The sequence below is a fragment of the Actinomadura sp. NEAU-AAG7 genome (genome assembly GCF_018603865.1).
In the GTDB taxonomy this organism is placed as follows: domain Bacteria; phylum Actinomycetota; class Actinomycetes; order Streptosporangiales; family Streptosporangiaceae; genus Spirillospora; species Spirillospora litoris.
In genome coordinates this window covers 644,489-874,179 of record NZ_JAHFZY010000003.1, presented here as the reverse complement: position 1 = coordinate 874,179, position 229,691 = coordinate 644,489, and the positions used below count along the sequence as shown (strand labels likewise).

Below are 229,691 nucleotides of genomic sequence, written 5' to 3'. Positions count from 1 at the left end.
CGGCCCAGCAGCGTGCGGACGTGGTAGCTGACGAGGTCGGCGCGGAGCATGCCCCGCGCGCACAGCACCGACGCGCCCGCCGGGACCACGACCAGCGCGATCCCGAGGTCGCGGGCCAGCTCCACCGCGTGCACCGGCCCCGCGCCGCCGGCCGCGACCAGGGCGAGCCGCCCCGGGTCGAGGCCGTGCCTGGCGGTCGCGAGCCGCAGGCTGTCGGCCATCTCGGCGTTGACCGCCCGGTGCACGCCCGCCGCCGTCTCGACCGTCCCGAGCCCGAGGTCGCGCCCGAGGGCCTCGACCGCGCGGGCCGCCAGGTCCGCCGACGGCACGAGGCCCTCGCCGAATCCGCCCGCCAGGTAGCCGAGGAGGAGGTCGGCGTCGGTGACCGTGGCGAGCCGTCCGCCGCGTCCGTAGCTCGCCGGGCCGGGGTCGGCCCCCGCGCTCTCGGGGCCGACGCGCAGCAGCCCCCCGGCGGTCGCCCGGGCGATCGACCCGCCGCCCGCGCCGATCGTGCCGATGTCGAGCATCGGCACCGAGACCGGATGACCCGCCGGTTCGGCGCGCGTCGTGATGCCGGTGACGCCGCCGGACGACAGGCTCACCTCGAAGCTCGTCCCGCCCATGTCGACCGCCATCGCCTCGGGCACGCCGAGTTCGGCGACGACGTCCGCGACGGCGGCGGGCGCGCCCGCCGGTCCCGACAGGAGCGTGTTCACCGCGCGCTCGGCGGCCCGCTCCAGGGGGACGACCCCGCCGTTGGACTGGACGATCAGCACCGGGCCCGGGTAGCCGAGGGCGGCCAGCCGGCCGGCGAGGCGGTCGAGGTGGTCGCGCAGCACCGGCCCGACATAGGCGTTGAGCACGGTCGTCGAGGTGCGTTCGAACAGCCGGACCTCGGGCGCCACCCGCGACGACACCGACAGGAACACGCCGGGCAGCTCCGCCGCGAGGATCTCCGCCGCGCGCCGCTCGTGCGCGTCGTTGAGGTAGGAGAACGCGAAGCAGACGGCGACCGAGGCGACCCCGGCCTCCCTGAAGCGGCGCGCGGCGCGGAGCACGCCGTCCTCGTCCAGCGGCGTCGTCACCTCGCCGGTGCGGTCGAGCCGCTCCCGCGCGGTCTCGATCAGACGGCGGGGCACGAGCGGCGGCGGCGGGGCGGCGCGCGAGTCGAACTGGTCGGCGCGGGCGCCCTGCCGCGCGAGCAGGACGTCGCGCAGCCCGTGCGTGGTCAGCAGGCCGGTCCGCGCGCCGGTGCCGGTGACCAGCGCGTTGGTCGTGATCGTGGTGCCGTGCACGATGACGCCGGTGCGGCCGAGCAGTGCGCGCAGCGGCAGCCCCGCCTTCGCCGCGAGCCCGCCGAGCCCGGTGACCAGGCCGTCCGCGGGCTCGGACGGGGTGGAGCCGGTCTTGTGGTCCAGCTCCATCCCGTCCGGGCCGAGCAGCGCCAGGTCGGTGAACGTGCCTCCGACGTCGACGGCGACGCGGTAGGGGCGGTCGGTCACGACAGCCAGACGTCCAGCAGCGCGGGCAGCCGCGCGTCGGCGTCCAGCGCGAAGCCGTGCACCTTCTTGCCCACCGCGACCACGGCGGTGTCCTCCACCAGCGGGGTGAACAGGCCCTCGGCGAGGACGCGGCGCTGGGCGTCGGCGACCAGCCTGCCCCGGGCCGCCTGGTCGGTGGTGGTCGCCTGCTTCTCCAGCAGCGGCTGCAGCGCCGCGTCCTGGACGTTGAAGAAGTTCGGGGGCGCGCTGGTGAACGTGCTGGCCAGGCCGACCCCGGCGTCCGGTCCCCCGGCGACGCCCGACAGGAACAGGTCCCACTTGTTCCGCGCCTTGAGCGCCTCCACCGACTGCGCGGCGGTCACCAGCTCGGGCTTCAGCTCGACGCCGATCTTCTTGTACCGGGCGGTGACGAGCTCGACGAGCGGCTGGTCCCAGGGGTTGCCGCGGTTGAGCCAGCCGAGCTTGAGCGTGAGGCGCCTGCCGTCCTTGGCCCGGATGCCGTCGCCGCCGGGCGCCCAGCCCGCCTTGTCGAGCAGCGCCGCCGCTGCCGCCTCGTCGGGCTTCAGCAGCGCGCTCTGGTCGGAGTGCCCGATCACCGCGCCGGTGACGACGCTGGTCGGCACGCCCCACTCGGAGGTGAGCAGCGTGTCGCGGATCTGCTTGGCGTCCACCGCCTTCACCAGCGCCTGCCGGACGGCCGGGTCCTTCAGCGGCGCCCGGTCGGCGCCGGTCACCACCAGGCCCTCGGCGAGCCGGGGCAGCCGCTGCGCGACGATCCCGAACCCGGCGGCGCGCACCGGCGCGATGTCGGAGGGGTTGAGCGCGCCCGCGAGCTGGACCTGGCCGGTCTTCAGCGCGCCGGTCCGCACGCTCGGCTCGGCGATGATCCGGTAGACGACCTTGTCGAGGTAGGCGTCGCCGTCGTGCCTCCGGGTCTTCGGCCCCCACTTGTAGCCGGCCCGCCTGGTGAGCACCACCTGGCTGTTGCGGACGTAGGAGCGGAGCACGAACGGGCCCGTCCCGATCACCTTGTCGAAGCGGTCCGCGATCGGCAGCGCCAGCGTCTTCGGCGCGAGGATGCCGAACCCGGGGTTGGTCACCCACAGCGGCCACGTCGGGTACGGCTTGGCGAACCGCTGCACGACCGTCCGCTCGTCGGGGGTGCTCGTCCCCTTGTAGCCGCCCTGGTCGAGCAGCGACAGCGGCGTCGACCCCACGGACGCGGCCCGGTTGGTGATGACGTCGTCGAAGTTGTCCTTGACGACCTTCGCGGTCAGCGGCGTGCCGTCGGAGAACGTCACCCCCTGCCGCAGCGTGAAGGTGAACTCGGTCGCGTCGGCGTTGGCCCGGAACGACTCGGCCAGCCAGGGCACCGGCTGCTTGGTCGCCGGGTCGAGCGCGAGCAGCGAGTCGACGATCGGCCGCGCGACCTCGCGGACCAGCGGCGTGACCGCGCGCGGGTAGATGCTGACGGGGTCGCCGCCGAGCGCGACGGTGAGGGTGCCGCCCGACTTGGGCGGGCCCGCCGCCCCCGAGCCCCCGGCCGACGTCCCGCCGCCGCAGGCGGCCAGCAGCAGCGCGGCGGCCGCCGCCGTGACGGATATCTTTACTTTTCCGACCGATATTGTTCGGAACACGGTTCGGGCTCGCTCTCCTTGTGGTGGTGGCTGTGTCTCGTGGTGGCCGGCGCCGGTTTCAGCGGCGGCCGGGGATCGCGTCGAGCAGCTCCCGCGTGTAGGCGTGCCGGGCCCCCGCGAAGATCTGCTCGGTGGGGCCGGACTCGACCAGCCGGCCCCGGCTCAGCACGCCCACCTCGTCCGCGATGTGCCGGACCACCGCCAGGTCGTGCGAGATGAACAGGTAGCTCACGCCCAGTTCGGCCTGGAGCGCGGCGAGCAGGTCGAGGATCTGCGCCTGCACGGAGACGTCGAGGGCGGACACGGGCTCGTCGCACACGAGCAGCTCGGGGTTGAGCACGAGCGCCCGCGCGATCGCGACCCGCTGCCGCTGCCCGCCCGACAGCTCGGCCGGCCGGCGGCGCAGCACCGAGGAGGGCAGCGCGACCAGGTCGACCAGCTCCGCCGCGCGGCGGCGGCGCTGCGCCCGCGAGCCCAGCCCGAAGGACGCGAGCGGGTCGGTGACGATCCGCTCGATCGGCCGCCGGGGGTCCAGCGAGGCGAACGGGTTCTGGTGGACGATCTGCATCCGGCGCCGCAGCAGGCGTTGCGCGCCGCCGCGCGAGCCGGTGATGTCCTCCCCGCCGAGGAACACGCGCCCGGCGGTGGGGTCGGCCAGCCGCAGGATCAGCCGCGCGGTGGTCGACTTCCCCGACCCCGACTCCCCGACCAGCCCGTACGTCCTGCCCCGGGGGATCGCGAAGCTCACGTCGTCCACGGCCCGTACGGTGCCGGACGAGCGGGGCGCCCGGAACTCCTTGACGAGCCCCTCCACGCGCAGGACCGGCCCGTCCGGCGCGGCGTCGGGGACGGCGTCGGGCTTCACCGCGAACGGGTCGCCGGGCGCGCCGCCCGGGACGGCGGTGAGCCGCACGCGGCGCGGACGCGGCGTCCGCGCGAGCCCGGGCGCCGCCTCGATCAGCGACCGCGTGTAGGGGTCGCGGGGGTCCGACAGCACCTCCCCGGGCGTGCCGCGCTCCACGATCGCGCCCGACCGCATCACCAGGACGCGGTCGGCGCGCTCGGCCGCGACGCCCAGGTCGTGGGTGATCAGCAGCAGGCCGGTGCCCGACTCGCGGACCAGCCCGCCGATGTGGTCCAGGACGCGGCGCTGCACGGTGACGTCGAGCGCGCTCGTCGGCTCGTCGGCCACGATGAGCCGGGGCCGCGCCGCGATCGCGATCGCGATGAGGACCCGCTGGCGCATCCCGCCCGACAGCTCCGAGGGGTAGCGGCGCGCCTGGGCCTCCGGGTCGGGGAGGCCCGCGTCGGCGAGCAGGCCGAGGGCGCGCGTCCGGGCGGCGCCGCGGTCGGCGTCCCCCGCCAGCCGCACCGCCTCGGCGACCTGCGCGCCGACCCGCTGGACGGGGTTGAGCGACGTGCCGGGGTCCTGCGGGATGAGCGCGATCTCCCGTCCGCGCAGCTCGCGCCACCCGCGCTCGGGCAGCGCGGTCAGGTCCCGCCCGTCGAAGGCGATGCGCCCGCCGGTGACCCCGGCCGCGCGCGGGAGCAGGCCGAGCAGGGCGTAGGCGGTGGTGGACTTGCCCGAGCCGGACTCGCCGACGATCGCGACCGTCTCGCCCTCCCCCACCGTGAAGCTCGCCGACTCCACCGCGCGGACGACCGAGCGCCGCGTGCGGTAGCGGACCACCAGGTCCTCGACCTCCAGGAGACGCGGGTTCGTCACCGGCCCGTCCCTTCGTCCTCGAACGCGCGCGACACCCGGTTGGCGGCCAGCACGGTCAGCGCGACGACCGTGCCCGGCAGGATCGACAGCCACCACGCGCCGCCGAGGAAGTCGCGCCCGGAGGAGACGAGCGACCCCCATTCGGGTGTGGGCGGCTGGGCGCCGAAGCCGAGGAAGCTCAGCGTGGTCACGCCGAGGACCGCCTCGCCGAACAGCAGCAGGGTCAGCGCCCACACCGGGCCCATCGAGTTCGGCAGCACGTGGCGCAGCAGGACGCGGGTCCGCCGCGCGCCGCCGGTCCGCGCCGCCTCCACGAACCCGCTCGCCGACACGCGCAGCACCTCGGCGCGCGTCACCCGCGCCGTGCTGGCGATCGCGGCCACGCCGATGGCGAGGCCGACGTCGGCGGTGTCGCCCTTGCCGAGCACCGCGACCAGCATCAGCGCGAGCAGCAGCCCGGGGATCGACAGCAGCACGTCCACCAGCCGCATGATGACCAGGTCGGCGATGCCGCGCAGGAACCCGGCGAGCAGCCCGAGCAGCGCGCCCGCGCCCAGCCCGACCGCCGTCGCCAGCGCCGCCGCCGGCAGCGTCCGGCCCGTCCCGTGGACGGTCTCGTCGAACAGGTCGCGGCCGAGGCGGTCGGTGCCGAACGGGTGGCCGGGCGAGGGGGCCTGGAGGCGCGCGCCGGTGTCGACCTCCAGCGGGTCGCCCGGCGCGAACAGCGACGGCTCGACCGCCGCGACGACGACCAGGCCCACCCAGATGACGGACAGGACCAGCCAGGGATTGCGCAGGAGCCCGCGCAGCAGGTGCCGCGCGTGTCCCGGGCGGTCCGCCGGCTCCGGTTCCGGGACGTGCTCGCCGGTCGTGAGGGCGAGGTCGGTGGCGGGCATCCGGCTCACCCCCGTCCCGCGAACGTGAACAGCGCGAGGCGCCCGGACGGGCCGCGCCCCGGCGCGCGGCGCGCCGCCGCCAGCCGCGGATCGAGCACCTGGTAGAGCAGGTCGACGGCGAGGTTGACGGTGACGAACACCAGCGCGCCCAGCAGCACCACGCCCTGCACGACGGGCAGGTCCTCCGCCGACACCGCGCCCTGCGTGATCTGCCCGAGCCCGTTCCGCGAGAACACCACCTCGACCACGATCGCGCCGGTGAGCAGCCCGCCCACCAGCAGCCCGGCGATGGTCAGCGTGGGCAGCGCGGCGTTGCGCAGCACGTGCCGGACGTTCACCCGCAGCGGCCCGGCGCCCTTGGCGCGGGCGACGTCCACGTAGTCCTTGCCCAGCTCGTCGGCCATGCTCCGGGCGAGGACCTGCCCGATCAGCGCGGCGGGCTGGACGGCGATGGTGGCGGCGGGGAGCACGAGGCCGCGCCAGCCGCCCTCCCCGATGGCGGGGAACACGTTCCAGGTGAAGGAGAGCCACTGCAACAGCAGCAGGCCCACGACGAACGGCGGGATCGCGACGCCCAGCGGCGGCAGCCCGAGCAGCGTCCGCCGCAGCCGCCGCGAGCCGGTCGCGTTGGCGAGGACCGCGAGGCCGGTCCCGAGGAGGGCCCCGAGCGCGAGCCCCGCGCCGGCCACCGCGAGCGTCGGCGGCAGCGCGTCCCCGATCAGCGAGCGCACCGGCTCGCCGGACTGGACCGACCGTCCGAGGTCGCCGTGCAGCGCGTCACCGAGCCCGGTCAGGTACCGCTCCGTCAGCGGGCGGTCGAGACCCATCTCATGCCGGAGCTGGTCGACCTGCTCCTCCGTGACCCCGCTGGTGGTGCCCGCGGCGATCGCGGCCGGGTCGCTCGGCAGCGCGTACAGGACGGTGAACGAGAGCGTGTACGCGGCCCAGAGCACGAAGACGCCCTGGAGCACCCGTCCGGCCAGAAAACGCGCCATCGATATGAAAAACCTCCCCCCGCCGGACAATCCGGCGAATTCCCCCGAACCCGCGATTCGATCCATGCAAAGGCTGCCGTGAACGGCACGGCGGAAACCCCTTTCGCGCCCCCCTATGCCACCCCTGAATCGGCGGGCTCGGCCCGGGCGGCGAACGCGTGGACGCCGGGACCGACCTCGGCGCGCGTCCCGTCCGGGAGCACGACCTCGGCCGTCGTGCCGGGCGGAACCGTCACCTCCAGCGAGAACCGGCCGCCCTCGATCCGCCACGCGGACCCGATCCGCCCGTAGGGGCTGTCCTGCTTCACCTCGGCCCAGGTCAGGCCGCCGCCCGGACGCGGCGCGACCGTGAACCGCCGGTAGGCGGGCACGTCCTCGTCGAGCCGGACGCCGCCGACGTCGCCGTGCAGGAACTCGACCACGCTCGCGCGCGTGGGCATGTTCAGCGCCAGGTTCGTGCGGCCGTCGGGCGTGATGCCGTCCCAGACCTCCCAGAACGTGGTGCCGCCGTTGTCGATCACCGACATCCAGGACCGCGAGCCCCGCCGCAGCAGCAGTTCGTAGGCGAGGTCGAGGTGGCCGTTCGCGGCGAGGACCGGCAGCAGCAGGTGCGTGGTGGGCAGCCCGGTGCCGGGCCGGGTCCCGGCGGCGTGGATCAGCTCCACCAGCCGCGCGGTCGTCCGCGCCCGCAGGTCCGCCGGGACGAGCCCGTAGGCCAGCGCGCGCAGGTGCGTGGCCTGGGTGTCGCAGGTCAGCGCCCCGTCCGGGGTGATGAACTCGGCCTGCCAGGCGGCGCGGACGCTCTCCGCGAGCAGCCCGTAGCGCTCGGCGTCGTCCGGGCGGCCGAGGATTCCGGCGATCCGCGACAGCAGCCGGGCCGACCGATGGAAGTAGGCCGTCGCGAACGCCGCGTGGTCGCGGGCCCGCATCTCCTCCACCACGGCGGCGGTGAACGACTCCAGGTCGGTGATCCGGGCGATCCGCTGCCGGGTCAGCGTCACCGGCGGTTTCGGCGGCCCCGGTTCGAGGTGCTCGCCGAAGTGGTAGCCGGTGTCCCAGAGGAACTCCTCGTGCGGCGCGGGTTCGGGGCGCGCGGCGCGCCGCACGGGGTGCCGCTCGTCCCGCGCGACCCGGGCCACGCGGTCGACCCACGCGGTCATCGACGCGTACTGCCGCGCGAGCAGCCCGTCGTCGCCGTAGGCCCGCCAGGTCTCCCAGGGCACCGACACGGCCGCGTCGCCGAAGCCCGCCTGCCCGTGCGGGATCGCGAACCGCGCCGTCAGGCTGCCGGGGCCGAGGGGGTCGGGGGCGTAGTTGCGCACGGTGCCGTCCGGCCACTGGTCGGCGGCGAGGTCGGCCAGCCACTTCGCGCTCAGCCCGGACACGTCGTGCACGAGGCGGGCGCCCCGGATGTTCCATCCGAAGTCGGTCCACCCCGCCAGTTCCCTGGTGATCTCGGCCATCGGGATGTCGCACGCCTGGTTGCGGTAGGTCCAGCAGGCGATGTCGTGGAGCCGCTCGACCCGCGCGTCGCTGCACCGGAACCAGCCGGTGCGGGGCAGGTCGGAGCTGACCGCGACCGCGGCGACGCCGCCCGGCGCGATCCGTCCCGGGTGGCCGTCGACGCGCAGGTAGCGGAAGCCGTGCCGGGTGTGCCGGGGCTCGAACGCCGGGCCCCCGGGCCCGCCGGAGACCACCAGGTCGCTCTGGACGCCGCGCGGCGGCTCGTACCAGCGCAGGGTGGCCTGGCCGCTCGACGTGTCGACGTCCCCGCCGTCCGGGGTGAGGGCCTCGGCGTGGGTCAGCCCGAGCAGCGTGCCGCGCGGGCCGAGGTCGGACAGCCGCACCCAGCCGCCCACATTCTGGCCGAAGTCGACGATGTGCACGCCCCGCGCCGGACGGGTGACCGACACCGGGGCCAGCTCCTGGAGCCGCCGCACGGGCGGCGCGGGCGAGGAGATCAGCCGGGCCGCCGGGCGCTCGCGGAGCACGACCGGCGACCAGGGATCCCCCACGAGGCCGTTCTGGGGGGCGTGGGGGATCGTCCCGCCATGGGAGACCGGGCCGGGGGTGTGCCATCCGGCGGGTTCGTCGCGCAGGTCGGCGGCGACGCCGTCGAAGAAGTCGGCCGCCTTGACGGCCCCGACCGCCGACCGCCACCCCGGATTCGTCCCGGTCACCGTCGTCGTCCCGTCCTCGTGGTCGAGGTGGAGCTGGACGACGAGCGCGGTCCGGTCGCCGAACCCGTCGGGCAGGCGGTGGTAGGACGTCCGGCCCCGGAACCAGCCGTCGCTGAGGACCGCGCCGAGCACGTTGCCGCCCGTCCGGACCAGCCCGGTGACGTCGTAGGTCTGGACGTGGAGGTGGCTGCGGTAGGCGGTGAACCCCGGTGCCAGCTCGGCGTCCCCGACCCGCTCGCCGTTGAGGAACAGCTCGTACAGGCCGTGCGCCGTGGCGTACGCCCGCGCCCGGACGACCCCGCCGGGGGCGGTGAACCCGCCGCGCAGGTGGTAGGCGGGACGGAAGCCCGGCGGCGGCACCTCGCCCTCCGCGGGCCCGATCCAGTGCGCCGTCCAGTCGTTCGGGTCGAGCAGGCCCATCTCCCAGTGGACGGGCTCCGACCAGGCGCTGACACCGGCGCCGGTGCGGACCCGCACGGCGCAGCGCACGGCCGCCCGCGACACGAGCGGCGGCCCGCCGTAGGGGACGAACAGGCTCCTGTCGGACGCGACCCACCCGGTGTCCCACGGCTGGTCGCCCATACGGCCGGCGATCCGGTAGGCCCGCTGCCGCGCGGCTCCTTCCGGCAGCCGCCAGCTCAGCCGGGGGGACGGCTCGGTCAGCCCCAACAGCGCGGGCCGATGTTCGACCCGCAGATCGGTCGGCGCGGACACACCCCACCCCAGTTCGCCCATTCCGGATCCCATGCGCCCACAGCAAAACACGCGACAGGGTGGTAACAGCAATGTTCCTACTTCCCGCCCCACGCCGTTCCGCATACGTTTGGCGACGTTGGAAAGGCACGCACGAATGGAAATGCGGCGGTAGCAATCGTGAAGTTCTTCGGAGTGGCCCCGATCCGCTATCTGGATTCGGCGGGGGCCGACGAGCCGTCGGCGACGCGGGCGAGCTTCGAGCTCACGGTGGCGACCGCGCTGCGGATGGAGGAGCTCGGCTTCGACGGCTTCGGGGTCGGCGAGCGCCACCACTGGCCGTTCCTGTCCAGCGCGCCGCCGGTCGTCCTCGCGCACGTCGCGGCGCTCACCAGCAGGATCCGGCTGTTCACCGGCGTCACCGTGCTGTCGATGCTCGACCCCGTCCGCGTCGCCGAGGACTACGCGACGCTCGACCAGCTCTCCGGCGGCAGGGTGGAGCTGATCGTGGGCAAGGGCGCCGGGCCGGGCGGCGAGCTGTTCGGCCTGCGGCCCGAGGAGCAGCGCCCGGCGCTCGCGGACAACTTCCGGCTGCTGCACGAGCTGTGGACGAGCGACAGCGTCACCTGGCCGGCGGGGCGGCGGCCGCGCCTCGACGACGTCCACCTCCTGCCCCGGCCGCTGAACGGGCGCCCCCGGATCTGGCACGGCAGCTCCTCCTCGGCGGAGTCGCTGGCGCTGGCCGCCGAGTACGGCGACCCCGTGGTGTTCTCCAACGCGGGCCTGTCCAGCGAGAGCGCGCGGCCGCTGGTCGAGTACTACCGCGCCGAGTGGGCGCGGCGCGGCCGACCCGCCGACCGGCTCTTCACCGGCGCGGGGACGCCCGGGTTCCTCGTCGCCAAGACCTCCCAGGCGGCGCTCGCCGCCTACCGCCCCGCCTTCGAGCGCCTCGCCGCGATGCAGCGGAGCATCGGCGGGCGGCCGCCCTACGCGAGCGTGGAGGACTTCGTCGCGCGCTCGCCGGCGCTCGTCGGCAGCCCGGAGCAGGTCATCGACAAGGTGCACCGGCAGCACGAGATCTTCGGCCACTCGCTCGCCGTGTTCAGCGTCGACCCCGACGGGCTGCCGCTGGACGACCACTGGACGTCCCTCGAACTGTTCGCCACCGAGGTGGCGCCGACGCTGCGCGCCTCGCTCCCCGACCCGCCGCCCTGACCCGCGCGGGACAGGTTGCCGGTGCGGACGATCACGTGTAAGGCTGAGACGTCCGCACCGGGAGGGGAGTTCGATGGCAGCACGATCTCGGCTACCCGACGACGTCGAGCCCGACGCGTGCGCGGCCTTCCGCGACGCCCTCGACCGGGTCGGGAGCAAGTGGGGAATCGCGATCATCGCGGCGGCCGGCGACGGCCCGATCCGGTTCGCCGAACTGCACCGGTCGATCCCGGGCATCAGCCGCCGCATGCTGACGCTCACCCTGCGCACCCTCGAACGGGACGGGCTGATCACCCGCACCGTCCACCCGACCGTCCCGCCGCAGGTCGAGTACACCGCGACGGCGCTCGCCGAGGAGCTGTTCGCCTCCACCCGCGCGCTGTCGGCGTGGGCGGAGAACAACCACGCGAAGATCGCGGCGGCGCGCGCCGCCTACGACGACAACGAGGCCGCGCGGCACGACGACCGGCGCCCCGTCAGCGGCCCCAATCTCTACTGAACCGACCAGAAACAACGACAAAAGGGGCGGATCGTGACGGACGCGCGCGCACGGGGAACGGCGGCCTGGCACGGGCGCATCGAGCACGTGCGCGGCTCCGACCTCGGCTCCGACACCGTCCAGACCTCCGGGATGCGCCGGTACGAGGCGATCTCGGGCAAGAGCGTCGGCTCGGAGCGGCTCTGGATGGGCCGCACCCACGTCGGCCCGGCGACCAGCTCGGGCGACCACCACCACGGCGAGGCCGAGACCGCGATCTACATCGTCTCCGGCCACCCGGTGTTCGTCTTCGCCGACGGCGAGGACGAGGTCCGGGTGGAGACCGCGCCGGGCGACTACATCTTCGTCCCGCCCTACGTCCCGCACCGCGAGGAGAACCCCTCCCCCGACGAGGAGGCGGTCGTGGTCATCGCGCGCAGCACGCAGGAGGGCATCGTGGTCAACCTGCCGAGCCTGTGGGCGGACGTCGGGCGCCCCGCCGAGAGCTGAGTCACTAAGGGGGGCCTACAGGGGAGGAGATCCCGCGCCCCGCTGTTTTGATGGACCAGGTCCGCGCCGTGGCGCGTCCTGGAGGCGATGATGAGTGACTCCCAGGATTCGATCCTGGAACTGGTCCGCAAGTACCACCGCGAGAAGGAGGAGGCGCGGCGGTTCGTCCCCGGCGAGACGCTGGTGATGCCGTCCGGCGCCGACCTGAGCGAGGACGACCGCGTCGCGCTGGTCGAGGCCGCGCTCAACCTGCGCATCGCGTCCGGGCCGAGCGCGGTCGCGCTGGAGCGCGAGCTCGGGCGGACGCTGCGGCGCCGCAAGGTGCACCTGACGAACTCGGGGTCGTCGGCGAACCTGCTGGCGCTGACCGCGCTCACCCAGCCGGAGATCGGCGACGACCGGCTCAGGCCGGGCGATGAGATCGTGACGGTCGCGGCGGGCTTCCCGACGACGGTCAACCCGATCCTGCAGAACCAGATGACGCCGGTCTTCGTGGACGTGGAGCTCGGCACCTACAACACCACCGCCGACCGCGTCGCCGAGGCGATCGGCCCGCGCACCCGCGGCATCATGATCGCGCACGCGCTCGGCAACCCGTTCCCGGTGGCCGAGGTCGCCGAGCTGGCCGCCGAGCGCGGGCTGTTCTTCGTCGAGGACAACTGCGACGGTGTCGGCGCGGGCTACCAGGGGCGGCTGACCGGGACGTTCGGCCACTTCAGCACCGTGAGCTTCTACCCCGCCCACCACCTGACGATGGGCGAGGGCGGCTGCGTCACCACCGACCGGCCGCGGCTCGCGCGGATCGTCGAGTCGCTGCGCGACTGGGGACGCGACTGCTGGTGCGAGCCCGGCGACTGCGACACCTGCGGCAAGCGCTACACCCAGCGGTTCGGCGAGCTGCCCTACGGCTACGACCACAAGTACACGTTCTCGCACGTGGGCTACAACCTGAAGACCACCGACCTCCAGGCGGCGCTCGGGCTCTCCCAGCTCCAGCGGCTGCCGGAGTTCGGCGCGGCCCGCCGCCGCAACTGGGCGCGGCTGCGCGAGGGCCTGGACGGGCTGCCCGGCCTGCTCCTGCCCGTCCCGACGCCGGGCAGCGACCCGAGCTGGTTCGGGTTCGTGATCACGGTCACCGCCGACGCGCCGTTCGACCGGGACGAGATCGTGAACCACCTGGAGGACCGCCGGATCGGCACCCGGATGCTGTTCGCGGGCAACCTCACCCGCCAGCCCGCCTACCAGGGCAGGCCGTACCGGGTCTCGGGGAAGCTCGACAACAGCGACGCCATCACCGAGCGCACGTTCTGGATCGGCGTCTTCCCGGGCCTGACCGAGGAGATGGTCGACTACATGATCACCACGATCCGGGACTTCGTCACGAGCCGCCGGTAGCCCGGGTTCGGCGGCACTCCCGCGTCCGGAGGAACTCCTCCCTGGCACGGGCGACCTCGCCGGTGATGAGGCCGCAGCAGTCACCGTCGATGTCCTCCTCGTGGACGTTCCCGGTCAGGGGCTCGGGGTGCCGCTCCCCGGCGAAACCGCGCAGGTCCGCGCTCCTGATCTCGGTGCGGCCGTCGACGGCGACCGTCGCGTCCGCGGCGATGAGGTCGAGGTGGACGTCGCACCAGTAGTCGACCACGTCGAGGCGCTGCCCGTGCATGCCGAGCCCGAGGTGCACGCCCGGGTGGCGCTCGTTGATGTGGGAGTTCAGCGGGATGAACGCGGTGGTGCCGACGTTGGTGCCGAAGCCCAGCTCCCCGATCAGGTCGGCGTTCTCGACCCGCAGGCAGCGCTCCAGCAGCCGCGCCACGAGCGGGTCGGCGCACGCGGCGCCGGTGACCCGGCCGTGCTCGATCTCGACCGTGACCGGGTGGTCGGCCAGCCGGACGTCGTGGCCGGTGTAGGAGGTCACGTTGAACGCGCCGTCGGCGACGAGGACGCCGTTGACGTCCGCCGGGTAGGTGCTGACCTCCCCTGGCGGCAGGACGAGGAACGCCCCCGCCCGCCACACGCCCCGGTTGCTGATCCACCGGTACCGCTCGGAGTCGACGGCGATCTCCAGGTCGGTGCCCCCGCCGGAGGTGACCCGCAGGCGGGAGGCGGGCATCATCCGGTTCAGCAGCGCGCCGTTCAGCGCCGACAGCAGCTCCGGCGTCACGCCCATCGAGTGGCGGAAGAACTCCGCCGAGGCGTTGATGACCCGGTAGGTCGCCCAGCGGTCCTCGGGGTAGGGGGCGAGGGCCCGGCGCAGCTGGAGCACGTGCGACATCGAGTCGCGCTCCATCGTCAGCAGCACGATCCGCGGATGCGGGGACGCGGGGTCGGGGAGCGCCGCGCGCAGCCGGGGCTCCACGGTGTCGTCGCGGCCCGCGCTCATCCCGAGCAGCGCCGGCCTGACGCCCCGGACGGCCAGCTCGGCGGCGACCCACGCGGCGGGGTCCCGCGCGTCCGCCGTGTACAGGAGGACGACCCGGTCGTCGGGCCGGATCCGGATGTAGTGGTCGAGCAGGGTGGACACGCCGTCCCACACGGCGGCGTCGGGCGTCCCGGCCGTCATCGTCATCACCTCCGGCAGGCGGGGGCCCCGGGTGCCGCCCGGCGGGCGGCACCCGGGGTGGGCGGAACGCCCGCGGTCGGCCGACCCCCGTCGGCCGCTCCGGTCAGCCGATGCCCCAGTCGCGCTCGTGCGGGGCGTCGATGTCGTCGCGGACGACGTCCACGCGGATGCCCTCGGTCGTGGCCAGGTTCTCCGTGCTCATCTCCGCCAGCGCGGCGCGCAGCGCCTCCTCACGGGCGCTCTCGCGCCCCGCTTCCTCGGGTCTCTTCACGGTCATGCCGCACCTCATCTCTCCGGACACTTCCACTGATCACAGGACGCTCTTTCCGGCGGGCCACCGGCGCACCCGGCAGGGCAGCCACCAGGCCGCGCCGTCGAGGAAGTGGACGAGCCGCATCGTCCTCAGGTCGCGCAGGACCGGGGGCGGGAGCGCCGCGGACGGGCAGCCCTCCAGCAGGCTCTCGACCGCCGCGCGATGCGCCGGGCCGTCGATGGTGATCTTGCGCAGGACGCCCGAACGCCGGTCGCGCACCTGGAGGAATCCGGGCCCGCGGCGGTAGACGCACTTGAAGAAGTGGTAGCCGTCCCGCCAGTCGCGGCGGGCCTCCTCGTCGCCGACGACCTCGCCGGGCGGGTAGAGGTGGCTCAGGTCCCGCCACCGGCCGTCGCCCAGGCGCACCCGCCAGTCGACGGCGATCCCGTATGCGGTCAGCTCCCTTACCAGTACGAGGCTGGGGACGGCGTCGGTCGCGCCCGAAAGGTCCACGGTGTCCTTCAGCGCGACGCGGCGCACGCCGTCCTCGAAGAGGGCTCGGCTCGCCTCGGCGGCGGGGCCGGAGACGGCGGCGGTCCCGGCGCACACCCCCGGCCGGTCGAGTTCCTCGTAGTCGCGCCACAGCGTCATCGTGACCGGGGCCATCACGGCGCTCCGACCAGGTCGGCCGGGTCGGCGGCGCGCCGGCGCACCCGCCGCCGGCCCTGGCCCGCCGCGTCGGCGGCGGTCAGGACGACCTGGCCGCCGTCGGCGAAGGTCAGCCCGAGGCCGCGCCAGCGCGCGAGCAGGTCCGCGACTCCGTCCACGGTGACGGCCGGGTCCACCGCGGCGAGCTTCCCGGCCAGCGCCGCCGGGCGGTGCGGCCGGTCGAGCAGGCGCAGGGCGGCCATCTCCACGGGATCCTCGACCCGCAGCGCGGTCCAGCCGAAGGCCGGGCGCCGGTTCACCAGGTCGATGTGGTCGCCGAGGTCGCACATGGTCAGCCGGCTCTCGGGATAGGCCGCCTGCCATTCGGCGGCCGCGTCGGCGACGCGTCCGGCGACCGCCGCCCCGATTCCGCGCGGCGGCGCCTCGAAGAGGTAGGCGAGGTCGAACAGCTCCGCTTCGGGCAGGTCGTAGATCATCGAGTACTGGGGATGGGGCCGCAGTTCCGCGAAGCCCAACTCGGGCCGGTCGAAGTACGGGCTGAACCGCTCGATCGCGAGCCTGCCGACGATGCCCGGGGGCGGCAGGTGGTGCAGCGCGGGGAACTGCTCGACGACCGACGTGTAGTCGCCGGCGTCCTCGCCCGGGAAGCCGTAGAGGTAGTTCCACTCCACCCAGACGCCGGCCGATTCTGCGTCGCGCATCATCCGGACGTTCTGGCAGCCGGTCACGCCCTTGTCCATGATGCCGAGGACGCGGCCGCTGAGGCTCTCGATGCCCGCCTGGACCCGCACGACGCCCGCGTCCGCCAGCGCCCGCACCTGCTGCCGCCGCAGGTTGGACTTGACCTCGTAGAACATGCGGAAGTCGTAGCCCTCGGCGGCGAGCGCGGGCAGCATCGACGTCAGATAGCCCATGTCGAGGATGTTGTCGACCATGTACACGTCGAGGACCTGGTGCCGCCGGGCCAGGGCGAGCATCTCGTCCAGGAACCGGTCCGGGGGCTTGCTGCGGAATTCCATGAACGACCCGTTCAGACCGCAGAAGCCGCAATGGTGCTTCTCGCCCCACCAGCACCCGCGCGAGCTTTCCAGGACGAGCCGCGGATCGGCCCACAACCGCGCGACGGACGTAGCGTACCGCCGGAAGTAGTCGTCGTAGTCCGGGGCGACGATCTCACTCGGCGCCAGCGGCCGCGCGCTCATGGCGTTGGCGATCGAGGCTCCGCTCCCGTCCCGCCAGACGAGGCCGGGAATCGCCGCGAAGTCGCGGGCCCCCGCCACGGCGGTGAGGAATCGCGGAAAGGCGACCTCGCCCTCGCCGCGCAGGACGAAGTCCACGAACGGGAAGTTGCGGTGCAGCGCGGCGCCCTGCGGCCCGTCGCAGCTCGCCCCGCCGAGGATCGTCACGGTCTCCGGCCGGAGCCGCTTGACCTGCCTGGCCGCCGCGAGCGCGGCGACGTTCTGCTGGAAGGTGGAGGTGAAGCCGACCACGTCGGGCGCGGACGCGGCGACGCGTCCGGCGAGTTCGGCGACGAACGCGGGCGCCAGCTCGTGCAGCCGGTGGCACAGGGCCAGGTCGGCCTTCTCCCCGCTCGTCCGCTCGTCGAACTCGCGCCGCCGCCAGTCCGGATCGTCGTAGAGCGCCGAGGAGAAGACCCAGTCGCCGTTCCCCTCGGTGAAGGACCGCTGGGCGAAGAAGTCGTAGTCGTCCATCGCCATGTCGAGGCGGTCGTGGACCCAGTCGACGAAGTCGATGTTGGCGTACAGCACCTCGACCTCGGCTTCGGGGATCCGTTCCGCCACGGCGCGTTTGAGGATGCCCAGGGCCAGCGAGGGAACGTCGGTGGAGCCCCACGGCATGTTGACGAGAACTACCCGCATCGTGCTCCCCTCGGGGGTGCGGCCACGATCCCGGCGTCACGCCCATGGTCCGCCGGGCCGCCGGGACCGGCAAGGCCGCGTCCGTAGGTGGACACGCCCGATACGGAGAGTCGCGGGATCCCTCTGGCGTTACGGGCTGAGGGCCAGGTAGGCGTGGGCACGGAACGTGCCCGCCGACCGGTCGTCGGGCGAGACCCGGATGCGATCCCACCGGATGGCGCGCTCATCGGGATCGCGGGGAAGATGCCGGACGAGCAGCCGCCCGATCCCGGTGAACAGCCCGTCCATGGCCGCCTCGGCGAGGAGGTGGTTGACGTTGACGAGGTAGTTCTCGACCGGCAGGTCCGCCACCGGGACCTCCAGCCGCGCGACCCCGCCGCCTTCGCCGACCGGGATCTCCTCCTCGGCCGGGCCGGTGACGCCGAGGGGCCCGTGGAAGGGCCTGAGCAGTCGCCGCAGACCCTCCCGGTCCGCCATCGGGGCGGGGGCGTACCAGGCTATGGAACCGTCGTCGGAAAGGTGGTCGCAGGGGTGGCGTTCGGCGAGGTTGCGGGGGTCGCCCGCGAGGAAGATCGTCCTGCTGTAGCTGCCGTACCAGGCGGCGCGCCGGTCCGGAGGCAGCCCGGCGGCGAAGGCGACCGCCGAACCGAGGAACTCGCGCGCGGTGAACCCGCGCAGGACGGCGACGGCGGCGGTGCGCGGCAGGTGGCCGCGCACCGCGCGCGACGCGAGGCGGACGCGTTCCAGCCGGGCGTCCCATTCCGCGCCGAGCGCGGCCCGCGGCGGCCCGCTCATCGCGTCCCGGCGGCGGTGAGCCGCGCGATCTCGGCGGCGACGTCCCCCGGCGGACGGGCGCCGACCTGGATCCGGTGGATCGTCACCGACCCGAACGCGGGGAGCGCCCGCTCGTACCCGTCGCGGAGCCGGGTGAGCCGGTCGGGGCGCTCGTGCTGCTCGGCGCGGCGGTCGCGGGCGCCGATCCGGTCGGCGGCGGTCGCGACGTCGACGTCGAGCAGCACGGCGATGTCCGGCAGGCCGATCCCGAACCGGTCCCGGAACTCGGCGATCTGCTCGGCCGCCGGGCGGTCCGGCAGCGCGACCAGCTCACCGGCGAGCGTGTCCAGCCGCGGCGCGGGCCGCCCGGAGCGCCGTCCGAGCGCCTCGCACCAGGCGGTCGCGGCCTCGACCGACGCGGCGGGCAGCGCGGCCAGCCCCTCCCGGACGGCGTCCGCGCGGCCGGGCCCGGCGAGGCGGACGATCGCGCTCCGGTACAGCGGCAGGTAGGCGAGCGCGTCGATGACGGGGTGGCGCTCGCTGATGACGACGTCCGCCCCCAGCTCGCGGACGAAGAACCGCTCGCTGACCCCGTAGGTGCACATCTGGAGGTAGAGGACGGCCAGCTTCAGCTCCGGGCTGTGGAGCCGGTCGGCCTCCTTGGACAGGAGGTCGAGGTGCCGCGACAGCTCGTGCAGCGGCGCGTCGGGGTTCTCGTGGGGGCGCACGCACGACAGGACGGCGTGCCGCCCGCCGATGGGCGACCGCTCCGCGAGGCACCGGGCGACCGTGCTCTTGCCCGAGCCGTCGATCCCGAGGATCGCCAGCCGCAGCGGACCGGGACGGTCAGCCGGCACGGCCCGCCTCCTCCACGGCGTCCTCGATCTCGATCAGCCGCAGCGCCGTGGGGACGACGTGCCGCAGGAACGGCAGCTCGCGGTGGGTGTGCACCATCAGGTACATCTGGAGCCGCGTGAGGGCGAAGTCCCACAGGGCGAGGCGGTACCCGTCCCGCCAGGCGGCCGGGTCGATCCCGGCCCCGACCGCCTCCCGGTGGAGGTCGAGGTAGGCGGTCACGTCCGCCTCGGACGCCTCCGGCGAGAGCACGAACGCGAGCAGTTCGGCGAGGTCGCGCTGCGGGACGTGGAGCGTCGCCAGCTCCCAGTCGTAGGCGACCAGGCTCAGGTCGGCGGCGCGCAGCGCGATGTTGCGCGGGTTGAAGTCGTTGTGGACGAGCGTGCGCGGCATCGCCTCCATCCGGCGCCACCAGTCCGGCAGCCCGTCGAGGACGTCCTCCAGCCGCCGCGCGGCGCAGGCGTCCAGCAGGTCCGGGTGCTCGGCCGCGCTGTGCTCCAGGTGCGCCGACCACAGCTCGCGCATGGCCGTCATGCTCTCGGCCGTCCGGGCGGCGCCGAGCCAGCCGCGCACCTCCTCCTCGCGCCCGAGCCAGGCGGCGTGGACGGACGCGATGCCCCGGAGGGCGGCGGCGATGTGCCGCGGCCGCCACGCCTCCGGCTCGTCGACGGTGTCCTTGAGGATCACGCCCGTGCCGAGCCGCTCCATCACGATCACGTGGGCCTCGCGCGCCGGGTCCTCGAAGACGCCGTAGGTCTCGGGCAGGACGGCGCGCAGCGCGGGATCGGCCGACCGGTAGACGGCGGGCTCCCGGGTGTGCACGCCGCCGAACCCGGTCGCGTCGCGCCAGCGCGGGTAGACCTCGGCGAGGCGGCCGCCGCACAGCGAGGCCAGCTTCGCCGCCTCGATGGCCACCTCCTGGTCGAGCGGCTTCACCTTGACGACCAGGTCCGTCTGCTTGGGGTCGTCGCCGTCCCGCCGGACCCAGGTGACGCGGAGCGGGAACACCCCCGTCGTCTTGCGCCGCTCCCCGCGCGAGGTCAGCTCGGTGATGAGGCTCGACCGGGGGGCGTCCTCGATCGGGGCGACGGCGGTGACGTCCAGCCCGGGGGCGTCGAGCGACGCGGCGAGCATCGGCCGCAGCAGCGCCGGGCCGAGGTCCTCGGGACGCAGCCAGTTCACCCGCCGCCCGCGGCCGAGCCGCTCGTGCGCGTCGGCGAACTGGCCGCTGGTGATCGCCGCCATCGTCGAGAGGTTGAGCGCGAGCGCGAACCCGCAGGTGATCTCCGCGAAGCGCGCGGCGCCGCCCTCGCCGGTGCAGCCGAGCGCCTCCAGGCAGTCGCGCTGCGGCGCGAGGCCCGTGCCGCCGCCGACCGCGCCGGTGACCAGGCTCGGCAGGACGAGCGTCGCCCGCAGCTCACCGCCGGAGACGTCCACCGAGAACAGCCCGGCGCCGGACTCGTGGACGCAGGCGATGTCCTGGCCGGTCGCGACGAACAGCGCCGCGATCACGTTGGCGGCGTCGATGTCGTGCCCGGCCATGCCCGCCTGCTGCGCGGCGACCACGCTGATCCGGTAGAGCCGGTCGATGGCGCCCGGGGTGGTCTTGAGGACGCGGCGGACCGTCCCCTCGTCCAGCACGCACTCGGCCACGACACGGGTGCCGCGTCCGGCGATCATGTTCAGCCGGGTGAACTTCTTGTCGCCGCTCAGGTTCGCCTCGATCGCCGACCACACCGGCACGGGCACCGACCCGGCGGCCAGTTGGTCGTGGATCCACCGGCAGGCCCGCCAGGTCGCGACCGTCGTCATGTTCTGCCCGGCGGCCTCGGCCGTCTCGTACACGAACCGCAGGTGGACGGACCGGCCGAGCTGCACCGGGTCCAGCTCGACCAGCCGCGAGTGCGTGGACACCGCCGCGATCTGCCGGTCGAGCGCGTCCTTGCGGCCGACGACCCAGCGGGCGAACTCCGCCGCCTCGCCGAGGCCCGCGAACTCGAACACCGGCGCCCGGGTCATCCGCTGCGAGATGACCCGGCTCGCCACCCCGCCCGCCAGCGTGATCGCCTTCGCGCCGCGCGACACCGAGGCGACCATGGCGCCCTCGGTGGTGGCGAGCGGCGCCGTGACCAGGCCGCGCGCCCGCTGCCCGTCGAACAGCAGCGGCCCGGCGAGGCCGATCGGGATCTCGATGCCGCCGACGAAGTTCTCCACGTTCCCGGTCAGCGAGCGGGGGTCGATCGTCGAGGTCTCCAGCGAGCCGAGCGCGGCGCCCGTCGCCGCCCGCAGCCACTCCAGCCGGGCCCGCCGCGCCTCCTCGGTGTACTCGCCGCGCCCGGGGAGGGCGGGGTACTCGACGGCGCCGGGTTCGATGGTCTCAGTCACGGGTCGTGCTCCCCTCGTCCTGGGTGCCCGGGGCGGCGGTCACCCGCGCCCAGACCTCGGGGTCGTCCTGGAACACCCGGTCCTTCACGCGCGGCGGCCGCTCCCCCGCCTGGACGCGGCGCCGCCACTCCCGCCAGAACCCCTCGGGGTCCACCGCCCTGACCAGCGGCGGCGCGAGGGCCTCGGCGTCGCGGGCGGCGGCGTAGGCGGGCGACTCCGCGCGCAGGGCCCGGTCGAGGGCCGCGCCGAACGCCGCCGCGCCGGGCCCGGCCGGCGGCTCACGGAAGGCGACCGCGACCTCATGCCGGGGCTGCTCGGCGTCGGCCCTGCACAGGACGTTGCGGACGCCCAGTCCCGTCGCCTCGGCCGCCGCCGCCAGCGCGCGGAGCATCTGCGACTCGCGCAGCCGCTCCCCCGCGACCGAGAGCAGTCCCTTGCGGCACGCGTACTCCACGACCGGGGTCGCCTCGACGAACCCGGTCACCTTCACGATGTCGCGGACCGCGCATCGGTAGAGCCCGCCGAGATGGGAGAGGATCACGTGGTACTCGCGCCCCTCCTCCAACTCGTGCGCCGACAGCGTCGGGCCGCGCGGGTCGATCTCCTCCTCGGCCGGGACGAACTCGTAGAAGCAGCTCGTCACGACCAGGGGGCCGCCCGCCGGACGGTCGTCCACCGGGACGGCGAGCGGACCCTCCGACGACCCGATCGGCGCGGGGAGCACCCGGACCTTCGGGCCGTAGTCGTCGAGGAGGCCGGGGAGGTAGAGCCGGGAGAGATAGGTGTTCCAGGTCAGGAGGAGCTCCAGCCGGGGCCAGAGGTCCACCGGGCGGAGCCCGCCGCCGCGCCGGGCGGCGCGCTCCAGCTCGTCGGCCCGCGCCGGGTTCGGCTCCCGGAACGGGGAGCCGCCGAGCGTCCCGTCCCTGATCTCCGCGACCATCCGGGCCCCCCAGTGCCGCAGCTGCCGGGGCAGCGCGGCGGCGATGGCGGGGTTCACCGCGATGACGCCGAGGACGTCGTGCTCGGCGGCGATCCTGAGCCGGAGGTAGGTGCGCTCCCACGGGCCGGAGTCGTCGAACTCCGCGGGCAGCTCGCTCCACGGCGCGCGGTTCCCGAGACCGACGGCGAGTTCCTCGCCGACCTTTCCGTAGTCGAGCTGGCTGGGGCCGAGATGGGGGCGGCCCCCGCCCGCCCGTCCCGTCTTGGAATGGGGGTCCTGCCAGAGGTTGAGGATGGCGTCGTCGCGGTCGAGAAGGCCGGGATGCAGATCGACCAGCCGGGAGAACCCGGCGAAGTAGAACGGCAGGAAACTGCGCCGGAGGAAGCCGGTGGTGACCGGGATCATCTTCTCCGCCCCGGTCGTGCCGCTGCTGGAGAAGAACGCGATCGGCTCCTCGGCCGTCAGGACCTGCCCCTCCCCCGCGTTCACCCTTTCCAGCCACGGCTCGAATCCCTCGTGGCCGCGAATGGGCACCGCTTTCCGATACCCGTCGGCGCCGGTATCGGGGGTCAGGCCGTGCTCCCGTCCGAAGGCGGTGGCGGAGTTCGCCGTGAGGATCTCTTCGAGCACCCTTTCCTGCGCCGCTCGCGGATCGGCCAGGGATTCGCGCAGGGTGCGGTACTCCTGGCGGACCCGGCGCCGATAGGCGTCGGTGGTCGCGGCGCGGCCGCGGTCAGTGGACATCGACGTTCCCCATTCTCCTCGGGTGGGTCACAGGTAGACCGCCTCCAGCAGCGCCCGGGACGCCGCGGGGGGCCGACCTGCGAAGAGGCCGTCGGTGAGCCGGTAGGGGTCCGCCCATCCCGACGGCCGGATGGAGGCGAGAAGGCGCGACGCCGGGTCGGGGGCACCGCGTTCTTCCGCCTCGCGCACCATTCGCTCGGCGCGCAGCAGGGCCCGGCGCAGCAGGTCGGGCCGGAACGGCTCGCCCGACGTCCGCTTCAGCATCGCGATGAAGTACAGCCGCATTCCGAGGCGGTACGCGGCGGGGCCGAACTCCCCGAGGCACAGTTCCGAGAGCCGCCCGATGGTGACCTCGTCCCATCCTCCGTACCGGCTCGACCGGAGGGCGCCGCCGATGGGAACGCGTCCCAGCGGGAGTTTCGACGGGCGCGCTCCCAGCGTGCTCGCGATCCGCCCGAGAAGGGCGTAGTCGTGCGCGAGATCCTCGTCGTAGACGAAGAGGACCTGGCGGCCGCGGCTGATCCTGGGCAGCAGGTCCCGCAGGATGACCAGCAGGTAATTGGCGTGGCCGTCGGCGCCGACGACCTTGCGGAGCGGCATTCCCCAGCGGGTGCCGTCCAGGTATACCGGGCCGCCGTAGCGCCGGTGATCCAGGCACAGACGGTGGCGGACGAGCCGTTCGACGGTCTCCTCCGTGGACAGCGTCAGCGGCCGGTCCACCAGAAGTCCGGGATCGCGGACGCCGAGCAGATCGAGATGCCGTTTCCAGGCGAGCGACATCGCCCGCGTGGCCGGATGGACCCATCCCTCGTGCTCGACCCTGTCGATGTAGTGGCGCAGTTCGTCCAGCGGCCGGGCGTCGCCCGACGAATGGAAGCGGACGTAGAGCCGTCCCAGGTCGTCAGGCGGGACGGAGCCGAAGTCGACCGCGCCGTGGCGGCGGTCGAGATGGTCCCAGAACTGGATCGTCTGCCCGGTCAGGTTCGGCGTGCGCGGGCTCCAGTGGTATTCCGGCTCCGCGAACAGCCGGGTGGCCCGGAACAGCACGTCCACCCACAGGAATCCCTTGACATGCGTCGGCAGCAACGGCTTCGTGGCGGTTATCGTGACCGGTAGGAGCAGCGGAGGTTCCGTCGATTCCGCCGAAGCCTTCCCACGCCCCATTAGGGGGCTGTCGGCCGTCGGCACCCGAACACGGCGACGCCGCGCACAACGCGAAAACCAGTCCCCACGGATCCCCCTAGACCCCCGTGCCCGCGCGGTGCGCTCACGGCGCGGGCCACCGCGACGCGGGCGCCCGTCCAGCGGCGGCCCGCGATCTCGATGATCATAAACTACGTTTTGTCAGGTATCGACGTCCGAAGGGGGTAAGACGGCCGAACCTGGACGCGCCACTTCAGGACGAGCGACCTCATTCCAGGACAAGTCACCTTAAATCAGGTGACTCCGCTCAGGAAGGTCGCCCCTGATATAGAGGCCACTCCCGTCTCGCCATTTCCGAACACAGAACGTCACCGCATATCCACGTCAGGTGCCAGCGGATTCTGCTTTCCATGCCCGGGAGTCGGCGGCGCCTTTCAGGCGGGCCGGGCCTTCCGCGGCGCGTGGCAGCCGCACCCGACGGCGGCGGCCGGGAGCGCGCCCGCCGGTTCCTTCGCCGCGCGCTCGACGTCCGCCAGCATGCGGCGGCGCTCGTCGGCGGTGATCAGCCGCCCACCGGCGAGTACGGCGTGGATGCGCGTGGTGTTGGCGATGTCGGCGAGCGGATCGGCGTCCAGGACGACGAGGTCGGCGAGCTTGCCCGCGTGGACCGAGCCGAGCGAGTCCTGCACCCCCAGGAACCGGGCCGGGCCGAGCGTGGCCGCGCCGATCGCCTCCAGCGGCGTCAGCCCCGCCCGGACGAGCAGCGCCAGTTCCTCGTGGAGGCTGAACCCGGGGTAGGCGTAGATGAACCCGGCCTCGCTGCCCGCCAGGACCTCGACGCCCGCGTCCCGCATCGCGCCCACGAAGCGCAGCCTGCGGTCGAACAGCTCGTGCTGCTGCGCGATCTCCTCCGGGCCGCGCCCCGGCAGGTAGATGTTCTCGACCGCCCACCGCCACCACTCCCGGTCCTCGGCGGGGATGTACCGCAGCCGCTCGTCGGTCATCGACAGCTTCTCGGGGCGGTCCACGATCAGGTGCATCGCGAGGGTCGGCGTGGTCCAGGTGCGGTGGCGCCGCAGGCGGGCGAACACCTCGGCGGCCCGGTCGGGGCTGTAGGCGCCGGACGCGAGCCACTCCACCTCGTGGAACCGGCGGAACCACCCGGCGTACCCGCCCGGCTCGATCTCGATGCCGTCCAGCATCCGGCGCACCTCCCGGTCGCGGCCGGACGTGGCGCACCACAGCGTGTGGACGTGCTCGATGCTGCGCTGCCCGGCGCGGGCGGCCAGCGGAACCGGCACGCCGTCGGGGCAGTGCCCGGCGAAGCCGATCCGCTGCCGCCGCGCCTCGTCGGCGAGGGCGAGGTAGGCGTCCCGAGGCACCCGGGAGTACACCTTCACGAAGTCGGCGCCCTCGGCCCTCACCCGCCGCACCGCGCGCCGGGCCTCGGCCGCGTCGGAGACCAGGATGGCCCCGCCCGGGTCGTCCGGAGTCGACAGCAGCGACGGGGAGCCGTCGATGATCTCGCTAGCGATCGTCCAGCGCGGGCCGAGGAGCCGACCGCGCCCGATCGCGTCCCGCCAGCCGGAGACGACCGCGGAAGCGGCCATCTCCCGCACCGAGGTGACGCCGTTGGCGAGGTAGAGCGGCGGGGAGATCCGCTCGGTCCCGATGCTGTGCGCGTGCATCTCCGCCAGCCCCGGGATCAGGTACCTGCCGGCGAGCGGCACGACCGTCGTCCCCGGCGGAACGGGAACCTCGTCGCGCCGTCCCACCGCCGTGATCCGGTCCCCCGCGATCAGCACGGTCATGCCCGGACGCGGCCGGGACCGGGTCGCGTCGATCACGGTGACCCCGGTCAGCGCCAGCGACGGCCTCCGCGCGGCACCGGCGGACCCGGCACCGGCGAGCAGTGCCGCACCGGAGGCCGCGCCCCCGGCCAGGACGTGGCGCCGGGAGATGTGTTTCGTCATGGCAGAGCCCCCTCCGAAGACCGGCGGCCCTCCACGGAGCCGCCAGGCCCGCAACGTAACTTTGTCTAAGACAAATTTCAAGGTGTTTGTCTTAGACGCTGATATCATCGGGCCCATGGGAAACCGCGAGAAGCTGCTGAAGGCCGCCCGGACCTGCCTGTACGAGAAGGGCTACCGCCGCACGACCGCCCGCGACCTCACGACGGCGGCGGGGACGAGCCTCGCCGCGATCGGCTACCACTTCGGGTCGACCGAGGCGCTGCTCAACGCCGCTCTGCACGAGGCGGTCGAGGAGTGGGGCGACCGGCTCGGCACGGCCCTCGCGGCCGAGGTCGATCCCGCCGCGGAGCCCGCGGAGCGCTTCGCGGCGATCTGGTCGCGGATCATCGACTCCTTCGGCGCGGACCGCCCGCTCTGGGCGGCGCAGGCCGAACTGCTCGTCCAGGCCCAGCACGTCCCCGAACTGCGCGAACCGCTCACCGCGAGCATGGCGGAGGGCCGCCGCGGGCTGGCCGAGGTCTTCCAGCCGCCCGGAGGAGGCGAGCGGGAGGCGCGGCTGGTCGGCTCCCTCGTCCAGGCCCTGCTGACCGGCCTGATGACACGCTGGCTGATCGACCCCGAGGAAGCACTCACCGGGACCGAACTCACCGAGGCCCTCCACCTCCTGACCTCGAACCTCGCCTAGCCCCCACGCGAACACCCGCCCCAGCGCGGGCCTCACCCAAGTACGGCCCTCACCAGCCCACCCCAGCATGGCCAGCGCGCCTGCGTCAGAGCGGGCCCTGCCAGGCACACCCGGACCGGCCCACGCGAGTCCCAGCCGGCGCGAGCACTCGGTAGCGCGGACCTGGCCGACCCGAACGCGGCCAACGCGGCCCCGTCAGCGCCCGTCCGGCCAGGGCGCGCTGCCAGCGCGCCTGGTCCGGTCCGCGCGGGCGGCGGCCAGCGCGGACCTGCCAAGCGGCGGACCCGGCCAGCCCCAGCATGGCCAGCCCGAACGCGGCCAGCGCGGACACATCGGAGCCCGCGCGGCTAGCGCGCCCGGCCCGGTCCGCGCGGGTCCCGGCCAGCGCCGACCGGGCAAGCGGCCGGCCCGGCCAGCGCCAGCATGGCCAGCCCGAACATGGGCAGCGCGGACACGTCAGACCCCGCCCGGCTAGCGCGCCCGGCCCGGTCCGCGCGGGTCCCGGCTGGCGCCGGCCTGGCAAGCGCGGGCCCGGTGGGGCGAGTCTGGCCAGCCCGAACGTGGGCAGCGCGGGCCCAGAGCCCGGCTGGCCAGGGCCGCGCCGGTCTGCGTGCGGGGGCGGCCGTTGCGGGTTCGGGAAGCGCGCCCACGCGGTTGGGGCTCGTCCGGCGGGGGGGCGGGTAGCGGGCCCGCCGAGTGGGGGCTCGGACGCGTGGAACTGTTCTAGTGCGGGTTCGGGGTGGCGCTGCGGGTGAGGTCGTGGATCGCCTCGCTCATCGTGACCGGGTCGACCTCGCCGAGCTGCACCGCCTTCAGGGGCATGGTGGCCGGGGCGGGGCCCGCCCACAGGGCCTCGATCTCCTGTTCCTCTCCCTCCCCGTACATGTAGTAGCCGAGGCCGGGGGTCAGGTTCGCCACGACGTAGAGTCCGGCGGGGTCGCGGCGGGCGAGCCAGCGCCCCACGAACTCGCCGTCGGCGTTCACCGACTCCCAGCGTCCCTCGGAATGCCCCTTGGCCTTGCCGTAGGGCAGCACGAGCCCCTCCACCCGCGCGAGCCGGTGCGCGGCGGCCTCGCCGCCGGTGAGCCGGTGGACGGGCCGTCCGAGCTGCTCGAACGGCTGCAGGATCTCGTAGTCGGCGAACAGCTCCGCCCAGGTGTCCAGGTCATCGCCCAGCAGGAGCGGGTGGGCGACGGCGACGCGGGCGCCGGGCGCCGGCGTGCACGGGTCGTCGTCGACGTCGGCGTAGGTGTGGTCTTCGGCGACGCGGAAGGCGGTGCCCCCATCGGTGATCCACACCAGCCGGCGGACGATGTGCCCCAGCAGCGGATGGCCGACCAGCAGGGCGCGGAACTCCTCCTGCGTCCAGCTCCGCCGGGTGACCATGGCGCGTTCGAGGCGCCTGATCTCCTGGACGGCGATCGTGCGCACGTCCTTCTTGAGGCCGGTGAACAGGGCGTGCGCGGCGGGGGCGAGGGCCGGGTCGTCCTTCGGGCCGGGCTTGGGGGCGCTCTTGCGGATCTTGCCGTTCGACTCCACGACCAGCGGGGCGAGCTGCTGGTCGAAGGTCACGGTGAACCGGCGCGGGCCGTAGTCGAGGACGAGGGTGCCCTGGGGGTCGAGTCCGAAGTCGGGGACGGCGCGGTCGGCCAGGGCGTCCAGCGACATGCTCCGCGCGGCCGCGATCTCCTCGATCTTCTGGGCGGCCCGCTTCTTCACGCCCTTGTACTTGCCGTGCCGGGTCAGCTCGAACAGGTGGGTGACGGCGACGTCGGACCCGATCGCGGCGATGGCGTCCATCGCGGCGTTGGCCCGGGCGGTGGCGCTCTCCCCGGGCCAGACCCTGATGAGCGGGCTGAGCCGCCGCACGGTCGTGTCGTCGCCGATCAGGCCGAGCTGCGCCAGCGCCCAGTTGTGCCGGGACGGCGCGCCGAGCGCGTACCAGCGTTCGAACACCGCCCATGAGAACTCGGCCAGCGAGTGCCGGTCGCAGAACTCGCGGACGTCCGCGACCTCGGGGGACTTCGCCGCGAGCAGGCCCAGCAGGCGCATGGTCGCGTTCACGGGCAGCGCCCGGTCGCCGCCGCGCGTGAGGATGCGCGGGAGCAGCTCGGGATCGGCCCAGTCGACCTTCGCGCTGCGCCCCGGCCTACCCGCGAGCACGCTCGGAAGACCCGGCAGGTCGCGCCCGTCCGGGACGGCCGCGCGGGGCAGCAGCGCCCGGGCCAGCCCGGCGGGGAGCGCCTCGGCCACGTCCGGCCTGGTGTACAGCAGCTCGCGCACCACACCGGCCGCTCGGAGGCCCCGGGTCGTCCCCTCCTCGACCAGCGGCGCCAGCGCCCAGACCGCGAGCGCCGGGAACCGCTCGGCCGCCTCCCACAGGGCGGCGGGGACGCCCGGCTCCCCCATCTGGTCGAGCAGGACGGGGAAGACGCCCTGGTCGGGGATCCGCGGCAGCGCCTTCAGCAGGACCTCGCGCCGGTCGTCGTCGCGGTGGCCGCCGCGGAAGATCCTGGCGAGCAGCGGAAGGGCGTCCGCGCCCAGCCCGTCGAGCAGCGTCCCGACCACGGCGGGCGTCGCCCACACGTGCTCGACCCGCCGCGCCTGCGCGGCGCTGGACAGCGAGAGCGCCACGTGATCGTGGTCGAGGAACGGGCCGGAGGGATCGTCGAGCGACTCGTCCATCCAGGCCGTCTCGGTCGGGACGAGGTAGGAGGCGACGCGGCGCCGCATGGGATCGCCCCGGTGCGCCGCGAGCCGCGCGACGACCTCCCGGTACTCCTCTTCGGGCGCCGCCGCGACCAGGGTGCGGAGCCGCTTGGCGACGGCGTCCGCGTTGAGCCAGCGCCCCGAGAAGAAGTGGTCCTCGGCGGTCGGCCGCCGGATCTCGCCGCGCCACCCCCTGGGCCCCTCGCCGCTGTAGGCGTACACCCGGATGACGCCGTCGGCGTCGGGGACCGACGGGCGCGGTACCGGGCCGAGTTCGATGGCGGACGCCTCCGTCATCGCGCAGGCGGCGAAGGCAAGGCCGTGGTCGGTCACCCAGCGGGCCAGGATGTCGGGGGCGGCCTCGCTCTCGCCGGAGAACCCAGCGCCCTCGACGTATCTCACCACGATCGCCGCGACCGCCGCCGCGCCCACCGGGTCGGGGTCGCCGCCCAGGTAGGCCCGGACGGCCTTGCCCAGCTCGGGCGGGGTGCGTTCGTGCTCCGCCATGTCCTGCGCGATCGGCCGCGCCGCGCGCTCCCGCGCACGGGCCCTGCTCACGGCCTCCTCGTCCAGCACCACCTTCGGCCCGGCGACGCCGCCGCGCCTCGGATGGACGTGCTCACGCCACTCGACCGGGATCTCCACCGTCTCGACCATGGCCCCGGACGCTAACGGCCCCCACCGACATTCCCCGTCACCCCAGGTAGTCGGCGGTCACGGGTCAGAGGAGGCCGGCGGTCTCCAGGGTCGCGCGGAGGGCGGGGGCGCCGGTGAAGAGGTGGGTTCCGATGCCGAGGGCGTCGGCGGCCGCGGTGTTGGCCCTGTTGTCGTCGATGAACAGGGCCTCGTGCGGCGCGAGGCCGAAGCGGTCGAGGGCGTAGCGGAAGATCTCCGGGTCGGGCTTGGAGAGCCTGACCTCGCCGGAGACGACGGCGTCCCGGAACAGCTTCAGCTCGGGGTGCTCGCGCACGGCGATCGGGTAGGTCTCGGCGGACCAGTTGGTGATCGCGACCATCGGAACGCCCGCCTGGTGCAGCTCGGTCATGATGTCGGCCACTCCGGGGATGGGGTCGCCCAGCATCTCGTCCCACCGCTCCCAGTAGGCCATGATCAGCTCGCGCTGGCCGGGGTGGCGCGCGGCGAGCTCCTCGATGGCCTCGATGAACGAGCGGCCGCGGTCCTGCTGGGCGTTCCACGCGCCGGAGCAGACCTCGGTGAGGAAGCGCTCCATCTCCGCCTCGTCCGGGATGAGCCGCCGGTACAGGTAGCGGGGGTCCCAGTCGATGATCACGCCGCCGATGTCGAAGACGACCGTGGTGGGGGACGAGGGTGAGGGCATCAGGCGTGGTTCCTCTCGGGGTCGGCTCAGACCAGTATGACGGTGACGCCCGCGGCCTCGATCTTCTCCAGCTCGCTGGACGGCGCGCTGTCATCGGTGACGATCGCGTCGAGTTCGGTGACGGAGCAGACGTGGCCGAGGCCGGTGCGGCTGAACTTCGAGCCGTCGCACACGGCGATCTTGCGCTGGGCGGCGGCGAGGGCGGTCTGCTTGATGGGCACCTCGGCGAGGTCGGGCGCGGTCAGCCCGTGCCGGGCCGACAGCCCGCACACCGCGAGGATCGCGGTGTCGACGCGCAGGGCGCGCAGCGCGTTCTCGGTGAGGTAGCCCGCGAGCGACAGCGTGCCCGGCAGCATCTGGCCGCCGGGGACGAGCAGCCGGACGTCGGGAGCGCCGCTCAGGGCGTTCACCGAGTGCAGGTCGAGGGGGATCGCGGTGATCCGCCGGTGCGCGAGCGCGTGCGCGACGTGCAGGGCGGTCGTGCCGCTGTCGAGGATCACCGACTCGCCGTCGGCCACCAGCTCGTTGATCTTGGCGCCGATGCGCCGCTTGACGTCGGCGGCCTCGTGCTCGCGGACGGCGAACGGCGGCGCCTCGCCGCGCAGCAGGAGGCTCACGGCGCCGCCCCGGACCCGGCGCAGGACGCCCTGCTCGGCGAGCTGGTCGAGGTCGCGGCGGATGGTCATCTCCGAGCAGCCGGTGCGCGCGGCGAGTTCGGCGACCGTCACCCGCTCGGTCGTGCGCAACTGTTCGATGATGTCGAGGTGCCGGTTCGAGCCTTCCATATGTGCTATCTCACGTGATACGTGTTAGTAAGTCAAGCTCTCGATCGTGCGTCGCGACAGAGGAGCCCCATGGACTGGATCGTCTTCGACTACGCGGGCGTGATCAGCCGCCCCCCGCCCGCGGACGCCGGGACCCGGCTCGTCGAGGCCGTCGGCGTCGAGCCCGCGCTCTTCTGGCCCGCCTACTGGCAGAACCGCCGCGCCTACGACCTCGGCGCGGTGGACGCCGCCGCGTACTGGCGGGACGTCCACGACCAGCTCGGGCTGCCCTTCGAGGACGCCTTCCGCGAACGGTTGGTGGCCCTGGACCTCGGCATCTGGCTCGACCTCGACCCCGGCACGCTGGAGATCGTCGACGCGCTGGCCGCCGGGGGCGCGCGGCTGGCGCTGCTGTCCAACGCGGTGGTGGAGATGGCCCGGCTGATCGAGGGGCAGAGCTGGTCGGGCGTGTTCCGGCACCGGCTGTTCAGCGCCGACCTGCATCTGACCAAGCCCGGCGCGGAGATCTACCACCGGACGTGTGAGGTGCTCGGCGCGCAGCCCGGCGACGTGCTGTTCATCGACGACCGCCAGGAGAACGTGGACGCGGCGCGGGCCGTGGGCATGAAGGCGCTCCTGTTCACCGGCGCCGCCCGCCTCCGCGCGGACCTGGAGGCCCTCCTTCCCGGCGCGCTCGGACGATCGGCGACGGCCCGATGAGCGCGGCGGCGTCCGTCCCCGCCGGGACGGGCACGGCGACGGGCTTCACCCGGGCGGCCGCGGTGGGCATGTGCGTGTCGTTCGTGGCGATCGGCGCGCTCCAGGCCATGTACGGCCCGGCGGTCCCGGCCATCAGGGACCGGTTCGACATCTCCTCGGGCGCGGTCGGGCTCGCGCTGTCGGTGCACTTCGTCGGCGCGCTGGCGGGCGTGCTGTTCACGCCGAGGCTGCGCCAGGTCGGCAACCGGATGTTCCTGGTGATCGCGCTGGCGACGATGACCGCGGGCTGCCTCGGCTTCGCGGCGGCGCCGGTGTGGCCCGCCGCGCTGGCGGCGGCGTTCGTCGCCGGGGTCGGCTTCGGGTGGATCGACGTCGGCGTGAACGAGTTGTTCATCGAGTACTACCGGTCGAGCGGCACCGGGATGCTGAACCTGCTGCACGGCAACTTCGGCGTCGGCGCCGTCCTGGCTCCCCTGCTGGTCGGGGCGCTGCCCGGCCGGTTCTACATGTGGGCGTTCGTGGTGTGCGCGGTGCTGTCGCTCGCCGTCCTGGCCTCGGTGCGGGGGGTGCACGGCACGCCCCCGCGCGGCACGCGCGAGGACGTGCGCTGGTCGGCGGTGGGCCGCCTCACCGGCCTGTTCATGATCTTCTTCGTGCTGCACGTGGGGGTCGAGTCGGGCGTCGGCGGCTGGGAGACCACGCACCTGGAGAGCCTCGACTGGGGCGACCGGTCGGCCGCGATGGCGACGTCCACGTTCTGGCTCGCGATGACCGGCGTCCGGTTCGCGATCAGCCCGGTCGCGCGGCACTTCAGCGCGCAGCGGATCCTGCTGGCAAGCCTCGTGGTGATGGTGGCCGGGCTGCTGCTGGCCCACTGGGGCCCGGTCGCGGCGGCCGGGTACTTCGTCACCGGCCTCGGCGTCGGGCCGCTGTTCCCGACCGGCCTGGTCTGGCTGACCGAGAAGCTGCCGGGCATCCGCGGCGTCACGTCCTACGTCATCGCGGTGTCGATGCTGGGCGGGGTGCTGCCGAGCCTGGTGGGCGGCTCGGCCGGACGGTGGGGCGCCGACGTGATCCCCACCGCGCTCGCCGTGCTCGCCGTCGGCAGCCTGCTGGTGGCGCTCGCCATCAGGGCGCTGCCCGCGCTGCGCCCCGAGCGGCAGCAGCCCGCGCCGGGGCACGCGGCCGACGCCGCCCAGGGAACCGGCCCCGGATGAGGCTGGACCGGACACGACCATGCGCATCGCGACGATCGATCCGACGGGCCCGCTGCCCAAGTACATGCAGCTCCGCTCGATCCTCATCCAGGTGATCGAGGACGGCGGGCTCGCCGCGGGCGCCCCGCTGCCCTCCGAGCGGGAGCTGTGCCGCACCTACCGGCTGTCGCGGATGACCGTGCGGCAGACACTGGAGCTGCTGGTGGCCGAGGGGCGGCTGCGGCGCCGCCCCGGCAAGGGCACGTTCGTGGCGTCCTCCCCCGAGCGGACGCCGGAGCCGGCCCCCGCGCGCCCGCTCTGCCTCGCCGACGGGCTGCGGACCAGCGGGCTGCGGCTGGGCTTCGCCGACCTCGGCGAGCGGACGGTGGACGCGGGCGCCCGGCTCGCGCACGCGCTCGCGACCGAGCCGGGGACCGCCGTCCACCTGCTGACCCGGCTCGTGCTCGCCGACGGCGAGCCGGTCGCGGTCGAGCGGAGCTGCGTACTCGCCGCGCTGGTGCCCGGCCTGGCCACCCGCGGCCGCGCCGAGTCGCCGCTGCCGCGACTGCTGGCGGGGGCGTTCGGGCTGGTGTTCGACCCGGCCGAGCAGACGATCGGCGCGGTGCCCGCCGGGGCCGCCGACGCGCGGCGGCTGCGGATCCGGTCCGGGAGCCCGGCGCTACTGCTGCGCGAGCGCGGGACGCGCCAGGGCGTGCGGGGCGCCGTGACCACGATGCTGGTCCGCGCGGACCGCTTCTGTGTGCGGCCGGCCCGGCGGCCGGGCGAGCCGGTCGTCCTCGTCCCCGGGGTCGAGCCGCTCCCGCCCGAGATCGAGACGGAGGGGCCGGTGGACGGCGCGGCGGTCACCTGGGGTTGGTGACCGCCGCGGGTCCCGGGGTCACTCGCCCCGCAGCTCCCAGCCGGACGGGGTGCGCCGCCCGGCGCCGTGGTCGCCGATCTTCAGCTCGGGTTCGCCCGCGCCGGGCGTGAGGAGCGTCGGCTCCCCGTGCTCGGCGGTGCCCGCGTGCACGAGGAAGCTCCGCAGCTCCCCCGCCTCGGCCACCAGCACGGCGGCGCCGCGCGCGGCCAGCCGCACCGTGACGCCCGCGCCGAGGACGTCGCCGACCTCCCGCGCCGTGTCGCACCGGCTGAACAGGTAGACGACGTCGGTGCCCGAGTCCGCGTCACGCCTGCGCAGGACGAGCACGCCGCCGCCCTCGACCACGGGCTCCGCCGCGTCCAGGGAACGCAGGGCGGCCAGCACCGCACCGGCCGAGGTGTCCAGGTCGCCCGAGGCGGGAACGGCGCGCGTGCCGCCAGGCGCGGCGGACAGCGCCTCGCCCAGCAGGCCGCAGGGCGCGCCGCTCTCGTCCCGCTCCGGGACGGGACCGACGACGACGCAGCGCCGCCCGCCGCGCACCAGCTCGGCGAGGTTCCGCTGCACCGCCCGGCTCATCGCGCGGCCGCCGACGACCAGCAGGGGGCCGGTGCCGCCGGGGGCGGCGTCCGCCACGTCCGCCACGTCCGCCACGTCCACCTCGACGCCGCGCTCCAGCATCCAGCGCACCGACGCCGCGACCGCCGCGCTCGCCGGGGCGGCGTCCGGCCCGCCGGGCCAGGCCGTCTCGACGACGGCCTCCGCGTCCACGACCAGCCGCGCGCCCGGCCCCGGGCGGGACCGCCGCAGCGCCCCGCCGGCCCACGCCGAGAAGGTGTCGAGCAGGCGCAGCGCCGAGGCGTTGGGGTTCAGCGCGCCCGACTCGTCGAGCGGCGCCCCCGGGCAGTAGGGCGGGGCGTAGAGGGCGACGTTCTCGCCCTCGGCCCGCAGGGCCTCCTCGTCCGGGGCGATCTCGGGGCCCCAGTGGCGGGTGGTGCAGGCCGTGTAGACGCTGACGACGCTGGACCCGAACGCCAGCCCGAGCATCGCGTTGTACAGCGGCACGCCGGGCGTCGCGTAGGACGCGTCGGTCCAGGTGAAGCCCCAGTTGTCCTCCAGCGTGTCGGTCCGGTGCAGCCGCATGCCGAGCCACAGCGAGGCCAGCGCCCCGTCGCAGGACGAGGGGTTGCCCGTCCAGCTCGTGCTGGTGGCGCCGACCCCGTCCGGCAGGGCGTGGACGGAGCGGGCCACCCACGCCTCCGGCTCCCGGAGCGGCCCCACCGCGCCGGGCAGCGGCAGGTTCAGCACGATGGGGACCGACGTCCCGAGCGCGTCGCGGTAGCCCTCCAGGACGCCGCGCACGCCCACCCCGCTCCACCGCGCCCACCGCTCGCGCAGGGACGGGTCGGTCGCGATGCCCGAACCGGTGAGGACGTCCGGGGAGGCGGGCTCGGCGGCCCAGGCGGCGTGGCGCCGCAGCGCCGCCTCGGAGAAGTCCTCGCCGTCCATCGGCCTGTTGATCTCGCCGTAGACCCCCTCGTTCCCGATCTGGAGGGCGGCGACGGGGCCGTCCGGCGCGGCGTGCGGCTCGACGACCCGCTCCCTGACCACGCGCAGCCATCCGGCCGCCTCGCGGGCGAACGCGTCGCCGTAGCCGGACGGGATCGGCAGGCGTTCCTCGGTGAGCGCCCGTCCGTCCGCCGTCCTGCGCGCGGGCAGCGCGGTGACGCGGTCGGGCAGGCCGCCCAGCCGCACCTCGCCGTGGACGTAGGGGCCCGGCTTCAGCATCACCAGCAGCCCCTCCCGCGCGGCCAGCCGGATGAACCCGACCAGGTCGCGCTGCGGATGGCTCTCCCCATGGAAGTCGTACAGGAAGCCGCCGTCCGGGTCGTCCGGGTCGGGTCGAAGCTCGTGCAGCCGCCACGGCACGTACGCGGTGACGACGTCCGCGCCGAGGCTCCGCAGGGCGCGGAGGTTGCCGCCCCACGCCTCGGGCAGCGCGCGGTAGTAGGGGTACTCGGCCAGGATCGGGACGCGGCCGTCCGGGACCGGGAGCAGGTCGGCGAGGGGCGGGAGGGTGCTCACGCGGCCGCCTCCGCGCTCTGGATGACGACCTTGAGCGCGCTGTAGCCGGTGCCGCCCGCGGCCGCCAGCACCGCGAACGCGTCCTCGTGCCGCTCCAGCGGGAACCGGTGCGTGATCAGCCGCTCCAGCGGCAGGCCCGCCGCCATCTCGACGGCGCGCGGGAAGTGCGGGCCCCGGTAGTCGCCCGCGCCGACGATGCGGAGCTGCCGCTGGAGGATCTCCAGCGGACGGACGGTGGTCTCGGCCCTGCTGTCGTAGCCCATCGCCACCACGGTCCCGGTGTCGTCGGCCAGGTCGAGCGCGGTGCCGAGCTGGTTCCCTACGGTGTCGATGACGGTGGGGGCGCGGTCGGGGCGCTCGTCCGGGCCCGCGCCCACGACCGTGACGCCGGACGCGAAGAACCCGGTGAGCAGCTCGCTCGCCTGGCCGCGCCGGAAGTCGTCGCGCTCGATGAGCGTCACGCCGCTGCCGAGGTGCCGCGCGGCGACCGCGCAGACGAGGCCGACGGGCCCGGCGCCGACGACCGTGACCTGCCCGCCCGGGTCGAGGTCCGCCGCGTCCAGGTTGTTCAGCACGCACGCGAGCGGCTCGGTCAGCACGGCGCGGTCGTAGGAGACGCCGTCGGGGATCAGGTGCAGGAACCGGTCCTCCAGCACGATGTGGTCGGCGTAGGATCCGTCGCGGTCGATGCCGACCTCGTTGCCGGTCTTGTCGTGGCAGAAGTTCGTCTGCCCGCGCAGGCACCGCTCGCAGCGCCCGCAGTACAGCGTGGGGTTGACGATGACGCGGTCGCCGGGGGCGAGCGCGGTCACCTCGGGGCCGGTCTCGACGACCTCGCCCACCGCCTCGTGCCCCATGACGACACCGGGCTCGGCGGCGAACTTGCCGACCAGCACGCTGCGGTCGGTGCCGCAGACGCCGGTCTGGTGGACGCGGACGAGCACGTCCCGCGCCTCCTTCACCCGGGGGCGCTCGCGCTCGACCAGGGCGAGCCGCCGGTCGCCGGTCAGTGTCAGGGCCCGCATCACACGCCACCTTCCTTCGTGTCGCGGGGGGCGTCCAGGTCCCAGGCGACGGCTTCCAGGATCCGCTTGTGCAGGACGGGGTTCGAGGCCGCGACGCACGACCGCTGGTTGCGCGGCGACAGGTCGAACAGCAGCGTGTCGGCGAGGGAGCGGCCGTAGCCGTCGGTGATGACGACCCCGGCGCGCTCGGCCAGCAGGACCGCCGCGGCGATGTCGTAGGGGAACAGGTGCAGGATCCCGCCCCGGCCCGCCTTGCGGAACGCGGCCTCGGTGGCGGGGTGGTCGTGCAGCACCCGGTTGCCGATGTCGACGTAGGCGTCGAGCTGCCCGGTGATGATCCGGGAGATGGAGAACGTGGAGCTGTTGAAGACGAACACCCCGCCGGTGTTGGCCGAGGCGTCCACGATGTGGGAGTAGGCGCGGGTCATCAGGTCCATCGGGTGCCCGTTGAACTCGATCGACCAGAACATGGTGGCGAGTTCCTCGTTGCGGCTGAGGTTCGGCAGGCCGCGCGGGTACCCCTCGCCTGAGACGCCGTCCTCGCCGGGCCCGGTGTACATCCAGTGGCCGCTCTTCAGCTCCAGCAGCAGCGCGTGGTCGACGTCGCCGAGGACGGGGCGCTCCCCCATCGGCGCGGCGGCCACCGACACGGTCGCCAGCTCCAGATCGGCCGACGCCGGGCGCGTGCCGTCGATCGGGTCCACCACGAGGACGTAGCGGGGGTCGGGGCCGGTCGCCTGGAGCCCCCGGTCCTCGGTGTAGACGGCGACGGGCTCGGTGGCGTTGGCCTGGAGGTAGTCCCAGACGACGCGCTCGGCGACCTCGTCGATGTCGAACTGGGCGTCGCCGCCCGGGGAGTCGCCGAGCACCCGTCTGACCTGCCCGACCTTGCGTCCCGCGTCCAGTTCGGCGCGGATGGCGCGGGCCATCCCGAGCATCAGGTCCTTCACGTCAGCTCCTTCTGGAACATGTCCTCAAGCCGGTCGCAGATCAGGTCGGCCTCGTCCATCGTCAGGGTCAGCGGCGGGCGGATCTTGAGCACGTTGCCGAAGCCGTAGCGGGAGGTGCGCAGGATCAGGCCGTGGTTCATCGCCACGCCCGCGAGGTGGTTGGTCAGCGCGACGTCCGGCTCGCCCGCCGCCGTCTCCAGCTCGAAGCCGATCATCAGCCCGACCCCGCGGACGTCGCCCACCTGCGGGAACCGCGTGCGCAGGTCGTTCAGCCGCTGCATGATGCGGTCGCCGACCGCGCGGACGTTCGCGAGGAACGCGGGCTGGCCGACGATGTCGAGCGTGACGTTCGCGGCGGCGGCCGCGAGCAGGTTCGCGCCGTAGGTGAAGGAGTGGTGGTGGCCGGGGAGCCCGGCCAGCCGCTCGCTCGTGAGGATCGCGGCGACCTGCGCGCCCGACCCGCCGAGGCCCTTGGCCAGCGTGATCGCGTCCGGCTCGACGCCGAAGTGCTCGGCGGCGAACATCCGGCCGGTGCGGCCCACCCCGGTCTGGATCTCGTCGAAGATCAGCATGATGCCGTGCTCGTCGCAGAACGCGCGCAGGGCTTCGAAGTACCCGTCGGGCGGGACGATGTTGCCGCCGTTGCCCGAGATCGGCTCGATCACGACGGCGGCGACGCGTCCGGTGCTGGCGAACTCGACGAAGTCCTCGATCCGCTCGACGCACAGCAGGCCGCAGGTCTCCCGACGCTGCTTGTAGAAGCAGCGGTGGCAGTACGGGTCGGGGACGTGGACGCCGCCCGGGTAGATGATGGGGAACGGCTCCTTGCGGAACGCGTTGCCCGACAGCGACGCCATCATCATCGACTGGCCGAGGTGGCTGCGGAACATCGTGATGACGTCGCGCTTGCCGGTGGCGACCTGCGCCATCTTGATGGCGCCCTCGTTGGCCTCCGACCCGCCCGACACCTTCAGGTGCACCTTGGTGAGGTTCTTCGGCGACACCGCCACCAGCCGGCCCACCAGCTCGTTGATCGGCTCCGACTGAAAACTGGAGGTGAGGTGGATGAGCCGGTCGGCCTGGTCCTTGATGGCCTGGATCACCGCCGGGTGGCCGTAGCCCAGGCTGAGGTTGAAGGTGGCGGCGGCGCAGTCGATGTAGGAGCGTCCCTCGGAGTCGTAGAGGAAGACGCCCTCGCCGCGCAGCATCCGCGTGTCGGCGACGGAGTAGTAGATGTGGTCCTTGATGGCCTGACTGACGTCGGGCTCGGTCACGACCGAGGTCATTGTGTGTTCATCCCTCTATGGTTGGCGAAACGCGCCACAGTGCGGGGTGGACGGTGTTTCCAGGGCGCCGGCGTTGTCGCGGGGTCGGTCAGCCGAGCACTTCGGCCGCGGCGGCGTTGAACTCCGCGGCGACGCGCTCGACGTCCTCCGGTGTGCTGAAGGGGCCCACGCCGTTCCCCGCGCCGAGGTAGCTGTCGGAGACGCCGGTGGAGAGCGCCACCGACCGCGCGAGCACGTCGTCGGTGCGCGGCAGCGCCCCCTTGGCGTAGTCGCGGCCGTCGCCGAGCGTGCCGGACGCGCGGAACGGGAACGGGCCGGGTTCGCCGCGTCCGAACGCGGCGAGGGCGGGCAGGCCGCCGTAGTAGTGCTTGGGCGAGTCGATCAGCGGCTTGCAGCGGACCCGCTTGGCGACGGCGGCGGCGGACTCGGCGGAGTCGAACACGAACACGGCGAGCGTCCCGCACTCCCCCTCGGGGTCGTGCAGGAGGCGGCGGCGCATCCCGGGGCGCTCGGGGATCCGTGCCAGCAGGTCCCGCTTGACCGCGCGGGTCCGCTCCAGGACGGCGTCGAGCTTGCCGAGCTGGGCGAGCGCGACGGCCGCGTTCAGGTCGCTCAGCCGCAGGTTGAGCCCGAAGACCGGTTCGCCCTCGCCGGTCTCCTGGCGGTGCGGGAACCAGCCCTGGTCGTGGAAGGAGTGCGCCCGCTGGAACAGGCGCGGGTCGCGGGTCAGCAGGAACCCGCCGTCCAGGCCGGTGACGACCTTGAACGGGTTGAGCGAGAACGCGCCGGCGGCGCCGAGCGTGCCGAGCGGCTCGCCGCGGTAGGTGCCGCCGGTCGCCTGCGCGGTGTCCTCCAGCAGCGCGAGGCCGTGCTCGTCGGCGATCGCCCGCAGCGCGGTCATGTCGCTGGGCGCCCCGAGCATGTGCACCGGCATGATCGCGCGGGTGCGGGGGGTGATCCGCTCCCGCACGTCCGCCGGGTCGAGCGTGAGCGACTCGTCGATCTCGGCGAGCACCGGCGTGGCGCCGCCGCAGATGACCGCCCCGATGGAGGCGACGAACATGTAGCCGGGCACGATCACCTCGTCTCCGGGGCCGACGCCGAGCCCGGCGAGGGCGACCAGCAGGGCGGAGGTCCCGCTGTTGACGGGGACGCAGTGCGGGACGCCGAACCGGGCCGCCGCCGCGTCCTCGAACCGCCGCACCATCGAGGTGGAGCCGGGGTTGTCGAAGTCGAGCCGGTGCTCGTGCCAGTGGGCGAGCACCTCCAGCACGTTGTCACGTTCCGCGTCGTCCATGAATGCGAAGCCAGGGCCAGGCACAGTCTCTCCTGAGGGTCGGAAGGAGGGTCAGAAGATCGTGGGGCAGTACGGCGCGGGGTCGTGCCGGAACGCCGCCGCGGCGGCGCCGAGGGCACCCGCGCGGCGCTCGGTGACCGCGCCGGCCGAGGCGAGCTGCCGCAGCGAGACGCCGCCGAGGTAGGCCGAGCCCAGCGCGCGGACGGAGACCGCCAGGTCGGCGGGGCCGTCGGTGGCGTGGCACTCGGCGCCGTCCGGGCCGCCGCTCAGCCGCCAGCGGCCCCGGTTCCACGGGCACAGCGGGTCCTCGACCTCCAGCACCAGGTCGACGTCGCGGGCGTAGGCGCGGGAGGCCAGCGCCCGGTCCACGTCCACGAGCCGGACGTGGAGCTGGTCGCGGACGGTCGGGACGGCCCTGCGGAAGTCGGCGAGCATCGCCAGCACGGGGTCGTCCACGGGCCTCGGCTCGGCGGTGACGGTCGCGGTGAGGTCGAGGTCGAGCAGCACCGCCCACAGCTCCGCGTACGCGGCGTCGTCGACGGCGTAGATCTCCTTGACGACGACGATGTTGCGGGGCGAGGAGTCCTCCCAGTGGGACAGGACGGTGTAGAGCGCATACCCGCGCGTCCCGGCGCCGTCCTCCGCGCCGTCCTCCGCGACGAGCGCCTGCAGCGGCGCCGCGCCGCCGCGGGCCCCGGGCGGGTCCATCAGCGCGCGGCGCGTCCAGGTCTCGTCGCGGCGCAGCATCCCGGGACGGCCCGCCACGTTCGCGTCGTAGCAGGGCGCCACCAGGCCGGTGATCAGCGCGGGCTCGGTCGCGCGCACCCGCAGCGCCGGGTCGCGGGGGCGGTCCGGCAGCAGGGCCCGCGCGCCGCGGGGGATCGTGAGCCGCGCGACCTGGCTGGCCATGCCGTACCCGAACCTGCCGTAGATCCCCGCCTCGGTCGAGTTCAGCGCGGCGACCGGCTCGGCGCCGGTCTCGTGGAGGGTCTCCAGCTGGTGGCGGAGCATGCGGCGCATGAGGCCGCGGCGCCGGTGGTCGGGCATGACGCTGACGTAGCCGACGCCCGCGACCGGGCGGGGCCCGCCCGGGACGGTCATCTCCAGCGAGTAGACGGTCGCGGTCGCGCAGACCCGCCCGCCGTGCCGGACGACCACCGCCCGGTCGAACTCGAAGATCTCCCGGTTCATCGCCTCGACCTCCGGCGGGTCGGGGAACCCGCCGTAGGCGCGGTGGATCGCGGCGGCCAGCTCGTCGAAGTCCGCCGGGTCCGGAGTGGCCAGCTCGTACAGGCCGGCCTCGGAACGTTCGTTGACCATGGTCATCGCGGCTCCCCCTCGTAGGTTCTCGGCTCAGGCCGGCGGAAGGGCCGGCTCAGGAAGGCGTCCGGCTCGGCGCCGGACGCGGGCGCCCGGGTCAGCGGCCGTCCGCGCCGAGCACGAGGCCCGCCGCGTGCTCGGCGACGGCGTAGACCGTCGCCTGCGGGCCGCCGGTCGTGATCTCCGGCAGCACCGACGCGTCGGCGACCCGGACGTTCTCCAGCCCTCGCACCCGCAGGTCCGGCGCCACGACCGCCTCGTCGTCGGTGCCCATGCGGCAGGTCCCGACGAGGTGGAACTGGGTTCCGGCGGTGTCGCGCACGTGGTCGGCGGCGACCGCGCGCCCCGCCTTGAGCACCTCGGGCGGCGGGCCGTCCCAGAGGGCGCGCAGTGCCGGGCCGCCCGCGAGGTCGCCGATGACCGACAGCGCCTCGACCAGGTCGTCGCGGTCCGACCGGGCGGTCAGGTAGCCCGGATCGGGCAGCGGACGGCCATCCGCGCCGAAGCCGAGCCGTCCCCGGCTCGCGGGCCGGGTGAGGCCCACCGCCAGCGAGAACGTGCGCCCGGCCGGGTCGGTGCTGGGGCCGAGCCAGAAGTGGAACCGGGTGCCCGCGCCGTCGCCGGTGAACAGCCCCGCCTCCCCGAGCCCCGACCGGGACGCGGACGGGTCGGGCTCCGCCGCCGTGAACGTGACCGACACCGCGATGTGGTCGTGGAGGTTCTCCCCCACCCCGGGCAGGTCCACCCGCGGCGACACCCCGAGATCGCGCAACGTCGCGGCGGGGCCGACGCCCGAGGCGCACAGGAGGTGCGGGCTGCCGACGGCGCCGGCGGCGAGCAGCACCTCGCCGGTGACCAGCGCGGTCTCGGCCGCGCCGTCCCTGGTGTACTCCACGGCGGTCGCGCGCCCGCCGTCGATGACCAGCCTGCGGACCTCGGCGCCGGTCAGCACGGTCAGGCCGGGCCGTCCGCGCGCGGGGGCGAGGTAGCCGTCGCGCGCGCTGCGGCGGCGGCCCGCCCGGCGGCTGACGGTGTAGTAGCCGGTGCCGGACGTCCCGTCCCGGTTGAAGTCGCCGGTCAGCGGGTGGCCCGCCTCCAGCGCCGCCTGGAGGAACGCGCGGCTCCACGGGTGCTCGCCGGTCAGCTTCGTCACGTCCAGGCCCGTGCCGGTGCCGTCGCGGTGCTCGGCGCGGGTGAAGGCGGGGCGCAGCTCGTCCGCCGACCAGCCGGGGACGTCCCACCGGTCGAGGTCGCTCCGGTCCGCGCGCAACCAGACCATCGCGTTCATCGCGGTGCTGCCGCCGAGCGCGCGGCCCCGGGGCACCGGAATTTCGCGGCCCCCCAACCCGGGTTGCGGTGGGGACCGGAAAGCCCAGTCGAGTTCCGTCCCCTGGAGGCCGGCCCACCGGTCGGGGTCGGCGACGCGGGGGTCGGACGCGGCGTCCGGCCCGGCCTCCAGCAGCAGGACGCTCGCGCCCTCCCGCGCGCTGAGACGGCCCGCGAGCACGCAGCCCGCCGCGCCCCCTCCCACGATGACGAAGTCGAACGCTCGTGCAGTGCCCACGGCCCGTCCCCCCGGCGCATTCGTCTGTGATGTCCGCGATCGAGCCTCCACCACGGCGTCCGGACAGGCATCTGACAACCGGCCAGGCCCGGCTGTCAGTGAACGGTGGCGGCATCGTCCGCCCGTCCGTGCGGGGACCGAGCCGGATGTGGTCACATCCGCCGCCCGTCCGACACGGTCGCAGCGATGATCACTCGTCGTGTTCGGGACGCCACCACTCGTGGATTGTGTCGCCGCCGGACCGGGTGCATACTTGCCAGAGTTGACACCCCTTGCCAAAACGATCTCGACTCGCTTGTTTACTTGCGCAACAGATCTGGAAATATTTCCGCCGTCGCCGACAGGGGCGTTCCGTGCGGAGCATGAAGCCACTCCCACCTGGGCTCATGCAGAGCCGGCGGCCTATTCGGCCGGCCCTCGCCGGGGCGGCCGCCGAGCAGCTCCCTATATTTCAACGCGCGTTTGGCAAACAATTCCGGAGCGTGTGCGAGTGAAGAGCAAGTTCCCTTCGAACCAGTGGGACGACCGCCTGGACGGCGTGCACGCCGCCGTCGGAAGGGCGGACTCCCTCCTCGGCGCCCCCTCGTTACACGCTCCGCCGCTCGTGGGACGCGACGCCGAGCTGCGTTCCGTCGACCGGTTCCTCGACCGGACGGCCGCGCACGACCGCGGCGGCAGCGTCGTGATGGCGGGCGCGCCGGGCAGCGGCAAGACCCGGCTGCTGGAGGAGATCGGCAGGCGGGCGCAGCCCTTCTTCACCGTGCTGCGCTGCTCGGGGACCCCCGCCGAGCGGACGATCCCTTTCGCGGGCCTGCACCAGCTCCTCTTCCCGCTGCGCCACCACCTGGACCGCCTGCCTGGCACGCAGGTCGCCCTGCTCAACGGCGTCTTCGGCCTCTCCGAACCGCCCCGGGGGCGGCTGTCGGCGCCCTGCGCGGCGCTGGCCCTGCTCGTGCTCGCGGCCGAGCGGTCGCCGCTGCTGCTCCTGGTGGACGACGCCCACCGGCTGGACGAGGCGTCCCTGGACGCGCTCGCCTTCGTGTCGCGGCGGCTGCGGAACCTGCCGGTCGCGATGATGTTCGCCACGCGGGAGCACGAGCCCCGCTCCCCGCACCTGCACGGCCTCCCCGAGGTGCGGCTGGAACCGCTCTCCCCCACCGACACGCGCCTGCTCATCGCGAGGGTCACCGCCGCCGCGCCCCGGAACGCCCCTGTCCCCTGCGGCGGGGTGCCGCCCCGCCAACGCCCGCCCTTCCACGACCGCCCCTGGATCGACCGCATCGCGCAGGAGTCGGCGGGCAACCCGCTCATCGCCATCGAGCTGGCCGCCGCGCTCGGCGCGGACGGGCGGGACGACGCGTCCGAGATACCGCCGAGCCCCCGGCTGCGCGCGACCTTCGGGGACCTGCTGTCCGAGCTGCCCGAGCCCACCCGCTGGCTGCTGCTGATCGCGGCGGCCAACGACAAGGACGACCTCGGCACGACGCTGTCGGCGGCCTCGACGCTCGGCCTCGGCACCGGCGAGCTGGCCCCGGCCGAGCGGTCGATGCTGGCGACGGTGGACGGCGACGAGCTGTCCTTCCAGCCGCCGTTCCTGCGCACCGTCGTCTACCGCAACGCCACCGTCGCCGAGCGGAAGACCGCGCACGGGGCGCTGGCCGAGGCGACCGCCGCCAGCCCGCACCGCCGGGTCCACCACCTCGCCTCCGCCGCGCACGAGCCCGACGAGGCGGTGGCCCAGCAGATCAGCGAGGGCGCGGGCCACGCCCGGCAGGTCGACGGGATGGTCTCCGCGCTGCACGTGGTGGAACGTGCCGCCACGCTGAGTCGCGACCCGGCGACCCGGTCCCGCTTCCTCATCGACGCCGCGAGCTGCGCGTGGCAGGCCGGTCTGCCGCTGCGCGCCCGCGCGCTGGAGCGGCAGATCGCCCACCCGGCCGGGGACCCGCGCCTGCTCGCCACCGCGCGGCTGCTGCGCGGCACCATCGCGCACGCCGAGGCGGCCGCCGGCACCGGCGCCGGGCACCGCGTCCTGCTCGCGAGCGCGCTGGAGACCGCGCGCGCCGAACCCGTGCTGTCCGCCCGCCTGCTGCTCACGGCGGCCCGCACCGCGCTGGACAGCGGGCATCGGGGGCATCTCGCCGAGATCGGCGGACGGCTGCTGGACCTCGCGCTGGACGCGGGGCATCCCGCCAAGCGGTTCGGCGCCGCGCTGCGCCGCATCGCCGACCGGGACCTGCGGCACGCGGGCGACGTCGACGCGATGGCGGCCGGGCTGCTGCGGCTGACCGCGACCGGCGAGCCGGTGGCCTGGCCGGCCATGCCGCCGCACGTCCCGACGATGGGCGCGGGGGCCCGCGACGCCTTCGCCCAGACGGTGCGGGAACTGCGGGCGCAGGGCGCCACCGGCACGCTGCCGCTCGCCGCCGTCCCGCTCATCGCGCTGGACCACCTCGCCGGGCGGTGGGACGAGGCCGCCGCCCTCGGCGCGGAGGTGCTGGCGCTCGCCGAGCAGACCGGCCAGCGGGCGATGACCGCCAGGGTCCGGGTCATGCTCGCCCTGGCGGCGGCCGCGCGGGACCCCGGCGGGTGCCGCGACCTGGTGGAGGGCGCGCTGCGCTCCTCCGACTCGGGCCACGACCGCGCCGCCCACGCGATGGCGCACTGGGCGCTCGGACGGTCGGCCCTGAGCGCGCGCGACCCGTCCGCCGCCATCCCGCACTACGCGCGGATCACCTCGCCGGACGACGGCGCGCACCACTACCTGACCGCCTTCCTCGCCTGCCCCGACCTCGTCGAGTGCCACGTCATGGCCGGGCAGCTCACCGAGGCGCGGGCGCTGCTGGAGTCGGCCGAGGAGTGGCGCCTGGACGACTCCGCCCCCCACCTGCTCGGGCCGATGCTCCGCGCCCGCTCCCTGGTGGCGTCCCGGGCCGAGGAGGCCGAGCGGCTGCTGGACGAGGCGATCCTGCGCTCCCGCGAGTGCCCGTTCGAGCGGGGCCGCGCCGAACTCCAGCTCGGCAAGCTGCTGCGCAGGCAGCGGCGGATCAAGGACGCGCGGCGGCACCTGCACGCGGCGGTCGCCGCGTTCACCGCGCTGCGCGCCGAGCCCTGGCTCGACCAGGCGTCCGCGGAACTGCGCGCGGCGGGCTACGCGCGCCCCTCCACCGGCGAGGGCCTGCCGGGCGCCGCCACCCGCCTCACGCCGCAGGAGCTGCGGATCGCCCGGTTCGCCAGCGAGGGGCTGACCAACCCCGAGATCGCGCTGCGCCTGTCGATCAGCTCCAGCACCGTCCGGTACCACCTGTCCAAGATCTTCCAGAAGCTCGACATCACCTCGCGGCGGCAGCTGCTCCGTTCGAACCTGGTCCTTGTGGAGTGATCCCCGCGGCCCGTCCCGGCCGCGCGGGCACGCCGTAGACCATCGCGTGGACGGCCTCCTCCAGCGTCAGACCGTCGGCGTCGTCCACGCGCTCGACGCAGCCCCGGAGGAGGGCCAGCAGCGCGGTGCCCGCGAGGGAGCGTTCGCCCTTCCGGTCGATCACCTCGGCGCGCGGGTCGGCCAGGTCCCGCAGGGCCACGCCCTCCATGACGGCGGTGACGAGGTCGACGAAGTCCCCGATCGAGACGCCGCGGCGCAGCCGCAACCTCCGCGATTCGAGCAGGTCGCCGCAGATGTCCTTCCACGGGTCCAGGACCTCGCGGTAGTTCTCGGCCATCGCCTTCTGGATCACCGGGTCGTTCTCGGCCGCCGCCGTGGCGAAGATCTCCATCCGGAAGCGCGGCCGGTCGACCAGCGTCAGCAGGTTCCAGTACCCGAGCCGGTGGATCGCGTCCACGAAGTGCGCGCCGTCCTGGAGGTCGTCGAGGATGTCGACGGCGTCGGCGGCGTCGCAGTGGGTGGGGTGGTAGGCCCACAGGCCGAACCGCAGCAGGTCGGCGATGAAGTCCGAATGGCTGGCCCAGGTGGAGCGCAGCGTCGAGACGCTCCCCACCCGGGGGAACGGGACGGGGTTGCGGGCGACCTCGGCGGCCACGGTCCGCTGCGACAGGAAGGCGAGCAGCGGGCGCTGGAGGGACGAGTCGTCCTCGGGGTCGGCCAGCGTGCGCACCGCGCCGGGCCCGAGGTGGTTCTCGATCAGCCGCACGCCCGCCGCGAGGTAGGCGGCGGTGACCGGGTCGTTGGCCAGCCGGGCGCGGCTGGCCGGGGTCCGCCGGTCCAGCCGCCGTAAGACCTCCGACAGGTCCTGGTCGTAGGGATAGGGCAGCTGCTGCTTCAGGGCGGGTCGGCGATCCTCCATCGCCCCATCGTGTGCCGCACGCCGCCGCCTGTACAGGTGCGCGGGTGCGCGGTATCGCGCACCCGCGCGCTCCCGGCCGCGCCCTCGCGCCCGGGGCGCGGACACCGGGCCTCCGCGCGGGTTAGAAACGAAGGGCGGGGGCAGCGGCCGCGCCGATCGGTCGGACGGTCGGCACGGCCGCTGCGGCACGTCCGCGACATACCGGACGAACTTTCCACGCGACCATTCCGCGCCCTCCGCATTCGCCGCAGCACCGTCTTGCCGGCAATCCAGAGTGATCACGGACGCGGTGGAGAGATACGAATGCGCAATGAATAACAAGGTGCCGGGCCTCTTCCATTTTCCGCGGCCCGCGGGCGACCCTTGTGCGGTCGGAGACCGAGGGGCAAAGGAGAGAGCCGCACATGCGCGAGGCGCTTTCGCACGAGAACGGCTGGTACGTGGACGACCGCTGCACGAACTGCGATGTCGCGCGCCAGTTGGCGCCCGATCTGATCGGGGAGGTGAACGGCCGTTCGGAAGTGCTCCGCCAGCCGCGCGACGAGGCCGAGCGGCGCCTGCTGGAGATGACCGCGCACGCCTGCCACACGCGTTCGATCCGCCCGCCGTCCGGGGCGCTGGACGCGGCGCTGGACCCCTTCCCCCTCAAGCTGGACGACGGCGTCCACTTCTGCGGCCACAACTCCCAGCGGACCGCCGCCGCCAACGCCTACCTGCTGCGCCGCCCCGACGGCACCGTGCTGATGGTCGACACCCCGCGCTGGAGCCGGTCACTCGCCGCGCGCTGGCAGGAGCTCGGGACCGTCACCGACATCCTCCTCACCCACCGGGACCACGCCGCCCACGGCCGGACCTACGCCGACCACTACGGCGCACGGCTGTGGATCCACGAGGGCGACCTGGACGCGGCGCCGGACGCCGACCGCGTCCTGCGGGGCCTCGACCCGGTCGAGATCGTCCCGGGCGTCGTCGCCCATCCGCTGCCCGGCCACACCCGGGGAAGCGTCCTGTACCTCGCCGACGAGCGCCACTGCTTCAGCGGCGACAGCTTCTACTGGTCGCGCACCACCGGCGACATCGAGGTCGCCGAGCACGTCACGTGGTACTCCATCGAGGTGCTGGCCGCGTCGCTGTCCCGCACGGTCGACCGGCTCCGCTTCGAATGGCTGCTGCCCGGCCACGGCGACCGCAGGCGGCTGCCCGCCGAGGAGATGGCGCGGCGGATGAAGGACCTCGCCGAGCGCACCGGGAGACTCCGTCCCACCCCGGTCGACTTCTCGGCCCACCGCTGGTGACGTCCGGTCCGCGCCCCGCCCGGCGGGGCACTACGCCGCGCAGAACTCGTTCCCCTCGGGGTCGCGCATGAGCCACCAGTGCCCGGCGGGCCCCTGGTCGATCTCGCGGACCCGGACCGCCCCCAGCCCCTCCAGCCGGGCCACCAGGTCGTCGAGCCCGCCGGGCGGGCTGTGGACGTCGATGTGCAGCCTGTTCTTGCCGGACTTCCCCTCGGGCACGTCCTGGAAGAGCAGCCGCCTGCCCCGGCCGACGCCGCTCACCTCGTCGTAGGGGTCGTCGGGATGGCGGATCGCCGCGTAGCCGCGGAAGGTCCTGCGACCGCGGTGCTCGGCAACCGCGTCCTCGGTGATCTGCCCGGCGGCGAGCAACCGCTCGATGAGCGCGCCGGGATCCTCCACCTCGTACTCCAGGGCCGCGGCCCAGAAGTCGGCGAGGACGGGCGCGTCCGCGCTGTCGATGACCAGCTTCCACGTCAGTGCCATATGTTCCCCGCTTTCTGGAAGCGATCACCTTACCCGCTTCCGACCTGGGGATTCCCTTCGCCATCCGGCTGGTCGTCCGCTGGACGCAGGAGCCGGGCCGTTCGTCGCGGTGCGGGGGCGGGCGAGGAGTCGGCGCGCGCCGCAGGGGGCATCGCCAAGGCCGAGCCTCAGGCTCGCCGGCGATCCCGTCCATTCGGGTCGCCGACGGATTCGGTTCGTTCGAGGGAACTTCAATGAAACATCAGCACAGAGTCGCGGCGATCGTTCTGGCGGGGGTGGTCGGCGCCGGAGGCGCCGCGGTGTCGCCCGCGCTCGCGGACCCCGGCCACCGCCCGGACACGCAGGCACCGGCGGCGCCCGCCGTCGCCGCCTATCCCAGGGGGAAGGTCATCTCCCACGGCCGGCTGGCGGTCAGGGCCAAGCCCACCACCAAGTCCAAGCGCCTGCGCTGGCTGCAGCCGGGCCAGGTCATCAGCATCAAATGTTGGGTGAAGGGGCAGGCCGTCCACGGCGACAGCAAGTGGTACCGGCTGCCGACGACGAAGCGGGAATACGTCTCGGCGCACTACATCAAAATCATCAAGGGGAAAGTGAAGCACTGCTAGCGGCGCGCCCTCCACGGCGCTTGTAGGCGCCGGGAAACCGATCGCTCCGGCCACCGGTCGCCGACCACCCTGCACGATGTTCCACACCCGCGCTCTCCCGGATTCCCCGCTCGCGGCATAGCGATCGGGAACGCGCCGGGCGGGTGGTGGCGGCCGGTGGCGTTTTTCGACCTCATGCCGTATCCGGGAACGGCTCCTCATTCCCGCGCGCGGCCGATCCGAACCCTCCGGACATCCGGCCCCGACTCGACATGGTCCCAGGTGAACGCGCCGGGATGCGCGGTCTCGAACTCGCGCCGCAGCGCCACGGGGTCGTGGTCGCTCACCAGCGTGAACCCCTCGCCGGCCGCGCGTACCGGGCGAAGATCTGCGAATGGCGCAGCGCGCGCGGGATCTCGCGTACGTCGATCACGTCCGGACGCTCCAGCCCGCCGCCGTCCAGCAGCGTCTCCAGGTCGGCGACCAGCGTGCCGACGGCGGCGCCGGGCGGTTCGGCGAGCGCGGGCAGCAGCACCTCCTCCTCCACGGCGAAGAGGCCGCCGAGCAGCGCGCGGACGAGCAGCCGCGCCCCGGAGGAGGATGAGGGCCATGACCGCCCACGCCGCCGCGAGGTGCTGGACGTCCTGAGCGGGTCCGGCGCGCCCCTCGGCATCGCCGATCTCGCCGCGCGGCTCGGCGTCCACCCCAACACCGCGCGGTCCACCTCGACGCCCTGGTCGCGGGCGGCGAGGCCGAGCGGATGCTGGAACGGCCGTCCGGCCCGGGCCGGCCCCGCGCCGTCTACGCCGCGCGCCCCGGGATGGACCCGGGCGGCGCGGGCGGCTACCGGATGCTCGGGCGGATCCTGCTCAGCGGCCTGGCCGCGGCCGGGCCGGGCGGGCGGCGCGACGCCGGGGACGCAGGTCGTGAATGGGCCGCGTCCTGGTCGAGCGCCCGCGCCCGTACACGCGGATGAGGGCGCGGGACGCCACCGGGCGCCTCTCCGCGCTGCTCACGGACCTGGACTTCGCGCCCGAACCCGGCCGCGACGCGATCCGGCTGCGGCACTGCCCGTTCCTGGAGTGGGCCGAGGAGTACGGCCCGCTCGTCTGCGACGTCCGCCTCGGCCTGATGCGCGGCGCGCTGGAGGAGCTCGGCGCGCCGGTCAGGGCCGAGCGGCTCGAACCGTTCGCCGAGCCGGACGTCTGCGTCGCGCGGCTGGGCCGCGCCACCCCCGCGAGAGAGGCGAGGCACGACCATGAACCAGGCCGCGGGCGCCCCGGCGGGCGCGCTGACCCTCCTGTGGCTCGGGATGGTGCTGGGCATCTCGTTCCTGGAGGCACCGCTGAAGTTCCGCGCGCCGGGCGTGACGATCCCGGTCGGGCTGGGCATCGGTCGCGTCGTCTCCGCGCGCTGAATCTCGCCGAGATCGCGCTGGCTGCCGCCGCCGTGCTGCTCGCGGTGCGGCTCGGCGCCGTCCGCCCGCGGCTCACCAGGCGGTCGGACCGTGTCCTCGCGGGCGAGACCGATCTCCCCCGGTCGCGCGGCCACCTTTACTACATCGGGTTGGAGGCCGCGAAGGTCGTTCTGCTCGTCGTGCTGGGAATTACGGTCCTGGCCGCATGACGTTTCCGGGACAGCCAGGAATCAGGCGCCCCGGAAACGCCTCCGTCATCGCCGGACGAAGGAGCTCAGAAGGCGCCCAGCCGGAACTTCTCCCATGCGCCGATCTCGCTCGCCCGCGCGCGGAGCATCGCGTACTCGCGGCCGCGGTAGCCGAGCTCGGCCGACACGAACTTGCCGTTGGCCTGTGACTTCAGCGCGTACAGGTTCTGTGCCTCGTTGTAGTACAGGTCGAACTTCTCCCAAGCGTCGGCGACGTCCGCCCGCGCGCGCAGCATCCCGTAGGCATTGCCGCTATAGCCGAGCTCGGCCGACACGAATTTGCCGTTGCCCTCCGACTTGACCGTCCAGGTCGTGTCGGTCCTGCTGAGGGCGAACCTCTCCCACGCGTCGGCGACGCCCGCCCGCGCGCGCAGCATCCCGTAGTCGCGGCCACCGTAGCCGAGCTCGGCCGACGCGTATTTGCCGTTGGCCTCGGACAGGAGGGTGCAACAGCCGTTGGTTCCCTTGCCGAAAGGCGAATTCGCCGCGGTCACCAATCTGAAGCGGTCCGTGGTGGCGGCGGACGCGCCGGCGGGCGTGACGGAGCCCAGCAGCGCAAGGGCGGCGACCATGAGCAAGGCCCTGATCATCAGGCGACGCATGAAGATCCTCCTCGTCGGTGATCCCCGGCGTTTCCGGGCGGCACCGCCCCGAATGTTCAGTGATCAAGGGAGGGGCGCGCAATAGGCGGTTTCAGCGATCAGCACGCCTAGTGTCCACTTGTGGACCGGCGCGCCTTGTATCACCCAGCACGGCGAGACGGAGCCGCCATTCCCGTGACCGGATGCGGTCCTTGGGGAACGGTCCTTTTCTATTTCGCGCTGAATTCGCACCACCCGGCATCACTCCGGGGGCCAGTTCCGCAGAGCGCCGTCGAGGGCGTCGAGCGTCCTGGCCCAGGACGCGTCCACGTCGCGCGGGCTGTGCCTGAACCCGCCGGCGGTCTCCAGGCTCACGTAACCGTGGAACGTGCTGTGCAGCATCCGTACCGCGTCGGTCTCGGCGGGCTCCGGCAGGCCGTAGCCGCGCAGGATCGCCCGGGTCATCTCCGAGTGCCGGCCCGCCGCGCTCCGCTCCGCCGTCTCGCGGTCCATCCACACCTGCATGGCGGCGTACCTGCCGGGATGCCGCTTGGCGTAGTCGCGGTAGGCGCTCGCGAAGGCCACGAGCGCGTCCCTGCCCGCGCGTCCGGCCACCGCGTCCGCGACCCGGTCGGCGAGTTCGGCGAGGCTCAGCACCGCGACGCGGGTCCGCAGGTCGCGCGCGTTCCTGAGGTGCGAGTACAGGCTCGCCTCCCGGACCCCGAACCGGCGCGCCAGCGCGGCGACGGTCACGGCCTCGACACCGCCCTCGTCGGCGAGCTCCGCCGCCGCCCTGGTCAGCCGCTCGGCCGTCAACCCCGCGCGTGCCATGGGCCCACCCTTCCTAAGAGGTTAAGGAATTTGCCTAACCCTATTAGGAAGACTAGCCTCGCCGCACATGAGACCGCTCACCGAGCACGACGTCCGCGCGTCGTTCGTGAACTGCTCCAAGGGCGAGGCCGGACGGCTGCACCTGCCCAGGGACTTCACCGACCTGCCCTGGGACGACCTGGACTTCCTCGGGTGGCGGGACCCCGCCGCGCCCGAGCGCGCCTACCTGGTCGCCGAGCGCGGCGGCCGCCTCGTCGGCGTCGCGCTGCGCGGCTCGTCCGGCGCCAAGCGCGGGTTCACCGCGCGCAGCATGTGCTCGCTGTGCCTGACCACGCGCACCGGCGGCGGCGTCGCGCTGATGACGGCGCGCCGCACCGGCGAGGCGGGCCGCCAGGGCGACTCGGTCGGCCACTACCTGTGCGGCGACCTCGACTGCTCGTTGTACGTGCGGGGCCGCAAGCATTCGGTCGCGGGGGGCGACCTCGACGAGACCCTCACCGTGGACGAGAAGGTCGCCCGCGTCCGCGCCAACCTGGAGGCGTTCCTGACCAAGGTCACCCGCTGACCCCGGGACGGACAGCGACCGTCCCGGGGCGTCCCCTCGCTCTAGTGCGAGATCGGGTCCAGCGAGGTGATCACCGCGTCCCAGGGGCAGAAGTACCCGGCGCCCCAGTTCGGCCCGTCCACATAGGACGGCCGACCGTCACAGACCTCCGTGGTCGCGTCGGCGAAACCAAAGTTGTTCGGGTCGATGGACCACTGGTAGGGCGAGTTGACGTCCACCACGCCCCAGTTGATCTTTCCGTTCGGAATGCTGGGCCCGGAGCCGCCGTTGAGCAGCGCCTCGGCCTGGTCGATGTCGTCCTGGTCGACCAGGCGGACCTTGTAGCTCTCGCCGCTCACATTGAAGGTCGCCACGTACTGGGTGTCCTCCGGCGCCGCCCCGGTGTCCGCGATGGCGGACGTGGCGGACCCCAGCAGCAGCCCCAGGGCGACCGCGCCGCCGGCGAAGAACGTTTTCGGAGTCATGGTCTTCCTCCTCCTTCGATGACCGTGCCTCGACGCTAGAAGTCAGGGGCCGCGCGAACGATCCAGCCAACGCGCCGATCCGCAGTACAGGAGGCTGTACCTGGAGGCGCCGCCCCGCGCGAACGTCCAGCGCGACACGTCCAGGAGGCCCCCGGTCAGTGCCCGTCGGCCCTCTCGGCCTCATCGCTGCGCTGGGCGAGTTCCAGTGCCCGCGTCGGCATTCCGGCGCTGCGCATCACGTACCAGAAGGGCGCCACGGTCGCCGGGCCGGAGCCGGAGACTTCAGCGATCACCCGTCCGGCGTACCTCTCCGCCTCCTCGTGCGCCGCGATCCCCTTCAACGCGTTGAGGACGACGGCCACGTCACCGGCATCGCGGGCCGGGGCGTAGGCGGCGGCACGCTCCGCGAGAACGCTCGCCTGCTCGGTCATCCCGGCATGCGACATCGCCTCCAGAAGACGAGCCACATCGGTGGCCTCGGTGACGGGCATGCCACGGGCGACGCGGTCGGCTAGTTCCTCGGCATGCTTCCGCATCCCTCGTTACACATCATCTCCAGAAGCCAGATCACGTCGGTGGCACGCTCAAGCGAGTTGGCCGCCACGACCCGCGCCGCCAGCGTCCCCGACGCCTCCGCCATTCCCGCCTGCCGCATCAGGATCAGGAGCCGCCCCACGCTCGTGGTGTCGTGGACCGGGCTGTGGCCGGCCGTGCGCGCAGCGAACTGCGAGGCCGGCGCCGCCATTCCCGCGTCCAGCATCGAGCCCAACAGGCGCGCCGCGATGGCGGCGTCCACGACGGCGGTGTAGGCCGCGATGCGTCTGAAGAGCACCCCCATGATTTCGTCCATCGCCCCGCTCCGCAGCACCTCCAGGAGATCCACCATGGCGCCGGGGTCGTGGACGGGCACGCTGGCGACCACGCGTGCGGCGAGCGCTGTCGCCTGTTTTCCGGCACTCACCCTGTACATCGCTTCTAGAAGCCGAGCCATGGGACTGGCCTCGCCGACGGGAAGGTGGACGGCCGCCTGCTCGGCGAGGGCCACCGCCTGCTCCACGGCGCCAGCCCTCCGCATCGCCTCCAGGAGAAGGGTCACGTTCGTGGCATCGTCGAACGAGGCGCGGGCGACGATGCGCCTGGACAACTCCGCCGCCGACCGATCCGCCCCCGCCTCCTCCATCACCTCCAGCAGCCGGATCACGTTCGTGGTCGAGTGGGAGGAGGCGAAGGCGATCGGAACCTCGGCGGCCGCGCGCGTGATGAGCCTCAACGCCTGCTCGTCGACCGCCGCCCTGCGCATCGCCTCCAGCAGCCGGATGACGTCGCGAATGTTCCGGAGGGAGGTTTCGGCGGCCGACCGCCCCGCGAGTGCCCGTACCTGCTCTTGACCGCCCACACCCAGCATGGCTTCCAGTAACCGGATCACGTCGGACGGGTAGTACACGGGGGTGTCGACCGCGGCGCGCCTCGCGAGCAGCCCCGCCTGGCTCCGTGTGCCAGCCTTCAGCATCGCCTCCAGCAGGCCGGCCACGTCGGCCGCCTCGCGGACCAGGGCGTTGGCCGCCACATGATCGGCGAGCACCTCCACCTGCTCGCGCATGGCCGCCTTCAGCATCGCTCCCATGAGGCCGGTGACGGCATTGGGATCGGTCAGGTCGATGCCCTTGAGGAAATCGTGCGAGGCGGCAAGCGCGGGGCCCTGGAGCTGTTCGAGGAGCTGTTCGAGGTGACAGCATCGCGACTCGGCATCGGTGGCCCGCTCTCGCGCCCGCGCCAGCCGGGCCGTGAGGGCGGAGATCTCCCGGTCGAGGTCTTCCTTCTCGGCCTGTGCAGCGGCCCGGTCGGCGTCCCGCGCCGCCCGCAGACGCTCGTGCTGGTCCTTCAGCTCACCGACTTGGCGGATGCGCTCGGCGAGTTCCTCCTCGACCGAGCGCGCGTAACGTTGGGCCTCGTCCCGCTGGATGATGGCGAATTCCAGTCGATCGCTCACCAGACGTCGTCGGTACTCGCCGGGCTGGACGGTCTCTAGCGCCCTCATTTGCAGGTCATGCAGGTGATCGCGAACCTCCTCCGACACCTCTTTGCCCCGCTCCGCGAGGATGGCCAGCAGAGCGTTGAGAAACCATTGGTCCGGGGGCACGCGCCTGCCGCTGAGGTAGCGCGACAGGGTGCTCTTGTCGATGGGGTTGCGGCCGGCGAACCGGCTCATGGTCATCCCCGTGGCGATCCAGATCGTCCGCAGTCCCTTCGCCCATTCCCGTACCTCGGGGCGTAATTCGGGATCTAGCGGCTTCAGCACGCCCGCGGCCCCAGGCGTTTCCGGGGAGTGGGGGGCGATGTCGGTCATGCCCCTCATCATCGGCTCTTGACCACACCGGTGCAGGAGATAGCGATACTCCGGGGTTGCCACCTGCCCGCAACTCCGCGCCATGGCCTGTTGCGGCCTGGCGCAACTGCTCGCGCTGTGGCCTCCTGGAAACCCGCTTCCCCGCGTCACTCAGTCGCGGACCCTGGCAAGGAAGGTCTCCATGTGCCTCTCTCGTCCCCCGGACAGGCTGGTCGGGCCGCGCGCGGCGGTCATCCTGGCGGCGTCCGCCGTCGTCGGCGTGGTCGCCGGTGGGCTCACCTGGTGGGGGACCAGGTCGGTCGTTCAGGCGCTGACGGCGGCCGGCGCCGCGGCCGGGGGCGCGGGCGGGCTGCTCGAACGCCTCATCGGAGGCCCCGGTCCTTGCGCGTGCCGCCCCGGACGTCCGCGGAGGTGCGACGGTCGTGCCCGCGGGCGGAGGTGAGGGCCCTCCAGAGGCGGTGTTCGTCGGAGGTCAGGGGGTGCCAGCCTTCCGGATGGGCTCCCGGCAGGTCCGGGCCGGTCCATATCTGGTGCTCGGCGCAGTGGCCATGGGCGAGGACCGCCATTCTGCTCGCGTAGCCGAGCAGGGCGGACGCCAGTTTGAGGGCTTTCGGCGGTACGGCCACGCAGTAAGCATCCTGGGCCGTTCTAAAGCCCCTCTAGTGGACCATTGGACCGGCCCGGTCCCGCCGGCTAGGGATGCGGTTGCGCGTCCAGGGTCCAGGGGAGGTCGAGGGGGGCCGGTTCGCCCCGGCGGGCGGGCGGGACGCCGTCGCGGGCGAGGATCCGCCGCCCGCGCACGGCGGGGCGCACGTGCGGGCAGTCCCGGACGCCGTGCCGGTACGGGCCCCGAGCGGACTCGTTGGCCTGGATGGCCAGGCTGACGAGCGACTGGAGCAGGAAGAGGTCGTTGTCGGTGTCCAGGTGCACTTGGACCCAGCCTGAGTCCGGGGGCATGATGACACGATCGGTCGCGGTGAGAGCATCGGTCATGCGGCGGGCGACCGACTCGGTGAGGAGCACCTCGGCCATGTTCCCCTGGTGCAGGTGGACGATCTGCCTACCGTGGACGGCGAGCGCGCGGCCGGGCGGACAGTCGGCGCGGCAGGCCGTCAACGGCCAGTCCCGGAACCGGCCGAGCGCGAGGTCGGCGTAGCAAACGGAGCGTGGGCTGCGTCCTCGTCTCATGGTTGCCAGCGTTGCCGGTTACCCGGGCGTAGCGGTGGACAGGGGACATCCTGGTTCGATTCGGCGGTTCCTGGTGTCTTCCAGGAATTCGTGGACCGTTCTGGAAGCGTCCAAGACGGGGCCGCGCGCCGACCAGTCGGCCACCAGTACGCGAACTTCTGGGGAACTCCGGGATCTTGCGCCCGTTCGGCCTGCATCGTAAGGGTTCGCCTCGTTGCGGTGCCGAGGCGGGCATAAGTGGATGGAGCAGGCGTTGGACTCCTATCTCGACCAGAAAGCGGATTTTCACCGTTATCTGGTCGGCCGGCTGGGAGAGAGCGGCGCGGCGGCGCTGGCGCGGCACACCGGCCTGCTGGAGGTGACGGCGCGGGCGCTGCTCGACGGCGAGTTCCTGTCGTGGGAGGTCGTCAGCGCATGCCTGGCGGCGGCGGGCGTCGACAGCGGCGAGGTGGGGCAGGCGCGGCGCCGGTGGGCGGCGGTCGAGCACGCGATGTGGGACGAGCGGGGCGACGCCCTGCGCGCGGCGTTCGAGCAGAACGGGCACGCCAAGCCGGCGCGGCTCGTCGAGGCGCACCAGCGGGAGGTGCCCTGGCGGCGGCTCATGGCGCGGCTGCCGGTGACGTTCAAACCGTGGGTCGAGCCGACGTTCGGGACCGGGCGCAGGCTGCCCGACCCGGCGGCGGCCAAGGACATCCGGGACTTCTACGCGCTGCTGCGGGAGCTGCGCGCCTGGGCGGGCTCGCCCCGGCAGTCGGAGATCGAGAAGCGCTCGTGGGGGACGCTGCCGGACGCCACGATCAGCGCGATGCTCCAGAAGGACCGCTGGCGGACGCCCAGCGACCGGGACCTCGCCCGGGTCGGGTACTTCGCGACGGCCTGCGGGCTCCCCCGGACGGAGGTGACGCGCTGGGTCGAGGCGTACGAGCGCGTCCGGCACGTCCCCCCGCCGGACGACCTGGCCATGGCCCGCGCTGAGGCGGCCGAGCTGAGGTCCGGGCTCGCCGCCGCCCAGGGCGAGGCCGACAAGCTCAGGAAACGGCTCATCGCGTATACGGAGCAGCCGTCCGAGGCCGCTCCCCCGGAGCCCGACGCGGAGACACCCGGCGCGCGGGAGCCGTGGGGCGTCCGCGGGCGGTGGACGGCGGTGGCCGCCGCGGCGGTGGTTTTCGCCGCCGGAGCCGGGACGGGCGCGGTCCTCGGGCGCGGGTCGTCCGCCGAGGCGCCGATGTGCTTCCGCGGGAAGCTGCGGCTGGTCGGCTCCACCGCGTTCGAGCGGACGGCGGCCGTCCTGCGGCGCGGCTACGAGGACCTGTGCCCCGACGCGCGCGTCAGCGTGGAGGCGGTCGGCTCCAACGAGGGGGTCCGCGTGCTCACCCGGGACAACGCCGGGACGACGGTCGCGATGCACGACGGGCATCTCCGGGCCGATTCCGACGAGGTCCGGCTGCGGGGGTTCCGGGGGTTCCCGGTGGCGCTGGTGGGGTTCGCGGTCATCGTCAACAAGGACACGAACGTGACGGGGCTGAGCGTCCAGGAGCTGAGGTCGATCTACGCGCGGGACTCGGGGCCCACCAACTGGAGGCAGGTCCCGGGCGGCGCGAACGTCCCGATCCGGCTGGTCAGCAGGACGGAGGGCTCGGGGACGCGGGGGATCTTCGAGGAGCGGCTGCTCGACGAACCCGAGCCGGACCTGTCGTCGGGCGACTGCCGGCGCAAGGACGAGATCCGCGCGAGCTACCGCACCATCCGGTGCGAGCGCAGCAGCCAGGGGCAGGTGCTGGAGACGGTCAACACGGTCCCCGGCACGATCGGCTACGCGGAGCTGCACGTGGCGGGGGACGCGCGCCGCTACCCGAACGTGCGGGTCCTCAGCCTGGACGGCCGCAGGGCCGGGGGCCCTCCGGCGATGGGGACCTATCCGTTCGTCGCCCCGGAGGTCTTCTACACCGCCGGTCTGCCGCCGAACGGCAGCCCGGCGGCGGCGTTCCTGACCTTCCTCGCCGGTGCCGAGGCCCGCGGGATCCTGCAGCGGGCGGGGTCGTCGGTGTGCGTCGGCGCGGACGCGCAGGTCGTCGCCCGCTGCCAGGTCACCTGAACGCCTCAGACGTTGCCGCCCGGCAGGACGGCGGTCACCGGCCCCGGCGGGAGGGCGTCCCGGTGGAGCGGGTGGGCGGCCGCGGCGACGGTGCCGCTGGGCTCGGCGCGTTCGGCCGGCGACGTGTGGAGCAGGTCCGCCGCCACGGTGATCGTCTCCTCGTCCACCGTGGGCATGTCGTCGACCGGGGGGCGCGCAGCCCGTCGGCGATGGCGCGGTAGGTCTCCTCCACGGGCCAGGCGACGTCGGCGTAGTGCAGCGCGGGCGGCGTCATGGCGCCTCCCCCGGGGTGGTCTTCGGATCGGTGGCGGCCAGCTCGGCCAGCAGGAGCTCCTCCAGCGCCGCCGCGAAGTCGGCGAGCACCGGCCGGTCGAACAGCAGCCGGACCGGGACCGCGAGGCCGAGGGTCTCCCGGATGCGGCCGGTCACGCGGGTGGCGGCGAAGGAGTGCCCGCCGAGCGCGAGGAAGTCGTCGTCGGCCCACACGGTGGGCAGCTCCAGCACCGCCGACCAGATGTCGGCCACCAGGTGCTCGGCGTCGGTCCCGGGCGCGGGCCGGTCGGCCGCCGACCGCGCCTCCGGCACGGGCAGCGCGGACCGGTCGGCCTTGCCGCTCGGCAGCCTCGGCAGCGCGTCCAGCGCCGACCAGCGGCGCGGCACCATGTGCTCGGGCAGCCGGGCGCGCAGGTGCTTCTGGACGACGTCGAGGTCGACGTCGGCGGGGGCGACGTGCCCGACGAGGTGCGCCTCCGGACCCGACCCGGCGGCGGTCACGACGCCGTCGGCCACCTCGTGCAGGACGGCCTCGATCTCGCCCAGCTCGATCCGGTGGCCGCGCACCTTCACCTGGTGGTCGCGGCGGCCGTGGAACTCCAGCGTCCCGTCCGGCCGCCAGCGCGCGAGGTCGCCGGTGCGGTAGCGGCGACCGCCGGGGTGGTGGGGGTCGGCGGAGAACGCCGCGCCGGTCAGGTCGGGGCGGCCGCGGTAGCCGCGCGCGACCCCGGCGCCGCCGAGCACCAGCTCGCCGAGCGCGCCGGGGGGCAGCAGCCGCAGCCAGGGGTCGGTCACGTAGGCGCGCTCGCCCGCCATCGGCGTGCCGATCGGCACCGTCGTGGCGGTGGGCGCGATCGCGCCGGGGGCGACCGGGTGCATCGTGGAGCCGACCGTCGCCTCGGACGGGCCGTAGCCGTTCCACAGCCGCCCGACGAGGGGCGCGAGCCGCGCGGCCAGCGCCGGGTCGAGCGCCTCCCCGCCGCTGATCACCTGGAGGCGGGGGTCGCCCTCCCAGCCGGCCTCCAGCAGCATCCGCAGCGTGGTCGGGACGAGGTCCACCAGCGTCGCGCCGCAGTCGCGGAGCCGCGCGGCGAGCGCGTAGCCGTCCACGGCGTCGGCGCGGTCGAGCAGGACGCAGGTCCCGCCGGCGCTCAGCGGCAGCCACAGCTCCTCGGCGAAGATGTCGAAGGTGACGGGCGCGGCGGCCGGCATGACCTCCTCGGGCCCGAGCCCCATCAGCGCGATCGAGCCCGCGACGAACGCGGCCAGGTTCCCGTGGGTGATCTCCACGCCCTTCGGCCGCCCGGTGGAGCCCGAGGTGAACAACACGTAGGCGAGGTCGTCCGCGTGCGGCGGCTCCGGCTCGGGCGGGTCGCCCTCGACGGGCGGGAGAGCGTCCAGGTCGAGCGTCTCCATGCCGGGGAAGGCCGCCGCCCCCCGGACGAGCATCAGCCGCGCCCCCGCGTCCTCGGCGAGCAGGTGGGAGCGCTCCGGCGGATGGTCGGGGTCGAGCAGCACGTACGCCGCGCCCGCCCGCCACACCCCGAGCAGCGCGGCCGGGAGCCGGTGGTCGCGGGGCAGCACGGCGCCGACCAGCGCGCCGCGTCCGGCGCCGCGCGCCCGCAGCGCGGCGGCGACGCGGGCGGCCTCGGCGTGCAGGTCCGCGTAGTCGTGGGACGCGCCGTCCGGGCCGACCACCGCCGTGCCCCCGGTGCGCGGCAGCGCCTCCGGGACGGTCGCGGGGAACTCCGGCAGCCCGGGACCGGCGGCCCAGGCGAGCAGGGCCTCCCGCTCCTCCGGGCTGACCAGCTCGTACTCCGCGAGCGGACGGCCCGGGTCGGCCAGCGCCGCGCGCAGCACCCGCAGGAACCGGTCCAGCTCCGCCTCGGCCCAGTCCCGGTCGTAGCGGGCGGTGGAGTATTCGAGCTGGATCTCGGGGCCGTCCACGGTCCGGTTGACGAGCCAGCTCAGCTCCTGCGCCGCCGCGCCCGCCCCCGGGTCGGACAGCAGCTCGATCCGGACCCCGCCGCCGGTCGCCTCCATCGGCACCTCGCCGTGCTGGACGGCCAGCATCACCGGGACGCGCGGCAGCTCGGCGGACGGCGTCTCCTGGTGCGCGAGGGCCCGCGCGGTCGCGGCAGCGGCCCGCCGCACCAGCGCGCGGAAGTCGGCCGCGCCGCCCGGCCGCGCCCGCACGGGCAGCGCGTCCACCAGCGGGCCGATCAGCCCCGCCAGCTGGGGGCTGGCCCGGCGCGCCGCCGCCGCTCCGATCACCGGGTCGGCCTCGCCCGACAGCAGGACCAGCGCGGCCAGGTACACCGCGAACGGCGTCGCGCCGCAGTCGCGGGCCAGCGCGGCGACGGCCGGCTCCACCTCCCACGGCAGCGGCCGGCCGACGCGCGCGGCCGACGGGTCGATGCCGAACGGCGCCGGTTCCGGCACGCCGTCCAGCTCCGCCCGCCAGAACGCGCGGTGCGCGCCGGGCGCCGTCTCGGCGGCCTGCGCGGCGGCCACGTCCCCGACCTGCACGGCCGGTTCGGGGACCGCGCGGCCGGCCAGCTCGGCGGCGAGCTCGTCCATCAGGATCCCGACCGAGGCGCCGTCGAAGGCGATGTGGTCCACGGCGACGGTCAGCTCGGCGGCGGTGTCGCCCCGCCAGGCCAGGTCGGCGCGGATCAGCGGCACCTCGGAGCCGAGGTCGAACACGTGCGCCGCGCGCGCCGCGTCCGCCTCGACCGGGCTCTCGGTGAGGGGGACGGGGACCGGCGGGTGGACGACGGCCACCGGGATCCCGTTCTCGCCGGTGACGACCGTGCTGCGCAGCACCTCGTGCCTGCGCACGACCGCGTCGAGCGCGTCGCGCAGCGGCGCGGCGTCGGGGAGGCCGCGTACCCAGAAGCGGAGCAGGAGCGTGGTGACCGGGCGGTCCGGGTGGAGCTGGCGCAGCGTCCAGAACTCGCGCTGCGCGTCGGTGAGCGGGACGGTCGTGCGGCCCGCGTGCCGGACCGGCGGCGCGGCGCCGGACGGGCCCACCGCCGCCAGGCCCGCCGCCGTGGGCGCGGCGAGGAACGCCGCCAGCGGGACGAGGTACCCGCGCCGCCGGGACATCTCGCTCACCACGCGGGCGGCCTGCAGGGAGTGCCCGCCGAGGTCGGCGAACACCGCGTGCGGCCCGACCTCCGGCAGGCCGAGCACGTCCGCGATGACCTCGGCCGCCTCCCGCTCGGCGTCCGCGCGGAACGCCTCGCCGGACGGGTCGGACGGGCGGGCCGCGCCCAGCTCGGGCAGCGCGTCGCGGTCGACCTTGCCGGTGGGGCCTGTCGGCAGCCGGTCGAGCACGCCGATCCCGGAGGGCACCATGTACTCCGGCAGCAGCCGCGCCAGGTGCGCCCTCAGCTCGTCCTCCATGTCGGCGCCGATGGCGGCGCCGATGGCGGCGTCGGCCTCGACGTACGCGACGAGGCGGTCGGCGCGGGCCAGCACGACGGCGTCGCGGACGGCCGGATGCCCGGTCAGCGCGTGCCGCACCTCCCCCGGCTCCACCCGGTACCCGCGTATCTTCACCTGGTCGTCGGCGCGGCCGAGGAAGTGCAGGACGCCGTCCACGGAGCGGACCCGGTCGCCGGTGCGGTACCCGCCCGCGGTGAACGACCGGGCGGTCAGGGCGGGGCGGTTCAGGTACCCGCGCGCCACGCACGGCCCCGACACCCACAGCTCGCCGGGCGTCCCGTCCGGGACCGGGTCGCCGCGCCCGTCCCGCACCGACGTCGCCGCGCCGGTCACCGGGAACCCGATCGGCGGCGCGCCGGTCTCATCCCGGCGCAGCTCGTAGGCGGTGCACAGCGTGGTGCACTCGGTGGGCCCGTAGGTGTTCACGACGCGGCGCACGCCGGGGTTGGCCCAGATCCGGGCGGCCAGCGACGCGGTGAGCGCCTCCCCGCCGGTGCCCACCACGCGCACCCCGGACGGCAGCGGCCGGGTGAGCACGGCGGCCAGCACCGACGGGACGCCGTGGACGGCCGTGACCTCCTCGCGCGCGGGCAGCTCGGGCAGCGCCAGCATGTTCTCGGCCAGGATCACCGTGCCCCCGGCGGCCAGCGGCACCGCGATCTCCAGGATCGAGGCGTCGAAGCAGATCGAGGCGGCGGCCAGGTGGCCGGCCGTCTCCTCCCGCGAGTAGAAGCCGTCGGCCCAGGCGAGCAGGTTCACCGTGTTGCGGTGCTCCACGACGACGCCCTTGGGCCGCCCGGTCGAGCCGGACGTGTAGATCACGTACGCCGGGTCGCCGCCGCCGCCGGGCACCCGCGGCGGTTCGGCGCCCTCCGGCACGTCCTGGACGATCATCGGCTCGGCGCCGGTCGCGGCGGCCGTCGCGGCGAGCGCGGCGCTGGTCAGCACGACCGGGAACCCGGCGTCCGCGCCGATCAACCGCAGCCGCTCGGCGGGGTAGGCCGCGTCGAGCGGCACGTAGGCCGCGCCCGCCTTCCAGACCGCCAGCAGCGCCGGGACGAGCCATTCGTCCCGCTCCAGGCAGATCCCGACCAGGTCGCCGCGGCCGATCCCCCGATTCGCCAGCGCGCGGGCGAGCGCGCCGGCCCGGCGCTCCAGCTCGGCGTAGCTCGACCGGTGCGCGCCGGCGACGACGGCGGTCCGCTCGGGCGCGCGGCGTGCCCGGTCCTCGATGATCTCGTGCGCGCGCTCCGGCGCGCCCGACCCCGAACCCTGTGTCACGTGCTCACATCTCCTTCGATGTCAGTACGAGTCCGTGATCGCGATGTCTGACCGCGGGCCCCCGGCCCGAATGATCGGGATTGTCGATCATGAAGACTTATCTGACAAATCAGACACCGCCCCCGGATTCGGCCCCGTCGCGAGAACGCGCCGGCTCCGATCCCCCGCGGCCGCGGACCCGCCTTCGTGGCCACCGGATCTGACGGCGGACTCCGCCAATTCGACCGCCCCGAAGATGACCACATGTGGCCCTCCGATCGGGCACTCCGATGCCGGCGCACAGCGTGACCATCCCGTCTCGCTGCAGGAACACCGCTCCATCGACGGCAACTTTGTGAGATGTGTAATTAACACTGGAATGGCATGTCAATGGGCAGGGAGAATGATCTCCCATGAGGTCCGACGCCACCATGGAACAGCGTTCCCACGCGGTCAGGGTGCTGATTGTCAGCAATAACCCGGTGGTGCGCATCGGGCTGCACGCCTTGCTGCGCTCGGCTCCGATGTTGGATGTCGTCGGCAATGGCGGGCTCGGCAACTCCACGGCCGAGGCCCGCCGGCTCGCCCCCGATGTGGTGCTGCTGGACGCGACCCCGCCACCGACCGCTGATATCGGCGCGCTCGGCCGGGCCGGCCACGGCGGCCGAATCATCGTGGTGACCGCCGAGCATGATCCGGCCGTACTCGTCGAGACGCTCATGGCGGGCGCGCACTGCTGCCTCGTCTACGGTCATTTCGAGCCGCAGGGCCTCGCCGAGGTGGTGCTGGCCGCCGACCGGGGCGAGTCGCACCTGTCGCCGCCCGCGGCGACGGCGCTCGTCCAGTGGGTGCACGACGGGCGCCCGGCGCGGGTGCGGCCCGCCCCCGCGCTCACCCCCCGCGAGGTCGAGATCATCGAACTGATCGCCGGCGGGCTGACCAACCGGCAGATTGCGCGGCACCTCGTCATCTCCGAGAAGACGGTCAAGAACCACGCCCATCAGATCTATAAGCGGCTGGACGCCGACGGCAGGGAACATGCCATCACCCGCTGGCGAGAATTGAATTCGGCAGCCACCGGGGATGGCGCGGGCCGGTCATAAAACCGGTTACCGGCGAGTTCTATAGGGATAACCCCTGCCCAGGACAGTCCTAGGACCGGGCCCACGTCAAGTTGGGCCCCGCTCCCGCTTTACTTGAACATCGGCGTGCCGCATGCTCTGGGAGCCGAGTTCCCGACCCCCTCAATTCTATTTGAATGTGGATGTGAAGAGCTGTGAAATTCCTCGAACGCGCCGGAGATGCGTCGTGAGCCAGGCCCGCCGTCCCGTCCGCGGCGCCCTTTTCGGCGTCCTGACGGCGGCCGCCCTGACCGTCTGCCCGCAGCTGAGCGCATCGGCCGTCGGCCCCCGGATCGACCTGCAGGTCCTCGTCGTCACCAACGGCAGCTCCTCGGTGGCGGCGGTCGCCGCCCAGCTGAAGAGCGAGGGCGTCCCGTACCGGACCGTCGACCTGCGCCAGGCCGGCCGACCGGTGATCGACGCGGCGTTCCTGTCCGACACCGTCGACGGGGTGCCCCGCGCCAAGTACCAGGCGATCGTCCTGCCCAACGCCGCGCCGTTCGACCGGGCGAACCAGGCCGAGATGGACGCGATCGCGGCGTACGAGGCCAAGTTCGGGATCCGCCAGCTCGACGCCTACGTGTACCCGGGCGCGAACGTCGGGCTGAAGCCGCCCGGCTACTCCGGCACGCTGGACGGCACGCAGGCCCAGGTCACCCCCGCCGGGAAGGCCGACGCGTTCCGCTACCTGCGGGGGCCGCTCAAGTTCGACGACCTCGCCGCCGACGTCTCCGAGAGCTACGGCTTCCTCGCGAACCCGCTGCCCGACGACCCGGCGCACGGCAAGTCCTTCCAGCCGCTCATCACCGCCACCGTCAAGAACGTCACGGGGACGCTCGCCGGCGTCTACAACCACGACGGGCGCAGCGAGCTGCTGCTCACCTACTCGGCCAACAACGAGCAGTGGCAGTTCCGGACCGTCGCGCACGGCCTGGTCACCTGGCTCACCAAGGGCGTCCACCTCGGCCAGAACCGCAACTACTTCGGCGTCCACGTCGACGACGTCTTCCTGCCCGACTCGCGCTGGAGCGTCGAGGACGACTGCACGCCCGGCGAGGACTGCGCCGACGGCGTCGACACCCCGGACATCCGCATGGAGTCCGAGGACGTGGCGTACGCCAACCAGTGGCAGCGGCAGCACGGCTACGCCATCGACCTGGCCTTCAACGCCGCCGGCAGCGACGAGGAGATCAGGAAGCACGGCGACGACCCGCTCACCGACGCCCTCGTCGAGAACCGGGACAGGTTCCGCTGGATCAACCACACCTACGGCCACAGCTACCTCGGCTGCGTGCAGGACAACTCCGTCAGGCCGTGGCGGTGCCAGACCGACCCGCAGACCGGCCAGCCGGTCTGGGTGAAGGCCGAGGACATCAACCAGGAGGTCACCAGGAACATCGAGTGGGCGAAGGCGCGCGGGGTCACCATCGATCCCGCCGAGCTGGTCACCGGCGAGCACTCCGGCCTGCGGATCCTGCCGCAGCAGCCCGAGGACAACCCGAACCTCGTCCCCGGCCTGGAGGGCACCGGCGTCAAGTGGCTGGCCGGTGACGCCTCGCGCGACCCGGCGCAGCGCTCGCTGAGCGGGGTCCGGACCGTCCCGCGCCACCCGTTCAACGTGTTCTTCAACGTCGCCACCGAGGCGGAGGAGGTGGACGAGTACAACTGGATCTACACCAAGCGCGCCGACGGCGGCAGCGGCCTGTGCGAGGACAACCCGTCCACGGTGACGTGCATCGAGCCGCTCAACGCCGACACGGGCTACACCTCCTACATCGTCCCGGTGGACACGCGGATCGCGCTGTCGCACATCGTCAGCAACGACCCGCGCCCGCACTACGCCCACCAGTCGAACATCACCGAGGACAGGATCCTCTACAGGCTGCTCGAAAGCGTCCTGACCTCCTACCGCGCCACGTTCGCCGACAGCTCGCCCGTCATCAACGACGACATGGCGGGGCTCGGCACCGAACTGCGCCGCCAGGCGGCCTGGCGCGACGCGCTGGGCGCGGGCGCCTTCGACAGCGGCGAGGTGACCGCCTACCTCCAGGACGGCACGCTGACCGTCAAGGCACCCGGCGGGCTCGACGTGCCGGTCACGGCGCCGGAGGGCACGCGGCAGGGATCCGACCCGTTCGGCCAGGCGTACGCCGGTGAGCGGTCCGCCTACAAGGCGGGTGACTTCACGATCACGCCGCCCGGGGCCTGATTTGGACATCACCCTTGTGACAGAGGGAACCTATCCGCACAGTTTCGGCGGTGTCAGTGTCTGGTGCGACCAGCTCGTCCGGGGCATGCCCGAGCACGCCTTCAACGTCCTCGCCATCACCGCCTCCGGCTCGGAGCCGGTGGTGTGGGACCTCCCCGGACATGTCACCGCCGAGTCGGTGCCGATGTGGGGGCCGCCCGGTGGGCGGCCCCCGTCCGGCGGGCTCGCCCGCCGGTTCGAGAAGCTGTGCCGGGCCTTCCTCCATGCGATCCTCGCCCCCTCCGGCCCCGAAGCGGAAGTCTTCCCCCACATCCTGAGGGGCCTCTTCGAGTTCGGGCGGGAGGCCGACCTCCAGGCGGCCATGCGCATGGAGGGCCCGGTGCGGTGGCTCATGGACGAGTGGGGCTCGCGCAAGGAGGAGTACGAGCGGATCGGGGTCCGGCCGAGCGTCCACGACGCCCTGACCACGATCGACCTCCTGGAGCACCAGCTGCGCCCGCTGATGCGCCCCGCGCCGGTCGGCGACGTCACGCACGCGGTCTCCAACGGCATCCCCGTGCTGCCCGGACTGGCCGCCAAATGGACCTACCAGACCCCGCTCTGCCTCACCGAGCACGGCATCTACCTGCGGGAGCGCTATATCGGGTTCGGCCGGTCGCCGTACGCGTGGCCGGTCAAGGCGGCGCTGCTGGGGTTCATGCGGCTGCTGTGCTCCGCCGGGTACCGCGCCGCCGACCTGGTGACGCCGTCCAACCTCTACAACCAGCGCTGGCAGATCCGGTGCGGCGCCGACCCCGAGAACATGGAGACCGTCTACAACGGCGTCGACCCCGACGCGTTCCCGGCGGCGGGCGCGGAACCCGCCGTCCCCACGATCAGCTGGGCCGGGCGCGTCGACCCGATCAAGGACCTGGAGACGCTCATCCGCGCGTTCGCCCTGGTCGCCGAGCACATGCCGCAGGCCAGGCTGCGGATGTTCGGGGGGACGCCGAAGGGCGGCGAGAAGTACCGCACCCGCTGCGAGGCGCTCGCCGCCGACCTCGGCGTCGCCGACCGCGCCGTCTTCGAGGGCCGGGTCGACGACATCCGCGACGCCTACGCCGCGGGGTCGGTGGTCGTGCTCTCCAGCATCTCCGAGGGCTTCCCCTACACGCTCATCGAGGCGATGACCTGCGGGCGCGCGACCGTCGCCACCAACGTCGGCGGGGTCACCGAGGCCGTCGGCGACACCGGGCTCGTCGTCCCGCCGCGCGACCCCGAGGCGATGGCGGCGGCCTGCCTGAAGCTGCTCGGGGACGAGGTGACGCGGCGGCGGCTCGGCCACGCCGCCCGCGACCGGGCGCTGGAGTACTTCACCGTCGACCGTGCCGTGGACGCGTTCCGGGCGATCTATGCCGGCCTGGCCGGGCCGGGACCGTCCGGAACCCGACCCGCCGAAGCGAGGCTCGCATGACCACCGCCGTCCAGGACGCGTTCGGGGAGCTCCAGGAGCGCATGGCGGACCTGTGCGGAAACGCCGTCGACCCGCTGGAGGTGACCGCCGGCCTGGAGGCCGACGGGATCAACGACGACGGGGCGCGCCGGTACGGACACACCGACGTGTTCGCGCTCGCCGAGGACCTCTACGACCGGTCGCCGCGCCACCCGCCGGTGCCCGAGGCGGTCGAGGCGCCGTGGCGGGCGGTGCCCTGGCGGCACCTGCTGCGCGGCGTGCTGTTCGGCCTCCCCGGGCTCTGCTTCTTCGCCGCCGAGCCGGTGCTCGCGCGGTCCGCCGCGGGTGTGCTGCTCGTGCTGTCGCTGCTGCTGTCGTGGACGCTGAGCCAGGGGACGGCCTACCTCGGCTACATCCGGCTCGGGCTCGGGAACCGGGCGGCGGCGGCGCGGGTGCTGCGCTACGGGCTCGCCGCCGGGCTCCTGGTGGTGATGCCCGTGACGGCGCTGGCCGGGGCCGTGCTCGCCGCGGGCCCGGCGGCGACGGGGCTCGCGCTCGGGCTGTGCGGCTACCTGCTGTCGGCGATGGTCGTGCAGGTGCACAACGGGGAGCGGCGGCTGTTCCTGGCGCTGATGCCGGGCGCCGCGTCCGTGATCGTCTACCTCGCCCTGCACGGGCTCGGGACGCCGACGGCGGTGCCGCCGTGGGTCTGGGGCTCCTGGCTCACGACGCTGCTGGCCACGGTCGCCCTCGCGATCGTGGCCACGGCGGGGGCCGGGAGGCCCGCCGGGCGCGTGGCGACGCTCCGCGACGTCGTCTCGGCGCTGCCGTTCGCGGTCTTCGGCCTGCTGACCGGCGGGCTGCTGACGTTCACGCTGCTGTGCGCGATCGCCGGGCGGCCCGTGCCGTCCGGCGCCACGACGGTGGCGGTCCTGTCGCTGTCGCTGTCGATGGGCGTCGCCGAGTGGATCCTGTACGTCTACCGCAGGCGCGTGCACGACCTGCTGCGCCTGCACACCGACATCGCGGGCTTCGCGCGGGCGGCCCGCGCCGCGCTGGCGGGGGCGCTCGCCCGCTACCTCGCCGCGCTCACCGCGCTCGTCGCGGCCATCGCGCCGCTCGCCGGGCTGCCGCTCACGGCCGCGACGCTCCGGATCCTGCTGGGGTTCGTCGGCCTGGGCGGCGCGTTCTTCATCGCGCTCGTCCTCCAGGCGTGCGGACGGGTCGGCGTCGTCCTCGCCGCCTCCGCGTCCGCGCTGCTCACCGAGGTGGCCTCCGCCGTCGGCGTCCCCGGGGCCGACCCGGGGACGGTCCAGATGGCGGTGGCCGCCGGGCTCCTGCTCGTCCTCACGGTCTACGCGGGCACGGTCCTCGCCCGCGCGACCTCGCACCGGTAAGTCTCCCGAACGCCCACGTCTCGTATCGACAAGCTCCCAGAAGTCTCCCCGCAAGTCTCCCGCAAGTCCCCCCGTCGAAAGGCAGTGTCCGATGAAGAGCATGGTGGCCGTGACGGGAGCCGACGGATTCATCGGCTCCCACCTCGTCGAGTTGCTCGTGGAACGCGGACACCGGGTCCGCGCCATGGTCCAGTACAACTCGTTCGGGTCGTGGGGCTGGCTCGACTCCCTCCCCCCTGGCGTCCTCGACACCGTCGAGGTCGTCCCGGGCGACGTCCGCGACCCGGAGTCGGTGTACGACCTGGTCAACAAGTCCGACGTCGTCTACCACCTGGCCGCGCTGATCGCGATCCCCTACTCCTACAAGGCCCCGCAGTCCTATGTGGAGACCAACGTCCTCGGGACCCTGAACGTCCTGGAGGCCGTGCGGAGCCTGTGCACGCCGCGGCTGGTGCACACCTCGACGAGCGAGACCTACGGCACCGCCCGCGAGGTCCCGATCGCCGAGACGCACCCGCTGCAGGCACAGTCCCCCTACGCCGCGACGAAGATATCGGCCGACAAGCTCGTCGAGAGCTACCACGCGTCGTTCGGGCTGCCGGTGGTGACGCTGCGCCCGTTCAACACCTTCGGGCCGCGCCAGTCGGCGCGCGCGTTCATCCCCACCGTCATCAGCCAGATCGCCGCCAAGAACGAGGTCGTGAAGGTCGGGGCACTGGAGCCCACCCGCGACTTCACGTTCGTCAAGGACACCGCCGAAGCCTTCTACACCCTCGGCACCGCGCCCGAGCACGCGGTCGCCGGGGAGCTGTTCAACTCCGGGACCGGTCAGGAGATCTCGATGGGCCGGCTCGCCCGGACGATCGCCGACCTGATGGGCGCGGAGACCGAGTTCCGCTCCGAGGCGGCGCGGGAGCGCCCCGCCCGCTCGGAGGTCATGCGGCTGGTCTGCGACAGCGGACGGCTGCGCCGCGACACCGGCTGGCGCCCCCGGTACACGCTGGAGGAGGGTTTGAAGGACACCATCGAGTGGTTCCTCGACCCGCTCAACCTCGCGCGCTACCGGCCGTCCATGTACAACATCTAGGCACGGAGGGGCAACATGCACGCCGTTATTCTCGCTGGCGGCAAAGGAGTGCGGCTCCGGCCGTACACGACCACGCTGCCGAAGCCGCTCGTCCCGATCGGCGACGAGTACGCCATCCTGGAGATCCTCCTTCACCAGCTCTCCCGCCAGGGCTTCCGGTCGGTGACGCTGGCCATCGGCCACCTCGGCCACCTCATCCGCTCCTACGTCGGCAACGGAAGCCGGTGGGGGCTGCGCATCGACTACGCCTCCGAGACGGCGCCGCTCGGCACGATCGGGCCGCTGCTGACGATGCGCGACCGGCTCCCGCAGGACTTCCTCGTGATGAACGGCGACGTCCTCACCGACCTCGACTTCGCCGACCTGCTGGAGGAGCACAACGCGACCCGCCCGCCGCTGACCGTCGCGACCTACGCGCGGCAGGTCTCCATCGACTTCGGCGTCCTCACGACCCGGAACGGCCAGGTCATCGAGTTCAGCGAGAAGCCGACGCTGGACTACCAGGTCAGCATGGGCGTCTACGGCGTCTCGCGCGACTGCATCGCCAAGTACGAGGCGGGCCTGTCGCTCGGCTTCGACGAGCTGGTCCTCGACCTGCTCGCCGAGGGGCGGCACCCGCGCGAGTACCGCTTCGACGGGTACTGGCTCGACATCGGGCGCCCCGACGACTACGACCGCGCCAACGCCGAGTTCCCGCACCTGCGCCCCCAACTGCTGGAGGGCCCGGTCCGGGTGGCGGCCGGAGGGTGCGGGGAGCCCTCCCCGCGCCGGGCGCCGGCGAGCCGGCGATGAGCCGGATCCTGCTGGTCGGCGCCACGGGTTTCGTGGGACGGCACGTCCGGGCACGGGCGGCCGCGACGGGGGTCGAGATCGTCGCGGCGTCGCGGTCGCCGGAGCCGGGCGTGCTCGGGCTGGACCTCGCGGCCGGGGCCGCGCGGGTCGGCGACGCGCTGCGCGACATCGCGCCGGACGTCGTCGTCAACTGCGCCGGGGTCACCGCGGGCTCCCCCGCCGACCTCGTCCGGGGCAACGTCGTGGCGGTGGCGAACCTGGTGACGGCGCTGGCCGCCGCCGAGCGTCCGGTACGGCTCGTCCACCTGGGGTCGGCCGCCGAGTACGGGGAGGTGGAGCACGGGACGCCGGTCACCGAGTCGACGCGGCCGCGCCCGCACAGCCTCTACGGCGTCACCAAGCTCGCCGGGACGGAGCTGGTCGGCGGCGCGCCCGGGGCCGTCGTGCTGCGGGTGTTCAACCCGGTGGGCCCCGGCTCGCCCGGGTCGACGCTCGCGGGACGGCTCGCCGGCGAGCTGCGCCGCACGGACGGCACCGACGAGGACGTCCACGTCGGCCCGCTGACCGCGAGCCGCGACCTCGTGGACGTCCGCGACGTCGCCGACGCCGTGCTCACCGCCGCGCTCGCCCCGGGCGCGCTGCCGCCCGTCCTGAACGTGGGCAGCGGGCGGGCGACGCCGCTGCGCGACCTCGCGGCGCTGCTGCTGCGCGTCACGGGGTCGCGGCGGCGGGTGCTGGAGGCCGCCGCGACCGGGTCGGAGCGCTCGTCGGGCGTCGCCTGGCAGCAGGCCGACATCCGCGCGATCGGCCACGTCCTCGGCTGGGCCCCCGCGACCGACCTGGCCACGTCCCTGCGGGACCTCTGGGCGGAGACCGCGTGCCCGGGCTGAACGGCCGGGTCGGGGCGGTCGCCGTGCCCGCCTACTTCCACCCGGCCGCGGTGGACTGGGCGGCGCTCGCCGACGCCCGCCTCGGCGTCGTCGTCCTCAACGTCGACAGCGGCGCGGGCACCGTCCGCGACCGCGCCTTCGCCGAGGTGGCGAGCCGCGCGTCCGACGCGGGCGTGCGGCTCGCCGGGTACGTCGACACCGCCTACGGCGGGCGCCCCGCCTGCGAGGTCGAGGACGAGCTGGTGCGGTACCGGACCTGGTACGGCATCCGCATGGCCTTCCTCGACCAGGTGTCGGCGGAGCCGGGGCACGTGCTGCGGTACCGGCGGATCACGGCGGGCGCGCGGGGACGGGGCATGACCTACATCGTCCTCAACCACGGCACCTACCCCGACGCCGCGTACTCGGCGCTCGCGGACCTCCTCGTCACCTTCGAGGGGCCCTGGTCGGCGTACCGGCACCTCCGCGTTCCGGCGTGGGCGCGGCGGCTCCCCGCCGAGCGGTTCTGCCACCTGGTGTACGCGGCGCCGCGTCCGGTGCTGGCCCGCGCGCTGGCCCGCGCGCAGCGGTGCAACGCGGGCGTCGTGTACGTCACCGACCGGACCGGCGCCAACCCGTGGGACGGGCTGCCCGAGTACTTCTCCAGCGAACTGGCCCTCGTCTACGCGGAGCGTTGACGAGGGCCGGCCCGCGAACCCGTCTCAGGTGGGACGGCGGTAGACGAAGCCGGACGGCGCGGTGGCGGCCGTCCGGCTTTCGCCGCCGTCCACGGCGGTCTCGTGGAGGCCCTCGACCAGGTCCCGGATCAGGTGGTGGTCGGGGGACAGGGAGCAGGCGGGGTCGGTGCGCGCGGCGTCGCCGGTCAGCGCGAACGCCTGGCAGCGGCAGCCGCCGAAGTCGGTCTCGCGGCGCGGGCAGGTGCCGCACGGCCCGGTCATCCAGCCGGTGCCGCGGTAGGCGGCGAACGCCGGTGACTCCGTCCAGATCCACGACAGCGACCGGTCGCGGACGTTCGGCGGCGCCAACCCCTCGATCGCGTAGGCGGCGGGGCAGGGCAGCGCGGTGCCGTCCGGACCGACGGTGATGGAGCGCATCCCCCATCCGCCCATGCAGGGCTTGGGCACGCCCTCGTAGTAGTCGGGCATGACCCACACCAGCTCGGGGCCGCCCTCCGGGTGGGCGTCGCGGTGCGCGGCGAGCGTCGCCTTCGCGCGGTCGAGCTGCTCGCGGGCGGGCAGCAGCGCGGCGCGGTTGCGCAGCGCCCAGCCGTAGAACTGGACGTTCGCCAGCTCGATCCGCTCGGCGCCCCACGCGGCGCCGAGCGCGATGATCTCCGGCAGATGGTCGAGGTTGTGCCGGTGCAGGACGACGTTCAGCCCGAACGGCACCCCGGCCGCGCGGACCACCCCGGCGGCGCGCCCCTTGTCGGCGTAGGACACGCGCCCGGCGATGAGGTCGGAGCCGGGCGCGCGGGCGTCCTGCACCGAGAGCTGGACGCTGTTCAGCCCGGCCTTCACCAGTTCCTCCAGCCGGGTCGCGGTGAGGCCGACGCCGCTGGTGACGAGCTGGGTGTAGACCCCGGCGCGGTGCGCGGCCGCGACGATCGCGGCCAGGTCGGGGCGCAGCAGCGGCTCGCCGCCGGACACGTGCGCCTGGACGACGCCGAGGTCGGCGGCCTCGCCGAACACGCGCTCCCAGTCGGCGGTGGCCAACTCCCTGCTCCGGCGCACCAGCTCCACGGGGTTCGAGCAGTACGGGCAGTGCAGCGGGCACGCGTGGGTGACCTCGGCGAGCAGCGCCCACGGCGCGGGCGGGACGGTCATCGCAGCCACCCCTCCGCCCGGATCCGCTCCAGGAACGCGGGCACCTCCTCGCCGAGCGGCGCGTCCGGGAACGTTCCGCGCAGCTCGGCGATGATGCCCTCGACGGTGCGGCTGCCGTCGCACAGCCGCAGGATGCGCCCGCCCTCGCCGCTGAGCCGCACCGCGCGCTCGGGCATCAGCAGCAGGTCGCCGCCCCGGACGCGGTCGTGCCGCAGGACGACCGACCCGTCCAGCACGGGGCGCCACACGTCCTCACCCGGCATCGTGCACCTCCGCGCCGGCCCGGCCGGCGAACTCGACCGCGTCGAGCAGCGACCAGAGCACCTCGCACTTGAACGTGAACGCCGCGAGCACCCGCTCCTCGTCGGCCCGCGAACCGCACCAGGCGCGGACGAGGTCCATCGCCTCGCCGGAGTCGCGGCGGCCCTGCCCGACCCGCACCTGGAAGTAGCGCAGCCCCTCGGGCTCCACCCACGGGTAGTGGCGCTCCCACGCGGCGATCCGGGTGGCCATCAGGTCGGGCGCGAACAGCTCGGTCAGCGAGGACGCGACGGCCTCCAGCACGGTCGCGTTCCGGCAGAAGTTCACGTAGCCGTCCACGGCCATCCGGACGCCGGGCAGGACGCCCTCGCCCGACAGCAGCAGGTCGCGGTCCAGGCCCGCGGCCTCGCCGAGGCGCAGCCAGCGCTCGATCCCGCCCTCGCTCCTGGGCGCCTCGCCCCTCGCGGTGTCGGCCGGGCCGTCGAGGGCGGGCGGCCCGTCGTGGTCGTGGATGCGCCGGATCCAGGAGCGCCGCAGCTCGCGCGTGCCGAGCCGGGCGAGGATCAGCGCGTCCTTCACCGGGATGTGGCGCTGGTAGTGGAAGCGGTTGAGGATCCAGCGGCGCAGCTCGTCGGGGGTCAGCGCCCCCTCGTGCATGCGGAGGTTGAACGGGTGCCGGTGGTGGTACCGCCGCTCCCCCAGCGCGCGGAGCCGCTCCTCCAGCGACCCGTCGGGGCGCCCGTTCGGGCCTCCCTCGGGCAGGGTCGCGCTCACAGTTCGATCACCATTCTCTCCCGGGCGACCTCGATCCCGGACGCGGCGAGCCGGCGGTGCCCGGCGTCGTCCGGATCGACGAGCGGGTTGGTGTTGTTGAGGTGGGTGTACAGGCGCCGCGCGGCGGGGACGTCCGCGAGCCGCTCGGCCGTGCCGCCCGGTCCCGTGATCGGCAGATGGCCCATCTCGGTGGAGGTGCGGCTGGAGCAGCCCGTGCGGCGGGGCTCCTCATCGTCCCAGAACGTGCCGTCGACGAGGACGCAGTCGGCGTCCTTGATGGCGCGGTCCAGCTCGTCCGGCCAGACGCCGAGGGCGGGCGCGTAGACGACCGCCCTGCCGTCCCGCCGGTCGCGGATGCGCAGGGCCACCACCCAGGCGTCGTCGCCGCCCGGGGCGCCCGGCAGCTCGACCGCGTAGCGGGGGCGTTTGCCGGAGACCCTGATCCCCTGCACCTCCAGCGGCCCGCCCTCCAGCGGCTCGGGCGCCGTCAGCGCGAGGTCCGTCCAGGTCAGCCGCGTGTAGGGGGCGAGGACGCGGTCGAGCCGGAGCCCGGCCGACAGCGCGGACCGGACGGCGCCGGTCGCGACGATCCGCACCCCGTCGGCCTCCCGCAGCCGCGGCAGGCCGAGCGTGTGGTCGAGTTCGGCGTCGGTGAGGATGACCCCGGCGACCGGGGTGGCGCGCCGCTCCGGTCCGGGGTGCAGCGGCCCGCACTCCTCGATCTGCTCGCCGATGTCGGGCGTCGCGTTGACGATGTACCACCGTCCCGCACCCGCCTCGACGGCGATCGAGGCGTGCCGGCGCCGCCGTCCCGGCTCGGCGCGGGCGGCGGCGCACCCGGGGCACGCGCAGTTCCACTGGGGAACGCCGCCGCCCGCCGCGGTGCCGAGAACCAGCAGCCGCATCGAGGCGGGTCAGATCTCGGCGCCGAAGTAGGCCGTGACCTCAAGTGCCGTGTCGATGACCTGGTAGTCGGGCGTCGCCCACACGGTCGTGGCGGTCCGCTCGTGCTCGGTCTCGGTCGTGTTCTCCATGGCGGGGCACCTTCCTCTGGGTTTGCCCGGAGCGTATGCCGGGCCCGTGCGCGGGCCTAGTCATGGCCTGCCAGGAACGTGCGTCCCAGTGACCACTTCGTTCCTTCAGGGGTTGACGGAGCGCCGCCGACGCGTCACCTTACTGACAGGAAAGTTTCCTTTGAGTTGGTTTTGCCGGGCCGGCTCGCTCCGCTCCAGGCACCGCGGTGCCTCCCCGCCAAGGAGAAGCAGATGCCCAGGAAGTCAAGCCTCGCCGTCGCCGCCGCCGTGACCGTAGGACTCCCGCTGGCGCTCGCCGTGCCCGCGTGGTCGCACGGGTACACCACCTCCCCGGCCAGCCGCAGCTACCTGTGCGGCCAGCACAAGGTGAACAACTGCGGCCAGGTCCAGTGGGACCCGGACGGCGTCGAGGGCCCGAAGGGGTTCCCGAAGTCCGGCCCGCGCGACGGCACGATCTGCGCCGGCGCCGACAGCCGCTGGTCGCCGCTGGACGACCAGCGCGGCGGCACCGGCTGGCCCGCGACGAAGGTGACCTCCGGTTCGGCGTTCAGCATCAGCTGGCGCTTCACCGCCGCGCACTCGACCTCGTCGTTCCGCTACTTCCTCACCAAGGACGGCTGGAACAGCACGCAGCCGCTGACCCGCGCCGCGCTGGACCCGACGCCGTTCATCCAGCAGAACATGGGCGGCCGGCAGCCCTCCAACCCCACCGTCCACAACGGCACGCTCCCGCAGCGGACCGGCCGGCACGTCCTGCTCGCGGTCTGGGACATCGCCGACACCGGGAACGCGTTCTACCAGTGCTCGGACCTCGACTTCGGCTGAGGTCCGCGGGCTGACGGCGGCCACCGGCCGGTGACGCCGTGAGCCGGCCCCGAACGGGGACGGGAGGTCGCGCCAGGGCTACGCGCGGCCTCCCGTCCCGCCATGCCTCCGGCACGGGCGTCAGGGCGGTAACGTGGCGTACGTGCGCCTTCACGTGGGATGTGCGATGTGGACTCACGCGCCCTGGCAGGGGCGCCTGCTGCCCCACCCGCTGCCCCCGAAGGAGCGCCTGCGCGCGTACGCGACGTGGTGCAACGCGGTGGAGGGCAACACGACCTTCTACGCGACGCCGCCGCGCGGCTCGGTGGAGTCGTGGGCGGCGCAGACCGCGCCCGACTTCCGCTTCGTGGCCAAGCTGCCGAAGCCGGTGACGCATCAGCACCGCCTCGCCGGCGGCGACGACGAGGTCCGGGCGTTCCTGCACGCGATCGAGCCGCTCGGGACGCGCGTCCACGCGCTGTGGGTCCAGCTCCCCGCGTCGTTCGGCCCGGCCGACGTCGGCACGCTGGCCCGGTTCATGCGCCGCCTCCCCCGCCACTACGGGCAGGCGGTCGAGGTCAGGCACCGCGCGTTCTTCGAGGACGCGCGCGCCGAGCGCGAGCTGGAGCGCGCCCTCGCCGCGACCGGCGCCGAGTGGGTGCCCTTCGACACCACCGCGCTGTTCCGGAACCGGCCGGCGACCGACGCCGAGCGCGACGCCTGGACGAGGAAGCCGCGCCTGCCCCGGCGCTCGCGCGCGCTGACGGGCCGGCCGATCGTCCGCTACCTGGGCCGCGACGACACCGACGCGACCGTCGAGGGCTGGCGCGACTGGGTGCCGACCGTCGCCGGGTGGCTGCGGGAGGGCCGCTCGCCGACCGTGTTCGTCCACACGCCCGACAACGCCGAGGCGCTGACGCTCGCGCGCCGGTTCCACGACGAGGTCAGGGCGCTGGTGCCGGAGGTCGAGCCGCTGCCCGAGCCGCTCCCGGCGGGGCCGCCCGCCCTGTTCTGACCCCTCACGAGCCGGGGTAGATCCGCTTCTCCTCGTCCGTCAGCCCCCGGACGGCGCGCCGCCGCGCCAGCTCCAGGACCTCAGCCCCGGGGCCGCAGATCTCGCACTTCCACGTCCGGACGAACCGTCCGGCGAGGCCGGTGGGCCGCCACGCGCCGCCCGCGAGCACCGACGCCGACCCGAGCGGGGCGACCAGCCGCCCGCCGGGGGCGAACGCGGGCCGGACGACGGTGCCGCCGAAGCCGTCCAGCACGACGGGGTCGGTGCCGCCGTCGGTGCGCCAGAGCCGCAGGGAGCCGTCGGCCTCGGTGGTGGCGAGCCAGGCCCCGTCCGGGCTGAACGCCAGGTCCCGGGTCACGATCGTGTCGTCGCCCGGCAGGACGGCCGTGGGCGCGCCGTGTCCGCCGGCGTCCATCAGGCGGACGGAGCCGTCGTCGGAGGCCACGGCGAGGCGCCGGCCGTCCGGGCTGAACGCGATCGTCTCCGCCTCATCGCGCAGACCCCGCACGATCGTCGGCTTCCGCTTGCCGGTCAGGTCCCAGATCCCCACGGTGTCGCCCTCGGCGGCGCCCGCCAGGAAGCGCCCGTCGGGGCTGAACGCGGGGGCCGCCGCCCGGCCGAGGGCGCCGCTCTCCCCAGGCCGGTCCCCCCAGCCCAGCAGCGGCGCCAGGTCGCCGCGCGCGCCGACCTCCCAGACCTGGGCGGGCGCGGCACCGTGGCCGGACGCCGCGAGGCGCCGCCCGCCGGGGCCGAACGCGAGCGCCCACACCGTCAGGTGGCCGGTGTCCGCGGTGACCGGCCGCGCCGCGCCGTCCCGCAGGTCCAGCAGGTGGACGGCGTGCCCGTCGCCGCCGTAGGCGAGCCACCGTCCGTCCGGGCTCAGCGCGACGGCCCGCGTGGACCCGGCGGGCCCCGCCACGACGCGCGGTGCGCCGCCGCGCGCGGTGTCCCAGACGCGGATCGTGTCGCCGCCGAGCGGCGTCGTCGCGACCGTCCGCCCGTCGGCGCTGGTCGCGCGGACCGCGCCGGTCGCGGGCTCGGAGCCGAACGGCGGCCCGGACGGGCCCGCGCCGCCGGAGGCGATGTCGAAGATCCGTGCCGTGCCGTCGGTGGAGACCGTCGCCAGCGACCGGCCGTCGGGGCTGAACGCGGCGCCGACCTGCGCGCCGACCGGGACGCGGAGGGGGAGCGGCCCGACGTCGGCGCCCATCGTCCACACCCGCACGACCCGGTCGATCCCGAACGTCGCCATCCGGCGGCCGTCGGCGCTGACGGCCAGGCCCTTGACGCCGCCCTCGCTCGTGCCGTCCAGCACGGCCTGCGGTTCCCACCGGCCGCGCTCGGGCCAGCCGGGCACGTTCCACACCTTCGCCCTGCCCCGGTCGACGGCGGCGAGCATCGTCCCGCCGGGGCTGAAGGCGACGGCGCCCGCGTCGCGCTGGTCCCCGCCGCCGCGCGCCGCGTCCCGGACGACCCTGGGCCGGTCCCCGGTCACGTCCCAGATCCGGACCGGCGAGCCGATCCCGCCCGCGGCGATCCGCGCGCCGTCCGGGCTGAACGCGACCGCGCTCACCGCGAACCGGTCGTGGACGCGGAACACCACCGGCTTGCGCCTCCCCACGAGATCGAAGATCCAGACCTCGTTGCCGCGCGTCCCGGCGAGCCTGCGCCCGTCGGGGCTGAAGTCCAGCCCGCGGACGCCGAGCCCGCCCTCGCCCCGCAGCACCCTGCCCGTGGTCCGGTGCCGCCCGTCCCACAGCTTCACCCGGCCGTTGACCTCGCCGGTCGCGAGCCACCGGCCGTCGGGGCTGAACGCGGCGCTGCTCCAGGCGCCCGCGAGACGCGCGGCCGGGAAGCCGCCGCCGGGGACGAGGTCCGCGCCGCGCCAGCTCATGACCTGGAGACCCTTCTGGTCCCAGATCGCGATCCGGCTCCGGTCGGGGCTGGACACCATGGCGCCGTCCACGCTCGGTCTCATGCCCGCCAGCGGGACGGCGCGCCGCAGCCGCGCGTCGCGCACGGCCTGCCGCAGCACCAGGTCGGCCTCCCGCGTCGGCTCCACCTCGTAGGCGCGGGTCGCGAGCAGCAGCGCCAGCTCGGGGTCGAGGTCGAGCTGCCGCCGCGCGTTGGCCGCGAGCTGCCGGGACAGGGCGCGGTCGCGCTCCTGCGCCGTCCGGTCCGCCTGGACGAACGCGACGACGGCCAGCACCCCGACCACCGCCGCGACCAGCCCGAGACCGCCGAACCCGGCCCGGACGCGGCGCCGCGCCGCGACCCTGCGGTGCTCCTCCCGCTCGCGGCCGGCGGCCAGGAACGACCGTTCGAGCTCGTTCAGCGCCGCGGCGGCGCCGTCCCACTCCGCGAGCCGTCCGCCCCGGTAGAGGAACTCCTCGTCGCGGCCTCCCCGCTCCCAGTCCGCGGCGGCCGCCGTGAGCCGGTGGTGCCGCAGCAGCGCCTCGCGGTCGTCGGTCAGCCATCCCCGCAGCCGCGGCCAGGCCCGGATCAGCGCCTCGTGCGCGACGTCGACGGTGTCGCCGTCCACGACGATGAGGCGGGCGGCGGCGAGCACGTCCAGGACGGCGTCCACCTCGCCCGGCTCGCCGACGCCGGTCAGCTCGTCCCGGTCCATCCGGCGGCGGGTGTCCTCGGTGCCCTCGCCGAGCGCGGTGAGGCGCAGGAACACGGCGCGGGCGAGCGCGCGGCGGGGCGGGTCCAGGTCCTCGTAGACGCGTTCGGCCGTCCTCGCGATCGCCTCCCGCACCCCGCCGGTCGCCGTGTAGTCGGCGAGCCGCAGCACGGGGCCCGGCGCGCGGGTCCACGTCTCGCGGAGCGCGTGCGCGGCGAGCGGGAGCGCGCCCGGCCGCCCCGCCGCCTCCGCGACCACGGTCGCGACGAGGTCCGGCTCCACCGCCAGGCCCACCCGCGCGGCGGGCTCGACGACGATGTCGCGCAGCTCCTCGGCGGTCAGGGGCCCGACCGGCACCTGCACGCCCGCGCGCAGCGCCGCGACGAGCCCGGGGTGCCGCGCGCAGTGCCCGTAGAAGTCGGTGCGGACGCCGATGACGAACGCCAGCCGGTCCCCCGCCAGCGCGGTGAGGACGTCGAGGAAGCGGTCGCGCTCCTCCTCCGCGCAGAGCGTGAACACCTCCTCGAACTGGTCGACGACCACGAACGCCCGCTCCACCGGCGCCTCCGGCGGGTCGGCGGCGAGCGCCGTCCGCGGGTCGGAGCCGGAGATCGGGGCGAGGGCCGCGGCCAGCTCGTCCAGGGGGTGCTCCCCCGGCGCCAGCAGGACGGCCGGCGTCCCCGTCTCGGCGAGGCCCGGGAGCAGCCCCGCGCGCAGGATCGAGGACTTGCCGCTGCCGGACGCGCCGAACACCGCCGTCAGCGGCGCGCGGGCCGCCGCCTTGAGCAGGTCCCCGACCAGCTCGGAGCGGCCGTAGAACAGGTCGGCGTCGCCCTCCTGCAAGGGCGCGAGGCCGGGGTAGGGGCAGCGGCGCCGGTCCCGCTCGACCTCCTGCGCCGCCTCCCGCCAGCGGCGCTCCCACTCGTCCCGGTCGCCGCCGCAGGCGCCCGCGTAGGCGAGCGCGGCCTCCAGCGTCGGCAGCCGGACGCCGGTCGCCGCCTCCGCCAGCGTGCTCCGGGAGAAGTGCGCGCGCCGCGCCAGCTCGCGGTAGCTCGGCCGCCCCGCCTCGTTCCGCAGCCGCCGCAGCTCCCAGGCCAGCCGCTCGACCGGCCCCGCCTCCGGATCCAGCGGACGTTCGGGCCGTCCCATGCCACCCCCCGGTAGTGATCCTGGACGGAAACCCTAGAGAGCGGCCGATCCACCGACAAGTTCGTCGTTTCCGGGTGGAACCGGTGTTGACCCAGAGCGCGCTCCAGCTCCTGACGTCTCGGATCAACCACCGAGGAGGAGCCTTGTCTGCGGTACCGCAGGCTCGGACGCACCGGCGTCGAGGTGAGCACCCAGTGCCTCGGCGCGATGAGGTTCGGCGAGCAGGGCGACGCCGACCACGACGACGGCGTCCGCGCGATCCGCCGCGCGCTCGACGCGGGGACGTGCGCGAGCCGTCCCCGCGGCCCGAGGGGCGGCGCTCCTCGCGGTGGCCCCGCTGGTGACCTGGGGTTCGTCGGAGGTGGCGGCTAGCATCGGCTGACGGCACCCCGGCGGCGAGAGAGGCACCGAAATGGACGTGTTGGAACGGCTCCGCGAGATCTCCCTGGCGCTTCCCGAGGCGGCGGAGAAGCCCTTCGGCGGCCACACCGCCCCCTCTTTCCGGGTCCGCGACAAGCTCTTCCTGATGACGAGCGAGGACGGCCTCTCGGCGATGTTCAAGGCCGGGCCGGGGGTCCAGGAGGCCCTGGTCGCGGAGTCGCCCGAGCGGTTCTTCGTCCCGAAGTACGTGGGGAGCAAGGGCTGGGTGGGCGCGCGGCTCGACGTCGACCACGACTGGGACGAGATCGCCGAGCTGGTCGAGGACAGCTACCGCCTGATCGCTCCCAAGCGGCTGTCCGCGCTCCTCGACCGGGGTTAGCCTCCGCGCGGCTCCAAGTGCGCCGCGCGCCGCTCCACGTGCCGCCGCTGGACGGCGTTATCGCGCGATTGCGGGCGGAAGCGTGATATACGGGAACCGACCATGATCAGCGGGGTGGCCGCGCCGTACGGCGGCCCCCCGCTTCCATTTCGGGGAATGGACATCGGATGCGACGCCCACCGGGCCCGCAGGCGCTCGTCGACGCCGTGCGGTCGGCGGCGCGCCGGTCGCCGGACCGCCCCGCGCTCCGTGGCGCGGGCGGCGAGATCGGCTACGGCGACCTGGCCGACCGGCTCGCCTCGGCCGAGCCGGGGAGCGACCGTCGGGTGCTGCCCGTGTCCGGCACGGTCGACGACGTCGTCGCGCTGCTGCGCCTGGCCTGCGGCGGGCACGACGTGCTGCTGCTCGACGCCGCCGCCACGGCCTGGGAGGCCGAACGCGCACGCGGGCTGTTCCAGGGGGCCGAGACCGGGGACGCGGCGCCCATGCTCGGCCTGTGCACCTCGGGGACCACCGGCCTGCCGAAGATCGTCGAGGTCGGCTGGCCGGAGCTGCTGGCGAACGCGCGGGCCTGCGCGCGGGCGCTGCGGTTCGGCGAGCGCGACGTCGTGTGGAGCACCGCCGCGATGCCGCACCGCATGAGCCTCGACCGGGCCCTGCTCGCCGGGCTGCTGTCCGGCGCGACCGTGGTGATGCGCTCGGGGCTGCTCGGACCGGCCGAGTTCCACCGCACGCTGCTGGAGGGGCGGGTGACCGTCCTGCTGACGATCCCGTTCCTGTATCGCGGCTACGCCGAGCGGCTGGCGCGCGAGCCCGACGTGGTCCGGAGCTGGGCGCTGCGCGCCTGCGTCGCGGGAGGCGAGGTGCTGCCCGACGACCTGCGCGCGAGGTGGCCGGAGGTGACCGGCCTGCCGCTGCTCCCCGCCTACGGCACGACCGAGGACGGCTCGCTGACCCTCGGACGCGGCGACCCCGGCGAGGGCGTCGGCACGCCGCTGGAGGGCGTCGAGCTGACGGCCGACGCGTCCGGCGAGGTCATGGCCCGCCACACCCGGGCGGACGGCGCGCCCACGCCGTGGCGGCGCACCGGCGACCTGGGCCGCCTCGACGACCGCGGCCGCCTCCACCTCACCGGACGGCGCGGCGGGCTGATGAACATCGGCGGGCGGCGGGTCGACCCGCACGAGGTCGAGCAGGCGCTGCGGATGAACGGCCGCGTCGTCGACTGCGTCGTCGCGGGAACGCCAGGGGCGAACGGGGAGGAGATGGTGGCCTTCGTGGTGACCGACGGAGACGTGCCGAACGCGGAGATGCGCCGGAGCCTGGCCGCCCTGCTGTCGCCGCACAAGCTCCCGAGCCGGTTCGTCCGGCTCCCGGAGATACCGCGCGGCCTCACCGGGAAGGCGCGCCGCGGCATGCTCGTCGCCGACCTGATGCGCCGCGCCGAGGCGGAGGGCCGATGAGCTGGTTCGCGACGGGCGCGCCCCGTTCCGGCGCGCGGACGCGGCTGCTGTGCCTGCCCTATGCGGGGGGCGGCGCGGGCGCCTTCCGCGGCTGGGCCGAGCTGCTCCCGGACGTGGAGGTCGTGCCCGTCCGGCTGCCCGGACGCGAGGCCCGCGCCGACGAGCCGCCGGCCGTGGACCTCGACGCCCTCGCCCGCGCGGCGCTGCCGGTGACCGACCGCCCCTACGCCGTGTTCGGCCACAGCATGGGCGGCCTGCTGGGGTTCGAGCTGTGCAGGCGGCTGCGCCGCCTCGGCGCTCCCCCGCCCGAGCGGCTGTTCGTGAGCGGCTCCCCCGTCCCGCACGTCCCGCTGTCGCGGCCGCGCGTCGCCGACATGCCCGACGGCGAGCTGACCGCCTGGCTGGCCGAGCTGGGCGGCGCCCCGCACGAGGTGCTGGACGACCCGGCGATGCGCGCCGTCTGGCTCCCGATCCTGCGCTCCGACTTCGCCTTCACCGACGACTACCGCTACACGGCGGAGGCGCCGTTCGGCTTTCCCGTCACCGCGTTCGCGGGCGGCGAGGACGCGATGGCCGGTCCCGGTGAGATGTCCGGATGGCGGGCGCACACCTCCGCGGGATTCACCCTCCGGGTTCTTCCGGGCGACCATTTCTTCCTGCATTCGGCGCGCCGGGAACTGCTCGCGTCCATCGCCCGCGACCTCCGTCCGGAACCGGCGGCGGCCCCGGCCGACGAGCCGATCGCCATCATCGGGATGAGCGGGCGCTTCCCGGGCGCGCACGACCTCGACGCCTACTGGCAGAACCTGATCGGCGGAGTGGAGTCGATCCGCCGCTCCACGCCCGAGGAGCAGATCGCGCTCGGGGTCCCCGAGCACGTCGCGCGGCATCCGGCGTTCGTGCCCGCCGCGTCCGTCCTGGACGGCGCCGACCGCTTCGACGCGGCGTTCTTCGGCCTCACCCCGCGCGAGGCGGAGATCCGCGACCCGCAGCACCGCCTCCTGCTGGAGACCGCGCACGCCGCGCTGGAGCACGCCGGATACGACCCCGGCCGCTACGCGGGCGACATCGGCCTCTACGCCGGGACGGGACGCGGCACCTACGGCTTCGAGCTGGTGCGGGCCAACCGCGCGGTGGTGGACAGCGTCGGCACGCTGGCCGTCTCGTCCGCGAACGACCCCGACTTCCTGGCGACGTTCGTGTCGCACCGGCTGAACCTGCGCGGGCCGTCCATGACCGTGCAGACGGCGTGCTCGACGTCGCTGGTCGCGGTGCACCTGGCCGCCGAGGCGCTGCGCCGCGGCGACTGCGGCATGGCGCTGGCCGGCGCGTCCTCGATCGTGATCCCGCACGGTCACGGCTACCTGTACCAGGACGGCGGCGTCGTCTCCCCGGACGGCAGCTGCCGCCCCTTCGACGCCGACGCCCGGGGGACGATCTGGGGCAGCGGCGCCGGTGTGGTGGTCCTCAAGCCGCTGTCCGCCGCGCTCGCCGACGGTGACACGGTGCACGCGGTGGTCCTCGGCTCGGCGGTCAACAACGACGGCTCCGCCAAGGAGGGCTTCTCCGCGCCGGGCGTCGACGGCCAGGCCGCCGTCGCCGCGCGGGCGCTGGCCAGGGCGGGCGTCGACCCTCGCAGCGTCGGCTACGTGGAGGCGCACGGCACGGCGACCGCGCTCGGCGACCCCGTCGAGGTCGAGGCGCTCAGCCGCGCGTACGGCGCGGGCGGCTCGGGCGGCGCGGGCGGTCGCGGATGGTGCGGGATCGGCTCGGTGAAGTCGAACATCGGGCACCTCATCAGCGCGGCGGGCATCGCGGGCCTCATCAAGACCGTGCTCGCGCTGAACGAGGAGCTGATCCCGCGCACGCTCCACTTCGAGCGGCCCAACCCCCGGATCGACTTCGCGAACGGCCCCTTCCGCGTCGTCGACACGCTGACCCCGTGGCCGCGCGGCCCCCGGCCCCGGCGCGCCGGGGTGAGCGCGTTCGGCATCGGCGGCACCAACGCGCACGTGATCGTCGAGGAGGGCCCGGCGCCGCGTCCGGCGGAGCCGCCGCGAGCGCCGTGGCACCTGCTGCCGCTGTCGGCGAGGACCGGGGCCGCGCTCGACGACATGCGCGCGAACCTGGGCGCCCATCTGGCGTCCGAGGACGGCGCGGACATCGCCGACGTGGCCCACACCCTCCAGGTCGGACGCGCCGAGCACCCGCACCGCGCCGTCGTCGTCGCCCGCGACGGGCAGGACGCCGCCCTCGCGCTGGCCTCCGACCGCGTCCGCTCCGGCTCCGTCGAGGGCCCGGCCGCCACGCCCGTGTTCCTCTTTCCCGGCCAGGGCGCGCAGTATCCGGGCATGGGCGGCGGCCTCCACCGCGCCTACCCCGTCTTCCGTGACGCCGTCGACAGGTGCGCCGACCTGCTCGAACCGCACCTGGGCCTGGACATCCGCGACCACCTCCTCGCCGACTCCCCGCGTTCGCCGGACCGGACCGAGCTGGCCCAGCCCGCGCTGTTCACCGTCCAGTACGCGCTCGCGGAACTCCTGCGCTCATGGGGGATCCGGCCCGCGGCGATGCTGGGGCACAGCGTCGGCGAACTCACCGCGGCGTGCCTCGCCGGGGTCTTCGCGCTGCCCGACGCCCTCGCGCTGGTCGCGGCGCGCGGCCGGCTCATGGGGCGGATGCCCGCCGGGGCGATGCTCGCGGTGCCGCTGCCCGAGGACGAGGTCGCCGCGATCCTGCCGGAGGCGGTGTCGGTCGCGGCGGTCAACGGGCCCGGCACGTGCGTCGTGGCCGGGCCGACCGAGGCGGTGGAGGCGTTCGCCGCGACGCTCGCCGGGCGCCGCACGCCCAGCCGGAGGCTGCGCACGTCCCACGCCTTCCACTCGGCGATGATGGACCCGGTGCTGGAGGAGTTCGCCGAACTGGTCGCGAAGGTGCCGAGGAACCGGCCGAACGTCCCGTTCCCGTCCTGTGTCACCGGCGACTGGATCACGGCGGAGCAGGCGACCGACCCGGCGTACTGGGCCCGCCACCTGCGCGCGCCCGTCCGCTTCGGCGCGTGCGCGGAACGCCTGCTCGGCGCCGGTGACCGGGCGGCGGTCGAGGTCGGCCCGGGGCGCACGCTGACCGAGCTGTGCCGTCCGCACGGCGTCCTGCCCACGCTCGACTCCGGCGACGACGCCGCCCTGCTCGGCGCGGTCGGCGGGCTGTGGCTGCGCGGCGTCCCCGTCGACTGGGACGCGCTGTCCGGGCCGGGCCGCCGCCGGGTGCCGCTGCCGACCTACCCCTTCGACCGCCGCCGGTTCTGGGTGGACGCCCCGCCGGACGCCCCGCCGGACGCCGGGACGGCGCCGGAGGTGCGGCGCCCGACGGTGGACGACTGGTACGAGGTTCCGGGCTGGCGGCAGGCGGCGCCCCTCCCGCGCCAGGCCGCTGGCCTGGGTCCCTGCCTGCTCCTCCACGACGAGGACGGGCCCGGCGAGGCGTTGGCGGCCCGCCTGCGAGCCGGTGGCGCCGCCGTGGTGAGCGTCCTCCCCGGCCACGGCTACACGCGCCGGGACGAGGACACGTTCACGGTGGACCCGTCCGACCGCGACGACCACCTCCGGGTCCTGGACGCACTCGCCGAGGCCGGGCGGGCACCCGGGCGGATCATCGCCGCCTGGGGGCTGCGTCTCCCGCCGGCCCCCTCGACACCGCCCGACGCGGCGTTCGCCGACCGCGCGTTCTTCGGCCTGCTCGCCCTGGCCCAGGCGCTGGCGGAGAGCCCCGCGTCCCCGCTCGCCCTGGACGTCGTCACCGCACACGCCCAGGACGTCCACGGAACCGACCTGCTCGCACCCGAACTCGCGACGGCCGCCGGGGTGGGCCGCGTCCTCCCGCGGGAGCTGCCGCACGTCACCTGCCGCCACATCGACACCGACCTCGGCGGCGCGCGGACGCTCGCGCGGCTCGCGGTGGAACTGGGCGCGGACGACGCGGAACCCGTCGTCGCCCTGCGCAACGGGCGGCGCTGGACGCCGGCGACGACGCGGGTCCGGCTGGAGGAGGGCCAGGACCCCGCCTGGCGCGACCGGGGCGTCTACCTGATCACGGGCGGGCTGGGCGGGCTCGGGATCTCGATCGCCGAGCACCTCGCCCGCGAGGCCCGCGCCCGCCTCGCGCTGCTCGGACGGTCCGGCTTCCCCGACCGCGCTTCCTGGGCCGGGTGGCTCGCCGAGCACGATCCCGGCGACCGGACCTCCCGCGCGATACGCGCGATACATCGGATGGAGGAGGCCGGAGCCGAGGTCGAGGTGTTCTCCGCCGATGTCACCGACCCCGTCGCGCTGCGCCAGGTCAGAGAGCAGATCGCGAAGCGCTTCGGGGAGGTCGCGGGCATCGTCCACGCGGCCGGCGTCCCCGGCGGGGGCCTGATCGAGGTCAAGACCGCGGCCGCGGCGCGCGCCGTGCTCGTCCCCAAGATCGCCGGCACGCTCGCGCTCGCCGAGGTCTTCGGCGACGACCCGCTGGACGTCTTCGCGCTGTGCTCCTCGGTCACCGCCCTCGCGGGCGGCCTCGGGCAGGCGGACTACTGCGCCGCCAACGCCTTCCTGGACGCCTACGCGCGCAGCCCCCGCCGCGTCTCCGCCCCGGTCGTCTCGGTGAACTGGGGCGAATGGCTCGACGTCGGCATGGCGGCGGAGGTCGGCGTCCCCTACGCCCACGCGTGGACGGCGTCCGACGCGCACCCGTGGCTCACCGCGCGCCGCGACGACCCGTCCGGCTCGTCCCACTTCCGGGGCCCGATGTCGCCCGCGACCCATTGGGTGCTGGACGAGCACAGGGTGCAGAACACGCCCGTCCTCCCCGGCACGGCCCATCTCGACCTGATGCGCGCGGCCTTCCTCGCCGTGGAAAAAGGCGGAACGGGCACGGTGGAACTGCGCGACGTCGCCTTCGCCTCCCCGCTCGCCGTCCCCGACGGCGAAACGGCGGACATCGAGGTCGTGGTCGGCGCGGGCACCGGAACGCGCCGGATGACCGTCCGCAGCCTGGACGCGACCGGCCGCGCCGTCGACCACGCACACGCGACCGGAACGTCCACCACCTCTCCCCCGGCCCCGACCGCCGACCTGGCGGCCATCCGCGCTCGCTGCACGCACGAGCGCGCACCCGAAGGCGAACGAGGCGCGGTCACCCTGGGCGGACGCTGGACGAGCATCGTCACGACCCATTCGGCTCCAGGGGAGACATTGGCGACCCTGTCCGCCCCGGAATCGGTCACGACCGACGCTCTGCCCTTCCATCCCGCGCTTCTGGACGAGGCGATAGCGGCGGGCGCGGACCGCGACGGCGACTACCTGCCGATCGGCTACGGCGGCGTCATCATGCGCGGCCCGCTCCCCGCCCGCTTCCACAGCCACATCCGCCGCCGGCCCGAAACGACAGAAGGCGTACGGGTCTTGGACGTCACCCTCCTCGACGATTCCGGCGACGAAATACTGGCGATCGACAACGTCATCCTCCGCGCGTTCGACGCCGACGCGCACCGGACCCTCGCGCCCGCCGCGCCGGGTGACCGGCCGGGCATCACACCGGCGGACGGCGCCGAAGCCCTACGCCGCCTCCTGTCCGCGGACCTCGGCCCGCAGGTCGTCGTCAGCGCGGTGCCGATCGACGACATCATCACCCGGGCCCGGCGGGCGGACCGCCGATCCATGAAAGAGGGGACACCGCCCCGCGACGGCGTCCTGGCGGCCCCGTCCGACCGCTCCGCCCTCGGCACCTATGTCGCTCCCCGCACCGAACTGGAAGCCGCGCTCGCCGATCTGTGGGCCGAGGTCCTCGGCGTCGACACGATCGGGGTCGAGGACGACTTCTTCGCCCTCGGCGGGTCGTCGCTGGTGGCCGTGCAGCTCATCTGGCGCGCGGGCGACCTGCTGGGCGACCCGCCGTCCATGCGCTCCCTGTTCGAGGCCCCGACCATCGCCGGAATGGCACAGGCGCTAGAACGAGCACGCCCCGCTCTTTGACCGGCGACGGCCCTCAGCCCGCGAGGGCGTGCGCCAGAAAACACGAGAGCGAAACCGAGAGAACCGCAGCGACCCGGTATCGAGCAGGAAGCCGCGCGAGCGTGGAGGATCCTTTCAACAGCGCGTAGGCCGGCGGTGGTGCCGCCAGCCTTCGCTGACCGCCACGTCATCAGCACCCCACAGGCCGATACCGCGCGCCTCACTCACTGGACGGGCCTCCGCCCATCCCTCTCGCGAGCGGCGAGCCCGTCGAAAACGATCCCGACCGTGCGAGCGCGGACGTGCGCGTCGAGCTGGAGGTGGGCACCGGCACGCGCGACGCCGACGAGAAGCGCGTAGACCTCCTCAAGCCGGACGTCCGCGCGCACCGCTCCCGCCTCCTGCGCGCGCACCAGCAGCACACCCACGGCCTCGCGCAGCTCCCGCGGCCTCCGCCCCGCCTGCCCCTCCGCATCGCCGCCCGCGTCGGTGAACGCCTCGATGATGGCGAGCTTGCCCGCCGCGTCGTCCACGAGGTGGCCGAAGAACTCGAAGAACGCGGGGCCGGGCTCATCCGAATCGGCGAGGCCCCGCGCCCGCTCGCACAGACGGTCGAAGTGCTTCACCAGCACCGCCTCCAGCAGCGCCCGCTTCGTGGGGAAGTGCCGGAAGACGGTGGCGATGCCGACCCCGGCGAGCCGGGCGACCTCCTCGGTGGAGGCCGCGGCCCCGCCCCTCGCGAAGACGTCCTCCGCCACCTCCAGAATCCGGGCCCGATTGTCGCGGGCATCAGCGCGTGTAGGTTCCATTGACATCCGAAGTCTCCACTCCATATATTCGGAGTCTCCACTTCGGAACGATACCGCACACACGGGAGGCATCATGACGCTCACTCCAAGCGAGGTGTTCCACAAGCTCGTATGGGGCGTCGCGGAAGGCCGCTGGGACGAGCTTCCCGAGTTGTACGCGGACGAGACCTTGGTCGAACACCCCTTCGCGCCGGCCGGAGACAAGCCGATGCGCACCCGCGAGGAACTCCGCGAGCACTTCTCTGCCGGAAAGAGCCTCCCGCCCCTCCGCCAGGAGCCGGCCAACATCACCGTGCACGAGACGACGGACCCGGAGGTGATCATCGCCGAGTTCGAATACCGAGGGACGACCGGGAGCGGCGAATCGTTCCGCGTTCCCTGCATCTTCGTCCTCCGCGTCCGGGACGGCGAAATCATCGCCTCCCACGACTACATCGACCACATCTCCTCAGCCCGCCGCCGGGGCGCCCTGAACGAACTCCTCGACGGCATCCGCACCTGACCGCGCTCGACCGAACAATCCGGAAAAGCAGGAAGCCCAAGAATCGCCGCAATCCTGATTCACGCCTCGACGGCATTTCCCGCCAGGTCATCGGCACCCCCGAAGTGCTCTGCCGTCACGGCGGACACGGTCGCCGGCCACCTCATCCCGCGAGCGACCGGCGACCGGTGCGGCCGACCGCGAGCAGAACGAGCAGGCACAGGACGGCCACGGTCCCGGCGAACCAGCTCACGGCGGTGGTGAGGCTGACGGCGGTGGCGAGGACGCCGACTCCCAGAACGGGCAGCCCGACGCCCAGGTAGACGATGACGTAGAAGCCGGACAGCACCTCGGCCCGGCTGCCGTCGGGAGCGGCGTTGTTGACGGTGGTGAGTCCGCCGAGGAAGACCGACCCGTGACCGGCGCCCGCCAGCACGGCCGCCCCCAGAAGCAGGACCAGCGAGGACCTGGCCCCGACGAGCATGAGGAGGCCGAGGGCCAACAGCGGCAGCCCGAGCAGTTGCAGGTGGCGCGGGGACCGCCCGTAGCCCAGGATCTGGACGATCGCCGAGCAGGCCAGCAGCAGCGCGGCGGCCCCACCGCCGAGCAGCAGGTTCCCGCTGTCCGCGAGGGTGGCGACGTAGGTCGGGATGAGGGTGAGGAACAGCCCGATCACGGCGAACGCCAAGAAGTTGGCCGTGCCGCTGGTCGCGAACACCGCCCGCGTCGCGGCGGGGATCCCGGGCCGGCGAGGCCGCCACCGGGTCGTCTCCCGCGTGGTCGGCAGCGCCATGACGGCGACGGCGGCCGGGATCAGCAGCACGATCTCAACGACGAAGGGCACCACGTCGGGCGCCACCGCGACATATTCGGCGAGCAGCCCCGCCAGGACGGGGCCGAGGCCCAGCCCGCCGACCGACGCCACGGTCGAGACCAGAGCGGCCTTGCGGCGGCTGCCGGAGGGTTCGAGCTCGCTCAGCGCGGCGGTCAACGCGCCCGACGCGGCGCCGACGGCGAGACCCTGCGATATCCGGGCAGCGAACAGCCACCACGTATCGGTCGCGAGCGCGAACCCCAGCGCCCCCAGACCGGCCAGCGCAAGCGCGGGTACCAGCACCCGGCGGCGGCCGACCGCGTCCGACAGCGGCCCGGCGACCAGCAAGGACGGGATGAGCACGGCCACATACACGGCGAAGATCAACGTGACGACGAAGGGCGAGAACCCGAACCGCTCCTCGTAGCCGCGGTACAGCGGAGTCGGCAGGTTCGTTCCGGCCAGCAGGATCAGCAACGTGTAGGCCGTGGCCCAGAATCGCCACCCGTTCACCCGACACGCCGACGCGCCTCGACCACGCGACCGGACCACCGTTCCAGCAGCACCAGCGCCGTTCGCCATGTCCTCCCCCTCCATCATGTTCGGTGGCGCCGAACATAACACATGTTCGACCATACCGAACATGCTTGGCTAGGATGGAGGCATGGCAAGCCGCACCGCGACCAGGCTCGTACACCCGCAGCGGGCCGAGCTGGAGTTCACGACCGTGATGAGCGCGCTGAGCGACCCCGTCCGGCTGGCCATCGTCGCCCGGCTCGCCGACGTCGAACCCGAGGGCGAACTGGCCTGCGCCACCTTCGCGCTCCCGGTCAGCAAGTCCACCCAGAGCGGCCACTTCAGGACCCTGCGCGAGGCAGGAGTGATCCATCAGCGCGACGAGGGAACGCGACGGTTGAACCGCCTCCGCCGCGACGACCTCGACGCCCGCTTCCCCGGCCTCCTCGACCTGGTCATCCCGCAAGGACACGACATCGTCGCCCGCTGGACGTAGCTCCGCCCCGAGCACCCGACCCCTGCCACACCTCACCGAGCCCGACGGACGGCCCGCGCCACCGCCCCGGCGAGGTCGCACAGCTAGGGCGCATTCGCCGGCACCGAGACGAAGGGCCGGCGGCGTCGAGGCCGTCAACGGAGAGAATCCGAGCGCCAGGAACGCGTAGGAGTCGGCCCCCACCCCGGCCGCGCCAGTGCCCCTGGCAGGCCCCCGCGCACAAAAGCCCGCCAGATCAGGTCACGCGCGGGCAGAACCGACCTTGAGGAGCAGTCGGCGCTTGGCCCGATCCGCAGTCCCCGCGAGACGGCTCTGCCTGGTTCTGGCAAACCCAGGCTGAACGGAGCACTGGGCCCCCGACGACCGGGCCCGCAGGATGGACATCGTCGCCAGCGAACGAACCCCATCGAGATCGACCACTGAAAACCAGGAGTCTCCGTAATGTCGAACACGCTCACCGTCGTCGCCGGTTTCGTCGCCAAGCCCGGACAGGAGCAGCGCCTGCGGGACGAACTGAACGCGATGGTCGCGCCGTCGCTGGCCGAGGAGGGCTGCCTGCGCTACCAGCCGTACGTCGACCCGAACCGCCCGGACCGCATGATCATGATCGAGGAGTGGACTGACGGCGCCGCGCTCGACCACCACTTCACGCTGCCCCACTTCAAGCGCGTCGCCCAAGTCCTGGACGAGATCCTCGCCGAGCCGTTCACCCTGCGCCACCTGACCGACGTCTCCCTCTGAGCACGGGGGTGCGCCCATGATCCTTATGGCAACGGCCCCTGCACCGAGCACTCCAGAGCCGTGGGTCGGCGACCTGGTCAAACCGCGCGTTCCCCAAGCCCTTCGGCAAGCCGGCCGAGCGACTGTTCGAGGCATTCGGAACGATGTATTCATGCATCCTGCTGATCAGGTGGGCAACGGTGCAGGGACCGCGCGGCGCCAGGCTTTCCGAGTCTCGGTCGGTGGCCCGAACCGCCCGGCGGCATGAGAACGGCAGCGTGCTGGAATCACGCCCACCACTCCCCCACCGACGGTGGGTCTATGCCAGCAGACCGCACTGCCAGGTCCCGACCAGGCGTCCACCCGACCAGGTCGCCGTCATCTCTGGTACAAGGACGACCTGGTCGGCTGGGCCGCTGTCGGACTGAAGTACTCGACGAAGAGAGTGAGTCGATGTGTGTCAGCGGTAGCCGCTCAGACCGTCGGCCAGTTCTTCTTCGTCGCCGTCGTGGAGGGCGGCGAGAGCCTGTTGCAGGGCGAATGTGCCACGGATCGCGGCGATGCGGGCAACCAGCCCATCGTTTGACCATTCGCCATGCACGAGCACCCGCTCCAGGTGCTCACGGCCGTAGCTGGCATCGAGGGCTGCGAGGTCCTCGGCCGGGTCACCGAGTGTGACCTCGTCCCAGTCGAGGACACCGGACAGGCGCGGCCGGCCGTCCGTCCACTCCCACAGGACGTTCTCCGCGCCCAGATCGCCGTGGACCACCGCAGGGTTGAGGTGGGGAAGGCCGTCGAGTACCGCCAGTTCCTCCTCGGCTCGCAAGCGCCCACCGTCGGACATGAGCTGGAACAGCTCAGCACGCACGTCGTCCGCGAACCTGCGCCACCGGTCGTGTGGTTCCTGAGGGAGAACCGCTCGGACCGCCTCGTCGCCGCCTACACGGGCGAGGTCGGTCAGCAGCGTGGCGTACTGCGCTGCGACAGCGTCGAGTACGTCGGCGTCGTCGAGTGCGTCGCTGCTCAGGGGTTCACCGGGAATGCGGCTCAAGACCAGGAACGGCGCCTCATCGGTGCCGCAGGCGCCGCCCTCCAATAGCGGCTCAGGGGTGCGAAAGCCGAGGTCGAGACCGGCGAGCAGGCGTAGAGCGGCCGCCCGCTCGGGCAGCCGAGCGGCCGCTGCCCCGGTGCGCGGAAAGCACACGACGCGGTCCGAGCCCATGACGACGAGGTGGAATTGCCCCTGACGTACGACGAGGCCGTCGGGGTCGTCGGGCAGCAAGCGGCTCAGCAGAGTGCGATGCGTCGTAAGAATGCTCACGAGGTGACCTTCGGCTCCTTCGACAGGTGGGAGGCAACGCGGACGAGGCAGCGTCAGGCCCCGGCGCGCGAGCCTATCGCCCCTGCCAATGCCCTTCTCACTGCGGATACGGCCACCCCTCGGCATTGAGCGGCGGGGCCCTCAAGATGGCGAAGGGTGGACGTTGACGATGCGCCAGCGCAGCTAAGTGTCCAGGCCCTCGGCCCACACACATCGATGCCCGCGCAGGGTGGTCGCGGACGCAGGATGGTCGCGGACGCAGGATGGTCGCGGACGCAGGATGGTCGCGGACGCAGGATGGTCGCGGACGCAGGATGGTCGCGGACGCAGGATGGTCGCGGACGCAGGATGGTCGCGGACGCAGGATGGTCGCGGACGCAGGATGGTCGCGGACGCAGGATGGTCGCGGACGCAGGATGGTCGCGGACGCAGGATGGTCGCGGACGCAGGATGGTCGCGGACGCAGGATGGTCGCGGACGCAGGATGGTCGCGGACGCAGAGTGGTCGCGGACGCAGAGTGGTCGCGAGCGCAGGATGGTCGCGAGCGCAGGGTGGCGAGGAGCGCAGCCATGAGTCCGACCGGGCCGGTGTCATTCCCAGCTGCGCACCCGAGATGGGCGCCAACAGGATGACGGCGATGCAAGTGGTTCGGGCCGGCCAGCATGAACTGCCGCAGCGGACGAAAGCGGGCCCCGAACAGGTCGCCTCGGCAGGCGAAGTCAGCGCGAAGCACAGCTCGGCCATGTTCTTCGGGTGGGGTTTCCTCCTCGGCGGCGCTCGATCCGGTCAAGCGAGTCCGCGACTGGCCCGAACGCCTTGATGGCTACCGGTAGGCGACATGCTCGGTGCGTTGCCCCCAAAAGGTCCAGAAGGGCATTGGCAGGCAGCCGCTGAGCCCTGTATTCGTGGTCGCCTTGTGCTGCGATCCGTCAGGCAGAGTGACCACCGCTCTGGCGCGGTGCGGGGCCTGGATGGAGTGCACCGTGCCGTCGATGAGTGCGTGGACGAGTCGTTCGACGAATTCCAGATCCTGTGGTGCCCTCCCCAGCTCCCAACGCACGCCGCCGAGGTCGAGTTGGAAGATGACCTCCCCGGCGTCGGCGTTTCCCCAGTAGATCCAGCCGAAGCCGAGCGCGCCGGGGCGCGTAGGCCGGACCCATGCCACCCACAAGTCCCCGTCGTCGTCTTGAACCTCGATCGCCGAGCCCAACTCGTCCTTCAACCGCTCCAGCAGATGGCGCAGCCGAGTACGCGTCTCCGAGTCACCCACGTCCAGATGGTCGCTCTTCACCACACCCGCAACCTAGATCAGCGCATTGCCTGGTTCCCACCGATATATGCGACCCCAGGATTTAGGGTGGTCGGCCATCGTCGACAGGGCGGCCTCCACCGTTCGGGGGTGGGGGCGACCACGAGCGTCGATGGCTTGGGGGGCGGCTGGGGGACGGTCAGTGGCGGCGGGTGGGGGTGGTCAGGTGGGCGGCTATTTTCGCCATGGTGGCGTCGGTGGGTTTCCAGCCGCGGGTCAGCAGGGCGGTCAGCAGGGCTTCGAGGTAGGGGGCGGGGCGGGATAAGAAGTCCTTGGTGACAGGGATGATCTCCCAGCCCTGTTCCTTCGCCAGCCAACGGCGGCGGCGGTCGTCGTGGGCGCGGGCGGCGGGGCCTGTGTGGTGGCGTTCGCCGTCGTACTCCATCCCGACGTGGAACTCCGGGTAGCCGAGGTCGACGTAGAGCCATCGCCCTTGCGGGCCTGGGACCGGCACCTGGGTGGAGGGGCGCGGGAAGCCCGTCCGCATGATCGCGGCCCGCGTCCAGCTCTCGCCGGGTGAGGCCGCGCCGGGGTCGCCGATGCTCAGGATCTCTCGCAGCCGCCTGTTGCCTCGATATCCAGGTAAGCCGCGCGCCATCGCAGGGAGTTCCGCCGCTTTCACGCCGAGGCGGAGGAACTGGTCGAGGGCGGCGACCGCCTCGGCCCGGGGAAGCCAGCGGGCGCAGTCCAGGGCCGTCCTGGGAGGGCTTGTGAGGCGCACGCCCGCCTTTTCGCGGACGTGTTCAGGGGGCAGGTCCACATGGTCGGCGGTGATGACAGGAGGATCCGCGGTGCTCTGGGAGGGGATGGGTGTGATCACCTCGATCTCCCAGTCGGTCTCGTTGACGCCCGGTGGGAGGACGTCCAGGCCCCAGATCCATGCGGCCGTGCGGCGGGCGACGACGGCCTCTTCAGATAACAGGGTGCTGAGCGCTCTTGCCCGCGTCATGAGGGAAGCTCCCTCTGGCAGGGCGGTGGGGATTCCGGGGCCGGTGGGGGCGATCGTTCCGCGGGCGTCCCGCGTCCAGGAGAGTGTGAGTGCGTCCATGGCCTTAATGCTGGCGGGGCGCGGACGTCCTTCGGAAGGGCGCCGGGAGAATGTGGATAACTCTGAGTTTTCGCAGGTCAGAGCCTGCCGATCATTGTGGCGGCTTGGATGGTCACTCGCGGTCCGGTGCGTCTTCCGTCGCCTCGCGGGCGGCCTTGCTCCGTGGGAGTGCGGTGGCCGCTGACGTCCAGGCACCGATTCGCTTGATCAAGTCCGGGGAGGCCGCGGTCTCGGCGTGTCCGAACTCCGGTTCGATCCACAGCTCGCGCGGGTCGGCGGCCTCGCCGTAGAGCTGGTGGGCGTGGTCGAGGGGGAAGAACGGGTCCGCGTCGCCGTGGACGATGAGGAACGGCGTCGGCGCGATCCGTCCGGCCACCTCGTGGGGCGCTTCCGGTACGGGGTCCCATCCCTTGGAGGCGATCCGGGTGCCCCGCGCGAGCCGCACCACCATCCGCCCCACCCGTTTTTCGATCACCCAGTGGACACGCCGCATCGGAACCGTCTCGCGGTAGTACCAGCGCGCGGGCGCGCTGACCGTGACCACGGCGTCGACGCCGCCGTGCAGGGCCGCGTACCGGATGGCCACCGCACCTCCCAGGGAGAACCCTGTGAGGGCTATGCGCCGGTAACCGCGACGGCGGGCCGCCGCGACCGCCGCCTCGACGTCCAGAACCTCCCTGTCGCCGACGGTCGAGTGCCCGCCGGATCGTCCGTGACCCCGGAAATCGAGCCCGATGACGCCGCCGTGGCGGTTGAGGACGGCCGCGATCCGCCGGAGTGCCGGTTGCCGCCATGAGCAGGTGAATCCGTGCGCGAGGACGAAGCACAGGTCGTCCGCGCCGTGCAGATGTCCCGCGTCGATCCGGACGTCGTCCGCGGTGTAGAGGGTGAGGGGCTCCGGTGGCTGCACCCGTCCATGATGGATCATCGCCGTCCGGGGGTTCCGTGCAGGTCGGACTGTCGGAGCGTGCCTCCACATGCCCGTCTGCGGCTTTCGTCCGCACGTGAGGCTGAACGGTGTTGTCACTGGGTAGATAGCCGAACGTGTCGGAACGGCCAGCGGTTCAACGTGCCCGGGAGACAGGCCCGTTGGTATGAGCGGCCCGGAACGCGCGCTCCGCGCGAAAGGTCCGCAAGAGCCGCCCGCCGCGACGCGCCGGGGCGGGCGGGAGGTCGAGGCCTGCACGGACGACGGACCTGGGGGGCCGGCCGCCCGTGAAGCCCCCGGGAGGCGCAAGGCCCGGAAGGTCGGCAAGACCACGGTCGGCAAGACCACAGGGGCCAAGGCGTCGCAGGACGGTGCCGGATCGGCCACCGATGGCGCTTCCGGGACCGCTTCGGCCGCTGACGGCACGGCGAGGCGCAAGGCCGCCTCCAGGGCTTCACCCAGTCCCGTGCGCGAGGCTCGCACCACACGTGACGGCGCAACCCGGCCCGGACGCGGCGCCAAGCCCTCACGCAAGGGACGTCCATCGGGTGAGGCCAACGCCGTCCGCAGGGGCAAGGCCCCTCCCAAAGGGCGGGTCGCGCCTGTGGAGGGAGCCCGGCACAAAGGCGGAGGCACGGGCAAGAGCGCCGCTTTGCGTGAGGGACAAGCCGTCCGGAAAGGCAGGGCCTCGCGGAAAGACGGGGTCGCGCAGGAGAACCGGCGTCCGCGTGAGCCCGGGGCAGCGCTTGGGAAGGGCGCCGCGCGCGGAAAGGGAGCCGCCGGTAAGGCCACTGTGCGCAAAAGACCCGTGGTGCCCAAGAGTGGGGCCCCGCAGGGAAACGGCTCCCCGCCGATCGCCCGTGAGAGTGAGGTCGCCCCCGAGCCCGGGAGCGGGCTTACAGGCCGTGACCGGCGCGGAATCGTTCACGAGGACGGCGGGTCGCGCGGGGGCCCGCGTCGGAGGGGTGCTGGGCCCGGGTCGGGTGGTGCGGTCGGCGGGCGGCGCAGGAGGCGGTCGCTCGGCGAGGGGTATGCGTGGCGGTCCATGATCGCTTCCGCGCAGGCTCATGATCGGGCCGCCGTGCTGCTGGAGGTGATGGCGGACGCGCATCCCGAGGAGGCCGAGGCGCATCTGCATTCGGCCGCGCGGCATCGGCGGTGGGCGGACAACGACCGGGGGCTCGCGGACGAGTACGCGCCCGACGGGCCGGTGTTCTGACGGCGTGAGACCGTGTGGGGCGCCGGGCGGACTATCGGGAGAGGTGGCGGCATCGTGGAGCTGGAGAGTCTGGAGGGAACCCGCCGTGCTCTGCACGGGGTGGCGGAGTTGGTGCTCGCCGGGCCGCAGTACCGGGAGAGCGGGACGATCCGCCTGCGGGTCGTCCGGGGCGGGTTCGAGACGGTGCGGGCGCCGGAGCTGCGGGTCAACGTGACGGAACTGGTCGCGGGTGATCGGGCGATTCCGCTGAACGGGACGACCTGCCGGGAGCTCGCCACGGCGGCGGGCATCGAGGCGGGGGCGCCGGAGGGCCTGTACGGCGACACCAGTGGGGTCGGGCTGGACGAGACGCTCGGAGTCGACGGGGAGGCCGCCGCGCACATCGTGGAGTCCTTCGCGCGGGGGCGGGAGGCGCTGGTGCGGTTCGCGCCCGAGGCCGGGCCGGTGTTGTGGCCCGAGCACTTCGACCTCGGCATCACCGTGGACGAGGTCAACTACGGCGTGTCGGCCGGGGACGGCTATCTGGCCGAGCCCTATGCCTATGTGGCGCCGTGGAAGCCGCGCCAGGGGGCCTTCTGGGACGCGCCGTTCGGCGCGACGCGTCCCGTGCGGCTGCTGGCGGACGCGGCGGAGCTGCACGACTTCCTGCTGGAGGGGAGGGAGCGGGCCTCGCGCGATCCTCTCCGGCGGGCGTGAACCTCAGGGGGAGATCAGCTCGTAGAGGTTGCCGCTGGAGTCGGAGAAGTAGACGCCCCGCCCGCCCAGGGGGTGGGCGGGGTCGATCCTGCCGTTGTCGGGGCGGGCGGGGGTGTCGCCGTAGGGGATCTCGCGGTCGTCGAGGCGCCCGACGACGGTGTCGAAGGTGGCGGCGTCAACGTCGAAGGCCAGGTGCTGGCCCTGCGGGAAGGCCACGGTCAGGTAGTCGAGGGTGAGCGTGTCGTTCACCTTGATGGGGACGAAGTGGCGCGCGTGGGGGTGCGGGCCGGTGTATTCGAGGCCCATCACACCGGCGAAGAAGCGCGCGGCCTCGTCGTTGTCGGCGGCGGAGACTATCGTGTGGTTCAGCGTGATCGTCATTCCGGGGCTCCTTCCTTGAGCGCGCCGTGCAGGAAGACGTCCAGGGTGTCCTCCAGGGTGGGGGCCGACGCGTCCGGTCCGGCGGGAGGGCGGGCGCGGGTGAAGGCCATCCCCATGAACATGCCCGCCACCTGGTCGGGGGGCAGGCGGAGCCGGTCGCGTTCGGGTTCGAAGAGTTCGGCCAGGGCCTCGCGGGTGCGGGTCATGGAGTTGTCGCGCTCGCCGGGCGGGTGGGCGCCGCGTCCGCCGCCGACGCGGCCGGTGGCGTGCAGGGCGCCGATGACCATGCCCATGCGGGCGAGGTAGGCCTCGATCGCGGCCGACGCCTCGGCGAGGCGGGCGGCCAGCGGCTGGTCGAGCGGGATCTCCGCGATCTCGGCCAGGACGTGGTCGCTGCGCACGGCCTCGGCCACGCAGGCGTCGAGGAGTTCGTCCTTGTCGGCGAACGCCCGGAAGATCGTCGCCTCGCCGATCCCCGCCGTGCGGGCGATCTGGGCGGTGGTGACGCCGGCGCCGTGCTCGGCGACGAGGGGCAGTGCGGTCCGGATGATCATTTCGCGCCGCTGTTCGGGACTCATGCCGGGGGCTCTGCGTCGGGTCATGCCGTCCACGGTACGGAGTGAGCACTCACTCCGTCAAGAGTGGAGTGAGTGCTCACTCCGCAGCACGCGACGGAACCGGAATCCCCGGCTGATAACGTTGCAGATCAAGCGCGCCCAGGAGCGAAGACCGGTGTGAATCCGGCGCTGTCCCGCAACTGTGGTGCCCCTCTCCCCGAGTGGCCGAGCCAGGTCGCCTCCTCCGCGCGCCGACGAACCTCGACCTCGTGGAAGGGCGATCCGTCATGGACGGGCGCGGCTTCCCGGCATCCAGGAGGCTCCAGTGAGACCCGTACGTGCCCTCGGCGCGGCCCTCGTCATCGGCATGGTGACGCTCGCGGCCGGATGCGGCGGCGACGACGATCCGCCGTCGGAGGGCAAGGGCGGCGGCGCGTCCGTCACCGTGCAGGCCGCGAACGGCGCGGTGACCGTTCCGGAGAAGCCGAAGCGGATCGTGTCGCTGTCGCCCACGCACACCGAGACGCTGTTCGCCATCGGGGCCGGGCCGCAGGTCGTGGCGGTCGACGACTACTCCAACCACCCCGGCGACGCGCCCCGGACGAAGCTGTCGAGCTTCAAGCCGAACGCGGAGGCGATCATCGGCTACAAGCCCGACCTCGTCGTCGTCTCCGACGACATGGACGGCATCGTCACGGCACTGACGAAGATCAAGGTCCCGGTCCTGTTCGAGCCGTCGGCCAAGAGCCTGGACGAGGCGTACGACGAGATCAACGACCTCGGCCGGGCGACCGGGCACACGGCCGAGGCGGCGAAGCTGACCGGCGACATGCGGGCGAGCATCCAGCAGACGGTGGCGGCCTCGCCCAAGGGCAAGGGGCGCAGCTACTACCACGAGCTGGACAACCAGCTCCACACGGCGACGTCCAAGACCTTCGTCGGCCAGGTCTACGGCCTGTTCGGCATGCGCAACATCGCCGATGGGGCCGAGAAGGCATCCGACGGATACCCGCAGCTCTCCCGCGAGTTCCTCCTCAAGCAGGACCCGGACCTGGTCTTCCTCTCCGACACCAAGTGCTGCGGCCAGAGCGCGGGCACGGTCGCCAAGCGGCCCGGCTTCCAGGCGCTGAAGGCCGTCAAGGGGCAGAACGTGGTCGCGCTGGACGACGACATCGCCTCGCGCTGGGGCCCGCGCCTGCCCCTGTTCGTCAAGGCGATCGGCGACGCGATCCAGAGGACGCGGTGACGGACGTCCGGCGGTGAGCGCCGCGTCTCCCCCCGGCCCCGCGAAGGGGAACCACGCGGCGCGGCTGCGGGCCGTGCCGCTCGCGGTCGCGGTGGCGCTGCTCGCGGCGACGCTGCTGGCCGGGCTGCTGGTGGGGGCGGCGGACCTGCCGGCGGGCGGGGTGCTGAAGGCCCTCGCCGACCGGCTGCCGTTCGTGCGCGTCGACTCGGGCCTCGGGGTCATCGAGGAGAACATCCTGTTCCAGCTCCGGGTGCCGAGGGCGCTGATGGCGGCGCTGGTCGGCGGGATGCTGGCGCTGGCGGGGGCGGGCTACCAGGGCGTGTTCCGCAACCCGCTGGCCGACCCGTACCTGCTCGGCGCGGCGGCGGGCGCCGGGGTCGGGGCGACGCTGGTGATCGTGCTGGTGCCGGGCGACCCGGGGTACGGGGTGCCGCTGGCGGCGTTCGTCGGGGCGATCTTCGGGGTCTTCCTCGCCTACGCGCTGGGCAGCACGGCGGGCCAGGGGAACGGCGTGGCGACGCTGGTGCTCGCGGGGGTCGCGGTGTCCTCGTTCCTGGCGGCGGTGCAGACGTTCCTCCAGCAGATGAAGGCGGAGGAGCTGCAGCGGATCTTCTCGTGGATCCTCGGCGGGGTCGGCTCGGCGGACTGGCACCAGCTGGCGCTGGTCGCGCCGTACTCGCTGGTGTCGACGGTGGTCCTGCTGGCGCACGGGCGGCTGCTGGACGTGCTGAGCGTCGGCGACGACGAGGCGACCTCGCTCGGCCTGTCGGCGTCGCGGGTGCGGCTGACCGTGCTGATCGCGGCGTCGCTGGCGACGGCGTGCGCGGTGGCGGTGAGCGGTCTGATCGGGTTCGTCGGGATCGTGGTGCCGCACGCGGTGCGGCGGCTGGCGGGCGGCTCGTACCGGATCGTGCTGCCGCTGTCGCTGCTGGGCGGCGCGGCGTTCCTGGAGCTGGCCGACCTGGTGGCGCGGACGGTGATCAAGCCGGGTGAGCTGCCGCTCGGCGTCGTGACCGCGTTCGTCGGCGGGCCGTTCTTCGTCCTGGTGCTGCGCGCGAGCCGCAGGCAGGTGGAGACGTGACGGTCGCGGTGCGGGGCCTGGACGTCGCGCTCGGCGGCCGCCCCGTGCTCAGGAAGGTGTCGCTGGACGTGCCCGCCGGGTCGTGGACGGCGATCATCGGCCCGAACGGCGCGGGCAAGTCGACGCTGCTGCGCGCCGTCCTCGGGCTGCTGCCCTCCGACGGCGAGATCAGCGTGGCGGGCGCGGACCTCGGACGGCTGAAGCCGCGGCAGCGTGCGAAAGTGGTCGCCTACGCGCCACAGAACCCCAACCTCCCGGTGGGCATGTCGGTGTTCGACTACACGCTCCTGGGCCGCTCCCCCTACATCCCCCACCTCGGACGGGAGAGCGCCCGCGACCGCGCCGTCGCGGCGGAGGTGCTCGACCGGCTCGACCTCGCGGGCCTGGCGGGCCGCCCCATGAACCAGCTGTCGGGCGGGGAGCGGCAGCGGGTGGTGCTGGCGCGCGCGCTGGCGCAGCAGACGTCGGTGCTGCTGCTGGACGAGCCGACCACCGCGCTCGACATCGGCCACCAGCAGCAGGTGATGGAGCTGGTCGACCAGCTCCGCCTGTCCGACGAGCTGACCGTGGTGACGACGATCCACGACCTGACGCTCGCCGGGCAGTACGCCGACGACCTGGTGCTCCTGTCCGGGGGACGGGTCGCCGCCGCCGGGCCGCCCGCCGAGGTGCTGACCCGCGAGGCGATCGAGGAGCACTTCGACGCGCGCGTGCGGGTCCTCCCCGGGCCCGACGGGCGCCCCCTCCTCTCCCTGGAGCGGCCGTGAGACTGGACCTGGTGTGGCGGGAGGAGGACGGCGCCCGGCTCGCCGCGACCCTCTGGCGGGCGGGTCCCGGCCGCCGCACGATCTCCTCGGCGATGCTCGGCGGCGGCATCGGTGGAACGTCATGGGTGCTGAACGCGCAGGTCGCGGGCACCTACTCGCGCACCGACCCGGTGGCGCACCTCGGTGAGCTGGCGGCGTCCCACGGGCTGGAGGGCCCGGGGGTCGGCATGCTGACCGCCGCGTCCGTCGACCGGACCATGCGCCGGGACGACCAGGGCGTCCACGTCTCGGCGACCGTGGGCCTGCGCGTCCCGACGTGGGCGGCCTCCCCCGAGGGCGCACCCGATCCCGAGCTGGCGCCGATCCACGGCAACGCCCTCCCGGCGCCGCGTCCCGGAACCATCAACATCGTCGTCGCGGTTCCCGTCGCGCTGAGCGACGCCGCTCTGGTCAACGCGGTCGTCACCGCGACCGAGGCGAAGACGCAGGCGCTGCTGGAGGCGGGCTTCCCCTGTACGGGCACGGCGTCCGACGCGATCTGCGTGTCCGCGCCGGTGAACGGCGAGGAGGAGCCGTTCGCCGGGCCGCGCTCGACCTGGGGTTCGCGGATCGCCCGCGCCGTGCACGCCGCCGTCCGCGCGGGCGCCCTCGACTACGCCGAGCAGTTGCGCGCCTCAGAAAGGCGCCTCTAGGGCGTTGCGCGCCATCGCGTGCAGCAGACCCGCCATGGCCTCGCGGTCGAGGCCGGTGGCGCTGCGGGGCGTGGAGTTCAAAAGCCCGAAGCAGGCGTGGACGGCCGCGCGCGTCGAGCCGTCCGGCAGTCCCGGCCGCAGGCGGTGCAGCACCGCCACCCATTCCTCGACATAGGCGCGCTGGAGGCGGCGGACGCGGTGCCGCTCGGGCTCGGGGACGTTGTCCAGCTCCCGCTCGTGGACGGTGATCAGAGCCGGGTTGTCCAGCGCGAACGCGATGTGCCAGCGCAGCAGCGCGTCCAGCGCCTGCCCCGGGTCGGCGATGGCCGCGCGCCGCAGGCCCTCCGCGAGGAGGCGCTCGCTGATGTCCAGCAGCATCTCGGCGAGGACGGCCTCCTTGCCGCTGAAGTGCCGGTACAGGGCGGGGCCGGTGAGCCCGACGGCGCGCCCGAGGTCGCCGATCGAGGCGCCGTGGTAGCCCCGCCGCGCGAACAGCTCGGCCGCGGCGGCGAGGATCTCCGCGCGGCGCGGGTTCGCGACGTCCGCACCGGCCGGCCGAGTGGTCATGGGCGCAGTCTAGACTAGGCTTGTTAATGGGCATTAACATCGGCGTTGTTAACGGACGTTAACCGGGAAGGGGACCATGACCGGACCGGAGATCGGCTCCCGCGCCGACGTCGCGGGCGAGGCGTTCAAGGCCAACGCCGCGCACAACGAGGCGCTGGCCGCCGAGCTGCGCGACCGGGTCGACCGGGCCGGGCGCGGCGGCCCCGAGCGGGCCCGCGAGCGGCACCTCGGGCGCGGCAAGCTGCTCCCCCGCGACCGGGTCGACACGCTGCTCGACCCCGGCTCGCCGTTCCTGGAGCTGTCACCGCTCGCGGCCGACGGCATGTACGACGGCGAGGCCCCCGGCGCCGGGATCATCACCGGGGTCGGACGGGTCGCCGGGCGCGAGTGCGTGGTCGTCGCCAACGACGCGACCGTCAAGGGCGGCACGTACTACCCGGTCACGGTGAAGAAGCACCTGCGGGCGCAGGAGGTGGCGCTGCACAACCGGCTGCCCTGCCTCTACCTGGTCGACTCCGGCGGCGCGTTCCTGCCGCGGCAGGACGAGGTCTTCCCCGACCGCGAGCACTTCGGCCGCATCTTCTACAACCAGGCGACGCTGTCGGGGCGCGGCATCCCGCAGATCGCGGCGGTGCTGGGCTCGTGCACGGCGGGCGGCGCCTACGTCCCGGCGATGAGCGACGAGGCCGTGATCGTGCGCGGCCAGGGGACGATCTTCCTGGGCGGCCCGCCGCTGGTGAAGGCCGCGACGGGCGAGGTCGTGACGGCCGAGGAGCTGGGCGGCGGCGAGCTGCACTCCCGCACGTCCGGGGTGACCGACCATCTCGCGGAGGACGACGCGCACGCGCTGCGCATCGTCCGCGACATCGTCGGCACGCTCGGCCCCCGCGAGCCGCGCCCCTGGGACGTCGTCCCCTCGCAGGACCCGGCCGCCGACCCCGCCGAGCTGTACGGGGTCGTCCCGCCCGACCCGCGCACCCCCTACGACGTCCGCGAGGTCATCGCGCGCGTCGTCGACGGCAGCCGCTTCCAGGAGTTCAAGAAGGAGTACGGCACGACGCTCGTCACCGGCTTCGCGCGCATCCACGGGCACCCGGTCGGCATCGTCGCCAACAACGGCATCCTGTTCGGCGAGTCCGCGCTGAAGGGCGCGCACTTCATCGAGCTGTGCGACCGGCGCAGCGTCCCGCTGGTGTTCCTGCAGAACATCACCGGCTTCATGGTCGGCCGCGAGTACGAGGCGGGCGGTATCGCCAAGCACGGCGCGAAGATGGTCACGGCCGTGTCGTGCGCGCGCGTCCCGAAGTTCACCGTCGTGATCGGCGGCTCGTTCGGCGCGGGCAACTACGCCATGTGCGGGCGCGCCTATGCGCCGCGCTTCCTGTGGATGTGGCCGAACGCCCGTATCTCGGTGATGGGCGGCGAGCAGGCGGCGAGCGTCCTCGCGACCGTCCGCCGCGACCAGATGGAGGCGCGCGGGCAGGAGTGGCCGCAGGACGCCGAGGAGGCGTTCAAGGCGCCGATCCGCGACCAGTACGAGGCGCAGGGCAACCCGTACTACTCGACGGCGCGGCTGTGGGACGACGGGGTCATCGACCCGCGCGACACGCGCCGCGTCCTCGGGCTCGGGCTGTCGGCCGCCGCGAACGCACCGCTGGAGCCGGTCGGCTACGGCGTCTTCCGGATGTGAGGGACTCATGACATCCCGACCCGAAAAGGCGATGTTCGACAGCGTCCTGGTCGCCAACCGGGGCGAGATCGCCGTCCGCGTGTTCCGGACGCTGCGCCGCCTCGGCGTCCGGTCGGTGGCCGTGTACACCGCCGCCGACGCGGGCGCCCGGCACGTGCGCGAGGCCGACGAGGCGCTGCGCGTGCCCTCCTACCTCGACATCGAGGCCGTCGTCGGCGCGGCGCTCGCGTCGGGCGCGCGGGCCGTCCACCCCGGCTACGGATTCCTCGCCGAGAACACCGGGTTCGCGCGCGCCTGCGCCGACGCGGGCCTCGTGTTCGTCGGCCCGCCCGCCGAGGCGATCGACGCGATGGGCGACAAGATCCGCGCGAAGGCCACGGTCGCGGCGGCGGGCGTGCCGGTCGTGCCCGGCAGCTCGCTGGGCGGCCTGTCGGACGCGGAGCTGGCGGAGGCCGCGTCGAAGGTCGGGCTGCCGGTGCTGATCAAGCCGTCGGCGGGCGGCGGCGGCAAGGGCATGCGCCTCGTCCGGGACGCGGCGGACCTCCCCGAGGCCATCGCGTCCGCCCGCCGCGAGGCGCGCGGCTCGTTCGGCGACGACACGCTGCTCGTCGAGCGGTTCGTGGAGAACCCCCGGCACATCGAGATCCAGGTGTTCGCGGACGCCCACGGCGACGCGGTCCACCTGGGCGAGCGCGAGTGCAGCCTGCAACGCCGGCACCAGAAGATCATCGAGGAGGCGCCGTCGCCGCTGCTGGACGCCGCCGCCCGCGACCGGATGGGCGCCGCCGCCGTCGCCGCCGCGCAGTCGGTCGGCTACGTGGGCGCGGGGACGGTCGAGTACATCGTCTCGGCCGACCGCCCCGACGAGTTCTTCTTCATGGAGATGAACACCCGGCTCCAGGTCGAGCACCCCGTCACCGAGCTGGTCACCGGCCTTGACCTGGTCGAACTCCAACTGCGGGTCGCGGCCGGGCACCCCCTCCCGCTCGCGCAGGCGGACGTCCGCCTGGACGGCCACGCCATCGAGGCCCGCGTCTACGCCGAGGACCCCTCGCGCGGCTTCCTGCCCACCGGCGGCCGCGTCCTCGCCCTGGCCGAGCCGGACGCCGCGCGCGTCGACTCCGGCCTGGACCCCGGGACCGAGATCGGCGGCTCCTACGACCCGATGCTCGCCAAGGTCGTCGTCCACGGCGCCGACCGGGCCGAGGCGCTGCGCCGCCTCGACCGCGCGCTCGCCTCCTACACGCTGCTCGGCGTGCAGGCGAACGTCGGGTTCCTGCGCGCGCTGCTCTCCCACCCGTCGGTCGTGTCGGGCGATCTCGACACGGGCCTGGTCGAACGCGCGCTGGACGACCTGCTCGCCGGCGCCGCCGTCCCGCCCGAGGCGTTCGCCGCCGCCGCGCTGGAACGGATGCTCGCCCTCGAACCCGGGGACTCCGGCGACCCGTGGGCGGTCCCGGACGGCTGGCGTCCCGGCGCCCACGCCTGGACCCCGTGGATCATCACCCCGTCCGGCGGCGACCCGGTCGAGGTCCGCGTCCAGGGGCGCGCCGCGTCCGCGAGGGTCCGGATCGGCGACGACCCGCCGGTCGACGCCGCCCTGACCGCCACATCCTCCGGCCTGGCCCTGTCCTACGGCGGCCGGACGATCCCGTTCGCCGCCGCCCGCGACGGGCACACCCTGTGGCTCGGCCGGGAAGGCCACGCCTGGGCGCTGACCGAGCACGTCCGCGCCGAGGGCGGCGCCGCGTCCGCCGCGGCCGGTGACGGGGTGTTGCGCAGCCCGATGCCGGGCACGGTCCTGGCCGTCAAGGCCGCCGAGGGCGACCAGGTCGACGCGGGGCAGCCGCTCGTGGTGGTCGAGGCGATGAAGATGGAGCACACCGTCACCGCGCCGCTCGCGGGCGTCGTGGCGAGCCTGCCGGTCCGCGCGGGCGCGCAGGTCGCGCTGGACGCGGTGCTGGCCGTGATCGAGGAGGCATGATGGCGACGGCGCTGCCGGGGCTTCCCGAGCGTGTCACGATCTACGAGGTCGGCCCGCGCGACGGGCTGCAGAACGAGGACACGGTCCTCCCCGCCGGGGTCAAGGCCGAGTTCGTGACCCGGCTCGCCGGGGCGGGCCTGCGCACGATCGAGACGACGAGCTTCGTCCACCCGAAGTGGGTCCCGCAGCTCGCCGACGCCGAGGAGCTGCTCGGCCTGCTGCCGCGCTCCCCCGGCGTGCGCTATCCGGTGCTCGTCCCGAACGAGCGGGGCCTGGACCGGGCGCTCGCGCTCGGCGCCACCGAGATCGCGATCTTCGGCAGCGCCACCGAGACGTTCGCGCGCCGCAACCTCAACCGCACCGTGGACGAGTCGCTCGCCATGTTCGCGCCCGTCGTGGACCGCGCACGCGCCCAGGGGCTCTGGGTGCGCGCCTACGTGTCCATGGTGTGCGGGGACCCGTGGGAGGGCGAGGTCCCGGTCGAGCAGGTCGTGTCCGTCGCGTCCCGCATGATGGACATGGGCTGTTCCCAGCTCAGCCTCGGCGACACCATCGGCGTCGGCACGCCCGGCCAGGTCACCGCGCTGATCCGGGCGATCACGGACGCGGGCATCGGAACCGACCGGCTCGCCGTCCACTTCCACGACACCTACGGGCAGGCCCTCGCCAACACCCTCGCCGCCCTCCAGGCCGGCGTCACGATCGTGGACGCGTCCGCGGGCGGCCTCGGCGGCTGCCCCTACGCCGAGAGCGCCACCGGCAACCTCGCCACCGAGGACCTCGTCTGGATGCTGGACGGCCTCGGCGTCGAGACCGGCGTGGACCTCCGCGAACTCGTCTCGACCAGCCGGTGGATGGCCGGGCGCCTCGGCCGCCCGAGCCCGTCCCGCGTCGTCCAGGCCCTCTCTCCCGGATCGGAGCAATCATGATCGACTTCACGCTGACCGACGAGCAGGAGGAGCTGCGCCGCACGGTCGAGCGGTTCGCCCGCGAGACCGTCGCGCCGGTGATCGGCGACCTGTACGAGCAGGGCGAGTTCCCGTACGAGATCGTCGCGGCGATGGGCAAGATGGGCCTGTTCGGGCTGCCGTTCCCCGAGGAGCACGGCGGCATGGGCGGCGACTACTTCGCGCTCTGCCTGGCCCTGGAGGAGCTGGCGCGCGTCGACTCGTCCGTGGCGGTCACGCTGGAGGCCGGCGTCTCGCTCGGCGCGATGCCGATCTACCGGTTCGGCTCGGACGAGCAGAAGGCCCGCTGGCTGCCCATGCTGACCTCCGGCGAGAAGCTCGCCGGGTTCGGGCTGACCGAGCCGGGCGGCGGCTCCGACGTCCCCGGTGGCATGCGCACCACCGCCCACCTGGACGGCGACACCTGGGTGATCAACGGCTCCAAGTCGTTCATCACCAACTCCGGCACCGACATCACCGCCTTCGTCACCGTCACCGCCTACACCGGCGACGGCGAGATCTCCACGATCATCGTCCCGAACGGCACGCCGGGCTTCACCGTCGGCCGCAAGTACTCCAAGGTCGGCTGGTCGGCCTCCGACACCCGCGAGCTGTCGTTCGACAACGTCCGCGTCCCGGCCGACAACCTCGTCGGCGAACGCGGCCGGGGCTACGCCCAGTTCCTCCGGACGCTGGACGAGGGACGCATCGCGATCGCCGCCCTCTCGGTCGGCCTCGCCCAGGGCTGCGTGGACGAGTGCCTGCGCTACGTCCACGAGCGCGAGGCGTTCGGCAAGGAGATCGGCCGCTACCAGGCGATCCAGTTCAAGGTCGCGGACATGGAGGTCCGCGCCCACACCGCCCGCCTCGCCTACTACGCGGCGGCGGCGAAGCTGCTCGCCGGGCAGCCGTTCAAGAAGGAGGCGTCGATCGCCAAGCTCGTCTCCTCCAACGCCGCGATGGACAACGCCCGCGACGCCACCCAGATCTTCGGCGGCTACGGCTTCATGAACGAGTACGCGGTCGGCCGCTTCTACCGCGACGCGAAGATCCTGGAGGTCGGTGAGGGAACCTCCGAGGTCCAGCGGATGCTCATCGCCCGAGCGCTCGGACTCCCTCCCTCCTGACCTTTTGCACCGTCATACTTGGAAATCCGAGGTATGGGGGTGCGATGTCGGTCGAGGTTGCCGCGTTACGGATCGGCGGCTCGGTGGCCCAGGTCGCGGCGGGACGCTGGATGGCGTCCCGCTCGACCCGGGACGCGGCGGGCAGGGACCTGGTCGAGCTGATCAAGACCGGTTTCCCGGACGAGATCAAGCGGCGCCGCGTCCACCGTCAGTTCGAGGGCATCGCGGACGCGGTCGCCGAACGGCTGCTGACGTTCGCGGGCCACGAGTTTCCCGGCCTCACTGACGGAGATCGCGACGCCGCACTCCACGAGGTCACCCGCACGATCGAGGCGGCCGACCTCTCCGACGACGCGTTCTTCGCCGCCGACGCCGACCCGGTCAAGCTCGCCCGCTCGTTGAGGTCGCGCCTCTCCACCCGCGAGGCCGAACTCGAACTGGGCGAGGCGGGGGCGCGGCTCTACGAGATCGTCCTGGACGAGTGCTGCGACTGCCTAGCACGCATTCTCATCCACCTGCCGCAGTTCGGGGCTCGCGCGTCGGTCGAGACCCTCGATCGCCTCACCGGGTTGTCCGACCAGATCAGTGCGGTGTTGTCGCGGCTGCCCGCCCGCTCCCTCACCGCCCCCGAGGGCGAGACGCACGACGAGGAGTTCACCCGCCGCTACCTCGCCTCCATCAGCGAGAACCTCGACACCCTGGAACTGTTCGGCGTCCGGTTCGAGCGGTTCACCCGCCCGCAGACCACGCTCAGCGTCGCCTACATCAGCCTGAACGTCTCCGACGACAACGCCCCGCGCCGTCCGCACCGTCCGCACGCGGTGCCCGTCAGCGACTGGCGCGAGGACGACGACGTGGGCGGCGTCCGGGTCGAGCAGGCGCTCGGCAAGAACCGGCTGATGCTCGTGCGCGGCGAGGCGGGCGGGGGCAAGAGCACGCTGCTGCGCTGGCTCGCGATCACGGCCGCGCGCGGCGCGTTCACCGGGCCCCTCACCGGCTGGAACGGCTCGGTCCCGTTCGTCATCAAGCTCCGCAGCCACGCGGGCGGCCCGCTTCCCCGCCCCGAGGAGTTCCTCGACGACGTCGCGGGCAACCTCGTCGGGATCATGCCGCGCGGTTGGGCGCACCGCCGCCTGCTGTCGGGCCGCGCCCTCCTCTTCGTGGACGGTGTGGACGAGGTCGCGGAAGCGCAGCGGCAGGCCGTCCGAGCGTGGCTCAGACAACTCATCGCGGAGTTCCCTCGCATCCAGGTCGTCGTAACGTCCCGTCCTGCGGCCGCTGGCTCCGACTGGCTACGCACGGAGGGCTTCGCGACCGCCTTCCTGGAGCAGCTCGGCCCGTCCGACGTGCGAGCCCTCGTCCACCACTGGCACGGCGCCGTCCGTGGCTGCTCGGAACTTCCCTGCGCCCCTGACCGGCTCCCCGGCTATGAAGCCCGGTTGCTGGGACGGCTGGAGGCGGCCCCTCATCTGCGGACACTCGCGTCCAACCCGCTCCTCGCCGCGATGCTGTGCGCGCTGAACCTCGACCGCGACAGCCTCCCCCGCAACCGCATGGCCCTGTATGCCGCGACGCTCAACATGTTGCTGGACATCCGCGATGCGAAACGCGGAATTCCGAGCCCGCTTGAACGCGAGGAGAAGATCCGAATACTTCAGGGCCTGGCCTGGCATCTGTCGACCAGCGGACGTGTGGAACTGCCCAAGACGACGGTCGAGGGTCTCGTCGCCGATCGGCTGGCGCAGATACCCCGGCTCCGCCTCCCGGCCCATGACGTCCTCGACTCACTGCTCCAGCGCAGCGGCGTGATCCGGGAACCGGTGCCGGGACGCGTCGACTTCGTCCACCGGACCGTTCAGGAATACCTCGCCGCCAAACAGGCCGCCGACCTCGGCGACATGGACCTGCTCATCCGCAACGCCCATCTCGACGCCTGGCGGGAAACGGTCGTCATGGCCGCCGGCCACGCCAACGAGCCCCTCCGCCGCGAGTTGATCAGCGGCATCCTGGACCGTGCCGCGTCAGAACCTCGCCGGGCCCGTACTCTCCGGCTGGTGGCAGCGTCCTGCCTGGAGACCCTCCCGTCCGTGCCGGACGATCTGCGTGCCGACCTCGATCGCTGCCTGGACTCCCTGACGCCTCCCCGCAGCATCGCGGCGGCCCGCTCCCTCGCCGCCATCGGCGAACCCGCTCTGACCCGTCTCCCCCAGACCCTGGCCGGGGTATCCGAACCCGCCGCGAGGGCCGCTATTCATCTGGCACGCCTGGTGAACGGCCCTGCCGCGCTCGACGTCCTCTCGCGCTACGGCAGCGATCCACGATCTATGGTGCAGTACGAACTGGATCAGGCGTGGAAGTACTTCGACCCCGAGGAGTATGCCGTCAGGGTTCTGGCCGCCGCTCCCCCGACTGCGGCCCGCTGGGTCGATCTTTCACCTGCCATGGCCAAGGCCCTTCAACTACTCCCACCCCTCACATATTTGACCGTTCAAACGCATGAGCAAGCCGATTTCTCCTATCTCGGCCATCACGCGCAATCGGTCGAACATCTGGCCCACTACGCCGGTGGCGCGGCGCCGACGCCGTTCCGCCTCGCCTGTCTTCCCCGACTACGCGCGCTTACCCTCGAACAGCCCGGTCTTCCCACCCTTCGCTTCTTGGACGACCTTCCAGAGCTCGAACAGATCTGGATCACGGAATGTGCCGACATCACCGATTTCAAGTCCCTGAAGCGTCAACAAAATCTGCATACCCTCATGCTCTTCGGAAGTCAGCACCTAACCGACATAACGATGTTGCCCACTCTGGAGCGGCTGACCGCCCTGGCCCTGAGCGGATCCCGTCTCAGGTGCGACCTCGCCGACGTCGTGCCCCAGGCACCGGACTTGGAACACCTAATTCTGGAAGACTGTGAATGGGTGCGCGATCTGAGCCCGCTGGCACCCCTTCCCCTCGCACACCTCCGCCTCGCACTGGTGGAGCCGGTGTCGAACATCGACACCCTTGCCACCCTCTCCGCTCTAAGAACACTGCACCTCTCCGGTAATGCCGTTCGCGACCTCAGCCTTCTCACCGGCCTCAGACATTTGCGGACGCTCTACCTGAGAGAGTGCCCGAATGTGACAGACATAGCCCGCCTCAGCGAACTGCCGAGGCTAGAGAGGCTGCACATCGAAAAAATCGGTCCTGGTGTCGACCTGGAACCGCTCGCGACGAATCGGAAACTAGTCGTGACGATCTCCCCTAGGCAGAGCATGCGCGGCGGAGCGGCACTCGGGCGGCGGTTGAAGGTCCTCTCAGAATGAGGCCGCTACGTCAGCGTCTTCGTGAGGCGCTTGGGGGCTGAGAGGCGCCAGGCTTCGGTGACGAGTTCTCGCAGTTCATCCGGGTCCACTGTCGCCAGGTTGACCTCTAGCCAGGCGAAGCGGCCGCTTGCCCAGGACGGCGTGAAGGTCTCGGGGTCTTCGGCGACGAGGGCGGCCTGTTCTTCGCGGGTCGCCTTGAGGAGGACGGTCCCGTCGGGCTCGTTGAGGTAGCAGAAGCCCTTGCCCCGCACTCGGAAGCCCGTCATCCCTCCGAACGCGTCACGCTCGGTCACTTCCGGTAGCGCGAGCACGGCCTTCAGGAACTCCTCAACGTTCATGTGGGGAGGTCTACCAGGCAGGTCGGACGGTTTCGGGGGCTAGCCTGCCGAGTGTGGACGACGAGTACGCGAGAACGTGGGTCGAGTCGTTGGGCGGCCCGCTGGTGGTGTTGCCCCAATCCGTTCTGCCGCTGTGGCACACGGACCCGGCCGGGCAGGACGTCAACGATCCGGCGGAGTGGGGCGACTACGGGCGGGCGTGCAAGATCGACGACTCCCTCGGCGTCCTGGAGGTCGGAGACGCGCAGGCGCTCGTCCTCGGCGACGTGCCGGATTCGACCACCTTCCTGCCGGAGCTGTCGGCGTTCGTCCGGTGGGAATGGGCACCGTCCGAGGAGGCCCTGCTGGACGGCGTGGAGGCCCTGCTCGACACGGCGGAGTGGGAGACCGAGGTCCGCTGGACGGTGCCCGGCCCGGTCGTCCTGTTCGACTCGGTCTGGCCCGGTCCCACCCTGCTGGACCAGCAGCCGGAGAACCACCTACTCATCGATCTCGCTCCGGGCACATTTCGGGTCAGCTTCGCATCAATTGCGACAGGACCGGAAACCCGGGTCGGCATCGTCCGGCTACTCTCCGACAAGCCATGAAACCTGACTTGGCTCAAATTAGTGCCCACCGCGGTCGTGGATGCGGATGAGGGCATCGCGGAGGTCGTCGGGTAGCGGGTCGACGGCGGTGAGGGTGTGCTCGCCGGCCTGGATGTCAATGGTGCGGTCGCGGCGGGTGGTGCGCACGAACTTCTTGATCGACCAGCCGGTGCGTCGGGTATCCGCGCGCCGAGGATGAACGACAACCCCGCGGCCTCGATGGCCTGCTGGTCGGCCGCAGAGATCATGCCAGCGTCGGCCACGACCGTGACATCGGCCAGCTGGTGGGCATCCATGAACGCACGGATGGTCGGCAGCATCGTAGTGGTCTCGCCCCGGTTGCCCTCGAACGCGTTAGCCATCAACGGAAACCCGCTTGCGTCGGTGAGCAGCCCGATCGTGATCTGCGGCTCTAGGCGGCGGGCTTTGGAGAACCCGGGCTCACGGAACCCGTCCCCGGCATCGGTCTCGAAGTACAAGGTGGACACATCATAGAGAACCAGTGACGCCGGCCCCAGATCAGCGGTGCGGGCGCACGCCGCGGCCAACTTCTGCCGCCAGGACTCTTTCGCGAACGCGGGCAGACGCCGCTTGAGGGTCGCGTACGCCGGCGGGTCCAAACCTGCCTCCTCGACCACCCGCAGACTGTCCAGCTTGCTGGTCGGCTCAACGATCCGTGCCAGCACCAGTAATCGGAACACCTCGTCACCACCAGCGGCCTCCTCGAACCCCAACAGCTGGTAGGCGTGGCCGAGCGCGTCCCACAGGTACCCCATCCGCGACGACGTGATCGCAAGCGGCCCACCACCAGCACCACTGCCGGCCTGCAACGCCGCGAAGTCCGGGCCAAAGTCGAGCTCGGGCTGCCCCACAGCCAGACGCCGCCTCGCCACCGCCTTGAGCGCCTCCAACGCCGCATCGTCATGCGCCGAGCCGATGTGCTCGATGTCCCGCGACCCGCGACGCGAGGAGTGCACGATCTGCACCGCCCTGGCCCCCGACGCCGTCTTCACCGTGCGCACATACGCCACGAGAGACAGCCTAGAACCGGCCGCTGAGTGCGCAGATTTTCGCCGTTCACACGACGAAACCGCAGCTCAACAGCCAGCACCCTACCCAAGATCAGCGATCTTGAGCCAAAAGTCAGGTAAGGTGACGCAATGGTCATGCGGGTGGCGGTTCCCGTGCTGCCGTGCCGAGATGTGCAGGCAGCGCGGTCGTACTTCACGGACGTGCTCGGATTCGACACCATATTCACCTGGGAGACCCCACCTAGCTACGCGGCCGTGATCCGCGACACCGCCGAGTTCCACCTGTACGCCGAAAGCAGCGCCGGCCCGGCCAGGGTGACGGTTGTCGTCGACGACGTCGATTCCTGCCACGACGAGCTGCGCGCCCGCGGCGCCGACATCGTCGAGCCACTGGCCGACCGGCCCTACGGGATGCGCGACTTCAACGTACGGACACCCGATGGGCACTTGTTGATCTTTAGCCAGCCGCTTACCGAGTACGGGTGACCATCAGCGGACCAGCCGGAAGAATGACCGGACCTCGTCGACGAACAACGCCGGCTGCTCGAACGCCGCGAAGTGGCCGCCCTTGCCGGGCTCGTTCCAGTACCGGATGTTCGGGAACCGGCGCTCCGCCCACCGCCGAGACGGGCGCTGCAGCTCCTTGGGGAAGACCGAACAGCCGGTGGGTACGGTCACCGGCGCGCCGGCCGACCCGGAGATCTGTTCGTTGACCTGCCGGAGGCTTTCCCAGTACAGCCGGGCGGATGAGGCACCGGTGCCGGGCAGCCAGTAGAGCATCAGGTTGTCGAGCAGCTCATCCCGGGTCATAACCCGATGCAGGTCGCCACCGGAGTCGGTCCACGACCAGAACTTCTCGACGATCCAGGCGCGGAGGGCGGCCGGCGAGTCGACCAGCCCGTAGCCGACCGTCTGCGGCCGAGTCGACTGCTGCGCCGAGTATCCGGAGCCCCATTCGTCCGCCTCCCGCAGTGTCGCGAGCGCCGCCCGCTCGGCACCGGTGAGGTCGTCCAACGTGGCCGGATCGGGCGGTGCGAGCGGCGGCATGAGATGGATGCCGGCGACCCGATCGGGTTGCCGTTGACCGATGCTCGTGGCGATGCTGGTGCCCCAGTCGCTGCCCTGGGCGCCGAACCGCCGGTAGCCGAGCCGGGCCATCAGCTCGCACCACGCGTCGGATATCCGCTCGATCCCCCACCCCGGCGCGGCCGGCTTGTCGCTGAAGCCGTAACCGGGAAGCGATGGGCAGACCCCTAGAACCGGCCGCTTAGTGCGCAGATTTTCGCCGTTCACACGACGAAACCGCAGCTCAACAGCCAGCACCCTACCCAAGATCAGCGATCTTGAGCCAAGTCAGGTCCGAGGAGGCCCTGCTGGACGGCGTGGAGGCCGTGCTCGACACGGCGGAGTGGGAGACCGAGGTCCACTGGACGGTGCCCGGCCCGGTCGTCCTGTTCGACCCGGTCTGGCCCGGTACCACACTGCTGGATCAGCAGCCGGAGAACCACCTACTCATCGATCTTGCTCCGGGCACATTTCGGGTCAGCTTCGCATCAATTGCGACAGGACCGGAAACCCGGGTCGGTATCGTCCGGCTACTCTCCGACAAGCCATGAAAGCCCGGATGCGGCCAGTTCGGCCTGCAGATCACCGCGCGCGGACGTTGACCGTAAGATGGCGAGTCTCACTACTGTGTGACGCGTACCACCGCGAAGACTTATGGGAGTTGCCGTGCCGGATAGTCCAGACGACGGCCCGTCCTCGGTCGACCTCAGGACCGATGTGGCGCACTCGGCCCGGGTCTATGACTATCTGCTAGGCGGCAAGGACAACTACAAAGCCGACCGCAAGGCCGCCGAGGACGTCGTCAAGGTCGCCCCCTACATGCGCACCTCCGTTCGGGCGAACCGCAATTTCATGGTGCGGGTGGCTCGCTATCTGGCGGCCGAGCGGGGTATCCGGCAGTTCCTCGACATCGGGACGGGGCTGCCGACCTCGCCGAACCTCCACGAGGTCGTGCAGAAGGTCGATCCGTCCTGCCGGGTGGTCTACGTCGACAACGACCCGATCGTGCTCGTGCACGCTCGCGCGCTGCTCACCAGCACGCCCGAGGGGCGGTCCCGCTACATCGACGCCGACGTGAGCGACCCGGAGAGCATCCTCGCCGCCCCGGAAGTGCGGGAGACGCTAGACCTGAGCCGGCCGGTGGGGCTGTGCCTCATCGCCGTCCTGCATTTCCTCCACGACGAGGCGAAGGCGCACGGCATCGTCGAGAGCCTGCTGGAGCCGCTGGCGTCCGGCAGTTTCCTCGCGCTCTCCACGATCGCCATCGACAGCGCCCCCAAGCAGGTCGGCACCGCCATCAAGGAGTACAACGCGCGCGGCATCCACTCCAAGGCGCGCACGAAGGCCGATATCGAAGGCTTCTTCAAGGGCCTGGAACTGATCGAGCCCGGCGTCACGCCCGTCCACCACTGGCGTCCAGACGACGAGGCCCGCAAGATCGACGACTCCCAGGTCTCCATGTACGGCGGCCTCGCCATCAAACGCTGACACGCGTCCGAGGCGAGAGGCCGCCGTCACTTCGTCCGCTCAACCGGCGGCGCCGAGGTCGTGCACACCGCCCTTGATGTCGGCCATGAGGCACGTCCACGCGCCCGGCGCGATGGACAGCATCGGCCCGTCCGGATCCTTGGAATCCCGCATCGCCACCAGCCGACCGACCAGCGGCGCCACCTCGACACACTGGCCCTCGCCGCCGCTGCTGTAACTACTCGTTCGCCATGCGGCGGCCACTTCAACGCACTCTTGCCCTTCGCCGCCGCTGCGACGACTCTTGCGCCATGGGGAGAAGATGAGCTGCTGAGGGGTCATGACTCTGAGATTAGCCGTTCGATGAATGAACGGGAATCGTCTGGCGAGAGCGCGGCGCTTCTCAGATGATCGAAGACGACATCGTGTCGGCGGATGTCGTCCGGGTTCTCCAAATACCAGCCGCTGGTCAGGTTCTCAACCAGGACGACCGACAGCTCGTCGGACCTCAGGGTGGTGAAGGAGCCGTTGTGACCAGGATGGGCCCCTGCGGAGTATGGAAGCACCTGGAGGGTGACGTTCGGCAGCTTCGAGAGCTCTACCAGGTTCCTGAGCTGCCCCTTCAACACTCCGGGTCCGCCGAACTCCTGGCGGAGGGCAGCTTCGCATACGATCGCCCAGAGGCCGGGACCGCCTTCTTTGAAAAGAATTTTTTGTCGCCGCATGCGGATCTCAGTGAGGCCGTCTATGTCTGGCTCCATGCCTTGGGAGATGCCGGAGGCGATGACCGCACGCGCGTAGTTGACTGTCTGGAGGAGGCCGGGGATCAAGTGGAGCTGGAAACTCCTGATCGACCTGGCCTCAGCTTCCAGGGAGATGTAATCCAGCATCGAGGGAGAGAGTTTCCCTTCATAGCGGTACCACCAGCCTTTGGCGGTGGTATGACGGGCGAGGTCGAATAGGGCCGCGCGCTGAACCGGGTCGGCGTACCCGTAGCGGTCGAGCATGTTCTCCAGGGCGGGGCGGCGGATGCCGCGTTTGCCGGTTTCGAGCTTGCTCAGGGAGGACGGGGTGCGGTTCAGCACCCGGGCGGCCTGCTGGAGGGTGAGGCCGCGCTCCTCGCGGATGGCGCGAAGGCGCTGGCCGAGCTTGCGGCTTCGCATGGTCGGGCGCTGCGCGTTCTCCATGGAGTAATCATGCACGGACAATGCGTGACCGGTGGCGATATCGGCCAGGTCGGCAAAAGTGCCTCAGTCAAAAGTGCCTCGGGCAAGCGGGCCGAAGGATCTGGGGCCGAGGGCGGCGAACCTCTCCCGTGGCATTGCGGGGTCGGCTCATTCTTTCGGCGACGGCGACTGGAAGGAGTGAGGCGATGACACTGCCGGCTCTGAGGTTCGACACGCTCATCCTGCCCGGCGCGGATCGGGCGGCGGGGCGCGCGCGACAGTGGCTGAGGGGGCTGCTGGGAGAGCATCCCGCACTCGGCGACGCGGCGCTGTGCATGAGCGAGTTGGTGACGAACGCCGTGCGCTATACCGAGTCCGGTCGGAAGGGACATGTCCGGGTGGAGGTGAGCCATTCCGAGCGGATCGTGTGCATGGAGGTCGTCGACGACGGCGGTTCGCAGACCGTCCCCCACCTGGCGGTCGTGGACGGGATGGGGACGTGCGGGCGCGGTCTGATCATCGTCGCCTACATGGCCGACCGGTGGGGGGTCGGGCGGCGGGGAGGGGGCCACGCGGTGTGGTTCGAGATGTCCCGGGATGGTTGACAGGAAATGACGTCCGGTCCCGGCCAGCAGGAACGTCCAAGCGTCAAACACCGCTGTCAATGCAGGGATAACCCCCTATTCGCGGCCGAATGTGGTAAATCCACTTCTGTCGGGATGAGCGCGGAAAAGCTAGGCTTCAACTGCTTCCCGCCATTACCTTCGGGACGGTCCATGCGCACTTCCTCGCGACTGCTGGCGGTTTCGGCCACGTCCGGCCAAGCGGCGCCCGTGCCGGACGAGGCGGTGACAGAACTGGATCCGTCTGGAGCCACTGTCCTCGTCCTGCGGCCACATGACCACGCGTTCGCCGTCCAGGACGCGTCGACGCTGCGCAAGCGCATCCTCAGCGGACAGGGATTGGCGGACCTGGCCGCGCCTTTCGCCGGTGCCGCCGCGGAGAACGGCACGGTGCGGGTGGCGTCCGACTGGCTCGGTATGCGGCAGCTCTACGGAGTCCGGGGCGACAGGTGGGCCGCCACGGGGACGTCCGCGCGGGAACTGGCCAGGCTCGCGGGGCGCGGCCCGGATCTTGAGGCCCTCGGCGTCTACCGCCTCGTCGGCCATTTCCTCGACGAGGACACCGCGTTCGACGGCGTGCACACGCTCCGCGCCGGGCACGGCTGGACGCTCGCGAAGGGGCGGCTCATCGAGAGCGAGATCGACCCGGGTGACTTCCGTACCGGACACGCGCCGCGTGTCGAGGAGGCGGTGCGGGAGTTGGCGGCGCTGTTGCGCACGACCATGCAGCAGTGCCTGGACGAGCACCCGGACGCGATCCTGCAACTGTCCGGCGGATTGGACACGCGTCTCGTCCTGGCGGCGATTCCGCCGTCCCGCCGCGCCGGGCTGGAGACGCTCACGCTGAGCGCCGACGACAGCGGCGACGCCGCCACGGCCGCGATGCTCGCGGAGCGGTACCGCATGCGGCACAAGGTGATCGACCTGGCGGGGCTCCAGCGGCTGGAGCCGGCCGAGGTGCACCGCCTGGTGCTGGACGCCTCGCGCCGCCGCGAGCAGGTCCTCAACCCGCTGCACCTGAGCCTGCTGGAGTGGGTCGAGGAGCAGACGGGGGAGGCGCCGCGCATCAGCGGCCTCGGCGGCGAGCTGGCGCGCGGCATGTACTACGCGATGCAGCGCGGGCACCCCACCGTCACGCCCAAGCTGGTCGACCGGCTGGCGAGGTGGCGCATCTTCAGCCTGGACCCGGTCGACTCCGCGTGCCTGGACCCGGACTTCGCGCGCGAATCCGAGGCCGCCGCCAAGGCCCGCCTGCGCGAGATCTTCACCGGCATAGGCGGGGACTGGCTCTCCGCCACGGACGCCTACTACTACCGGCAGCGGTACCACCGCTCGGTCGGCGCGGTCATCACCAGCTCGTGCACGGAGCACACCTGCCTCAACCCGCTGCTGCACCCGCGTTTCGTCGCGCTCGCCGAGGCGCTGCCGCCGGAGGTGAAGCGCGGCTCGCGGTTCAACGCGCGGCTGGTGGCGGCGCTCGACCCCGAGCTGGCCGCGCTCCCGATGGACACGGGGGTCCGCCCGGCCGCGCTCATGGCGCCGCGCCCGCTCACGCTGGTGCGGACGGCCCGGGACCAGGGGACGAAGGTCGTCCACAAGACACGTCAGAGGTTGTCGCGGCGCGGCGACTCCGCCACGGCCACCTCCGCGCTCGCGCGCGCGCTCGTGACGCACTGGCGGGCCGAGCCGAGCCTGCTGGAGCCGGTCGCCGCGACCGGCCTGGTCGACCGCCGGTGGCTCGACCGGCTCCTCTCGGGCACCGAGGTCCCGGCCCCGGCGACGACCGGCTTCCTCGCCCTCCTGGAAGCCGCGTTCACCCCCTGACCTGCGGCGGCGTTGTCAGGCGCGTCACATCCGGTTGACCTCGACCTTGGTTGAGGATTGATCCTGGTGGCCGGGGCGAGGACAAAATGTCAGACCCCGACGGAATACTCCGGCAGACGGCACGGTTTAATCGTTCGCGAAAGTGTCAGTCTCTGCAGTATTTTGCTGCGGCATCCCCCGACAACGACCCCCGGCCCCGGCATGCCCTGCCCGGGACCTCGACGATTGGAAGTGAGTTGACCGCTCCCGCGTCCCCCAAGGCGGCGGACGGCCAGGTGGAGGCCCCGGCCTCCGGCGGAGGTCTCGACCGCGGCGTGCTCGCGGCGGCCATGGTCGTCGTCCTCGGCGCGATCATGTCCATCCTCGACGTGACCGTCGTCAACGTCGCCATCAACGATCTCGCCCGGGAGTTCGAGACTCCCCTGTCCACGATCCAGTGGGTCGCGACCGGCTACACCCTCGCGCTGGCGACCGTGATCCCGATCACCGGCTGGGCGTCCGCCCGGTTCGGCACCAAGCGCCTCTACATGATCTCGATCGCGCTGTTCGTCGTCGGCTCGATGCTGGCGGGCTCGGCGTGGTCGGCGGAGTCACTGATCGCCTTCCGCGTCCTGCAGGGCCTCGGCGGCGGCATGATCATGCCCGCGGGCATGACGATCCTCGCCCAGGCGGCCGGGCCGCAGCGCATCGGCCAGGTGATGAGCGTGGTCGGCATCCCGATGCTGCTCGGCCCGATCCTCGGCCCGATCCTCGGCGGCTATCTCGTCGACGACGTGTCCTGGCGCTGGATCTTCTTCATCAACCTGCCGATCGGCATCGTGGCGCTGCTGATGGCCGCCAAGATCCTCAAGCGTGACAAGCCGCAGCGGACCGAGCGGCTGGACGTCATCGGACTCGTCCTGCTCTCCCCCGGCCTCGCCTCGCTGATCTACGGCCTGGCCAAGGGCGCCGAGCTGAAGGACTTCCTGAAGCCCGAGTCGGCGATCTACACCGCGGTCGGCGCGGCGCTGGTCCTCGGCTTCGTCGCCCGCGCGCTGACCGCCCGCAGCCCGCTGATCGACCTGCGGCTGCTCAAGCGCCCCTCGGTCGCCGCCGCGTCCGGCACGATGGTGCTGTTCATGGCCGCGTTCATGGGCGCGATGCTGCTGCTGCCGCTGTACTACCAGACCGTCCGCCAGCAGGGCGCGCTGCACTCGGGCCTGCTGATGGCCCCGCAGGGCCTCGGCGCGATGATCACGATGCCGATCGGCGGCAAGCTGACCGACCGCATCGGCCCCGGACGCGTCGTGCTCGTCGGCATGGTCGTCGTGGTGGCGTCGATGGCGGGCTTCGCCTCCGTCCTGGAGGCCGACACGTCCTACTGGGTGCTCGGCTCGGTCCTGTTCGTCACCGGCCTCGGCATGGGCATGACGATGATGCCCACCATGGCCGCCGCGATCCAGACCCTCGCCCACGACGAGGTCCCGCGGGCCAGCACGATGCTGAACATCATCCAGCAGGTGTCGGCCTCGCTCGGCACCGCGATGATCTCGGTGCTGCTGGCCAACCGCCTCGCCTCCAACCTCGGCGGCTCCGGCGGGGGCGAGATCGGCTCCGCGGAGAAGATCCCGAACGCGGTCATGGACAAGATCGCCAAGCCGATGGCGGACGCGTTCCAGCACACCTACTGGTACGCGGCGGGCCTGCTGATCTTCGCCTTCCTGCCGGCCCTGCTGCTGCCGCGCAAGAAGCCGGAGACCCCGGCCGCCGACGCGCCCATGCCCATGCACTGACCGAAACCCAGCCGCGCAAGAACCGGATCACGACGGCCCTGTGACTCCCCGGAGTCGCAGGGCCGTGGCGTTCCCCCAGCCCACCGAATCGCCACGAGGGCGCCGTCCCCTGCGACCGCCCGGCGCGAACCGCGGCACCGCGCCGGCCAAGCCCACGACGCACATCGAAGCGGCAGGACGCGGAACGCTCCGCGATGCCGGCTCGCCCGCGCTACGCGGCCCGGCGCGAGACGTCCCCCACCCCGCCTCGGCAACGCCAGGTCCACGCGGCATGGGACGGCACCGTCCGGGCCCGCCGCCAGATCACCGCCGACCCCGTCAGTGGCGACCGGTGTCGATGACGCAGAAGCGATTGCCTTCCGGATCGGCGAGTACGACGAAGTCGGCGTCGTCCGGATAGTCGTCCCAGTCGACGCGCCGGGCGCCCAGGGACACCAGCCGCTCGACCTCGGCGGCCTGATCGGCCGCGTCCCCCGCGTACAGGTCCAGGTGGACCCGCGGGTGCTCCTGGACCGGCGTCTCACTGAGACCGAGCGACACCTGCACCCCGGCCCCCTCCGCCGGGACCAGAACCACCCAGTCGTCTTCCATCTCCTCACGTGGAACGTACCCGAGGGCCTGGGTCCAGAAGGCGGCCGCACGCGGCACATCCGAGACGCCCAGCACGACGGAACCGATACTCAGCATCCGCCGATTCTCGCGGACGGCGGCGGGCCCGCCCCCACGGGGCGGACCCCGGCGGTCGAGGCACCGGATGATCGTGCGCATTGCGGTGAGTCGATCCGATACGTTCCTGGCCGTGGACGGGATCGTGGGCACCATCGCGACGGCGGCGGGCATGTTCGCCGGGACGAACGTGGACGACATCATCGTGCTGACCGTGCTGTTCCTGTCCTCGCGCGCCACCGGCCGCCCCCGCCCATGGCAGATCTGGGGCGGTCAGTACGCGGGGATCGCGGCCCTCGTGCTCGTCTCCGTCGTCGCCGCGCTCGGTCTGACGATCGTGCCCGACGACCGGGTGGGCCTGCTCGGCCTCGTCCCGCTCGCGCTCGGCGTCAAGGGGCTGGTCGCCGCCGTCCGCACGCGCGACGGCGAAGACGGCACGTCGCCCGCCGTCGCGACCGGCCTGCTGCCGGTCGCCGGTGTGACCATCGCCAACGGGGCCGACAACATCTCGGTCTACACACCCGTCTTCCGGACCACCGGCACGGCCCCGACGCTCGTCACCATCGGCGTCTTCGCCGTCGGAGTCGCCCTGTGGTGCCTCGCCGCCTCCTGGCTCGGCTCGCACAAGAAGGTCATCGAGATCGTCGAGCGCTACGGCCGGTGGCTCGTCCCCGCCGTCTTCGTCGCCATCGGCGGCCTCATCGTCATCGAGTCCGGCGTACTCGCCGAAACAGCCTGAGCCGCGAACTTCTTCTCAACCGGCCGCAGAGGCGCACGAGGTGACTCAGCGCCACTTTCCCACTACTCCAGCGGCATAGATTTGTCACGGTGTGGTGCCGTCCAGGCATGGCGTGGAGGCTGCGGTGTCGTGTCGCCGCGCACCGGTGTTGTGGCGCGGAGGTCGGTGGCGGCGTGGCCGGATCCGGCAGCTTCAGCGAGGCGCTGGCGCGTTCCAAAACCCGGCTCGGGACCCGTGTGGGTCCCGAGCCGGGTTGCGCCGTCCTGGGCTCGGTGAGGCCCGCCGAGGCTCATACCACGCCCCGAGGGCACCCGCGACGCAGCCGTCGCGTCCCCGGCGCCAGGTGTCGGAGCCCGTCCGGTTCATGCGCCCGGGATGAACGTCCCAGGTGTTCCCCAGAGCGACCCGGCCCTCCGCGCAAGCGCACTACCAGGCACCATGCGGCGCCGCCGGAAGCGACCCCACCAGCGAAGCGGTACCCCGCACTGCCCGCTGGAGCACGCCCAGACGCGGCAAGGCGCGCCTGGAAGCACACCGCGGTGCTCGCGAAGCCGCGACCACGGCCCGAATCACCAGGCGAGGGCGCGGGTCGAGACTTCGAGTCCACCACCTGACCCACGAGGGCACAGCCCGAACCGGAGAGCGGAACCCGCAGGCCATCACCATCGCGCTCGCCGAGACCTCACGATCCGCGCCGAAGGCGAAGGCCGCGGGCCAGGGCCTCGGGAGCACCAGCGCACCCGCCGAGGCTCGGACCAGGACCCGAACCGCCAGGCGAAGGCCGTGGCGCGGGGCTTCGAGAACGCCGACACGCTCACGAGGGCGCCGCCACGGGCCGTACCGTCGAGTGAGAGCCGCGGGCCAGGACTTCGGGAGCACCGCGGCGCCACCAGGCGACCGCCACGGCCGGATGGCCAGGTCAGGGCTGTCGGGTGATGCTCTGAAGGCCCGTCCTAGACGAGCATGTGGTCGAAGTCGCCGTCCTTGGCTCCGCCCACGAAGGCCTCCACCTCCTCGCGCGTGTAGACGAGGATCGCACCCTCGGGGTCACGGGAGTTGCGCACGGCGATCTCCCCTGTGGGGAGTTCGGCCATCTCGACGCAGTTACCGCTCGGGTTGCTCCGCCGGCTCTTCTGCCAGACGAGCGCGCTGCGTCGGACGTCCGGCAACTGGTGGCCGTCCATCTTTGCCCCCTCAAAGGCGTCTCGGCCTCCCGCCGGGAGGCCGCGCTCTCGCCCCACCCCACACAATGGTACGAGATGCACGTGCATTCGTTCTTGCATACGTTCATGCAGACGGTCTTGCATCTGCACGACTTGGGGAGCAAGATAGCGAACCATCGCCGGTGACCCATCCGCTCGCCTCTGAGGTTTGACAATGACCGTTGACCAGGCAGACGACGTCGCAGCTCCCGCCGCCATGGGAGGCAGGCGGGCGCGGCACGCCGCGGCCGTCCACACGCCCTGGCCGGACGTTCCCGCGCACGCGCCCACGCGCCAGCACACGGTCCCGGCCGCGACGGCCAGACCCGTGCCCGCGCCGGGGCTCGCGGGGCTCTGGCCCACACCCCACTCGGGCGCGCCGCGCACGGCGCGCCGCGTCCTGCCCGCGGAGATCAGCGCGCCCAAGGCGGCGCGCGACTTCGCCCAGGCCACGCTGCGCGAATGGGACGTCGCCGGAAACCGCGAGGACGTCGTCGTCGCGGTCTCCGAACTCGTCACCAACGCGCTGCGGCACGGCATGGAGGGGCTCCCCCAGCCGCTGCCGCTGTGTCCGATCCAGGTCGTCCTGCTCGGCCACGCGCGGCGCCTGGTCGTCGTGGTGACCGACCCGGGGCGCCGCATCCCCGAGGCCGTCGCGTACGACCCGGACTGGTTCGGTGACGGCGGCCGCGGGCTGCTCGTCGTCGGCGCGGTCAGCGACTCGTGGGGCTGGGCGCGGCTCGCCACCGGCGGGAAGGCCGTCTGGGCGGCCTTCGACCTGTAGGTCAGGCGTCCGGCGCCTGCGGCACCGCTTCCGGGCGCGCCGGGTTCTCCAGTTCGCTGAGGAACTCCCGGGCCCAGCGGTCGACGTCGTGCTCGATGACGCGCCTGCGCATCGAGCGCATCCGGCGTGCCTGCTCGGCGGGCTCGGCGTCCAGCGCGGCCAGCAGCGTCCCCTTGAGCCCGTCGATGTCGTAGGGGTTGACCTGGAAGGCGCCCCGCTTCAGCTCGGCGGCGGCACCGGCGAACTCGCTCAGCACGAGCGCCCCGCGCATGTCGCGGCGGCAGGCGACGTACTCCTTGGCGACCAGGTTCATGCCGTCCCGCAGCGGTGTGACGACCATCACGTCCGCGGCGAGGTAGAGGGCGGTCAGCTCGGCGCGGTCGTAGGAGCTGTGCAGGTAGTGGACGACCGGGAAGCCGATCTCGCCGTACTCCCCGTTGATCCGTCCGACCTGCTGCTCGATCTCCTCCCGGAGCAGTTGGTACTGCTCGACGCGCTCGCGGCTCGGCGTGGCGATCTGCACCATCACGGCCTGGCCCGGCTTGAGGTCGCCGTCCTCGAACAGCTCCCCGAACGCCTGGAGCCGCTGGGTGATCCCCTTGGTGTAGTCGAGGCGGTCGACGCCGAGCAGGACGGTCGCGTCGCCGAGGTCGGCGCGGATCTCCTGCGCGCGCTCCACCACGTCCTCGCGTGAGACGAGGTCGTTCAGCTCGCCCACGTCCACCGAGATGGGGAAGGCGCGGGCGCGGACGACGCGGTCGTCCCAGTACACGTCCTGCTTGACGTAGCGCGCGTCCAGCAGCCGCCTGCACAGGCGGACGAAGTTGGCCGCCGCGCCCGGAAGCTGGAAGCCGACCAGGTCGGCCCCGAGCAGCCCTTCGAGGATCTGGCGGCGCCACGGCATCTGCCAGAACAGCTCCAGCGGCGGGAACGGGATGTGCAGGAAGAACCCGATGCGCAGGTCGGGGCGCAGTTTGCGCAGCATGGACGGGACGAGCTGGAGCTGGTAGTCCTGCACCCAGACGATCGCGCCCTCACTCGCGACGCGCGCGGCGGCCTCGGCGAACCGCTCGTTGACCCGGACGTAGGCGTCCCACATCGCCCGGTCGTAGACGGGCGGTGCGACGACGTCGTGGTACAGCGGCCAGAGCGTCGCGTTGGAGAACCCCTCGTAGTAGAGCTCGACCTCGCGCGCCGACTGCTCGATGGGGACGAGCGACATGCCGTCCTCCTCGAACGGGTCCAGCCGCTCGTCGGGGGCGCCGGTCCAGCCGATCCACGTGCCGTGCCTGCGCCGCATCACCGGCGCGATGGCGCTGACCAGCCCTCCGGGGCTGCGCCGCCACGCGGGCTCCCCGTTCGGTCCGACGATCCGATCCACCGGCAGCCTGTTGGCCACCACCACGAACTCACTACCGCGCGACACCGCGACCCGCCTCTCCAGGAACACTTGCCGATCACCATGCCCAGAAACGGTCATCGAGAACATCTTGTCACTTCGACGTAAAGACCAGATGGCGGAAAGGCCGGATGTCAGGAAGTCGGGGTGTCCGTGGATGGGGATTGGAGCGGGCCATATCCCTTTCGCGGCAGGTGACCGTTGTTCACCTACTCGTCACCTTTGATGCGATCTGACGGAAAAGTTACTTTCGTCACACTTGTCATCGCGGGCGTGGCGCGCTTCCCGGGGGGTGTTCCAGCGGGCCGATGCTACGCCCGTGAACAGGAAAAACGGCCCCCGGCGCGCGGGGTGGACCGCGCCGGAGGCCGAGCGGGGCTGAGGGGGGTCAGGCGTTCGCCGGCTCCCTGGCGGGGGCGTCCTCGTCGCGGCGGCGGCCCCAGAGCAGCGCGTCGACCGAGAAGCGGCCCGCGCCGGTCAGGGCGAGGAGGAGCGCGAGGGCGCCGAGGATCAGGACGAGCTCGTAGCCGCCCTTGTCGGCGAACAGGCCGTTGTCCTTGTGGACGTACCAGAAGGCGCCCGCCATGTCGGCCGCGAGCAGCAGGCCCACCAGCGGGAGCAGGGCCCCGACGATCAAGGCGACGCCTCCGGCGAGCTCGACCCAGGTGGCGAACGCGGCGGCCGCGCCGGGCATCGGGATGCCGAGGCCGTCGAACATCTTCGTCACCCCGGAGTGCCCGAGGTCGTTCAGCTTCTGCCAGCCGTGCGCGACGAACACGATGCCGAGCGCCAGCCTGCCGATGAGCAGGCCCGTGTCGGCCAGCTGCGGGTACCGGCGGGCGGGGAGCATAGGTCTCTCCTCTGGTTGAAGGTTCAGTTCAAATATGAACTAACTCTACGTTAGCAGAGTGACGCGGATCCAGACCATCGTGAAAGTTCAACCTGTGTACCGGCCAACTAGAATTCACGTCATGACCGATGCCGGAGGGCCACTCGACCCCCGCGAGCTGCGCGCCTGGATGGCCTTCCTGGCCGCCGGCCACCTGATCGACCACGAGATCGAGCGGCAGCTCAAGCGGGAGGCCGACCTCTCCCACCCCGAGTTCGAGGTGCTCGTGCGGCTGCGGATGGCCGAGGGCAACCGGTTGCGCATGTCCCACCTGGCGCGCGAGGCGATGGTCTCCAAGAGCCGCCTGACCTACCAGGTCACGCAGCTGGAGCGTGCCGGTCTGGTCAAGCGCACGGGCTGCGAGTCCGACCGCCGCTCGGTGTGGGCGGAGCTGACCCCCGAGGGCATCGAGCGGCTGGACCGGGTGCGCCCGGGGCACCGGCAACTCGTCCGCGAGACGCTGATCGAGGTGCTGTCGCCGGAGGAGATCGACCTCCTCGGGGACGCGCTCACCCGCGTCGCCGACCGGCTGCGGGCCCGCTAGGCGTGCGCGACTTCGGCGGCGTCGTCGAACGGACGCCGGCGCGGGTCGTCCGCCCGGGGTCGGCGGAGGAGGTCGCCGCCGCCGTGCGCGAGGCCGCCGCGACGGGCCTGGAGATCGTGCCGCGCGGGGCGGGGCACTCGACCTACGGCCAGTCACTCACCGGCGGCGTCTGCCTCGACATGCGCGGGCTCGCGGGCGTCCGCGAGGTCGGCCCGGACCGTGCCGTCGTCGGCGCGGGGACCACCTGGCGCGAGGTGCTCGACGCCACGCTCCCGCATGGGCTCACCCCGCCCGTCCTGACCGACTTCCTTGACGTGACCGTCGGCGGAACGCTCTCCTCGGGCGGCGTCGGCGGCGCCTCGCACCTGCACGGCACGCAGGCGGCGAACGTCCTCGCGCTGGACGTGGTGGTGGACGGGCGGCCGGTGAGCTGCTCCCCCACCGTCCGTCCCGAGGTGTTCGACGCCGTCCGGGCGGGGCTCGGCGCGCACGGCGTCATCACCGGGGCCACGCTGCGCCTCGTGCCCGCGCCGGACCGCGTGCTGTCCTGCACGATCCCGTGCCGCGACGCGGCCGACCTGCTGCGCGTCCAGCGCGAGGTACGGGCCGACCACCTCTCCGGCCAGGCCAAACCGTCCGCCGAGGGCTGGAGGTACGAAGCGAAGGCCGTCCTACACCTAGGCACGACCCCACCGCACACGACCACCGTCCGGCCTCCCAGGACTGCCGCTCAGACCACCCCCACACACACGGACACCTCACACCTGGGCGCCGCCCAGGCTCCAGGCACCGCCCCGCCGCCTACGGGCGCCGTCCGGGGTCTGGGGGCTGCTGCTCAGACGGTCGGCGTGCAGGCGGGCGCCGGCTCGTGTGTGGGTGGTGTTTCGCATGCGGGTGAGGTGCCGCCGGGGACCAGCGAGGTCGAGGAGCTGTCCTTCCTGGACTTCGCGGATCGGCTCCGTCCCGATGTTGCGGAGTTGACCGTGCTCGGCGAGTGGGCGCGGCCGCATCCGTGGGGGATGGTGTTCCTGCCGGGCGCCCGCGCCGCCGAGGTGATCGAGGAGACGCTCGCGTCGACGACCGCCGCCGACCTCGGCCTCAGCGGGGTCGTCCTGGTCAAGGCGCTGCGGATCGGGGACGTCCCGATGCTCGCCGCGCCCGCCGATCCCGTCCTGTTCAGCCTGCTGCGCACCGCGTCGCCGGGCTGCGCGGCGGTGGCGGGGATGCTGGCCGGGAACCGCGCGCTGCTCGCCCGCGCCGAGGCGGTCGGGGGCACCCGCTACGCGGTCGACTCGGTCCCCGGCCGGCGGCTGGACGGCGCCGCGTCACTGGGCCAGGGCTAGGACCTGCGCGGCGGGCAGGGACACGAGCGCCTTGCCGGGCACCAGCAGCTTGGACCGGCGCAGGCCGCTGCCGATGACGACCTGCGGCGCGGCGGCGACCGCCTCGTCCACCAGGACCGGCCAGCCGCCCGGGAGGCCGACGGGCGTGATGCCGCCGTACTCCATGCCGGTGAGCGCCGTCGCGTCCGCCATCGGCGCGAACGACACCTTGCGCGCGCCCAGATGCTTGCGGACGACGCCGTTCACGTCCGCGCGGTCGGTGGCGAGGACCATGCAGGCCGCGTAGGTGACCTCGCCGCCGCGTTTGGCCGCGACGACCACGCAGTTCGCGCTGACCTCCAACGGGACCTCGTAGCGCTCGCAGAACGCCGCCGTGTCGGCCAGCTCGGGGTCGATCTCGGCGACCTCGCCCTCCGGGACGGCGCCGACCGCGGCGGCCACCGCGTCCGCGAGCAGGTCCGGACGCGCGGCGGCGGGCGTCCATTCGAGTGTGCCGACCATGGTGCTCCCCTCGTTGTCCCGCCCCACCCTGCCACGCCGAGCCGTGGTCACGAGCCCAGGTAGCGCAGGACGGCGAGGACGCGGCGGCTGCGGCCGACGGCCTGGGACAGGTCCAGCTTGTCGAAGATCGCGTTGACGTGCTTCTCCACGGCGCTCTGGGAGATGTGCAGGTGCGTCGCGATGGAGGCGTTGATGTGGCCCTGGGCCATGAGGTCGAGGACGTCCCGCTCGCGCGGCGACAGGCGGCTCAGGGGGTCGACGTGCGCGCTGCGGACGAGGAGCTGGCGCACCACCTCCGGGTCGAACGCCGCACCTCCGCCGCCGACCCGCTCCAGCGCGTCCAGGAACTCGTCGACCTGCGCGACGCGGTCCTTCAGGAGGTAGCCGACGCCGGTGGTGTCGGCGGTGATCAGCTCGGTGGCGTAGCGCTTCTCCACGTACTGCGACAGGACGAGGACGCCGACGCCCGGCCAGCGGCGGCGGATCTCCAGGGCGGCGCGCAGGCCCTCGTCGGTGTGCGTCGGCGGCATCCGGACGTCCACGACGACGACGTCGGGCGGCGCCGCGGCGACCGCCGCGACGAGGGCGTCGCCGTCGCCGACGGCGGCGGCCACCTCATGGCCCTCCTCGGCGAGCAGGCGCGAGAGGCCCTCGCGCAGCAGGGTGGAGTCCTCAGCGAGCATCACCCGCATGGCAGGTCCGCGCTGATCACGGTGGGCCCGCCGGCGGGGCTGTCCACGCCGAAGGTGCCGTCCAGCGCGGCGACCCGGCGGGCGAGCCCGGCCAGCCCGCCGCCCGCGGGGTCGGCCCCGCCGGTGCCGTCGTCCTCGATGCGCACGGCGATCATTGTGCCGCGCGCCGCGACCCGCACCCGCACGTGCCGCGCCCCGGAGTGCTTGGCGGCGTTGGTGACGGCCTCGCAGATCACGAAGTAGGCGGCGGTCTCCACCGCGTGGGGCGGCCGGTCCGGGACGTCGTAGCCGATCGTCACCGGCACCGCGGACCGCTCGGCGACCGTCTCCAGCGCCGTCCGCAGGCCCTCGCCGTCCAGCGCGGCGGGGTAGACGCGCCAGGTGACCTCCCGCAGGTCCTCCAGCGCGCGGCGGGACTCCTCGTGCGCCTGCCGCAGCAGTTCGGACGAGCGGCCGGAGTCCCCCGCGCGGCGGGCCCGGCCGATCAGCATCCCGAGGGCGACGAGCCGCTGCTGGACGCCGTCGTGCAGGTCGCGCTCGATGCGGCGGCGCTCGTCGTCGACCGCGTCCACCACCTGCGCGCGGGTGACCGACAGCTGGGCGATGCGGCGCTGGTACTCCTCCAGCGGGCTCGGACCGAGGCAGCGCCGCGCCACCGCGCGCTCCAGCGCCACGACCCCGACCAGGCCCTGCACGGCGACGAACAGCAGCACCGCGCCGAACACGGCCGTGTAGACGACGATCAGCGGGCTCGGCGGGATGCCGTCCATGTAGTCGCCGGTCACCCACCAGCTCCACAGCAGCCCGATCGCGCTGGCGCCGCCGTAGAGGATCAGCAGCAGGATGATGCCGCCGAGCAGCCCGACCGGCACCCGCAGCAGGAGGTAGGACAGCGCCCGCAGCGGGCCGAACTCGACCGCCCGGTCCTCGGCGAAGAACGTCGCGAGGCGGCGCCGCTCCAGCTCGGTGAGCCGGTTCGCGCCCCGGGCGACGACCCCCGGCACCGTTCGCGGGCCGCGCGAGAGGGCCAGCGCGGGCGCCATGACCAGCACGGCGACGGCGAGCAGGATCATCTCGATGCCCGCGCTGAACAGGCCCAGGGTGAGGCCCGCCAGGGCGCGGGCGGCGCGCGGGCCGCGCCCTGGCCTCGGGGGAGGCGCGGCCACGCCCTCAGAAAATGCGATCACGTTCGAAGTCTCTTGTCTCGGCGCGGTGCGTCCCGGGCTCGCGGCCCGTCCGCCTGGACTTCACGATACGGAGGCCGAGGAACACGAGCACACCGAGCACCGCCAGCACCAGGACGATCTTGGAGTAGACCCCGACGTACTCCTCCACCGTCCGCCAGTTGTCGCCGAGCTCGTATCCGGCCATCACGAACGCCGTGTTCCACAGCAGGCTGCCGAGGGTCGTGTAGACCAGGAACGTCGTCATCCGCATGCGCTCCACCCCGGCGGGGACCGAGATCAGGCTGCGGAAGATGGGGATCATGCGGCCGAAGAACACGGCCTTGCCGCCGTGCCGCGCGAACCACGCCTCCGTCCGGTCGAGGTCGGAGAGCTTCACCAGGGGCAGCCGGTCGACCAGGCGGCGGATCCGGTCCCGGCCGATCAGCGCGCCGATCCCGTACAGGGCGAGCGCGCCGACGACCGACCCGACCGTCGTCCACACCAGCGCCGCGACCAGGCTCATCCGCCCCTGCGCGGCGGTGAACCCCGCCAGTGGGAGGATCACCTCGCTCGGCAGCGGCGGGAACAGGTTCTCCAGCGCGATCGCCAACCCGGCGCCGGGCGCGCCCAGCCGGTCCATCAGGTCGGTGGCCCAGCCCGTGATGCCCCCGGTGGGCTCGTTCTCGGCCGCCCGGGAGGCCAGCGCGTACGTCATCTCGATCATGTGTACGACGCTAGGAAGCCGCGGTTCCCGCCGCCATGGAGTGCACCGCCGACCTGACCGGCCGCGCGCCGCACCCCGGCCCTGCGGAAAACCACACCCCCATCCCTGACGTCCACCGCAAACCCCAGCCTGTGACGGGTGCCGCGGGCGGGGCCTGGGTCGCGGGAGCGCAGGGCGCGGGAGCGCAGGGCGCGGGAGCGCAGGGCGCGGGAGCGCAGGGCGCGGGAGCGCAGGGCGCGGGAGCGCAGGCACCGGGGGTGCTGCGCGGGAGCGGCGGCGGGGCGGTCAGTGGGCGGGGGTGGGGTGTGCGCGTGGGAGCGGGGGGCGCGGGTCCGGGACGGGGCGTCCGCGGCCGGCCAGGTAGGAGGCGCGTTCCAGCTCGTCCTCGAAGGCGAGCACGAGCATGTCGGGCGCCTCGGGGCCGGGGCGCACCAGCAGGTACGGGACCCCGGCGCGTTCGGCGAGGTAGGCGAGCCCGTCCTCGCCGCGCTCGTAGAGCCGGGCGCCGGTGAACCGGGCGAGCACCTCGTCGTGCGGGGCGATCTCCTCGCGCATGCGGACATTCCCCCACCCCCGCGTGTCGGCGTCGTGGCGGCGGGGTGAAGGGGCGCCCAACTCCGGTCGAGCATCCGCCGTGCCCGTCCGCGACACGCAGGCGATTCAGCGGTGAGTGAAATCGGAGGCAGTCGCCGTTTCGGGGCCGCGGGGCGGTGGGATGCGAAACCGCCCTGGCAGTAGGGGGTATGGGACCATGGTGCGGTAGGGTTTCGGACACCGGCCCACCCATGATCAAGGCAAAGAATCTTTTCTGATCGACTTTTCCGTTAAGAGCCTTTCTTGTAGCGTTCGCAGCGTTTTGTGAAGTGAATTCATGATCGGACATTCCCGCCACAAGATCATGTAAGGACGCCGCGATGCCCCTGGCGACTGGCCTGGTCGCGGCCGCGCTCCTCGGCCTGCTGACGCTGCTGGCCTCGGCGCGGCGCGGTCGCCGCCGACACCGCTCCTCCGACGAGCATCCCGAGTCGCTGACGGCCGTCCTGGATCCCGGCGACGAGGAGTACCTCGCCTGGCTCGCCGACCACCACTGGCCCACCGACGAGTACCTCGACATGGAGCACGAGTGGCTCGGTGAGCTGGAGTCGGCCGAGCCGGCCGAGCGCTACGAGTCGCCGATGTGCCCCCAGTGCAACCTCCGCCGCGAGGACGTGTGGCCGTGTCCGCGATGCGGAAGGCTCCTGCACTCCTCCTGCGGGCACGGGATGCGGCGCAGGCGCGTCGAGCGCCCGTACCGCACCCACGCGGCCAACCCGGAGGCGGTCATCGCGGAGTGGATCTGCACGGGCTGCACATCGGTCGTCGGGCTGGACGTCGACCACGGCGACGAACCGGACGGCGGCCTTCTGCACTGAACGTCCCTCGATGCCCGATCTTGAACCTATTTACACGGGACCGAAGGTAAAGAATTTGCCATCTACTTGCATATTTCGGACGAGCGGCGGCAGGCTTCAACTATGTCCTTAATCACTGAGGACACGTGGAGGAAGCCGTGACCGTCCGAACCAGTCCCGACTGCACGCACCAGCCGCCCTGCCCGACGCCGGACGCGCTGGACCGCGAGGCCGCCCGCATCGTCGCCAACCACCCCGAGCAGGGGTGGAGCCTGCTGTGCAACGGCATCGTGGTCTTCGAGGACACGGGCGAGCTCCTCCCGGACGGCCGCGTGATCGCGCCGCACCGTCCGACCACCGCCGCCTAGGCGCCGCCGGCGGCCGTCCGCCCCTCTCCTCCCGGGGCCGGGTCGATCCGTATCGGCACTCCGTTCAGCCACGCCATCCCCGCCAGCCGTTCCAGGTCCGCGGGATCCGGCGAGGCGAGCAGGTTCACGTTCGCGCCACCGGCCGCGTTGGCCGTGCGCCACCCGCCCCGATGCCCCCATCCGTGCGGGACGGCGACCACTCCCGCCGCCATCTCCTCGGTGACCCGCGCGGGGATCTCGATCGACCCGTGCGGCGAGGAGATCCGGCAGAGCATCCCGTCCTGGACGCCGTACCGCGCGGCGTCCTGAGGGCTGATGCGGGCCGTATGCGCGCGTCCTCCTCGCATGAGCGTGGGCGCGTTGTGCATCCAGGAGTTGTGCGAGCGGATCTCGCGCAGGCCGATCAGCCGGAGGGGGTAGCCGTCGGGCGGCCCGGGGGCGGCCTTCAGCCGCGCCACCTCCTCGACGATCTCCGGCGGAGCGAGGTGCACCCGCTTGTCCTTGTGCAGGACGCGGCGCCGCAACGTCCCCGTCCGGTGGTGCTCCCGGAGCACGACCCCATGCGGGGCGCTCCTCAGCCCGCGCAGGCTCAGCCCGCCGCGCCGCAGCCCGTACCAGTCGCCGAGCGGCCCGGTGCGGAGCAGCATGTCCGCCAGGAAGCGGGGCGAGGGGCGGAGCCCGAAACGGTGCGCGAGCCGCTGCGCGCGGAACGAGCCGACGCCGAGGCGCATCCGCCGGGCGAGCCCCTCGATGATCTCCCATTCCTGGCGGGCCTCGCCGCGCGGCGCGACGACCCGCTCCGTCCATGTCACATACGGGGTGAGGTGGTTCTGCAGGAACGGCAGGGGGAAGTCCTCGCGCTCCAGGAACGTGGTGGCGGGCAGGATGTAGTCGGCCTTGCGGCCGGTGTCGCTGACGTAGAGGTCGACGCAGACCAGCAGGTCCAGATCGTCCAGGGCGGCGTCGAGCGCGGCCGCGCCCGGGACGCTCAGCAGCGGGTTGCCCGCCGAGACGAGCAGGGCCCGCAGCCGTCCGGGGCCCGGCGTGGTGATCTCCTCGGCCATCACCCCGGCGGGGAACGTGCCGAGCACGTCTGGATAGCCGCCCACCCGCGACCGGCTCCTCCCATAGGAGGCGAGGCCCGACAGCCGCAGGATCTCCTCCGTCCGCAGCGGGGACGCGCCGAACACCGCGCCGCCCGGCCGGTCGAGGTTGCCCGTGACCAGCGTGACCGCGTCGATCAGGAACGCGGTGAGGGTGCCGTGGCGGCCGAGGCAGGTGCCCGTCCGCCCGTAGACGACGGCGCTTCCGGCGGTGGCGAGGTCCCGCGCGAGGCCCCGGACGACGGTGGCCGGGACGCCGCTGCGTTCCGCCGTGTCCTCGGGCGGGAAGCCCTCCGCCAGCCTCCGCAGTTCGCCGACGCCCTGGGCCTGCCGGGAGCAGGACGCGGCGTCCTCCAACCTCTCGGCGAAGATGACATGCAGGAGCGACATCAGCAGCCACGCGTCGCCGTCCGGCAGGAGCGGGAGGTGCTCGTAGGCACGCGCGGTCTCGGTACGGCGCGGATCGGCGACCACCACGCGCCCGCCCCTCCGGACGATCGCCGACAGGTCGTCGCGTATGCGCGGCGCGGTGATGATGCTGCCGTGCGACACCAGCGGGTTCGCGCCCAGCATCAGCAGCAGCTCCGTGCGCTTGAGGTCGGGGATGGGCACCAGCACCGGCGCCCCGTACAGCAGCGCGCTCGCGGCGAACCGGTTGTTCACGTCCTGCGACCCGGCCGAGTACAGGTGCGGTGACCCCAGCGCGGACATGAACCCGTGCATCCACACCGGATGGCTGTAGGAGAACGTCGCCGGATTGCCGAAGTACCAGCCGATGGACTTCCCGCCGTGCCTCGCGCGGAGGGCGTTCAACCTCCGCGCTATGTCGGTGAGCGCCTCGTCCCAGCCGACGCGCTCGAACCCGCCGTCTGCGCGCCGCCGCAGCGGATACAGGACGCGGTCGGGGTCGTTCTGCACCTCCGCCATGGCGATGCCCTTGGGACAGGCGAACCCTCGGGACAGCGGATGCGCCCCGTCCGGGCGGATCCGGGCGACCGCGCCGTCCTCGACGGTGACCTCCAGCCCGCACAGCGGCTCGCAGATCCGGCAGTAAGTGAACGCTTGCGCCATGGGGCCGATTATGCCGTACCCGCGTGTCGTGGCCCCCAGGCGAGAGGATCACGTTCAGCCTTGGAGAGGGCCACGGCGCCCGGGGGGCCGAGGGGCCGATCGACCCCGACCGGGTCTGCATGTCGGGCTCCCCAACGGCAGATCACCCGGGTAGCGTTCAACTGTTTTGCTACTTACGCAAGAATCATGTGGAACTCGACCGCGAAAGGACGGGGTGGTGTGATCACAGTCCTGGTCCTCGTATCACTGGTCGCCCTGTTCGGCCTGTGCCTGCCCAACCTGTTCCGCCCGATGGCGCCCTCCGCGTCCGACCCGTGCTCCGCGCCCGACCCGTACGGGATGCCCGACCCGTACCCGGCGTCCGAGCCGTACGTTTCGCCTGACCCCGGAAGCGTGTCCGATTCCGGCCCCGCGCCCGAACTCGTCCCCGGGCCCGTGTCCACCGACCTTCCCGCCGTCCATCCCGAGTCGATGACCGCCGAACTCGACCCCGGCGACGAGGAGTACCTCGCCTGCCTCGCCGACGAGCTGTGGCCCGACGACGAGTACCTCGCACCGGAGCCCTCCAACGACGGCGAGGAGGAGTCGGGCGGGAGCGACGCGCGCCTGTGACCCGCCCGCGACTCGCCGTCCACCCCGCGTAAACCTCCGGTTCACGCGAGCCGTCCTAGGCACGTCGGGTGCTCCCCTCGACACGCACGGTTCGACACGCACAGTCGGCCGCGGAACGGAGCCCCCGGCACGCCGGACGCAGGATCCGCTCCGCCTGGGACGCAGCGAGGAACGATGACCCTGCAGAACACGCCGCACCCGGAGTACGTCGGGGCCGAGGTGGATCCGGGAGACTCCGCGCGGATCCTGCGCCTGACGAGACTCTTCCTCAAGGGCGGGGAGACGGTCCTGGCGTTGGCGACGACGGTCAAGGCCCTTCCGACCCTCACCCACGTCGCCGTCACCGACCGGAGGATCCTCGGCTTCGCGGCCGCGGAACTAGCAAAAGAAGGCCCCCGGCAGGAGATCCTCCTGGCGGACGTCGCATCCGTGGACACCCGCAAGTCCTACAAAGAGCGCTGGTTCCTCGTCGTCCAGGACGGGACGGGGGCGGAGACCGACTTCGGCGACCTGCACGACCGGGACGCGCCGGTCATCCGGCGCCTCATCGAGCGCCAGGCCCGTCCCGCACCGCCCGCCCCGAACCAGCCCGCACCCGCACCCGCGCCCGCGCCCAGCCGGCCCCTCCGGGACCAGCCCGCGCCCAGCCGACCTGAGCCGCCCCGGCAGGCGCCCGGCCTCCCCGCGCCCGCACCGGCGCCCCCGCAGCCCTTCACGTGGGCTCCGGAGCCGTCCGGCTGGCGCTACAACCCGCCGCCCACGTGGCCGCCGCCCCCGGCGGGCTGGACGCCCCAGCCGGGGTGGCAGCCGGACGCGAGCTGGCCGCCCGCGCCGCCCGGCTGGCGGTTCTGGGTGCCGGAGGTCCCCCCGGCCCGCCCGCCCGCCGCCGGGGGCCGCACCGTCCCCGCGTTCGGCCGGAAGCAGCGCATCGAGGAGCTGGAGGCCGAGAACGCGAGCCTGCGCGACTGGCTCGAACGCCTCGGCGCCCTGGAGGCGCCCCGGTTGGCCGAGGAGATCGAACGGCTCCGCTCCGAGACGGAGGAGGCGCGCCGCGAGCGGGACGAGACGCGCGCCGAACTCGAACGGCTGCGGCAGGGCATCGTCGAGACGCGGGATCTGGAGCTCCTCCAGGAGGCCGGCGTCTACGAGTACCAGCACCCGCTCGCGGACGTCGTCGCGTACAAGGCCGAACTGGCGCGGGTGAAGGACGGCATCAAGGCCATGGCCCGCAACGGGACGGCGGTCATCGGTGCCACGAACTGGACCGTGAACGGCTCGGCCGCTCAGGGCGGGAAGATGGTCCGCGACTTCTCCCGCCTGATGCTGCGCGCCTACAACGCCGAGGCCGACAACCTCGTCCGGACGATGCGCCCGTACAAACTCGCGTCGGCGATCGAGAGGCTGGACAAGAGCGCGCAGACGATCGAGCGGCTGGGCAAGACGATGGACATCCGCGTGAGCCCGAAGTACCGGGAGATCCGCTTCAAGGAACTGCGCCTCACCGCCGACCATCTGGCCAAGGCCGAGGAGGAGAAGGAGCGGATCCGGGCCGAACGCGAACGCCAGCGGGAGGAGGAGAAGGTCCGCAAGGAGATCGAGCGGGAGAAGTCACGGCTGCTCAAGGAGCGCTCGCACGTGGAGTCGGCCCTGGCCCGCCTGGAGGCGAAGGGGGACGCGGCCGGTGCGGCGGACCTGCGCTCCAAGCTGGCCGACGTGGAGTCGGCCATCAGCGACGTCGACGGCCGCGCCGCCAACGTCCGCGCGGGGTACGTCTACGTCATCTCCAACATCGGCGCGTTCGGCGAGCGCATGGTGAAGATCGGCATGACGCGGCGGCTGGAGCCGATGGACCGGGTCCGCGAACTCGGCGACGCCTCCGTCCCGTTCCGGTTCGACGTGCACGCGCTCATCTTCAGCGACGACGCGGTCGGCCTGGAGAACAGCCTCCACCAGGCGTTCGCCGAGCAGCGCGTCAACCAGGTGAACCCGCGGCGGGAGTTCTTCTACGCCACGCCCGCCGAGGTGCGGCGGGCGCTGGAGCGCATCTCGGGCAACCACCTCCTGGAGTACACCGAGGTCCCGGAGGCGATCGAGTTCAGGACGAGCCGCGGCGCTCGGACGTGAGGCCCGCCGCGCCGAGGAACTCCGTGACCGCCGAGGCCACCCCCGCGACGTCGTCGTCGTGGATCCAGTGGCCGCAGCCCGGGAACTCCACGTAGGACGTGCCGGGACGGCGCTCGGCCATCTCGCGGGCGAGCGCCGTCGGCAGCACGAAGCTCCCGGTGCCGTGCATGAGGAGCGCCGGGCAGCGGACGGCGAGCCACTCCGTCCAGTACTCGCCCAGGAGCAGTTCCTCCGACCGGAACAAACCCTCGTGGTCGAACGGCAGCCCCCAGCCGTCGGGATACCGGATCGCGCCTTCGAGGAAGTAGGCCGGGTCGGGGATGCCCTCGCCGATGACGGCGGCGCCGAGGTCCATGAGGGTGGCGGTCCGCCGCGTCCAGGGCCGGGTGTCCAGGACGGGGGGCTCCACCACGACGGGCGCGTCCTCCAGCACCAGGGCCCGCACCAACTCGGGGTGCCTGGCGGCGAGGTGGAAGGCGACCACACCGCCCATGGAGTGGCCGTAGAGGACGGCGGGCGCCATGTCCCGGTCGCGGACGAACGCGGCGAGGTCGGCGACGTAGGCGTCGACGCCGTAGTCGTCGCGGTGCGCCGCGTGGCCGTGGCCGCGCTGGTCGACGGCGGTGACCCGCACGCGCCCGGCGAGGGCGTGGGCGAGGGACGCGAACGTGCGGGCGCCGCCGAAGTGGCCGTGCACCGCGAGCATCTCGACGCCGTCCCCGCCGAAATCGGTGAACGGGGTGGGATTGCGGGACACGCGGCCTCCTCGATCCGGGGTGACGGCCGTTCACCCTAGCCGGGCGCCCCCATTAGGGTCAGCCCGTTTTCGGCCGCGTGCGGCGGCACGCGGAACTGGCGCCGAAGCACCGGCGCCGTGGGGCGCGGAGTCGTAGCATCCAGGGTGGAGCGGCGGCGCCCGGACGAAGCCGAACGGGACGGATCACGGCGGAAAACTGTTCCCGGCTAGCGTCCGCGGAGACCGTCCTCCGGCGACACCGCGCGCAGAGAGCAGACATGGGCACAGCCGCAGCCGAGCACGCCGACCGTGGCCACCCCGAGCCCCCGGAGGCCGGGCCGACGGTGCCCCGCATGGTGCTCGGCGCGCAGCTGCGGCGGCTGCGCGAGGCCGACGGCTACAGCCTGGAGGAGGCGAGCGCGGCCGTCAGCCGGCCCGAGGAGTGGATCAGCGGCCTGGAGCTCGGGCGGATCCGGCTCAAGCTCCGCGAGGTCGCCGACCTGTGCGCCGCCTACGGCGTCACCGACCGCGCCGCGTGCGCGACGCTGCTCGGGCTCGCCCGCCAGGCGAACGTGCCGGGCTGGTGGGCGGCCTACCAGGACGTGATCCCGCCGTGGCAGGAGCCCTACATCGGCCTGGAGCAGTCCGCCAGCGTGATCCGGATGTATGAGACGCAGACCGTCCCGGAGCTCCTCCAGACCCCCGCCTACGCGCGGGCCCTGCTGGCCGGGCGGCGGCCCCCGGCGGCGACCGAGCGGCTCGTCCGGCTGCGGACGCGGCGCCAGGCGATCCTGCACCGCTCCCGGCCCGCGCGGCTCTGGGTCGTGATCGACGAGGCGGCGCTCCGCCGCACGTTCGGTGGCGGTCCTGTGGCCTTCGCGCAACTGGAACATCTCCTCGACGTCTGCGACCTGCCGCACGTGACGATCCAGGTGGTGCCGCTCGAACTCGCGTCCCCGCCCGTGCCGGGCGGGTCGTTCACGCTGCTGCGGCCGCCCGAGCCGGAACTGCCCGACGTCGTGTACCTGGAGCGGCTCAACGGCGCGGTCTACCCGGCGGAGGAGGACGCGGTGATCTCCTACTGGCACGTCATGAACTGGCTCGTGGTGAAGGCGGCGCCCGCGCGGGCCACACCGTCGATCCTGCTGGGCCTGCTCCGCGACCTGTGATGCTCACTCCGCGACCTGTAATGCTTACAATGCCCAACAAAGCACTGATGTGGACCGCGGTTCGGGATCACGGCCTACGGTGTCCGCCCTTCAGAACGAGACAGGACGGCTCTGCGGACCGCCCCTCCCCGTTCGCCCGGTCCGGCTGGCAGCATGACTGACGGAGACCAGAGGTCCGGACCCACGGACGACGAGGGCGACCCAGACATGAGCGACACCGGTTCACGGCCCGCGGGGCCGGACGACTTCATCGCCGAGCTCAACGCGTTCTACGAATCCTGCAACCGGCCTCCCTACCGCAAGCTCGCGGAGATCTCCGAGCACCTGGGCGAGCTGTACGGGCGGCGCGGACTGCCCGTCCTGTCGGCGACCGCCGTGTTCGAGGTCCTCGCGGGCCGCCGCAAGCGCGCGCCGACCTCCGCCTGGGTGGCCAGCTTCATCCTGTGCTGCCAGCGGCGGGCCTGGGAGACGGGCGTCCGCTCGTCCGACCCCGGCATCGACACGCTCCCGCACTGGCAGTCGCGGCTCCGAGCCGCGCAGGGTGCCCCGCCCGAACGCGCGGCCCCGGCGGCCGAGGGCTCCGCGCCCGCGCCGCGGACGGCCCCCGAGGCGCGCTCCCCCGTCCCGCTCCGGCTGACGGCGCCGCAGCGGGTGACGATCGCCGACTACAAGGAGCACGGCCGCGAGCTGCTCGACCGGGCGCAGGAGGGCGACGCCGACGCCGTCTACCGGATCGCGGTGCTGCTCGGCACCGACCCCACCCGCGGCGCCGAGGCGGTCGCGCTGCTGATCGACGCGGCGGCGGGCGGCCACCCGCAGGCGCTCGACCTACTGGACGCCAGCCCGAACGGGCTCGACCCGCGCCAGGCGGCCGAGCACGCCCACCGGCTGGGCGAGTCGGCGCCGACGCGGGACGCGGCGCTCGCCTACTACCAGGCGGCGGTCGGCGGCGGCCGGTTCGAGACCGCCTTCAAGATCACCGAAATCCTCCAGGAGGCGGGCGACGGCCCCCGGCGCTGAGGGCCGCCCGGCAGCGGGCGAGCGCAGGGTCAGGGCTTGCGGCCCATGCCGCAGAACGCGTCGACCTCCTCGGGCGGCTCGCCGACGGTCACCTCCGGCCGCCAGCGCGTCACCGAGACCACCCCGGGCTCCAGCAGTTCGAGGCCGTCGAAGAAGCGGCGGATCCGCTCGGGCGAGCGCAGCACGAGCCCCGCGTTGCCCTCCGCGTTCCACAGCTCCACGATCCGGTCGGACGCGGCGCCGTGGATGACGTTCGTCCCGTCGTACATGGCGAAGTGGCTGCCGGACGGGAGCGCCGCCAGCAGCCGCCGGACGATCGACTGCGCCTCGTCGTCGTCGGTGATGAACTCCAGGATGCCCATCAGCGTGAGCCCGATCGGCCGCGTGAAGTCCAGCGTCGCGGCGGCGCCCGACAGGATCAGCTCGGGCTCGCGCAGGTCGGCGTCGATGTAGGCGGTCGCGCCCTCGGGCGTGCTGGTCAGCAGCGCCTGCGCGTGCGCGAGGACGAGCGGGTCGTTGTCGACGTAGACGATCCGCGACTCGGGCGCCGCCCGCTGCGCGACCTCGTGGGTGTTGTCGACCGTGGGCAGTCCCGTGCCGATGTCGATGAACTGGCGGATCCCGACCTCGCGGGCCATGTGCCAGACCGCCCGGTTGAGGAACAGCCGGGACGCGCGGGCCAGGCGCGCCACGTCCGGGAGCAGTTCGAGGATCTGGTCGCCGACCTCGCGGTCCACGGGGTAGTTGTCCTTGCCGCCCAGCCAGTAGTTCCAGATCCGCGCCACATGCGAGACGCTGGTGTCGATCTCTGGCCCGTGGTCGCTCATGCGCGCTCCCTTGTCCGCCGAGGCTCCCCCATCCTGACCCGGAAGCGGCCATGGCGACAGGAGTTTCGGGTCCTGTCGCCGCAGTCGGTCAACCTCCATGAACTGCCGGAGCATCAGCGCCGCCACCACCGCCGCGATCGGGACGTTGATCCAGAACACCCGGCGCCGGCCCGCGGCATCGACCACCGCGCCGCCGAGCAGCGGACCCGGCCGCCCCCACCATGCCGCTCATGCCCGACCAGGCGCCGACCGATCGGCCCGATCTGGGTGGCCGCGCGCGAGAACCCCCGCGTTCGCGCCCTCGCCGACACCGCCGCGAACCCCGCGGCAGAATCCGGCCGCCCGGATTCGTGAAGCGGACGGCTCGGGGCGGAGGCCGCCGAATTCGTCTCCCGGTCGGGGAGCGCCGCAGCCGAGATCCCCTGTCGGCAATCGCCTGCCCGCCCCGAACCTGTCACCGGCCGATCGCTGATCCTCGCAGGGCGCGCGGTTACTTGAGGAGCTGGCGCGCGATGACCATTCGCTGGATCTGGTTGGTCCCCTCGTAGATCTGCGTGATCTTCGCGTCGCGCATCATCCGCTCGACCGGGAACTCCCGCGTGTATCCGTAGCCGCCGAGCAACTGCACCGCGTCGGTCGTCACGTCCATCGCGACGTCCGAGGCCAGCGCCTTGCACGCCGACGACACCAGCGTGAGGTCGGGAATGCGCTCTCCCCGCATGGCGCGCTCGGATTTCACCGCCGCGTGATAGGTCAGCTGGCGCGCGCCCTCCAGCCGCATGGCCATGTCCGCCAGCATGAACTGCACGCCCTGGAAGTCGGATACCGGCTTGCCGAACTGGCGGCGTTCCTTGACATATCCGATCGCGAAGTCCAGCGCGCCCTGAGCGATTCCGAGCGCCTGCGCCGCGATCGTCACGCGCGTGTGGTCGAGGGTGGCCAGCGCCGTTTTGAAACCCGTGCCCTCGGCGCCGATCCGCCGCCATTCGGGAACGCGCACGCGCTCAAGGATCACCTGCCGCGTCGGCGACCCCTTGATGCCGAGCTTGCGCTCCTTCGGGCCGAACGAGACGCCCTCGTCGTCGCGGTCGACGACGAATGCGGAAATGCCCCGGGCGCCCGCGCCGGGGTCCGTCACCGCCATCACGGTGTAGAAGCGCGACTCCCCCGCGTTCGTGATCCAGGTCTTCACGCCGTCGAGCACATAGGCGTCGCCGTCGCGCACCGCGCGCGTGCGCATTCCCGCCGCGTCCGACCCGGCGTCCGCCTCCGACAGCGCGTAGGAGAACATCGCCTCGCCCGCCGCGAGCGAGGGCAGGCACCACCGCTTCAGCTCCTCCGAGCCCGCCAGCAGCACCGGGACCGACCCCAGCTTGTTCACCGCCGGGATCAGCGACGAGGACGCGCAGACGCGCGCCACCTCCTCGATCACCAGCACCGCCGACAGCGCGTCCGCGCCCGCGCCGCCGTAGGGCTCGGGCACGTGGACGGCGTGCATCCCGTTGTCGACCAGCGCGTCGAGCGCCTCCCTCGGGAACCGCGACTCCTCGTCCACGTCGGCCGCGAACGGCGCGATCTTGGCCTCGGCCAGCTCCCGGACCGTCGCCCGCAGCAGCTCCTGCTCCTCCGACAGCGCGTACGTGGGAAGGTCGCTCATCGTTCCTCCGCGTGGCCGTACGATCACCGGCCGCGTTACTTTGACGGCAAATATTTGGACGCCAAAATATGCGGAGCGGCGGCACCCCGTCAAGACCGCCGCCGCCCCGCCGCCGGGACCCGGCACGCCACCGGGCCCCGCCGCTGCCGGGGCAGGATTCGAACCCGCATGACGTGATCCAGAATCACGCATCCTGCCCTTGGATGACCCGGCATGGCGTGCCGCCCAGAGGAGTCGAACCTCTATACCCGGGGTAAGAGCCCGGTGTCCTCCCGGTTGAACGAGAGCGGCGTCGTGCCCCGGCGGACGGTGGCGTCCGTTCCGCCTGGGCACAGGCGGACCAGCCGGGGGTCGTTACTCCCGCCGGTCCAGTCCAGAGCCGCACCCGGGAATCGAACCCGGTACTCCTGGTTGGAAGCCAGGTGCCTCACCATTTCGGCTTGTGCGACAGTTTCCGGGCGCCATCGCCCCGCGTCGAAGACGGCATGAGAAAGGCCGCCGGGATATCTCCCTGGCGGCCTCCGGTGGAGCCTGGTGGCCCTATCCAGAGACGCCTCGGAGGGCGAAACGACCGCCCTGGGAACGAGACCCGAAGGTCTGCGCCTGCCTGCTCTTCACTTCGGCTCCCTTCCGCTCGGTTCGACACTCTTATGGTGCGCCCTGTCGCCCGATGGGGCAACGGGTTTTTCCTCTTCCTAGGACGCGGCGGCGCCGCGACCGGTTCCACGCGAAGGGGGAGGGGCCGAAGCCCCTCCCCCGTCGCGAACCGTCAAACGGTACGCCGGCGGCCGATACGCGACTTCCGAGCCGGGCGGCCGCGCGAGGGGGTCAGCAGCCGACCGAGGACTCGGAAAGGCAGCGTGACGACACTGATGATCGTGCCGATGATCGCATTGAGCGCTGCGGTGATGCGGCGCATGAGACATTCACTCCTTCGCTCGTCCGTCACCCGGCTTTTTACCCTCCCATCACGTTCTAACCGGGGTGCGTGCCGATGATGGCGGTGGCGTACGCCTCGTCCGGGCGCGCGACCTCGGCGACCAGCCCGCCCGCGGACACGACCGCGACCGCCTCGGGAACCTGCCGCTCGCCGGTCTCGAACAGCAGGATCCCGCCGGGCGCGAGCCATGCGCGCGCCTCGGCGGCGACCCGGCGCAGGACGTGGAGGCCGTCCGCGCCGCCGTCCAGCGCCACGTTGGGCTCGTGGACCCGGGCCTCGGCGGGCAGCAGGCCGACCTCGTCCGTCGGGACGTAGGGCACGTTGGCGAGCAGGACGTCGACGCGGCCCTTCAGCCCGCCCGGGAGCGGCTCGTACAGGTCGCCCTCGTAGACGTGGCCGGACGCGCCGACGTTGCGGCGGGCGCACCGCACGGCCGCCGCGTCGATGTCGGCGGCGTGCAGGTCGCACGCGCCCAGGGATGCCGCGAGCGCCAGCCCGAGCGCGCCGGAGCCGCAGCACAGGTCGACCACGACGGGGCGGCGCGTCCCGCCGCGAAGGACCCGCGGGGCACGCGACGCGGCCTGCTCCACGAGGAACTCGGTGCGGCGCCGGGGGACGAAGACGCCGGGGGCCACGGCCACGCGCAGGCCGCGGAACTCGGCCCAGCCGAGGACGTGTTCGAGGGGCAGGCCGCCGGCCCGCCGCTCGACCATGGCGGCCAGCTCGGCCGGGGTGCGGGCGGCGTCGAGGATCAGCCGCGCCTCGTCCTCGGCGAAGACGCAGCCCGCCGCGCGGAGCCTGGCGGCGACGGACACGGAGAGGGGTGATGACATGGGTGCCTTCCGGAACGCACGTGGGTGCTCCCCGGGCGGCTAGGCCCTGCGGTGCGGAGGCGGGAGCACCCGGCCTGGTCGGGCAGAGACGGGTCTCACCTCCTCGGCGGGTCCGGCAACGACATCGGGAACTTTATCGCGGCGGGCGCAACGCCGACGAGTCCGGCGGTGTTGGAGGGACATGAGCATCTACGCGGACAGGGTCGCGCGGGGCGACTGGGAGGCGCTCGGCCGGGAGGTGGACGCCTACGGCTGCGCGCTGACGCCACCGCTCCTCGACAAGGACGAGTGCGCCGGTATCGCGGCCCTGTACGACGAGGTGGGACGCTTCAGATCGACCATCGACATGGAGCGCTACCGGTTCGGCGCCGGGCAGTACCGGTACTTCTCCGAGCCGTTCCCCGAGGCGGTGGCGGAGCTGCGGGCGGCGCTGTATCCGCGGCTGCTGCCCATCGCGCGCGAGTGGGCCGGGCGGCTCGGACGTCCCGCGCCCTGGCCCGGCACGCTGGAGGAGTGGCTCGGGATGTGCCACGCGGCGGGCCAGGCCAAGCCCACCCCGATCCTGCTGCGGTACGGCCCGGACGACTGGAACGCGCTGCACCGCGACCTCTACGGCGACCTGGTGTTCCCGCTCCAGGCCGTGATCGGCCTGGACGAGGCGGGCGCCGACTACACCGGCGGAGAGTTCCTGCTGGTGGAGCAGCGGGCGCGGGCCCAGTCGCGCGGGACGGTGACATCGCTGCCCCAGGGGCGCGGGCTGATCTTCACGACGCGGGACCGGCCCGTCCGGACGAAGCGGGGCTGGTCGGCCTCGCCGGTCCGGCACGGGGTCAGCGTGGTGCGCTCCGGCCACCGGCGGACGCTGGGCCTGGTCTTCCACGACGCGGCCTGAACCGGCGGTCCGAACTGTCGGCGCGCCCGCCTAAGGTGTGTTCCGATCCGGCCTCACTCGCCAAGGCACGGCCTGCGTCCCGAGCCGCCAGGCGAGGGAGGTGGGCCGGGACGTCATGGACACGCCGGGCTTCATGGACACGACGGGGGCGGGACGGATGTCGGGGCTGAAGGCCGACTGCGCGCGTTGTTTCGGGTTGTGCTGCGTGGCGCTGCCGTTCGCGCGGTCCGCCGACTTCGCGGTCGCCAAGGACGCGGGAGAACCCTGCCACAACCTGCTGGCGGACTTCCGCTGCGGCGTGCACGGCAAGCTGCGGGAGCTGGGCTTTCCGGGGTGCACGGCCTTCGACTGCTTCGGAGCGGGCCAGAAGGTGTCGCAGGAGACGTTCGGCGGCCGCGACTGGCGTCGGGGCGGCGGCCGGGAGATGTTCGCGGTGTTCCCCGTCATGCGGGGGCTGCACGAGCTGCTGTGGTACCTGACGGAGGCGCTAGGGCTGCCTGCGGCGCGTCCCGTCCACGGGGAGCTGCGGCGGGCGGTGGAGCGCGTCGAGCTGATCACGCGGGGCACGCCCGGTGAGCTGGTCGCGGTGGACGTGGCGGAGCTGCGCGAGCGGCTCAACCCCCTGCTGCTGCGGGCGAGCGAGCTGGCGCGCGGGCCGGGCGGCGCGAACCTGCGCGGCGCCGACCTGGCCGGGGAGCCGCTGCGGGGCGCCGGTGAGCTGCGCGCGGCGTGCCTGCGCGGCGCCCGCCTGATCGGGGCCGACCTGCGCGGCGCCGACCTGCGGACGGCCGACCTCACCGGCGCCGACCTGCGGGGCGCCGACCTGCGCGGGGCCGACCTGCGGGGCGCCCTGTTCCTCACGCAGGCGCAGGTCGACGCGGCGGTGGGCGACGCCGCCACACGGCTGCCGGACGCCCTGCGCCGCCCCCGCCACTGGGGGTGATGTCGTTTAGGCCCTGGTCCTGGGGGCATGTCCCGAACCCATGTCATTCGGGGGGGTCACGTGGGGCGGGTCAGATGGTGGGGCACCGGTCTCGTGGCGCTCGTGTTACTCGTCCTCGGGGCGGGGCTTCCGCTGCTGGACGCCGCGCTGGGCGACGGGAAACGGCCGATCAGGCCGGGGACGGTGCTGTCGGTCGGGACGGCGCGCGACGGCGTGCGCCCGGTGTCGTTCGCGGTGCCCGCGGCGGGGTGGGCGCTGGACGAGGAGCGCTCGGCGCTCGGCAGCGGCGCCGAGCTGACCAGTGACGAGGTCGTCTTCAACGTCAGCGTGGTCGTGCCGCTGGCGCCGCTGGACGCCCGCGCGCTCTGGGACGGGCTGGGGCGGATCGTGTCGGTGCGCGGGACGACGCGGCTGGGCGCCGGGCCGTCCGCGATCACGACCCCGCACGGCCTGCGCGGGCTGACCGGCCGCCTCGCCGGGGCCGGTCGCGCCGGGACCGCCACGGTGTTCGCCCGCGCCACGCGCGGCGCGACCGTGACCGCGTGGGGGCCGCCCGAGGCGTACCTGCGGGCGGCGGCGCAGGTCGAGGCGATGGTGCGGACGATCCGGATAGCGCCGTGACCCATCGCGCCGCGGTTCAGCGCGGCGTGACGACCCGTCCGGCGTTCTGGCTGTGGGCCGCCGCGTGCCTCGTGGGCGCGTGGGTGGCCCTCGACCTCCTCGGGCCGCGGGTCAGGGCGTTCCCGGTGGGCGCGGTGGCGGGGCTGGTGCTGCTGGCGCCCGCGCTCGCGGCGGGGGTCTGGCTGCTGCGGCGGCTGCATCCGGTGCGGTCGCGGCCGCTCGGCTACGCGCTGATCGCGGTCGGCTGGGGCGGCCTCGCGGCGTTCGGCCCGGCGCTGCCCGCGAACGCCGCGTTCCAGGCGGTGCTCGGCGGGACGGCGGGCGCGGAGTTCACCGCGACCTGGGGCGCGGCGATCACGGCGCCGGTCAACGAGGAGATCCTGAAGCTGCTCGGCGTGGCGGTGCTGGCGCTGATCGTCCCGCACGCGGTGCGCGGCGCGCTGGACGGCTTCGGCTTCGGCGCTCTGGTGGGCCTCGGGTTCCAGATCTCGGAGAACTTCCTGTACGTGCTGAACACGATCGTGCTGACGGGGGCGACCCAGGACGCGAGGGCGGCGTTCTTCTCGTTCGGGAGCCGGATGATCGGCGGGGCGTGGTGGAGCCACTGGGCGATGACGGCGATCGCCGGGGCGGGCCTCGGCCGCCTGCTGGGCCGCCCGTCCCGGACGGGCGTGGCGGTCGCGTGCGGCGCGCTCGTGGTGGCGATGGCGCTGCACTCGTGGTGGGACGCGCCGGTGCTGGCGGGCGTGGCGCTGCTGCCGGTGAAGGGGGCGCCGATCCTGGTGGCGGCGATCGTGGCCTACCGGATCGCCCGGTACCGGTATCTGACCGGGTTCCGGCGGGCGGCGCGGGAGGAGACGGAGCGGGGGGTGCTCGTGCCGGGCGAGGGGCACGTCCTCACCTACCGCAAGTGGCGGCGGAAGGAGCGGTGGGACGTGCCCGCGGGCGAACCCCGGCGGCTGCTCGCCAGGCTCCGCGCCGCCCAGCTGGAGCTGCTGGACGACCGGCTCGGCGGCCTGGAGCCGGACCCGGGCGCCGCCGACCGGCTGCGCGGCGACATCCGGGACCTGCGGCGCCGCCTCAACGCGTCCCAGCGGCCCGCCCCGGCCTGAGCGCGGCCAGGGCGAGCGCGGCGGCGCAGGCGGCGGACGCGGCGAACAGCGCGGATCCGAGCCCGCCGGAGCCGTCGGGGACGAACGCCCCCATGATCGCGACGCCGAGGGTCGCGCCGGACTGCCGGACGGCGTTGAGCAGCCCCCCGGCGGCCCCGGCGGTGCCCTCGGGCGCGGCGGCGACGACGGCCGTCGCGAGGGCGGGCAGCGCGAACGACACCCCGAACCCCGTGCCGAGCAGGCCCGCGACGAGCACCGGGTAGGGCGCGGAGGCGAGCAGCGCGGCGCCGAGCGCCGCCCCGCCGGCGGTGAGCAGGGCCAGCCCCGCGAGGACGGGCGGGCGTGGCCCGGTCCTCGCGACGATCCGCCCGGTGACCAGGGGGTTGAACGCGAACGGCAGCGTCATCGGCAGGAACGCCAGCCCGGTCTCGAACGCGCTCAGCCCGAGGTCGCGCTGGAACGCGAGCGGCAGGACGAACAGGACACCGGTCATCGCGAAGTTGACCGCCGCGCCCGCCAGCAGCGCGGCGGGCATCCCGGGCGCCCGCAGCACGGCGGGCACGAGGACGGGCGCGGCGCTGCGGCGCTCGGCCGCCGCGAACGCGGCGGCGGCGAGGGCGGCGCCCGCCGCCGACCAGGACGCGTGGACGGCGGCGCCGGAGCCGAGCGCGATCAGCGCGTCGGTGAGCAGGCCGAGCGCCGCGCAGGCGAGCGCCTGGGCGACCGGGTCGATCGCCCGCGTCCCGCGCGGGCAGCGGACCTCCCGCCCGGCGACCAGCACGAGGACGGCGGCGGCGACCGGCACGTTGATCAGGAAGATGGCGCGCCAGCCCGCGAGGCCGACCAGCGCGCCGCCCGCGAGGGGCCCGGCGGCGAGCGCCGCGCCGCTGGTCGCCGCCCACGTCGCCACGGCCCTCGCCCGGTCGGCGGGCGCCGGGTAGAGCCGGGTGATCATGGCCATCGACGCGGGGACGCAGGCCGCGGCGGCGGCCCCGAGCAGGGCCCGGAGCGCGACGAGCGTCCCGAGGCCGGGGGCGAGCGCGGCGGCCAGCGAGCCGAGGCCGAAGGCGGCGGCGCCCACCCGGAACACGCGGTCGGCGCCGAGCCGGTCGGCCACGGCGCCCGCCGACAGCAGCAGCGCGCCGAAGACGACGGTGTAGCCGGTGACGGCCCATTGCAGCCCGGCGGTCGAGGCGTGCAGGGAGCGCGCCAGGTCGGGCTCGGCGACCGACAGGACGGTCGTGTCGAGCAGCACCATGAAGTAGCCGAGCGAGATGCCGAGGAGCGCCCGCCGGCGGCGCGCGGTGGCGGCGGGCGGGAGCGGAGACTGGAGGACGGAACCCATGGCCGCCAGTCTCGGAACCCGGCACGTCCCGCTCCACCGGCGTCCCCGCATGCGGCGTTCGGAATATCCGAACGCCGCGCGGAGGTTGCGCCCGGCATGGAGTTGCGCCAGCTACGCACGTTCGAGGCCGTCGTCGCGCACCGGACGGTCACCGAGGCCGCCAACGCGCTCGGTCTCGCGCCGTCGTCGGTGTCGGAGCAGGTCAGGGCGCTGGAGCGGTCGCTCGACGTGCCGCTGTTCGAGCGCGGTCCGAAGGGCATGCGGCTGACGCCCGCGGGCGAGCGCCTGCGGGAGTGGGCGGGACGGCTGCTGCGGCAGGCGGAGGAGGCCCGGCTAGACGTCGCCGGGACGCGTCCGCCGCTGCGGCTCGGGGCGCTGGAGACGATCGCCGCGACGCACGTGCCGGGCGTGCTGGCCCGGCTGGCCGAGCGGCGGCCCGGCCTGCGGGTGGAGGTGCGCGCGGACGCCGCCCGCGACCAGCTCCTGGACGCCGTCGCCGCGGGCGACCTGGAGGCGGCGCTGCTGCTGGACTCCGGCCCGGGTCTCGGCGGCCTCGGCTTCGCGACCCCGCCCGCGCCGCTGGACTTCCTCGACCTGGAACCGGTCCCGCTCGCGCTCGTCGCCGCGCCCGGCCACCGGCTCGCGGACGCGGCGCGCGTCGGCCGCGCCGACCTGCGCGGCGAGCGGCTGCTGGTCAACGTGCCCGCGTGCTCGTTCTGGCTGGCCGGTGAGCGGCTGTTCGGCGACGGCGTCGAGCGGGTGCGGGCGGGCAGCGTGACCGTGATGAGCTCCTGGGCCGAGCGGGGACTGGGCGTCGCGCTCGTCCCGGAGTTCGCCGTCCGGGACCGGATCGCCGCCGGGGCCCTGGCCCGGCTCGCGGTGGACGCGCCCGACCTCAGCCTCCGCCTGGTGTGGCGCGCCGACCGGGAGTCGCGGCCCGACCTGCGCGCGATGCTCTACGCGGCGGGCTCTCCCGATCCGGAGGTCGCGTCGCGAGCGTGACGGCGTTCGCGGTGACGATCGCGAGGATGCCGAGCCACTGCGTCCAGCCGAGGGTCTCGCCGAGGACGAGCAGGCCCGCCGCGGCGGCCAGCACGGGGTTGACGCTCATGAAGACGCCGAAGAGGCGGGCCGGGACGCGGCGCAGCGCGAGCAGGTCGGCCAGGAACGGGACCGCCGACGACAGCACGCCCGCCGCGCCCGCGCAGGCCAGCGCCCGCGCCGTCGGCGGGTCGTGGACGAGCGCCACGGCCCCGATCGGGACGAACAGCAGCCCCGACAGCCCGGCCGCCGCCGCCGAGCCCTCGACGCCCGGCAGCGAGCGCCCGATGGACCGGTTGAGCAGGATGTAGGAGGCCCAGCAGCACGCCGCGAGGAGCGCGAGCCCGAGGCCGAGGAAGTCGGAGGCGGGCTGCGGCCGGGTCAGCGTCACCACCCCGGCCGCCGCCCCGAGCGCGCAGCCGAGGTCGACGCGGCGCCGCGTCCCTGCGAGCGCGACGGCGAGCGGGCCGAGGAACTCCAGCGTGACGGCGAGGCCGAGGCCGACGCGGTCGACGGCGGTGTAGAGGGAGAGGTTCATCGTCGCGAACACCGCCGCGAGCGCCAGCACGGGCCGCCACCGGCCACCGGCGAACGTCCGGGGGCGCGGGCGTCCGACGGCCAGCAGCACGGCGGCGGCGACCCACTGGCGGACCGCGACCACCCCGGCCGGGCCGATCACCGGGAACGCCAGGGCGCCGACCGCCGCCCCGGTCTGGTTGGACGCGGCGCTCGCGAGCATCGTCGCCACCCCGGCCCGGCGGGCGCCCTCGGGAGGAGCGGTGCCGTTCGTCATGCCCCGAGCATGCGTCCGCCCCTCACATGCACAAAATGCATACATAACAGGATCTATACGCTGTACGTATGGAACTGGAACTGCGGCAGCTCCGCGTGCTCGTCGCGATCGTCGACACGGGCACGTTCACCGACGCCGCGATCGAGCTGGGCGTCTCCCAGGCGGCGGTGTCGCGGACCCTCGCAGCGCTGGAGCGGACCCTGGACGCGCGGCTGCTGCGGCGCACCAGCCGCAGCGTGACGCCGACCGCCACCGGCGCGCGGGTGCTCGCGCGGGCGCGGCGGCTCCTCGCCGACGCCGACGACCTCGTCCGGGACGCGGCGACCGGGCGCACCGGCCTGCGGATCGGCTACGCCTGGGCCGCGATGGGGCGGCACACCGTCGCCTTCCAGCGGCAGTGGCCGCGCCGGTGGCCGCACATCGACCTCCAGCTCGTCCGGACGAACTCGGCCACCGGCGGCCTCGCGGAGGGCGCCTGCGACATCGCGGTCGTCCGCACGGCCCCCGACCCGCGCCGGTTCGAGGACGCCGTCGTCGGGCTGGAGCGGCGGTACTGCGCGATGGCCTCCGACGACCCGTGGGCGCGCCGCAGGTCCGTCCGGCTGGCCGACATCGCCGGGCGGACGCTGCTCATCGACCCGAGGACCGGCACGACCACGCTCGACCTGTGGCCGCCCGGCGCCGGGCCCGCCACCGAGCGGACGACCGACATCGACGACTGGCTCACCTCCGTCGCGTCCGGCCGCCGCGTGGGCGTCACCGCGCGGAGCACCGTCGAGCAGTACCGGCGGCGCGGCGTGGTCTACCGGCCGGTACGGGACGCCGCGCCCATCGCCGTCCGCCTCGCGTGGTGGCGGGACGACCCGCATCCCGCCGTCCCGCACGCCGTCGAACTGCTCACCGGGCTGTACCGGGACACCTGACCCGGTCCGCTGTTTGCCCTCCCCCGCCACGGGTACCGCACGCTGCGGAAACTCGGCTCGGCCAGGGGGAACGAGATGGCGGGACGGAACGGCGGGTCGACCACCTGGAGGCTGACCGAGGACCTCGCGCGCTGGACGGACGACCGGCTCGGCGGCGCGGAGTTCCTGCGCAGGAACCTCCGGAAGGCGTTCCCCGGCCACTGGGCGTTCCTGCTGGGCGAGATCGCGCTGTACTCCTTCACCGTCCTGCTGATCACCGGCGTCTACCTGACGCTGTTCTTCGAGCCGGTCTCCTCGGAGATCATCTACAACGGCTCGTACGCGCCGCTGCGCGGGGTGCGGATGAGCGAGGCGTACGCGTCCACGCTGCGCATCTCGTTCGACATCCGGGGCGGGCTGCTGATCCGGCAGATCCACCACTGGGCCGCCAACGTCTTCCTCGCCGCGATCAGCGTGCACCTGCTGCGGATCTTCTTCACCGGCGCGTTCCGCAAGCCCCGCGAGATCAACTGGCTGATCGGGGTCACGCTGTTCACGCTCGCGCTGGCCGAGGGCTTCGCGGGCTACTCGCTGCCCGACGACCTGCTGTCGGGCACCGGCCTGCGGATCGCGCAGGGAATCATGCTCTCGATTCCCGTCATCGGCACCTATGTCAGCATGTGGGTGTTCGGCGGCGAGTTCCCCGGCCAGGACTTCATCCCGCGCCTGTTCACCGTCCACATCCTGCTGATCCCCGGGATCCTGCTCGGCCTGATCACCGCGCACCTGATGATCCTCTGGCACCAGACGCACACCCAGTTCCCGGCCCGGGGACGCCGCGAGCTGACCGTCGCGGGGCACAAGACGTGGCCGCACTTCGCCGCGCAGAGCACCGCCTACTTCCTGTACACCTTCGGCGTCCTCGCGCTCATGGCGACGGTCCTCCAGGTCAACCCGGTCTGGCTGTACGGCCCCTACGACCCGGCGCAGGTGTCGATCGGCTCGCAGCCCGACTGGTACGTCGGGTTCCTGGAGGGCGCCCTGCGGATCACGCCCCCGATCTCGACGACCGTCGCCGGGCACACCGTGCCCTGGAACGTGCTCCTCCCGACCGTCGTCCTGCCGGGGGTGTTCTTCACCTGCATCGCGCTGTATCCGTTCCTGGAACGCTGGGCCACCGGGGACGACCGGGTCCACCACCTGCTCGACCGCCCGCGCAACGCCGCCACCCGCACCGCGATCGGCGCGGCGGTCATCGCCTGGTACGGCGACCTGTGGGCGGCGGGCGGCAACGACGTCCTGGCCCACACCTTCGGGTTCAACCTGTACGGGACGACGTGGTTCTTCCGCGTCGGCTTCTTCGCGTTCCCGCTGCTCGCCTTCGCGATCACCCGCCGCGCCTGCCTGAGCCTGCAACGCCGCGACCTGCGCGTCCGGGAGGAGGGCGTGGAGAGCGGGCTGATCTCGCTGACCCCGGGCGGCGCGTTCACCGAGCGGCACGAGCAGCCCTCGGACGACCGGGAGGCCGTCCTGCTGGCCCGGCGCCCCGAGGAGCTGGTGGCGTCCTACCCGAGGCACATCATCCCGCTGCCGACCCCGTCGCGGGCGCGCGCGCAGATCCACACCCGGCTCAACCGGTTCTACTTCAACTACCAGAGCGAGTCCTACGGCGGCGGGCAGGGCGACCTCAGCGGCGACGGCTCCCCCGCCGAAGGGGACGGCGGGGCCAGGACGAAGAGGCGGGAGAAGCGGCGGTAGGGCGCGCGTGCTCGACCGGCGGCGGCGCGGGCTCGGCCTCCCGCGGCGGGAGCTTCGGCGGATAGTGCAGGTCGAACGCGGGCCGCATCGACCTGATCCGCGGCATCGCCGTGAAGTTGTGGCGGGGCGGCGGGCACGAGGTCGCCCACTCCAGCGACCCGCCGAACCCCCACGGGTCGTCGACGCCGACGTGCTCGCCGTGCCGGTGCGTCCGCCAGATGTTCCACAGGAACGCGAAGGTGGAGGCGCCGAGCACGAACGACCCGATCGAGGAGACCAGGTTCAGCGTGCCGAACCCGTCGGCGTAGTCGGCGACGCGCCGCGGCATGCCCTCCGCCCCCAGCCAGTGCTGGACGAGGAACGTCGTGTGGAACCCGGCGAACAGCGACCAGAAGTGGATCCTCCCCCAGGTCTCGTCCAGCCGCTTGCCGGTCATCTTCGGCCACCAGAAGTAGAAGCCGCCGAACATCGCGAACACGACGGTGCCGAACAGGACGTAGTGGAAGTGGGCGACGACGAAGTAGGAGTCGGTGAGGTGGAAGTCCATCGGCGGGGAGGCGAGGATCACCCCGGTCAGCCCGCCGAACAGGAACGTCACGAGGAACCCGAGCGCCCACAGCATCGGCGTCTCGAAGCTGAGCTGGCCCTTCCAGACCGTCCCGACCCAGTTGAAGAACTTGATGCCGGTCGGCACCGCGATCATGAAGGACATGAAGGAGAAGAACGGGAGCAGCACCTGCCCGGTCGCGAACATGTGGTGCGCCCACACGGTCATGGACAGGCCCGTGATCGCGATGGTCGCCGCGACCAGCGCGAGGTAGCCGAAGATCGGCTTGCGGGAGAACACCGGCAGGATCTCGGTGACGATCCCGAAGAACGGCAGCGCCACGATGTAGACCTCGGGATGGCCGAAGAACCAGAACAGGTGCTGCCACAGCAGCGCTCCCCCGTGCTGGGCGTCGTAGACGTGGGCGCCGAGCCTGCGGTCGGCCTCCAGGGCCAGCAGCGCGGCGGCGAGCACCGGGAACGCGACCAGCACCATCACGCTGGTCAGCAGCACGTTCCAGGTGAAGATCGGCATCCGGAACATCACCATGCCGGGGGCGCGCATCGCGATGATCGTGGCGACCATGTTCACCGCGGTGAAGATCGTCCCGAACCCGGACAGCACCAGCCCCATCACCCACAGGTCGCCGCCGCGGCCGGGCGAGTAGGTGCCGGAGGTCAGCGGCGAGTAGGCGAACCAGCCGAACGCCGCCGCGCCGCCCGGCACGAGGAACCCGAACAGCACCATCGCCGCGCCGAGCACGAACAGGTAGTAGCTGAGCGTGTTCAGCCGGGGGAACGCCACGTCCGGCGCGCCGATCTGGAGCGGGACGATCACGTTCGCGAAACCGGCGAACAGCGGCGTCGCGAACAGCAGCAGCATGATCGTGCCGTGGATCGTGAACAGCTCGTTGTAGCGCTGGTCGCCCACCACCTGGAGCCCCGGCCCGGCCAGCTCGGCGCGCATCACCATGGCCATCAGCCCGGCGACGAGGAACAGCGTGAAGGAGGTGGCGAGGTAGAGGTGGCCGACGACCTTGTGGTCGGTCGTGGCGAGCACGTCGGCGAAGCGGGTGCCCTTGCGGTGCCGCTCCAGCACCTCGGCGACGCCGGTGTCCCGCCCGCCCTGAACGACCGTCATCCGGCCTCCCCCGCTCGTCCGTCCCCTGACTGGGGGCTAACCGGGAGGCCCCGCTTCAAACGCTTCGTGACGACCGAGCGTGTCGGAGCGGTTACCCGTCGGAGGCGAGGGACGCGGTGCGGCGGGCGGACGGCAGGAACGCCGCCAGCAGGACGCCGAGCGCGACCGTGCCCGTCGCGATGAGGAACGAGATGCGGAAACCGGTCATGTTCGGGACGTCGGTCCCGCCGAAGGAGACCGTGTTGCGGGCGAGGACGGTGCCGAGCACGGCGCTGGACACCGAGGTGCCGATCGAGCGCATGAGCGTGTTGAGGCCGTTGGCGGCGCCGGTCTCCGACACCTCCACCGCCCCCATGATCAGCGTGGGCAGCGCCGAGTAGGCGAGCCCGATCCCCGCGCCGACCATCGTGGTGATCAGCGCGACCTGCCAGACGGCGTTCATCAGGCCCTGCGCCGCGACGTAGGCGCCGCCGATCACCGCCAGCCCGAGGATCAGCGAGGTCTTCGGGCCGCGCGCGGCCGAGATCCGCGCCGACAGCGGGGAGACGAGCATCATCGACACCCCCATCGGCGCCACCGCGAGCCCGGCGACCAGCAGCGACTGCCCGAGCCCGTAGCCGGTGGAGGTCGGCAGCTCCAGCAACTGCGGCAGGACGAGCGACATCGCGTAGAACGACACGCCGACCGTGATCGCGGTCAGGTGGGTGAGGAGCACCTGGCGGCGGACGGTCGTGCGCAGGTCCACCAGCGGGTCGCGGACCCGCAGCTCCAGCACGCCCCACAGCACCAGGATCGCCAGCCCCGCGACGACGAGGCCGAGCGTGAGCGGGCTCGTCCAGCCCCAGTCGCCGCCCTTGGTGATCGGCAGCAGCAGGGCCAGCAGGCCGGCGGACAGGCCGACCGTCCCCGCGTGGTCGAAGCGCCCCTCGGCGCGGACGTCCGACTCGGGCACCGCGACCAGCACGAGCACGAACGACACGACGCCGAGCGCGGCGGCGCCGTAGAAGAGCGTGTGCCAGGAGTAGTGCTGGGCGACGTAGGCGGCGAGCGGCAGGCCGAGCGCGCCGCCGACGCCGAGCGAGGAGCTCATCAGCGCGAGCGCGGAGCCGAGCCGCTCGCGGGGCAGCACGTCCCGCATCAGGCTGATGCCGAGCGGGATCGCGCCCATCGCGAAGCCCTGGATCGCGCGGCCGATGACGACGAGCGCGAGGTCGGAGCCGACCGCGGCGACCAGCGACCCCACGACGACCGCGCCGACGCTGACGAGGATCAGCCGCCGCTTGCCGTACAGGTCGCCGAGCCGTCCCATGATCGGGGTCGCGACCGCGCCCGACAGCAGGGTCGCGGTCATCGCCCAGGTGGCGTTCGAGAGCGAGGTGTGCAGCAGCTCGGGAAGCTGCCCGATCACGGGGATCAGCAGCGTCTGCATGAGCGCGACGACGATGCCGGTGAACGCCAGCACCGCGATCAGCCTGCCGCCCCCGCCGTCCCGCCCCGGGTCCGGAAGGCCGACACCGGACGGGGTCGCCGCCGGTGAGTCCGTCACCGGCGGCGCTGACGCCGGCCGGGAGCCGGCGGGCTGGGCTGACATGCGGAGGTCCCTCCGGGGGGTCGGGGAGCGCCCGGCGGTGATCACACGGGCCGTTGAACCTAAGGTCTTTCGGGCCCGTTCCATTCCCGGCGGGACGGCGGCGAGACCGAGATCACGACGGCGCACCTCCCGACCGGGCCCGCCCGCACCGGGCCGGATGGGAGGTGCGCCGCGCGACGTCCTCAGGCGGGGACGTGGTCCTTGTCGCGGGTCCAGTGCCGGTGCGCGGCGATCGCCTCGATCAGTCGCGAGGTGAAGCCGGAGGCGTCGCCCTCGGCGGTGACCACGCCCGCGTCCGACACCGTGTCGCCGTCGGCGAACCGGACGCCGGTGATCCCCGCGCGCTCCAGCAGGCCGATGCCCGCGCCGAGCGCGCCGATCGCCTTGCAGTGCACGAACGCCTCCGCGACGAAGTGCACGGCGTCGCCGTCCTGCGCGAGAGCGCGGACGCCCACCTCGCCGCCCGGGACGAGGACCGCGTCGTACAGGACGGACGCGACCGTCGGCATCGCGCGGGTCACCTCCACCTGCGCGCCGTTGGCGGCCTGCACGAACCCGTCCTCGGCGGCGAGGATCTCGCACACCGCCCCCGCCTCGGTCAGCGCCTCGCCGACGGCGGCGATCGCGGCCGAGTCGACCCCGTCGGCGGCGAGGACCGCGACCTTGCGCCCCCGCACGGAGTCCGCCGGCGCCCGGTCCTGGCTCAGCGCGGGCGAGGTGCGCCCGTGCCCCTCGGCGATGCCGGGCGTCGGCGGCTCGACCCCGACGCCCTTCGCGACCTGGACGGCGAGGTCGTGGTCGACGTGGTTGAGCTGGGCGACCACGCCCTCGCGAACCTGCTTGCGCTCGCACTTGCCGAGCTCGAACCGGAACGCGCCGACGATGTGCTCGCGCTCCCAGCCGGACATGCTGTTCCAGAACAGCCGCGCCTGGGAGTAGTGGTCGGCGAAGCTCGCGCTCCGCTTGCGGATCTTGTTGCCGTCCACCCGCTCCTGGAAGTGCGTGTAGGAGCCCTCGCCGCCGACGGCCGGGCAGCCGCCCGACAGCGTGTTCTTGTGGTAGCTCGCCTGCCCCTGCTGGAGGGTCATCTGGTGGTAGCCGTCGCGATGGTGGTTGCGCACCTTCGCGACAGGCTGGTTGACGGGGATCTGCGGGAAGTTCGGCCCCCCGAGCCGGATCAGCTGGGTGTCGAGGTAGGAGAACAGCCGCGCCTGGAGCAGCGGGTCGTTGGTGAAGTCGATGCCGGGCACGACGTTGGCGATGTGGAAGGCGACCTGCTCGGTCTCGGCGAAGAAGTTGTCGGGGTTGCGGTCCAGCACCAGCCGCCCGACCGTCCGCACCGGCACCTCCTCCTCCGGAATGATCTTCGTGGCGTCGAGCAGGTCGAAGTCGAACCGGTGCTCGTCCTCGGCCGGGACGAGCTGCACACCGAACTCGAACTCGGGGTGGTCGCCGGCCTCGATCCGGTCCCACAGGTCTCGGCGGTTGAAGTCGGGGTCCTTCCCGGCGATCTTCTGCGTCTCGTCCCAGGCCAGCGAGTGGGTGCCGAGCACCGGCCGCCAGTGGAACTTCACGAACGTCGCGCGCCCCTCCGCGTTGACGAGCCGGAAGGTGTGCACGCCGAAGCCCTGCATCATGGCGTAGCTGCGCGGCAGCGCCCGGTCGGACATGAGCCACATCATCATGTGCATGGTCTCGGGCTGGAGCTGCACGAAGTCCCAGAGCGTGTCGTGCGCCGAGGACGCCTGCGGGATCTCGTTCGGCGGCTCGGGCTTCACCGCGTGGACGAAGTCGGGGAACTTGATCCCGTCCTGGATGAAGAAGACCGGCATGTTGTTGCCGACGAGGTCGAAGTTGCCCTGCCGGGTGTAGAACTTCGTCGCGAAGCCGCGGACGTCGCGGACCGTGTCGGCCGAGCCGCGCGACCCGGCGACGGTGGAGAAGCGTACGAACACCGGCGTCGTCAGCGAGGTGTCGCACAGGAACTCGGCGGTCGTGTACTCCGCGAGCGACTCGTGCAGCCGGAAGTGCCCGTAGGCGCCGGAGCCGCGCGCGTGGACGACGCGCTCGGGGATCCGCTCGTGGTCGAAATGGGTGATCTTCTCCCGCAGATGGAAGTCGTCCATCAGCGTCGGGCCGCGCTCGCCCGCGGCGAGCGAGTTGTCGGTGTCGTCGACCTGGATGCCCTGGTCGGTGGTGAGCCGGGTGTCCTCCGGGGCCACCCGCCACCGCTCCAGTTGCTCCTGCTTCGGGTCGTCGTGGCCGGCGGGGTCCGCCATGTCCAGCTCCCTTGGTAACGGTTCGGCTTCGCGGCTCGGCTACCCAGCGATCTCCGCGGTATGCGCGGTTTGACCGGACCTTGGGAGCCCGCAGACGCGGTCCCGGGACGCGCGGCCGCCGCGTCCGCGGGGTTCGCGCCGGGTGGCGCGGGCGGTGCCTTTCCGGTGCCGTCTCCGTGTCGCCGGGGTCCATGCCGTCCTGCCCGCACCCGAAATCCGCTACGGTCAAGGTCGCCGCGTAGGCAAGGGGAAGGAAGACAGGGCACACATGGCCGAGAAGGTCATTCGCGTGGACGACATCGACGGATCCGAAGGGGACGATGTCGCAAAGCGAGACTTCGAACTCTTGGGTCGGACGTTCACGATCGACTTGAGCGATGACAACGACAAGCGCCTGCACGAGATGCTGGACGCCCTGGCGCCCTTCATCGACAACGCCGTGGAGGTGAAGCCCGCCGGTAAGGGCCGCAAGACCGCCCGCGCCGCGAAGATCAAGGGCTACACGAACGGCGATGTCCGCGCCTGGGCATTGCGGGAGGACATCGAAGTGTCCGAACGTGGCAAGATATCCGATGAGGTCTATGCTGCATTCATCGAGACCCATCCGGACGCGAAGCCGGACGCATAGCTAGTAGGGAGTCCCCGCATGGCACAGAAGGTCGAAGTCCTTCTCGTGGACGACATCGACGGCGGCGAGGCTGACGAGACCGTCAGCTTTTCGCTCGATGGCACCACTTACGAGATCGACCTGAGCAAGAAGAACGCCGCCAAGCTGCGCGACGGCCTCGGGCCGTTCGTCGCCAGCGCCCGCAAGGCCCGCAAGACGACGGGCCGGGCGGGCCGCGCCCGCACGACCAACAGCCGCGAGCGGTCCGCCGAGATTCGCGAGTGGGCCAAGAGCAGCGGCATCAAGGTCAATGAGCGGGGCCGTATCCCCGCCAATGTGATCGAGAAGTACGAGGCGGCGCACTAGCACCGGCTCACGCGGCCGGCGGCGTTCCGGCGACGGCGCCGGGGGCCGGGGTGGAATCTCACCCCGGCCCCCTTGCGTATGTCCGTCCGGATCTTCGCGCGGGCCAATCGAACCGGCGAATCGGACCACCGAATCAGGACGGCCGAATTTCGCATGGCGGAGATCAACCGTATGGCCCGCCCTTAGCGGGCGAAATTGGGCGAAGGGGGCAGGGACGGTTGGGACGCGCGACACGGCGGGACAGGCTCCGCTACTGGTTCGACACCACGATGTCGAAGGGGACCCCCGCCCTCATCGGCTGGCTCGCCCTCGCCTCCGGCGCGCTCGTCCTCGTGGTCGCCACCGCCGCCGTCGTCCTCGCGCCGGCCGACAGCGGCAGGAACGGGCACTGGCCCGGGATGGTGTGGCGGAGCCTGCTGCGCACGCTCGACCCCGGCACGATGGGCGGCGACTCCGGCGGCGTCGCGTTCCTCTCGCTGATGCTGCTGTCCACGATCGGCGGGATCTTCATCGTCAGCTCGCTGATCGGCGTGATCACCACCGGTCTGGAGGCGAAGATCGGTGAGCTGCGCAAGGGCCGCTCGCGGATCGTCGAGCACGACCACACCGTCCTGCTCGGCTGGTCGGAGCAGGTGTTCACGGTCGTCGCCGAGCTGGTGGAGGCCAACCAGAGCGAGCGCCGCTCCTGCGTCGCGATCCTCGCCGACCGCGACAAGGTCGAGATGGAGGACGCGCTGCGCGCCCGCGTCGGCGAGTTCGGCCGCACCCGGATCGTGTGCCGGACGGGCAACCCGCTGAAGGTCGCCGACCTGGAGCTGGTCAGCCCCGGCACGGCGCGCTCGATCATGGTGCTGTCGCCGGAGGTCCCCGACTCCGACACCCACGTCATCAAGGTGCTGCTCTCGCTCGGCACCCGCGCCTTCGAGGACCCCAGCCCGCACGTCGTGGCGGCCGTGCACGACTCGGCGAACCTGCCCGCCGCGCGGCTGGCGGGCGGCGAGCGGACCCGCGTGATCGACGCCGACGACATCGCGATCCGGCTGATCGTCCAGTCGCACCGGCAGTCGGGGCTCTCGCAGGTCTGCACCGAGCTGCTCGACTTCGCCGGCCACGAGTTCTACATGCGCCGCGAGCCGGCGCTCGCGGGCATGCCGTTCGGCGCCGCGCTGTCGGCCTACGACCTCGGCGTCCCGGCGGGGCTGCGGCGCGGCGACGGGACCGTGCTGCTCAACCCCCCGGGCGGCACGGTGATCCGCGCCGACGACGAGGTCATCGTGCTCGCCGAGGACGACCTGCTGATCCGGCTCGGCGGCGGCACCCCGCCGCCCGTCCGGGAGCAGGCGATCACCACCGCGACCCCGCGCGAGCCGGAGCCGGGCCGGACGCTGCTGCTCGGCTGGAACCACCGCGCCCCGAAGATCATCGAGCTGCTGGACGACTTCGTCGCCCCCGGCTCGGAGCTGATCGTGGCGGCGCCGCGCGACGACCCGACCGGCGTCCTGCCCCCGTTCGCCAACCTCAAGGTCGGCTTCAGCCGCGCCGAGCCCACCGACCGCCCCTCGCTGGAGGCGCTCGACGTCGGCACCTACCAGCACGTCGTCGTGCTGTCGGACGAGGGCTTCGACCGCGAGCACGCCGACGCCCGCACGCTGGTCACACTCCTGCACCTGCGCGACATGGAGGACGCGCTCGGCGACCCGTTCTCGATCGTCAGCGAGATCAACGACGACGCCAACCGGGAGGTCGCGCAGGTCACCAAGGCCGACGACTTCGTCGTCAGCGACAAGCTGATCAGCCTGATGCTGACCCAGCTGAGCGAGAACCGGCACCTGTACGACGTGTTCGCCGACCTGCTCGACTCCGCGGGCTCGGAGATCTACCTCAAGCCCGCCGGGGACTACCTGGTGCCGGGCGCCGCCGCCGACTTCGCGACGCTGATCGAGTCGGCGCGGCGGCGCGGCGAGGTCGCGCTCGGCTACCGGCTGCACGCCCGCTTCCACGAGCCGCCCGGGTACGGCGTCGTCCTCAACCCGGACAAGACCGCCCCGCTGACGCTCGCCGCCGAGGACCGCGTGATCGTCGTCGCCGAGAACTGACGGCGCGCTTCCGAAATCCGGTCGCCGATATTCCGGACCGGCCATAAACGGCCGCGCGGATAAACAATGTGCGCCGGCTCACGGTGGGCGCCCACAATGGACACGCGGGGTGATCATTGTGGACGAGCGGATGATGGTGCTGGGAGCACGCGTCGCGGAGATCGAGGCCCTCTACACCTGCGTTCTGGAGACCGGCGATCCGCGCGCGAGGCGGCGGCTGCTGGCCGAGCTGGCGAGGGCGGGCACCCGGCTCTCCGCCGACGCGGCGACGGGCCCCTCCGGGCGGGGCGCGGGCCCGAGCCCGCGGCTGCGCCGCCGCATCGTCCGCGCGCGGCGCACCGCCGACTGGATCATCTCCCGCACCGACGGCCGGAGCCGCCCCAGCTAAGGGCCGCCCCGCGCAACCTCCTCCGGAGCGGCACCGCAGGAGCCGCGCACCCTACGAAGCCGCACCCCGGGTGCGCCCCGCCGGCTGCCGCGACCCACGCGCCCGCGCCGCCCGGAGCCGTGCCCTCCGGTGCGGCCCACGTCGAGCGCCGCACCTACCCGGCTGCGCCGCCCGGAGCCGTGCCGTCCGGTGCGGCCCCCGTCGGGCGCCGCATCTACCCGGCTGCGCCGCCCGGAGTGGTGCCGTCCGGTGCGGTCTCTTCGCGCGTCGCGGCCCACCCGGCTGCATCGGCCGAGGCCGCGCCGTTCGGTGGTCCCCGTCGAGCGCCGCGCCTACGCGGCTGCGCCGCCCGGGATCGTGCCGTCTGGTGTGGTCCCGACGGGGGCTGCGGCCTACGCGGCAGCGCCGCCCGGGATCGTGGCGTTCGGTTGTGGTCCCGACGGGGGCTGCGGCCTACGCGGCTGCGCCGTCCGGGGCTGTGCCGTGGGGTGTCGCGTCGTCGTCCGGGACGGGTGGGAGGACGAGGTCCTGGCCGGCGCGCAGCGCGACGGCGACGCGGTCGCGGAGGGCGGTCTCGGCGCGGTGGGCGTCCTCGGCCATGCCCCGGATCTCGGCGCCCGCCATCGCGTCGCCCGCGGTCCCCGCGAGCAGGTCGCGGTAGCGGGCGTTCTGCTCGGGGAGCGCCTGGATCACCCGCGACTCGTGGTAGGCGTCGTCGGTCTCGCGGGCGCGGCGGGCGTAGCCCTCCAGCGCCTCGATCCGCAGCGTCACCGAGCGGACCGACAGCGCGAGCGCGCGGTCCTGCGGCTCAAGCAGGGCGCGGACGCTCTCCGAGAGCCGCTCGGGACGCATCGCGGCGCGTTCGCGGCGGAGCCGGGTGTGCTCGGCGAGGGCCTCCGCGATCGCCCATTCCTGCCGGGGCAGGACGACCCGGTTGTTGACGGCGTCCAGCAGCCCGGCGCCGTGGGCCTGCGAGCCGAGGACGGCGTCGACGGCGCGCTGGGCGCGCACCAGCAGCCGCGCGGCGGGCCGGTCGAAGTCGGCGGCCAGCAGGTAGCGGCCGTGGTGGTCGCGCGCGGTGCGGGCGGCGGCGGGCTCGCGGACGTGGCGCAGCGCGCCGAGCACCCAGCCGGCGAAGCTCACCCCGGCCAGCGCGGCGGCGACCTCGGGCCATCCGAGGAGGATCAGCGCGATCTGGAGGGCGGGCGTGAGCATCATCGCGAGGACGGGCAGCCGCCCCCATCGCGCCGCGTCGCCGAGCAGTTCGTCGTGGTCGAGGGAGGCGATGAAGAACAGCCGCAGCCAGCCGCCCGGCAGGACGCCGTAGAACAGCGCGAACGCCGGGATCCACACGAGCCGCGCGGCGGCGGTGGCGGGGCTCAGCCGCGGGCGCGGCGGCGCGGGCGCGCTCGCCGGGACGAGCCGCTCGGGCGACCCGGTGAGCATTGCGCGGTCGGCCTCCGCGATGTCGGGATCGACGACGGGACGGGGACGGCATTCGTCGTTCATCGGCACTCCCCACCGTGTTCCTGGGGCATTCGCCCGCGTGTTCTACCGTGCTACCACGGGTATCCGCGCACCCTCCAGATTGTCACGGGATCCGAACATTCACCGGGGCCCGTCCGGTGATACCCGCATTCCCCCGGTCCATTTAGCCGCCGCCTAAATGACTGCCTGGACGGACCGTTCCGGGGTGGGGTGTACGGCATGACCGTCGCCCTCGCCGTGATCCTCGCCGGAGTCCTGCACGCCACCTGGAACGCCATCGCCAAGGGCGCGGCCGACCGCTGGGCGACCTTCGCCCTGATCGGGCTCGGTCAGGCCATCGCCGTCGCGCCGCTGCTGGCTCTCGGCCTCATCCCCGACCGGGGCGCGTGGCCGTGGCTCGCGACGTCGGTCGCCGTGCACATCGTGTACATGGGACTGCTGCTGAAGTCGTACGAGCTGGGTGATTTCGGGCAGGTGTACCCGCTGGCGCGGGGCAGCGCGCCGCTCGTCGTCGCGCTGGTGGCGGCGTTCGGGCTCGGCGAGCGCCCCTCCCCCGCGCAGGCCGCGGGGATCGCCGCGGTCTGCGGCGGGCTCGCGGTGCTGGCCTTCGCCGGACGCGCCGCCGAGACGCCCCACGACCCGCGCGCGGTGGCGGCGGCGCTGCTCACCGGCGCGGCGATCGCGTCCTACACGCTGGTGGACGGCGTCGGGGTGCGCGCGGCGGGCGGGGTGCTGCCCTACACGGCGTGGCTGTTCGGGTTGCAGGGGCCGGTGACGGTCGCGGCCGTCATCGCGGTCCGGGGCACGAGGACGATCACCCGGCTGGACCGGCGGCAGTGGCTGACCGGCCTGGCCGGGGCGCTGATCGCGGTCACCGCGTACGGGATCGTGCTGTGGGCGCAGACGCGCGGGGCGCTGGCCTCGGTGGCGGCGCTGCGCGAGACCGGGGTGGTGTCGGGGGCGGTCATCGGCGCGGTGTTCTTCTCCGAGCGGCTCGGGCCCCGGCGGATCGCGGCGGCGTGCGTCGTCGCGACGGGCGCCGTCCTGATCACCGTGCACTAGGGGCGGGCGAGGGCCCGGCGGAGGGCGGCGGCGACGGCGTCCGGCGTGGGGGCCCGCAAGGTCGCGGCGAGGTGCGCGTCGGGCCGGACGACCCAGACCTCTCCGGGGCGCAGGCCGAGGGCGGCGGCGAGCCCGCCCGACGGATCGAGGTCGGCGACCCGCAGCGCCCGCAGCGGGACGTCGGTGATGCCGGCGGCGAGGTCGTCCTCGACGCCGGGGGTGAGCAGCAGGGTGAAGCCGTCCCGCAGCAGTTCGCGGAGGCGGCCGCCCGGCAGCGGGGCGTCCGGCACGATCACGCCGGGCGCGGGCGGGTGGACGGCGCCCTTGGGCGGGCGTCCGGTGGGCGGCCGCGCCGGGTCGGGCGTGGTCAGCGGCGACGCGGTGTACCAGAACGGCTCGGCGAACCGTCCGGAGTCGACCGCCCCGACGGCGGCGGGGTCGGCGGCGGCGCGCTCCAGCGCGCCGGCGCGGGCCGCGTGCTCCCGTTCGGTCTGCGGGGCGAGGAAGCGCATGGTCGCCGTCGTCACGTCGAGGTTCTCCAGGGCGGCGGCGCGGCGTTCGGCGTCGTAGCTGTCGAGCAGGGCGGGCGGGGCCCAGCCGCGCAGCACGAACGCGACCTTCCAGGCGGCGTTCTCCGCGTCGGGGACGCCGGAGTTCAGTCCCCGGGCGCCGAACGGCGCGTACTGGTGGGCGCAGTCCCCCGCGAGCAGGACGCGCCCGGCCCGCATCCGGTCGGCGACGCGGGAGTGGAAGGTGTAGACCGACGCCCAGACCACCTCGTACGGGCGGGAGCCGATGATCTGCCGGATGCGGCGGTCGAGCGCGGCGCCGGTCTCGGCGGCCAGTGAGAAGTCGGGCGGCACCTGCCAGTCGATGCGGTAGCAGGAGTCGGGGCACGGGTGGATGAGCACCTGGCGGCCGGGGTTCCAGGGCGGGTCGAAGTAGAAGCGGCGCTCGCGCTCGCGGCCGGGCAGGTCGGCGCGCAGGTCGACGATGAGGAACCGGTCCTCGAAGCTCTCGCCCGGCAGGCCGATGCCGAGGGACTCGCGCAGTTCGGGACGTCCGCCGGAACAGCAGATCACATAGGGGGCGCGGACGGACGAGCCGTCCGCGCACCGCACGGTCACGCCGTCGCCGTCCTCGTCGAGGGCCGTGACCTCGCTGCCCCACCGGACCTCCACGAGCGGCTCGGCGGCGGCGCGCTCGTCCAGAAGCCGCTCCGTGCGGGCCTGGGAGATGTTCACGCAGGGCGGCAGCGTCCCGGGGTCGTCGAACTTCCAGGAGAACAGCTCGCGGTCGCGGTGGTAGGTGCGCGCGGTCGTCCACGCGAGCCCCTCGCGGGCGATGGCGCCCGCCCCGGCCGCCGCCCAGATGTCGAGGACGTCGCCCTGCTGGCAGATCGACCGCGATCCGGCCTCCACGCGGCGCGGGCGGCGTTCGAGGACGACCGAGGGCACGCCCCACCGGGCGAGCAGCAGCGCGGCGGTCAGCCCGACCGGACCCGCGCCGACCACGGCGACGGGCGCGGCGGCGCCCATCAGTCCTGGAGCTCCGCCCAGACCCGCCGGTCGCGTTCGGCCGTCCAGACGCGGGGGCGCTCGACGCCGTCCAGCTCGTCCCAGAGGCGGGAGACGTCGAACGGCAGGCAGTGCTCGAAGATCGGCCAGCCGCCGTAGTCGGGCGCGAGCGCGGCGTGGACGGCGGCGAAGGCGTCCTTCAGCGTGCCGCCCCGCTCGCGGACGCGGCCGGTCTCGCGGAGCATCGTCTCCAGGAACCCGCGCGTCTGGTCGATCGCGGCGCGGGCCTCGGCGCGGCCGTGCGCGACGGCGCCGCGCCCGCCGACGAGGGTCTCGGCGCCGAACGAGGCGACGTGGTCGAGGGTGCCCGTCGCCCACTCGCGGTGGAAGGCGTCGCCGGTGTAGAGCGCGGCCTGCGTCTCGACCAGGTCGCCCGCGAACAGGATCCTGTGCTTGGGAAGCCACGCGACGATGTCGCCCTCGGTGTGGCCGCGTCCGCAGTAGGCGAGGTCGAGGTCGCCCCGGTCGCCGCCGAGGTCGATGGTCAGGGTGCCGGAGAAGGTGAGGGTCGGCCAGGTGAGCCCGGGGATGGTCTCCGGCTCGCGGAACAGCCGGGGCATTCGCCCGAACTCCGACGCCCAGTCCTGCTCGCCGCGCTCGGCGATCAGCGCGCGGGTCCGGTCGTGCGCGATGATCACCGGCGCGTGGAAGGCGCTCGCGCCGAGCGTCCGGACCGCGTGGTAGTGCGACAGCACGAGGTAGCGGATCGGCTTGTCGGTGTGGGTGCGCAGCACGGCCAGCCAGTCGCGGGCCGCGGCCGGGGTGGCGAGGGCCTCGAAGCAGACGAGGAAGTCCTCGCCCTCGACGGCGCCGATGTTCGGATCGCCCTCGGCCGTGAGCGCGTACACCCCGTCGGCCAGGACCTCCAGCGTCTGCGTCTTGTCGTCCAGGTCGGCGGACGACGCGAACGGTCTGGGCATGCTCGGCCCCCTCGCACTCGTGGCCGCCCCGGGTCGGCCCCGGGAGCGGGCCGTTCACGCGCGTGGTCGGCTTCCACGCGATCACATTTCACGCGCAGGTTTACATTCCACACCGGTGCGGTGCATAACCATCCCGATCACGATCAGCCTGGCGGCCGTTCCCGGCGGGGCGGACCGGGTAGAAAGATCGCTAACCGGATGCGGGCGAGCGGGGGGAGGCACGCGTGGGCGCCGTCCTCGGGCTGGTGGCCGTCCTCGTGCTGACGGTGGCGACCGGCTACTTCGTGGCGCAGGAGTTCGCGTTCGTCACCGCCGACCGGCCGCTGCTCGACCAGCGCGCCGCCGAGGGCGACCGCGCGGCGGCGCGGGCGGTGCGGGTGATGGAGCGGTTGTCGTTCATGCTGTCGGGCGCGCAGCTCGGGATCACGGTGACGGCCCTGGTGGTCGGGTTCATCGCCAAGCCTGCGCTCGCCGACCTGATCGGCCCGGCGCTGCGGGCGGCGGGCGTGCCGGCGGGCGCGTCGGGCGGCGTGGCGGTGGCGCTGGGGTTCGCGCTGGCCACGATCGTGCAGATGGTGCTGGGCGAGCTGTTCCCGAAGAACCTGGCGCTCGCGCGGGCGGAGCCGCTGGCGCGGGCGCTCGCCGCGTCCACGCTGGTCTACCTGGCGGTGGCGGCGCCGCTGATCCGGTTCTTCGACGCGTCGGCGAACCGGCTCGTCCGGGCCGCCGGGATCGAGCCGGTGGAGGAGCTGCACCACGGCGCGACGCTGGAGGAGCTCGGGCACATCATCGGCGAGTCGGGCGAGCAGCTCGGCGAGGGGCACGCCGACCTCCTCGAACGCGCGCTGGCCTTCTCCGACCGCGACGCCGAGGAGGTGATGGTGCCGCGCGTCGACGTGGTGACGGTGCCGGCGTCCGCGCGGGCGGCCGAGCTGACCGACGTCATCACGGCGGGCGGGCACTCGCGCTACCCGGTCCTCGGCGAGCGGGTGGACGACGTCGTCGGCGTCGTCGGCCTGGACGAGCTGGTCAGGCTGGACCCGGGCGAGGCGGAGAGCGTCCCGGTCGGCGCGATCGCGCGCCCGCCGCTGCTGGTGCCGTCCTCGCTGCCGCTGCCGGACGTGGTGTCGCGGCTGCGGGACGCGGCGGTGCCGCTGGCCTGCGTGGTCGACGAGTACGGCGGCTTCGCCGGGATCGTCACCTGGGAGGACGTCGCGGAGGAGCTGGTCGGGGAGATCGCCGACGAGCACGACGCCGAGGAGGACCTCGCGGTCCGGCGCGGCGAGTGGTGGACGACCGACGCGGGCCTGCGGGTCGACGAGGTCGCGCACGAGACCGGCGTCGCGCTGCCCGAGGGCGACTACGAGACCGTCGCGGGCCTGCTGCACCAGCGGCTCGGCCGGGTCGCCATGCCCGGCGACGTCGTCACCGTCGAGCTGGAGCCCGCCCGGCTGGACGAGCCGCCGCGCGCCGCCGTCGTGGAGGTGCTGACGATCCGCCGCCACGTCCCGGAACTGATCCGCATCCGCACCGTGGAGGAGGAGCGGGAGTGAACCTCGCGCTGGGCGCACCGGTCACGCTGGCACTGCTGGCCGGCAACGGGTTCTTCGTCGCCACCGAGTTCGCGCTGGTGGCGGCCAGACGCCCCCGGCTGGAGCGGGCCGCCGCGCGCGGCAGCCGGGCGGCGGGCGCGGCGGTCGCGGGCATCTCCGAGCTGTCGCTGACGCTCGCGGGCGCGCAGCTCGGCATCACGATGTGCTCGCTCGGCCTCGGCCTGGTGTCGGAGCCGGTGTTCGCGGGCACGCTGGCGCCGCTGTTCCACGCGGCCGGGCTGCCGTCCGGCGGCGCGCACGCGGTGGCGTTCGTGCTCGCGCTCGGCCTGGTGACGTTCCTGCACATGGTGGTCGGGGAGATGGCGCCGAAGTCGTGGGCGATCGCCGGCCCGGAGCGCTCGGCGACCATCCTCGGGCTGCCGTTCCGCGCGTTCACGGCGCTCGTGCGGCCGGTGCTGGCGGCGCTGAACGGGGCCACGAACCTGCTGCTGCGCGCGGTCGGCGTCGCCCCGGACGGGTCGCGGGAGGTCTCGCGCACCCCCGAGCAGCTCCGCCGCATCGCCGAGGAGTCGCGGCGGCTCGGGCTCATCGAGGAGGCCGACCTGTCGCTGCTCACCGCCGCGCTGGACGCCCCGCGCGCCCCGCTGGCCGAGCTGGTCATCCCGGTGGCGGAGATCGTGTCGGTGCCCGCCTCGGCGAGCCCGCAGGACGTGCTCGACACCGCCGTCCGCACCGGCTGCACGCGGATCATGGTGCGCGGCGACGCGTTCCCGGGCGAGGCGCCGGCGGGGCGGGGCGAGGCGCGGATGGTGCACGTCCGGGACGCCTACGTGGCGCGGGCCCGGGGCCGGGACACGACCGCCGGCGAACTGGCGCACCCGGTGCCCGCGCTGCCGGTCGGCACGCCGGTCGGCCGGGCGGTCGCGGTGCTGCGCGACCACCACAGCAGGCTCGGCGTGGCGACGGCGCCCGACGGCCGCGTCGTGGGCCTGATCAACCTGGACGACCTGCTCACCACCCTGCTCACCCCGGCCTGAACCCACGGCAGCCGTCAACATCGGTTGACATGGCCCCTGATGTCAACCTACATTGACAGCCATGAGCGATGGAGTGACGCTCGCCCGGGAGGCGGGCAGCAAGGACCCGGCGGTGGGGCTGCGGGCCGTCCGCGCGCTCCGCGAGCTGGCCGAACGCCTGGAGGCGCTCCAGGTCGCGAGCGCCCGCGAGCGCGGCTGGTCCTGGCAGGAGATCGCGGTGTGCCTCGGTGTCAGCAGGCAGGCCGTCCACAAGAAGCACGGCGGCGGTCGCCGCCTTCTCAAGAAGGAGCGGTAGGGGATGTTCGAGCGTTTCACCGAGGGTGCCCGGCGGGCGGTCGAGGGCGCGCAGGAGCAGGCGCGCGCGCTGGGCCACCACCATGTCGGCACCGAGCACCTGCTGCTGGCCCTGCGCGCCGGCGGCGACGCCACGGTGGCGCCGCTCGGGCGGCACGGCCCGGACGCCGCCGACCTGCGCGCCCGGATCGTCCGGGCGGCCGGGGAGCCGCTCGACCCCGAGGCGCTGCGGGCCATCGGCATCGACCTGGACGCCGTCCGGCAGGCCACCGAGGAGACCTTCGGCGCGGGGGCGCTGGACGTCCCGGCCGGGGCGGGCCGTCCGCGCGGCGTGCTCCGGGGGCACATCCCGTTCACCCCCGACGCGAAGAAGTCCCTCGAACTGAGCCTCCGGCAGGCGATCCGGCTCAAGCAGAAGCGCATCGCCGCCGGGCACCTCCTGCTCGGCCTCCTGCACGACGAGTCGTTCCGCTCGGCGCGGCTGCTGGTCGGCGCCGGGGTCGACCTCGGGGAACTCCGGGCCGACATCACAGGGCTGCTCACGTCCAAAGCCGCCTGATCTGTGGTTGTTTAAGGTCCATGGCCGATCTTGTGGTGTCGTTGAAGGACCGCATCCCCGCCGAACGGGTCGTGACCGACCCCGGCGTCACCGCCGCGTACGCGCGGGACGAGGCGCCCTGGGCGCCCTACGGAACGCCCGCCGCGCTCGTGCGCGCCCAGTCCGTGGAGGACGTGCGGGCCGTGGTCGAGCTCTGCGCCGAGCACGGCGTCCCCGTCGTCCCGCGCGGCGCGGGCACCGGCCTGTCGGGCGGCGCCAACGCCCTGGAGGGCTGCGTCCTGCTCTCGCTGGAGCGGATGAACGAGATCATCGAGATCGACCCGGTCGAGCGGCTGGCGGTCGTCCAGCCGGGCGTGGTGAACGACGACCTGCGCAAGGCGTGCGCGGAGCACGGCCTGTGGTACCCGCCGGACCCCTCCAGCTCGCCCTGGTCGACGATCGGCGGGAACGTCGCGACCAACGCGGGCGGGCTCTGCTGCGTCAAGTACGGTGTGACCCGCGACTACGTGCTGGCCGTGCAGGCGGTGGTCGGGCGCGGCGAGGTGGTCCGGCTCGGCCACCGCACCGCCAAGGGCGTCACCGGCTACGACCTGTGCGGCCTCATGGTCGGCTCGGAGGGCACGCTCGGCGTGGTCACCGAGGTGACCGTGCGGCTGCGGAGCGCCCGCGCGGCCGAGCGCACGATCGTCGGCTCGTTCCCCGACCTCCAGACCGCGGGCAAGGCGGTCGGCGCCGTCACCGCCGCCGGGATCGTCCCGAGCGCGCTGGAGCTGGTCGACCGGCACGTCCTGCGCGCGGTGGACGAGTGGCGCAACATGGGCCTGTCCGACGACGCGGAGGTGCTGCTGCTCGGCCGCACCGACCTGCCGGGCGAGGCGGGCGAGGCGGAGGCCGACGCGATGGTGCGGCTGTTCGAGGAGGCCGGGGCGAACTGGGCCGTCCGCTCCACCGACGAGGAGGAGGCCGACGCGCTGTTCGAGGCGCGGCGGCTCGCCTACCCGGCGATGGAGCGGCTCGGCCCCGTGCTGACCGACGACGTGTGCGTGCCCCGCGCGCTCCTCCCGGAGATGCTCACCCGCGTCGAGGCCGCCGCCGTGGAGAACGACGTCCACATCGCCAACGTCGCGCACGCCGGTGACGGCAACCTGCACCCGATGATCATCGTCCCGGCCGACGACGAGGCGGCCCGCGTCCGCGCCGTCCGCGCCTTCGACCAGATCATCGCGGGCGCGCTCGACCTCGGCGGCACCGTGACCGGGGAGCACGGCGTCGGGCTGCTCAAGCGGCGCGGCCTGCACGACGAGCTGGAACCGGCCGTCGTCGCCCTGCACCACGCGGTCAAGGCGGCGCTGGACCCGGCGGGGATCTTCAACCCGGGGAAGGTCTTCGGCGACCCGTCCTGACCGCCTCAGCGCCGCCCGCCGAGCCCGGTGAGCGCGGCGACGCAGGCCGCCCGGCGCGTCGCGTCCCGCGGGTACCGCCGCCGGCACTCCGCCGTGATCCACGCGGGTGTCGGCGGCGGCCCGTCGGGCGGGCGACGCGTGGAGCGCGGACGCGGCGCCGGGCGCGGCCGCGGCACCCGGGGAGCGGGGCGCGCGGACGCCCCGGCCGGGGCCTTCCGCTCGGCGCGCGGGACGCCGGACGTCCGGGGGCGGACCGGTGTGCCGTCCGGTTCCCGGGTCCGCGTCGTGGACGCGGCGGGCGGCGCGGGCGCGCCCTCCGGCGACGGGACCGAGGGCGGCGGCGCCGCCGGGGTCGTCGGGACGGCGTCCGGGGTGAGCCGGTGCGCCGGGGACGGGCGCAGCAGGCCGGAGGCGAGGATCAGCACGATCCCGGCCGCGAGCAGGACCCCGACCGCGACCGCCGGCAGGGACGAGCGGGACCGGAGCAGGCGACGGGACGGGGGTGCGGGCGCGGCGCGCGTGTACTCCGAGGGCGGACAGCGCGGCGGCGGGTTGTCGCGGGAATGGCGCACCCTCCGATGGTCACGCTGGGTGCGTGCTCAGGCACACAGAATCGCCATGACCGTTGCCACCTCGATACACACGGGCGCCCTTCACGCGTTCAGCGGCCGGCCAGCAGCTCCACGACGGGCGCGAACGCCTCCGCGAACGGCGCGGGCACCGTCACGTACGAGACGCCCAGCTCGTCCCGGCGGCGGCTGAGCGTGCCGGCCATCTCCCGCGGCGTGCCGGTCAGCATCGCGATGGACCCGGACGAGGCCAGGTCCGCCGCGTCCACGCCCATCCGGCCCCGCAGCCATCCGGGGATCTCGTCGCCGACGACGTGCACGCTCGTGCACAGCTCCAGCTCGTCGAACCGCTCCCCCGCCGCGTCGCGGACGACGCCGACCAGCTCGGCGAGGCCGTCCTCGCCGGTGAGCGGCGGGACGCCGAACGCGACCGTGCCCGCCCGGCGCGCGGCCAGCGCCAGCATCCGGGGCCGGGACGCGGCGACCAGCACGTGCGGGGTGCCGCCGGTCCCGCCGTACAGGCCCTCGGCCGGGTGCTCGACCGCGTCGAGCACCCGCTCGACCTGCGCGAGGCGCTCGGCGCCCGAGCCGTAGGGGACGCCCAGCACGGCCGCGTCGCCCTCGGCGCCGGGCCGCCCGGCGCCGATCCCGAGCTCGAAGCGGTCGCCGGTGACGAACGCCAGCGACGCCGCCTCCCACGCCACCGCGTTCGCCGGGCGGGTCGCGGTGTTGACCACGAAGGTGCCGACGCGCAGGGACGTCGTGACGGCCGCCGCCGCGGCCAGGGACGCGGCGGGCGCCGGGGTCGCGACGGTGTCGGCGGTCAGCAGCGTCGCGAAGCCGAGATCCTCGCCCCGCCGCGCCAGCGCCGCCCACTCCCGCCCGTCCCGGGCGCCCGCCCCCACCAATCCGAACCGGAAGAGTCGCTGTGTCATGACCCCATTCTGAGTGAGCACTCACTCATTCGTCAAGCCGCGCATCACGACCCGCGGCGTCCACCCGGGTCAGAGCGGGTTCACGGTGAAACGGCGCAGCTCCAGCGCCGGGTTCTTCTTCCGGACGGCCGCGACCCGCTCCGAGGAGACCTCCCCGGAGGTCACGCCGGGCCCCTCGCCCAGCGACGCCACGACCACGCCCATCGGATCGATGATCATGCTGTTGCCCGCGCCGGTCGGCGCGCACTGCCCGGCGGCGGCCACGTAGATCGTGTTCTCGATCGCGCGGGCCCGCGCCAGCGTGCGCCAGTGGTCCTCCTTGAGCGGGCCCGGCACCCACTGCGCGGGCAGCGCGAGGACGTCGGCGCCCGCGTCCACGATCCGGCGCGTCACCTCGGGGAAGCGGACGTCGTAGCAGGTCTGCATGCCGAACGTCACGCCGTCCACCGTGAAGGTCTCCGGGTCGCCGATCCCGCCGGGCCGGACCAGCGTCGACTCCTTGTACCCGAACGCGTCGTACAGGTGGATCTTGCGGTACACCGCCGCGACCTCCCCGTCCGGACCCGCGGCGACGAGCGCGTTGGCGATCCGGTCCGGGTCGTCGAGCCGCTCGTTCAGACCCGCGACGACGTAGGCGCCGTGATGGCGCGCCGCGTCCTTCAGCGCGCCGACGAACGGGCCGTCCAGCGGCTCGGCGGAGTCCAGGAACCGCTGGTCCATCCGCGACGCCGTGAACAGGGCGAACTCCGGCAGCACGACGACCCGCGCGCCGCCGCCGACCGCCTCGTCCACCAGCTTGCGGACGGTGGCCGTGTTCTCGGCCTTGTCCTCGCCGGGCGCGTACTGCCCCACCGCTACCTGCACCACCGCGTTCCCTCCCAACACCGTCACAGCCGGTTCACGGCCGTCACATGGATGACGGCCTCGCCTTCCTGGTCCGATCCCGCGAGGTCGACCTCGGCGGAGATCCCCCAGTCGTGGTCGCCCTCAGGATCGTCGAACACCTGCCGGACGCGCCACAGCGCGTCCTGCGGCACCTCCTCGATCTGGAGCAGCTTCGGCCCGCGCGCGTCGGGCCCGGTCAGCAGCTCCTCGTGCTCGGCGAAGTAGCCGTCCATCGCCTCCCGCCACCCGTCGGCGCCGAAGTCCGGGTCCAGCTCGGCCAGGTCGCCGTACCGCTCGATCGCGGCCAGCTCCACCCGCCGGAACAGCGCGTTGCGCACCAGCACCCGGAACGCCCGCGCGTTCGCGGTCACCTTCGTGACCCGCTCCTCGATCGGCTCGTCCACCTCCTCGGAGGGGTTGGCGAGCTGCTCCCACTCGTCCAGCAGGCTGGAGTCGACCTGCCGGACCAGCTCGCCCAGCCACTCGATCAGGTCGATCAGGTCATCGGTCTTGATCGACTCCGGGACCGTCTGCTGGAGCGCCTTGTAGGCCCCCGACAGGTACCGCAGGACGAGCCCCTCGCCCCGCGCCAGCTCGTAGAACCCGATGTACTCGGTGAACGTCATCGCCCGCTCGTACATGTCGCGGACCACCGACTTCGGACGCAGCGGATGGTCGCCCACCCACGGATGCCCCGCCCGGTAGATCTCGTACGCGGCGTCCAGCTCGTCCTCCAGCGGCTTCGGGTGGTCGACCTCCTGGAGCAGCTCCATCCGCTCCTCGTACTCGACGCCCTCGGCCTTCATCTCCGCGACGGCCTCGCCGCGCGCCTTGTTCACCTGCGCCGCGAGGATCTGGCGCGGGTCGTCCAGCGTCGCCTCGATCACCGACAGCACGTCCAGCGCGTACGAGGGCGACGCCGGGTCCAGGATCTCGAACGTCGCCAGCGCGAACGTCGACAGCGGCTGGTTGAGCGCGAAGTCCTCCTGGAGGTCCACGGTGATCCGCGCGTACCGTCCCGCGTCGTCGGGCTCGGGCAGCACCTCCACGACCCCGCCCGCCAGCAGCGACCGGTAGATCGCGATCGCCCGCGAGATGTGCCGCCGCCGCGCGGCGGGCTCCTCGTGGTTGTCGGTCAGCAGCCGCTTCATCGCCTGGAACGCGTTGCCCGGACGCGCGATCACCGACAGCAGCATCGCGTGGCTGACCTGGAACCGGGACCGGAGCATCTCCGGCTCGGCCTCCTGCAGCTTGCGGAAGGTGTCCTCGTCCCACCCGACGAACCCCTCCGGCGGCTTCTTGCGCTGGACCTTCCGCCGCTTCTTCGGGTCGTCCCCCGCCTTCGCGAGCGCCTTCTCGTTCTCCACCACGTGGTCGGGCGCCTGCGCCACCACGAACCCGACGGTGTCGAACCCGGCGCGCCCGGCCCGCCCCGCGATCTGGTGGAACTCCCGCGCCCGCAGCCGCCGCACCCGGTGCCCGTCGTACTTGCTCAGCGCGGTGAACACCACCGTCCTGATCGGGACGTTGACGCCGACGCCCAGCGTGTCCGTCCCGCAGATGACCTTCAGCAGCCCGGCCTGCGCCAGCCGCTCCACCAGCCGCCGGTACTTCGGCAGCATCCCCGCGTGGTGCACCCCGATCCCGTGCCGGACGAACCGCGACAGGTTCCGCCCGAACTTCGTCGTGAACCGGAAGTTCCCGATCAGCTCGGCGATCCGGGCCTTCTCCGCCTTCGTGCACACGTTGATGCTCATCAGCGCCTGCGCCCGCTCGATCGCCGCCGCCTGCGTGAAGTGCACCAGGTAGATCGGCGCCTTCTGCTCGGCCAGCAGCTCCTCGATCGTCTCGTGCAGCGGCGTCACCCGGTAGTCGTAGATCAGCGGCACCGGCCGCTCCGCCGAGGTCACCAGCGCCGTCGGGCGGCCCGTCCGGCGCGTCAGGTCCTTCTGGAAGAAGGCGACGTCCCCGAGCGTCGCCGACATCAGCAGGAACTGGGTCCTGGGCAGCTCCAGCAGGGGGATCTGCCAGGCCCAGCCCCTTTCGGGCTCGGCGTAGAAGTGGAACTCGTCCATCACCACCACGCCGATGTCGGCGTCGGCGCCGTCCCGCAGCGCCATGCTGGCGAGCACCTCCGCCGTGCAGCACACGATCGGCGCGTCCGCGTTCACGCTCGCGTCCCCGGTCATCATGCCGACGTTCTCGCGCCCGAACATCTCGCACAGGTCGAAGAACTTCTCCGACACCAGCGCCTTGATCGGCGCCGTGTAGAACCCCACCTGATCCTTGCCGAGCGCCGCGAACAGCGCCCCCGCCGCCACCAGGCTCTTCCCTGACCCGGTCGGCGTCGACAAGATCACGTTGGCGCCGGAGACGACCTCGATGAGCGCCTCCTCCTGCGCGGGATACAACGTGATCCCGCGCCCCGACACCCATCTCTCGAACGCCTCGAACAGCGAATCGGGATCGGCGTCGTTTCCGGTAGGCAGCTCATCGATAAGACTCACCCCTCCATCCTGCCCCTGTCGGGCTACTCCCCGCGTCACCCCCTCCCCCTCCACGCCAGCATCGCGGCCCAAAGCCCGACCCCGGCCGCCACCACATTGAGCACTCCCCCGGCCACCGGGGCCAACTCGACGATCGTCCCCACGTCCACCACTCCCGTCGCTCACTCGCAGACAGAAGCAGCCTGCGCCGCCGGGACCATCGCCGTCCGTGCGCCAGCGTGACACGGCGTCGACCATGGGGGGTCACGCCCTTGACCTGTGATTTTCTGGAGAAAGATGGCACGCGAGCGCACACCCGCCGCATGCGTTCAGCGCTTTCTGGGGAGCCTCCGCATCGCGTCGGCGATGCTCTCGTCGACGTCCGGGACGTCCATGCCCAACCACCGCAGCCGCTCCGCCGCGTCCCGCACGCTCATGCCGGTCTGCCACGAGACAGCGAGCAGGTGGAACAGAGTCACCTTCTCCCAAGAGCTGATCCACGTGATCATTCCGTGGCGGACGGTACGGAGGAGCGTGACATCCGATGGCTCCGGAAGATCGCCGGACGGCATGGTCATTCCCCAACCAGCCAGCCGGTCGGCAACATCGCGTATGGGAACGCCGAGTTCGGCGAAGACTCGAACGAGATGCATGCGGGCGACGGGCACCGTCGCATCGAGCCAGTCTGGACGACCTTCACAGTTTTCAGAGAGGAACCGCAAGGCGGCCTCGTCAACCACGTCAGGGAGATCTGCGGGAGCCACGTCCATGCCGTACGCCGAAAGCCGTTCCACCACCCTGTCGGGGGCGATTCCGGTCCTGCCGCTCACCACGACCACATGTGGGAGTAGAACACTCTCCGCCGCCCGCCACCAGGATGGAAGACTGTCGCCTTCGTATCCGAGCAGTTGAACGTCACCGGGTTCGATGCGGTCCGGCAAACGGTACGGAACCTCGATCCCATAGCGGGCCAGCCGCGAAGCGACGTCATGGATCGGCAGGTTCAACCTGAGGGCGGCGCGGAGGAGGTGGATCGCGCGAAGGGGGCCGCTAGCGTCGAACTCCCTCCTCTCCCTCCAGGGAAGGTCCCAGTCGAAGAGAAGTGCGTCCTCGGTGTCGGGGCGGTCAGGTAGAGAATATCGGTCCGCGACGAAACCAAACTCCGCCAGCCTGTGGCACACCTCGTCGACTGGAATTCGAAGTTCCCAAGCACACCGAACGAGATGCGACGCCGGAAGTGATCGGCCGGTGTGCTCAATCCAGCTCCCGGCGCCCTGCTTCCAAGAAAGAAGCCGCAGGTCGGTTTCCGAGACTCTGGCGGGAGTTGCCTGAGGTGCCGCCACCTGGAAGCCGTAGCCCTCCATTCGCTCCCGTATCTCAGGAAGGCCAACGCCGAATCGTCTGGCGATCGCTGCGACGTGCCCGATCGGTACCACGTCTGTCGTGCACCGCCATCCAGGCCCTCCAGTTTGGTTCAAGCTCAGCAGCGCGAGATCGAGGTGGCCGCCGCGCGGCTCCCGGGAGAAGCTTGCCGGATCCAGCTCATGAACACCCAGTTCTACGGCCCGTTCTGCCGCCTCATATGGCGACAATCCCAATATTTTTGCCGCCCAGAGGATATGCCCCGGACGCACGCTTAGATTATCCGCCTGCCAGTACCAAGATGATGCCGAAAGGTCGTCCTGACTTTTATAGCCAGTCGAGTTGATGGCGAACAGGAGTGTGTCTGAAGGGCGGCCTTCAAGGACGTCCTCAGTCCACTCCACGCCCAATCTGGCGACTTCGGAGTCGGACCCATTGACAATCAGGCGCCACAACAGCACATGATCCGCGACTTCTGGCCCGAAATTCCAGCACCAGAGATCGGATGAGTCGACCTTCCCCCCATGCAGGCTCCGGTCGGCGGCGCTGACGAGATGGGAGTCCTGGAGGAAGCAGCCGACGCGGTGAACGTCCATTGGTGCCCCATCCGCCGTGAGTTGACGGCGCAGCCGGGCGGCCGCCTCGGCGATGAGATCGGCGAGTCTCGGGCTGGCCTCCGTTACGGTGGCCACCCAGCGGACGTTCAGCAATGAGCCGCCCGCCGCCATCAGCTCGTCTAGCGCGGCGGCGAGAAGGCTTTCGGCCGGCTCCGAGACGTCCGAGAGAACCTGTCGACGATCGACGGATAGTTGCCCGGGTGCGTTCTCGCCGGTCAGGTTGACTATGGCACCGTGCAGATTTCCGCCCGCGCATCCTGCGAAGACCCCATGGCGGACGGCGGGCCGCACGTAGAGGCCGTCCACCAGAAGACCGCCGCCGTTCTCGCACCAGATCACTTGACCGTCCCGACCGTCGCTCCAAGGCACGAGGTCGCCATGGACGTTGAGTCCCTCGGTCTCCCACGAGGGACGGACACGCTGTTTCAGCACGCCAGGCTGCCAATGCTCAACCTGGTCTCCATGTGCGGCGTGGGTGTCGAACTCAGCGATGCCGAGCAACCGCCGCAGTTCCTCAACGCAGGACGGTGCCTCCTCCCCCGCACGGAGGAAGAGGCGCACCGAAGTGCCCGCGGGCCGGTCGTCCGGGAGGTGCTCGATGCGGAACAGATGGCCCGGTCCGAAGATCGAGACCTTCAGCGTCGGGTGCGGGCGGTGGCCTCGGTCCAGGGGCCGGGTGATGACCTCGATCTCGTCGGCGATCATGAAGTAGCTCAGGACGCCGATGCCGAAGCGGCTGTTGGCGTGGAACGGGATGGGCGGATCGGAGCTCTTCCAGTCGGCGGACTCGACCAGGAACTCGGTGGTGTCGGTGAAGCGGGTTCCCGCCTGGGCGAAGACGTCGGTGAGGACCGCCTCCGTCATGCCGATGCCGTTGTCGAGGCATTCGAGGTAGGCGCGGCCGTTCTCGTCCACGCCCTGGGTGAAGCGGATGCGGCCTTCCCAGTCGTCGGCCCAGTCGCCCTGCCTGCGGTAGGCGAGACGGGCGCGGCGGTAGCGGCAGGCGTCGAGGGCGTTCTGGTACAGCTCGCGGATGGCCAGGCCGCGGTCCTGGTAGAGCTGCTCCCCCATCAGCAGGTCCTGGACGCGGCGCTCGTCGAGCCGGAACCGGCTGACCCGCTGGAAGAGCAGCCGACCGTCGTCGTCGGTGTCGGGACGGACGTCATCCGCCGACGCGCGGGACGGCAGGCGCGTGAGCGCCTGCATGGTGTGGTGGTCCCCGCACCCCTGCCGGATCGCGTAGAGCAAGGCGTCCACCTGGCCCGCGTACTGGCGGAGGCCCTCAAGCTCGGCCGGGTGATGGCAGTCGGCGCGCAGGACGAGGCAGTCCGATTGCAGCACCCATTTCGCGCGGCTCCCCACGGTCTCGCGCAGCTCTGCCAGATCGACCGGGTGCGGGATGCCGAGGTGCCGTGCGACGATCTCAGGGAGCCGGACGAGGTCGATCGTCAGTGCGTAGGCGACCGAGAGCACCTGCCCGATCAGCAGTTCCCGGACGCGCTGCTCGTGCGGCTCGCCCGCGAACAGCACGGTCTCGAACTGCGGCGCGTTCTTGCGGTCGGTGTCGCCCAGCTCGGACAGGTCGAGCCGCAGCGCGGCCAGAAAGCGCTGGACGGTCTTCGCCGCCAGCACCTCGTCCCGCATGCGGGGGTCGCGCGCGTCCACGGCCGAGAGCAGGTCGCGGACGGTGCTCAGCCGGTAGGACTGCGGAAACCGCACCACCCAGCGGCGGAACAGCCACCAGCCGATCTCGGACGCGGCGGAGTCACGGTCGGGCAGGCGCCGGGCCGTCGCCCGGTCGACCAGTTCACGCCGGCCGCCCAGAAACGTCTCGTACTCGCGGCGCGGCCCGTCACCGCGACCGCTGCCGAGGTCGAGAGGGTCGATCTCGCGAAGCGCGGCGAGCGTGCGGGCCATGTGGGTGTGGTGCAGCAAGGGGACGAGCGTTAACAGCGCCGCCTCGGCCGGGGACAGGTCGCAGGTGGCCTCGGCGAGGGTCGTCCTCAGCAGCCAGTCGGTCCACCTGGTGAAGCGGGCGGCGAGTTCGGTGTCGAGCCAGGGATCGTCGCGCGAACCCGCCTCGGCCTCGGACGAGAGGGCCCCGAGCCGTTCGGCGATCGCGGTCGCCGCCTCCTGGAAGGCCGAGGCGTCGCGCCGCGCGTCGACCAGCGTCCACGCGATGTGTCCCTCCGCCAGGGCGGCCCACGGATGGGAAACGGCGGCGGCCGTGGCCTCCTCGTACAGCCGGACGGCAGCGCGGACATCGGCGTCATCGCCGTCCAGCACCCTGACCAGGGCTTCGACCTGCCGGGCGTCCACCGGGAGCCGCAGCCCGCGCAGCCAGTCGTTGACGTAGGACGCCGATTCGAGGTGCATCTCGGCGGCGATGGCGCGGCGGCTCTTCAGCCCGTTCGCCTGATGGATCCGGTCGAGGAGTTCCAGGAGATGTCGGTGCGGGCCGTCACCGGGCCAGTTCGCCTGGTCGATTCGCTGCCCCCGCCCCATGCCGCCTCCCGTCGCCCGCCCCGGGAACCTCTCTACACGTCCCGAAGACGGCGGACCACCCGAATCCGCCAACAGGCCGGAGCAGGCGGGCGGGCGCCCCCGGGACGTGCCAGGGGCGCCCGGACGTCAGGCGTCCACTTCGGTGCGGTCGCCGCCCCAGAGGGTGTGGAAGGTGCCTTCGCGGTCGGTGCGGCGGTAGGTGTGGGCGCCGAAGTAGTCGCGTTGGCCCTGGGTGAGGGCGGCGGGCAGGCGGTCGGCGCGGAGCGAGTCGTAGTAGGCCAGGGCCGTGGAGAGGCCGGGGGCCGGGACGCCGATGCGGGCGGCGGTGGCGACGACCTCGCGCCAGGCGTCCTGGGCGTCGCCGACGGCCTCGGCGAAGTGGGCGTCGGTGAGCAGGGTCGGGGTGTGCGGGTCGGCCGCGTAGGCGGCGCGGATGCGGTCGAGGAAGCCGGCGCGGATGATGCAGCCGCCGCGCCAGATCGCGGCCATGGACCCGGCGTCGATGTTCCAGCCGTACTCGGCGCTGCCCGCCTGGATCTCGTGGAAGCCCTGCGCGTACGCGACGATCTTGGAGGCGTACAGGGCCTTCTCGACGGCGTCGGCGAAGGAGGAGCCGGCGACCTTCGCGCGGGACGGGCCGGGCAGGTGGCGGGACGCCTCGCGCAGGTCGGCGTGGCCGGAGACCGAGCGGGCGAAGACGGCCTCGGCGATGCCGCCGACGGGGACGCCGAGGTCGAGGGCGGTCTGGACCGTCCAGCGGCCGGTGCCCTTCTGCTCGGCCTGGTCGAGGACGACGTCGACGAACGGCTTGCCGGTGGCGGCGTCGGTGTGCGCGAGGACCTCGGCGGTAATCTCGATGAGGTAGGACTCCAGGCGCCCGGTGTTCCAGGTGCGGAAGACCTCGGCGATCTCGGCCGGGGCGAGGCCGGCGGCGTGCCGCAGGAGGTCGTAGGACTCGGCGATCAGCTGCATGTCGGAGTACTCGATGCCGTTGTGCACCATCTTGACGAAGTGCCCGGCGCCGTCCGGGCCGACGTGGGCGCAGCAGGGGTCGCCGTCGACCTTGGCGGAGATGTCCTCCAGGAGCGGGCCGAGCGCCTCGTAGGACTCGGCGGAGCCGCCCGGCATGATGCTGGGGCCGTGCAGGGCGCCCTCCTCGCCGCCGGAGATCCCGGCGCCGACGAAGTGGAGGCCGCGTTCGCGCAGGGCGGCCTCGCGGCGGCGGGTGTCGGCGAAGTGCGCGTTGCCGCCGTCGACGATCATGTCGCCGGGCTCCAGCAGCGGCGCGAACTCCTCGATGACGGCGTCGGTGGGCGCGCCCGCCTTGACCATCACGACGAGGCGGCGGGGCCGCTCCAGGGAGGCCACGAACTCCTCGGGCGTGTCGGCGGGCAGGAACGTTCCCTCGTCGCCGAACTGCTCGACCAGCGCCTTCGTGCGGGCGGAGGTCCGGTTGTGGACGGCGACGGGATGGCCGTGCCGGGCGAGGTTGCGGGCCAGGTTGCGGCCCATCACCGCCAGTCCGGTGACGCCGATGCGGGCCTTCTCCATTGGTTCTCTCCTCCTGGTGTGCGAACCTGGCCGAGGGGTCTTGCGTAGATCATGAACGTCCCGCGAGGTCACAGGCTTCCCATGCGTGAGGGTGTGCCCGCGTGGGAAGGGGCGACCCGTCCGATACATACATTCTCCAGGGGGTGCGGATGCTGGGACTGCCCGACGGGGCTCAGGCGTGTCTGTTCGATCTCGACGGGGTGCTGACCCGGACGGCGGCGGTGCACGCCGCCGCGTGGAAGGAGATGTTCGACGGCTTCCTGCGCGAGCACGCGGAGCGGACGGGCGGGACGTTCGTCCCGTTCGATCCGGTCAAGGACTACGGCGCGTACGTGGACGGCAAGAAGCGCGAGGACGGGACCCGCTCGTTCCTGACCTCACGCGGCATCACGCTGCCGGAGGGCTCGCCGGACGACCCGCCGGAGCGGGAGAGCGTCCGGGGGCTGGGGAACCGCAAGAACGCCCTCGTCCTTCAGATCATCAAGGAGCGGGGCGTGGAGGTGTTCGACGGGTCGGTCGGCTATGTCCGCGCGGCGCGGGAGGCGGGGCTGCGGACGGCGGTGGTGTCCTCCAGCGCCAACACCGCGCAGGTGCTGGAGACCGTCGGGATCACCGACCTGTTCGACGCGCGGGTCGACGGCGTCACCGCGGCCGAGCGGAACCTGCCCGGCAAGCCCGCGCCGGACATGTTCCTGGAGGGCGCCCGGGAGGTGGGGGTCCCCGCGGAGCGGGCGGTGGTGTTCGAGGACGCGCTGGCCGGTGTCGAGGCGGGCCGCGCGGGCGGGTTCGCCTACGTGGTGGGCGTCAACCGGGTGGACCCGGGCCACGCGGCGGACCTCAGGGAGCACGGCGCGGACGTGGTCGTCGACGACCTGTCCGAACTGCTGGAAGGCGAGTGAACGGGGTGGGCGAGTGAACGAGAGCGAGGCCCAGGGCGCCGCGGATCGTCCGGTGTACCTGGTGGAGCCGTGGTGCGTGCGGGAGCCGGAGCTGCGCCTGGACCGGCTGGCGCAGAGCGAGTCGGTGTTCGCGCTGTCCAACGGGCACCTCGGCATCCGCGGCAACCTGGACGAGGGCGAGCCGCACGGCCTGCCGGGCACGTATCTGAACTCCTTCTACGAGCAGCGGCCGCTGCCGCAGGCCGAGGCCGCCTACGGCTACCCCGAGTCCGGCCAGACGGTGATCAACGTCACCAACGGCAAGGTGATCCGGCTGCTGGTGGACGACGAGCCGTTCGACGTGCGCTACGGCCGCGTCCACCACCACGAGCGGGTGCTGGACCTGCGGGCGGGCACGCTCACCCGGCACGTGGAGTGGACGTCCCCGGCCGACCGGCGCGTCAAGATCACCTCGACCCGGATGGTGTCGCTGACGCAGCGGGCGGTCGCGGCGATCTGCTACGACGTCGAGCCGGTGGACGCGGCGGTCCGCGTCGTCGCGCAGTCGGAGCTGGTCGCCAACGAGGCGCTGCCGGGCGGCGGGCGCGACCCGCGCGCCTCGGCGATCCTGGAGAGCCCGCTGGTCAGCGAGGAGCACGTCGCGAACGGCACGAAGGTGCTGCTGCTGCACCGCACCCGCAAGAGCGGGCTGCGGATGGCGGCGGGGATGTCCCACCACATCGAGGGCCCCGAGTCGATGGCGGTGGACACCGAGAGCTCCCCGGACGTGGGGCGGCTGACGGTCGCGACGCGGCTGGAGCCGGGGCAGCGGCTGCGGATCGTCAAGTACCTGGCCTACGGATGGTCGAGCCAGCGGTCGCGTCCGGCGCTGCACGACCAGGTGGTCGGGGCGCTGGCGGGCGCCCGGCAGACGGGGTGGGACGGGCTGCTGGCCGAGCAGCGCGAGTACCTCGACGAGTTCTGGTGCGGCGCGGACGTCGAGGTGGACGGGGACGCCGAGATCCAGCAGGCGGTCCGGTTCAGCCTGTTCCACGTGTTGCAGGCCGGGGCCCGCGCGGAGCGCCGCATGATCCCGGCCAAGGGGCTGACCGGCCCCGGCTACGACGGCCATACGTTCTGGGACACCGAGACGTTCGTGCTGCCCGTCCTGACCTACACCTCCCCGGGCGCGGCGGCCGACGCGCTGGGCTGGCGGCACATGACGCTGCCGCTGGCGGTCGAGCGCGCGGCCCAGCTCGGCCTGGACGGCGCGGCGTTCCCGTGGCGGACGATCCGCGGCCACGAGTGCTCGGGGTACTGGCCCGCCGGGACGGCCGCGTTCCACATCAACGCCGACATCTCCGACGCCGTCGTCCGGTATGTGGACGCGACGTGCGACGAGCGGTTCGAGCGGGAGGTCGGGGTGGAGGTGGTGGTGGCGACCGCCCGGCTGTGGCGGAGCCTCGGCCACCACGACGTGGGCGGGGTGTTCCGCATCGACGGCGTCACCGGGCCCGACGAGTACAGCGCGGTGGTGGACAACAACGTCTACACCAACCTGATGGCCCGCCGGAACCTGGAGGCGGCGGCCGACATGGCGATGCGCCATCCCGACCTCGCCGACCGGCTGGGCGTGACGAACGAGGAGGCGGCGTCCTGGCGGGACGCGGCGGCGGCGATGCTGATCCCCTACGACGACCGGCTGGGCGTCCACCCGCAGAACGAGAACTTCACCAACCACGCCCGCTGGGACTTCGGGGGGACCAAGCCCGAGCTGTATCCGCTGCTGCTGAACTTCCCCTACTTCGACCTGTACCGCAAGCAGGTCGTCAAGCAGGCCGACCTGGTCCTCGCGCTGCACCTGTGCGGGGAGGCGTTCACCGAGGAGCAGAAGGTCCGCGACTTCGAGTACTACGAGGGGCTGACCGTCCGCGACTCCTCGCTGTCGGCGCAGACCCAGGCGGTGGTCGCGGCCGAGGTCGGGCAGCTCGACCTCGCGCACGACTACCTCGGCGAGACGGCGCTGCTGGACCTGCACGACCTCAACCACAACACCCGCGACGGGCTGCACATCGCGTCGATGGCGGGCGCGTGGAACGGGCTCGTCGCCGGGTTCGGCGGGATGCGGGCGGGCGGCGGGCGGCTGCGGTTCGCGCCGCGGCTGCCCGGCGGCATCAGCCGGCTCGCGTTCCGGATGCGCTACCGCGACAACCGGCTGCGGGTCAACGTGACCGCCGAGGCCGCCACCTACCAGCTGCTGGAGGGGCCCGGCCTGAAGCTGTGGCACCACGGCGAGGAGTTCACGCTGGCCGACGAGCCGATCGAGCTGCCGATCAAGCCGGTCACCGCCCGCCCGACCCCCGGCCAGCCCTCCGGCCGCGAGCCCTCCTCCCGGCGCACGCTGTGACCCCGTCCCCGGCCCGGGGCGGGTGCCCCGGGCCGGGAAGGGGGCTCAGCCGCCCTCGGGGGCGCAGGTGAGGCAGTCCTCCGGCATGCCGTCGGGGGCCTCGGCCACCACCGGGCGGCACGTCCCGTGGCCGGTGTCCTGCGCCGGACGCGGCGACCGGCCGTCGTCGCCGTGGGTGCGGTCGCCGTCCTCGACGAGGAGCCGGCGCGGCCCGGGGCCCTCGTCGCCGAGCCGGTCGTAGGGGTTGGCGAGGGCGCACTTGTTGATCGACAGGCAGCCGCAGCCGATGCACTCGGTGAGGTCGTCGCGGAGGCGTTCGAGCTGGGAGATGCGGGCGTCCAGGTCGCTGCGCCAGGTCTCCGACAGGCGCGCCCAGTCCGCCACGGTGGGGGTGCGCTCCTCGGGGAGGGTCGCGAGGGCCGCCTTGATGTCGCTGAGCGGGATCCCGACCCGCTGCGAGACCTTGATGAACGACACCCGGCGCAGCGTGTCACGGGCGAAGCGGCGCTGGTTGCCGGCCGTGCGGCGGCTGCTGATCAGGCCCTTGGACTCGTAGAAGTGCAGCGCCGAGACGGCGACGCCGCTGCGCTCGGCGAGCTGCCCGACGGTCAGCTCGTGCACGCGGAACTCAAGCCGTGTCATGACCGCATCCTATGCGGCCTCAAGTCGACTTGAGGTTCCCCGAGATCACTCCCCCGCCGCGCCGTGCCCGACCTCGATGTCGAGGTCGCCGCCCTCGGGGTGGTGGACGCGGACCGTGTCGCCCTCGCCGATCCGGCCGTCCAGCAGCATCCGGGAGAGCCGGTTGTCCAGTTCGCGCTGGAGGGTGCGGCGCAGCGGCCTGGCGCCGTACTCGGGCTGGTGGCCGCGCTCGGCGAGCCAGTCCTTGGCCGCGTCGTCCACCTCCAGCGCGACGCCCTGGCCGCGGAGGCGGCGGCGGGTGCCCTCCAGGAGCAGGTCGACGATCTGGCGGAGCTGCGCGCGGTCGAGGCGGGTGAACACGATGGTCTCGTCGATCCGGTTGAGCAGTTCGGGCCGGAGCGTCCGCTGGAGCAGGTCGAGGACCTGGTCGCGCAGCCCGGTGGCGTCTCCCCCGGCCTCCAGGATCATCTGCGCGCCCACATTGCTGGTCATGATGATGATCGTGTTGGTGAAGTCGACCGTGCGGCCCTGCCCGTCGGTGAGGCGGCCGTCGTCGAGGATCTGGAGCAGGATGTTCATGACGTCGGGGTGCGCCTTCTCGATCTCGTCCAGCAGGACGACCGAGTGCGGGCGGTGCCGGACGGCCTCGGTGAGCCGCCCCGCCTCCTCGTAGCCGACGTATCCGGGGGGCGCCCCGATCAGGCGGCTCACGGTGTGCCGCTCCTGGAACTCGCTCATGTCGACCCGGACCATGTGGCCCGCGAACAGCACGTCGGCGAGCGCCCGCGCCAGCTCGGTCTTGCCGACGCCGGTCGGGCCGAGGAACAGGAAGCCGCCCTGCGGGCGGTCGGGGTCGGACAGGCCCGCGCGGCCCCGCCGGACGGCCTCGGCGACCGCGCCGACCGCCTCGTCCTGCCCGACCACCCGCTCGTGGAGCCGCTCCTCCAGGCGCAGGAGCTGGTCGCGCTCCTCCTCGGTGAGCTGCGAGGCGGGGATGCCGGTGCGGCGGGACACGACGTCGGCGACGTCGGCGACGCTCACCTCCGGGACGTCGTCGCGGCCGTGCCGGGCGGCCTCAAGGCCGGGCCGCAGCCGCTCGATCTCCTCGCGGAGCTGCTTGGCCCGGTCGAAGTCCTCGCCCGCGACCGCCGCGTCCTTGTCGCGGTGCAGCGACTCCAGGCGGCCCTCCAGCTCCCGGGCCTCCTCGTCCGGGGACAGGGCGCGCAGCCGGACGCGGGCGGCGGCGTGGTCCATCAGGTCGATGGCCTTGTCGGGCAGGAACCGGTCGGAGATGTAGCGGTCCGACAGCCGCGCCGCCGCGTCCAGGGCCTCGTCGGTGACGCGGACCTGGTGGTGCGCCTCGTACTTGTCGCGCAGCCCGGCGAGGATCCGCACGGTCTCCTCGACGGTCGGCTCGGCGACCAGCACCGGCTGGAAGCGGCGCTCCAGCGCGCCGTCCTTCTCGATGGTGCGGCGGTACTCCTCGATCGTGGTGGCGGCGACGACGTGCAGCTCGCCGCGCGCGAGGGCGGGCTTCAGCACGTTGGCGGCGTCCATGCCGCCCTCGGCCGAACCGGCCCCGACCAGCATGTGGACCTCGTCGATGAAGATCACCAGCTCGTCGGAGTGGGCGCGGATCTCCTCCAGCACCTTCTTGATCCGCTCCTCGAACTCGCCCCGGTACTTGGACCCGGCGACCATGCCGGTGAGGTCCAGCGCGACGACCCGCCGGTCCTTCAGCGTCTCGGGGACGGCGCCGTTGACGACCCGCTGCGCGATGCCCTCGACGATCGCGGTCTTGCCGACGCCCGGCTCGCCGGTCAGGCACGGGTTGTTCTTGGTCCGCCGCGACAGCACCTCGATGGCCTGCTCGATCACGTCCTCGCGGCCGACGACGGGGTCCAGGCGCCCCTCGCGGGCCTCCTCGGTCAGGTCGCGGCCGTAGTCGTCGAGCGTGGGCGTGGCGCTCTGGCCCCCTCGGACGGCGCGGCCGGTGCGGGCGCCCGCTCCGTCGGGGCGCTCCAGCGCCGCGTCCCGCAGCTCGTTCGCCGAGACGCCCTGGGCGGTGAGCAGCCGCGCGGCCGGGGAGTCGGGGTTGGCCGCCAGCGCCATCAGCAGGTGCTGGGGGCCGATGTAGCTGTCCTCCAGCGCCCGCGAGACGCGCTGGGAGTCCAGCAGCGCGCGCTTGGCGGCCGGGGTGAGGGTCTCGGGCGGCTCGCCGGGCGTGCCGTCGCCGGTCATGTCGGCGATGCGGGTGAGCAGCGCGTCGGGGTCGGCGCCGGCCGCGGTCAGCAGGCTCCGCGCCGGGATCGTCTCGGCGGCCGCCGCCAGCAGGTCGATCACGTCCAGGTCGGCGGCGCCGCGCCGCCCGGCGCGCTCCAGCGCGTGGGCGACCAGCTCGCGGCCGCTCTCGCTCAGCAGCCGCCCGATGTCGACGCGCTGCGCCCCGCCGCGCGGCGGCCAGGTCTCGGGGGCGCCGAACATCCTCCCGGTCAGGTACTCGAATCCGCGGAACGGATCGTCGAACATCGAGCCGAACGGCGTTCCGGCCACGGCGGGCCCCCTCGGGTGCGCGGTGCGCCCTGCCTTCCCCCCGGCGGGCGCGCTCACCCCACTGCTTGCCGCCCGCCCGCTCCGGGATGCCCAAGCCCACCCCCAGAGTGCGCAAATTCGGGTGGCCGTGAACGCGCCGCGCCCGCCCCCGGGAGTGGAACACCGGGGACGGGCGCGGGCGGAGCCCAGCCGAACCGCCAGGCGGCCGCTAGGACTCCAGGCGCCGGACGAGGTCGTGGTACTCGTCCCACAGCGCCTTGGGCAGGTGGTCGCCGAACGTCTCGAAGTGCTCGGGGACCAGCGCGGCCTCCTGCTTCCAGACCTGGGTGTCGACCGTCAGCAGCGTGTCGAGGTCGGCGTCGGCGAGGTCGAGTCCGCCCGTGTCGAGCGCCTCGCGGGTCGGCAGGTGCCCGATCGGCGACTTGACGGCGTCGGCCTGCCCGTTCAGCCGCTCGACGATCCACTTCAGCACGCGGCTGTTCTCGCCGAAGCCCGGCCAGATGAACTTGCCGTCGGCGTTCTTGCGGAACCAGTTCACGTAGTAGATCCGCGGCAGCTTCTCGGCGTCGGTGGCCTTGCCGATCTCCAGCCAGTGGCCGAAGTAGTCGCCCATGTTGTAGCCGCAGAACGGCAGCATCGCGAACGGGTCGTGGCGCAGCTCGCCGACCGTGCCCTCGGCGGCGGCGGTCTTCTCCGAGGCGACGTTCGCCCCGAGGAACACGCCCTGCTGCCAGTCGAAGGACTCGGTGACCAGCGGGACGGCGGAGGCGCGGCGGCCGCCGAACAGGATCGCCGAGATCGGCACGCCCTTCGGGTCCTCCCACTCGTCGGCGATGATCGGGCACTGCCCGGCCGGGGTGGTGAAGCGGGCGTTGGGGTGCGCGGCGGGCGTGCCGGACTCGGGCGTCCAGTCGTTGCCCTTCCAGTCGGTCAGGTGCGCGGGGGGCTCGTCGGTGAGGCCCTCCCACCAGACGTCGCCGTCGTCGGTCAGCGCGACGTTGGTGAACACGCTGTTGCCCCACAGCGTCTTCACGGCGTTGGCGTTGGTGCTCTCACCGGTGCCGGGCGCGACGCCGAAGAACCCGGCCTCGGGGTTGATCGCGTACAGGCGGCCGTCGTCACCGAACCGCATCCAGGCGATGTCGTCGCCGATGGTCTCGACCTTCCAGCCCGGGATGGTCGGCTCCAGCATGGCGAGGTTGGTCTTGCCGCACGCCGAGGGGAACGCCGCCGCGACGTAGCGGGTCTCCCCCTGCGGCGGGGTGAGCTTGAGGATGAGCATGTGCTCGGCCATCCAGCCCTCGTCCCGGGCCATGGTGGAGGCGATGCGCAGCGCGTAGCACTTCTTGCCCAGCAGCGCGTTGCCGCCGTAGCCGGACCCGTAGGACCAGATCTCGCGGGTCTCGGGGAAGTGCGTGATGTACTTGGTGGAGTTGCACGGCCACTTCACGTCGGCCTGGCCCGGCTCCAGCGGGGCGCCGACCGAGTGGACGCACCTGACGAACGAGCCGCGCTCCTCGATCAGCTTCAGCGCGCCGGCGCCCATCCGCGTCATGACCCGCATCGAGACCGCGACGTAGGCGGAGTCGGTGATCTCGACGCCGAGCTGGGAGATGTTCCCGCCGAGCGGGCCCATGCAGAACGGCACCACGTACATGGTGCGGCCCTTCATACAGCCGTCGAACAGGCCGCCGAGGGTCTCGCGCATCTCGGCGGGCGCGACCCAGTTGTTGGTCGGGCCCGCGTCGGACTCCTGCTCGGAGCAGATGAACGTGCGGTCCTCGACGCGGGCGACGTCGGTCGGGTCGGAGGCGGCGTGGAAGCTGTTCGGCCGTTTGGCCGGGTCGAGCCTGGTGAACGTGCCCTGCTCGACGAGCAGGCCGGTGAGGCGCTCCCACTCCTCGTCGGAGCCGTCGCACCACTCGACGCGGTCGGGCCTGGTCAGCTCGGCGATCCCGCGTACCCACTCAAGCAGTTCGGGGTGACCTGTCGGGGCCTGGTCGAGGCCGGGGATCTCGTGGGACACGGGCAACTCCTTCAAGCTGTTCGCAGGATGTTTGCATGATGAACAAGACTCGCTGTTTTTGCCATTTGGTCTGGACCAATCAGGTCCCCATTTGGGTCTTCCCGTACCTTTTTGTGATTGATATCACCTGGGTACGGGCGTGCGAAGATCGGCGCGTCCGCGCCACGGTACGAGGCGATCAAGCTGGGTAAACGTGGGTCTCGGTGGCCTTCACGGCCGCCCATATCAGGCTGCCCTCCGACAATTGCAGCTCCGCGACGGCGGCCGGTGTGACCTCGGCGACCGCCGGGAAAGGCGGGCCCGAGAGCTGCACCCGGACGCGGTCTCCCTGCCGTTCGACGGCGGTCACGCGGGCGCGCCACAGGTTGCGGGGGCTGCCGTCGGGACGCGTCCGGTACAGCGCCACCGAGGATGGCGCGAAGGCCAGGAAGACCTCACCATCAAGTGAGTCCACAGTGTCCAGCGTTTCGGGACCCTCGCCGACCAGGACCGTTCCCGCCTCCGCGCGGCCCCGGTACAGGTTCAGCCCGACCAGACGGGCGACGTAGTCGGTGCGGGGGCGGCGCGCGACCTCCGCCGGAGTGCCCTGCTGGACGAGCCGCCCGTCCTCCACGACGACGAGCCGGTCGGCGAGCACCATCGCGTCCAGCGGGTCGTGGGTGACCAGGACGGTCGCGCCGGTGAACCCGGCCAGATGGCGGCGCAGCGCGGCGCGGATCTCCAGGCGCGTGTGGGCGTCGAGCGCGGCGAGCGGCTCGTCCAGCAGGAGCAGCCGGGGCTCGACGGCCAGCGCGCGGGCGAGCGCGACCCGCTGCGCCTGCCCGCCCGACAGCGCGCCCGGACGGGACGCGGCGTGCTCGGCGAGCCCGACCCGCTCCAGCCATCCGGCGGCGCGGCGGCGGGCGGCGCGGCGCCCCTCACCCCGGCAGCGCGGCCCGAACGCGACGTTGTCGAGGGCGCTGAGGTGCGGGAACAGCAGGTAGTCCTGGAAGACCATGCCGATCCCGCGGCGCTCGGACGGCAGCGGGCGCAGGTCCGCCCCGTCCACCCGCAGGTGCCCGCCCGATGTCGCGACGAGCCCGGCGAGCGCCCGCAGCGCGGTGCTCTTGCCCGCGCCGTTCGGGCCGAGCAGCGCCACGACCTCGCCGGGCGCGGCGGTGAGCGCGAGGTCGAGGTCGAAGGCGCCGCGCCGCACGACGAGCCGCGCGTCCAGCCCCTCGGCGGCCCCGCCCGCCGCCCCGGCGGTCATGAGGTGCCCACCCACCGGTCCCGCAGCGCGGCGAGCACCAGCACCGAGACCGCGAGCAGCACGAGGCTCAGCACGATCGCGGCCTGCGGGTCGGTCTCCAGCGCCAGGTAGACCGCCAGCGGCATCGTCTGCGTCCGGCCGGGGAAGTTGCCCGCGAACGTGATCGTCGCGCCGAACTCGCCGAGCGCCCGCGCCCAGCACAGGATCGCGCCCGCCGCCACGCCGGGCGCGACGAGCGGCAGCGTGACCCGGCGGAAGATCGTCCAGCGGGTGGCGCCGAGCGTCGCGGCGGCCTCCTCGTAGCGCAGGTCGGCGGCGCGCAGCGCGCCCTCGACGCTGATCACCAGGAACGGCATCGCGACGAACGTCTCGGCGAGCACGACCCCGGCGGTGGTGAACGGGAACGTGAGGCCGAAGGCGTCGTCCAGCCAGCCGCCGACGAGGCCGCGCCGGCCGAGCACCAGCAGCAGCGCGACGCCGCCGACGACCGGGGGCAGCACCAGCGGCACCGTCACCAGCGCGCGGACGAGCCGCGCCCCGGGGAACGGGACGCGCGCCAGCACCCATGCCAGCGGCACCCCGAACAGCACGCACAGCGCGGTGGCGAGGGTGGCGCTGAGCAGGGAGAGCCGCAGCGCGTCCAGGACCTGCCCCTGCACGAGGCGGGTCCCGAGCGTGGACCACGGCGCGCGGACGAGCAGCCCCACCAGCGGCAGCACCAGGAACGCGAGCCCGACGAGCGCGGGCGCCACCAGGACCCACGGCGGACGGCCCGGCGGCCGGTCGCCTTCGCGAGCGCGACCGCGCGGGCTCACGGCGACTCGAACCCCGCGCCGGTCAGCGCGGCCTTCCCCTGCGGCCCGAGCACCAGCGCGACGAACTCCCCGGCCAGCGCGGCCTCGGGCGCCCCGGCGACCTCCGCGATCGGATAGTCGTTGACCGCCCGCGCCGACTCGGGGAACTCGACGCCCTTCACCTGCGGCGCCGCCGCCCTCGCGTCGGTGCGGTAGACGAGCCCGGCGTCGGCCTCGCCCAGCCGCACCTTGGTCAGCACGGCCTTGACGTCCCGCTCCCGCGACACCGGCCTGACCGTGACCTTCGCCGCGTCCAGCGCCTTCGTCGCGGCGGCGCCGCAGGGCACCTGCTCCGCGCACAGCACGACCTTGAGGCCGGGCCGGGCCAGGTCGCGCACCGCGCCCACCCTGCCGGGGTCGTCCTTCGGGACGGCGATGACCAGGCGGTTCCTGATGAACACGCGCGGCGTCCCGGCGGCGTCGCCCGCGTCGGCGACGGTCTTCATCGTGGCGGGGCTGGCGGCGGCGAACACGTCCGCGGGCGCGCCCTGCGTGATCTGCTGAGCCAGCGTCGAGCTGGCGCCGAAGTTGAACCTGACCTTCACACCGGGGTGGGACGCCTCGAACCGCTTCCCGAGCGCGGTGAACGTCTCGGTGAGCGAGGCGGCGGCGAACACCGTCAGCGTCCCGCCGCCGCCCGAGGCGTCGGAACCGCCGGTGTCACCGCATCCCGCCGCCGCGACCGGCAGCAGGCAGGCCGCGACGGCGGCCGGAACGCGCTTGCGCACGAGTGTCCCTCCCAAGACCTCGGACCTCCCTCAGACCTCGACGACCCTCAGACCTCGACGACGACGTTCGTGGACTTCACGACGGCCTCGACGACGACCCCGGCGCGCAGGCCCAGCTCGTCCGCCGCCTCCCGGCTCATCAGCGACACCACGCGGAACGGCCCCGCCTGGATCTCGACCTGGGCCATCACGCCGTCCCTGACGACCTCGGTGACGATGCCGCGCATCCGGTTGCGCGCCGAGGAGAACCGCTCGCCGGTGCCGGACGCCGCGTCCCGGCGCGCCTGGTCGCGCACGAACGCGGCCAGCTCCTCCCCCGGCACCCGCCGGTGCCCGTGCTCGTCGCGCTCGGCGGGCAGGCGCCCGCCGTCCACCCACCGGCGGACGGTGTCGGCGCTGACCCCGAGCAGCCCGGCCGCCTCGCTGATCCTGAACGTCGTCACGGGGCAAGCCTAGCCCTTCGCATATGCGCGGCATATCCGACTTCTTCCGTGTGTATGCCCGGTAAGACGATCGAAACGTCTGGCAGATGCGAGGGTGGCGGCGGCGCGATTGACCTGAAGCCCGCTTGAGGTCCTACCGTCGGTGCCGTTGGCGAAGCATCGAGGGAGGCCCACCCATGACGAACCCGTTCACCGAGCCGGAGACCGCCTACCTGTCCGGGCAGGCGCTCGGACGGCTGTCCACGATCGGCCCGGACGGCGAACCCCACGTCCGTCCCGTCGGGTTCCGGCTCAACGACGACGGCACGATCGACATCGGCGGGCCGGACAACGCCGCCAGCCGCAAGTACCGCAACATCCAGGCCGACCCCCGGGTGTCGTTCCTCGTCGACGACCTGACCGCCCCCGACGACCCGGACGCGGTCAAGCCCGGCTGGGGACGCGGCGTCGAGGTGCGCGGCCGCGCCGAGTTCGTGAAGGGCCGGATGCACATCGGCGAGGGGTACTTCAGCGACGACCTGATCAGGATCCGGCCCGTCCGGGTGATCAGCTGGCACCTCGACCCCGCCGGGCCCGACCAGCACGCGCGGACCGTCGCGCCGCCCGACACCGGCGCGCTTGGGTCGGTCAACGCCGGGTAAAGGGGGATTCAAGCGACATCACCTCGCCCGGTCAGGAGGAACGATCATGGCTGGGACCATGCGGGTCCCGCGCGGACGCGGCGCGCTCGGCGGCGTACTGCTGGTGCTGCTCGGCGCGTGGGGCGGCCTGCTGCCCTTCGTCGGGCCCTACCTCGACTTCGGGTTCGCGCCCGACGACGCGTGGGTCTACGACTCCGACCGGCTGCAGCTCAGCGTCGCGCCCGGCGCGGCGACGGCGCTCGGCGGGCTGGTCGTCCTGGTCACGGCGAGCCGGGTGCTCGCGGTGCTCGGCGCGTGGCTGGCGGTACTGGGCGGCGCGTGGTTCGCCGTCGGCGGCCCGGTCGCGGCGCTGTGGGACGTCCCGGGCGTCGGCGCGCCCCTCGGCACCGAGCAGGGCCGGCGGGTCGCCGAGCAGCTCGCCGGGTTCACCGGGCTCGGCGTCGCCGTCGTGCTCGTCGCGGCGCTGACGCTCGGCCGGTTCACGGTGCGCGGGGCCCCGCCGGCCGGCTCCGAGCGCGACGAGGAGGAACGCCCCTCGTCAGGGACGACGCAGCCGCTGGTGTACGGCCGGTACGCCCGGGAGACCCCGCCGCCCTCGCTCGGCACGCGCCCGGCGCCCCCGCCCGGTCCGCCGGGGTCGCAGGAGCCGCCTGGCCTGACCGGGTTCCCACCGCGCGACCAGCGGGTCGCGGGCGACCGGCGCGAGGACCGCTAGCCGCGCGCCGGCCCGCTACTTCTTGGGCTTGCCGCGCTTCTCGCGGATCTTCATCGTGATGTCGAGCGGCGTGCCCGCGAAGCCGAACTCCTCGCGCAGCCGCCGCTCGATGAACCGCCGGTAGCCCTCCTCCAGGAACCCGGAGGTGAACAGCACGAACCTCGGCGGCCGCACCCCCGCCTGCGTCGCGAACAGCACGCGCGGCTGCTTGCCGCCGCGCACCGGGTGCGGGTGGGAGTTGACCAGGTCGGCGAAGAACTGGTTGAGCTTGGACGTCGGGACGCGGGTGCCCCAGCCCTCCAGCGCCGTCTCGATGCCGGGGACCAGCTTCTCCATGTGCCGGCCGGTCTTGGCGGAGATGTTGACGCGGGGCGCCCAGCGGGCGTTGTGGAGCTGCCGGTCGATCTCGCGCTCCAGGTAGTGGCGGCGCTCCTCGTCCAGCAGGTCCCACTTGTTGTAGGCGACGACGAGCGCCCGGCCCGACTCGACCACCATCGAGATGATCCGCAGGTCCTGCTCGGCGAGCGGCTCGGCCGCGTCCACCAGCACGACCGCGACCTCGGCGCGCTCCAGCGCCGACTGCGTCCGCAGCGTCGCGTAGAAGTCGGCGCCCTGGTTCTCGCGGTGCCGCCGCCGGATCCCGGCCGTGTCGATGAACCGCCAGGTCTGCCCGCCCAGCTCGATCAGCTCGTCGACCGGGTCGCGGGTCGTGCCCGCGACCGCGTCGACCACCGCGCGCTGCTCCCCCGCCAGCTGGTTCAGCAGGCTGGACTTGCCGACGTTCGGACGGCCGAGCAGCGCGATCCGGCGCGGACCGCCGCTCTCGCCGAACGTCTCGGCCGGGGCCTGCTCGGGCAGCGCCTCCAGCACCGCGTCGAGCAGGTCGCCCGAGCCGCGCCCGTGCAGGGCGCTGACCGGGTGCGGCTCGCCGATGCCGAGCGACCACAGCAGCGCCGCGTCGGCCTCGGCGCCGATGTCGTCGACCTTGTTGGCGACCAGCACCACCGGCTTGCCCGACCGGCGCAGGATCTCGACCACGGCCTCGTCGACGTCGGTCGCGCCGACGGTCGCGTCGACCACGAACATCACCACGTCGGCCAGGTCGACCGCGAGCCGCGCCTGCTCGGCGATCGCGGCGGCGAGGCCGGAGGAGTCCGGCAGCCAGCCGCCGGTGTCGACCACCGTGAACCGGCGCCCCGACCAGGTCGCGTCGTAGGCGACCCGGTCGCGGGTGACGCCCGGCACGTCCTCCACGACCGCCTCGCGGCGGCCGAGGATCCGGTTGACCAGGGTGGACTTGCCGACGTTCGGCCGCCCGACCACCGCCACGACCGGCGCCGGGCCCTCGTCGGGCGCGACGTCCTCGACGACGCCGACGGTCTCGATCTCGTATTCGCTCACTGTCATCGTCCCCGCGGTGGCCTGCGGCCCCGCTACTCCCGCTCCTTCACGAGGCGGACGACCGCCTCGATGACCTCGTCGAGCCCCAGCTCGGTCGAGTCGATCTCCTGGGCGTCGGCCGCCTTGGTCAGCGGCGAGGCCGCGCGGGTGGAGTCGATCCGGTCCCGCCGGGCCTGCTCGGCCCGCGTCACGGTCACCGACGCGCCCGGGTCGGCGGCCAGATCACCGGCCCGGCGCCTGGCCCGCACCTCCTCGCTCGCGGTGAGGTACACCTTGACCTGGGCGTCCGGTGCGACGACCGTGCCGATGTCGCGTCCCTCCACCACGATCCCGCCGATACCGATGATCTCACGTTGCAGCTGCACGAGCCGCGTCCGCACCGCCGGGACGGAGCTGACCGCGCTCACCGCGTTCGTCACCTCGCGGGTGCGGATCGGGCCCGACACGTCCGCGCCGTCCACGGTGATCGTGGGCGCGGCGGGGTCGGTGCCCGAGTCCAGGACGGGGTCCATCGCGCGGGCGGCGACGGCGGCCGGGTCCTCGACCGGCACGCCCTCGCGCAGCATCCACCACGTCATGGCGCGGTACATGGCGCCGGTGTCGAGGTAGCGCAGGCCGAGCGCGCGGGCGACCCCCTTGGACGCGCTGGACTTCCCGGACCCGGACGGGCCGTCCATGGCGATGACGATCGGCACGATCGCTCCCTCTCTTGGCGTCGTTGGTCCCTGCGAGGCCCAGCGCATCAGGCTACCGGCCTGGGACGACCGGTGAGACCGGTTGGCCCCGGCCGGGCACGCGGACCGGTCAGCCGGGGACGGACCAGCCGCGGGCCCGCAGCTCCGCCGCCAGCCGCTCGGCCTCCTCGGGGACCACCGAGATCTCCAGCAGGCCCAGCGGGCGGCCCGGCGAGTGCTCGATCGTCACGTCCTCGATGTTGACCTGGGCGATCCCCACCGCCTGGAAGATCATCGCCAGCTCGCCGGGGCGGTCGGGGACGACCACCTGCACCGTCGCGTAGGCGGGCGCCTCGCCGCCGTGCTTGCCGGGAATCCGGGACCGGCCGGCGTTGCCGCGCAGCAGCAGGTCGGCGACGTGCCCGGCGGCCTCCTCGCTGCCGTCGCGCAGCAGCGAGGCCGCGACGGCGAGGTCGGTGGCGACGGCCTCCAGCACGTCGGCGACCGGCGCGGAGTTGGCCGACAGGATGCCGATCCACAGCCGGGGGTCGCTCGCGGCGATGCGCGTCACGTCCCGGACGCCCTGCCCGGACAGTCCGAGCGCGACGTCGTCGGCGCCGGTCAGCCGCGCCGCGACGGCGGCCGACACCACGTGCGGGGCGTGCGAGACGAGCGCGACCGCCCGGTCGTGCTCGGCGGCCTCCACCTCCACGGGCGTCGCGCCGCACGCCCGCGCCAGTGCGGCGACGGCCTCGACCGCCTCCGGCGCGGCGGCCGGCGGCGGGCACAGCGCCCACGGGCGGCCGAGGAACAGGTCGGCGCGCGCCGCCGACGGGCCCGACCGCTCGCTGCCCGCGAGCGGGTGGCCGCCGACGAACGAGGCCAGGTCGCAGCCGAGCGCGGCGGCCTGCTCCAGCGGCAGCGCCTTCACGCTGGCCACGTCGGTGTAGACGGCCGCGAGGCCGCGCTTCTGCGCGTCCAGCAGCGTGACGGCCACGGCGGCGGGCGGCACCGCGAGCACCGCGACGTCGGCCCGCCGGTCGGGCGCGCCGGCGGGCAGCGGGTCGCCCGCGCCCAGCTCCACGGCCAGCTCCAGCGCGCCGGGGTCCCGGTCGGCCAGCAGCACCTCCGCGCCGCGTCCGCGCGCCGCCAGCGCGATCGAGGTGCCGATCAGCCCGGTCCCGACCACGATGACCCGGCGGCCCGTCATGTCCTGGTTCACGCCCGCCAGCCTAGTGGCGCCCGGCCCCTGCCGAGCGCCGCCGAGCCCTTCCAACGTGCGCTCCCGCGCACCGGCGGCGTGTGCTACCCGTGTACCACCCGCGCGCTACTGCGCGATGTCCAGGCGGAGCGCCGTCGCGCCGCGCAGGTAGACGTGGTGGACGTCCGAGCGGGGGCGGCCGGTCTCGATGTGCGCCATCAGCCGGATCACCCGGGGCAGCGCGCGCGGCACGCCGATCTCCGTCGCGCACAGCAGCGGCACGTCGTGGAAGCCGAGCTTGCGCGCGGCGAGCGCCGGGAACTCCGCCGTCAGGTCGGGCGTGACCGTGAAGATCACGCTGATCACGTCGTCGGTGGTCAGCCCGTTGCGGGACATGACCTCGCCGACCAGCTCCGCCGTCGCCTCCAGGATCTGGTCCCGGTCGTCGGCCTCGATCTGCGTCGCCCCGCGGACCGCGCGTACCGCCACTGGCTCGTCCCCTCCCTGGTGCCTGCGGGGGCCGGGCGGCCCCCGCCGGGCCGTGGCTACAGGTCCACGGCCTTGTACAGCTCGCCGACCTCCCGCACGGTCAGCGCGCGCATCGTGCCCGGCTTCAGCGAGCCGAGCTTGACCGGCCCGAACTCTATGCGGGCGAGCTGCTGCACCGGGAACCCGGCCTCCTTCAGCAGCCGCCGGACGATGTGCTTGCGCCCCTCGTGCAGGGTGATCTCCACCAGCACGCGCCGTCCGACCTGGTCGAACACGCGGAACTTGTCGGCCTTGGCGGGCCCGTCCTCCAGCGTCATCCCGGCCCTGAGCCGCTTGCCGAGGTCGCGCGGGATCGGCCCGTGGATCTCGGCGAGGTAGGTCTTGTACACCCCGTAGGACGGGTGGGTGAGCCGGTGCGACAGCTCCCCGTCGTTGGTGAGCAGGATCAGGCCCTCGGTGTCGGTGTCGAGCCGGCCGACGTGGAACAGCCGCTCGGGCACCTCCACGTAGTCGGCGAGGGACTTGCGGCCCCGCTCGTCGGCCATCGTCGACACCACGCCGCGCGGCTTGTTGATCGCGTAGTAGCGCATCTCGGCGCGGGTCTCGACGCGCTTGCCGTCGACGTGGATGACGGCGCGCTGGGGATCCACGCGCTCACCGAACCGGAACACCTTCTTGCCGTCGACGGTGACCCGGCCCTCGCCGATCAGTTCCTCGCAGTGGCGGCGGCTGCCGATCCCGGCCTCGGCCAGGACCTTCTGCAGCCGTACGCCCTCGTTGTCTGTCACGTGTCCTCAACTATGTCTTCTGGCAGGTCGTCGGGAAGGTAGGGGGCCAGCTCGGGCAGCTCGTCGAGGCCGCGCAGCCCCAGCCGCTCCAGGAAGTACCCGGTGGTGCGGTACAGGTGCGCCTGCGTCTCCGGCTCCTGCCCGGCGTTCTCGATGAGGCCGCGCAGGGTCAGGGTCCGCATGACGCCGTCGCTGTTGACGCCCCGGATCGCCGACACCCGCGCGCGGCTCACCGGCTGCCGGTAGGCGACGACGGCGAGGGTCTCCAGCGCGGCCTGGGTGAGCCGCGCCTGCTGCCCGTCGGTGACGAACCGCTCCACCACCGGGGCGCACACGTCCCGGGTGTAGAACCGCCAGCCGCCGGCGACCTCCCTGAGGTCGAACCCCCGGCCCTGCTCGGTGTATTCCGCGGCCAGCCCGCGCAGCGTCGCGGCGACCTCGCCGCGGGGCCGCTCCAGCAGCTGGGCGAGGGTGATCTCGGCGACCGGCTCGTCCACCACCAGCAGGATCGCCTCGACCGAGGCGCGCAGCCCCGGCAGCTCCGGGCCGTCCGGCGCCTCAGTCATCCGCTCCCCCGTCCTCGCGGGCGCCGCCCGGCTCGGGGGCGCCCTCGTAGTCGTCGCCGACGGCCACCTCGCCGTCGTCGGTGCCGGTCCAGGTGACGCGCAGCTCCCCGAGCGGCTCGGGCTGCTCGAACGTGACCGCCTGCTCCCGGTACAGCTCCAGCAGCGCCAGGAACCGGGCCACGACCTCGTAGGTGCCCTCGGCGTCGGCCGCGAGGACGCGGAACGTCGTCGTGCGGAGCCTGCGCAGCCGCTCCACGACGATCGCGGCCTGCTCCTTCACGCTGGCCCTCGGCTGGTACATGTGCTCGACCGACACCGAAGGCGGCGCCTTCGGGGTGAGCGCCTTGGCGGCGAGCCGCGCGAACTCCTCGGGCCCGAGGCCGAGCAGCACCTCCGGCAGCAGGTTGGCGAACCTCGGCTCCATCGGCACCAGCCGGGGGAACCGGCGGTTCTGGTCGGCGATCCGCCCGGAGATCACCTGGGCGACCTCCTTGTAGGCACGGTACTGCAGGAGCCGCGCGAACAGCAGGTCGCGGGCCTCCAGCAGCGCGAGGTCCTCCTCGTCGTCGACCTCGCCGGAGGGCAGCAGCCGCGCCGCCTTGAGGTCGAGCAGCGTCGCCGCGACCAGCAGGAAGTGGCTGGCCTGGTCGAGGTCCCACTCGCTGCCGTGGGAGCGGATGTGCGCGATGAAGTCGTCGGTGACCTTGTGCAGCGACACCTCGGTGATGTCGAGCTTGTGCTTGGAGATCAGGCCGAGCAGCAGGTCGAAGGGGCCGTCGAAGTTGTCGAGGTGGACGCGGAACCCGTGCTCGCCCCCGTCGGGGCTCTCACTCGGGCCTCCCCCCGGATCCGGCGGCGTCTCGTCCACGTCGCTCACCGTAGCGGAGGACGGGCCCGCCGCGGCGTCAGGAGGTCCCACGCCCGGTCATCAGGCGGAGGAGGTCGCGCGCCTCGGTCTGGGTGAAGGTGCCGCTGATCGACACCTCGCCGCCGGTGATCGGGCCGCCCTGCACCGCCGGAGCGGACACGACCCGCCCGTCGACGATCATGGCGATCCGCTGGCCCGGGGACCCGGCGGCGCTCTGGGCGGCCTGCCCGCTCAGCCGGGCGAACCCGGCCGCGTCGGCGGAGGCCAGCGTCAGCTGGACGCTCCAGCTCGTCTGACCGGACGCGGCGTCCGGCGGGGCGGCCTTGATCGCCTCGACGTGCCGGACGGTCAGGCCGCCCGGCGCCGTCCGGAAGCACTCGGGCGCCTTCTTCGGGGTCGGCTCGGCGTCCGGGAGCGTCCCGGCGGCGCACGGGGGCGCGGTGACCGCGGCGACCTGCTGGAACGTCAGCGGCCTGCGCAGGTCGGTGGGGCCGAGGTCGTCGTCGCCGTCCGCGTCGCCGCCGCTCAGCACGAGGTAGCCGACGGCGCCCGCGACCACCAGGGCGAACACCGCGGCCGCCACGACCAGCACGATGACGAGGCGCGCCGACCCGCGCGGAGGCGGTGCCGGTTGGAACGGCGGGAAGCCCGGGGGCGGCGGACCGTACGGGGTCCCGGGGGGCTGGGCCATCGGGGTTCCTTACCGGCCGGTCGCCCTCAGCCGACCTGCGCCCACCGTTCGAGCACCTCCCGGGCCAGGCCGCGGTAGGCGTTCGCGCCCATCGAGTTGGGGTCGAAGTAGGTGATCGGCTCGCCCGCGACGGTCGCGTCGGGGAAGCGCACCGTGCGGTTGATGACGGTGTGGAAGACCTTGTCGCCGAACGCCTCGACGATGCGGCCGAGGACCTCGCGGGTGTGCAGGGTCCGCGAGTCGTACATGGTGCCGAGGACGCCGTCGATGACCAGGTCGGGGTTGATCCGGCCCTGCACCTTGTCGATCGTCTCCATCAGCAGCGCGACGCCGCGCATCGCGAAGTACTCGCACTCCAGCGGGATCAGCACGCCCTCGCTGGCGGCCAGCGCGTTGACGGTCAGCAGGCCGAGCGAGGGCTGGCAGTCGATGAGGATGTAGTCGTAGTGCGGGACGGCCGACTTCAGCGTCTGCTGCAGGATGTACTCGCGCCCGACCTCGTGGACGAGCTGCACCTCGGCGCCCGACAGGTCGATGTTGCTGGGGAGCAGGTCCATGCCGTCGACACCGGTCTCGATGACGACGTCCTCCCACTCGGTGTCCTTCTCCAGCAGCAGGTTGTGGATCGTGATGTCGAGCTGGCGGGGGTCGCCCTTGCCCAGGCCCACCGACAGCGCGCCCTGCGGATCGAAGTCGACGAGCAGCACACGGCGCCCGTACTCGGCGAGCGCGGCACCCAGGTTGATGGTCGTGGTCGTCTTCCCGACCCCGCCCTTCTGGTTGCACACGGCCACGATGCGGGCGGGACCGTGCTCCTCCAGCGGCTCCGGCTCGGGGAACACCGGGACGGGGCGCTGCGTCGGACCGAGGGCCCGACTCGGGTCGGTCTCTATGGTGGCGGACGAGAGCACTCCCTCCGCACGGTTCCTGCTGGTCACCAGATCCCTCCCCGGGTGGCCGGAAACGCCATCCAGAACGGGGACTCTAGGCCCCCGCCTCTCCAGGCTCAAGCCGACGCGCGCGGGCAGCGGCTTTTGTCAGCTCCGCGCGCGGGGGTGCGAGGTGGCGTACACCTCGCGCAGCAACTGCACCGTGACGAGAGTGTAGACCTGTGTGGTGGTCACCGAGGCGTGTCCGAGCAACTCCTGCACGACGCGCACGTCGGCGCCGCCGTCCAGCAGGTGCGTCGCGAACGAGTGCCGCAGCGTGTGCGGGGACACCTCCGACAGCCCGGCCCGGTCGGCGGCGGCGCGCAGCACCATCCACGCGCCCTGCCGCGACAGCCGCCCGCCCCGCGCGTTGAGGAACAGGGCGGGGACGCCGCGTCCGGCGGCGGCCAGCCCGGGGCGCGCGCGCACCAGGTAGCCCTCGACGGCCTGCCGGGCGTAGTCGCCGATCGGGACGATCCGGGCCTTGCCGCCCTTGCCGGCGACGCGCGCGAACCCCTCCGCCAGGTCGAGGTCGTCGACGTCCAGGCCGACGGCCTCGGAGATCCGCGCCCCCGACCCGTACAGCAGCTCCAGCAGCGCCCGGTCGCGCAGCCCCCGCGCGGCGCCCGCGTCGCCCTCCGCCGGCCCCGCCGCCACCGCGAGGAGCCGCTCGACCTCGTCCAGCGAGATCGCCTTGGGCAGCCGCCGGGGCGGCGTGGGCGGCTTGACGTCGCCCGCGGGGTCGCCGGGCGCGAGGCCCTCCCGCACCGCGAACCGGTGCAGCCCGCGGACCGCGACGAGCGCGCGCGCCGCCGACCCCGCCGACAGCGGCGGATGGCCGGGGTCGCCCTCCCGCAGCCCCACCAGGAACGCGCGGACGTCGTCCTCGGTGATCTGGTCGATGGACGTGCGGCCCCGCTCCCCCTGCACGAGCGCGTAGCGCCGCAGGTCGCGCCGGTAGGAGCTGAGGGTGTTGGCGGCCAGCCCGCGCTCGACGGCCAGGTGCCCGAGATAGGTGCGCACGGCCGAGTCCAGCGGGGAACCCGCGCCGGCGTCCCGCGCGGGGGGCCGGCCGGTCGTGCTCGGGGACAGTGCGGCACCTCTTCTGGCGATCGGGGCGGAGCCGTGCGGCCGCGGGCGGGTCGCGCCCGGGTGGGTCGTGCCCATCATGCCCCCTCCCGCGCCGCCGCGAGACCTCATCGCGGCGGCGCGCGCCCTCAGCCCTCGGGGGCGTCCACCGGCCGCAGCCCGCCGAACCCGTCCGCCCGCGCGGCGTGCGCGGCGAGGATGCCCACCGTGGCGATCATGTTGTGCACCTCGCCCGCGAGGACCTTCCGGACGGCCTCCCCAAGCGGCACCCACACGACCGGCATGTCGGCCTCCTCGTGCACCCGCTCGAAGTCGATCTCGGCGGCGGGCACCTCGGTGAGGCCCCGGGCCAGGAAGATCCGGACCCGCTCGTCCGACATCCCGGACGAGGGGAACACGTCGACCAGCGTGTCCCACCGGTCGGCGCGGTAGCCCGCCTCCTCCAGCAGCTCCCGCTCGGCGAGCTTGTGCAGCGGCTCCCCCGCCACGTCCCGCAGCCCGGCGGGCGCCTCCCACAGCAGGTAGGCGACGGGATGCCGGTACTGCCGCAGCAGCAGCACGCGGTCGTGCTCGTCGAGCGCGAGGATGCCCACGGACCCGGGATGGACGATGACGTCCCGCCCGACGCCCTCGGTCCCCTCGCCGCGCGGCATCACCACCGTGTCGCGGCGCACCCCGAACACGTGCCCGGTGAAGACGGCCTCCTCCCCGGTGACCTCCCACCGCTCCGGACGGTCGCGGACGTCGTCGGGCCCGAGCCCGCCGCTCACGACGCCGCCACCCGGCCCGCGTCGCCCTGGCCCCGCGCCGCCGAATAGTCCAGCGCCGCCGACACCAGCCCGGTGAACAGCGGATGCGGGCGCGTCGGCCGCGACCGGAACTCCGGATGCGCCTGCGTGCCGACGAAGAACGGGTGCTGCCCGCCCGGCAGCTCGGCGTACTCCACGAGCCGCCCGTCCGGCGACAGGCCGCTGAACCGCAGCCCCGCCTCCTCCAGCCGGTCGCGGTAGGCGTTGTTGACCTCGTACCGGTGCCGGTGCCGCTCGGACACCTTCGCCTCCCCGTACAGCTCGCGCACCAGCGAATCGTCGGCGAGGTCGGCGGGGTACAGCCCGAGCCGCATCGTCCCGCCCATGTCGCGCTCGCCCGCGACCACGTCGACCTGGTCGGCCATCGTCGCCACGACCGGATGCTCGGCGGACGCCTCGAACTCGGTGCTGCCCGCCCCGTCCAGCCCGGCGAGGGTCCGCGCCGCCTCGATCACCATGCACTGGAGGCCCAGGCAGATGCCGAGCAGCGGCACCCGGTTCTCCCGCGCGTGCCGGACCGCGCCGACCTTCCCCTCGATCCCGCGCACGCCGAACCCGCCGGGGATGAGCACGCCGTCGACGCCGTCCAGCTCCCGCTTGGCGCCCTCAGGCGTCTCGCAGTCGTCGCTCTTCACCCACCGGATCCGCACCCTGGCGTCGTTGCCGAACCCGCCGTGCCGCAGCGCCTCGGTCACCGACAGGTACGCGTCGGGCAGGTCGATGTACTTGCCGACCAGCGCGATCGTGACCTCCCGCGCGGGCTTGTGGACGCGGCGCAGCAGCTCGTCCCACGCGCCCCAGTCCACGTCGCGGAACGGCAGCCCGAGCCGCCGCACCACGTACGCGTCCAGCCCCTCCGAGTGCAGCACCTTCGGGATGTCGTAGATGGAGGCGGCGTCCACCGCCGACACCACGGCCTCCCGGTCCACGTCGCACATCAGGCTGATCTTGTGCTTGAGCCCGTCGGTGATCGGCCGGTCCGACCGGCACACGATCGCGTCCGGCTGGATGCCGATCGAGCGCAGCGCCGCCACCGAGTGCTGCGTCGGCTTGGTCTTCAGCTCCCCCGACGGCCCGATGTAGGGCAGCAGCGACACGTGCAGGAAGAAGCAGTTGTCCCGCCCGATCTCGTGCCGGATCTGCCGCACCGACTCAAGGAAGGGCAGCGACTCGATGTCCCCGACCGTCCCCCCGACCTCGGTGATCACCACGTCGACCTCGGAGTCGGCGGCCATCCCCCGGATCCGGTCCTTGATCTCGTTGGTGATGTGCGGGATCACCTGCACCGTGTCCCCGAGGTACTCGCCGCGCCGCTCCTTGGCGATCACGTTCGAGTAGACCTGCCCCGTGGTCACGTTCGCGGACCCGTGCAGCTCGGTGTCCAGGAACCGCTCGTAGTGGCCGATGTCCAGATCGGTCTCCGCCCCGTCGTCGGTGACGAAGACCTCCCCGTGCTGGAACGGGTTCATCGTCCCGGGGTCGACGTTGAGATAGGGGTCGAGCTTCTGCATCGTGACCCGCAGGCCCCGAAGCGTGAGAAGCCGCCCCAGACTGGACGCCGTCAGTCCCTTGCCGAGGCTTGAGGCGACACCGCCGGTGACGAAGAGATGCTTGGTAGGGCGGGGCCTACCAGGGGCTGCCGAAGGCAAGAAGACGCTCCCGTGGTCGTTGCGAGGCGGAACAGTCTCACTGTCCACGGAGTACCAGCTTACTGGCAGTCCCCTTGGCGTCGGTCGCTGGCGCTCCCTCCTTCGGCGGGAACTGCGGGCGATCGCCGGCATCGCTCCGAACTCGCCTGGCGGCTCGCTTCGCGATCAGATGCTTGCTTCGCTCGCATCTGCCTTCGGACGCGATCGCAACCTTCCCGCACGCTGACGGCCGAGGTTCAGACCGACACCCACCCGCCGGCGCGGGCTGGGGTGGCCGGTGCAGGTACGCCTACCGCACCACTCGGGGCGCGGCGACCTCGGCCGACGGCTCAGCCGTCAACGAGCCCGGCCCGCGATCGCGTGCGAAGCCAGGTTCGAGCCTGCGAGAACCTGACCGCGCAGCGAGCCGCCAGGCGAGTTCGGAGCGATGCCGGCGATCGCGAAGTGCCCGTTGAAGGAGGGAGCGCCAGCGACCGACGCCGAGGGCACTTCAATCAGAACGGAGTAGGGGAACCGTTGGGCATGATGGTGCGGAGTTGGCGGGTCAGCTCGTCTATCAGGGATCGGGCCTGGTCGGCGGCGTTGCGGGCGGCGTCGCGCTCCTGGGACAGCTCGGCTATCGAGGCGCGCTGCTCGGTGACGGCCTGGGCCAGTTGGTCGACCCACTGGTCGCGTTCGGCGAGCTTCTCGGCGATGGCGTCGCGTTCGGCGGCCATCTGGCGCATGCCGGCCACGGCCTTGTCGCGTTCGCGGCCGGCCTGGTCGGCGCGGCCGCGGGCGAGGGTCAGCTCGGACTCGGCGCGGGCCTGGGCCTGGACGGCGGCCTCGCGGGTGCGTTCGGCGGCCTCGCGGGTCTTGGCGCCGTTGTCGCGCTCGCGTTCGGCCTTCTTGGCGGCCTCCAGCGACTGCGCGGCGGTGTCGAGGGCCTGCTGGCGCTCGGCCTCGGCGGTCTCGGCGCGGACGGTGGCGTCCTGGGCGCGGCGCTCGGCGTCGGCGGCGCGGCGCTCGGCGTCCTGGGCGCGGCGCTCGTTCTCCTGGGCGCGGCGCTCGGAGGACTCGGCGCGGCGGCGGGTCTCGTCGGCCTCCTTGCCGGCGGCGACGACGGCGTGCTGGAGGTTCTGCGCGGTCATCTCGGCGTCGGTGACCTTGGCGCGCAGCGCGGCGAGTTCGGCGTGCGCGTTCTCCAGGGCGCGGGACAGCTCGGACGCCTGGTCGGCGACGCGGTCGCGTTCGGCCTCGGCGGAGCGGCGGCCGCCGACGGCGTCCTCGACGGCGCGCAGGGCGTCGTCGCGGGCCTCGCTCATCGCGTCGCGCTGCTGGATCGCCTGCCGGACGGTCGCCTCGGCCTCGGCGACACGGCGCTCGGCCTGCTCGACCTGCGCCTGGAGTTGCTCCATCTGGGCGCGGGCCTGCTCGGCCTGGCCGCGGGCCTGGTCGGCCTGCATGCGGGCCTGCTCGGCCTGGCCGCGGAGCTGGTCGGCCTGGGTGCGGCCCTGCTGGGCCTGGTTCCAGGCGGCGGCCGCGTCGCGTTGCGCGGCCTCCTTCTCGGTCTGCAGCGCGGCGATCTGGGTGACGGCCTCGTTCTGGACCTCGGCGGTGCGGCGCTCGGCGTCGGCGGCCTTGCGGTCGGCCTCGACGGCGCGGCGGTCGGCCTGCTCGGCCTGACCGCGCGCACGCTGCACCTCACCCCACGCGGCCGCGGCGTCCCGCTGCGCCGACTCCTTCTCCGCCTGCACGGCGGCGAGCTGCGCGGCGGACTCGGTCTGCGTCTCGGCGACGCGGCGCTCGGCCTCCACGGCGCGGCGGTCGGCCTGCTCGGCCTGACCGCGCGCACGCTGCACCTCACCCCACGCGGCCGCGGCGTCCCGCTGCGCCGACTCCTTCTCCGCCTGCACGGCGGCGACCTGGGCGGCGGTCTCGGTCTGCGTCTCGCTGACCTTGCGCTCGCCCGCGGCGAGGGCGTCGCCGATGAGGTCGGCCATCTGGCGGAGCCGCTCGACGATGTCCCAGGGCTGGGCCTCGGGCTGCTCCACCTCCGGACGGGTGGCCTCGCCGGGCTTGGACATCTGTATCGGCTGCTGGGCGGGGTCGCGGCCCATCGCGGGCCAGGGGGAGCCCGCGTCCGGGATCCCGCGCGAACCACCCGATCCGTTCAGCTCACTCACTTTGTTCCTCGCCTGGCGGCTCGGAGCCGCGTTCGCGGGGCTGCCATGGACATGGTGCTCGCTTCACTCCTCGCCCTACGGCTCGTCGCTTCGCTCACGAAAGGCACTCTAGTGCGCTCCCGCAGAGCGTTTGCCCAGTTTGGGGGTTTGGATTCTTGATGCTCGCGGGACGTTCGCGCACGCAGGACGCCTGATCACGGTTTTCGCGGTGCGCGTTCGGCCCGGTCCCACGGTGCCACGTGTCACACCCCCGCGACACGGGAACGCGACGAAGACGCGGTGAGGAAGCGCTGGTGGGACAATCGCGCACCATGGAACTTCGCACCTTGTATCCGCCGATCGAGCCGTATGACTCCGGGCTGCTCGACGTCGGCGACGGCGACAGCGTCTACTGGGAGGTCTGCGGGAACCCCGAGGGGAAGCCGGCGGTGATGGTGCACGGCGGCCCGGGGGGCGGGTGCAGCGCGGCGCACCGCCGCCAGTTCGACCCGGACTCGTACCGGATCGTGCTGTTCGACCAGCGCAACTGCGGGCGGAGCCTGCCGCACGCCAAGGACCCGGGCGTGTCGCTGGAGGCGAACACCACCTGGAACCTCGTCGCCGACATGGAGCGGCTGCGCGGGCACCTGGGCATCGAGCGGTGGCTGGTGTTCGGCGGGAGCTGGGGCAGCGCGCTGTCGCTGGCGTATGCGCAGACGCATCCGGAGCGGGTGAGCGAGCTGGTGCTGCGCGGCATCTTCACGCTGCGGCCGTTCGAGCTGTACTGGTTCTACCAGGAGGGCGCGTCGCTGCTGTTCCCCGACCTGTGGGAGAGCTACGTCGAACCGATCCCCGAGGACGAGCGGGAGGACCTCATCGCGGCCTTCCACGAGCGGCTGAACTCCCCGGACCGCGACGTCCGGGTGGCGGCGGCGAAGGCGTGGTCGACGTGGGAGGGGTCGACGGTGACGCTGCGGCCCGACCCCGAGCTGGCGGCGGGCTTCGCCGAGCCCGACTACGCGGTCGCGTTCGCGCGGATCGAGAACCACTACTTCGTCAACGAGGGGTTCTTCGAGCCGGAGCAGCTCATCCGGGACGTGGACAGGATCCGCCACATCCCGGCCGTGATCGTGCAGGGCCGCTACGACGTGTGCACGCCCGCGGCGACGGCGTGGGACCTGCACCGGGCGTGGCCGGAGGCGGAGTTCCACCTCGTGGACGACGCGGGCCACGCCTATAGCGAGCCGGGCATCCTGCACCGGCTCATCGAGGCGACCGACCGTTTCGCGGACGCCCGCTGAATGCTCGCCCGCAGGCGGCTGGAAGCAATCTGAAAATCTCCGGGAAGCCACCTGACCGGTTCCGGCAAGCCTCGATTACGGGGCCGCCGCAACGCGCCGGGCGGTGGATCCGGAATGGAACGGGGCCGCGCGTTCCCGCGCGGCCCCGATGGCGCCGGGGGACGTCCGAAAAACCGGCCGAAGCCTTACCCTCCGGCCACCAAACCCTTGCCTGGACAGATGGCACGTCTCGTCGCAAGGTGAGTGTGAGACATGCCGGGATGCCCGGGTTCATACCTTGATCCCCACCCGCCCCAGCGTGGCGGGGACCGGTCCGACCTCCGCAGACGCGTGACGACGCCCCCACACAGCGGCGCGTTGTCAGCGAATCTCAGTGATTCACCTCACACAACCGATACAGAATTCAGCTCCCCCCAACCCGAGTACTTACTAGAGTGACGGGCAGATGGGCCGCACGAGGGGTCGTCCGCCCATTCGGCAGTCCCGCCTGGATAACAGGGGGAAATGCGCGCCGCGGCACGGCGTTAACATCGTCGAAATATGTCCGAAATTGGCAAGCGTACTGCCATACCCATTGCGCGAGCGTCCTAAACATCTCGCAGATAACATTCCGGAGCGATCACGCGGCGCGATTCGCTAAGTTGCCTGGACATGGCAGCGCAACCCCTGGAATCACCGACCCGACGCCCCGAACGGACCGAGACGAACGCGGACGTGCAACTCCAGGAGCCGAGCCTCACCGACGGCCCCGGGCTGTGGCGGATCGCGAACGAGTCCCACGTCCTGGACGTCAACTCGCCCTACAGCTACACGCTGTGGTGCCGCGACTTCGCCGACACCTCCGTGGTGGCCCGTGACGGATCCGCGCTCTGCGGATTCATCACCGGCTACGTGCGGCCGGCCCGTCCCGACACGTTCTTCGTCTGGCAGGTGGCCGTCGACGAGTCCTACCGCGGCCGGGGCCTCGCCCGCCGCATGCTGGACCAGCTCGCGGGCCGCCAGGTGGCCCGCGGCCAGCGGTACCTGGAGGCGACCGTGACGCCGGACAACGCCGCCTCCACCGCGATGTTCTCCTCGTTCGCCCGCGATCACGGCTGCGACCTGGACCGCAGCCCCCTGTTCGGGACCGAGCACTTTCCCGGCAGGGGGCACGAGCCCGAGGTCCTCTTCCGGATCGGCCCGCTCCCCGGCGTGAACTAGGCGGATGTCCCGGCACCGGCCCATCGCCCGCGCGGCCACCGCCGCGGCGATCGCCGACGGCCCATCACCCGGACGGATCGCCCGCACCGATCGGCCCGCCCGATCAGCCCGCATCCCCGACCCGACCGCCCCCGACTCCGCGCCCCCGACCGACGGCTTGCACCAGAACGACGGCTTGAACCGCCCGCGACACGATCGCCCACACGAGATGTCCGTCCACCCGCCCCGTTCGTCCGCACGCAACCCCGCTCCCATCCACACCTGCCGGAGGCAGACCATGGACGTTTTCGCCCGCATGGAATCTGAGGTCCGCGGCTATTGCCGAGGATGGCCCACGGTGTTCACGACCGCCAAGGGCAGCCACATGACCGACGAGAACGGACGCACCTACCTCGACTTCTTCGCCGGCGCCGGCACGCTGAACTACGGGCACAACAACCCGCAACTGAAACGCCGGCTCATCGACTACCTCGCCGGCGACGCGGTGGTGCACGGGCTCGACATGTACACCACGGCCAAGCGAGACTTCCTGGAACGGTTCAACGAGTACGTGCTCGCGCCGCGGGGCCTGGACTACAAGGTCCAGTTCCCCGGCCCGGCGGGCAACCACTCGGTGGAGGCCGCGCTGAAGCTGGCGCGCAAGTACACCGGCCGCGAAACCATCGTGAGCTTCACCAACGCCTTCCACGGGATGACGCTCGGCGCGCTGGCCGTCACGGGCAACTCGATGAAGCGCACCGGCGCCGGGGTCCCGCTCGGCCACGGCGTGGCGATGCCCTACGACAACTACCTCGACGGCCGCACGCCCGACTTCCTGCTGTTCGAGACGATGCTGGACGACAGCGGCAGCGGCCTGGACAAGCCCGCCGCCGTGATCGTCGAGACGATCCAGGGCGAGGGCGGCATCAACGTCGCGACCGCCGAGTGGCTGCGCGGCCTCCAGGACCTGTGCCGCCGCCACGACATCCTGCTGATCGTCGACGACGTGCAGATGGGCTGCGGGCGCACCGGGCCGTTCTTCAGCTTCGAGGAGGCCGGGATCACGCCCGACATCGTCTGCCTGTCCAAGTCGCTCAGCGGCTACGGGCTCCCGTTCGCGGTCACGCTGATGCGCCGCGACCTGGACGTGTGGGAGCCGGGCGAGCACAACGGCACCTTCCGCGGCTTCAACCCGGCGTTCGTGACCGCCGTCGCCGCGCTGGAGGAGTACTGGCTGGGCGCCGGGATGGAGAAGCAGACGCTCGCCAAGGGCCAGCAGGTCGAGACGGCGCTGAACGCGATCGCGCTCCAGCACGCCGGGGCGATCGACTCCGTCCGCGGCCGGGGCCTCGCCTGGGGCCTGGTCATGTCGGACGCCGACCTCGCGCCCAAGGTGTGCGAGGAGGCGTTCAGCCGCGGGCTGCTGATGGAGACCTCCGGGCCGGAGAGCGAGGTGGTGAAGCTGCTGCCGCCGCTCACCACCAGCGAGGCCGACCTCGGCCGCGGCCTGGAGATCGTCGCCGAGTCCGTCGAGGCCGTCCGCTCGGCCGTGGCGGTCTGAGCCGCGCCCGCACGGGCCCCGGCCCCATCGACACACCGTCACGGCTTCAGCGGAAAGAGGAGATTCATGATCGTACGTTCCCTTGAGGAGATCATCGACACCGAGCGCGACGTGCGGGCCGAGACCTGGTGCAGCCGCCGCTTCGTCCTGGCCAAGGAGGGCGTGGGCTTCTCGCTGCACGAGACCATCCTGTACGCCGGCACCGAGACGCGGATGTGGTACGCGAACCACATCGAGGCCGTCTACTGCATCGGGGGTCAGGGGGAACTGGTCAACGAGGAGACCGGCGAGAAGCACCGCATCGAGCCCGGCGTGATGTACCTGCTGGACGGGCACGAGCACCACACCCTGCGTGCCCACACCGACGTGCGGACCGTCTGCGTCTTCAACCCGCCCTGCACGGGCCGGGAGGTCCACGACGAGAACGGCATCTACCCGCTGCTCAAGGAGGAGGACGCCTGATGAGCATCATCGAGTCCCATCCCACGCTCGACGACTCCTACCCCACCCGCAAGGCCGCCGAGGCCGCCCTGCTGTACCGCCAGGATCCCGTCGTGTACGGGAAGCCGCAGGACGGTCCCATCGACTCCGCCACGCTCGACTCCTTCGACGCCAACGGCTACCTCAGCGTCGAGGAGCTGCTGACGCCCGCCGAGGTCGAGGACTACCGCGCCGAGCTGCGCCGGATGGCCGCCGACCCCGCGATCCTCGCCGACGAGCGCACCGTCACCGAGCGCGGCTCGGACGAGGTCCGCTCCATCTTCGAGGTCCACCGGATCAGCGAGGTGTTCGCGGCGCTCGTCCGCGACCCGCGCGTGGTCGGGCGGGCCCGGCAGATCCTCGGCTCCGACGTCTACGTGCACCAGAGCCGGGTCAATTACAAGCCAGGGTTCACTGGCAAGGACTTCTACTGGCACTCGGACTTCGAGACGTGGCACGCCGAGGACGGGATGCCGCGCATGCGCGCGGTGAGCATTTCCATCGCGCTCACCGAGAATTTCGTGCACAATGGCGGGCTAATGATCATGCCTGGTTCGCACAAGACCTTCGTGGCCTGCGTCGGGGAGACCCCGTCCGACCACTACAAGGAATCCCTGCGCGGCCAGGAGATCGGCACGCCCGACCCGGGCAGCCTGTCCATCCTCGCCGACAAGCACGGGATCGAGCTGTTCACGGGCCCGGCGGGCTCGGCGACCATGTTCGACTGCAACTGCATGCACGGCTCGAACGGGAACATCACCCCGTTCCCGCGCTCCAACGTGTTCGTGGTGTTCAACAGCGTCGAGAACACGTGCGTCGAGCCGTTCGCCGCACCCGCGCCGCGTCCCTCGTTCATCGGGGCCCGCGACTTCACGCCGGTCGTCTGACAACAATTCGATAACCCCGACCGATCATCCCCGCGCCCGCGGGGGGCATCCGGCCCCCCGCGGGCGCGGCGGCACACCATCCAGGAGTTCAACGATGACTTCTTCGAGACGCGACTTCCTGCGTTCCGCCGTCCTGCTGTCCGCGGCGGTGCCGCTGGCCGCCGCGGGCTGCTCGACGACGGACCCCAAGGAGGAGAAGTCGGGCGGCGGTTCGCTGCAGAAGGCCAAGGACGCCGGCAAGATCACGGTCGGTTTCGCCAACGAGGCGCCCTACGGCTACACCGACAAGTCCGGGAAGCTGACCGGGGAGGCGCCCGAACTCGCGCGGGTGGTCTTCAAGGAACTCGGGATCGACAAGGTGGCCGGCGTCCAGGTCGACTTCTCCGGCCTCATCGCCGGGCTCAACGCCAAACGGTTCGACCTCGTCGCGGCGGGAATGTTCATCACACCCGAGCGGTGCAATTCGGTGGCCTTCTCCGACCCGGAGTACGTCGCCAAGAGCGCGTTCATGGTCCGCAAGGGCAACCCCAAGGGCCTGCTCAAGCAGGACGACCCGGGGAAGAAGGGCGTGAAGGTGGGGGTGCTGGAAGGCGCCGTCGAACAGGGCTATGCCGAGAAGAGCGGCGTGAAGAAGGGGAACATCCAGGTGTTCGCCGACCAGGCCAGCGGTTTCGAGGGCCTGAAGGCCGGCCGCATCGACTGCATCTGGCTCACCCGCATCTCGCTCGCCGACCTGCTGACCAAGCACGAGGGCGAGCCGTATGAGGTGACCGCGCCCTTCACGCCGGTCATCGACGGCAAGGAGCAGTTCGGCGCGGGCGCGTTCGCGTTCCGCAAGGCCGACAGCGACCTCGTGACCGCCTTCAACGGCAAGCTCGCCGAACTGAAGCAGGGCAACCGGCTGCTGCCGATCATCCAGCCGTTCGGGTTCACCCAGGCGGAGATCCCGACGGCCGCCGACACCGCCGCCAAGTTCTGCAAGGGATGATCAGGTGTCCGAAGTCCTCGACGGCTACGAGCAGTGGCTGAAGGGCGCGTGGCTCACCCTCCAGCTCACGGTCTACGGCAGCGGCGTGGCACTCGTGCTCGCCCTGGTGTTCGGGCTGGCCGGCACCTCGCGGCACGCCTGGATCCGCGTGCTGAACCGCGTGTACGTGGAGTTCTTCCGCGGCACCGCGACGCTGGTGCTGCTGTTCTGGTTCTTCTACGCGCTGCCGCTGGTCGGCATCAGGCTGAACTCCACGATGTTCGCGGCGGTGCTCGCGCTCGGGCTGAACATCGGCGCCTACGGCGCCGAGGTCGTGCGCGGCTCGATCAAGGCGGTGCCGCGAGCGCAGTACGAGGCGACGATCGCGCTGAACTTCACGCCGCTCCAGCGGATGCGGCGCGTCCTGCTCCCCCAGGGGTTCGCGCTGATGCTGCCGCCCTTCGGCAACCTGCTCATCGAGCTGATGAAGGGCACGGCGATCGTGTCGCTGGTCGGGCTGACCGACCTGACGACGGTCTCCAAGAACCTGCAGAGCAGCACCGGCGAGACGGTCGCGTCGTTCTCGCTGGTCCTCGTCATCTACTTCGTCATCGCGCAGATCCTGCAGCTCTTCGTCCGCTTCGCCGAGGCCCGCGTCGACCGCATGCTCGGCCGGCGCCCCTCGCGTGAGCCCGAACTCGGCACGCTCGCGGCGGGCGCGCCCGGAGCGGGGGTGGCGAGCTGATGGAGTGGGACTGGAGCTACACCGGCGACATCATCCCCGACCTGCTGCGGGGCCTGCGCTACACCGTCATCGCGACGCTGCTCGGCTACCTGATCGCGGTCGTCCTCGGCCTGGTGTGGGCGCTGCTGCGCCGCACGCCGAACGTGGTCGTGCGCCAGGTGGTGCGGTGGGTCACCGAGTTCATCCGGTGCACCCCGCTGATCCCCCAGCTGTTCTTCGCCTTCTACGTCCTGCCCACCTGGGGCCTGACGTTCGGGAAGCTGACCGTCGGCGTCCTCATGCTCGGGATCCACTACTCGACCTACATGGCCGAGGTGTACCGGGCCGGGATCGCCGACGTCCCGCGCGGGCAGTGGGAGGCGGCCAAGGCGCTGAACCTGCCGCGGACGCGGGTGTGGCTGGACGTCGTCCTGCCGCAGGCGGTCCGCAAGGTGATCCCGACGCTCGGCAACTACCTGATCGCGATGTTCAAGGACTCGCCGCTGCTGCTGGCGATCGGCGTCCCCGAGCTGCTCACCTCCGCGCGGTCGGTGGGCGCCAGGACGTTCGAGTACCTGGAGCCGATGACCATGGTGGGCGTGCTGTTCATCGTGGTCAGCGTCATCTCGTCGATTCTCCTCCGCCGCCTGGAGAGGCACTATGCCACCAACTGACACCACCCCAGAGAAGGACGCGGCGCCCCTGCGGGGCAGCGCCCCCGGCATCCGCTTCGAGAAGGTGATCAAGCGGTTCGGGAGCAACACCGTGCTCCGCGAGCTCGACTTCACGGTCGCGCCGGGCGAGCGGGTGACGCTCATCGGGCCGAGCGGGTCGGGCAAGACCACGATCCTGCGGCTGCTGATGACGCTGGAGAAGCCCGACGGGGGCCTGATCTTCGTCGGCGACGACCCGCTGTGGCACATGGACCGGGGCGGCAAGCGCGTCCCGGCGAACCAGAAGCACCTGCACGAGATGCGCAAGCGGATCGGGATGGTGTTCCAGCAGTTCAACCTGTTCCCGAACATGAACGTGCTGCGCAACCTCACCGAGGGGCCGATGCGCGTGCTCGGGGTGCCGAGGGACGAGGCCGTCGAGCGCGCCAAGGGCCTGCTCGACCTGGTCGGGCTCGCCGACAAGATCGACGCGCACCCGTCGCAGCTGTCGGGCGGGCAGCAGCAGCGGGTCGCGATCGCGCGGGCGCTGGCGATGGAGCCGCAGGTGCTGCTGCTGGACGAGGTGACCTCCGCGCTCGACCCCGAGCTGGTCGTCGGCGTCCAGGATCTGCTGCGCGACATCGCCCGACAGAGCGACCTCACGCTGCTGTGCGTCACCCACGAGATGACCTTCGCCAAGGACATCTCCGACCGGGTCCTGATGTTCGACCAGGGGCAGATCGTCGAGGAGGGCCCGCCGGAGCGGATGTTCGGCGAGCCGTCCGAGCAGCGCACCCGGGACTTCCTCCAGGCGGTCCTGGCCACCTGAGCGGCCGCGCCCGGCGGGACCGTTCCGGCCAGGCCATCGGAAGCATCGCCCGCGTCCCCGTCGCCCCGGGGGCGCGGGCGATCCCGTCCCCGGGGGCGGGAGACGCGGATCAGGCGACGCCGCTCCACGCCCGCTCAAGCTGCTCGGCCCACGACGGGACCTTGAGGTCCACTCCGCTCTGCCGCGCGATCTCGTAGGGCAGCGACCCGAAGGGCGCCTTGGCCGGCTTCCGGACGATCTGGTCGACGACCAGGTGGGTGAGCCCGCTGCCCTTCTTCAGCCGCGGGTACGCCGCGTGCACGCGGTCGGCGTAGCCGTCCGGGAGCCTGTCCGCGTGCAGCCCGGCGACGTCGAGGCCGGCCCCGGCGCTGGTCAGCGCGATCTCGGGGCGCATCCGCTGCGGGATGCCGACGCTGGTGTGCAGGGCGATCGCCTCCCATACCACCCGTACCCGGTCCGGCGCGACGCCCTGGCCGTCGAGGAACCCGGCGGCGACGTCGGCGCCGTCCACCTCGAACCGCTGGTCGCCGTCGCCCTCGTCGGTCAGCCCCATGTCGTGCAGGAGGCACGCCACGAACAGCAGCTCGTCGTCGTAGGCGTCGCCGGGACGCAGCCCCCGCGCCTCGCCCAGTGCCCGCCCGAACAGGTAGACCCGCACGCTGTGGTGGGCGAGGGCACGCTGCTCGGCGGTGAAGGCCAGGTCGTAGGCCGCGCGGGTGAGGTCGGTGTCGGGCATCGCGAACTCGGCGAAGGTATCGCCCATCGAGGTCTCCTCTGATCGGTTGCCACGATCCTCCCGGCGCTTCCGGCACCCGGCCAGTGTCCCGAGTGCCCCTGTGCGCTACGTTCTGGCCATGCATGTGGTCGCGGTGCTCGCGCTCGACGGGGTGGTGGCGTTCGACCTGGCGGTCCCCGGGCAGGTGTTCGGCTCGTCCACCACCGGCGAGAACGTCCCCCTGTACGAGGTGCGGGTGTGCGGGATGCCCGGCGGCACGGAGACCTCGGCGACGGTCGGGCGGATGCGGGTGGAGCCCCCGTTCGGGCTGGACGCGCTCGCCGCGGCCGACACGATCGTCGTCCCCGGCCACGACCGGCTCCACGACCGCGGGAACGCGGCCGACCATCCGGCGGAGGTGCTGGACGCGCTGCGCGACGCGGCCTCGCGCGGCACCCGGATCGCCTCCATCTGCGTGGGCGCGTTCGTGCTGGCCGCCGCCGGCCTGCTGGACGGGCGGCGCGCCACCACCCACTGGATGTACGCGTGCCGCCTCGCCCGCCTGCACCCGCGCGTCGAGGTGGACGCCTCGGTGCTGTTCGTGGACGACGGCCAGGTGCTCACCTCGGCGGGCGTCGCCGCCGGGATCGACCTGTGCCTGCACCTCGTCCGCCGCGACCACGGCGCCGCGACCGCCGCCCGCACCGCCCGCCGGATCATCATGCCGCCGCAGCGCGACGGCGGGCAGGCGCAGTTCATCCGGCACGAGGACCCCCCGGACGGCGGCACCGCGCTCCAGCCCACGCTCGCCTGGCTGGAGGCGAACCTGCACCGCCCGCTGGCGCTGGAGGACATCGCCCGGCACGCCTGCGTCAGCGTCCGCACCCTGACCCGCCGGTTCCGCGAGCAGGCCGGGACGACGCCGCAGCAGTGGCTGTCGCGGGCCCGGGTCCGCCGCGCCCAGCAGCTGCTGGAGAGCACGGACCTGCCGGTCGAGCGGGTCGCCGCCGAGGCGGGCTTCGGGTCCCCGGTGACGCTGCGCGCCCACTTCGCGCGGCGGGTCGGCGCGTCCCCGCAGTCCTACCGCGCCGCGTTCCGCGCCCGCGCGTCCTGACCCCCCGCCTCCGCCGGGCCACCGTCCGCATCCGGCCGACCCCGGGCCCCGTCCGGGCGCCCGCCCCTACGCTCGGCGGAAGGTAGAGACCCGCTCCCGGAGGGCCGGCCGTGGGCAATCCCCCACCACCCGAATCAGGACGCGGCCTGGCCGCGCTGTTCGACTGGATGACCGGGCGGCTGCCCTGGCGTCCCGACGCGCGCCCGTTCCCGCTGATCGTCCTCGAACCCGCCGGGCCGGACGACCCCGAGCCCCACATGGAGGAGCTGCGGCACCTCGCCGCCGAGATGGCGCTGCCCTTCGTCTCCCCCGAGGCCCCCGCCGGGCCGGACTCGGACGCGGCGGCGATCGCGCTCGCCGACGCCCTCTCCCAGCCGATCACCTGGAGCCGGACCCGCTCCCAGTTCAGCCGCCCCCGCTTCCCCCGCTCCGACCTCGTCCGGACGATCGAGCGCGCCGCCGCGCCCGCCCCCGACGACGGCGACGCCGCTCCCCCCTACCGGCGCTCTCCCGTCTCGACCGTCGAACGCTGGAACGACCATGCCGGGCTGTTCCGCTGGCAGGGCGGGCCGCTGCGCGCTCCCGCCTGGTGGTCGACGATCGGCGCGTCGCTCGTCGCGGTGATCGCCGTCCTCGCGGGCGGCATTGCCGAGCAGACGCCGCGGCGCATCCTCGTCACCGCCGCCGCCGTCCTCGCCGGGGTCCTGCTGCTGGTCGCCGGGCTGTCCGCGCGGCGCGTCTGGCTGCCGGTGCTCGCCAGCGTCGGCATCGGCGGCCGCTACCGCTGGTTCGCCCGGACCTCGTTCTTCGCCGCCCTCGGCGACGAGGACGGCGACGACCTCGGCTTCGACGGCCGCCTGCACCGGGTCGCCGAACGGCTCACCGAGCCGGGCGCGGCCCGGTTCCTGCTCCACATCAAGACATTCGCGCTGCTGGAGGACGTCCGCGACCAGTACCGGCGGTTCGCGCCGAGCCTGCGCGGCTTCAAGCGCCCCGCCCCGCTCGTGGTGTTCCTCTCCCACGCCGGGCACGGCAACGGCGGCCTCGCGCTGCTGGCGGCGATGAGCGACATCCGCGCCCGCCGCAGCGAACTCCACCCGCTGCTGGTCGTCGCGTCGGTGGACGCCGCCACCCGCGACGCCTGGCTCGGCGGTCCCACCCCCGGCGAGGACGCCCGCGACCGATACGAGCGGTGGCGGTCCTCGCTCGGCGCCGCGCTCGGCCCGAGCGAGTCGGTCCCGCTCCCGTGGCTGCTGCGCGTCCCCGTCGCGGGCGAGCCCGCCGCGGACCGCCCCGACGGCGCGTTCCGCCCCCGCCGCCGCCCCCGCTGGACGTGGCTCTGGTCCTGGCGCGGCCTCATCGCCGCCGCCGTCGCCTTCGCCATCGCGCTCACCTTCGCCCAGGTGCACCTGCGCTCCACCTACTGCAGCGTCGGCTTCCCCGTCGGCTGGAACGGCGACACCCGCCAGCAGACCAACCCCGACGGCAGCCGCGAGTGCGTCGGCGTGTCCACCCGCGGGGTCCGCTTCGAGCGCGGCGCCGACAGCATCGCCCTGGACGGCGACCGCCGCCGCCCCTCCCCCGCCAACGCCGGGGGCCACATCACCCTCGCCGACCTCCAGCGCGACATCGACAAGGAGAACCGCGCGGTCGTCGCCGACCACCAGCCGTACGTGACGATGATCTACGCCGGGACGTTCACCGCCAGCCCGGGGCAGAGCGAGCTGACCGTCAGCAGCGTCCACGAGCTCGCGGGCGCCTACCTCGCCCAGCTCCGCAACAACCACCGTGGGCAGCCCGGCGAGATCGGCAACACCCTCAAGCTGCGGATCCTGCCCGCCAACACCGGCCAGGACATGGCGTTCGCCGGCGAGACCGCCGACCGCGCCCTGCACCTGGCCCGGCGCGACCCGTCGATCGTCGGCGTCGTCGGGCTCGGCCGCAACACCCGCTCCTCCCGGGCCGCGATCGAGCGGCTCACCGCCGCCGGGCTGCCCGTCATCGACACCGTCAACTCCTCCGACGAGCTGCCCGGACTCGCCCGCTTCTACGGGCTGGCCGCCACCAACCGCGAAGAGGCCACCGCCGGCCTCGCCGCCCTGCGCGACGCCGGCCTGCGCGGACGCGTCGACCGCGCCATGATCGTCGCCCGCACCTCCGGCCCGCCCACCGACGTCTACAGCAGCGAGATCGCCCGTGACGTCGTGAGCGTGCTGCGGCCGCGCGCCCCCCACACCGTCGGCTACCGCGGCCCCGGCGACATCTCCAGCAAGGTCAAGGCCGCCTGCGACAACGGCCGGCTCCCCTACACCCTCGTGTACTTCGCCGGGCGTGCCGAGGACCTGCCCGGCCTGATGAACGGCCTCGTCCAGGGCGGCTGCACCCGGCACCGCCTGCTCCTGATCGCGGGGGACGACGTCAGCAAGTCCCGCTTCGGCACCGGTCCGCACGAGGTGCCGCTCCCCCAGAACACCACCCTGTACCACACCGTGTTCGCCTACCTGCCCCACCTGATCGCCAAGGACGCCGACGTGACCGGCGACTTCTTCCTCATGGCCCGCAACCGCTTCGGCATCGGCGCCCCCCGCGTCCGGCCCGACGAGCCGCTGCTGGTGGACGGCCAGATGGCCATCACTTTCGACGCCACGTTCGCGCTGAGCCAGGCCGCGCAGAACGCCTACGACCTGCTCGGCCCCCGGCTGGTGACGGGC

Annotated in this window: 200 protein-coding genes, 3 tRNA genes, 2 pseudogenes and 1 riboswitch (2 of these 206 running past the window's edge); of the genes and pseudogenes, 92 read left to right on the top strand and 113 right to left on the bottom strand. The window is 73.1% G+C overall.

All coding sequences use genetic code 11. The features are described 5' to 3' along the window. The 6 genes from KLI87_RS18595 to KLI87_RS18570 form a co-directional block, all read right to left on the bottom strand. On the bottom strand, positions 1–1,502 hold the 5' portion of the coding sequence (locus KLI87_RS18595; protein WP_214618009.1) for a hydantoinase/oxoprolinase family protein. Its footprint begins 613 nt before the window's first position; only the first 1,502 of its 2,115 coding nucleotides appear in the window; the start codon lies at positions 1,500–1,502; its stop codon lies beyond the left edge, outside the window. After that, positions 1,499–3,139, bottom strand: coding sequence for an ABC transporter substrate-binding protein (locus KLI87_RS18590; protein ID WP_214618008.1), 1,641 nt, complete (start codon positions 3,137–3,139; stop codon positions 1,499–1,501). Before KLI87_RS18590 ends, KLI87_RS18595 begins: the two co-directional genes overlap by 4 nt. Before the next feature lie 58 nt (positions 3,140–3,197). Continuing rightward, positions 3,198–4,865, bottom strand: a complete 1,668-nt coding sequence (locus KLI87_RS18585) for an ABC transporter ATP-binding protein (protein ID WP_214618007.1) — start codon at positions 4,863–4,865, stop codon at positions 3,198–3,200. After that, positions 4,862–5,761, bottom strand: coding sequence for an ABC transporter permease (locus KLI87_RS18580; protein ID WP_214618006.1), 900 nt, complete (start codon positions 5,759–5,761; stop codon positions 4,862–4,864). Before KLI87_RS18580 ends, KLI87_RS18585 begins: the two co-directional genes overlap by 4 nt. Before the next feature lie 5 nt (positions 5,762–5,766). Next, complete coding sequence (locus tag KLI87_RS18575) at positions 5,767–6,756, bottom strand: ABC transporter permease (RefSeq protein WP_214618005.1); 990 nt, start codon at positions 6,754–6,756, stop codon at positions 5,767–5,769. 113 nt (positions 6,757–6,869) lie between these two features. Then, complete coding sequence (locus tag KLI87_RS18570; RefSeq protein WP_214618004.1) at positions 6,870–9,671, bottom strand: family 78 glycoside hydrolase catalytic domain; 2,802 nt, start codon at positions 9,669–9,671, stop codon at positions 6,870–6,872. A 138-nt stretch (positions 9,672–9,809) separates the two neighbouring features. On the opposite strand from KLI87_RS18570, the gene KLI87_RS18565 reads away from it, so the two are divergent. The 4 genes from KLI87_RS18565 (at position 9,810) to rfbH (ending at position 13,227) form a co-directional block, all read left to right on the top strand. Then, positions 9,810–10,844, top strand: a complete 1,035-nt coding sequence (locus KLI87_RS18565; RefSeq protein ID WP_214618003.1) for an LLM class flavin-dependent oxidoreductase — start codon at positions 9,810–9,812, stop codon at positions 10,842–10,844. Between the two features lie 73 nt (positions 10,845–10,917). Continuing rightward, positions 10,918–11,343: a helix-turn-helix domain-containing protein gene (locus KLI87_RS18560; RefSeq protein ID WP_156218236.1), complete on the top strand. Its 426-nt coding sequence runs from the start codon at positions 10,918–10,920 to the stop codon at positions 11,341–11,343. A 33-nt stretch (positions 11,344–11,376) separates the two neighbouring features. Continuing rightward, positions 11,377–11,832, top strand: a complete 456-nt coding sequence (locus KLI87_RS18555; protein WP_308166063.1) for a cupin domain-containing protein — start codon at positions 11,377–11,379, stop codon at positions 11,830–11,832. Between the two features lie 90 nt (positions 11,833–11,922). Then, positions 11,923–13,227 carry a lipopolysaccharide biosynthesis protein RfbH gene (gene rfbH, locus KLI87_RS18550; RefSeq protein WP_214618002.1) on the top strand — a complete coding sequence of 435 codons (1,305 nt, stop codon included), beginning with the start codon at positions 11,923–11,925 and terminating at the stop codon, positions 13,225–13,227. On the opposite strand, the gene KLI87_RS18545 is transcribed toward rfbH, so the two are convergent. The 10 genes from KLI87_RS18545 to KLI87_RS18500 form a co-directional block, all read right to left on the bottom strand. Next, positions 13,211–14,392 (bottom strand): hypothetical protein, encoded by a 1,182-nt coding sequence (locus KLI87_RS18545; RefSeq protein WP_214618001.1) that lies wholly within the window; start codon positions 14,390–14,392, stop codon positions 13,211–13,213. The two genes, rfbH and KLI87_RS18545, sit on opposite strands and share 17 nt — an antisense overlap. 103 nt (positions 14,393–14,495) lie before the next feature. Continuing rightward, the gene (locus KLI87_RS18540; RefSeq protein ID WP_156218239.1) at positions 14,496–14,669 is read right to left on the bottom strand and encodes a hypothetical protein; all 174 of its coding nucleotides are present in this window, start codon (positions 14,667–14,669) and stop codon (positions 14,496–14,498) included. A 33-nt stretch (positions 14,670–14,702) separates the two neighbouring features. Further along, entirely contained in the window at positions 14,703–15,311 is a 609-nt protein-coding gene (locus KLI87_RS18535; RefSeq protein ID WP_214618000.1) for a DUF5825 family protein, read from the bottom strand. Further along, positions 15,311–17,194: a RiPP maturation radical SAM C-methyltransferase gene (locus KLI87_RS18530; RefSeq protein ID WP_214617999.1), complete on the bottom strand. Its 1,884-nt coding sequence runs from the start codon at positions 17,192–17,194 to the stop codon at positions 15,311–15,313. Before KLI87_RS18530 ends, KLI87_RS18535 begins: the two co-directional genes overlap by 1 nt. Positions 17,195–17,323: 129 nt before the next feature. Beyond that, positions 17,324–17,989: a DUF6182 family protein gene (locus tag KLI87_RS18525; RefSeq protein WP_214617998.1), complete on the bottom strand. Its 666-nt coding sequence runs from the start codon at positions 17,987–17,989 to the stop codon at positions 17,324–17,326. Further along, positions 17,986–18,825 (bottom strand): hypothetical protein, encoded by an 840-nt coding sequence (locus KLI87_RS18520; RefSeq protein WP_214617997.1) that lies wholly within the window; start codon positions 18,823–18,825, stop codon positions 17,986–17,988. Before KLI87_RS18520 ends, KLI87_RS18525 begins: the two co-directional genes overlap by 4 nt. Continuing rightward, positions 18,815–21,208: a phosphotransferase gene (locus KLI87_RS18515; protein ID WP_214617996.1), complete on the bottom strand. Its 2,394-nt coding sequence runs from the start codon at positions 21,206–21,208 to the stop codon at positions 18,815–18,817. The genes KLI87_RS18520 and KLI87_RS18515 overlap by 11 nt, the downstream gene beginning before the upstream one ends. Next, complete coding sequence (locus KLI87_RS18510) at positions 21,201–22,892, bottom strand: GH3 auxin-responsive promoter family protein (RefSeq protein WP_214617995.1); 1,692 nt, start codon at positions 22,890–22,892, stop codon at positions 21,201–21,203. Before KLI87_RS18510 ends, KLI87_RS18515 begins: the two co-directional genes overlap by 8 nt. 27 nt (positions 22,893–22,919) lie before the next feature. Further along, entirely contained in the window at positions 22,920–23,978 is a 1,059-nt protein-coding gene (locus KLI87_RS18505; RefSeq protein ID WP_214617994.1) for a hypothetical protein, read from the bottom strand. A 491-nt stretch (positions 23,979–24,469) separates the two neighbouring features. Next, the gene (locus tag KLI87_RS18500; protein ID WP_214617993.1) at positions 24,470–26,008 is read right to left on the bottom strand and encodes an amidohydrolase family protein; all 1,539 of its coding nucleotides are present in this window, start codon (positions 26,006–26,008) and stop codon (positions 24,470–24,472) included. A gap of 115 nt (positions 26,009–26,123) precedes the next feature. On the opposite strand from KLI87_RS18500, the gene KLI87_RS18495 reads away from it, so the two are divergent. Continuing rightward, a complete protein-coding gene (locus KLI87_RS18495; RefSeq protein WP_156218248.1) occupies positions 26,124–26,693 on the top strand; it encodes a TetR/AcrR family transcriptional regulator in 570 nt (189 codons plus the stop codon). A gap of 723 nt (positions 26,694–27,416) precedes the next feature. Here the strand turns inward: KLI87_RS18495 and KLI87_RS18490 are convergent. The 3 genes from KLI87_RS18490 to KLI87_RS18480 form a co-directional block, all read right to left on the bottom strand. Further along, a complete protein-coding gene (locus KLI87_RS18490) occupies positions 27,417–30,059 on the bottom strand; it encodes a DUF4132 domain-containing protein (RefSeq protein WP_214617992.1) in 2,643 nt (880 codons plus the stop codon). A 64-nt stretch (positions 30,060–30,123) separates the two neighbouring features. Continuing rightward, positions 30,124–30,741, bottom strand: coding sequence for an HAD family phosphatase (locus tag KLI87_RS18485; RefSeq protein ID WP_214617991.1), 618 nt, complete (start codon positions 30,739–30,741; stop codon positions 30,124–30,126). A gap of 26 nt (positions 30,742–30,767) precedes the next feature. Continuing rightward, positions 30,768–31,526 carry a DeoR/GlpR family DNA-binding transcription regulator gene (locus KLI87_RS18480; protein ID WP_156218251.1) on the bottom strand — a complete coding sequence of 253 codons (759 nt, stop codon included), beginning with the start codon at positions 31,524–31,526 and terminating at the stop codon, positions 30,768–30,770. Positions 31,527–31,595: 69 nt separating this feature from the next. Here KLI87_RS18480 and KLI87_RS18475 point away from each other — a divergent pair, with 69 nt between their 5' ends. The 3 genes from KLI87_RS18475 to KLI87_RS18465 are packed head-to-tail and all read left to right on the top strand — an operon-like array spanning position 31,596 to position 34,301. After that, complete coding sequence (locus tag KLI87_RS18475) at positions 31,596–32,225, top strand: HAD-IA family hydrolase (protein WP_214617990.1); 630 nt, start codon at positions 31,596–31,598, stop codon at positions 32,223–32,225. Then, positions 32,222–33,442, top strand: a complete 1,221-nt coding sequence (locus tag KLI87_RS18470) for a sugar MFS transporter (protein WP_214617989.1) — start codon at positions 32,222–32,224, stop codon at positions 33,440–33,442. The genes KLI87_RS18475 and KLI87_RS18470 overlap by 4 nt, the downstream gene beginning before the upstream one ends. A 19-nt stretch (positions 33,443–33,461) precedes the next feature. Further along, entirely contained in the window at positions 33,462–34,301 is an 840-nt protein-coding gene (locus KLI87_RS18465; protein ID WP_156218254.1) for a GntR family transcriptional regulator, read from the top strand. 18 nt (positions 34,302–34,319) lie between these two features. On the opposite strand, the gene KLI87_RS18460 is transcribed toward KLI87_RS18465, so the two are convergent. The 7 genes from KLI87_RS18460 to KLI87_RS18430 form a co-directional block, all read right to left on the bottom strand. Continuing rightward, positions 34,320–36,383, bottom strand: coding sequence for a beta-galactosidase (locus KLI87_RS18460; protein ID WP_214617988.1), 2,064 nt, complete (start codon positions 36,381–36,383; stop codon positions 34,320–34,322). Continuing rightward, positions 36,380–37,408 carry a zinc-binding dehydrogenase gene (locus tag KLI87_RS18455; RefSeq protein WP_156218256.1) on the bottom strand — a complete coding sequence of 343 codons (1,029 nt, stop codon included), beginning with the start codon at positions 37,406–37,408 and terminating at the stop codon, positions 36,380–36,382. Before KLI87_RS18455 ends, KLI87_RS18460 begins: the two co-directional genes overlap by 4 nt. Beyond that, a complete protein-coding gene (locus tag KLI87_RS18450; RefSeq protein ID WP_214617987.1) occupies positions 37,408–38,358 on the bottom strand; it encodes an inositol monophosphatase family protein in 951 nt (316 codons plus the stop codon). Before KLI87_RS18450 ends, KLI87_RS18455 begins: the two co-directional genes overlap by 1 nt. After that, complete coding sequence (locus tag KLI87_RS18445) at positions 38,355–39,644, bottom strand: aspartate aminotransferase family protein (RefSeq protein ID WP_214617986.1); 1,290 nt, start codon at positions 39,642–39,644, stop codon at positions 38,355–38,357. The genes KLI87_RS18450 and KLI87_RS18445 overlap by 4 nt, the downstream gene beginning before the upstream one ends. Positions 39,645–39,732: 88 nt before the next feature. Beyond that, on the bottom strand, positions 39,733–40,941 hold the full coding sequence (locus tag KLI87_RS18440; RefSeq protein WP_156218257.1) for a DegT/DnrJ/EryC1/StrS family aminotransferase: 1,209 nt from the start codon (positions 40,939–40,941) through the stop codon (positions 39,733–39,735). 51 nt (positions 40,942–40,992) lie between these two features. After that, the gene (locus KLI87_RS18435; protein WP_214617985.1) at positions 40,993–42,267 is read right to left on the bottom strand and encodes a GNAT family N-acetyltransferase; all 1,275 of its coding nucleotides are present in this window, start codon (positions 42,265–42,267) and stop codon (positions 40,993–40,995) included. 91 nt (positions 42,268–42,358) lie between these two features. Then, positions 42,359–43,825, bottom strand: a complete 1,467-nt coding sequence (locus KLI87_RS18430) for a GMC family oxidoreductase (RefSeq protein WP_214617984.1) — start codon at positions 43,823–43,825, stop codon at positions 42,359–42,361. A 490-nt stretch (positions 43,826–44,315) separates the two neighbouring features. Here KLI87_RS18430 and KLI87_RS18425 point away from each other — a divergent pair, with 490 nt between their 5' ends. After that, on the top strand, positions 44,316–47,207 hold the full coding sequence (locus KLI87_RS18425; protein ID WP_214617983.1) for an AAA family ATPase: 2,892 nt from the start codon (positions 44,316–44,318) through the stop codon (positions 47,205–47,207). Here KLI87_RS18425 and KLI87_RS18420 read toward each other — a convergent pair. Further along, positions 47,158–48,126, bottom strand: a complete 969-nt coding sequence (locus tag KLI87_RS18420) for a hypothetical protein (protein WP_214617982.1) — start codon at positions 48,124–48,126, stop codon at positions 47,158–47,160. The genes KLI87_RS18425 and KLI87_RS18420 overlap by 50 nt on opposite strands. Positions 48,127–48,530: 404 nt before the next feature. Here KLI87_RS18420 and KLI87_RS18415 point away from each other — a divergent pair, with 404 nt between their 5' ends. Next, the gene (locus tag KLI87_RS18415; RefSeq protein WP_214617981.1) at positions 48,531–49,421 is read left to right on the top strand and encodes a 4Fe-4S domain-containing protein; all 891 of its coding nucleotides are present in this window, start codon (positions 48,531–48,533) and stop codon (positions 49,419–49,421) included. A gap of 30 nt (positions 49,422–49,451) precedes the next feature. Here KLI87_RS18415 and KLI87_RS18410 read toward each other — a convergent pair whose 3' ends face one another. After that, entirely contained in the window at positions 49,452–49,904 is a 453-nt protein-coding gene (locus KLI87_RS18410; protein WP_214617980.1) for a VOC family protein, read from the bottom strand. A gap of 233 nt (positions 49,905–50,137) precedes the next feature. Between KLI87_RS18410 and KLI87_RS18405 the strand changes: the two genes are divergently transcribed. After that, entirely contained in the window at positions 50,138–50,509 is a 372-nt protein-coding gene (locus KLI87_RS18405; RefSeq protein WP_214617979.1) for an SH3 domain-containing protein, read from the top strand. Between the two features lie 197 nt (positions 50,510–50,706). On the opposite strand, the gene KLI87_RS18400 is transcribed toward KLI87_RS18405, so the two are convergent. Next, the gene (locus KLI87_RS18400) at positions 50,707–50,835 is read right to left on the bottom strand and encodes a DUF2249 domain-containing protein (protein WP_214617978.1); all 129 of its coding nucleotides are present in this window, start codon (positions 50,833–50,835) and stop codon (positions 50,707–50,709) included. After that, positions 50,832–51,161, bottom strand: a complete 330-nt coding sequence (locus KLI87_RS18395; RefSeq protein ID WP_214617977.1) for a hypothetical protein — start codon at positions 51,159–51,161, stop codon at positions 50,832–50,834. Before KLI87_RS18395 ends, KLI87_RS18400 begins: the two co-directional genes overlap by 4 nt. 87 nt (positions 51,162–51,248) lie before the next feature. Here KLI87_RS18395 and KLI87_RS18390 point away from each other — a divergent pair, with 87 nt between their 5' ends. Both KLI87_RS18390 and KLI87_RS40120 read left to right on the top strand, forming a co-directional pair. Next, entirely contained in the window at positions 51,249–51,464 is a 216-nt protein-coding gene (locus KLI87_RS18390) for a hypothetical protein (RefSeq protein ID WP_214617976.1), read from the top strand. Beyond that, positions 51,419–52,114 (top strand): hypothetical protein, encoded by a 696-nt coding sequence (locus KLI87_RS40120; protein ID WP_250903926.1) that lies wholly within the window; start codon positions 51,419–51,421, stop codon positions 52,112–52,114. The genes KLI87_RS18390 and KLI87_RS40120 overlap by 46 nt, the downstream gene beginning before the upstream one ends. Positions 52,115–52,179: 65 nt before the next feature. Here the strand turns inward: KLI87_RS40120 and KLI87_RS18380 are convergent, their stop codons facing one another. Both KLI87_RS18380 and KLI87_RS18375 read right to left on the bottom strand, forming a co-directional pair. Continuing rightward, on the bottom strand, positions 52,180–52,755 hold the full coding sequence (locus KLI87_RS18380; RefSeq protein ID WP_214617975.1) for a hypothetical protein: 576 nt from the start codon (positions 52,753–52,755) through the stop codon (positions 52,180–52,182). 240 nt (positions 52,756–52,995) lie between these two features. Beyond that, positions 52,996–53,565 (bottom strand): TetR/AcrR family transcriptional regulator, encoded by a 570-nt coding sequence (locus KLI87_RS18375; RefSeq protein ID WP_214617974.1) that lies wholly within the window; start codon positions 53,563–53,565, stop codon positions 52,996–52,998. 67 nt (positions 53,566–53,632) lie between these two features. On the opposite strand from KLI87_RS18375, the gene KLI87_RS18370 reads away from it, so the two are divergent. Beyond that, a complete protein-coding gene (locus KLI87_RS18370; RefSeq protein ID WP_214617973.1) occupies positions 53,633–54,130 on the top strand; it encodes an FBP domain-containing protein in 498 nt (165 codons plus the stop codon). A gap of 41 nt (positions 54,131–54,171) precedes the next feature. Here the strand turns inward: KLI87_RS18370 and KLI87_RS18365 are convergent, their stop codons facing one another. The 5 genes from KLI87_RS18365 to KLI87_RS18345 all read right to left on the bottom strand — a co-directional run bounded on the left by KLI87_RS18365 (position 54,172) and on the right by KLI87_RS18345 (position 58,129). After that, positions 54,172–54,594, bottom strand: a complete 423-nt coding sequence (locus KLI87_RS18365) for a hypothetical protein (RefSeq protein ID WP_156218269.1) — start codon at positions 54,592–54,594, stop codon at positions 54,172–54,174. A 155-nt stretch (positions 54,595–54,749) separates the two neighbouring features. Next, positions 54,750–55,130, bottom strand: coding sequence for a hypothetical protein (locus KLI87_RS18360; RefSeq protein WP_214617972.1), 381 nt, complete (start codon positions 55,128–55,130; stop codon positions 54,750–54,752). After that, on the bottom strand, positions 55,106–56,941 hold the full coding sequence (locus tag KLI87_RS18355; protein ID WP_214617971.1) for a hypothetical protein: 1,836 nt from the start codon (positions 56,939–56,941) through the stop codon (positions 55,106–55,108). The genes KLI87_RS18360 and KLI87_RS18355 overlap by 25 nt, the downstream gene beginning before the upstream one ends. 362 nt (positions 56,942–57,303) lie before the next feature. Then, positions 57,304–57,567, bottom strand: coding sequence for a hypothetical protein (locus KLI87_RS18350; RefSeq protein WP_214617970.1), 264 nt, complete (start codon positions 57,565–57,567; stop codon positions 57,304–57,306). A 67-nt stretch (positions 57,568–57,634) separates the two neighbouring features. Further along, entirely contained in the window at positions 57,635–58,129 is a 495-nt protein-coding gene (locus tag KLI87_RS18345) for a luciferase family protein (RefSeq protein WP_214617969.1), read from the bottom strand. A gap of 241 nt (positions 58,130–58,370) precedes the next feature. On the opposite strand from KLI87_RS18345, the gene KLI87_RS18340 reads away from it, so the two are divergent. After that, positions 58,371–60,224 (top strand): substrate-binding domain-containing protein, encoded by a 1,854-nt coding sequence (locus tag KLI87_RS18340; RefSeq protein ID WP_214617968.1) that lies wholly within the window; start codon positions 58,371–58,373, stop codon positions 60,222–60,224. Between the two features lie 5 nt (positions 60,225–60,229). On the opposite strand, the gene KLI87_RS18335 is transcribed toward KLI87_RS18340, so the two are convergent. Beyond that, positions 60,230–60,400 carry a hypothetical protein gene (locus tag KLI87_RS18335; protein WP_156218274.1) on the bottom strand — a complete coding sequence of 57 codons (171 nt, stop codon included), beginning with the start codon at positions 60,398–60,400 and terminating at the stop codon, positions 60,230–60,232. Positions 60,401–60,494: 94 nt separating this feature from the next. Beyond that, positions 60,495–65,228, bottom strand: a complete 4,734-nt coding sequence (locus KLI87_RS18330; protein WP_214617967.1) for a non-ribosomal peptide synthetase — start codon at positions 65,226–65,228, stop codon at positions 60,495–60,497. 392 nt (positions 65,229–65,620) lie between these two features. Between KLI87_RS18330 and KLI87_RS18325 the strand changes: the two genes are divergently transcribed. From KLI87_RS18325 to KLI87_RS18290, 8 genes are all read left to right on the top strand, one after another. Beyond that, positions 65,621–66,310, top strand: coding sequence for a response regulator transcription factor (locus KLI87_RS18325; RefSeq protein WP_156218276.1), 690 nt, complete (start codon positions 65,621–65,623; stop codon positions 66,308–66,310). Positions 66,311–66,515: 205 nt separating this feature from the next. After that, positions 66,516–68,537, top strand: a complete 2,022-nt coding sequence (locus KLI87_RS18320) for a hypothetical protein (protein WP_214617966.1) — start codon at positions 66,516–66,518, stop codon at positions 68,535–68,537. Positions 68,538–68,553: 16 nt separating this feature from the next. Beyond that, entirely contained in the window at positions 68,554–69,990 is a 1,437-nt protein-coding gene (pelF, locus tag KLI87_RS18315) for a GT4 family glycosyltransferase PelF (protein WP_214617965.1), read from the top strand. Beyond that, positions 69,987–71,366, top strand: coding sequence for a hypothetical protein (locus KLI87_RS18310; RefSeq protein WP_156218278.1), 1,380 nt, complete (start codon positions 69,987–69,989; stop codon positions 71,364–71,366). Before pelF ends, KLI87_RS18310 begins: the two co-directional genes overlap by 4 nt. Positions 71,367–71,457: 91 nt before the next feature. Next, the gene (locus tag KLI87_RS18305; RefSeq protein WP_156218279.1) at positions 71,458–72,453 is read left to right on the top strand and encodes a GDP-mannose 4,6-dehydratase; all 996 of its coding nucleotides are present in this window, start codon (positions 71,458–71,460) and stop codon (positions 72,451–72,453) included. A 15-nt stretch (positions 72,454–72,468) separates the two neighbouring features. Continuing rightward, positions 72,469–73,245 (top strand): sugar phosphate nucleotidyltransferase, encoded by a 777-nt coding sequence (locus tag KLI87_RS18300; protein ID WP_156218280.1) that lies wholly within the window; start codon positions 72,469–72,471, stop codon positions 73,243–73,245. Then, entirely contained in the window at positions 73,242–74,135 is an 894-nt protein-coding gene (locus KLI87_RS18295; protein ID WP_156218281.1) for an NAD(P)-dependent oxidoreductase, read from the top strand. Before KLI87_RS18300 ends, KLI87_RS18295 begins: the two co-directional genes overlap by 4 nt. Beyond that, on the top strand, positions 74,123–74,812 hold the full coding sequence (locus KLI87_RS18290) for a spherulation-specific family 4 protein (RefSeq protein ID WP_173390845.1): 690 nt from the start codon (positions 74,123–74,125) through the stop codon (positions 74,810–74,812). Before KLI87_RS18295 ends, KLI87_RS18290 begins: the two co-directional genes overlap by 13 nt. 24 nt (positions 74,813–74,836) lie before the next feature. On the opposite strand, the gene pqqE is transcribed toward KLI87_RS18290, so the two are convergent. From pqqE to pqqA, 5 genes are read right to left on the bottom strand one after another with little or no spacing between them, the layout of a single operon-like run. Next, a complete protein-coding gene (gene pqqE / locus KLI87_RS18285) occupies positions 74,837–75,958 on the bottom strand; it encodes a pyrroloquinoline quinone biosynthesis protein PqqE (RefSeq protein ID WP_214617964.1) in 1,122 nt (373 codons plus the stop codon). Beyond that, positions 75,955–76,221 (bottom strand): pyrroloquinoline quinone biosynthesis peptide chaperone PqqD, encoded by a 267-nt coding sequence (gene pqqD, locus KLI87_RS18280; RefSeq protein ID WP_156218284.1) that lies wholly within the window; start codon positions 76,219–76,221, stop codon positions 75,955–75,957. The genes pqqE and pqqD overlap by 4 nt, the downstream gene beginning before the upstream one ends. Next, complete coding sequence (gene pqqC, locus KLI87_RS18275; protein ID WP_214617963.1) at positions 76,211–76,993, bottom strand: pyrroloquinoline-quinone synthase PqqC; 783 nt, start codon at positions 76,991–76,993, stop codon at positions 76,211–76,213. Before pqqC ends, pqqD begins: the two co-directional genes overlap by 11 nt. Continuing rightward, the gene (gene pqqB / locus KLI87_RS18270) at positions 76,990–77,898 is read right to left on the bottom strand and encodes a pyrroloquinoline quinone biosynthesis protein PqqB (RefSeq protein WP_214617962.1); all 909 of its coding nucleotides are present in this window, start codon (positions 77,896–77,898) and stop codon (positions 76,990–76,992) included. The genes pqqC and pqqB overlap by 4 nt, the downstream gene beginning before the upstream one ends. A 9-nt stretch (positions 77,899–77,907) precedes the next feature. After that, positions 77,908–78,027 (bottom strand): pyrroloquinoline quinone precursor peptide PqqA, encoded by a 120-nt coding sequence (gene pqqA, locus KLI87_RS18265; protein WP_156218286.1) that lies wholly within the window; start codon positions 78,025–78,027, stop codon positions 77,908–77,910. A 231-nt stretch (positions 78,028–78,258) separates the two neighbouring features. Between pqqA and KLI87_RS18260 the strand changes: the two genes are divergently transcribed. Then, positions 78,259–78,852 (top strand): lytic polysaccharide monooxygenase, encoded by a 594-nt coding sequence (locus tag KLI87_RS18260; RefSeq protein ID WP_156218287.1) that lies wholly within the window; start codon positions 78,259–78,261, stop codon positions 78,850–78,852. A 166-nt stretch (positions 78,853–79,018) separates the two neighbouring features. Beyond that, positions 79,019–79,846, top strand: a complete 828-nt coding sequence (locus KLI87_RS18255) for a DUF72 domain-containing protein (RefSeq protein WP_156218288.1) — start codon at positions 79,019–79,021, stop codon at positions 79,844–79,846. Positions 79,847–79,850: 4 nt separating this feature from the next. Here KLI87_RS18255 and KLI87_RS18250 read toward each other — a convergent pair whose 3' ends face one another. After that, complete coding sequence (locus tag KLI87_RS18250) at positions 79,851–83,621, bottom strand: PD40 domain-containing protein (protein ID WP_214617961.1); 3,771 nt, start codon at positions 83,619–83,621, stop codon at positions 79,851–79,853. 183 nt (positions 83,622–83,804) lie between these two features. Here KLI87_RS18250 and KLI87_RS18245 point away from each other — a divergent pair, with 183 nt between their 5' ends. From KLI87_RS18245 to KLI87_RS18230, 4 genes are all read left to right on the top strand, one after another. Then, positions 83,805–83,993, top strand: coding sequence for a hypothetical protein (locus KLI87_RS18245; RefSeq protein ID WP_214617960.1), 189 nt, complete (start codon positions 83,805–83,807; stop codon positions 83,991–83,993). 40 nt (positions 83,994–84,033) lie between these two features. Continuing rightward, positions 84,034–84,381, top strand: a complete 348-nt coding sequence (locus tag KLI87_RS18240; RefSeq protein ID WP_156218290.1) for an MmcQ/YjbR family DNA-binding protein — start codon at positions 84,034–84,036, stop codon at positions 84,379–84,381. Between the two features lie 167 nt (positions 84,382–84,548). Further along, positions 84,549–85,844, top strand: a complete 1,296-nt coding sequence (locus tag KLI87_RS18235) for a class I adenylate-forming enzyme family protein (protein ID WP_214617959.1) — start codon at positions 84,549–84,551, stop codon at positions 85,842–85,844. Next, positions 85,841–91,858, top strand: coding sequence for a type I polyketide synthase (locus KLI87_RS18230; RefSeq protein WP_250903925.1), 6,018 nt, complete (start codon positions 85,841–85,843; stop codon positions 91,856–91,858). Before KLI87_RS18235 ends, KLI87_RS18230 begins: the two co-directional genes overlap by 4 nt. Before the next feature lie 203 nt (positions 91,859–92,061). On the opposite strand, the gene KLI87_RS18225 is transcribed toward KLI87_RS18230, so the two are convergent. Continuing rightward, the gene (locus tag KLI87_RS18225) at positions 92,062–92,595 is read right to left on the bottom strand and encodes a TetR/AcrR family transcriptional regulator (RefSeq protein ID WP_214617958.1); all 534 of its coding nucleotides are present in this window, start codon (positions 92,593–92,595) and stop codon (positions 92,062–92,064) included. Between the two features lie 124 nt (positions 92,596–92,719). On the opposite strand from KLI87_RS18225, the gene KLI87_RS18220 reads away from it, so the two are divergent. Continuing rightward, the gene (locus KLI87_RS18220; RefSeq protein ID WP_214617957.1) at positions 92,720–93,148 is read left to right on the top strand and encodes a nuclear transport factor 2 family protein; all 429 of its coding nucleotides are present in this window, start codon (positions 92,720–92,722) and stop codon (positions 93,146–93,148) included. Between the two features lie 142 nt (positions 93,149–93,290). Here the strand turns inward: KLI87_RS18220 and KLI87_RS18215 are convergent, their stop codons facing one another. After that, positions 93,291–94,454, bottom strand: a complete 1,164-nt coding sequence (locus KLI87_RS18215) for an MFS transporter (RefSeq protein ID WP_214617956.1) — start codon at positions 94,452–94,454, stop codon at positions 93,291–93,293. Positions 94,455–94,605: 151 nt separating this feature from the next. Between KLI87_RS18215 and KLI87_RS18210 the strand changes: the two genes are divergently transcribed. Continuing rightward, positions 94,606–94,953 carry a helix-turn-helix transcriptional regulator gene (locus KLI87_RS18210; protein ID WP_156218295.1) on the top strand — a complete coding sequence of 116 codons (348 nt, stop codon included), beginning with the start codon at positions 94,606–94,608 and terminating at the stop codon, positions 94,951–94,953. A gap of 441 nt (positions 94,954–95,394) precedes the next feature. Next, on the top strand, positions 95,395–95,694 hold the full coding sequence (locus KLI87_RS18205; protein ID WP_214617955.1) for a putative quinol monooxygenase: 300 nt from the start codon (positions 95,395–95,397) through the stop codon (positions 95,692–95,694). Positions 95,695–96,133: 439 nt separating this feature from the next. Here the strand turns inward: KLI87_RS18205 and vph are convergent, their stop codons facing one another. The 4 genes from vph to KLI87_RS18185 all read right to left on the bottom strand — a co-directional run bounded on the left by vph (position 96,134) and on the right by KLI87_RS18185 (position 100,262). Continuing rightward, positions 96,134–96,994: a viomycin phosphotransferase gene (vph, locus tag KLI87_RS18200; RefSeq protein ID WP_214617954.1), complete on the bottom strand. Its 861-nt coding sequence runs from the start codon at positions 96,992–96,994 to the stop codon at positions 96,134–96,136. Positions 96,995–97,818: 824 nt separating this feature from the next. Next, entirely contained in the window at positions 97,819–98,289 is a 471-nt protein-coding gene (locus KLI87_RS18195) for a hypothetical protein (RefSeq protein ID WP_214617953.1), read from the bottom strand. A gap of 154 nt (positions 98,290–98,443) precedes the next feature. Beyond that, entirely contained in the window at positions 98,444–99,253 is an 810-nt protein-coding gene (locus KLI87_RS18190) for a hypothetical protein (protein ID WP_214617952.1), read from the bottom strand. Between the two features lie 211 nt (positions 99,254–99,464). Next, positions 99,465–100,262 carry an alpha/beta fold hydrolase gene (locus tag KLI87_RS18185; protein WP_308166062.1) on the bottom strand — a complete coding sequence of 266 codons (798 nt, stop codon included), beginning with the start codon at positions 100,260–100,262 and terminating at the stop codon, positions 99,465–99,467. A 1,063-nt stretch (positions 100,263–101,325) separates the two neighbouring features. On the opposite strand from KLI87_RS18185, the gene KLI87_RS18180 reads away from it, so the two are divergent. Then, on the top strand, positions 101,326–101,499 hold the full coding sequence (locus KLI87_RS18180) for a hypothetical protein (RefSeq protein WP_156218301.1): 174 nt from the start codon (positions 101,326–101,328) through the stop codon (positions 101,497–101,499). A gap of 54 nt (positions 101,500–101,553) precedes the next feature. After that, positions 101,554–102,195, top strand: coding sequence for a hypothetical protein (locus KLI87_RS18175; protein ID WP_214617950.1), 642 nt, complete (start codon positions 101,554–101,556; stop codon positions 102,193–102,195). Between the two features lie 3 nt (positions 102,196–102,198). Here KLI87_RS18175 and KLI87_RS18170 read toward each other — a convergent pair whose 3' ends face one another. Together KLI87_RS18170 and KLI87_RS18165 are read right to left on the bottom strand one after the other, a co-directional pair. After that, positions 102,199–102,576, bottom strand: coding sequence for a VOC family protein (locus KLI87_RS18170; protein WP_156218302.1), 378 nt, complete (start codon positions 102,574–102,576; stop codon positions 102,199–102,201). Beyond that, positions 102,573–103,178 (bottom strand): TetR/AcrR family transcriptional regulator, encoded by a 606-nt coding sequence (locus KLI87_RS18165; protein ID WP_246250111.1) that lies wholly within the window; start codon positions 103,176–103,178, stop codon positions 102,573–102,575. Before KLI87_RS18165 ends, KLI87_RS18170 begins: the two co-directional genes overlap by 4 nt. 125 nt (positions 103,179–103,303) lie before the next feature. Then, positions 103,304–103,368: riboswitch (cobalamin riboswitch) on the top strand. Positions 103,369–103,458: 90 nt separating this feature from the next. Between KLI87_RS18165 and KLI87_RS18160 the strand changes: the two genes are divergently transcribed. The 4 genes from KLI87_RS18160 to KLI87_RS18145 all read left to right on the top strand — a co-directional run bounded on the left by KLI87_RS18160 (position 103,459) and on the right by KLI87_RS18145 (position 106,919). Beyond that, entirely contained in the window at positions 103,459–104,379 is a 921-nt protein-coding gene (locus tag KLI87_RS18160; RefSeq protein WP_214617949.1) for an ABC transporter substrate-binding protein, read from the top strand. Between the two features lie 64 nt (positions 104,380–104,443). After that, positions 104,444–105,460 carry an iron ABC transporter permease gene (locus tag KLI87_RS18155; RefSeq protein ID WP_156218478.1) on the top strand — a complete coding sequence of 339 codons (1,017 nt, stop codon included), beginning with the start codon at positions 104,444–104,446 and terminating at the stop codon, positions 105,458–105,460. Continuing rightward, entirely contained in the window at positions 105,457–106,227 is a 771-nt protein-coding gene (locus KLI87_RS18150; RefSeq protein ID WP_214617947.1) for an ABC transporter ATP-binding protein, read from the top strand. The genes KLI87_RS18155 and KLI87_RS18150 overlap by 4 nt, the downstream gene beginning before the upstream one ends. A 2-nt stretch (positions 106,228–106,229) precedes the next feature. Further along, positions 106,230–106,919, top strand: coding sequence for an adenosylcobinamide amidohydrolase (locus tag KLI87_RS18145; RefSeq protein WP_214618118.1), 690 nt, complete (start codon positions 106,230–106,232; stop codon positions 106,917–106,919). Here KLI87_RS18145 and KLI87_RS18140 read toward each other — a convergent pair. Beyond that, the gene (locus KLI87_RS18140; protein ID WP_156218303.1) at positions 106,902–107,486 is read right to left on the bottom strand and encodes a TetR/AcrR family transcriptional regulator; all 585 of its coding nucleotides are present in this window, start codon (positions 107,484–107,486) and stop codon (positions 106,902–106,904) included. The genes KLI87_RS18145 and KLI87_RS18140 overlap by 18 nt on opposite strands. Before the next feature lie 76 nt (positions 107,487–107,562). Here KLI87_RS18140 and KLI87_RS18135 point away from each other — a divergent pair, with 76 nt between their 5' ends. The 5 genes from KLI87_RS18135 to KLI87_RS18115 are packed head-to-tail and all read left to right on the top strand — an operon-like array spanning position 107,563 to position 116,539. Continuing rightward, a complete protein-coding gene (locus KLI87_RS18135; RefSeq protein ID WP_214617946.1) occupies positions 107,563–109,176 on the top strand; it encodes a carboxyl transferase domain-containing protein in 1,614 nt (537 codons plus the stop codon). A gap of 31 nt (positions 109,177–109,207) precedes the next feature. Next, on the top strand, positions 109,208–111,160 hold the full coding sequence (locus KLI87_RS18130) for an acetyl/propionyl/methylcrotonyl-CoA carboxylase subunit alpha (RefSeq protein ID WP_214618117.1): 1,953 nt from the start codon (positions 109,208–109,210) through the stop codon (positions 111,158–111,160). Beyond that, on the top strand, positions 111,157–112,089 hold the full coding sequence (locus KLI87_RS18125) for a hydroxymethylglutaryl-CoA lyase (protein WP_156218305.1): 933 nt from the start codon (positions 111,157–111,159) through the stop codon (positions 112,087–112,089). The genes KLI87_RS18130 and KLI87_RS18125 overlap by 4 nt, the downstream gene beginning before the upstream one ends. Then, the gene (locus KLI87_RS18120) at positions 112,086–113,234 is read left to right on the top strand and encodes an acyl-CoA dehydrogenase family protein (protein ID WP_214617945.1); all 1,149 of its coding nucleotides are present in this window, start codon (positions 112,086–112,088) and stop codon (positions 113,232–113,234) included. The genes KLI87_RS18125 and KLI87_RS18120 overlap by 4 nt, the downstream gene beginning before the upstream one ends. 44 nt (positions 113,235–113,278) lie before the next feature. After that, positions 113,279–116,539 (top strand): NACHT domain-containing NTPase, encoded by a 3,261-nt coding sequence (locus tag KLI87_RS18115; protein ID WP_214617944.1) that lies wholly within the window; start codon positions 113,279–113,281, stop codon positions 116,537–116,539. A 5-nt stretch (positions 116,540–116,544) separates the two neighbouring features. Here KLI87_RS18115 and KLI87_RS18110 read toward each other — a convergent pair whose 3' ends face one another. Beyond that, on the bottom strand, positions 116,545–116,877 hold the full coding sequence (locus KLI87_RS18110) for an MmcQ/YjbR family DNA-binding protein (protein WP_214617943.1): 333 nt from the start codon (positions 116,875–116,877) through the stop codon (positions 116,545–116,547). Positions 116,878–116,930: 53 nt separating this feature from the next. Here KLI87_RS18110 and KLI87_RS18105 point away from each other — a divergent pair, with 53 nt between their 5' ends. Beyond that, entirely contained in the window at positions 116,931–117,464 is a 534-nt protein-coding gene (locus KLI87_RS18105; protein ID WP_214617942.1) for an Imm21 family immunity protein, read from the top strand. Between the two features lie 18 nt (positions 117,465–117,482). On the opposite strand, the gene KLI87_RS41025 is transcribed toward KLI87_RS18105, so the two are convergent. Next, positions 117,483–117,611, bottom strand: coding sequence for a hypothetical protein (locus tag KLI87_RS41025; protein WP_284734145.1), 129 nt, complete (start codon positions 117,609–117,611; stop codon positions 117,483–117,485). Between the two features lie 20 nt (positions 117,612–117,631). Beyond that, positions 117,632–118,450: pseudogene (locus KLI87_RS18100) on the bottom strand (IS1634 family transposase); the annotation flags it as partial. Between the two features lie 174 nt (positions 118,451–118,624). Here KLI87_RS18100 and KLI87_RS18095 point away from each other — a divergent pair. Beyond that, the gene (locus KLI87_RS18095; RefSeq protein ID WP_156218310.1) at positions 118,625–118,981 is read left to right on the top strand and encodes a VOC family protein; all 357 of its coding nucleotides are present in this window, start codon (positions 118,625–118,627) and stop codon (positions 118,979–118,981) included. 3 nt (positions 118,982–118,984) lie between these two features. Here the strand turns inward: KLI87_RS18095 and KLI87_RS18090 are convergent, their stop codons facing one another. Further along, positions 118,985–119,818 (bottom strand): alpha/beta hydrolase, encoded by an 834-nt coding sequence (locus KLI87_RS18090; RefSeq protein ID WP_214617941.1) that lies wholly within the window; start codon positions 119,816–119,818, stop codon positions 118,985–118,987. Positions 119,819–119,838: 20 nt separating this feature from the next. On the opposite strand from KLI87_RS18090, the gene KLI87_RS18085 reads away from it, so the two are divergent. Both KLI87_RS18085 and KLI87_RS18080 read left to right on the top strand, forming a co-directional pair. Continuing rightward, positions 119,839–120,111 carry an Imm21 family immunity protein gene (locus KLI87_RS18085; protein ID WP_214617940.1) on the top strand — a complete coding sequence of 91 codons (273 nt, stop codon included), beginning with the start codon at positions 119,839–119,841 and terminating at the stop codon, positions 120,109–120,111. Positions 120,112–120,226: 115 nt separating this feature from the next. Further along, positions 120,227–121,048, top strand: coding sequence for an SAM-dependent methyltransferase (locus KLI87_RS18080; protein ID WP_308166060.1), 822 nt, complete (start codon positions 120,227–120,229; stop codon positions 121,046–121,048). 39 nt (positions 121,049–121,087) lie between these two features. On the opposite strand, the gene KLI87_RS18075 is transcribed toward KLI87_RS18080, so the two are convergent. Both KLI87_RS18075 and KLI87_RS18070 read right to left on the bottom strand, forming a co-directional pair. Beyond that, on the bottom strand, positions 121,088–121,369 hold the full coding sequence (locus KLI87_RS18075; protein ID WP_214617939.1) for a DUF397 domain-containing protein: 282 nt from the start codon (positions 121,367–121,369) through the stop codon (positions 121,088–121,090). Then, a complete protein-coding gene (locus KLI87_RS18070) occupies positions 121,366–122,214 on the bottom strand; it encodes a helix-turn-helix transcriptional regulator (RefSeq protein WP_156218314.1) in 849 nt (282 codons plus the stop codon). Before KLI87_RS18070 ends, KLI87_RS18075 begins: the two co-directional genes overlap by 4 nt. Positions 122,215–122,399: 185 nt before the next feature. Here KLI87_RS18070 and KLI87_RS18065 point away from each other — a divergent pair, with 185 nt between their 5' ends. The 3 genes from KLI87_RS18065 (at position 122,400) to KLI87_RS18055 (ending at position 126,412) form a co-directional block, all read left to right on the top strand. Next, the gene (locus KLI87_RS18065) at positions 122,400–122,798 is read left to right on the top strand and encodes an ATP-binding protein (protein WP_214617938.1); all 399 of its coding nucleotides are present in this window, start codon (positions 122,400–122,402) and stop codon (positions 122,796–122,798) included. A 243-nt stretch (positions 122,799–123,041) separates the two neighbouring features. Then, the gene (locus KLI87_RS18060) at positions 123,042–124,640 is read left to right on the top strand and encodes a hypothetical protein (protein WP_214617937.1); all 1,599 of its coding nucleotides are present in this window, start codon (positions 123,042–123,044) and stop codon (positions 124,638–124,640) included. A 236-nt stretch (positions 124,641–124,876) separates the two neighbouring features. Next, the gene (locus KLI87_RS18055) at positions 124,877–126,412 is read left to right on the top strand and encodes a DHA2 family efflux MFS transporter permease subunit (protein ID WP_250903923.1); all 1,536 of its coding nucleotides are present in this window, start codon (positions 124,877–124,879) and stop codon (positions 126,410–126,412) included. Between the two features lie 318 nt (positions 126,413–126,730). Here the strand turns inward: KLI87_RS18055 and KLI87_RS18050 are convergent, their stop codons facing one another. Next, on the bottom strand, positions 126,731–127,099 hold the full coding sequence (locus tag KLI87_RS18050; protein WP_214617935.1) for a VOC family protein: 369 nt from the start codon (positions 127,097–127,099) through the stop codon (positions 126,731–126,733). A gap of 85 nt (positions 127,100–127,184) precedes the next feature. Between KLI87_RS18050 and KLI87_RS18045 the strand changes: the two genes are divergently transcribed. Next, on the top strand, positions 127,185–127,817 hold the full coding sequence (locus KLI87_RS18045) for a cadmium resistance transporter (protein WP_308166059.1): 633 nt from the start codon (positions 127,185–127,187) through the stop codon (positions 127,815–127,817). A gap of 953 nt (positions 127,818–128,770) precedes the next feature. Here KLI87_RS18045 and KLI87_RS18040 read toward each other — a convergent pair. Next, the gene (locus tag KLI87_RS18040; protein WP_156218320.1) at positions 128,771–129,001 is read right to left on the bottom strand and encodes a DUF397 domain-containing protein; all 231 of its coding nucleotides are present in this window, start codon (positions 128,999–129,001) and stop codon (positions 128,771–128,773) included. Positions 129,002–129,194: 193 nt separating this feature from the next. Here KLI87_RS18040 and KLI87_RS18035 point away from each other — a divergent pair, with 193 nt between their 5' ends. Next, entirely contained in the window at positions 129,195–129,803 is a 609-nt protein-coding gene (locus KLI87_RS18035) for an ATP-binding protein (protein ID WP_214617934.1), read from the top strand. A gap of 1 nt (position 129,804) precedes the next feature. Here the strand turns inward: KLI87_RS18035 and KLI87_RS18030 are convergent, their stop codons facing one another. Continuing rightward, a complete protein-coding gene (locus KLI87_RS18030; RefSeq protein ID WP_374225453.1) occupies positions 129,805–131,253 on the bottom strand; it encodes a trehalose-6-phosphate synthase in 1,449 nt (482 codons plus the stop codon). Positions 131,254–131,590: 337 nt separating this feature from the next. Beyond that, on the bottom strand, positions 131,591–132,052 hold the full coding sequence (locus KLI87_RS18025; protein WP_214617933.1) for a DoxX family protein: 462 nt from the start codon (positions 132,050–132,052) through the stop codon (positions 131,591–131,593). A 121-nt stretch (positions 132,053–132,173) separates the two neighbouring features. Here KLI87_RS18025 and KLI87_RS18020 point away from each other — a divergent pair, with 121 nt between their 5' ends. Both KLI87_RS18020 and KLI87_RS18015 read left to right on the top strand, forming a co-directional pair. Further along, a complete protein-coding gene (locus KLI87_RS18020; protein ID WP_156218324.1) occupies positions 132,174–132,635 on the top strand; it encodes a MarR family winged helix-turn-helix transcriptional regulator in 462 nt (153 codons plus the stop codon). A 2-nt stretch (positions 132,636–132,637) separates the two neighbouring features. Continuing rightward, positions 132,638–133,978, top strand: coding sequence for an FAD-binding protein (locus KLI87_RS18015; protein WP_214617932.1), 1,341 nt, complete (start codon positions 132,638–132,640; stop codon positions 133,976–133,978). Here the strand turns inward: KLI87_RS18015 and KLI87_RS18010 are convergent. From KLI87_RS18010 to KLI87_RS17990, 5 genes are all read right to left on the bottom strand, one after another. Beyond that, the gene (locus KLI87_RS18010; RefSeq protein WP_214617931.1) at positions 133,961–134,479 is read right to left on the bottom strand and encodes a YbaK/EbsC family protein; all 519 of its coding nucleotides are present in this window, start codon (positions 134,477–134,479) and stop codon (positions 133,961–133,963) included. The two genes, KLI87_RS18015 and KLI87_RS18010, sit on opposite strands and share 18 nt — an antisense overlap. A 47-nt stretch (positions 134,480–134,526) precedes the next feature. Further along, positions 134,527–135,171: a response regulator transcription factor gene (locus tag KLI87_RS18005; protein ID WP_156218327.1), complete on the bottom strand. Its 645-nt coding sequence runs from the start codon at positions 135,169–135,171 to the stop codon at positions 134,527–134,529. Further along, entirely contained in the window at positions 135,162–136,358 is a 1,197-nt protein-coding gene (locus KLI87_RS18000) for a histidine kinase (protein WP_308166058.1), read from the bottom strand. The genes KLI87_RS18005 and KLI87_RS18000 overlap by 10 nt, the downstream gene beginning before the upstream one ends. Continuing rightward, positions 136,342–137,052, bottom strand: a complete 711-nt coding sequence (locus tag KLI87_RS17995) for a DedA family protein (RefSeq protein WP_246250167.1) — start codon at positions 137,050–137,052, stop codon at positions 136,342–136,344. Before KLI87_RS17995 ends, KLI87_RS18000 begins: the two co-directional genes overlap by 17 nt. A gap of 294 nt (positions 137,053–137,346) precedes the next feature. After that, positions 137,347–137,616, bottom strand: a complete 270-nt coding sequence (locus tag KLI87_RS17990; protein WP_214617930.1) for a hypothetical protein — start codon at positions 137,614–137,616, stop codon at positions 137,347–137,349. Between the two features lie 359 nt (positions 137,617–137,975). On the opposite strand from KLI87_RS17990, the gene KLI87_RS17985 reads away from it, so the two are divergent. Both KLI87_RS17985 and KLI87_RS17980 read left to right on the top strand, forming a co-directional pair. Beyond that, positions 137,976–138,473, top strand: coding sequence for a hypothetical protein (locus KLI87_RS17985; RefSeq protein ID WP_246250114.1), 498 nt, complete (start codon positions 137,976–137,978; stop codon positions 138,471–138,473). A 137-nt stretch (positions 138,474–138,610) separates the two neighbouring features. Then, positions 138,611–138,820 carry a DUF5999 family protein gene (locus KLI87_RS17980; RefSeq protein ID WP_214617929.1) on the top strand — a complete coding sequence of 70 codons (210 nt, stop codon included), beginning with the start codon at positions 138,611–138,613 and terminating at the stop codon, positions 138,818–138,820. Here the strand turns inward: KLI87_RS17980 and KLI87_RS17975 are convergent. Continuing rightward, positions 138,817–140,994, bottom strand: a complete 2,178-nt coding sequence (locus KLI87_RS17975) for a molybdopterin-dependent oxidoreductase (RefSeq protein ID WP_250903922.1) — start codon at positions 140,992–140,994, stop codon at positions 138,817–138,819. The two genes, KLI87_RS17980 and KLI87_RS17975, sit on opposite strands and share 4 nt — an antisense overlap. A gap of 219 nt (positions 140,995–141,213) precedes the next feature. On the opposite strand from KLI87_RS17975, the gene KLI87_RS17970 reads away from it, so the two are divergent. Beyond that, complete coding sequence (locus KLI87_RS17970; RefSeq protein ID WP_156218332.1) at positions 141,214–141,606, top strand: hypothetical protein; 393 nt, start codon at positions 141,214–141,216, stop codon at positions 141,604–141,606. Positions 141,607–141,780: 174 nt separating this feature from the next. Continuing rightward, the gene (locus KLI87_RS17965) at positions 141,781–143,730 is read left to right on the top strand and encodes a DUF4041 domain-containing protein (protein WP_214617928.1); all 1,950 of its coding nucleotides are present in this window, start codon (positions 141,781–141,783) and stop codon (positions 143,728–143,730) included. On the opposite strand, the gene KLI87_RS17960 is transcribed toward KLI87_RS17965, so the two are convergent. After that, the gene (locus KLI87_RS17960; RefSeq protein WP_214617927.1) at positions 143,702–144,487 is read right to left on the bottom strand and encodes an alpha/beta fold hydrolase; all 786 of its coding nucleotides are present in this window, start codon (positions 144,485–144,487) and stop codon (positions 143,702–143,704) included. The genes KLI87_RS17965 and KLI87_RS17960 overlap by 29 nt on opposite strands. Positions 144,488–144,744: 257 nt before the next feature. Here KLI87_RS17960 and KLI87_RS17955 point away from each other — a divergent pair, with 257 nt between their 5' ends. Both KLI87_RS17955 and KLI87_RS17950 read left to right on the top strand, forming a co-directional pair. Beyond that, the gene (locus tag KLI87_RS17955) at positions 144,745–145,635 is read left to right on the top strand and encodes a helix-turn-helix transcriptional regulator (protein ID WP_156218334.1); all 891 of its coding nucleotides are present in this window, start codon (positions 144,745–144,747) and stop codon (positions 145,633–145,635) included. A gap of 207 nt (positions 145,636–145,842) precedes the next feature. Continuing rightward, a complete protein-coding gene (locus KLI87_RS17950; protein WP_214617926.1) occupies positions 145,843–146,655 on the top strand; it encodes a hypothetical protein in 813 nt (270 codons plus the stop codon). 29 nt (positions 146,656–146,684) lie between these two features. Here KLI87_RS17950 and KLI87_RS17945 read toward each other — a convergent pair whose 3' ends face one another. The 7 genes from KLI87_RS17945 to KLI87_RS17915 form a co-directional block, all read right to left on the bottom strand. Further along, positions 146,685–147,482: an SAM-dependent methyltransferase gene (locus KLI87_RS17945; protein ID WP_156218336.1), complete on the bottom strand. Its 798-nt coding sequence runs from the start codon at positions 147,480–147,482 to the stop codon at positions 146,685–146,687. Between the two features lie 490 nt (positions 147,483–147,972). Beyond that, positions 147,973–149,139 carry an acyl-CoA dehydrogenase family protein gene (locus KLI87_RS17940; RefSeq protein WP_214617925.1) on the bottom strand — a complete coding sequence of 389 codons (1,167 nt, stop codon included), beginning with the start codon at positions 149,137–149,139 and terminating at the stop codon, positions 147,973–147,975. 143 nt (positions 149,140–149,282) lie between these two features. Beyond that, positions 149,283–149,353 (bottom strand) — tRNA-Gln (locus KLI87_RS17935). Positions 149,354–149,358: 5 nt separating this feature from the next. After that, a tRNA-Lys gene (locus KLI87_RS17930) sits at positions 149,359–149,430 on the bottom strand. Positions 149,431–149,516: 86 nt separating this feature from the next. Further along, positions 149,517–149,588 (bottom strand) — tRNA-Gly (locus KLI87_RS17925). A 320-nt stretch (positions 149,589–149,908) separates the two neighbouring features. After that, positions 149,909–150,058 carry an LPFR motif small protein gene (locus KLI87_RS17920; RefSeq protein ID WP_214617924.1) on the bottom strand — a complete coding sequence of 50 codons (150 nt, stop codon included), beginning with the start codon at positions 150,056–150,058 and terminating at the stop codon, positions 149,909–149,911. Positions 150,059–150,114: 56 nt separating this feature from the next. Continuing rightward, positions 150,115–150,912, bottom strand: a complete 798-nt coding sequence (locus KLI87_RS17915) for a putative protein N(5)-glutamine methyltransferase (RefSeq protein ID WP_214617923.1) — start codon at positions 150,910–150,912, stop codon at positions 150,115–150,117. A 181-nt stretch (positions 150,913–151,093) separates the two neighbouring features. Between KLI87_RS17915 and KLI87_RS17910 the strand changes: the two genes are divergently transcribed. From KLI87_RS17910 to KLI87_RS41020, 4 genes are all read left to right on the top strand, one after another. Further along, positions 151,094–151,804, top strand: coding sequence for a 2OG-Fe(II) oxygenase (locus KLI87_RS17910; RefSeq protein WP_214617922.1), 711 nt, complete (start codon positions 151,094–151,096; stop codon positions 151,802–151,804). Positions 151,805–151,919: 115 nt separating this feature from the next. Further along, positions 151,920–152,747 carry a pentapeptide repeat-containing protein gene (locus KLI87_RS17905; RefSeq protein WP_246250116.1) on the top strand — a complete coding sequence of 276 codons (828 nt, stop codon included), beginning with the start codon at positions 151,920–151,922 and terminating at the stop codon, positions 152,745–152,747. A 60-nt stretch (positions 152,748–152,807) separates the two neighbouring features. After that, positions 152,808–153,368 carry a hypothetical protein gene (locus KLI87_RS17900; RefSeq protein WP_173390846.1) on the top strand — a complete coding sequence of 187 codons (561 nt, stop codon included), beginning with the start codon at positions 152,808–152,810 and terminating at the stop codon, positions 153,366–153,368. Then, positions 153,365–154,480 carry a PrsW family intramembrane metalloprotease gene (locus KLI87_RS41020; RefSeq protein WP_214617921.1) on the top strand — a complete coding sequence of 372 codons (1,116 nt, stop codon included), beginning with the start codon at positions 153,365–153,367 and terminating at the stop codon, positions 154,478–154,480. Before KLI87_RS17900 ends, KLI87_RS41020 begins: the two co-directional genes overlap by 4 nt. On the opposite strand, the gene KLI87_RS17890 is transcribed toward KLI87_RS41020, so the two are convergent. Next, entirely contained in the window at positions 154,449–155,825 is a 1,377-nt protein-coding gene (locus KLI87_RS17890) for an MFS transporter (protein ID WP_214617920.1), read from the bottom strand. The genes KLI87_RS41020 and KLI87_RS17890 overlap by 32 nt on opposite strands. A gap of 96 nt (positions 155,826–155,921) precedes the next feature. Between KLI87_RS17890 and KLI87_RS17885 the strand changes: the two genes are divergently transcribed. Then, entirely contained in the window at positions 155,922–156,827 is a 906-nt protein-coding gene (locus KLI87_RS17885) for a LysR family transcriptional regulator (RefSeq protein ID WP_156218342.1), read from the top strand. Here KLI87_RS17885 and KLI87_RS17880 read toward each other — a convergent pair. Then, the gene (locus KLI87_RS17880) at positions 156,721–157,659 is read right to left on the bottom strand and encodes a DMT family transporter (RefSeq protein WP_214617919.1); all 939 of its coding nucleotides are present in this window, start codon (positions 157,657–157,659) and stop codon (positions 156,721–156,723) included. The genes KLI87_RS17885 and KLI87_RS17880 overlap by 107 nt on opposite strands. 68 nt (positions 157,660–157,727) lie before the next feature. Between KLI87_RS17880 and KLI87_RS17875 the strand changes: the two genes are divergently transcribed. After that, a complete protein-coding gene (locus KLI87_RS17875) occupies positions 157,728–158,582 on the top strand; it encodes a LysR family transcriptional regulator (protein ID WP_156218343.1) in 855 nt (284 codons plus the stop codon). A gap of 75 nt (positions 158,583–158,657) precedes the next feature. After that, positions 158,658–160,319, top strand: coding sequence for a ubiquinol-cytochrome c reductase cytochrome b subunit (locus KLI87_RS17870; RefSeq protein WP_214617918.1), 1,662 nt, complete (start codon positions 158,658–158,660; stop codon positions 160,317–160,319). On the opposite strand, the gene ctaD is transcribed toward KLI87_RS17870, so the two are convergent. The 3 genes from ctaD to KLI87_RS17855 all read right to left on the bottom strand — a co-directional run bounded on the left by ctaD (position 160,249) and on the right by KLI87_RS17855 (position 165,876). Next, complete coding sequence (gene ctaD, locus KLI87_RS17865; RefSeq protein ID WP_214617917.1) at positions 160,249–162,006, bottom strand: cytochrome c oxidase subunit I; 1,758 nt, start codon at positions 162,004–162,006, stop codon at positions 160,249–160,251. The two genes, KLI87_RS17870 and ctaD, sit on opposite strands and share 71 nt — an antisense overlap. Positions 162,007–162,097: 91 nt before the next feature. After that, entirely contained in the window at positions 162,098–163,552 is a 1,455-nt protein-coding gene (locus KLI87_RS17860; RefSeq protein WP_308166057.1) for an MFS transporter, read from the bottom strand. 227 nt (positions 163,553–163,779) lie between these two features. Beyond that, the gene (locus KLI87_RS17855; protein ID WP_156218347.1) at positions 163,780–165,876 is read right to left on the bottom strand and encodes a catalase; all 2,097 of its coding nucleotides are present in this window, start codon (positions 165,874–165,876) and stop codon (positions 163,780–163,782) included. A 268-nt stretch (positions 165,877–166,144) separates the two neighbouring features. Between KLI87_RS17855 and KLI87_RS17850 the strand changes: the two genes are divergently transcribed. The 4 genes from KLI87_RS17850 to KLI87_RS17835 all read left to right on the top strand — a co-directional run bounded on the left by KLI87_RS17850 (position 166,145) and on the right by KLI87_RS17835 (position 169,333). After that, complete coding sequence (locus tag KLI87_RS17850; protein WP_156218348.1) at positions 166,145–166,504, top strand: Lsr2 family protein; 360 nt, start codon at positions 166,145–166,147, stop codon at positions 166,502–166,504. 18 nt (positions 166,505–166,522) lie between these two features. Next, positions 166,523–166,849 (top strand): Lsr2 family protein, encoded by a 327-nt coding sequence (locus tag KLI87_RS17845; RefSeq protein WP_156218349.1) that lies wholly within the window; start codon positions 166,523–166,525, stop codon positions 166,847–166,849. A 218-nt stretch (positions 166,850–167,067) separates the two neighbouring features. Further along, positions 167,068–168,945, top strand: coding sequence for a potassium transporter TrkA (locus KLI87_RS17840; RefSeq protein WP_308166056.1), 1,878 nt, complete (start codon positions 167,068–167,070; stop codon positions 168,943–168,945). A 109-nt stretch (positions 168,946–169,054) separates the two neighbouring features. Further along, positions 169,055–169,333 carry a hypothetical protein gene (locus KLI87_RS17835; protein ID WP_214617915.1) on the top strand — a complete coding sequence of 93 codons (279 nt, stop codon included), beginning with the start codon at positions 169,055–169,057 and terminating at the stop codon, positions 169,331–169,333. Positions 169,334–169,786: 453 nt separating this feature from the next. On the opposite strand, the gene KLI87_RS17830 is transcribed toward KLI87_RS17835, so the two are convergent. Beyond that, positions 169,787–170,842 carry a hypothetical protein gene (locus tag KLI87_RS17830; RefSeq protein ID WP_214617914.1) on the bottom strand — a complete coding sequence of 352 codons (1,056 nt, stop codon included), beginning with the start codon at positions 170,840–170,842 and terminating at the stop codon, positions 169,787–169,789. A 198-nt stretch (positions 170,843–171,040) separates the two neighbouring features. Here KLI87_RS17830 and KLI87_RS17825 point away from each other — a divergent pair, with 198 nt between their 5' ends. Continuing rightward, the gene (locus KLI87_RS17825; RefSeq protein WP_214617913.1) at positions 171,041–171,883 is read left to right on the top strand and encodes a DMT family transporter; all 843 of its coding nucleotides are present in this window, start codon (positions 171,041–171,043) and stop codon (positions 171,881–171,883) included. Here the strand turns inward: KLI87_RS17825 and KLI87_RS17820 are convergent. Both KLI87_RS17820 and KLI87_RS17815 read right to left on the bottom strand, forming a co-directional pair. Further along, positions 171,880–173,421 carry an FAD-dependent monooxygenase gene (locus KLI87_RS17820; protein ID WP_214617912.1) on the bottom strand — a complete coding sequence of 514 codons (1,542 nt, stop codon included), beginning with the start codon at positions 173,419–173,421 and terminating at the stop codon, positions 171,880–171,882. The genes KLI87_RS17825 and KLI87_RS17820 overlap by 4 nt on opposite strands. Beyond that, complete coding sequence (locus KLI87_RS17815) at positions 173,421–174,380, bottom strand: MBL fold metallo-hydrolase (protein WP_214617911.1); 960 nt, start codon at positions 174,378–174,380, stop codon at positions 173,421–173,423. Before KLI87_RS17815 ends, KLI87_RS17820 begins: the two co-directional genes overlap by 1 nt. Positions 174,381–174,604: 224 nt before the next feature. Between KLI87_RS17815 and KLI87_RS17810 the strand changes: the two genes are divergently transcribed. The 5 genes from KLI87_RS17810 (at position 174,605) to KLI87_RS17790 (ending at position 179,226) form a co-directional block, all read left to right on the top strand. Beyond that, positions 174,605–175,933 (top strand): hemolysin family protein, encoded by a 1,329-nt coding sequence (locus KLI87_RS17810; RefSeq protein ID WP_214617910.1) that lies wholly within the window; start codon positions 174,605–174,607, stop codon positions 175,931–175,933. Beyond that, positions 175,930–176,970: a CNNM domain-containing protein gene (locus tag KLI87_RS17805; RefSeq protein ID WP_214617909.1), complete on the top strand. Its 1,041-nt coding sequence runs from the start codon at positions 175,930–175,932 to the stop codon at positions 176,968–176,970. The genes KLI87_RS17810 and KLI87_RS17805 overlap by 4 nt, the downstream gene beginning before the upstream one ends. Positions 176,971–177,031: 61 nt before the next feature. Further along, positions 177,032–177,265 carry a helix-turn-helix domain-containing protein gene (locus KLI87_RS17800; protein ID WP_156218355.1) on the top strand — a complete coding sequence of 78 codons (234 nt, stop codon included), beginning with the start codon at positions 177,032–177,034 and terminating at the stop codon, positions 177,263–177,265. Between the two features lie 3 nt (positions 177,266–177,268). After that, the gene (locus KLI87_RS17795; RefSeq protein ID WP_156218356.1) at positions 177,269–177,823 is read left to right on the top strand and encodes a Clp protease N-terminal domain-containing protein; all 555 of its coding nucleotides are present in this window, start codon (positions 177,269–177,271) and stop codon (positions 177,821–177,823) included. Between the two features lie 20 nt (positions 177,824–177,843). Then, positions 177,844–179,226, top strand: coding sequence for an FAD-binding oxidoreductase (locus tag KLI87_RS17790; protein ID WP_214617908.1), 1,383 nt, complete (start codon positions 177,844–177,846; stop codon positions 179,224–179,226). Between the two features lie 5 nt (positions 179,227–179,231). On the opposite strand, the gene KLI87_RS17785 is transcribed toward KLI87_RS17790, so the two are convergent. The 6 genes from KLI87_RS17785 to gndA form a co-directional block, all read right to left on the bottom strand. Continuing rightward, the gene (locus KLI87_RS17785; protein WP_214617907.1) at positions 179,232–179,798 is read right to left on the bottom strand and encodes a hypothetical protein; all 567 of its coding nucleotides are present in this window, start codon (positions 179,796–179,798) and stop codon (positions 179,232–179,234) included. Positions 179,799–179,887: 89 nt separating this feature from the next. Further along, positions 179,888–180,730: an LLM class flavin-dependent oxidoreductase gene (locus KLI87_RS17780; protein ID WP_214617906.1), complete on the bottom strand. Its 843-nt coding sequence runs from the start codon at positions 180,728–180,730 to the stop codon at positions 179,888–179,890. 69 nt (positions 180,731–180,799) lie between these two features. Then, on the bottom strand, positions 180,800–181,597 hold the full coding sequence (locus tag KLI87_RS17775; RefSeq protein WP_214617905.1) for a carbon-nitrogen hydrolase family protein: 798 nt from the start codon (positions 181,595–181,597) through the stop codon (positions 180,800–180,802). 20 nt (positions 181,598–181,617) lie between these two features. Further along, a complete protein-coding gene (locus tag KLI87_RS17770) occupies positions 181,618–184,122 on the bottom strand; it encodes an RNA helicase (RefSeq protein ID WP_214617904.1) in 2,505 nt (834 codons plus the stop codon). Positions 184,123–184,430: 308 nt separating this feature from the next. Beyond that, positions 184,431–188,585: a hypothetical protein gene (locus tag KLI87_RS17765; RefSeq protein ID WP_214617903.1), complete on the bottom strand. Its 4,155-nt coding sequence runs from the start codon at positions 188,583–188,585 to the stop codon at positions 184,431–184,433. Between the two features lie 126 nt (positions 188,586–188,711). Then, positions 188,712–190,136, bottom strand: a complete 1,425-nt coding sequence (gene gndA / locus KLI87_RS17760; RefSeq protein ID WP_214617902.1) for an NADP-dependent phosphogluconate dehydrogenase — start codon at positions 190,134–190,136, stop codon at positions 188,712–188,714. Between the two features lie 149 nt (positions 190,137–190,285). Here gndA and KLI87_RS17755 point away from each other — a divergent pair, with 149 nt between their 5' ends. Then, complete coding sequence (locus KLI87_RS17755; RefSeq protein ID WP_156218492.1) at positions 190,286–191,035, top strand: HAD family phosphatase; 750 nt, start codon at positions 190,286–190,288, stop codon at positions 191,033–191,035. Between the two features lie 13 nt (positions 191,036–191,048). Continuing rightward, positions 191,049–193,421, top strand: a complete 2,373-nt coding sequence (locus KLI87_RS17750) for a glycoside hydrolase family 65 protein (protein ID WP_214617901.1) — start codon at positions 191,049–191,051, stop codon at positions 193,419–193,421. A gap of 192 nt (positions 193,422–193,613) precedes the next feature. On the opposite strand, the pseudogene soxR reads toward KLI87_RS17750, so the two are convergent. The 7 genes and pseudogenes from soxR to KLI87_RS17715 all read right to left on the bottom strand — a co-directional run. Beyond that, positions 193,614–194,063, bottom strand: a pseudogene (gene soxR / locus KLI87_RS17745) (redox-sensitive transcriptional activator SoxR); the annotation flags it as partial. A gap of 45 nt (positions 194,064–194,108) precedes the next feature. Then, positions 194,109–196,592 (bottom strand): ATP-dependent Clp protease ATP-binding subunit, encoded by a 2,484-nt coding sequence (locus tag KLI87_RS17740; RefSeq protein WP_214618111.1) that lies wholly within the window; start codon positions 196,590–196,592, stop codon positions 194,109–194,111. 232 nt (positions 196,593–196,824) lie between these two features. Next, entirely contained in the window at positions 196,825–198,642 is a 1,818-nt protein-coding gene (locus KLI87_RS17735; protein ID WP_214617900.1) for a phosphoenolpyruvate carboxykinase (GTP), read from the bottom strand. A gap of 178 nt (positions 198,643–198,820) precedes the next feature. Further along, positions 198,821–199,891: an ABC transporter ATP-binding protein gene (locus KLI87_RS17730; protein ID WP_156218364.1), complete on the bottom strand. Its 1,071-nt coding sequence runs from the start codon at positions 199,889–199,891 to the stop codon at positions 198,821–198,823. Continuing rightward, positions 199,888–200,706 (bottom strand): molybdate ABC transporter permease subunit, encoded by an 819-nt coding sequence (gene modB, locus KLI87_RS17725; RefSeq protein ID WP_214617899.1) that lies wholly within the window; start codon positions 200,704–200,706, stop codon positions 199,888–199,890. Before modB ends, KLI87_RS17730 begins: the two co-directional genes overlap by 4 nt. Continuing rightward, positions 200,703–201,488 (bottom strand): molybdate ABC transporter substrate-binding protein, encoded by a 786-nt coding sequence (gene modA / locus KLI87_RS17720; protein WP_250903920.1) that lies wholly within the window; start codon positions 201,486–201,488, stop codon positions 200,703–200,705. Before modA ends, modB begins: the two co-directional genes overlap by 4 nt. A 32-nt stretch (positions 201,489–201,520) precedes the next feature. Beyond that, positions 201,521–201,916 (bottom strand): molybdopterin-binding protein, encoded by a 396-nt coding sequence (locus tag KLI87_RS17715; protein WP_214617898.1) that lies wholly within the window; start codon positions 201,914–201,916, stop codon positions 201,521–201,523. 176 nt (positions 201,917–202,092) lie between these two features. Here KLI87_RS17715 and KLI87_RS17710 point away from each other — a divergent pair, with 176 nt between their 5' ends. Next, entirely contained in the window at positions 202,093–202,557 is a 465-nt protein-coding gene (locus tag KLI87_RS17710; protein ID WP_214617897.1) for a PPOX class F420-dependent oxidoreductase, read from the top strand. A 46-nt stretch (positions 202,558–202,603) separates the two neighbouring features. Then, the gene (locus tag KLI87_RS17705; protein WP_214617896.1) at positions 202,604–203,272 is read left to right on the top strand and encodes a hypothetical protein; all 669 of its coding nucleotides are present in this window, start codon (positions 202,604–202,606) and stop codon (positions 203,270–203,272) included. A gap of 15 nt (positions 203,273–203,287) precedes the next feature. On the opposite strand, the gene der is transcribed toward KLI87_RS17705, so the two are convergent. From der to KLI87_RS17640, 13 genes are all read right to left on the bottom strand, one after another. Then, on the bottom strand, positions 203,288–204,679 hold the full coding sequence (gene der / locus KLI87_RS17700) for a ribosome biogenesis GTPase Der (protein ID WP_214617895.1): 1,392 nt from the start codon (positions 204,677–204,679) through the stop codon (positions 203,288–203,290). 26 nt (positions 204,680–204,705) lie between these two features. Next, complete coding sequence (cmk, locus tag KLI87_RS17695) at positions 204,706–205,368, bottom strand: (d)CMP kinase (RefSeq protein ID WP_308166054.1); 663 nt, start codon at positions 205,366–205,368, stop codon at positions 204,706–204,708. A gap of 109 nt (positions 205,369–205,477) precedes the next feature. Further along, on the bottom strand, positions 205,478–206,557 hold the full coding sequence (locus KLI87_RS17690; RefSeq protein WP_156218498.1) for a prephenate dehydrogenase: 1,080 nt from the start codon (positions 206,555–206,557) through the stop codon (positions 205,478–205,480). A gap of 117 nt (positions 206,558–206,674) precedes the next feature. Next, positions 206,675–207,037 (bottom strand): chorismate mutase, encoded by a 363-nt coding sequence (gene aroH, locus KLI87_RS17685; RefSeq protein ID WP_214617894.1) that lies wholly within the window; start codon positions 207,035–207,037, stop codon positions 206,675–206,677. 56 nt (positions 207,038–207,093) lie between these two features. Continuing rightward, on the bottom strand, positions 207,094–207,825 hold the full coding sequence (locus tag KLI87_RS17680; protein WP_214617893.1) for a pseudouridine synthase: 732 nt from the start codon (positions 207,823–207,825) through the stop codon (positions 207,094–207,096). Then, positions 207,822–208,391 carry an SMC-Scp complex subunit ScpB gene (gene scpB, locus KLI87_RS17675; protein WP_156218370.1) on the bottom strand — a complete coding sequence of 190 codons (570 nt, stop codon included), beginning with the start codon at positions 208,389–208,391 and terminating at the stop codon, positions 207,822–207,824. The genes KLI87_RS17680 and scpB overlap by 4 nt, the downstream gene beginning before the upstream one ends. Further along, positions 208,384–209,259 carry a ScpA family protein gene (locus tag KLI87_RS17670; protein WP_214617892.1) on the bottom strand — a complete coding sequence of 292 codons (876 nt, stop codon included), beginning with the start codon at positions 209,257–209,259 and terminating at the stop codon, positions 208,384–208,386. The genes scpB and KLI87_RS17670 overlap by 8 nt, the downstream gene beginning before the upstream one ends. 37 nt (positions 209,260–209,296) lie before the next feature. Further along, positions 209,297–209,950, bottom strand: a complete 654-nt coding sequence (locus KLI87_RS17665) for a hypothetical protein (protein WP_214617891.1) — start codon at positions 209,948–209,950, stop codon at positions 209,297–209,299. Positions 209,951–209,976: 26 nt separating this feature from the next. Continuing rightward, entirely contained in the window at positions 209,977–210,861 is an 885-nt protein-coding gene (locus KLI87_RS17660) for a ParA family protein (protein WP_374225459.1), read from the bottom strand. Positions 210,862–210,987: 126 nt separating this feature from the next. Next, positions 210,988–212,049, bottom strand: coding sequence for a site-specific tyrosine recombinase XerD (locus tag KLI87_RS17655; protein ID WP_374225452.1), 1,062 nt, complete (start codon positions 212,047–212,049; stop codon positions 210,988–210,990). A 47-nt stretch (positions 212,050–212,096) separates the two neighbouring features. Further along, positions 212,097–212,738, bottom strand: coding sequence for an NUDIX hydrolase (locus tag KLI87_RS17650; RefSeq protein WP_214617890.1), 642 nt, complete (start codon positions 212,736–212,738; stop codon positions 212,097–212,099). Next, positions 212,735–214,426, bottom strand: coding sequence for a CTP synthase (locus KLI87_RS17645; RefSeq protein ID WP_156218372.1), 1,692 nt, complete (start codon positions 214,424–214,426; stop codon positions 212,735–212,737). The genes KLI87_RS17650 and KLI87_RS17645 overlap by 4 nt, the downstream gene beginning before the upstream one ends. 494 nt (positions 214,427–214,920) lie before the next feature. Further along, entirely contained in the window at positions 214,921–216,591 is a 1,671-nt protein-coding gene (locus tag KLI87_RS17640; RefSeq protein WP_214617889.1) for a hypothetical protein, read from the bottom strand. A 311-nt stretch (positions 216,592–216,902) separates the two neighbouring features. Here KLI87_RS17640 and pip point away from each other — a divergent pair, with 311 nt between their 5' ends. The 9 genes from pip to ehuA all read left to right on the top strand — a co-directional run bounded on the left by pip (position 216,903) and on the right by ehuA (position 225,151). Beyond that, positions 216,903–217,871, top strand: a complete 969-nt coding sequence (pip, locus tag KLI87_RS17635; RefSeq protein WP_214617888.1) for a prolyl aminopeptidase — start codon at positions 216,903–216,905, stop codon at positions 217,869–217,871. Between the two features lie 651 nt (positions 217,872–218,522). After that, on the top strand, positions 218,523–219,071 hold the full coding sequence (ectA, locus tag KLI87_RS17630; RefSeq protein ID WP_156218375.1) for a diaminobutyrate acetyltransferase: 549 nt from the start codon (positions 218,523–218,525) through the stop codon (positions 219,069–219,071). Positions 219,072–219,348: 277 nt separating this feature from the next. Further along, the gene (ectB, locus tag KLI87_RS17625; protein WP_156218376.1) at positions 219,349–220,611 is read left to right on the top strand and encodes a diaminobutyrate--2-oxoglutarate transaminase; all 1,263 of its coding nucleotides are present in this window, start codon (positions 219,349–219,351) and stop codon (positions 220,609–220,611) included. Between the two features lie 66 nt (positions 220,612–220,677). Beyond that, positions 220,678–221,073, top strand: coding sequence for an ectoine synthase (locus tag KLI87_RS17620; RefSeq protein WP_156218377.1), 396 nt, complete (start codon positions 220,678–220,680; stop codon positions 221,071–221,073). Beyond that, positions 221,073–221,978, top strand: a complete 906-nt coding sequence (thpD, locus tag KLI87_RS17615) for an ectoine hydroxylase (RefSeq protein WP_156218378.1) — start codon at positions 221,073–221,075, stop codon at positions 221,976–221,978. The genes KLI87_RS17620 and thpD overlap by 1 nt, the downstream gene beginning before the upstream one ends. Before the next feature lie 94 nt (positions 221,979–222,072). Then, complete coding sequence (gene ehuB / locus KLI87_RS17610) at positions 222,073–222,966, top strand: ectoine/hydroxyectoine ABC transporter substrate-binding protein EhuB (RefSeq protein ID WP_156218379.1); 894 nt, start codon at positions 222,073–222,075, stop codon at positions 222,964–222,966. Positions 222,967–222,970: 4 nt separating this feature from the next. Beyond that, positions 222,971–223,690 carry an ectoine/hydroxyectoine ABC transporter permease subunit EhuC gene (gene ehuC / locus KLI87_RS17605; protein WP_214617887.1) on the top strand — a complete coding sequence of 240 codons (720 nt, stop codon included), beginning with the start codon at positions 222,971–222,973 and terminating at the stop codon, positions 223,688–223,690. Further along, positions 223,690–224,343, top strand: coding sequence for an ectoine/hydroxyectoine ABC transporter permease subunit EhuD (gene ehuD / locus KLI87_RS17600; protein ID WP_156218380.1), 654 nt, complete (start codon positions 223,690–223,692; stop codon positions 224,341–224,343). Before ehuC ends, ehuD begins: the two co-directional genes overlap by 1 nt. Next, positions 224,330–225,151, top strand: coding sequence for an ectoine/hydroxyectoine ABC transporter ATP-binding protein EhuA (gene ehuA, locus KLI87_RS17595; protein WP_156218381.1), 822 nt, complete (start codon positions 224,330–224,332; stop codon positions 225,149–225,151). The genes ehuD and ehuA overlap by 14 nt, the downstream gene beginning before the upstream one ends. Before the next feature lie 109 nt (positions 225,152–225,260). Here the strand turns inward: ehuA and KLI87_RS17590 are convergent, their stop codons facing one another. Next, positions 225,261–225,914 carry an HD domain-containing protein gene (locus KLI87_RS17590; RefSeq protein ID WP_156218382.1) on the bottom strand — a complete coding sequence of 218 codons (654 nt, stop codon included), beginning with the start codon at positions 225,912–225,914 and terminating at the stop codon, positions 225,261–225,263. 91 nt (positions 225,915–226,005) lie between these two features. Here KLI87_RS17590 and KLI87_RS17585 point away from each other — a divergent pair, with 91 nt between their 5' ends. Then, complete coding sequence (locus tag KLI87_RS17585; protein WP_156218383.1) at positions 226,006–226,980, top strand: GlxA family transcriptional regulator; 975 nt, start codon at positions 226,006–226,008, stop codon at positions 226,978–226,980. 110 nt (positions 226,981–227,090) lie between these two features. Continuing rightward, a protein-coding gene (locus KLI87_RS17580; protein WP_214617886.1) for a hypothetical protein crosses the window boundary here: on the top strand, positions 227,091–229,691 show its 5' portion. Its footprint extends 237 nt past the window's final position; only the first 2,601 of its 2,838 coding nucleotides appear in the window; the start codon lies at positions 227,091–227,093; its stop codon lies off the right edge, out of view.

Bases quoted from the DNA above. Each gene is read 5' to 3' on its own strand.
- KLI87_RS18580 (WP_214618006.1), bottom strand. From the start codon at position 5,761: ATGCCCGCCACCGACCTCGCCCTCACGACCGGCGAGCACGTCCCGGAA.
- KLI87_RS18575 (WP_214618005.1), bottom strand. From the start codon at position 6,756: ATGGCGCGTTTTCTGGCCGGACGGGTGCTCCAGGGCGTCTTCGTGCTC.
- KLI87_RS18570 (WP_214618004.1), bottom strand. From the start codon at position 9,671: ATGGGCGAACTGGGGTGGGGTGTGTCCGCGCCGACCGATCTGCGGGTC.
- KLI87_RS18560 (WP_156218236.1), top strand. From the start codon at position 10,918: ATGGCAGCACGATCTCGGCTACCCGACGACGTCGAGCCCGACGCGTGC.
- rfbH (WP_214618002.1), top strand. From the start codon at position 11,923: ATGAGTGACTCCCAGGATTCGATCCTGGAACTGGTCCGCAAGTACCAC.
- KLI87_RS18545 (WP_214618001.1), bottom strand. From the start codon at position 14,392: ATGACGGCCGGGACGCCCGACGCCGCCGTGTGGGACGGCGTGTCCACC.
- KLI87_RS18540 (WP_156218239.1), bottom strand. From the start codon at position 14,669: ATGACCGTGAAGAGACCCGAGGAAGCGGGGCGCGAGAGCGCCCGTGAG.
- KLI87_RS18535 (WP_214618000.1), bottom strand. From the start codon at position 15,311: ATGGCCCCGGTCACGATGACGCTGTGGCGCGACTACGAGGAACTCGAC.
- KLI87_RS18530 (WP_214617999.1), bottom strand. From the start codon at position 17,194: ATGCGGGTAGTTCTCGTCAACATGCCGTGGGGCTCCACCGACGTTCCC.
- KLI87_RS18525 (WP_214617998.1), bottom strand. From the start codon at position 17,989: ATGAGCGGGCCGCCGCGGGCCGCGCTCGGCGCGGAATGGGACGCCCGG.
- KLI87_RS18510 (WP_214617995.1), bottom strand. From the start codon at position 22,892: ATGTCCACTGACCGCGGCCGCGCCGCGACCACCGACGCCTATCGGCGC.
- KLI87_RS18500 (WP_214617993.1), bottom strand. From the start codon at position 26,008: ATGACGAAACACATCTCCCGGCGCCACGTCCTGGCCGGGGGCGCGGCC.
- KLI87_RS18495 (WP_156218248.1), top strand. From the start codon at position 26,124: ATGGGAAACCGCGAGAAGCTGCTGAAGGCCGCCCGGACCTGCCTGTAC.
- KLI87_RS18490 (WP_214617992.1), bottom strand. From the start codon at position 30,059: ATGGTCGAGACGGTGGAGATCCCGGTCGAGTGGCGTGAGCACGTCCAT.
- KLI87_RS18485 (WP_214617991.1), bottom strand. From the start codon at position 30,741: ATGCCCTCACCCTCGTCCCCCACCACGGTCGTCTTCGACATCGGCGGC.
- KLI87_RS18480 (WP_156218251.1), bottom strand. From the start codon at position 31,526: ATGGAAGGCTCGAACCGGCACCTCGACATCATCGAACAGTTGCGCACG.
- KLI87_RS18475 (WP_214617990.1), top strand. From the start codon at position 31,596: ATGGACTGGATCGTCTTCGACTACGCGGGCGTGATCAGCCGCCCCCCG.
- KLI87_RS18470 (WP_214617989.1), top strand. From the start codon at position 32,222: ATGAGCGCGGCGGCGTCCGTCCCCGCCGGGACGGGCACGGCGACGGGC.
- KLI87_RS18465 (WP_156218254.1), top strand. From the start codon at position 33,462: ATGCGCATCGCGACGATCGATCCGACGGGCCCGCTGCCCAAGTACATG.
- KLI87_RS18455 (WP_156218256.1), bottom strand. From the start codon at position 37,408: ATGCGGGCCCTGACACTGACCGGCGACCGGCGGCTCGCCCTGGTCGAG.
- KLI87_RS18445 (WP_214617986.1), bottom strand. From the start codon at position 39,644: ATGACCTCGGTCGTGACCGAGCCCGACGTCAGTCAGGCCATCAAGGAC.
- KLI87_RS18440 (WP_156218257.1), bottom strand. From the start codon at position 40,941: ATGGACGACGCGGAACGTGACAACGTGCTGGAGGTGCTCGCCCACTGG.
- KLI87_RS18435 (WP_214617985.1), bottom strand. From the start codon at position 42,267: ATGACCATGGTCAACGAACGTTCCGAGGCCGGCCTGTACGAGCTGGCC.
- KLI87_RS18420 (WP_214617982.1), bottom strand. From the start codon at position 48,126: ATGGAGGATCGCCGACCCGCCCTGAAGCAGCAGCTGCCCTATCCCTAC.
- KLI87_RS18415 (WP_214617981.1), top strand. From the start codon at position 48,531: ATGCGCGAGGCGCTTTCGCACGAGAACGGCTGGTACGTGGACGACCGC.
- KLI87_RS18410 (WP_214617980.1), bottom strand. From the start codon at position 49,904: ATGGCACTGACGTGGAAGCTGGTCATCGACAGCGCGGACGCGCCCGTC.
- KLI87_RS18405 (WP_214617979.1), top strand. From the start codon at position 50,138: ATGAAACATCAGCACAGAGTCGCGGCGATCGTTCTGGCGGGGGTGGTC.
- KLI87_RS18395 (WP_214617977.1), bottom strand. From the start codon at position 51,161: ATGCCGAGGGGCGCGCCGGACCCGCTCAGGACGTCCAGCACCTCGCGG.
- KLI87_RS18390 (WP_214617976.1), top strand. From the start codon at position 51,249: ATGCTGGAACGGCCGTCCGGCCCGGGCCGGCCCCGCGCCGTCTACGCC.
- KLI87_RS40120 (WP_250903926.1), top strand. From the start codon at position 51,419: ATGGGCCGCGTCCTGGTCGAGCGCCCGCGCCCGTACACGCGGATGAGG.
- KLI87_RS18380 (WP_214617975.1), bottom strand. From the start codon at position 52,755: ATGCGTCGCCTGATGATCAGGGCCTTGCTCATGGTCGCCGCCCTTGCG.
- KLI87_RS18375 (WP_214617974.1), bottom strand. From the start codon at position 53,565: ATGGCACGCGCGGGGTTGACGGCCGAGCGGCTGACCAGGGCGGCGGCG.
- KLI87_RS18370 (WP_214617973.1), top strand. From the start codon at position 53,633: ATGAGACCGCTCACCGAGCACGACGTCCGCGCGTCGTTCGTGAACTGC.
- KLI87_RS18365 (WP_156218269.1), bottom strand. From the start codon at position 54,594: ATGACTCCGAAAACGTTCTTCGCCGGCGGCGCGGTCGCCCTGGGGCTG.
- KLI87_RS18360 (WP_214617972.1), bottom strand. From the start codon at position 55,130: ATGCGGAAGCATGCCGAGGAACTAGCCGACCGCGTCGCCCGTGGCATG.
- KLI87_RS18355 (WP_214617971.1), bottom strand. From the start codon at position 56,941: ATGACCGACATCGCCCCCCACTCCCCGGAAACGCCTGGGGCCGCGGGC.
- KLI87_RS18345 (WP_214617969.1), bottom strand. From the start codon at position 58,129: ATGAGACGAGGACGCAGCCCACGCTCCGTTTGCTACGCCGACCTCGCG.
- KLI87_RS18340 (WP_214617968.1), top strand. From the start codon at position 58,371: ATGGAGCAGGCGTTGGACTCCTATCTCGACCAGAAAGCGGATTTTCAC.
- KLI87_RS18335 (WP_156218274.1), bottom strand. From the start codon at position 60,400: ATGCCCACGGTGGACGAGGAGACGATCACCGTGGCGGCGGACCTGCTC.
- KLI87_RS18325 (WP_156218276.1), top strand. From the start codon at position 65,621: ATGAGGTCCGACGCCACCATGGAACAGCGTTCCCACGCGGTCAGGGTG.
- KLI87_RS18310 (WP_156218278.1), top strand. From the start codon at position 69,987: ATGACCACCGCCGTCCAGGACGCGTTCGGGGAGCTCCAGGAGCGCATG.
- KLI87_RS18305 (WP_156218279.1), top strand. From the start codon at position 71,458: ATGAAGAGCATGGTGGCCGTGACGGGAGCCGACGGATTCATCGGCTCC.
- KLI87_RS18300 (WP_156218280.1), top strand. From the start codon at position 72,469: ATGCACGCCGTTATTCTCGCTGGCGGCAAAGGAGTGCGGCTCCGGCCG.
- KLI87_RS18295 (WP_156218281.1), top strand. From the start codon at position 73,242: ATGAGCCGGATCCTGCTGGTCGGCGCCACGGGTTTCGTGGGACGGCAC.
- pqqE (WP_214617964.1), bottom strand. From the start codon at position 75,958: ATGACCGTCCCGCCCGCGCCGTGGGCGCTGCTCGCCGAGGTCACCCAC.
- pqqD (WP_156218284.1), bottom strand. From the start codon at position 76,221: ATGCCGGGTGAGGACGTGTGGCGCCCCGTGCTGGACGGGTCGGTCGTC.
- pqqB (WP_214617962.1), bottom strand. From the start codon at position 77,898: ATGCGGCTGCTGGTTCTCGGCACCGCGGCGGGCGGCGGCGTTCCCCAG.
- pqqA (WP_156218286.1), bottom strand. From the start codon at position 78,027: ATGGAGAACACGACCGAGACCGAGCACGAGCGGACCGCCACGACCGTG.
- KLI87_RS18260 (WP_156218287.1), top strand. From the start codon at position 78,259: ATGCCCAGGAAGTCAAGCCTCGCCGTCGCCGCCGCCGTGACCGTAGGA.
- KLI87_RS18255 (WP_156218288.1), top strand. From the start codon at position 79,019: ATGTGGACTCACGCGCCCTGGCAGGGGCGCCTGCTGCCCCACCCGCTG.
- KLI87_RS18250 (WP_214617961.1), bottom strand. From the start codon at position 83,621: ATGGGACGGCCCGAACGTCCGCTGGATCCGGAGGCGGGGCCGGTCGAG.
- KLI87_RS18240 (WP_156218290.1), top strand. From the start codon at position 84,034: ATGGACGTGTTGGAACGGCTCCGCGAGATCTCCCTGGCGCTTCCCGAG.
- KLI87_RS18235 (WP_214617959.1), top strand. From the start codon at position 84,549: ATGCGACGCCCACCGGGCCCGCAGGCGCTCGTCGACGCCGTGCGGTCG.
- KLI87_RS18230 (WP_250903925.1), top strand. From the start codon at position 85,841: ATGAGCTGGTTCGCGACGGGCGCGCCCCGTTCCGGCGCGCGGACGCGG.
- KLI87_RS18220 (WP_214617957.1), top strand. From the start codon at position 92,720: ATGACGCTCACTCCAAGCGAGGTGTTCCACAAGCTCGTATGGGGCGTC.
- KLI87_RS18210 (WP_156218295.1), top strand. From the start codon at position 94,606: ATGGCAAGCCGCACCGCGACCAGGCTCGTACACCCGCAGCGGGCCGAG.
- KLI87_RS18205 (WP_214617955.1), top strand. From the start codon at position 95,395: ATGTCGAACACGCTCACCGTCGTCGCCGGTTTCGTCGCCAAGCCCGGA.
- KLI87_RS18190 (WP_214617952.1), bottom strand. From the start codon at position 99,253: ATGACGCGGGCAAGAGCGCTCAGCACCCTGTTATCTGAAGAGGCCGTC.
- KLI87_RS18180 (WP_156218301.1), top strand. From the start codon at position 101,326: ATGATCGCTTCCGCGCAGGCTCATGATCGGGCCGCCGTGCTGCTGGAG.
- KLI87_RS18170 (WP_156218302.1), bottom strand. From the start codon at position 102,576: ATGACGATCACGCTGAACCACACGATAGTCTCCGCCGCCGACAACGAC.
- KLI87_RS18165 (WP_246250111.1), bottom strand. From the start codon at position 103,178: ATGACCCGACGCAGAGCCCCCGGCATGAGTCCCGAACAGCGGCGCGAA.
- KLI87_RS18140 (WP_156218303.1), bottom strand. From the start codon at position 107,486: ATGACCACTCGGCCGGCCGGTGCGGACGTCGCGAACCCGCGCCGCGCG.
- KLI87_RS18135 (WP_214617946.1), top strand. From the start codon at position 107,563: ATGACCGGACCGGAGATCGGCTCCCGCGCCGACGTCGCGGGCGAGGCG.
- KLI87_RS18130 (WP_214618117.1), top strand. From the start codon at position 109,208: ATGTTCGACAGCGTCCTGGTCGCCAACCGGGGCGAGATCGCCGTCCGC.
- KLI87_RS18125 (WP_156218305.1), top strand. From the start codon at position 111,157: ATGATGGCGACGGCGCTGCCGGGGCTTCCCGAGCGTGTCACGATCTAC.
- KLI87_RS18120 (WP_214617945.1), top strand. From the start codon at position 112,086: ATGATCGACTTCACGCTGACCGACGAGCAGGAGGAGCTGCGCCGCACG.
- KLI87_RS18115 (WP_214617944.1), top strand. From the start codon at position 113,279: ATGTCGGTCGAGGTTGCCGCGTTACGGATCGGCGGCTCGGTGGCCCAG.
- KLI87_RS18110 (WP_214617943.1), bottom strand. From the start codon at position 116,877: ATGAACGTTGAGGAGTTCCTGAAGGCCGTGCTCGCGCTACCGGAAGTG.
- KLI87_RS18095 (WP_156218310.1), top strand. From the start codon at position 118,625: ATGGTCATGCGGGTGGCGGTTCCCGTGCTGCCGTGCCGAGATGTGCAG.
- KLI87_RS18075 (WP_214617939.1), bottom strand. From the start codon at position 121,369: ATGACCCCTCAGCAGCTCATCTTCTCCCCATGGCGCAAGAGTCGTCGC.
- KLI87_RS18070 (WP_156218314.1), bottom strand. From the start codon at position 122,214: ATGGAGAACGCGCAGCGCCCGACCATGCGAAGCCGCAAGCTCGGCCAG.
- KLI87_RS18065 (WP_214617938.1), top strand. From the start codon at position 122,400: ATGACACTGCCGGCTCTGAGGTTCGACACGCTCATCCTGCCCGGCGCG.
- KLI87_RS18050 (WP_214617935.1), bottom strand. From the start codon at position 127,099: ATGCTGAGTATCGGTTCCGTCGTGCTGGGCGTCTCGGATGTGCCGCGT.
- KLI87_RS18040 (WP_156218320.1), bottom strand. From the start codon at position 129,001: ATGGACGGCCACCAGTTGCCGGACGTCCGACGCAGCGCGCTCGTCTGG.
- KLI87_RS18035 (WP_214617934.1), top strand. From the start codon at position 129,195: ATGACCGTTGACCAGGCAGACGACGTCGCAGCTCCCGCCGCCATGGGA.
- KLI87_RS18025 (WP_214617933.1), bottom strand. From the start codon at position 132,052: ATGCTCCCCGCCCGCCGGTACCCGCAGCTGGCCGACACGGGCCTGCTC.
- KLI87_RS18020 (WP_156218324.1), top strand. From the start codon at position 132,174: ATGACCGATGCCGGAGGGCCACTCGACCCCCGCGAGCTGCGCGCCTGG.
- KLI87_RS18010 (WP_214617931.1), bottom strand. From the start codon at position 134,479: ATGGTCGGCACACTCGAATGGACGCCCGCCGCCGCGCGTCCGGACCTG.
- KLI87_RS18005 (WP_156218327.1), bottom strand. From the start codon at position 135,171: ATGCGGGTGATGCTCGCTGAGGACTCCACCCTGCTGCGCGAGGGCCTC.
- KLI87_RS17995 (WP_246250167.1), bottom strand. From the start codon at position 137,052: ATGACGTACGCGCTGGCCTCCCGGGCGGCCGAGAACGAGCCCACCGGG.
- KLI87_RS17990 (WP_214617930.1), bottom strand. From the start codon at position 137,616: ATGCGCGAGGAGATCGCCCCGCACGACGAGGTGCTCGCCCGGTTCACC.
- KLI87_RS17985 (WP_246250114.1), top strand. From the start codon at position 137,976: ATGCCCCTGGCGACTGGCCTGGTCGCGGCCGCGCTCCTCGGCCTGCTG.
- KLI87_RS17975 (WP_250903922.1), bottom strand. From the start codon at position 140,994: ATGGCGCAAGCGTTCACTTACTGCCGGATCTGCGAGCCGCTGTGCGGG.
- KLI87_RS17965 (WP_214617928.1), top strand. From the start codon at position 141,781: ATGACCCTGCAGAACACGCCGCACCCGGAGTACGTCGGGGCCGAGGTG.
- KLI87_RS17955 (WP_156218334.1), top strand. From the start codon at position 144,745: ATGGGCACAGCCGCAGCCGAGCACGCCGACCGTGGCCACCCCGAGCCC.
- KLI87_RS17950 (WP_214617926.1), top strand. From the start codon at position 145,843: ATGAGCGACACCGGTTCACGGCCCGCGGGGCCGGACGACTTCATCGCC.
- KLI87_RS17945 (WP_156218336.1), bottom strand. From the start codon at position 147,482: ATGAGCGACCACGGGCCAGAGATCGACACCAGCGTCTCGCATGTGGCG.
- KLI87_RS17940 (WP_214617925.1), bottom strand. From the start codon at position 149,139: ATGAGCGACCTTCCCACGTACGCGCTGTCGGAGGAGCAGGAGCTGCTG.
- KLI87_RS17920 (WP_214617924.1), bottom strand. From the start codon at position 150,058: ATGCGCCGCATCACCGCAGCGCTCAATGCGATCATCGGCACGATCATC.
- KLI87_RS17915 (WP_214617923.1), bottom strand. From the start codon at position 150,912: ATGTCATCACCCCTCTCCGTGTCCGTCGCCGCCAGGCTCCGCGCGGCG.
- KLI87_RS17910 (WP_214617922.1), top strand. From the start codon at position 151,094: ATGAGCATCTACGCGGACAGGGTCGCGCGGGGCGACTGGGAGGCGCTC.
- KLI87_RS17905 (WP_246250116.1), top strand. From the start codon at position 151,920: ATGGACACGCCGGGCTTCATGGACACGACGGGGGCGGGACGGATGTCG.
- KLI87_RS17890 (WP_214617920.1), bottom strand. From the start codon at position 155,825: ATGGGTTCCGTCCTCCAGTCTCCGCTCCCGCCCGCCGCCACCGCGCGC.
- KLI87_RS17885 (WP_156218342.1), top strand. From the start codon at position 155,922: ATGGAGTTGCGCCAGCTACGCACGTTCGAGGCCGTCGTCGCGCACCGG.
- KLI87_RS17880 (WP_214617919.1), bottom strand. From the start codon at position 157,659: ATGACGAACGGCACCGCTCCTCCCGAGGGCGCCCGCCGGGCCGGGGTG.
- KLI87_RS17875 (WP_156218343.1), top strand. From the start codon at position 157,728: ATGGAACTGGAACTGCGGCAGCTCCGCGTGCTCGTCGCGATCGTCGAC.
- KLI87_RS17870 (WP_214617918.1), top strand. From the start codon at position 158,658: ATGGCGGGACGGAACGGCGGGTCGACCACCTGGAGGCTGACCGAGGAC.
- ctaD (WP_214617917.1), bottom strand. From the start codon at position 162,006: ATGACGGTCGTTCAGGGCGGGCGGGACACCGGCGTCGCCGAGGTGCTG.
- KLI87_RS17855 (WP_156218347.1), bottom strand. From the start codon at position 165,876: ATGGCGGACCCCGCCGGCCACGACGACCCGAAGCAGGAGCAACTGGAG.
- KLI87_RS17850 (WP_156218348.1), top strand. From the start codon at position 166,145: ATGGCCGAGAAGGTCATTCGCGTGGACGACATCGACGGATCCGAAGGG.
- KLI87_RS17845 (WP_156218349.1), top strand. From the start codon at position 166,523: ATGGCACAGAAGGTCGAAGTCCTTCTCGTGGACGACATCGACGGCGGC.
- KLI87_RS17830 (WP_214617914.1), bottom strand. From the start codon at position 170,842: ATGAACGACGAATGCCGTCCCCGTCCCGTCGTCGATCCCGACATCGCG.
- KLI87_RS17825 (WP_214617913.1), top strand. From the start codon at position 171,041: ATGACCGTCGCCCTCGCCGTGATCCTCGCCGGAGTCCTGCACGCCACC.
- KLI87_RS17820 (WP_214617912.1), bottom strand. From the start codon at position 173,421: ATGGGCGCCGCCGCGCCCGTCGCCGTGGTCGGCGCGGGTCCGGTCGGG.
- KLI87_RS17815 (WP_214617911.1), bottom strand. From the start codon at position 174,380: ATGCCCAGACCGTTCGCGTCGTCCGCCGACCTGGACGACAAGACGCAG.
- KLI87_RS17800 (WP_156218355.1), top strand. From the start codon at position 177,032: ATGAGCGATGGAGTGACGCTCGCCCGGGAGGCGGGCAGCAAGGACCCG.
- KLI87_RS17795 (WP_156218356.1), top strand. From the start codon at position 177,269: ATGTTCGAGCGTTTCACCGAGGGTGCCCGGCGGGCGGTCGAGGGCGCG.
- KLI87_RS17790 (WP_214617908.1), top strand. From the start codon at position 177,844: ATGGCCGATCTTGTGGTGTCGTTGAAGGACCGCATCCCCGCCGAACGG.
- KLI87_RS17780 (WP_214617906.1), bottom strand. From the start codon at position 180,730: ATGACACAGCGACTCTTCCGGTTCGGATTGGTGGGGGCGGGCGCCCGG.
- KLI87_RS17765 (WP_214617903.1), bottom strand. From the start codon at position 188,585: ATGGGGCGGGGGCAGCGAATCGACCAGGCGAACTGGCCCGGTGACGGC.
- gndA (WP_214617902.1), bottom strand. From the start codon at position 190,136: ATGGAGAAGGCCCGCATCGGCGTCACCGGACTGGCGGTGATGGGCCGC.
- KLI87_RS17755 (WP_156218492.1), top strand. From the start codon at position 190,286: ATGCTGGGACTGCCCGACGGGGCTCAGGCGTGTCTGTTCGATCTCGAC.
- KLI87_RS17740 (WP_214618111.1), bottom strand. From the start codon at position 196,592: ATGTTCGACGATCCGTTCCGCGGATTCGAGTACCTGACCGGGAGGATG.
- KLI87_RS17730 (WP_156218364.1), bottom strand. From the start codon at position 199,891: ATGACCGCCGGGGCGGCGGGCGGGGCCGCCGAGGGGCTGGACGCGCGG.
- KLI87_RS17710 (WP_214617897.1), top strand. From the start codon at position 202,093: ATGACGAACCCGTTCACCGAGCCGGAGACCGCCTACCTGTCCGGGCAG.
- KLI87_RS17705 (WP_214617896.1), top strand. From the start codon at position 202,604: ATGGCTGGGACCATGCGGGTCCCGCGCGGACGCGGCGCGCTCGGCGGC.
- der (WP_214617895.1), bottom strand. From the start codon at position 204,679: ATGACAGTGAGCGAATACGAGATCGAGACCGTCGGCGTCGTCGAGGAC.
- KLI87_RS17690 (WP_156218498.1), bottom strand. From the start codon at position 206,557: ATGACGGGCCGCCGGGTCATCGTGGTCGGGACCGGGCTGATCGGCACC.
- scpB (WP_156218370.1), bottom strand. From the start codon at position 208,391: ATGACTGAGGCGCCGGACGGCCCGGAGCTGCCGGGGCTGCGCGCCTCG.
- KLI87_RS17665 (WP_214617891.1), bottom strand. From the start codon at position 209,950: ATGGCCCAGCCCCCCGGGACCCCGTACGGTCCGCCGCCCCCGGGCTTC.
- KLI87_RS17655 (WP_374225452.1), bottom strand. From the start codon at position 212,049: ATGATGGGCACGACCCACCCGGGCGCGACCCGCCCGCGGCCGCACGGC.
- pip (WP_214617888.1), top strand. From the start codon at position 216,903: ATGGAACTTCGCACCTTGTATCCGCCGATCGAGCCGTATGACTCCGGG.
- ectA (WP_156218375.1), top strand. From the start codon at position 218,523: ATGGCAGCGCAACCCCTGGAATCACCGACCCGACGCCCCGAACGGACC.
- ectB (WP_156218376.1), top strand. From the start codon at position 219,349: ATGGACGTTTTCGCCCGCATGGAATCTGAGGTCCGCGGCTATTGCCGA.
- KLI87_RS17620 (WP_156218377.1), top strand. From the start codon at position 220,678: ATGATCGTACGTTCCCTTGAGGAGATCATCGACACCGAGCGCGACGTG.
- thpD (WP_156218378.1), top strand. From the start codon at position 221,073: ATGAGCATCATCGAGTCCCATCCCACGCTCGACGACTCCTACCCCACC.
- ehuB (WP_156218379.1), top strand. From the start codon at position 222,073: ATGACTTCTTCGAGACGCGACTTCCTGCGTTCCGCCGTCCTGCTGTCC.
- ehuD (WP_156218380.1), top strand. From the start codon at position 223,690: ATGGAGTGGGACTGGAGCTACACCGGCGACATCATCCCCGACCTGCTG.
- ehuA (WP_156218381.1), top strand. From the start codon at position 224,330: ATGCCACCAACTGACACCACCCCAGAGAAGGACGCGGCGCCCCTGCGG.
- KLI87_RS17590 (WP_156218382.1), bottom strand. From the start codon at position 225,914: ATGGGCGATACCTTCGCCGAGTTCGCGATGCCCGACACCGACCTCACC.
- KLI87_RS17585 (WP_156218383.1), top strand. From the start codon at position 226,006: ATGCATGTGGTCGCGGTGCTCGCGCTCGACGGGGTGGTGGCGTTCGAC.